Raw genomic sequence first — 216,024 nt, 5'->3', positions numbered from 1 at the left:
TCCACCCCGAAAGAACTGGGTGGCGCCGGCGGTAACGGCACCAACCCGGAGCAGCTGTTCGCCGCCGGTTATTCCGCCTGCTTCCTCGGCGCCCTGAAATTCGTCGCCGCCCGCGACAAGCTGAGCATCCCGGCTGACACCTTCATCGAAGGCACCGTCGGCATCGGCGCCATCCCCACCGGCTTCGGCATCGAGGTGGAACTGCGCATCAGCCTGCCCGGCCTGACCCCGGAAGCCGCACAAACCCTGGTGGATCGCGCGCACATCGTTTGCCCGTACTCCAACGCCACCCGCGGCAACATCGACGTCACCTTGACCATCGTCTGACAGATAGCAGCCAGCGCTCGCGGCCAGAGCCCGAGCGCGGCTCCAAGAGGAGAACCACCATGAAAACCCGCACTCTGTTCGCCACCGCCCTGACCGCCCTCGCACTCAGCGCGTCGCTCACCACCCTCGCCCACAGCGCCGAGGCCACGCCCTACCGCTACGGCCAGAACCTGGATGTCGCCAAGGTGATTTCCATCGACGTGCCCAACAGCTCGCAGTGCGAAGTGGTCACGGCAACGATGACCTACCGCAACAGCGCGGGTGACGTGGAAGTTCTCGATTACAAACAGCTTTCCAGTGCCTGCGCTAACCAGAGCTGAACGTCAAGAACAACTCGGTGCCCGAGTCGAAGCAATTGAAAAGACCAAACCCCGCGCCGGCAACGGCGGCGGGGGTTTGTTTTTTCACACGTCAACCGCGCGGGTGGTGCTGCGCGTGCAGCTCCTGCAGGCGTGCACGTGCAATGTGGGTGTAGATCTGCGTGGTGGACAGGTCACTATGCCCCAGCAGCATCTGCACCACTCGCAGATCGGCGCCGTGATTGAGCAGATGCGTGGCGAAGGCGTGGCGCAATGTGTGTGGCGACAACGCCTTGCTGATGCCTGCGACCTGGGCCTGATGCTTGATGCGATGCCAGAAGGTCTGCCGAGTCATCTGCTCGCCACGCAGGCTGGGAAACAGCACATCACTGGGTTTGCCGCCCAGCAACAGCGGGCGCGCTTCGCGCATATAGCGCTCGATCCAGGCGATGGCCTCTTCACCCAGCGGCACCAGGCGCTCCTTGCTGCCCTTACCGAATACCCGCAGTACGCCCTGACGCAGATTGACCTGCTCCAGCGTCAGTCCAACCAGCTCACTGACACGCAAACCGCAGGCGTAGAGCACCTCGAGCATGGCGCGATCGCGCAGACCGATAGGGTCATCCAGGTCAGGCGCCTGCAGCAGCGCCTCGACATCCGCTTCGGACAATGACTTGGGCAGCGGCCGGCCGATCTGCGGCAACTCGATCTGCAGCGTCGGATCTTCACTGATCAGCGTTTCGCGCAGCAAAAAGCGGTAGAAGCCTCGCAGACCAGAGAGAAAACGTGCAGTGGAACGCGCCTGATAGCCCTGCTCCAGACGCCAGGCCAGATGATCGAGAATGGCCTCGCGACCGACATGCTGCAGTGCCAGACCGCGCACATCGAGCCAGGCATTGAAGTGCTCCAGATCACTGCGATAGGCAGCCTGAGTGTGGGCCGAGAGGCCCTTTTCCAACCACAACGCCTCAAGGAAGCGCTCGATTAGAGGGTGAGTCAGCACAGGCATCGATTGACCTTCAATTACACGGCAGGCAAGTGTTCCACAGCCTACACCCGACGCACCAGCAAGCTAGCCTGACTAGCTAACGAAGCCCGGCAAGACCGGCACCGGCTTCTGCTGATCATCGACGGCGACGAAGCTGAAACTGCCGCTGATCGCCCGCTCGCGCCCTTCCTGATACAGCCCCTCGACGAACACCTCGACCTCCACCTTGAGGCTGGTGTTGCCCACCTTGATCACCCGCCCGACCAATTCGACGATGGAGCCGGCCGGTATCGCATGCTTGAAATCGATGCGATCACTGGACACCGTCACCAGCGGCAAACGACAGAAACGCGTAGCAGCGATGAACGACACTTCGTCCATCCAGGCCAGCGCGGTGCCGCCGAAGAGGGTGTTGTGATGATTGGTGGTCGGCGGAAACACCGCCTTGGTCACGCGGGTTTCCGACAGCGCGATGCGCCGCTGAATCTCTTGCTCTCTTGGGGTCATGCCATTGCCACTGATGATTTACTGGAGGCCAGAAACGACAAAAGCAGCCCTTAGGCTGCTTTTGTCAGAGAAGCGTCCGAACTTAGGACAGCTTTTCCTTGATGCGCGCGGCTTTGCCGGACAGGTCGCGCAGGTAGTACAGCTTGGCTTTGCGCACGTCACCGCGACGCTTGACGCTCAGGCTGTCGACCAGCGGGCTGTAGGTCTGGAAGGTACGCTCAACACCGACACCGCTGGAGATCTTGCGCACGGTGAAGGCGCTGTTCAGGCCGCGGTTACGCTTGGCGATAACAACGCCTTCGAAGGCCTGCAGACGCTGACGGTCGCCTTCCTTCACTTTCACTTGCACGACTACGGTGTCGCCCGGTGCGAAAGTAGGGATTTCTTTGTTCATCTGCTCGGCTTCGAGCATCTGGATAATCTTGTTGGTCATGCTGCGCTCCTAAGACAAGCCTCCCGGCCCATCATCGATACGTTAACTATCGTCCCGCTGGCGGATGTATTCCTCCAGCAGCTTCTTCTCTTCTCCAGAAAGCGAGCGGCTATCCAGAAGATCAGCGCGGCGTTCCCAGGTCCGACCAAGGGACTGCTGCAAACGCCAGCGCCGGATGTGTTCGTGGTTGCCACTAAGCAACACTTCGGGAACACGTTTATCCGCATACACCTCCGGGCGGGTGTAGTGCGGGCAGTCGAGCAGGCCATCCGTAAAGGAGTCCTCCTCGGCCGAATCGGCATGACCCAATGCACCAGGCAAAAGGCGCGTCACCGCATCGATCAGCACCATGGCCGGCAGCTCACCGCCGGACAGGACGTAGTCACCAATCGACCATTCCTCATCGACATGCGTTTCGATGAAACGCTCGTCGATGCCTTCATAACGACCAGCAATCAGGATCAATGCATCCTCCTGTGCCAGCTCGCGGACCGCCGCCTGATTCAGGCTGCGCCCCTGCGGCGAGAGGTAAATCACCTTCGCCGTCTCTCCCGCGGCTTGCTTGGCACTGGCCAAGGCATCCTCGAGAGGCTTGATCTTCATCACCATCCCCGGACCACCGCCGAAGGGGCGGTCATCCACCGTGTGGTGACGATCGGTCGTGTAGTCTCGCGGGTTCCAGCAATTGAGCTTGAGCAGCTCCTGCTTGACCGCACGACTGGTAATGCCGTACTCGCCGATGGCGGCAAACATTTCCGGAAACAGGGTGATGACTTCTACGCGCATGAGCCTTAGAAATCCGCATCCCAGTCGACCCGCATCTCGCCAGCTGCCAGGTCGATCGAAAGCACGCACTGCCCGGTGTAGGGCAACAGACGCTCGCGATCATCCAGACTGCCCGCGCAGGGCTTGACCACCATCACATCGTTGGCACCGGTTTCGAACAAGTGGTCGACCACACCGAGCAGTTGCTCTGCCTGATCAATGACCTTCAAGCCCTGTAACTGGTACCAATAGAACTCGCCATCTTCCAGCTCCGGCAGCTCGCTACGCGGCACGCAAATCTCAAAACCGGCGTAAGTACGCGCGATTTCTCGATCATCCAGACCTTTCAACTTGGCTACCAGCACCTTGCCCTGAAGGCGGCCGCTGGCCAGTTCCACTTTCTTTACCTCACCGTCACGCTTGAGCGTCCAGTTGCGGTAATCGAGCACGTTATCGATGGGATCGGTAAAGGAGTACACCTTCACTTCACCCTTGACGCCGTGCACCGAAACAATCTTGCCGAGAACGATCAGATCCTCGGCGACGGCCGGCGTCGTACTCATAAAGATGCTTAGGCAGCAGCCTTGGCAGCTTCCTTGAGCAGCTGAGCAACACGCTCAGACGGCTGAGCACCCTGGCCCAGCCAGTAGGTCGCACGCTCTTGGTCGACGGACAGACGCACTTCGCCACCAGCAGCGATCGGGTTGAAGAAACCGATACGCTCAACGAAACGACCATCGCGCGCATTGCGGCTGTTGGTCACGGTCAGGTGGTAGAAGGGGCGCTTTTTGGAGCCGCCACGAGCAAGACGGATGGTTACCATGTGAACATCGTTCCTATAGTCGGTGCTAACTTGAGGCACACATTAAAAATGGGCCTAGGCCCGAAAGGCCGCATATTTTAAGGATTATGCGGCGGTTTGCAAATCTCTTTTTCCGGACGGCCATCGGCCGGGGTACAGGCCTCAGAATTTCGGCATTCCGCCGGCACCTGGAAGCATGCCACCCATGCCGCGCATCATCTTGGCCATACCGCCCTTGGCGGTGAATTTCTTCATCATCTTCTGCATCTGCTTGTGCTGCTTGATCAAGCGACCGATGTCCTGCACCTGGGTACCGGAGCCCAGAGCGATACGGCGCTTGCGCGAGCCACTGATGATGTCCGGATCGCGGCGCTCAGCCGGCGTCATCGAGTTGATGATCGCCTCCATCTGCTTGAACTGCTTCTCGGCTGCGCCCTGGGCGCTGCCCATCTGCGACAGGTTGACGCCACCGATGGACGGCAGCTTGTCCATCAGGCCGCCGAGGCCGCCCATGTTCTTCATCTGCTGCAGCTGATCACGGAAGTCTTCGAGATCGAAGCCCTTGCCCTTCTTCAGCTTCTTGGTGAGCTTCTCGGCCTTCTCGCGATCAAGGGTCTGCTCGGCCTGCTCGATCAGGCTGAGCACATCACCCATGCCGAGAATGCGCGAAGCGATACGGTCCGGATGGAAGGGCTCGAGCGCGTCGCTCTTCTCACCCATACCGATGAACTTGATCGGCTTGCCGGTGATGTGGCGCACGGACAAGGCAGCGCCACCACGCGCATCACCGTCGACCTTGGTCAGCACTACACCGGTCAGCGGCAACGCCTCGCCGAACGCCTTGGCCGTGTTGGCGGCATCCTGGCCGGTCATGGCGTCGACCACGAACAGCGTTTCGACCGGTTTGACGGCTGCGTGCAGCGCCTGGATCTCGGCCATCATCTCGGCATCCACGGCCAGGCGACCGGCGGTATCGAGGATGACCACATCGATGAACTTCAGCTTGGCTTCGCGAATCGCTGCGTTGGCGATATCCACCGGCTTCTGGCTGGCATCGGAGGGGAAGAACGTCACCCCGAGATCGCCCGCCAGGGTTTCCAGCTGCTTGATCGCCGCCGGGCGATAGACGTCAGCCGACACCAGCAGTACCGACTTCTTCTTGCGCTCCTTGAGGAACTTGGCCAGCTTGCCGGCGGTGGTGGTCTTGCCCGCACCCTGCAGGCCGGCCATCAGTACCACGGCAGGCGGAGCTGCATTGAGCGACAGGTCTTCGTTGGCCGCGCCCATCAGCTCTTCGAGCTCGGCGCGGACGATCTTCACGAAAGCCTGGCCCGGCGTCAGGCTCTTGGAGACTTCGGTGCCGACGGCGCGATCCTTGACCTTGCCGACGAAGTCCTTGACCACCGGCAGAGCCACGTCGGCCTCGAGCAGGGCCATGCGCACTTCGCGCAGCGTATCCTTGATGTTGTCTTCGGTCAGCTTGGCCTTGCCCGTGACATTACGCAGCGTCTGGGACAGGCGATCGGTAAGATTTTCGAACATGCGCGTTCCTTTGATAGGTGCGACCCGGCGCGCCGGGTGTGCGACAGGCGGCGGATTATAGCGAAGTCGCCGAGCTGCCGACACCGCCGGCAGTCTTTCGTGCTGACGCCCTTCTGTGCCACACTCAGCGCCTTTCGGGCTCGCCTTACACGGATTTATGCACCCTCTGTTGCCCAGCCTCGCCGCCGCACTCCTCTACGCTGGCGCCGCCGCTTACCAAGGACTGCGCCTTACGCAGCGCAGCATCCCCGACAAACGCCTGCTGGCGTCGCTTGGTGCGCTCGCCTTGTGCCTGCATGTCGTCAGCCTGTTCTTCCAGCTGTATGACGTACACGGCCTCAACCTGGACTTTTTCAATGCGGCCAGCCTGATCGCCTGCGCGGTCATTGGCCTGATTCTGCTGGCCTGCCTGCGCATACCGGTGGAAAACCTGCTGCTACTCCTGTTCCCGCTCGGCACGCTGACCGTACTGGCAGCGCAGTTCATGCCCAGCGGCACCATCAATCCGATCAACGAGCACCCGGGCATCCTCGCCCACATCCTGTTCTCGATCCTGGCCTACGGCATGCTCACCATCGCCGTGTTCCAGTCGATCCTGTTGCTGCTGCAGGACCATCAGCTCAAGCACAAGCACCCTTCCGGGCTGATCCGCAACTTTCCACCGCTGCAGACCATGGAGAGCCTGCTGTTCGGCTTCCTCTTCGCCGGCTGGCTGCTCTTGTCGTTGTCGCTGCTGTCCGGCGCGCTGTACATCGACGACCTGTTCGCTCAGCACCTGGCACACAAGACCATTCTTTCCTGCTTCGCCTGGGTGGTTTTCGCTGTGCTGCTGTGGGGGCGCCACCAGCTCGGCTGGCGCGGCCACAAGGCCATTCGCTGGACCCTTGCCGGGTTCTGCCTGCTGATGCTGGCCTATTTCGGCAGCAAGCTGGTACGCGAATTCATCCTGCACATCTGAGGCAGACCTCGTGGACGACCTACATTCGAGCTATCTGCTCGGCCTGCTGATTTTCCTCATTCTCTGTTCGGCGTTCTTTTCCAGCTCCGAGACCGGCATGCTCAGCCTCAACCGCTACCGGCTCAAGCACCTGGCCAAGGAAGGGCACAGTGGCGCCAAGCGCGTCACTCGCCTGCTGGATCGCCCGGATCGCCTGCTCGGCACCATCCTGGTCGGCAACAACGTGGTCAACATTCTCGCCGCTTCCATCGCCACGGTGCTGGCGGTGGACATGTGGGGGGAGGCCGGTATCGCCATTGCCACGGCAGGCCTGACCATCATCGTGCTGATCTTCGGTGAAATCACGCCCAAGACCCTGGCTGCGCTGCGCCCGGAACTGGTGGCCTTCCCCGCCAGTCGCGTGCTCAGCCTGCTGCTGCGCGTACTCTACCCGGTGGTGTGGCTGACCAGCGTGATCAGCAACGGTCTGCTGCGCCTGCTCGGTGTCGATCCGTCGCAGCGCGCCAGCGACAGTCTTTCCACCGAGGAGCTGCGCAGCGTGGTGCGTGAGTCCGGCTCGGAACTGCCGACGAACCGCCAGAGCATGCTGCTGAGCATCCTCGACCTCGAACGGGTCACGGTCGACGACATCATGATCCCGCGTAACGAAGTGACCGGCATCGATCTCGACGATGACTTGGAAATCATCATCGGTCAGTTGCGTAGCACCTCGCACACGCGCCTGCCGGTGTTTCGTGGCGACATCAATCAGATCGAAGGCGTGGTGCACATGCGCCAGATCGCCCGCCTGCTGAGCCACAACCAGCTGACCAAGGAGTCGTTGCTGGCAGCCTGCAACGAGCCTTATTTCATCCCGGAAAACACGCCCCTGGCGACCCAGCTGATCAACTTCCAGAAGCAGAAGCGGCGCATCGGCATAGTCGTCGATGAATATGGCGACGTGATCGGCATCGTCACCCTGGAAGATATTCTCGAAGAGATCGTCGGCGACTTCAGCAACCAGGACAGCCTGCGCAGCCCCGATATCCACCCACAGGAAGATGGCACCCTGGTCATCGACGGCGCCGCCTACATTCGCGAAGTGAACAAGACCCTCGGCTGGCATCTGCCCAGCGACGGTCCCAAGACCCTCAACGGCCTGATCACCGAAGCCCTGGAGAGCATCCCGGACAGCAGCGTCTGTTTGAAGATCGGCCCCTATCGCCTGGAGATTCTCCAGGCAGCGGAAAACCGGGTGAAGAGCGTGCGCGTCTGGCAGGTGGCAAAGGTCAAAGCGGACGAAGCAGCTCCGGAGTGAGGCGTTCGGCCAGGCCTGCAGCCCATTGTCGATAGCCCAATGCCGACGGGTGATAGCCATCTTCGGCCAGGTAGTGCGCCTCGAACGGCAGATCCAGCTGGCAGTGCAACGCGCCCAGGCGTTGTGCCAGGCTCTGTAGTTCACGATCCAGCAAGCTGGCCCGCCAGCCCATCAACTGCCGCAACAACCACGGCAAGGCGCTGAAATGCTGCAACGGCGGCACGCCACTGAACACCACGCGACAGCCCCGCTCGCCTAATGCATCTGCCATCGCGGCGAGCGCCTGCAACCAGCGCTTGCTTGGGGTGAGGTGCGTGGTGTCATTGACGCCGAATACCAGCAGCGCCAGGTCAGCCGGTTCCGCCAATGCCAGCGGCAACAGGCGTTCATGCGCCTCGGAGGCGGTGATGCCATTCTCGCCACAGGCGCGCCAACGTACCGGCCGCCCCAGGCACTCGGCCAGGGCGACTGCCAGACAATTCGCCAGGGACTGATCGAAGTGCGTGACACCAACGCCCACCACGGTCGACTCACCGATCAGCAGCAGGCGTAACGGCTCACCCGGTAAATGCGCGGCAGCGGTGCCGCTTGGCTCGCCCTGCGCAACCGGCAGACGCAATGCCGTGCGCCGGGTGTGCAGGGCCAGAGGCAGCGCCAGTGGCAGCAGTGGCACAGTCGCCAGCCACCACAGCGCATGCCGATTCACAACTGGACGCGAACCGCTTGCGCGCTGCGCAACGCCTTGGCGCGAGCAGCCTCGATGGACTCGTCACGCGCCAGCGCCACGCCCATGCGGCGCTGGCCTTTGACTTCGGGTTTGCCGAACAGGCGCAGCGCCGTGTCTTGCTCGCTCAGCGCGGCGCCGAGGTTGGCGAAGCTGGCCTGCTGCGAATTGCCCTCCACCAGAATCACCGCCGACGCCGACGGGCCCATCTGGCGGATCACAGGAATCGGTAGGCCGAGAATGGCGCGGGCATGCAGGGCGAACTCGGACAGCTCCTGGGAGATCAGCGTCACCAGGCCGGTGTCGTGCGGGCGCGGCGAAACTTCGCTGAACCATACCTGGTCGCCCTTGACGAACAGCTCGACGCCGAACAGACCACGACCACCGAGCGCCTCGGTCACCGCCAGCGCCACGCGCTCGGACTCGGCCAGGGCCTTCGGGCTCATCGGCTGAGGCTGCCAAGACTCCTGATAGTCGCCGTTCTCCTGGCGGTGGCCGATCGGCGCACAGAAGCTGGTGCCACCGACATGACGTACGGTGAGCAGGGTGATTTCGTAGTCGAAGTCGATGAAGCCCTCGACGATCACCCGCCCCTTGCCGGCACGCCCGCCTTCCTGGGCGTAGTCCCAGGCGCGCTGCAGGTCGGCGTCGCTCTTGAGCACGCTCTGGCCCTTGCCGGAGGAGCTCATGATCGGCTTGACCACGCAGGGGTAGCCGACGGACTTCACCGCCGCGGCGTAGTCCTCGAAGGTGTCGGAGAAATGGTATGGCGAGGTGGGCAGGCCCAGCTCCTCGGCCGCCAGACGACGAATGCCTTCGCGGTTCATAGTCAGCTGCGCGGCACGCGCGGTCGGCACCACGTTGAAGCCTTCGGCCTCCAGCTCCACCAGGGTGGCAGTGGCGATGGCTTCAATTTCCGGGACGATGTAGTGCGGCTGCTCTTTCTCGATCACTGCACGCAACGCGGCACCATCGAGCATGTCGATGACGTGGCTACGATGTGCCACCTGCATGGCCGGCGCATTGGCGTAACGGTCGACACCGATGACTTCGCAGCCCAAGCGCTGCAGCTCGATCACCACTTCCTTGCCGAGCTCGCCGCAGCCACACAGCAGCACACGGGTCGCGGAGGACGACAGAGGGGTTCCAATACGGGGCATGAGTGTTCCTCGAACAGTGAATCAGGAAGAAGTCATTAGCAGACCCGAAGCGCGGGCGCGCTCCAGGCAAAGTTGCAGCACCTCACGGCGCTCGGCATTGTCCATGCGGCCCCAGCGGGTGATTTCGGCGACGGTGCGCTGGCAGCCGATGCAGACATCCTGCTCGTCCAGCGCGCAGACATGCACGCAGGGCGAACGCACCGGCTTTTCTACATCACTCATCGTCATCAGGTACCAGGTCACGGGAATAGCGCTGCGCATTATGAACGTAATGAGCGGCACTGGCCTCCAGCATCTTCTTCTGCGCCTCGGTCAGTTCGCGCACCACCTTGCCGGGACTGCCCATGACCAGGCTGCCATCAGGAATCACCTTGCCTTCGGGAATCAGGCTGTTGGCGCCGATGATGCAGTACTTGCCGATCTTGGCGCCATTGAGGATCACCGCGTTGATGCCGATCAGGCTGTAATCGTCGACGCTGCAGCCGTGCATCATCACGTTGTGGCCGACGGTGACGCCCTTGCCCAGGGTCAGCGGAAAACCCATGTCGGTATGCATGACGCTGCCGTCCTGCACATTGCTGTTCTCGCCGATATGGATCAGCTCATTGTCACCGCGCAGCACGGCGCCGAACCAGACGCTGGCACCGGCCTCCAGGCGAACCTTGCCGATCAGGTCGGCGCTTGGCGCGACCCAGCTCTCGGGATGGGCGTCGACACGGGAGCTTCCCAGGCGGTATTTCATGCTCGTCAGTCCTCGGCGCTATCAGCGCAGGTGTATGAAGTGTTCGGGTGGCTGGTGCAGGGCGATCTGGGCATCGTCGAAGATCAGGTTGACCAGCTCCACCACCATGATCGCGGTCAGGCCCCAGATGCGGTACTCGCCATAGGTGTAGGACGGCACGTACCAGCTCTGCCCGAGGTAGTCGATACGGTGGGTGACTTCGCGCGGGTCGCTGCGGAAGAACTCCAGCGGCACTGAGAATACCGAGGCGATCTCCGCATCATTGGCCTTGTATTCGACGTAATCAGGCACCAGCCCGACGTAGGGCGTGACCTGAATGCCGTGTCGCGACACCAGACTGCTGAGCGGCCCGACCACCTCGACCAGTCCCGGCGGCAGACCGATCTCCTCCTCGGCCTCACGCAGCGCGGTATCCACCAGATCGCGATCTTCCGGGTCGCGCCGGCCACCGGGAAAGGCAACCTCGCCGCCGTGGGTCGACAAACCGCTGGCGCGCAGGGTCAACACCAGCTCAGGTTCATCACTGCGGGTTATCGGGACCAGCACCGCCGCCTCGGGGAAGCTGCGCTCGGTCTCCAGAGGGCGCGGGCTGTAACCGCGCACACGATGGAGCAACTCGTCCAGCATGGGCATACTCGAAGTCTTGTTTTGCCAGGCATCATGGCATGAAAGCAGCCGGCCGCCCAACCCCGACGACAGGACAGGCCGGCCTCAATGGCAGGCTTGCCGGCCAAGACGCAGACCGCCAAGATAACGCCAGAAAAAGAGGAACGGGCATGAAATTCTGCAGTCAGTGCGGCAACTCCGTCACCCGCATGATCCCGGCCGGCGACAACCGCATGCGCCATGTCTGCGCTCACTGCGCCACCGTGCATTACGAAAACCCGCGCATCGTCGCCGGCTGCCTGCCCGTATGGCGTGACCAGGTGCTGCTGTGCCGACGCGCCATCGAGCCACGCCGTGGCTATTGGACATTACCTGCAGGCTTCATGGAAAACGGCGAGACCATCGAGCAGGCCGCCGCCCGCGAAACTATGGAAGAGGCCTGCGCCCGCGTGCGCGATCTCAGTCTCTACACCCTGTTCGACCTGCCGCATATCAGTCAGGTGTACATGATGTTTCGCGCCGAGCTGGTCGACCTGGATTTCGCCGTGGGCGAAGAGAGCCTGGAGGTGCGACTGTTTGCAGAAAGCGAAATCCCCTGGTCAGAGCTGGCTTTCCCGACCATAGGCCGTACCTTAGAATGCTTCTTCGCCGACCGTCGGCAGAATCTCTTTCCGGTACGCAATGAGCCACTCGAAGCACTGCGTACCCACTACACACCCCGTTGACCCTTGCGGACGTTCCCGATGCGTTGGTTGTTGCCCCTGCTTTGCCTGACTCTCAGCTTCAACGCACTGGCCAGCGCCACGCCAGCGACCAGCAGCCGAACCGTGGACAAGGTGCTGGTGCTCAAGTCGGAGCGCAAACTGCATCTGCAGCAACGCGGTGAGACCATCAAGTCGTACCGCATTTCCCTGGGCAAACAGCCCAACGGCGCCAAGCAGCGCGAAGGCGATCTGCGCACACCGGAAGGCTTCTACTGGATCGACTGGCGCAAACCGAGCGACAAATACCAGCTGTCGCTGCATATCTCATACCCCAACGCACGCGACCTGGCCAAGGCCAAGGAAGCGGGAGTGCCCCCGGGCAGCATGATCATGATCCACGGCACGCCGCTGGATGAGGAATACCCGGAGTGGTTCTTCCACACCCTGGATTGGACAGAAGGCTGCATCGCCATGAAGAACGACGACATGCGCGAGGTATGGAGCCTGGTCAAGGATGGGACGCTGATCGAAATCAGGCCCTGAGCCACTGCATTGAAAAAGGCGCCATCGGCGCCTTTTTCATATCGACTCAGAACTGCAGGTCGGACAAACGCCAGACATCGAAAGCCGGCGTTTCGTAAGGATGGCTCTTCTTCAGTGCCTTGACAGCATCGTGGATCAACTCGTCGGCGACGACCATTTCCACCTTCCACTCGGCAACCTGCTCGACGCTGCCGACCTGACCGATAAACGGCTGGCTACCGTCCAGAGCACGGAACTGACCTTGGCCCAACACCTGCCAGCAGCAGTTGTCGTAAAGCCCGATGCGCCCGCCGCCGGCTGCGAACACCGCCTTTTTCACCGGCTCCAGATGGGCTTCCGGCACGTAGAAACACAGTTTGTACATCAAGTTCTCCGCAGATGGGCAACCGAACAACAGACAAGCCATGACACCAATATGATGTCATTTAGCCATGGAGTTGTCTTGAGATCGCCCGCACAATTCCATACGCAGCATTAAAACGATTCGCTGCTTTCGACTCAGGCGACGGGCGTGGCGTTCTCAGCGCCCGCTGAAAAAGCGCCGCCATTTGTCGGCCAGACCGGTGGCTGGCGGGCTGTGGCTGCCATCGCAGTAGGGCAGGTTTGCGGATCGGCTACAGCGGCATAGCAGCAGACGCTGCTCGCGCTCCGGGCGCAGCTCTAGAGACTGCTGACAGTCGGGTGTGCAGTTGGGCATTTCTGCGGAGTGCCCGCAGCGGCATAGGCGATGGGTTTCACCGGGTTTGACCAAGCGAACTTCGGGGAGGATGGGGAGAGGATCATCGGCCATGGTTGGGCCTGTGTAGCCCGGATGGAATCCGGGTTAGTGGTGTGAGGGAAACTGCCCCGGATTGTTTCTGGGCTACGGACTCCACGATCAGCTCCCTCTCCCATTTATTGGGGGCACGCCTAGTGGAGAGGGCTGGGGAGAGGGTTCGATATTGGCCATAACGCCCTCTCCCGCCCTACCGATATCTCCGGTGTTATATCTGCAAGCTCAAGCTGAATCGGAGCGCGGCTTTTGCCCTCTCCCGCCCTTCGGGCACCCTCTCCCGAGCGGGAGAGGGTCAGCAGAAGACCGCTACGCGGCCGCTTTTAATCCACCCACACTCGGGCGTTGCGGAACATGCGCATCCAGCCGCCGTCTTCCTGCCACTCGTCCGGGCGCCAGGAGTTCTGCACAGCGCGGAACACGCGCTCCGGGTGCGGCATCATGATGGTCACACGGCCGTCGCGGCTGGTCAGGCCGGTGATACCACGCGGCGAACCGTTGGGGTTGGCCGGGTAAGCTTCGGTGACCTTGCCATGGTTATCGACGTAACGCAGCGCCACGGTGCCGGACAGATCCGCCTCCAGCAGAGCTTCCTCGCTTTCGAATTCGGCATGACCCTCGCCGTGAGCGATGGCGATCGGCATGCGCGAACCGGCCATACCCTGCAGGAAGATCGATGCCGACTCCTGGATCTGCACCATGGCCACGCGCGCTTCGAACTGCTCGGAACGGTTGCGCACGAAGTGCGGCCAGAACTCGGTGCCAGGGATCAGCTCGTGCAGGTTGCTCATCATCTGGCAGCCGTTGCACACGCCGAGGGCGAAGCTGTCGCGACGCTCGAAGAAACCCTGGAAGGCATCGCGGGCGCGAGCGTTGAACAGCACCGACTTGGCCCAGCCCTCACCGGCGCCGAGCACGTCGCCATAGGAGAAGCCGCCGCAGGCCACCAGGCCTTTGAACTCTTCCAGGCTGACGCGACCGGCGAGGATGTCACTCATATGCACGTCGATCGCGGAGAAACCGGCACGGTCGAACGCGGCAGCCATTTCCACCTGGCCGTTGACGCCCTGCTCGCGCAGAATCGCCACCTGCGGACGCACGCCCTTCTTGATGTAAGGCGCAGCGATGTCCTGGTTGACGTCGAAGCCGAGCTTGATCGACAGGCCGGGGTTGTCTTCTTCCAGCAGCAGGTCGAACTCCTGATCCGCACCCTGCGCGTTATCGCGCAGACGCTGGATGCGGTAGCTGGTCTCAGCCCACTGACGCTGCAGCAGACGACGCTCACCGGCGAACACCGGTTCGCCATTGAAGCTGATGCTGACCTCGCCGTTGTTCACGGCCTGGCCAATCACGGCCACGCAGTCATCCAGACCGGCGGCGCTGAATTGCGCCAGCACTTCCGGGGTGGCGTCCTGGCGCACCTGAATCACTGCACCCAGTTCTTCGTTGAACAGCACGGCCGGCAACTCGGAGCTGTCGTCAGCCAGCGCGTCGAGGTTCAGCGACAGACCGCAGTGACCGGCGAAGGCCATTTCCAGCACGGTGGTCAGCAGACCGCCGTCGGAACGGTCGTGGTAGGCCAGCAGATGACCGTCGGCATTGAGGCCCTGGATCACGGCGAAGAAGGCCTTGAGGTCTTCGGCGTCGTCGAGGTCCGGTACTTGCTGACCAATCTGCGCATAGACCTGCGCCAGGATCGAGGCGCCCATACGGTTCTGACCACGGCCGAGGTCGATCAGAATCAGGTCGGTCTCGCCCTTGTCCATGCGCAGTTGCGGGGTCAGGGTCTGACGGATGTCCTGCACCGGAGCGAAGCCGGTGATCACCAGCGACAACGGCGCGGTCACGCTCTTGTCGACGCCCTCTTCCTGCCAGCGGGTTTTCATGGACATGGAGTCCTTGCCCACCGGAATGGTAATGCCCAGCGCCGGGCACAGCTCCATGCCGACAGCCTTGACGGTGTCGTACAGGCGGGCGTCTTCGCCCGGGTGGCCGGCAGCCGCCATCCAGTTGGCCGACAGTTTGATGTCGGAGATTTTCTCGATGCGTGCCGCGGCCAGGTTGGTAACGGTCTCACCCACCGCCATACGGCCGGAAGCCGGCGCGTCGAGCAGCGCCAGCGGTGTGCGTTCGCCCATGGCCATGGCTTCACCGGTGTAGACGTCGAAGCTGGTGGCGGTAACGGCGCAGTCGGCCACCGGCACCTGCCACGGGCCGACCATCTGGTCGCGAGCAACCAGACCGGTGATGGTGCGGTCGCCGATGGTGATCAGGAAGCTCTTGCTGGCCACGGCCGGGTGACGCAGCACGCGACCCAGCGCCTCTTCGATATCGACGCTGGCGGCGCTGAAATCATCGCCCTGCTCGGCTTCGCGGCTGACACTGCGGTGCATGCGCGGCGGTTTGCCCAGCAGCACTTCCAGCGGCATGTCCACCGGGGTGTTGCTGAAGTGGCTGTCGGTCACGGTCAGGTGCGGCTCGGCAGTGGCCTCGCCGACTACAGCGAACGGGCAGCGCTCACGCTCGCAGATGGCCTTGAAACGCTCGAAGTCGGCCGCATCGACCGACAGGACGTAACGTTCCTGCGACTCGTTGCACCAGATTTCGTGCGGGGCCATGCCCGGCTCGTCGTTGGGCACGTTACGCAGCTCGAAACGGCCACCGCGACCGCCGTCGTTGATCAGCTCCGGCAAGGCGTTGGAGATACCGCCAGCACCGACGTCGTGGATGAACTTGATCGGGTTGGCCTCGCCCAGCTGCCAGCAGCGGTCGATGACCTCCTGGCAGCGGCGTTCCATTTCCGGGTTTTCGCGCTGTACCGAGGCGAAGTCCAGGTCGGCCGAGCTGGCACCGGTGGCCATAGAGGAAGCGGCGCCGCCACCCAGACCGATGAGCATGGCCGGGCCGCCGAGCACGATCAGCTTGGCGCCGACCGAGATCTCGCCCTTCTGTACGTGGTTTTCGCGGATATTGCCGAGGCCGCCGGCGAGCATGATTGGCTTGTGGTAGCCGCGCACTTCTTCGCCACGCGGGCTGCTGACAGCCTGCTCGAAGGTACGGAAGTAGCCGTTGAGCGCGGGGCGACCGAATTCGTTGTTGAACGCGGCGCCGCCCAGCGGGCCTTCGATCATGATGTCCAGCGCGCTGACGATGCGCTCGGGCTTGCCGTAGGGCTTTTCCCAGGGCTGGAGGAAATCGGGGATGTTCAGGTTGGAGACCGAGAAACCAGTCAGACCAGCCTTGGGCTTGGCGCCACGGCCGGTAGCGCCTTCGTCGCGAATCTCACCACCGGAGCCGGTGGAGGCGCCAGGGAACGGGGCGATGGCGGTCGGGTGGTTGTGCGTCTCCACCTTCATCAGGATATGCACCGGTTCCTGCACTGCGCCGTACTGGCGGCTCTCAGGATTGGGGAAGAAACGCCCGGCGGTGTGGCCGACGATGACCGAGGCGTTGTCCTTGTAGGCGGACAGCACGCCTTCGTTGTGCATCTGGTAGGTGTTCTTGATCATGCCGAACAGCGACTTGTCCTGGCTCTCGCCATCGATGTCCCAGCTGGCATTGAAGATCTTGTGGCGGCAATGCTCGGAGTTGGCCTGGGCGAACATCATCAGCTCGATGTCGTGGGGATTGCGCCCCAGATCATTGAAGCTCTTCACCAGGTAGTCGATTTCGTCCTCGGCCAGGGCCAGGCCCAGGTCCTGGTTGGCCTGCTCCAGCGCGGCGCGGCCACCACCGAGTACGTCCACGGCGGTCAGCGGCTTGGGCTCGGCGTGACTGAACAGCGCGGCGGCGTCTTCCAGCGCACCCAGCACCAGCTGGGTCATGCGGTCATGCAACAGGGCGGCGACGGCAGCGCTGTCGGCCTCGCTCAGTTCGCCGCTGACGTAATAGGCGATACCGCGCTCCAGACGCTGGACCTTGGCCAGGCCGCAATTACGGGCGATGTCGCTGGCTTTGCTCGACCAGGGCGAGATGGTGCCAAAACGCGGAATGGTCAGGAACAGTTTGCCGCTGGGCTCCTGAACCGGCACGCTCGGGCCGTACTTGAGCAGCCGCGCCAGCACTTGTTCTTCATCGGCGTTGAGCACGCCCGTCACGTCGGCGAAATGCGCGAACTCGGCGTACAGCCCGGTCACGGCCGGCACCTTGCTGGTCAGTTGCTCGAGCAATTTGCCATGGCGGAAAGCGGAAAGGGCGGGAGCGCCGCGCAGAATCAACATCGTCGGAACAGCCTCTGGGAAGGGGTGTGCTGGAGGCCGGGCATTCTACCCTAAAGTGGCGGCCTGCGGCAGCTGTAGCCAGCCGCTTAAAGGACGAACGCGCACTAGCAGAGAAGCGAAGCGCTGTCGAGATATGGCACCGCCTGCGCTTTGCGTATACTGCGCCGATGTTTGCACGACCTGCGATACGCATGCGTTGCGCCACAGGGCTGTTGGCGATTGGAACCCTCCTGATGCTTGCTGGCTGTGGCGAAGACCCCAAGCCCAGCGTACTCGAGCAGGCAAAGGCGGAGGGTGAGCTGCGCGTGGTCACTCGTAACAGCCCCGCCACCTACTTCCAGGACCGCAACGGCGCCACCGGTTTCGAATATGAACTGGCCAAGCGCTTCGCCACCGATCTCGGCCTGGAACTGAAGATCGAAACCGCGGACAACCTCGACAACCTGTTTTCCAGCCTCGACCTCGCCAACGGCCCGGTCATGGCTGCCGCCGGCCTCGTGGACACGCCACAGCGCCAGCGCCAGGCACGCTTCTCGATTCCCTATCTGGAAGTCACGCCACAGGTCATCTATCGCCAGGGCGAGAGCCGTCCAACCAAACCTGAAGACCTGGTCGGCAAACGCATTCTGGTGCTGGCTGGCAGCAGCCATGCCGAACAGCTGGCCGCCCTCAAGCTGGAACAGCCGGAGCTGGAGTTCGAGGTATCCGACGCCGTAGAGGTGGTCGACCTGCTGCGCATGGTCGATGAAGGACAGATCGACCTGACCCTGGTCGACTCCAACGAGCTGGCGATGAACCAGGTGTACTTTCCCAATGTGCGGGTGGCCTTCGACCTGGGCGACACCAACACCATGCGCTGGGCGGTAGCCGCTGGCGATGATGACAGCCTGCTGGTGGAGATCGACGCCTTCCTCGAACGCTCCGAGGCCAACGGCACCCTGCAGCGCCTGAAAGAACGCTACTACGGCCATGTCGACGTGCTCGGCTATGTCGGTGCTTACACCTTCGCCCAGCACCTGCAGCAGCGCCTGCCGCGCTACGAGAAGATGTTCCGCCAGGCCGGTCACGCCAATCAGGTCGACTGGCGCCTGCTCGCCGCCATGGGCTATCAGGAGTCGCTGTGGCAACCCAACGCCACGTCCAAGACTGGCGTACGCGGCCTGATGATGCTGACCCAGCGCACCGCCCAGTCGGTCGGTGTCTCCAACCGTCTCGACCCCAAACAGAGCATCGACGGCGGTGCCCGCTACTTCATCCAGGTTCACCAGCAACTGCCGGAAGGCATCGTCGAGCCGGATCGCACCTGGTTCGCCCTGGCTGCCTACAACGTCGGTGGCGGCCACCTGGAAGACGCGCGCAAGCTGACCGAAGCCGAAGGGCTGGACCCGAACAAGTGGGCCGATGTGCAGAAGATCCTGCCGCGCCTGGCGCAAAAGCAGTGGTACAGCAAGACCCGCTATGGCTATGCCCGCGGCGGCGAGCCGGTGCACTTCGTGCGCAACATCCGTCGTTACTACGACATTCTTACCTGGGTAACCCAGCCGCAGCTGGAAGGCACGCAAGTGGCCGAGAGCGGTATCCACCTGCCCGGCATCGACAAGCGCAAGCCCGAAGAAGAAACCCCGCCGCTCTGAGCTGTCAGAGCAAACTCTGATTCCCCACCGCACAGCGGCTGATCGCCTGCCGCGCCTGTGGCATGCCTTTGAGGCGCGTGGCGCACTGCGCCTGACTCGATATCCGCTCGACCTGCAGATTGGCCTGCTCGTCGATGCTGATCAGATAGGGATGGTTGTAACGCGCGCGGTCGTTCCAGGCGCTGAAGCGCTGAGTAGTTAACACGCAGCGATAGTCCAGATGCCCGGTAAAGCCCTGAAAACGATCACGCATGAAGATGTGGTGATAACGCTGCCAGTCACGATCACGCTGACCGATACGCACGGCCTCCTGACACTCCTCAAGCGTGGTGATCTGCGGCTCGTGCAGAAAAATGCTCTGCGCCAGGTTGGAGCCGCCCAACTGCACGCTGGCGACCAGATACACCTCGGGTTGCTCAGCAAACGCAGGCGCAGCCAGGAGCGCCAGCAGACTCAACATCCGTTTGTTCATGCTCATTCCCTGTAATAACGCTCAGCCTCGCCGAGCCTTGAAGAAATCTTTCAGCAGCGCCCCGCTCTCCTCGGCCAGCAAACCACCTTCCACCCGCACGCGGTGGTTGAGAAAGCCCTGGTCGAAGAATTGCCCCTGGCTGATCGCCACTCCCGCGCGCGGCTCGCTGGCGGCGAACACCACCCGGGCGATGCGCGCATGCACGATCAAGCCGGCGCACATGCTGCAGGGCTCCAGCGTGACATACAGGGTGCTACCGGGCAGTCGGTAGTTCTGCACGCTTTGCGCCGCCGCGCGAATCGCCACCATCTCAGCATGGGCGCTGGGGTCCTGACGCAGAATCGGGCAGTTGAAGCCCTGCCCGACCACTTCGCCATCCTGCACCAGCACGGCGCCGACCGGCACCTCGCCCTGCTCCGCGCCCAGGCACGCCTGCGCCAGCGCCAAGCGCATGAAATGCTCGTCACGCGAGCGATCGATGATCTGCGGTCGTTTCATTGCATCAATCCGAAGGGTGGCCGCTCTGCTACGCGGACCTGAAAACGGCGCCTACCCTACACCACTTCGATGGCCGCCATCAGCCCCGTTTCCATATGGTCGATCACGTGGCAATGGAACATCCACACACCAGGATTATCGGCAACGAAGGCGATGCGCGCGGTCTCGTTCTTGCCCAGCAGATAGGTGTCGGTGAAATACGGAATGATCTTGCGCCGGTCCGAACTCAGCACCTTGAAGGTCATGCCGTGCAGGTGGACCGGATGCTGATACTGCGCCATATTGCGCAGCACGAAAACGTAGTGGCCGTCTTTCTTCAACGTGGCGATCGGACGATCGGCGCAGGTCTTGTCATTGATGTCCCAGGCCTGGCCGTTGATCTGCCAGTATTTGTAGCGACCGGCGGCCTCGTCGGCCGGCGAGGCCAGCGCGGCGGCCCACTCGAAGTTGAAGCGCAACGTCTCGGCGCGGGCCAGGTCCGGTTCGGCGACGGGGTTGGCCGGCAGAGGCGGTGGCCAGTCGCCTGCGACTTCGCTACTGGCGACACCTTTCAAGGTGGCCAGGCGCAGCGGACCATTGCGTAGCGACAATTCCTCGCCGGCTGCCGGCACCTTCAGCGCCAGGTCGATGCGCATGCCAGGCCCCAGCCAGTATTCCTTACCCAGCGGCCGCGGCTGCACCGGATTGCCGTCCAGGGCATAGATGCGCGCCTCCCCGCCCGGCAGGTTGAGGCGATAGGTGATGGTGCTGTCGACATTGATCAGACGCAGGCGCACCACCTGCCCTTCCGGCAGTTCGAGCGTTGGATTCGGCTCGCCATTGATGGTCGTCAGCCGCCCGCGAGTTCCCTCGCGCGCTGCCTGACGCGGCACCAGAAAGTCGGTGAAGGCGCCCTGCTCGTCGATATGCCAGGTCTTCAGGCTCAGCGTGCGCTCATGGCGGAAGCCCGTCGGCTCACGCTCCTCGATGATCAGCGGCCCGACCAGGCCGCGCCCCAGTTGCTCGGCGCTGGTGGTGTGCGGGTGATACCAGAAGCTGCCGGCGTCATGGCAGATGAAGTCGTAGTCGAAGTATTCACCCGGCAGCACCGGCGCCTGGGAGACGTAGGGCACGCCGTCCATCTCCAGCGGCAGACGAATGCCATGCCAGTGGATGGTGCTCTGCTGCTCCAGCTTGTTGATGAAGCGCACCCGCAGACGCTCGCCCTGCCGACAGCGCAACTCCAATCCCGGCGCGTGGCCGCCATAGCCCCAGGCCGGCGTCTTGTGCCCCGGCACCAGTTCCAGGTCCAGCGGCGCGGCGATCAGCTCGTAGTCATGGGTCGCCACGTTCTCCGGGCGCCCGAGCCAGTAACGCACACCACCTACGCCCAGGCCGGCAACACCCAGACCAGCCAGGCCGGCGAGCACTTGTCTGCGGGTAAACGACATCTTCATCCTCGGCAATCTGCGAGCATACTCAATTGCGGTATCTTCTCATTTTCACGAAGGAAGAGACGAGCTCGGACGAAGGACTTATTGCCGCAGATGAACGCGACAAACATCACGGGAGCGTCTGACCATGTCGCCTGCCAAGCCACCTGTCCGACAAGGGTATCGATACGCCATGGACCTGTTCGGCATGGCGATGACCAGCGCACTGGCACTGTACGTCGCATGATTGACCCTGGAAGCATCGAAGTGATGCTGACCAACCAGGTACGCGCCAAGCGCGAGATGCTGCGCTGCTCGCGCTTGCCAAAAGCGTTGTACTGACACTGCTGCAGAAATGAAAAAACCGGCCGAAGCCGGTTTTTTCATTTGGGCCTGAATAGACACCAACCCGCAGAAACTGGCATCTATCTCCGGCATCAGGTGCATGCTTACCAGTTGTAACTCAGCTTGGCAGTGACTTCGCGTCCCGAGTTGTAGTAGTTCGCAGTGCCGCGCCCAACCACATGCTGCTCGTCGAATATATTGGAGACGATGAGGGCCAGCTCTGTGCCCTTGACGATCTGGTAGTTGAACGCAGCATCGAACAGCGTGGTGCCATCACTCTCGCCGTTGTCGTTGAGGTCGTTGAAGTAGTAGGCACCGACATAACGAGCGCCTAGACCGACACTAACATCCGTTCCCGGCACGCTGTAGTAAGTCCAGAGCGAGGCCGAATGCTTGGGAGCAGTGACAAGCTCGTTACCCTTGATCGATACGGCACCATAGCCCGTCCCGTTCCACACCTGCAGCGCACCACGAAGCACCTCGGTATCCATATAGGTGTAGCCGCCAACTAGGCTCAGGTTCTCGGTCAGCTCGGCCTTGGCTTCGAGCTCGAGGCCACGCACACGCTGCTCGCCCACGCTCTGCAAGTCGATGACGCCATTCTGCTGCACGACCGCTGTGGCGACGTCCTCCTGAGTCAGCTCATAGATGGCAGCAGAGAACAATGCATTCATCGCCATTGGCGAATACTTCACACCTACTTCGTACTGTCTGCCTCGCTCCGGGGTGGTGCCGACCTCTGGTACGGCGACGGACTCCACCATGCTGATGTAGGTGGAAATTTCGTCAGTGGCGACATAGGTCAGTGCCGCGCGATAAGAGGTTTCTGAGAAGCTATCGCTGTCACTGAACGCTGGGACAGCATTGAACGTGTTGAATCCCTTGCTGGACAGATCCATGGAGTCGTTACGAACACCGGCCGTGACGATAAAACGCTCATAGAACGACAGGTTCTGCTGCAGGAATACAGACTTGGTGGTGTACTCCTGTTTTCTGGAGAGATATGGCGAAAGTCCTGAAGCAACGCCGGTGTACACGGGGTTGGTAACGCTGATGGGATCGATCCCCTGATATACAGCGCTTTCGTCAGTCGACGAGTCGCCGTACTCCACACCGACCGTGGTGCTGCTGTCGATATTCTTGAAGCGGGCGTCGTACTGCAGCATCAGGTTGCCGTTGAGCTGCTCGGCCTCATTGTCTGCCCCCAGAATAGCGCGATCCAGCATGTCTCCTGTGCGGACGCCAGTCAGATAGGCATAACCATAATCATCGTGCAGTTCGCTGTACCGCAGGTTGCTACGCAGCACGAAGCCGTTGTCGAAGTCGTGACTGAGGCTGCCACTGATATTGGTGCGTTCAACATCGTGGAAGTTGTAGCCAGGCTCGCCGAAGAAATCATCACGGTCATACTCCTTGTCCATCGGATAACCGCCGCTATTGGGCGTGCTCTTTCTCTTGAGGTGATCCACGACCAGCGTCGCCGAGGTAAAGGCAGTCGGTACCCAAGTCAGGCCGCCCATGACGAGTTGGTTGTCGTCACGAGAATGATCGTATTCACGGTCACTGTCCTGAAACTTGCCGGTGAAGCGATAAGCCAGGGTCTGATTCGCATCCAGCGAATCGCCAACGTCGATACCGGTTTCCTTGTGATTGAAGGAGCCGTAGCTTGCGTAGACCTGACCGAACTTGTCGAAGCGCGGCTTCTTGGTTACGAAGTTCACCGAGCCACCCGGGTCGGCCGGACCGAACAGTGTGGAGTTGGCGCCGCGCAGCACCTCTACACGCTCATAGGCGAACGAATCTTCACGTACGCCACGCATCGAGCCGAGGGTCAGGCCATCGCGATAGGTAGTGGCATTGAAGCCACGGATCTGGAAGTAATCGTTGCGGTCATCGGTGCTGTAGTAGTCGGTAATAACACCCGGCGTGTATTTCAGCACTTCTTCAGTGGTGCTGGCATTGCGCTGTTCGATTTCTTTCTGCGTGATAACGGAAACCGAAGCAGGGGTATTGAGGATGCTGGTGGCGACCTTGCCGCCGACCCAGAGCTCCTGGGCAACCACCGAACTGGCGTCATCACCTGCCGAGGCCTTGGCGTTGACAATAATTGGCGCCAGGCGGAAGGGTTCATCCTCTTTGGCAGAGCTTGCCTCTTGCGCGTGAACGTATAGAGGCGCGGCAACCAGCGGCGTGCAAAACAGAGCAGCGCTGGTAACGCGCCGCCAGGGCGCTCGTGCATTGAGAACCCCGTTCTTACTATCGGTCATGCTCATGGTCCTTATCGGTTAAGAGGCGAGTCAGCGGCCTGCCTTGTCATCTTTCTATGTGGCGGTACCGCCTGGTTGGCGGCGGCAACATAGCAGAAAACACACATCAAAACGATAATGACTTACATATAGATTTACTGATCTCTCGTGATACCGAGCCCGTTATGCACCAGGCGCAATGCATCTCAATTACTTGTTCGGAGCACAGAGCGGTCCCGGACCACCTGCTAGATAGAGCGTGCAGCTACACAGAGCATTCGTAAGTGCACCTTGATCTGGATGGCGAGCGTCATGGGCAGGGTTACGGGATATCTCTAGAAGCATCGAGGTACGAAGAACCGAGCCGTTTCCCACGCACGATCTGCCTGCGCCCCCTGTCACCTGCCGATTGAGCGACGACGGCTACTCCCAATTGCTGCGTTGTCTGAGCCCGAGCCTGTTCGTGCTTCTGGCGACTCTGTCTTTGCTTCAGGGCTGACTGCCCCTGGCAGCGCTCAGGCGTTTACGGGCGGATCACCCATCTGAGCCGGAAAAATTTCCCTGCTCAGTCGCATTCAGGTACCTGAGCCATGGTCATGCCCCCACCGAAATTGGCAATGGGTCGCATGACCAGACGGCAGCCGTCCTCTACATCCTGGCCGGCCTGTGCCTCGAGCGATTCGCGTTTGACCCGGTAATCAAACGTCAGGGTGGTTCCGGCAGGCGCACCACCTTCTTCACGAGCCATCGTGACACGCACCTCCAGGCGCACCTCAGCCGGGCTGAAAGTGCCCGAAAAGAGAAAGGTACGCCCGTCGCTGATACCGCCACCGCTGACACGCCCGTCGGCTGCGATGCTCATCTGCACGTCATCCGGCTCGCTGCGCCAGCCTGCGTCGTCATAAATGCCGGGAATCGTCAGCTCGGTCTGCGTGGTGCTGTCCGGAACCTTGCCGCGTAACTGCAGGACCGCCTTGCCCGGTGCGCTGCGCTGCAGCAACACACTTCCCCTTCCGTAGTGCGTGACCGGTTTGCCGGAGGGAGGTGCCACCTTGAAGTCGACTCGACCAGTGTAAGGGCGCTCACCGAAGCGCTCGATCATGTCCTGAGCGAATCCGCAGGGCGCCAGGGGCAGCAGCAGCACCGTCAGCAACAGGCGCGAATACAAGGCAGGTAGCGAGTTACCGGGCATGGACGCTTCCTTTTCAACGAAATGAAAGCCTAACCCTAGCCAAAGCTTTCAGCCGGCGACAGAAAACACGTCATATAAGGCCTAAAAACAAAACCCCGGCACTAGCGCCGGGGTTTCTTCACACGGGCTAAGCCCGAATGGACTTCACTCCCACTCGATCATCAACAAGCCGCCCGAGCCCGCTTGGCTAAAGGGATTCGTTGTGATTGCAATGGAGCCCTACCGTCACTTCTACCGTCAATCGCGCAGAGCTTTTGCTGACGCGGGAGATAGATCGATTTGCGGGGTGACGGCTCTGGCGGCACCTTCATCAATCAGCCCTCATATTATCCGTACCCTGCCCCCGAGACGAGCCCGAACATGCGGCCGCCGAATCAGCGGCCGAGGCGTTACCTGTCTTCAATCTCAGCTACGCCACAGTAGGTTGCCATCCTGCAACCCTCGGGCTAGAGTGCGCCCGTCGTGGTAAGTCCCACGACCGAGCGTGACAACTCGTGGAGCAAGGGCGCGGCAACGCCAAAAGGTGATTAGCAGGCACGCAAGTGCTGGGCTATCGCTTTTCTATGGTGGGCCGTGCGGGGCAGGCTTTTGCCTGGCCGGTTCCCTTGGTTCCCGGTTGTCACCCCCGTGCGGTCCACCACCAATCCGCGTGACAACGGTTGGTAGTGGCTCCTTAATCGAACCAAGGAGCATAAGGAATGCGCTACCCCCTTTTTACCCGAGAGCTCCGCCTTGGGCTGCTGGTCCTGCTGTCCACCTCTGATCTGGAGGTGTGCCATGGCTGAGTTCGAATCCTGCGTTGTACCTTTTCCGCTGCAGCGAAGCCCGCTGCATGAGTCCGAACGCTCTCCCCTACCCTCTGAAGCGGCAGCTGAACTACGCGGCGTAATGCTCGGCAATCTGCTGGATCAACTGGCTGAACCTGATGGGTTGCAGCCGGCAGATCTGCGCGTACGGATCGCTGCATATTCAGCCTTGGATCTGCTGGACGAGATGGTGGTGCTCTATCGCCGCGCGCTCTCCGAAGTACGAGGAGGTGCCAGATGAGCAAGGGTGTCATGACATGCCTGCCTCCTCATGATGGCCACCCAGGTGTCGAGATCATCTGGGCTGCTGACTGCAGAGAGGCATTCAACCAAGGCGTGAAGCTGGCCCAGACCTGGCTCGACAACGCCCGCAGCGGATGGCTCTGGGCAGTGATGATTGCCGAGCGAGATCTGCTGCCATGCGCGCTAGAACGGAGAGCCTTCGAAGTGGGCTTCCTCAGCCGCGTCCACCAGCGCATATGTTCACCCAGGTGCTGAGGCGAGCCAGCTCCCCCTTTCCTTCCAGCTGTAAGCGGATGTTCGTGAGCCGGCCCCGCCGGCTCTCGCTAACCGTAACATTCCGGCAAATTTTGGGGACTCCTCCATAACGCGGGCACCCTAGAACAGGCCGAAAGCGGCCAGAAGCTGCCTTTCAAAAGAGGCGGCCCCCTACCCAAGATAGGTAGTCCAAATTGGTTGCCTCAGGCCGAGCTTGGGCCTTGTTTCAACCAGTGCCACAACTCCGAACCGTTCGGCAGTATGAAGCCCACCATCGCTGTAGGTGCGCTAGAGTCTCTCAATCTCTCAATCTTCCAAAATGATACTCACGCATGCCTAAGGCGCACTTGCAGCAATCAGCTAAATCAGACAATGTCGAGAAGGCTATCGAGCCCATGGACGTCCCTCGGGCTCGCCAGGTTCATAAGGAAGGTGAGGTCAACATTTCTGCGTACTTCCCTGCGGATGTGAAATCTAGCTTACGCCTGGTTCAATCCAGAAACGGCAAGAACGTAAAGGATTGCTTGGCCGAAGCGTTGCTTGACCTATTCATAAAACACGACGTACCCGTGCCCTTATCCATGAAGATGAGTGGAGACCGCTGAAATGGCAGACGTAAAGGAAGGCCTGCCGATTACCCCTGCCGTCGTCCAATGGGCGCGCGAGCGTGCCGGCTATTCGTTGGAAGATGCCAGCCTGATTTTCAAGAAAATTGCCGCCTGGGAAGCTGGAGAAGCATTGCCGTCCTATGCCCAGCTTGAGGATATGGCCGACAAATTCAAAACGCCCGTCGCCGTGTTCTTCTTCCCTGCCCCACCGGCACTGCCCTCAATCCAGCAATCTTTTCGTACGCTTCCTGCCGACGATTTCGCCGCGATCCCGCGCAACATTCGGCTGCTGTTGCGTCGTGGCCAAGCAATGCAGATCAACTTGGCGGAGCTTAATGAGGGCACCAATCCGTCGAAGAACTTGATAATCCGCGACTTGAAGTTTTCGCCCAACACGTCCATCGATGACATCGCAGCCGCAGTGAGGAACTATCTCGGAGTCTCCATTGAGGAGCAGGCTAGCTGGAAGAGCGTGGACGAGGCGCTCGATAGTTGGCGTGAGATACTTGCAGCGCGCGCTGGGGTGTATGTCTTCAAGGATGCCTTCCACGCCCCGAACTACTTCGGATTCTGCCTTTACGATGCTGAATTTCCCGTCATCTACATCAACAACAGCGCAACGAAGTCAAGGCAAATATTCACGCTCTTCCACGAGTTGGGGCATCTGCTCTTCCATACCAGTGGCATCGACATTCTCGATGACTCGTATCTGAAGCATCTGGATGATGAAGATCTAAAAATCGAGGTCATCTGCAACGCCTTGGCCGCTCGCGTCTTAGTCCCTGACGATGTGCTCGACAATATGCTTGTTGGAGTTCAGGTCAGTCGCGCGATCGCAGAGCAGATTGCCAAACGCTTCAACGTCAGCCGCGAGGTGATCTATCGCAAGTTTCTTGATCGAGAACTGGTAAGTGCTGGTGAATACTCTGCCGCGGCTGATGCGTGGGCTGCACAGGTAAAAACCAAGAGTTCATCTTCTGGCAATTACTACAACAGTCATCGCGCTTATCTGGGGCAGCGTTATATCGACCTAGCATTTACTAGGTACTACCAGAACCGCTTCGATCAAGGGCAATTGGCCGAGTACTTAAACCTCAAGCCGAAGAGTCTGCCAACCTTTGCAGAAAAATTCGCGTGGGGCGGCCTCTAATGTACGTACTCGATACCACTGTCATTTCTGCCCTACACAAAAATTACTATCGCTCGCGCTTCGTGTCGCTTTGGAAACAATTCGATATGTTGGTCGATAGTGGCATGATCACGTCAACGCGTGAGGCGTATCGTGAGCTGCACGACGGTGCGGGCGCCGATACCGACTGGGCAAAGGATAATGCCTCTCTCTTCACCACTCCTGATGCCACGGAAGCAGGATTCGTCGCAAGGATCTACGCTGTTCCTCACTTTCAAGCCAATATCGAAAGGCAAAAACTGATCAAGGGTGGACGCAACGCAGACGCCTTTCTCATTGCCCGAGCCTTCGCCGTTGGTGGGACAGTAGTGACATTAGAGCGACTCAAGCCAAACGCGGTGAAGATCCCGAATATCTGCTCGCACTTTCAAATCCCATTTTTGAGTCTCGAAGGCTTTATGGAGAAGGAGGGATGGGTATTCTAGATCGAAGCTTCTAGCTATTATTGTTGACCGAAAGCAGTCGGTTCATGCGGCAGCACTCGGTCAATAGTCGTCTTCGACTACCATTCTCATGGCGCGTATTGACGTGCAGCATTTTTGCCTTTTCTGCAGGCCATGTTAGGCATAGCGAATGCAAGTGCAGTGGGCTGCGTCACCCGATTTTTACTGATCCGGCGTCTCTGTGATGCTCTGTGCGGCCAATCGGCGCGGCAGTAGCCTTCAAATCGTACACAGTTTAATGTTTAATCCGCTTTTTTGTGGACGACGTCACTCGTGGCAAGAATAAATTCAAAAAGGGTAATAAATGCTTACGATCGGATGGCGAAGGGGAGTCTGATTCAGTCGCCAAGACAACTGCTTTTTACTCATAGCAATAGCACTATTGCAGATCGAGGCTTCTACTACGCTGACACGGTATGGGGCTGGGGAGGCACTGGCCTTTTAATAAAATTCGAAGAAAAATTCTTTATCCTCACGGCGCAGCATGTGCTGGACAGTCATGTTCAGGGTTTAGAGTTTCAAAACGAATCACCTTTCTTCTCGCATGTTTTTTGTAAGAGCTTTAACTCAGACATGGAGGAGTTCGCGTTTCCTATCCGTGGCTGGAAAATTGGTCAACTCATAACGGGTGATTCACCAACCATCGATAATGATGACCTGGTGTTGATCGAGCTGGGAGATTTATTTCGCTATCCAGACCGATTCATTGACCTAGACTCAGCCCACGCACCGCAAGGACTTTCGCTAAAATCAATGTTCGAGGGTATGTATCTCATTGTCTCTGGATTTCCGGCCCAGAAAAATAATATAAATTATCACTATGAAGATGACGCTCCATTTGCACATACGGTTGGTCTCTCGAAGGATATATATCCCGGGATATGCGTTTATGAAAGTGACTTCCCATCGGTAAAACTTAAGGGGAATCTAACCCACGATGAACTCAATGGAATGAGCGGCGGCATTGTCACAAATCTTCAGCCAAAACCGAACCAGACCGAATGGGTTGGATTGGTTCAAAAGGCTGGAAACGGATACGTGCACTTCTATCCAGCAGTCTGGATTATTCCTGCTATTAAACGATTCAGGGAATCCGAGTATTACATCATCGATCCAGCGGCCGAACTCTCAGACCCCTATCTGCAAGGCACTCCTGAAGTTATCGCTGAACGTAGGGAGTACTACAAAATGATCAAACGGCTGACAGAAATGAGCAAGCGCTCGATGTCCGAAGCAGAGCTTGAAAGACTTAAGCCCTACTTGCCCCAACGCTAGCTATCAATAGCTACCAGTTGCACACCGTATACCAGTCCACGACGATGGTGCCGCTGGCACAGGAGCGCCTTTTTGGCCGATGGATGCCCTTGGACAGAGGCAGCTACCGACCCAGAGCGGTCATTGCCTAATGTTTTTGTTATGGGGCGGCGAAACGTAGCGAGGAACGAGCGAAGTGTAACCGTCCCAGCCCAGAAGGGGCGATCACCAACTCATTGTTACACGAGATGATAACCATCACTTTACTGGTTTAGTTCCAATTGTTGGTGAATACATATCTTTAGCGTGTTTTATATGGCCATAAATTAAAAACGGAACTAGCCCCGCTAGAGCAATAATGTAGTGAGCCGGAGTTATCGGCTCAGAAAACTCTAGAAATATCCAGGCCAAGAAAAAGTACCCCATAAAAATAACGAAGAACACTTTGGATGAGTCACTAGAAAACACCCATTCTTCATTCATAGGTGTGTCTTGAATATTCTTTCCACACTTTGGACAGAGAAAACCAATTTTATAGCCTTCCTTGTACCCATCAATTGCCTCGATGGCAGGAAATTCTTCTTTACAGTAGCAGCATTGATAATTCATAAGACCGTATAACGATTAAGCTAAGGGGCCGGCTTTATCCGGTCCCGAAGTGAGCGATTTGAGCGCCCTGTTAGGTGATTAACCACGAGACACCCATTCTGAAACAATTGATCTTGCAAGAGTAAACTGCGGTAGCTTTGTTTGTGCATTGATGATTTTTGTAGCATCTGACAGAGTAGTGTTTTTAAATTCACACCTATTAAAATAGCTCTGCAGCTTTTGCTGATGTCGCTTAATTGGCCGCTCAACACCAGCCAAAACCCAATACACGATATGTGCCAATGCGTCTTCGTGTTTGCCTTCTAATTTTAAAATATTGGCCATTTCCTCATGAACACTGGCATCAAGGGCGAGGGCTTGCTTGGCCGTAAAATTTGAGCGATTGGCATGCTGCATGTAGAAGGACTTTTGTTCATGATACAATCCCCAAGCCTCATCATGTTGCTTGGACTTAACAGCAGCTTTGGCTTTATGAAGTGCTGCGGCGGCCTTTCCGAGGAAGTCATATTTCTCAAATTCTGATATGACTTTTTCTGTTTGACTCAGAGCTTCTGGATCAGCCTCCGGCTTTTTCTTTTTGAAGATACTGAATAAGTCCATTTAATTACCTAACTATAAATAGACACCAAATGGTGTGATAACGCTTTGACGGGTTTGGTGGATAACATTCCTTGTCCTCTTTTCTTTCCCTTTCTAACCCGGGTGTTGCAGCGGTCGGATGACCGTATGGGTAGAAGGCCACGGTAGCATCGTTCAGATGCGCGAACGAATTCGCTTCAGACACTACTCGATACGCGCTGAGCAAGTCCATTCCCAGTGACTCCTTTTGGCCGGGAGTCGCCAGTAGCAACGGGCTGGAGTCGGCCAAGAGCGGACGGAAAGTGACAGACAGTCTAGGGAAGGTCTGAAAAAGCCCCCGCTCGAAAAATGCGCCCCAGCAACCATGCGGGTTACAGAGCGGTGATTTCGCGAAACACGGGCTTTTCAGGGTTTCCCTAGCTGAAGCGGTAGTATCTCCACTAACTGGGTACACATAAACTCTGGCATTCTCACTGCATATACCGCCTCACCGGCGGAACAATGATCTTCCGATAACGTCGTAGTTCTGATGTCGGAGGAGACTATTGAAAACGACGGATGCCAGTTCTTTGAGCTGCCTTTGCCGGACGACTACCTGCGTTCCGCTCGTGGGACACGTGAGCTCTCGATAACATTGGCTTACTCGCCAGTAGTCCGAACTACCAGAATTGATTACTTGGCCACTCAGATCAACTATCGCTTGGCTGTAGGCACTTCGCTAGACGAAGTTCAGAAGCACTTTAGCAAGGAACTCAAGGCTGAGACGGAGGTGCTCAAGGAGGCCAAGTCCAGCAATCGCGACATCTCGGCCCAGCTGAGAAACCGCGGTACGGTCCAGTCTTCACGCTGGACGCTTCGGCAGTGTAAACCGGGTGAAAAGTGGTTTTTGGTCGTGGTCAGGCAAGACCGTGACTGGAACCCCTCTGCAGCAGAGAAGGAGCCCTATTCTCTGGTGGTCACTGTAGCTGATCGGGACAATGAGCATGCTCAGCTCTACACCCAGATTCAGGAGCGGATAGCGCAGCAGGCTGTGGCAAGGGAACAGCAAAGGGCTCAACAGGCTGCTCGGCTACAGAGTCGCGGGTAGTCAATATTCGCCTGCTATTGCAAGTACCCTACGGACTCAGCCATTTAAGCAGGCAATGCATCCTCGACGTGTTTGGTTTAGTGCTCTCCGCGCAGGGGATCACGTCGCCTCAGCTGACGTTGATCTCACAATTAAAGATGAGATGCAGGCTAGACTTGGGTGCTGCCACAGCCGGGAGTTAGGTGGCCGAGCTACCACCCTCATTAAAAAAATCATCGTGAGCAACGCGCCCAAAGTCGCTGAGATCTTGGTCTTCATCACTGAACATGAAGTTCACCATCCGCTCACGTCTGAGACCTAAAAGCGTTCTGAAAAAACAGGACTCGCACAGATGGACCTCATAGCGCTCGCCATCATGAGCCGAGCCATAGCCCCAACTGGCGCGAAGAGTGCCAAATTGCAATCCTTGCCCTTCAACGCGCGTGCTATCGCCGCAGATGTCGCACAGGACATCACTGACCGATTTGCTCTGTTCCATAGCTGTGATCTTCATCGAAGCCTCCAATCAGGGTACATGCACGCCTTCGTTCATCTGGTACACGATATGCCCTCAGGAGCTTTGCTCGATGGGATTACGTGCGCCTCAAATAGGGGGTCATGCCGAGATAAGGCAAAAATTAGGACATTCGTTCTGTAACTTGCTGTATCTAAAGGAGTAAATTTGAGAGGCGCTGCTCAAGTAAAGGCCGCTTCAGCCATCCAGAAAAAAGGATGATTCACCCGCTTGGTTGCACTCGCGGAAGAACGTTAAAAACGATGCGCAACTTGCCTGTGGCGGCTAGATATTGATCAATTATCTATGCCGAGATAATTGCAGATAATTCCCCCAGTCTGTGGCCAGCGCGAGTCCATAAAATTGGAGAAAATGCCGAGTTAGAGGGCCTGCGAACAGCTTTGGCCGAGGCTTTACGCTTCGACGCGTACACAAAGCTGCGGGCTACTTAGCACTGAGGCCTCTCCCAAAAGCGACAAAGGCGGCCTCAACGAGACCGCCTCAAACCAAGTTTCATCACCGGTATCTATACCCGGGAGAGGAAGCTCTTGGGCAGACGTCAAGGATAGCACCGGTAAAAGCGCCACGGCTAATGCAGCCTCGCCCTGCTGAGCCCCTTCAGCTAGGGTGCTATTTGGTTTGTCTCGAAGCAGCGGTGTGAATGGCTCAAGACCATCATGCGAACACTCGCGGCCTAGATGGCATTATCAAAAGGCCAATTATTCTGGAGGCGGGGCCAGACTGTGCAGGACATGGGTTGACGCAACAGGGCCACCCCCAGCAGTACGGCTGCTCCAGCCATGGCGAACATAGCCAGGGTCTCCGGCACTATTCCCCACTCCACAAACCAGCGGTTGCGGCTATTGGCCAACACCGCCAGGGCTGCAGGCAATAACCACCAGCGTACGCCCTTTAGCCCGAGAACACAGGCGGCAGGCAACGTCACGCCGATCACCCCATACATCAGCTGTCGATGCAGCAACAGGGCGACGACCAGCGCAGTGGCAGCCAGGAACAGACTGTTGCGATCGGCATGATGAATGCCCCAGGCCAGCAGCAGGCCGAGCGACAAGGTCGGCATCACGTTGAGCGTCGCGCTCTCCGGCGAGAGCAGACGGTAAGGCAACTCGGAGAGCAGGGAGAAGGCCAGCAGCCAGCCGAGATAGCGTGCATTACCCTCGCTGAACAACTCGCCAGATCGGGTTCTGGCCACGTTGGCGGCAATACCCAGGCAGAACAGCGGAAACGCCAGGCGCCCGATGACGAACAGGCCATAGGCGTCTGGCCACAGATACCGCAAGTGGTCGATTAGCATGCTGAGCATGGCCAGCCACTTGACCAAATCGAGCCCGGCGTCGCGCGTCATCCCAGCAGCCCAAGCGTTAACGCGGCCAGTGCCAGATAACGCCCTGCCTTGGCCACCAGAACGATCATCAGAAAGCTCCAGAATGGCTCGCGCAGCGTGCCGGCGATGACAGTCAAAGGATCGCCGATGATTGGCGCCCAGCTCAGCAGCAGCGACCAGCGTGTTGCGGTTCAGAAAGCGCTGGTAGTCTGCACTGGTGAATTCACTCCGCCATCCGAAAGTGTCCGCGTTAACGGGATAGAACCCGACTGCTTACAATTCAGAGATTCAATTTTCCTGCGCATTCTTTTTTACCACTGACAGAGTGCTTATAGGTGTCTCAGGTTTATTCGAAATACTATCCTCAACGCCTGTCGTATTACTGAGTAGGCTATTGGTTGCGGTCTGCAGGTAGGCCTGTAGTTGCTTACCCAAACGGTCATCCAGCTCTGTAGCAGGCGTCAGCGCACCTTGCGGATGCGGGCCCAAAGTGTATTGATAGCTGCGTGGAGGCATGTCCCTAGGCAATACCAGCATACGTTCGCCACTGATCATGGCTACTGTCTGGTCACTGCCCGAGGGTTTCACAATGGCAAAGCCACTGTCGCCATCTGGCAAGCTCAACAAGTCGCGCCCCCAGCACTGGTGGCGCACAGGCTCTCCAAGCCGGCCCATGATGGTTGGGACGATATCAACCTGACTGCCGACGACATCCTGGGTCTTACCAAAGGCGTCTTGGACGCCCGGCGCGATCAACAGCATGGGTACATGGAATCGGTACAAATCCATCTCGGTTAACTGCTCTTGCGCACCAAAGCCATGGTCACCCACGACCACGAATAGGGTGTCTTTGAAATAAGGCGCTTTACGAACCTTTTCAAAAAATCGTCCAAGAGCCCAGTCAGAATAACGCATAGCTGTCAGGTGCTGGTCAAGCGAACCTTGTCCTGTGACGGGCTCAATAGGCAACACACCTGGCAGCGCGTATGGCGTATGGTTTGAAAGCGTTTGAAGGAGTGCATAGAAGGGTTTCTTTGGGTCTTGCTTGAGCAGTTCTTCTGCAGCGCGATCAAACATATCCTGGTCAGCCACTCCCCATGTCGGGTCTGATACCACGGGGTCAACAAAATCATTACGACCGATAAACCTTGTCATGCCCTGGTTACTGAAAAAGCCACGTTGGTTATCCCAGGCAAAATCGCCGTTGTAGACATACAGATCGTCGAAGTCGCGAGTGCTAAGCAACTGAGCCAGACCGGAGAATTGGTGGCCTCCTTCCGGAGTCTGCATCAAGTACTCGAAACCGGGTAAGTTTGGGAAGCAGGCCATGCTGGCAAACATGCCTTGATGGGTATGGGTGCCATTAGCGAAGAAGCGGCGAAACAGCACACCTTCTTGAGCCAACTGATCGAAGTTCGGTGTGATGCCAGCTTCGCTGCCGAGCGCGCCAACAAAGTGCCCAGCAAAACTCTCCATCAGAATCACTACGACATTGCGGACCGGCAGGCGCGTATTTTGTGGGGGCTGAAAATCGCGGCGGATCGCCGCTGTGTTCTGGTCTGCTAGGCGGTCGTGTTCGGTGAATAAGAGATCGCGTGTCAGGGTCGTCGCTTGATCTGCGAGCATGCGGCTCTTCCAAATCTTGTCGGCGCGATCACCTGAGTAGTGGTTCTTGGCTGCGGCATAAAGGCTCAAGGTGCCATTGAGGCCTAAGTGGTTGGCAAACATTGAGTCTGTGGTGAATGCATCCCCCCAGCGTAGTGGCGGCCCTTGCCGCAAAGTACCGCGCGCCACAACAACCGATATAGCCAGGCAAAGCAGCAGCGTCATACCATGACCGAGGTTATTCATTGTTCGGCGCGACTCGACGGTTGAGCGGCCCTGGCCACGAGTACGTTTATCCAGCCAACCCAGCAGTACGAAAAATAGAGCACTCAACGCCAGCCAGGCACCCAGTAGGCGCAGCACTGGAAAGCCATACCAGAGCATGCTCAGCACAGTTGCCGGGTCTTCCTGCAAATATTGAAAGACCAATGCGTTGAGACGCTGATGAAACTCTCGATAGAAATTCAGTTCAATCATGCCGAGCAGGATAGCTACCGCTGCGCAAGTTCCTAGCCAAATGCGTTGCCATGTCCGGCGGACCATTGCCGGGCGATATGCAAATGCCAGGGTCAGTGGTGCACAGATATAGACCACTAAGCGCAAGTCAAAACGCAGGCCATTAAAAAACGCTTCCGCCAGGCTGGTCCAAGCGGTAGATCCAATCAGCTCTCGGTTGAAAAGTAATAGGGCCACGCGTAACAGGGTCAGCAAAGTTACTAATAGTGCTGCACTGCCAAAAAGGAAGGCCAGGTGTTCGCTTAGGCCAAGTTTTTCTTTCGCATTGGAGGCTTCAGCGGACGCTGGCATGCGGGGAGGCATAATGGGTAGCCTTCTATAATTTAAGAATTGGAAGCTATAACAGGATTAAACCCCAAGTAAGGGCGATCAGTATCAGTGCAATGAGTTGCGCCGCACTTCCCATATCCTTGGCTTGTTTAGACAGTGGGTGGATGCTCAGGGAAATACGGTCAACAGTGCTCTCTATGGCTGAGTTGAGTAGCTCCACTACCAACGCCAGCATCGGCACGAGCATTAGCAGTACGCGCTCACTGTGGGTCACGTCCACCACACAGGCCAGCGGCAGAAGCACTGCATTTAATAACAGCAGTTGCCTGAAAGCCGCTTCGCCTTGAAACGCTGCCCGCAAACCTGCCAGCGAGTATCTAGTGGCATAAATAATGCGGATAAAGCCGCTGCGACCTTTCAACGAGAGGGCATCCAATTCGTCGCTCTGTGGCATGTTGCTCATGGCTGCAACACTCCAGCAGGGTTGTTCAGCGCTTGCTGATAGGCCTGGTGGAGAAACAACAGATCAGTTTCAGGCATGTTTCCACGGTGCCGCCCTAACTGGCCTAGGTCACGGCGAGCAGCGTCTTTGATTCGTAGACGTCGGCGGCTTTTTTCAAGATCGAGCAAGGCTATTTCGACCGTCACCGTGCCGCCTTCGTTTACCTGGGATTTGACGAAGATATGCTTGGGATAACAGCAACCATGCTGCCAGCCCGCCAGATGCAAGCGTGCTAGGGTTGTTGCGAGTTGTATCAGTGCAGCCTTCGTAAGCGCGGCACTATTCTCAACGGCGTACCACTGCTCTAGGCTGACAAAGCCTTGCAGGGCTTCGGTAACCAGCAGCGCCTGCCAGGCACCATGTTTCTGCCGTGCAGTGCAGTAAACGACGTTAGGTGTCTTGATGCCCAGGCGGGCAAAAGCGCGATAGGCCTGCAGTTCTCGCAGGATGGTCGGGCGGCCAAACGGATGCAAAAAAGTTCGGTAGGTATGTCCAATCTGACGCTTGCAGTACAAGGGTGGCCGCATTAAATCGCGCTGCTGCAACAACTGAACGCCGCTTTCGCCACCACGTCGCTTGTTGGCCGGTTCAACCCAGATACCGGAGCTATTCCACCAGCGATCAAATTCTGTAGTGATGAGCTGCGGCGATGCTTTTTCGGTCATTACGCCCATGGCTCAGGCCTCCTTGCGCAGCACATAAGTGCGCCACATGGCGTAGCCTGGAAGAAAATCTAGGTGATCGACGACGCGGAAGCCGGCTTGTTTAAATTCATCCTCGATAACTGACTTGGCTACGACAAATCGGTTTTGGTTTTGTGACGCCCGGCCTTCATCTGCTCGCCGCTGTTCCAGGCGGCGACGCTTCCATGCCTTGTAGTTGCCATCAACCCAGAGCGAAAGTATTACGCTATCGCGGCTAACGCGATGGAACTCACGCAGAATGGCCAGTCGGTGCTCAGATGATTCAATGTGATGCAGCAGACGTATGCAGAAGATGCAGTCCACCGCATTGACACCCAGGTCAATATCAAACGCCGAAGTCTGAAAGGTATTCACCCGCGAGACTACCTCTGGCGGTTGTGCGGCGCATGCTGTAGCGAGCATATCGGCTGAGTTATCGGCGGCGAGGATCACCCGATTGGGTTGCTCGCAAAGCATGGGCCAGAAACGCCCAGCACCACAGGGCAAATCCAGCACCAAATTGGGTTCATCTGCTAACTGTAGAGCCCTGCGCGCCACCTGAATATCGCGCCAGTGCGACAGCTGCCGAGCCAAGCCATCCTGATGTTTAATCAGGTACTGCTGAGCATGCTCTTGGTCATATTTACGGGAAAATTCGAGTTCGATGGGATTTGGTTTCGACATGGCGAGGCGTCCACAAGAAGGTACGCTCGCCACACTAGGGGGGTGGGCATCATGGCCCTGTCAAAAGGATGTGAAAAAATCGTCAAACAACGCTTTTCAAGGTTACGCTGAAGCATGCTCCCCCACCGGGTAGGTTCTGAACCGAGATCGTCCAACCCTGCTTGCTACAGATGCGTTTTACTAATGAAAGACCCAGCCCCAAACCATCCCCTCGCGCCTGTGTACCACGTACAAAGGGCTGGAAAATCTGCTCGTGCTGCTCGAAAGGAATGCCGCTGCCACTATCCTCTACGCGGAACTCTCCAGATCCTATTACTAGGCGTACAAACCCCCTCTCGGTGTAATGCAGTGCGTTTCGCAGTAGGTTGGCCATCACCGCGTTGAGAAAAGTAGGATTGTAGCGACCATCATCCGTACCCTCTTCAATGCACTGGAAATCCAGTTTTTTTTCTCTGAGCATTGGGCCCCAACGCTCGGCTTGCTCGGTGGCCACCTTGGCTAAACTGCTACTCGCGACAAAGGCTGTCTCATTAGCTTTATCTCTGGCTAGTTGCAGGAAGGTCTGGACCAGCTCGCGCATCTCCTTGCAAGCCCGGTCTATACGTTCAATCTGCACACGCTCGCGCTGCTCAAGCTTCACCTCTGCAAGCAACTCACAGGAAGTGGCAATGATCATGAGTGGGGTGCGCAATTCATGGCTGACATCACTGGTGAATAGCCGTTCACGCTCCAGTGACTGACGCACTTGGCCCAACGTGCTGTCAAAGGCAGCTGCCAGTTGACCAATTTCGTCATCAGGGTAATCGGGAGCAAGTGGCGGAGCCAAAGAGTGCAATTGGTCGCGATGACGCACCTGCTGAGCCAAGCGACTGATGGGCGCCATCACCTTACGCGCCATGACTAGCCCGAGCCCCCATGCGGTTGCGATGGTCAGTAGAAAGCCTGCTAGTACAACATCGAATAGAACTTGCTCACGGGCCTCGAACTCGTGTTGTTCTTGCACCAATAGATAGGTCTGATTGTTGATTTCCTGGACATAGACATAGAACGCCTCATTGCCATCGACGACCTCATTGAAGCCTTCTTCCAGATTTGCATACTGCTCGGGAATGGCATATTCGGAATGGCTAGAGGCGAAAAATCGGGTACTAGAGTCCAAACGTGGTGGCCGACCTCGATTGATATCCTGGTGCAGCACGGTATTCAGTTCCCGCTGTAACTCCTCGGAAACCAGATGTTCTTCGACAAAGTGCACCACCGCTACGATGCCTATGGAAAAGATGCCGCTTACCATTACGGTCATCAATACAAAGGCAAGCAGGATGCGCCGTGCAAAAGGTTGTTTAGATACCATCAGTTTTCTCCGCAAGGCGGTAACCAACACCATGCTGAGTATGCAGCAGCTCTGTATTGAAGGGTTTATCGAGAACCTGACGGAGTTGGTGGATATGGCTTCTCAAGCTATCGCTATCGGGGCAGTCATCTCCCCAGAGCGCTTCCTCCAGTACTTCGCGGCGTACCACGGCCGGGCTTTTCTGCATCAATACAGCTAATAACTTTAGACCAATGGGATTCAGCTTGAGCGGTCGGCCTGCTCGACTGACATGCAACGTATCTAAGTCATAGATCAGATCCGCTACTTTCAATTGGCGTTTTCGGCTGCCTTGGCTGCGGCGCAGGATCGCCTCGATACGCGCGACTAACTCGGATAGGGCAAAGGGTTTGATCAGATAGTCGTCAGCTCCGACGTTGAGGCCGTGCAGCCGGTCGTCAAGCGCATCACGGGCAGTCAGCATAAGGATTGGTACCTCGCTCTGGCCATCCTCACGCAGGCGTTTGCACACCTGATAACCGTCGATGCCCGGCAGCATGATGTCAAGCACGATCAAATCGTAGTGCCCCGTGCTGGCTAGGTGTAAGCCGCTCAAGCCATCCTGCGCGCAGTCGACGCCGAAGCCCTTTAGCTGCAGGTAGTCCAGCACATTGGCCAGGATGTCGCGGTTGTCTTCGATGACCAGAATACGCATCGGCTGATTACTCTTTGATTTTGACGCTTTTTTCACGTCGCTTTGACAGGCTACTAACAGAGGCAAATGCAGACTGCGGCCCGTTCATCCAAAAAGGATCATACGATGCCCCAGCTTCATTATGCGCAAATTCGCTACTTATCCATCGTCGTGCTGGCGTGGCTAACGGTATTCACTCTGACTCGGAGCCTGTTGCTGGTTAGCCACCTGGCAGATGCGAATATCAGCATTTCGAACCTTATGGGCTTGTATGCCATAGGGATGATCTACGACTTGAGCTTCCTGCTTTACGCGACCTTGCCAATGGCGCTTTACCTGCTGCTTTGCCCGCGCGCGATTTGGCAGCAGCGCTGGCACAAAAAGTTTATGGCCAGCGCCATGGCCCTCAGTCTATTCGTCATGCTGTTCACTGCTGTTGCGGAATGGCTGTTTTGGGACGAATTCGGCGTACGCTTCAATTTCATCGCCGTCGACTACCTGGTGTACTCCGAGGAGGTGATCAACAACATTCTTGAGTCCTACCCGATTTACCCCTTACTGGCATTGCTCGCCATCTTGGCCATTGGTCTGACATTCATCCTTCGCCGCCCCCTAGCAGCTGCCTTGGATGCCCCACGCATGGCACCTAAGCAAGCTTTATATAGTCTGGGTGTTTTGCTCTTGCTGGCCGGGCTTAGTAGCGCTTTTGTTGGGCAGAACTCCCCCCGTGGAATAGGTGGTAATGCCTATCAGCGCGAGCTGGCGAGCAATGGGCCTTTCCAGTTCTTTGCTGCGTTTCGGAATAACGAACTGGACTACCAGCAGTTTTACTCGACCCTGCCGGAGTCCGAAGTCGCCGGGTTGTTGCGAAGCGAGGTGAGCGAGCCCAATGCCCGTTTCATAGGCAGTGATCCGCTAGACATTCGCCGTGAAATCGATAATCCAGGGCAACCAAAACGCCTGAACGTAGTACTGGTGACCATCGAGAGTTTGAGTGCCAAATACTTGGGCAGTTTCGGTGACAACCGCGGATTGACCCCGAATCTGGACGCGCTACGCAAGCAGAGTCTGGCATTCAGTAACTTTTACGCCACGGGTACCCGAACTGACCGTGGCCTAGAAGCCATCACCCTGTCTATTCCACCAACGCCGGGGCGTTCGATCGTCAAGCGTATTGGTCGTGAAGCTGGTTATGCAAGTCTAGGTCAGCAGTTCGCCGCCCAAGGGTATGACAGTGCATTTCTCTACGGCGGGCGTGGTTACTTCGACAACATGAATGCTTTTTTTGGCGGCAACGGCTATCGCATCGTTGACCAAAGCAGCGTGGCCGAGGCGGATATTGCTTTCAAAAACGCCTGGGGCATGTCGGATGAAGACCTCTATAAACAAGCCCTCAAAATTGCAGATGCCGACCATGCAGCCGGCAAACCTTTCTTCCTGCAATTGATGACCACCTCAAATCATCGACCCTATACCTACCCTGAAGGTCGCATCGACATACCTTCCGGTGACGGTCGCGAAGGAGCGGTGAAGTATACCGACTACGCCATTGGCCAACTCCTTGCCCAAGTGCGGGAAAAACCCTGGTTCAAGGACACGCTGTTCGTCTTCGTCGCCGATCACACTGCAGGCAGCGCCGGTAAGGAAGATCTGCCGGTGGCCAACTACCACATCCCGCTGTTTATTTACGCTCCGGAACATATCGAACCTAGAGAGTTCACCGATGTTGTCAGTCAGATCGACCTGGCTCCAACTTTACTGGGCATGCTCAATATCGACTATGTCTCAACGTTTTTCGGGCGCAACGTGCTGCGAGAGGATCGCACTGCTGGGCGCGCTCTGGTTGGTAACTACCAGCACCTAGGACTGTTCGATGGCAATAATCTGGCCATTCTCAGTCCAAGGCGTGGCATGCGCAAACATGAAGACGCATTGGGGTTGAGCCATGAGTCGATCATTGGCACCGATGACGGGCTGCTGCGTCGCGATATCGCCTACTACCAGGGTGCTAGCTATGCCTTTCAGAAGGGACTTATAGCTTGGCGGTCAGGGTTACTGCCAGATGAAAAGTTGGGCCTGCGTTAACCTACTCATGCATTACAGGCACCGCCTGGCGGTGCTTTGATTTGGAGCTACTGAAATGACGGCCGACCGCTCAGAAAGCGCTTCTCGGTACTTTGATTTCCGTCTTGCGATAGGTATTCCATTAGGGCTTATGGCCTTACTGTTGTTGCTTGACCCTAGTGGAGTTGATTTCGCTTTGGCAGAACTGTTTTACGAGCCGGGCCAGGGCTTTATCGGTCGTCACAGCTTCTGGCTGGAAGACATACTCCATGATCGGGCGAAGCAAGCTGTTATCTTCTTGGGCGTAATGGCCATTTTCGGTTTCGTACTAAGTCTGATGCCAACCGGGTTAAGTCCCCTTCGCCGTCAACTAGGTTACCTGGTACTGGCATTGGCTTTATCAACCAGTATTGTCACTCCGCTGAAAACACTGACTGGCGTGCACTGTCCATGGAGTTTGAGCGAGTTCGGGGGAGCAGAAACTTTTACACCTTTGCTTAGTGAGCGCGCGCCAACCGAAAAGCCAGGGCGCTGTTGGCCAGGGGGGCATGCCTCGGCAGGGTTCTCTCTGTTGGCTCTGTTTTTCGCGCTGCGCGACAGGCGTCCTCGCACCGCTCGCATTGCTTTAGTTGTTGCGTTGGGACTGGGAGCCGTGTTTTCGCTAGGACGTATGATGCAGGGCGCGCATTTCCTCTCGCATAACCTGTGGACCTTGTTGTTCGACTGGCTGATCGGAGTGCTGTGCTACCGGTGGATTCTCTATAAAGCGCCACAACCAATGCAACTGTCTCAGCTTGCGCCTGATTTAGCGGGAGGACAGAACTGATGCAAGGTCTTCTATGGTTTCTTCGCCTGTGCCTGGCAGCGCTGGTATTGGTCGCTGCATTGGTAGCACTGCCTGTTAGCATGGCCTGGAGTGCCACGCCTACAACTCAGAGCCTGGCTGGCGAGACTCGGCCACAGAGTTGGGCGGAGCCGCTAGATGAGCGGTTGAACCTGTATCGGATACAGCCAAATCTCTATCGAAGTGCCTTGCCTGATAATGAGGCTGAACCGATGCTCAAAGAACTGGGCGTCACGACAGTGATCAATTTCTATCAACGTAGCGACTCAGCTTGGCTGCATGATCCAAAAATGCGCCAGATTCACCTGCCATTCCATACTGACAGAGTTGATGATACGGATGTGATCGCAGCATTACGGAGCATTCGACAGTCACAAGAGCTCGGTTCTGTGCTGATTCACTGTAAGCATGGACAAAATAGAACTGGCCTGATTGCGGCTCTATATCGCATCGTTTATCAGGGCTGGAGCAAGGAGCAAGCTCTGGCTGAAATGCGCGGTGGCGGCTTTGGCGGTGAGCAGCGATTAGACGATGCCGAACGATACTTGCAACAAGTCGATATAGAGCAACTCAAGATTGCACTTGAGGGTGGAGCTTGTAGTACAAGTCCATTGGCCTTGTGTGCGATGAAGGCTTGGATAGTCGATATGCTTAAAGTGTAATGCCAGTAACGGCATACCGAACGGTAGCGTGACGATGCAGAGATCCCAAGCTATATTGCAGTTTCATCCGTGTGCCCCTCTTACTATGCCGCCTACGGGCGGCTTTTCTTTTTCAGGACTCAAACCTGCACCGAGTTTGGCTTGAACCCAACGCCAGCTATCGTTCATGGCCTGGAACAAGATCACCCAACGGTGCAATCGTCATCTGAGCAATGCGTATCCAAGAACTCAGCGTTTCGAGATCTAGCCGTACCGATTCGGCCGCTTCCCAAATGCTGACATTCTCAGTTGGGACTGTCGGTACGACGCCCTCGATTACCGTCAGCGCCATTGCATGCAACCGCAGTAGCTCGTCGCGCATGTCATTAATTCCACCCAACTCTGCCAGACATGCATCCAGTCGGCCAACCAACTGCAGAAGCCGGGTGGTGTCGAAGTTCGCTCGCAGCCTTTCCAGTGCTACAGAATCCACTTCGCCGTAAGGAGTAGTCTGAAAAGACGCCGGCGGAACCTCAATCATGTTGCCTCCCCAGCCCAGTTGTACAGGCCTATCCCCCACCGCGCGCGACTGAGCCCCTTCTTAAAGCTTCCTCATACGCTCATGCGGGCCCGCGATTGTAGAGGGCGAGAGCGATCACATCCGATTCGATACCTATTAGAGAGTTGTTGTCGAGCTGAATACAGGGCCAAGAGCTCCAATTGGCAGCGTCTCCGCCTGCTCCTCAATCCGGCCGGCCATAAGCATGTCAGTCCGGCTTGGATAATGACGCAGTGAATCGCCCCGGATTTCTTAGACACTTTCCAGGCTCTGGAAATAACGCTTTTCAAACTCTATCGGCGACAGCTGATTGTTGAATCCATGCCGGCGTTTTGGGTTATAGAACATCTCGATGTAATCGAATACATCCGCGCGGGCATCCTGCCTGGTGCTGTAGATCTTTCGCCTGATCCGCTCCCGCTTCAGCAGTTGGAAAAAGCTTTCCGCTACCGCATTGTCATGGCAGTTGCCACGTCGACTCATGCTGCCAAGTAAGTTGTTGGCTTTCAGGAAGCTCTGCCAGTCACCGCTGCTGAACTGACTGCCTTGGTCTGAGTGAATCATCACTTCCTGTTTTGGCTTACGCCGCCAAACCGCCATCAGCAATGCATCAATAGCCAAATCGCTGGTCATCTGTGGCTTCATCGACCAACCGATTACCTGCCGCGAAAACAGATCGAGCACCACCGCCAAAAATAACCAACCCTCATAGGTGCGAATGTAGGTAATGTCCGTAACCCAGACTTTGTTGGGCTCGGTGACATTGAATCGACGCTCAAGATGATTCGGTGAGGCCGCTGGAGGCTTGCCGCCATAACGTCCTGGACGCCGCCGATATCCCGTCTGCGAACGCAGTCCTTCCTGGCGCATTAGTCGAGCAACGCGATGCCTGCCGCACTGTTCTCCAAGCTCACGCAGGTCGTCATGGATTTTGCGGTAGCCATAGACTCCACCGCTCTCTAACCAGGAGTGCTTGATCAAACTCAGCAGCCGCTGATCATCCTTAGCTCGTGCCGAGTTCGGCTCTGCCAGCCAAGCGTAGTAACCGCTGGCATGTACTTTCAGGGTCAGGCACAGGCGGCGAACCGAATAGTCTGCGGATAGCTGATTAATGAAGGCGTACTTCAGCCGCACTCCTTGGCAAAGTACGCGGCGGCCTTTTTTAGGATGTCTCGCTCTTCAGTCACACGCTTGAGTTCAGCGCGCAAACGACGCAGTTCAGCATGCTGGTCGTCTTCTTGCGCTCGCTGCTCTTGAGGCTTGCTGTAGCGCTTCACCCAGGCATAAAGGCTGTGTGTCGACATGCCCAAACGAGCAGCTACCTCAGCCACCGGCAGACCTCGCTCGGTCACCTGTTTGACTGCTTCGATTTTGAATTCTTCGGGATAACGCGGGTTGCTCATGGCACCTCCTAATGGGCCGTATTATGAGGCCTAGAGGTGTCTACGAAACTAGGGGCGATTCACCTACAACTTGAAACGGGTGATGAAAATCATCGGCACCGAAGGCCTGTTGAAGGCGATGACGGCGTAAAAGCCCCAGCTTTTGCTGCTCCAAGAGGTGCCAAAGCGCTTCATAAACGCTCTGACGCGCTATTGGCGCTGATCGCGGCTATTTGCTTGGGAAACCGCCTCGCCCAGGAACACTGGGCTGAGGCACCCAAGATGCGAAAGTGTTTTTACACACTCTGGGCCAAAAGCGGACGCTTAGGCGACCTCAATAGTCCGGAGACAGTTTCGGAAAGCCGGGAACCATTCCCGGCGCACCTTTAATCCGTTCTGACGTTCTGGTAAAGCATCAGTCGCGAGGTTTCGTGCAGCCCGCGCGTGAGCTCGGCCAAGCGGCGAAACTCTTCTGGGTGCTGCTCGGCGACATCATCGAGCGGGGTTTGTGAGGCCAGGTCATGCAGTGTCGGCTTACTACCGTCGTGCTGCATTTGCAGCAGGAAGTCTTTGGTCACGCCACCAATAAGAGGGAAAGTACCTTCCTGCAGTACCAGCGGCACTACGCGTTCGCCCTCCGCAGCCGGCTGCTGGATATCGCGACCCAGCGCGCCGTTGCGAAACTCCATACCGGCCATTCCGAGCACGCTAGGCAGCAGATCGACCAAGCCCACGGCTTCCTCGATCACTCGCGGCTCCAGCAGCTTGGGCGCATGAATCAACAGCGGTACGTGGTTGCTCTCCAGGCCCAGTTTCTCGAACGCAGGCGGCATATGGGGGATCTGACTAATGCGGGTGTTGTGGTCGCCAAACATGACGAAGATGGTGTTGTCGTACCAACCACCCTCTTTGGCGATATCCATCAGGCGTCCTATATTGAAGTCCAACAGTCGCACGGCGTTGTATTGAGCGACGCTACGCGAGCCTGCGTTCTGCACGGTCTCCAGCGGTAGATCGAGCAACTCAAAACCGTCATTTTCTTTGGGGATGGTAAAGGGCCTATGGTTGCCAGCAGTTTGGATATAGGCAAAGAAGGGTTTGCCATCTGCTTGCTGACGCAGAATGCGGTCGCTCTCCTTGAACAGGTCGAGGTCTGAGACACCCCAAACATCAACCATTGGCGATGTCCAATGACGCTCTTCGTACAGCTGGACATCGTCAATGCTCTGACGAATCAGGGCATTCATGTTGGCCCAGCCGGAATTGCCGCCGATCATGTAAAACTTTTCATAGCCCTGCAACGCATTGATCAGAGTATGTTGGCGAGTGATCAGCGGGTTACGCGTGGACGTCTCCGCGCGTGATACGTCGGGTACACCAGAGATACTGGCCCAGACGGTTTTTGCCGTGCCGGTAACGGGCACATAGAAGTTTTTGAAGAACAAACTCTGCTTGGCAAGCCGATCAATATTCGGGGTTGGGTTCAGCGGATTACCGTAAGCCCCCACTGCGCTGGTGCCCAGGGATTCGAGCATGACGAACACCACGTTCGGGCGCTGACTGCCTGCAATCGCATAGGGTTGCGGTGCTTGTTCTCGGATGAAATTCAGACTCTGCGCATCAGGCTGATCGACCCCCAGATAGCGGCTGACGACGTCGTAATGCTCCGCTACCTGATCTCGGTCGTAGGGTTCGTTTGGCACTCTCAAGGTGTCGTAGAGGAAGATCACCGGATTCAGACCGAGCGCAGATATCTGGTTGTCACCGGAGAAGAAAGCATCACTCCAGCGCAGCGGTACGGGGTTTTCCAGGTTGATGTTCTCGACGCGACCGAGAATGCCGAGGAAGACCAGCACGACCATCAGCGGGCTGCCCCAAGTCAGCGAGAGCCGGCTGATTCGCTTGGCGGAGCGGTCTAGGGTCACCCGTTCCAGGCGCAGCAGCAGCCACCAAACCAGAGCGGTCGCAGCTGCCCATCCGAGGGTAATCCACACCACTGGATAGGTCTGCCAGACCATGTCGGTGGAGATCTGTGCGTCTTCAAGGAAGCGCAGCACGGTGGCATTGATCCGCACACCCAGGTACGCGTAGTGGCCGAAATCGATAATGTAAACCAGCAGCACCGCACCCAGCGCCAAGGCAAGATACAACCGTGCCAGCCAGCGAATGGCACGCGAACGCGTCAGGTTCCATACCGGTAACCACGCAAGCAGAGCAACGGGCAACATCAGCAAGATGGCCAGGCGCAGGTCAAAGCGCAGCCCGATACCGAGCGTTTCCGGCACCGCCTCAACTTCGCCGAGCGCGCTGGCTGCAAAGCCCGAGAAGCCTAGAAAGAACAACCCACGCAATGCTGCCAGCGCCACGAAGAGAATCGCTACTGCACCAAACCAGTAGTGCAAGCGCCGCGAGTGAAGCCAACCCATCATCCAACCCTCAAATTATCGAATCATCAAAAAACCGTGATGCCTTGCCATCAGAGGCGGATTGGCAATTTCGCCTCGCGCTGTGCAGACGGCCAGCGCACGATCTTCTTCGCGACGTAACCGATCAGCGCCCCCCAGCAGTACAGGGCGATAAACGGATCGAGCAGGTAATCCCAGTAATTCGGAGAAGGCTTAACACCCAGGCTAAAGGCCAAGGTAGCCAGGCCGAGCATGCAGGCACCCAACCAATTGCGCATCACCAGCAGCGCCAGGGTCACCACGCCGACCACCACTATCAACGGGCGTGGGTTGTAGCCGAGTCGATAGGGGTCAAAGTAGGTCAGTCCCATCGTCGCCGGGTACAGGAAGAGTGCCAGCGCTGCTATTACGATCAGCACCTGCAAGCGAGTTGTATGTTGCAGTCGCGCCGCCAGCCCCGTGCGTACTGCAGTGACAAATGCCAGGGCCACCAGCGAGGTGATCGCCACATCGTCCGTAAAGCTACGCATGTAGGCTGCCAGCGAGAGCCCGTCTACGGGAATGAAACTGATTGCCAGCAGCACGATCAGTCGAACTACCTGCAGACCCGGACTGAGACCAAATCCCGGAATAAGCACGAACGCGAGTAGCGCAAAGGTCAGATGCGCTTGCCAAAGATCAAGCATTAGAGTTGCTCCTCTAGCCAGGCATCATTGAAGCTGACGTGTTTGATAAAAGTGTTGTTCCACGAATAAACCAAGTGGTACAGGCCGTCGGCGCTCTTGATGAAGTACGGATATTCGTACTCAAAATCGCAGCCGTGCTCTGAGCACACGCGGTAATCCAGATTGTTAAGGAACTCGTCAACGAGGCTCAGCCGATCCGCCCCACTGGAAAGGCGAAACTTATCGCCGATGATTTCCCGATAGGCCTCGGGGCTAAATGGATTGCCCTCAAGATCAGGCGACTCATCCAGATCGACAATCTGTTGCCAAAGATCAAGGCTGGCGTCGGTGCCCATCAGGCGAAGGCGAAAGCGCCCATCTTCAAGATCATTCAAGGCCACCAGCAAGCCATGATTGGGTGTGGCTACCGCTGCAAGGGATGAGTTAGGGTTCGAGGGATCAAGCGGATACGGCTCACTCCAAGTCTGCCCAGCATCCTCCGTACGGCTTGCGAGTACCTTATGAAAGGTATTGCCGGCATAGCGCAGCATCGCAATAGCGTTGTGCTCGTCCATGGGCACCACGGTAGGTTGCAAGGAGTGCTTGCCCTTACTGATCCGGCTTTTATCGAGCACCTCGCCAGAGGCACTGATGTACAGGTACTCGGCAAATTTACCGAGAAACTCGTGGTAGACCGGCAGCCCAATGGTGCCGTCGCTATGGAACACCGGAGCGTTACGCACCAGTGTGCTGATATTCAAAAAAGGCGTGGTGATCAGTTGCTTGGGGGGCGACCAGCTTTCGCCGAAGTCATCCGAGTGCATGGCATTGATTGCGCTACCCGCCCAGCCGCCAATCGAAACCGAGACATAGAACAGCCACAGGCGATTGTCTGGTGCAAGTGCAATGACGGGATTACCCAGTTTGCGTATGTGCTTTTGGGTGGCGTACTGAGTCGACTCACGTGTGGCTAGAACTAACTCGGCACCCCATTCCGCCGTTATGGGGTCGTAACGTGAGCCGCGAACCTGGACATCCGCCGCACCCTCTCGGGAGCCGGCAAACCAAACAGCCATCAGCCCACCATCGGGCAGTGATGCTACCGATGATGCGTGAACAAACTCTTCAAGATCTGAGGACGCGAAGCGGCTGTTGTAGAAGGGGGCGGATGAACTGCCGATCACTTCACCGGATACTGCCGAAGCAGCGAAACCAGAAATAGGGCGATCAGGGTGTAGCCACCAAGCGGAGGCAAAGACAGCAGAAAGGGAAATGACAGCCAGGGCTGAAGGCAGAAAGCCAAACTTCTTAGAGCGCATTGAAAAAACCATATTCACACAAACACGTACGCACCCTGCACTTGAGCAGGAAGCGACTAGACACAGACCTCAAGGATTGGAGGCATGGCGAAGGAGTGTTTGGCGGGTTCTTACAAGGGTCTAACTCAACTCAGGTTCAAGGAAATAGCTAAAGGACGGGCCCCAGCAAGTGGCGGATGATGGCCTAGTGAGCTCATCGATGCAATCTTGGGTATCTTGACGAAATATCCCCAAGATTATTTTCGGCAGTTGGCCTGCGCGGCTGAAAACCGCATAAAACCTGGCGTCCAGACCTGAACTGACGAGATTGCAAATGGACTGGCTTGCAACATCTGGTCAAAAAAGCGCCCAAAACCCGGTCGCAGCTGCTAATATATCGACCCGCCCAACGACCCGATGCCAAAAGTATCCCGTAGCGATGATAAATTTCTGCTCCATTCCGGCTGTTACGCCGCCATAAGTTACCCGCCCGCTTTCTAGCGTCGCTGTCTGCTGCACTTTTGCCGCAGGCCATTGACGTGCACCGTTGACCACGAACAACGGTTCTTCTTATCCCTACTGCCAACCCTGCTGAACTTCGGCCAGATCGTTTTCGTTCGCCTGCATGTCCAGGGTTGTCCTGTTGCGCCGATTTCAGTCGCAACGATTAGAAGAGGCTTTCATGCCCCCAATTACAGTTGCTGCCTTTGCGCACAATTTCCTTGGCCAGGCGCCAATTTGGTACAAGCAGGCAATTGTCGCCTTTCTCCTGCTAAACACTTTGTGCCTGTGGCGATTCTGCCTACAAGTCGCTGGATGGAGGCTGAGTGCTGAGTTTATTTCCTCCATGGCTATGCCTTCGCACACTATCCCGCTGCTTCCAAGTGGACGGCTGGGTGTGATCTCTCTCGCTAAACCGAACTGGCGTCTCTATTGCTAGAAACCCATTAATCACCTCTAACCTACGGACTTATCAATGCTGCAGAAACTTAAGCAAACCTGGTTATCAAACATACGCGGCGATTTGCTCGCCGGCATCGTCGTTGCCTTGGCGCTCATTCCCGAGGCAATCGCCTTCTCGATCATCGCGGGTGTCGACCCCAAAGTGGGTCTATACGCTTCGTTCTGTATCTGCGTGGTCATTGCCTTTATCGGTGGTCGCCCCGGCATGATCTCAGCAGCGACCGGCGCTATGGCGCTGCTGATGATTACCCTGGTGAAAAACCATGGCCTGGAGTACCTGTTAGCGGCGACGCTGCTGACCGGTGTACTGCAGATTGCAGCGGGTTACCTGAAACTTGGCTCTTTAATGCGCTTCGTTTCACGCTCAGTAGTGACAGGCTTCGTCAACGCGCTGGCCATTCTGATTTTTATGGCTCAGCTGCCTGAGCTGACCAATGTCACCTGGCACGTATACGCAATGACTGCTGCGGGCCTGGGCATCATCTACCTATTTCCCTATGTGCCGATGGTGGGCAAGGTCATTCCCTCGCCATTGGTGTGCATCGTTGTCCTGACGGCCATCGCCATGTACTTCGGTATGGATATCCGCAATGTGGGTGACATGGGCCAGCTGCCGGACACCCTGCCAATCTTCCTGTGGCCGGAAGTGCCGCTGACATTTGAGACCTTAGCAATCATCTTCCCCTATGCCGCCGCACTGGCTGTGGTTGGTCTGTTGGAGTCAATGATGACTGCCACGATTGTCGATGACCTGACAGATACCAGCAGCGACAAGAACCGCGAGTGCAAAGGCCAAGGCGTTGCCAATATCGCTTCTGGCCTTCTTGGCGGCATGGCCGGTTGCGCCATGATTGGGCAGTCCATCATCAACATTAAGTCTGGTGGCCGTACCCGTCTTTCAACCCTGTCTGCAGGTGTCTTTCTATTACTGATGGTGGTGTTCCTGTCTGAATGGCTGACCAAAATCCCGATGGCCGCTCTGGTCGCGGTGATGATCATGGTCTCCATCGGCACCTTTAGCTGGGATTCTCTGCGCAATCTGAAGAACCATCCGCTGTCGACCAACATCGTTATGGTGGTAACAGTCATCGTCGTCGTGGCCACTCATAACCTGGCCTTTGGCGTGCTGGCTGGTGTTCTGCTGGCGGCACTGTTCTTTGCCAACAAGGTCGGCCATTACATGCATGTCGGCTCCACCATCGATGACGAAGGCATGAGTCGTACCTACAAGGTGACCGGTCAAGTGTTCTTCAGCTCGGCGGACAAGTTCGTCGATACCTTCGACTTCAAAGAAGCCCTGGACAAGGTCACCATCGATCTGACCCATGCCCACTTCTGGGATATCACCGCCGTGGCTGCGCTGGACAAGGTGGTTATCAAGTTCCGCCGCGAAGGCACCGAAGTCGAAGTGCTTGGCCTGAACGAAGCGAGCGCCACAATCGTCGACCGCTTTGGCGTACATGACAAACCCGATGCCGTGGACAAGCTGATGGCCCACTAAGCCATCACGACTCCCGGAGAGCCGCCCCCACAAGGAGCGGCACCCTATCACTCATGCTCTCCGTAAAGACGGAGACAACGAGGAACTCAAATGACAACAGTCATAGCCTGCATTGACGGATCACCATCATCTGCTGCTGTGTGCGACTACTCCGCCTGGGCTAGTGTGCGCCTCGCGTCCCCGCTGACCCTGGTTCACATCCTGGAGGATGTGGCGCAAGCGCCAACAGACCTTTCCGGCAGCATTGGCCTGGGCAGCCGCGAGCACCTGTTGCAAGAGCTGGCTGACCTAGACGAGAAGCGCGGACGTTTGGCCCGCGAACAAGGCCAGCACCTGTTAGAGGCTGCCAAGCACCGCCTCGATCAACTAGGCATCGTTCATCCAAAATCCGTTCAGCGACATGGAAATCTGGTCGATAGCCTGAAGACGATGGAAGAAGACACTCGTCTGCTGGTGATTGGCCGTCAGGGCGAAGACAGCGGAAATGTTTTCCAGCACATCGGTGGCCACGTCGAAAGTGTGATTCGCACGCTGCATCGTCCGGTGCTTGTGGTGCCGAATGACTTCGTTATGCCGCAGTCCTTTCTCATCGCCTTCGACGGTAGCGCTAACGCTCACCGCGTAGTCGAAAGACTGGTGCAGAGTCCATTGCTTAAGGGGCTGGATTGTCACTTGCTGATGGTAGGTGAAGCCTCAGCCGAACAGCAGGCACAACTTGATTCGGCTACTAGCCAACTTCAGCTGGCGGGTTACACCACCTATGCGAAAACCTGCCAAGGTGATGTCGAGGATGAACTGGAACGCTACTGCCAGGAGCAGTTCATCAACCTTCTGGTAATGGGCGCTTACGGCCACTCGCGAATTCGCCAGTTTCTGGTCGGCAGCACCACGACCAGCATGCTGCGCCGGGCTACAGTGCCCCTGCTGATGTTGCACTGATCCTGAAGTCTCCGGGTGCTGGTTATACGGCACCCGTGTTTCGGTGTTTCATTACCCGGTGGCTCTGTTAGTTTTCACACACTATGCGGCTGCCAACTCCCTACAAACCGCTTAAACGCAATGCACCAATACAAGGAAAATTCTATGACCTCTGTGATGGCATGCATCGATGGTTCTCCCTCCGCACCTGCCGTGTGCGATTACGCAGCCTGGGCCAGTCTACGACTCGATTGCCCTTTGTCATTCCTCCACGTTCTCGACGAGAACCGCTATCCGACCAGCAGTAACCTCAGTGGCAATATCGGCCTAGGCAGCCGCGAACATCTACTGGAAGAGTTGGCCGAACTAGACGCTCGACGCAGCAAGCTCGCTCTGGAAGAAGGCCGTCTTATGTTGGAGGCAGCCAAAAAGCGTGCACTGGAAAAAGGCATTAGCAGCCCACTGCTTAAACAGCGTCATGGTGATCTCGCTGAATCGCTGGCGGCGCTTGAAGATGAAATCCGCCTAGCGGTGATAGGCAAGCAAGGCGATCACGCAAACGTTGGGTCTCAGGTCGGTAGCCACTTAGAAAGCGTACTGCGCACACTCAGTCGCCCGGTACTGGTTACGCCTAACGCATTCAAGCATCCGGAGAGCGTGATGCTGGCCTACGACGGTCGCCCAACCATGGATAAAGCCGTTCAGCTTATTGCAGGCAGTCCATTGTTCAAGGGGCTACCAATCCACTTGGTGATGGTTGGCGCAGACACCAACGACGCGTGGGAGCAACTCAAACTTGCAAAGGAAAACCTAAAAGCCGCAGGGTTTGATGTCCAGATCGCCATTCGCTCCGGCGAAGTAGAACCCACCCTGCATGCGTACCAGAATGAACACGCCATCGACATGGTCGTAATGGGGGCCTACAGCCGCTCCCGGATTCGCGAGTTCTTGGTTGGCAGCAATACTACAAAGATGCTCAGCACCTCGCGCACCCCTTTACTGCTCCTGCATTGATCGGGGCAGACCATGAGCGACGAGATCAACCTGACACATTTTCGAGATCTGCTGCAGATTCGCCTGGCTGAGCTACAGAGCCTTGAGTGCGCCGCACAGTCACGAGACTCCGTCGAGCTAGACCAGAGCAAAGTGGGTCGACTCTCGCGCATGGATGCCCTTCAACAGCAAGCCATGCTGGACGCAAACCGAGAACGCGGCAGACGGGAGCGCTTGCGCATCGAGGCTGCTTTTCGCCGTATCTACGAAAGCCATTATGGTTACTGTGCTCAGTGCGACGAGCCCATAGCTTTGGGCAGGTTGAATTTCGACCCCGCAACGCCGCTGTGCATTGAATGCGCGAACAAAACCGACCACAACTCTTAGGCTATGTCCTGCAATGCCGAGTGTCTAAGGGCTTGGCCTACATCAATCGCTTGATTTGACGACCCATGCAGCTGATTACCGAACTGATCCACCCCGAACTCAAATCTACCCAGGGCAGAGTCTTTCGCCGCCATGCCGCTCGCGGCATCGTGCTTCGTGATGAACAGATCCTGTTGTTGTTCACTGAGCGATACAACGACTTCAGCTTCCCCGGTGGCGGTCTCGATGCCGGCGAAGACGTCATTGCTGGCCTCACCCGCGAGCTTGAGGAGGAGACTGGTGCACGCGACATTCGAATCGTTCAGAACTTTGGGTACATCGAAGAGTACCGGCCCTATTGGAAGCCGCAGTACGACCTGATGCACATGACCTCGCACTTCTACCAATGCGAAGTAGCCCCGCAATTGCAGCCGGTTAGGATGGAAAGCCATGAGATCGCCAACGGCATGCGTCCCGTTTGGATTGATCTTCATGAAGCCATTACACACAACCTGGCCGTCATGCAGCGCCAAGAAACCTCAATGGGACAGTCCATTCAGCGTGAGACTTTCATGTTGAAAAAAGTGGCATCTGATTTGTTGCAGCCAAATAAAGTGTCCGGAATATAGAAGTTTTTTAGCAAATTCGTAGCGCTTAACTGCAGGTTGGCTGAAAGAGTTTCTTTAGATTTCCAGCGACAGCTTTGGGTTGAAATTTGACGGTGTCGAACGACCGCTTTTGGCCGGCTCCGGCCAAGTGCCAACTGCCAACTGACGAAACACGTTGCTATCACCACCCGTGGTGACGTTCTCCCTTTCCAAGGCAGGGGTTCTTGCCCCCTCAAAATCAAGAAAAATAGACGGTTTCCACCCGGCCGCTGCGCTGGGTGGAGCCTCCGCGATTTTTCCTGATTTTTTCACGACCGCCTTAGTCGCCCTAGTCGGCAGGGGTTCATGCGCAGCGCAAGCGCAGAACCCTGAAGACGAAGGAGCGAAAGCCATGAGCGAAGAAATCAGGATCTACGTTGCCGACCTGGCCGCCTACAACGCCGGTCACCTGCATGGCGTCTGGATCGATGCCACCCTGGAGCTGGACGACATCCAGGCACAGGTCAGTGCCATGCTGGCAGCCTCACCGGTCGAGGGTGCGGAGGAGTATGCCATCCACGACTTCGAGGGCTTCGACGGCTACCGCCTCGGCGAGTACCAAGGCCTCGAGAGCGCCCATGAGATTGCGTGTTTCATCGAGGAGTACCCCGAATTCGGCGGCGCCCTGCTCGCTCACTTCAACGACCTGGAACAGGCGCGCAAGGTGGCTGAGGAAGACTACTGCGGCTGCTATAGCTCGCTGGCCGACTACGCCCAGGAACTGACCGAGGAAACCACCAGCATTCCGCAGCACCTGGCCATGTACATCGACTACCGCGCCATGGCCCGCGATATGGAGTACAGCGGCGACCTGTTCACCCTGGAGACCGGCTTCGAGCAGATGCATGTGTTCTGGAATCGCTAAACCCGCGGAAGGCACCGGGGCGACCTGGTGCCTTGTTTTTTGCGCCCCTGTCCTGCCGGCCACCCGCGCGCCCCACCCGGAAGGCTGAGACTGATGCAAAGGGGCGCGCGCCCGGCTTTCAGCCTGCAGCAGGCGCGTTGTCTCCCCTGCTGATTGAGACTGTTACGGTCTTACGTTTTTGCCCAAATCCGTCGATCCGTATCCACGGATTTACGGATTTGTGAGGACGCGGATTTACGCTTTTACGGATTTACAGAAATCCGCCGATGCGGTTGTCCGGTTTTGCAGAAAACCGTAATCGGAGACTGCAGCCAAACTCGCCGCGGGCGAGACTGCGAGACGCGAGCTCGCACACGAACAGGCCAGGGTCTACCAATGAGGCCCGTCTGTTCACCTTTGAGTCCCGCTCAACGACAGCGGCCAGAAACGCCTCCAGAGCCTCTTAGAACGCTCCAGCCGCCTTACCTCATGCGCCCCTTCCCAAGTCATCTGAAGCGTTTCAACGCGCTTCTGGGCCGTTCCCAGCAAACGCGCACAGGCCCGGAGGGCGGCCATCGGCGCTAACTCCAGCACGAGGACGATGCGCCGCAGATCGTGACGCCTATCCTGAGCGCAGTTATCTCGAGCCTGCCCGCACCCAGCTCCAGGATTGGCGCCAACCCATGCCTAGAAAACCGCTGAAACATCGTAGCGCTTGCACCCCAGGCGAGCGGATCTCCGGCGCGTGCCGTCAACGGCACGGGGATATCTTCTGGAAAAGCTGTGAATTCAGTCGTGCTATCAGGCGCACGCCGACACGTGCTATCAGGCGCATCACTCTCGTGCTATTAGGCGCACGAACTCCGCTGCAGGCCACGGCTGGCGGGGCTTCCAGCCTCCCTTAACTTAACTAACTTAAAAGCTCTAACTTGTTATTGGGGAGGCCCCTGCTGTGGACAGCTCCTGATCGGGGCTGTTTGGCCGGGGAGAAACGGCCATGATCGTCGCCCTGCTCAACCAGAAAGGTGGGGTGGGCAAGACCACCCTGGCCACCCATATCGCCGGCGAACTGGCCCTGCGCGGGCAGAACGTCATCCTGCTCGATGCCGACCCGCAGGGCTCAGCACTGGACTGGACGCAGCGGCGCAGCCAGCAGGGCTTGCCCAGGCTGTTCAGCGCCGTAGGCCTGGCGCGCGAGACGCTGCACCAGGAGGCACCGGAGCTGGCTCGTCGTGCCGATCATGTGATCATCGACTGATCACCGTGCATCGCCGCCCTCGCCCGCTCGGCGTTGCTGGCGGCAGATCGCGTGTTGATCCCGGTGCAGCCCAGCCCCTACGACCTGTGGGCCAGCGCGGAGATGGTCAACCTGATCCGCGATGCACAGGTGTCCAGGCTGACGCTGCGCGCAGCGTTCGCCATCAACCGCCGCGTCAGCACCACGGTGATCGGCCGCCAAGCACGCGGCGCCTTGGCCGACCAACCGCTACCAGCACTGCAAGCCGAAGTACGCCAGCGCATCGTCTTCGCCGAGAGCGTGGCAGCCGGTCGCCTGGCACGTGAACTGGCCCCGGACGGCGCCGCCGCACGCGAGGTCAGCAGCCTGGTCGACGAGCTGCTGAGGTGGTCGCCATGAGCGGCAAGCGCATCGGTATCGGTGCACGTCCGCTGGCCGATCCACAGGCCGAAGCCTGGGTACGCCAGGACGCCGCCATCGACCATGGCAAGGCCGAGCGCTAAAGCGCAAGGCTGACGCTGGACGTGACGCCAGCACTGCGCACACGCATCAAGCTGGCGGCCTTCGACCGCGGCGTGACCACGGCGGAAATGCAGCGCGAAGTGCTGAAGCAGCAGGCCACGTCATGACGCCGGGGGACTCACCAGGCATGACGACCGCTGACACTGCCCGCAGGCAGCATATTCGCCCTGGGTTGGGCGGCGCTCATAACGTCGCCACCGCAGTTGGTCTACAACGCGTCCGACAGCGTGCCCGTCGGCTGGTATCGCACTTCGCCGGCCAATTCACTGGCGCCTGGCGATCTGATGCTGGTTCACCTACCTCCAGAGGCAATGCAATGGTTGCGCAGCACGGCCACCCGCTGGCGACCGCACAGTTGTCTGCGGCGATGGTGCCGCAGCACAGGTGTATGCAAGAGGGCCTGATGGGTGCGCATCAATGGCGTCCTAGTTGCCGGGCTCTTGCACAGAGGTCGACAGGGTCGCGCGTTGCCAGCCTGGCACACCTACCGGCGCCTAGTTGGAGAGGAACGGCTCCTGCTCAGCAGCACAAACCCGAAGTGATTCAACAGTCGCTACTTCGGCACAGTGTCGGTCGAAGGGATGATTGTTCGGGTGCAGCTCTTCTGACCGGGCTCATGTCGATGAGCTGTCCATTATCGCGTCGATCATGATGTCGATAGCGTATGCTCAGCCTGCGCATTCAAGCAGCGCGGAGCTGCAGATACGTCTGCCCTCGGCTGCCGCCCAGCGACGTCGAGGTCCTTATTATCCCCCAACCTGATTACCCTGCTCAGGCGCACAAAGGCACGGAAAAAGCGGAGGGCAAGATAAAAGGAGGCGGCACTTCGTTGGCCTGGAAAGCAGTCTGCACGGGGGTTGGAGACGGCACCCAATCAATGCGTCTGCGTGCCGCCTACACCGCAAACCTGCGCCAGCACTGGCTCTGAAGCGTGCCTAACACGCCAAACTACGATCAGGCTGGAGGTTCTCTGGATGGTCTTGCATTGACGGTTAGCTGTCCGGCCAGCTAGCCGATACGCACTGGGTCACCGAGTGGCTCGATGCCATGGTCAAACTCGGCTCATCTTGGTTAAGCTGCCATCACTTACGCACGATAAAGCCATACAGGGCTTATTAAGTGGGAACGCAACCGAAGGATCGATCATGGCGGCCAGCAGTAACTTTGCCTTTCTCCAGGAGCACGACCCCGTTTTCCTGCAGCTTGCGAGCACAGCCGAGCAGGTCTTCGCCAGCGATCCCAACACCACACTGATCAAACTGCGCCAACTCGGCGAAGCGCTGGCTCAGGACTTGGCCAGCCGTGCCGGTATCGAGTTCGATGCCACCACCACCCAGTCCGACCTGCTCTACAAGCTCAGCCGCGAGATCCAGCTGGATCAGAACATCCGCAGCCTGTTTCACACCCTGCGCGTCGAGGGCAACAGGGCCACTCACGAGTTCCGCACCCAGCATCGCGAGGCCATGGATGGTCTGAAGGTCGCCCGCGCTCTGGCCATCTGGTATCACCAGTCGTTTGGCAAGAACGCTCATGCGTTCAAACCTGGCCCCTTCGTCACCCCCGCAGATCCCAGCGCACCGCTGCGCGATCTGCAAAGCCAGATCGAACAGCTCAAGACGCAGCTCAGCGAGTCCAGCCAGCAACTGGAGAGCAACCAGAAGCTGGCCGACCTACTCAAGCAGGAGGCTGAAGAATACGCCGTGCTTGCCGAGCAAATGGATGCCGAATCACGCAGCCATAAGCAGCTAGCAGCCGAACACGAAGCCGCGTTGCAAAAGCTGCGCAGTGAGCACGAAAAAAGCCTCAAAGCCCTGCAGCAACAACTGGCGGCCCAGCCACAAGCCAGCCAACAGGTCGCCAAGCTGACTCAGCAGGCCAGCAGCAGCTTCGATCTATCCGAGGACCTCACCCGCATCCTGATCGACCAGCAGTTGATCGACGCCGGCTGGGAAGCCGACTCTCTCGACCTCACCTACGGCAAGGGAGCGCGCCCGGAGAAGGGCAAGAACAAGGCCATCGCCGAGTGGCCCACCAGCAGCCCCAAAGCATGCGCCGACTACGTACTGTTCGCCGGTCTCACGCCCATCGCCATCGTTGAAGCCAAGCGTAAGCGCATCAATATCGCCGACCGCATCCCCCAAGCCGAGCGCTATGCCCGCGAGTTCAACTTGGCGGCCGAGCATCAACAGCCCTGGCTGCTGGCGGGTCAGACGCAGCCCTGGAACGATGGCCAGGGTGGTCACTTCCGCGTGCCCTTTGCCTTTGCCTGCAACGGCCGGCCCTTTATCAAGCAGCTCGCCGAACAGTCCGGAACCTGGTTCCGTGACCTACGTAGCCCGGCCAACACGCGCAGGCCGCTGCCTGACTTCCACACCCCGAATGACCTGCTCGACCTGCTCAAACGCAGCCAGGCAGACGCCGAGGCCAAGCTCAAGGCCGAAGGCTTCTCCTACCTCAAGCTGCGCGACTACCAGGAGAAAGCCATCCAGGCCGTGGAGCAGGCCCTGGCCAACAATCAGCGTGACTGCCTACTGGCCATGGCCACCGGCACCGGTAAAACCCGCACCATCATTGGCCTGATGTACCGATTCCTGAAGGCCGAACGCTTCAAGCGCATCCTGTTTTTGGTTGATCGCAGCGCCCTCGGCCAGCAAGCCATTGACTCGTTCAACGACACCACGCTTGAGCAGAATCACACCCTGGCGCAGATCTACGACATCAAAGAGCTGGGCGATATGGCCGCCGAGGCGGAAACCCGCGTCCAGGTCGCTACCGTGCAAGCCATGGTCAGCCGCATCTTCCGCTCGGATAACCCACCTCCCGTGGGCGAGTTCGACTGCATCATCGTGGACGAAGCCCACCGGGGTTACACCCTCGATCAGGAGATGACCGAAGGCGAGTTGGCTGTGCGCGATCACAGCCAGTACCTCTCGCAATACCGCCGCGTGCTCGACCACTTCGACGCCTGCCGCATCGGCCTCACCGCCACCCCGGCCAAGCACACCAGCGAAATTTTCGGCAAACCGGTATTCACCTACAGCTACCGCGAAGCAGTGGCCGACGACTGGCTGGTGGATCACGAACCACCGATCCGCTATGAAACCCAGCTCAGCAAGCACGGTATCCGCTTCGAGAAAGGCGAGTCGGTCAGCGTCATCAACACCCAGACCGGCGAAGTCGACGTAGCCGAGCTGGAGGATGAACTCAACTTCAACATCGAGTCGTTCAATCGCCGCGTGATCACCCCGGCCTTCGACAAGGTCATCTGTGATGAGTTGGCCAAGGAACTGGACCCGTTTGGCGACGAGAAGACCATGATCTTCTGCGTCAATCAGGCCCATGCCGAACGGGTCAAGAACCTGCTCGACGAAGCGTTCAAAGAGGCCTACGGCGAGCAATACAACGAAGCGGCCGTGCGCATCATCACCGGGCAAAGCGACAAGGTTGAGCAGCTTATTCGCCGCTACAAGAACGAGCCCAACCCCAATATCGCCATCACCGTCGACCTGCTCACCACCGGTATCGACGTGCCGAAAATCTGCAACCTGGTGTTCATGCGTCGCGTACGTTCGCGCATCCTCTACGAGCAGATGAAAGGCCGCGCCACCCGTCGCTGCGACGACATCGGCAAAACCGTATTCCGCATCTTTGATCCCGTCGATCTTTACGCCAGCCTGGAAGCGGTCGACACCATGAAGCCGCTGGTGAAGAACCCCAACATCAGCCTGGAGCAACTGGTCAGCGAACTCACCAGCGGAGCCAGCCATGATGCCCCTGGCAGCCAGGACGACAGCAGCCACGCCCATGACGTGCTCGACCAGCTGAGCCAGCGAGTCATGCGCATCCTGCGCAAGGCCCAGCACAAGGCCGAGGACAAACCCACGCTGAAGAAAAAGCTCGATGAGCTTCAAGAGGTGTGGGGCGTTGAGCCGGCCCAATTACATAAACACCTGCACGACCTTGGCCCGCAGCAAGCGGCCAACTTCGTCCGCCAACACAGCCAGTTGCTCAACCAGCTCGCTGCCGTCAGCGCCCTGCTCGGTTCGGAGAACTACCCGGTTATCTCCACCCACAGCGACGAACTGCTGCTGCGCGAGCAAAACTACGGACAAAACCAGAAACCGGCTGACTACCTGGAAAGCTTTAACGACTTTATTCGCAGCCAGCTCAACCAATCTGCGGCCCTTGGCGTTGTGGTCAACCGCCCCAAGGATCTGACCCGCGAACAACTGCGCGAAGTCCGCCTGCTGCTCGACCAGCACGGCTTTAGCGAAGCCAGCCTTAAAAGCGCCTGGCGCAACCAGACCAACCAGGAAATCGCCGCCAGCATCATCGGCTACATTCGCCAGGCGGCCATCGGCGAAGCCCTGCTGCCCTTCGATCAACGCGTAGCCAAGGCCATGCAGACCATCTACGCCCAGCAACCCTGGACACCCGTGCAACGCAAATGGCTGGATCGCCTGGCCAAGCAACTGGTGCATGAAGTGGTCATCGACCCGCAGCAGGTCAATGACGCCTTCCGGAACGATGGCGGCCTCAAAGCACTGGATCGCAACCTAGGCGGCAACCTGGATACAGTACTGGACACGCTCAACCAACATCTCTGGCCTCAGGCCAGCTAACCCAACGGCAAGGAAGTCCCAATGCAAAAGCTCCCCCAAACCCTAATTGGCAGCGCGCTGCTCGGTGCCTGCTCACTGGCCCAGGCAGGCACCGTGGCCGAAGTATTCAACGGTGAAATGCTCGGCACCAACCAGCGCTACTTCGAGTCCATTGCGGGCATCCCTCGCGAGTCCTTTGGCGACGAGCACAAGTTCCGCGTTCAGGGCTGCAACATCACCGCCACCATTACTGAGGACACCGTCAGTGCGTTGCGCCTGGAACTAACCCCCCAATGCCAAGCCGACCTGACCCAATTCGTTGGCGACTATGCTCCGGCCCCTGGCCAACCCCTGACTTTCGGTGCTTTCGAACAAGCCTCTGGCGGCGGCTTGAGCTACCACGCCGATTGCCTGAGCGGTTGCGGAAACTCATACGACCCATCCGTTTACGGCCACTGGGAAGGCCCGCGCGCTGTCGATTTTATGGAAGTGCTGCTGGAAGCCGTGCAGGTTGAGGACGCTGCCATTGAGGCCGCCGATATCTGGCGTAACCAGATGATCAAAACCATGGGCGAGGATTGGGTTATGGATGGCCAGTTCAACTGCAACCGCCAGTTCGACCCGATTGCCCGGCAAGCCCTCAACACTGTTCAGGTCACGGCCGTCACGGTTGGCCAGCAGCTACGTGTACCCGGCTGCTGAAACGAAACGCAGAGCCGATTAGCCCACACAACTGGCTCACCCAATGAGCCGAATGAACCAGCTAATCGGCTCACAGCTAGCGGCCTGTCGATGAACCCATCCGGCTCCCGGCCGCACAGCTCCCCGCTGTGGGAGCACGAAGCGCAACCCGCCCGCATCGACAGGCTAAGGCATCTCTACTTTTGCGCTTGCCAAAAAGCCATTTAAAGCCAAGAATCAACAAAATTTCGTTAGAAGTTAAAGAATATGATCAAATCCATGCGTATCTCGAACTTCTACAGCTTTGCTGGCGAAACCGAAGTCGACTTCACCCTCGGCAAGAAACCCACCCCCTCCGGCTTCGATATCGACCTGGCTGATGGCAGCAGGCTGAACAAAGTCATAGCGGTGGTTGGAGCCAATGGTTCAGGCAAGACACAGCTCATCAAGCCACTGGCGTTTCTCAGTTGGTTCATCTGTGATTCGTTTCTGGAGAACGACCCAGACAGTGCGATTTTTTACCGCCCCCATCGTCTGCACGCCTCAGAAGAGACGCTCATAGAAATCGACTTCCTGCTGGCCGGCGTCGAACATCGCTATCAGCTCGCCCTTCAGTCGGGGCAGGTGATCCGAGAAGTTCTGCTGCAACGAACCAGCAGCCAGTTCAGTTACCTGTTCCGCCGCGAGCGTAATGGCGAAGGCTTCAGCTTCAAGCAAAAAGGCTTTCCCTTCCCCAAGGCCCAGGCCGAAAGCATTCGTGCCAATGCATCGCTGCTAGCCGCAGCCCACAGTTACGACATCCGCGAAGCGCAACCTTTCATCGAGTATTTCGAGCGGGTGACCAGCAACGTCAACGCCATGGGGCGGCGCCATTTCCAGCATGGCGAGGTGTTTGTCGCAGCGAGGGATTATGAGCAGGTGCCCCAGCTCAAGGTGCGTATGGTGGAAGCCATGCGCGAGTTTGACCTTGGCCTGAGCGACATCGCCATTCGCCAACGCGTAATTACCCGTGAAGATGGCAGCGCCAGTACGCTACACGAAGCCTTCGGACTGCACCGCAACAACACTGGCCACGAGTTCGAGCTGAGCTTCTTCGATGAATCCAGTGGTACCCAGTCCGCTTTCGTGCTGCTGGGAAAAGTCCTGCACGCTCTGGAGTTTGGCGGTATCGCCGTTATCGATGAAATCGACAACGACCTTCACCCGCACCTGATGCCACGCATGCTCGACTGGTTCCGTTTCGAACACAGCAATCCGCATCAGGCGCAATTGATCTTCACTTGTCACACACCGGAGTTGCTCAACCATCTTCAGAAGCATCAGGTCTACCTCTGCGAGAAGCGTGACCAGTGCTCCGAAGCCTGGCGCCTAGATGAAGTTCAGGGCCTACGAGCCGACGACAACCTTTATGCCAAATACATGGCAGGTGCCCTCGGCGGGGTGCCGGATCTATGAAGCGAGCAGTACGCAAGGGGCCGCGCAACATCATGCGCAGCACCCTGCTAGTGGTGGGTGAAGGTGCAGATGACCGAGCCTTCGTAACCCATATGAAACAGCTCTACTGCCCGCGCGACAGCGGCATCAGCGTCAAGGTCGAAGCGGGTGATGGCGGCTCACCGGGCAACGTCATCACCCACGCCATTCGCAAGTACCAGGGCAAGGACTATGACCGACGTCTGTTCCTGCTCGATGCCGACCTGCCACCTGACGACGCGGACTACAAACGCGCCGCCAAAGAGGGCTACGAAATCATTCTTTGGCGGCCACAGTGCCTTGAAGGTGCTTTGCTCGATACCTTGGGCGAGCAGGTGGGTGAACACGAAAGCAGCCAACAGCTCAAGGCTCGCCTGCATCCTCGCTTGGATGGTAGACACACTGACGCCTGCGCCTACGCAACGCTCTTCACCCGGCAGATACTGGATGCCGGGCGAAATGCCACCGTCACCCAGGTACGCACAGCATTACAGCCCCCCGCTGGTAACTAAGGCGCGCATGGCCATCCTTGAAAAGCCCCGCCTTGGCCACTACCCTCGGCAACCACATACCCGCCATGCCTCTGACTGCCCCGGCAGCCACGCACAAATCGTGCGGGTTTTTTATTTCTGGTAGGAAGCCCCATGACCCACTCCGATATCGTCCAGAAGCTCTGGAACCTCTGCGACGTGCTGCGCGACGACGGCATCAACTACAGCGACTACGTCACCGAACTGGTCTTGTTGCTGTTTATCAAAATGGAATACGAGCAGGTCCAGAACAACGACAGCTTCGCCCACAAGCTGCCCGAGGGGGCACGCTGGCCCGATCTGGCCGGCAAATCCGGTCTTAACCTGCTCGACCACTACCGGCAGATGCTGCTGGATCTGGGCAAGAACAGCGACCCGCTGATCGCCGCCATCTATGCCGACGCGCAAACGCGCCTGAAAGAGCCGCGCCACCTGGAACAGTTGATCAAAAGTCTGGACGGCATCGACTGGTTCAGCGCCCGCCAGGATGGCCTCGGCGACCTCTACGAAGGCCTGCTGGAAAAGAACGCCAGCGAAACCAAATCCGGTGCCGGCCAGTACTTCACCCCGCGCCCGCTGATCGACAGCATCATCAACTGCCTCAAACCGCAGCCCGGTGAAACCATCCAGGACCCGGCTGCCGGCACCGCCGGCTTTCTGATTGCCGCCGACGCCTATATCAAGCGCCACACCGACGACCACTACGACCTCGACGCCAAGGCCCAGGCCTTTCAACGCAGCCGCGCCTTTGTCGGTATCGAACTGGTGCCCGGCACCCGCCGCCTGGCGCTGATGAACACCCTGCTGCACGGCATGGAAGGCGACGAGGAAGGCGTGGTGCACCTCGGCAATGCCCTTGGCCAGGTCGGCGCCAGCCAGCCCAAGGTCGAGGTGATTCTCTCCAACCCGCCCTTCGGCACCGCTAAAGGCGGCGGTGGCCCGACCCGCGACGACCTCACCTATAAAACCAGCAACAAGCAGCTGGCCTTTCTCCAGCATATCTACCGTGGCCTAAAACCCGGTGGCCGCGCCGCCGTGGTACTGCCGGACAACGTGCTGTTCGAAGCAGGCGTCGGCACCGACGTACGCCGCGACCTGATGGACAAGTGCAACCTGCACACCATCCTGCGCCTGCCCACTGGCATCTTCTACGCCCAGGGCGTGAAGACCAATGTGCTGTTCTTCCAGAAAGGCACTGCCGACAACCCACGCCAGGAACAAGACTGCACCCAGCGCGTCTGGGTCTATGACCTGCGCAGCAATATGCCCAGCTTTGGCAAGCGCACGCCCTTTGGTGCGCAGCACCTCAAACCTTTTGAGGATGCATACGGGGATGACCCGAACGGCAATAGCCCGCGAGCGGAGAATGTCGAAGGCATTGGCGAGCTCAGCCGCTTCCGCGTCTTTACCCGCGAGCAGATCCGTGAGCGTGGCGACTCGCTGGATATCAGCTGGCTAAAGGATGCCGACAGCCTGGATGCCGCCGACCTGCCTGCCCCGGAATTGCTGGCCGGTGAGGCCATGGCCGAACTGACCGAGGCACTGCATGAGCTGGAAGAGTTGATGAAAGCGCTGGGTGCGGGCGATGAAGTGGCGGCGCAGAAGCAGTTAATGGCGGAGGTGATGGGGCTTTCGGTGGTTCAGGAGGCTGGGGATGAGTGAGTTGCCGAGTGGCTGGGTAAGTACAACGATTGGAGAGATCAACGATTACTCCAGTGGCAACATTGATCCGTTGAAAGCGCCAGCACAGGTTTTTGAACTGTATAGCGTCCCAGTTTATCCAACGGGGAAACCGGAACATCTGCTTGGTCAGGACATTGGCTCGACTAAGCAATGTGTTGAGCCGGGTGATGTACTTCTATGCAAAATCAACCCTCGCATCAATCGAGTTTGGATGGTCGGACCGAAATCTGAGTTACCGCAGATTGGCTCATCTGAGTGGGTCGTGATTCGTCAGCCACTAATTCACTCTGGTTTTCTGCGGTACCAACTGAGTGAAAGCAGTTTCCGCGACAAGCTGTGTTCAGAGGTATCTGGGGTGGGCGGCTCGTTGACGAGAGCGCAGCCAAAGAAAGTGGCAACGTATCCCGTTGTGCTCCCGCCATTCGCCGAACAAACCCGCATCGCCGCCAAGCTCGATGAACTGCTGGCCCAGGTCGACACCCTCAAGGCCCGCATCGACGGCATCCCCGCCCTGCTCAAACGCTTCCGCCAATCCGTCCTCGCCGCCGCAGTTTCCGGGCGGTTGACGGAGGAGTGGCGTGCACAAAATTTTGGTTGCGTTGACGAAGGAGGTCCAATAACGGAGCCAGCCAGTAGCTCGCTTCCAGTTGGCTGGTCGTCAAAAACCGCAGGTGATATCTGTGGATTCATCACCAAAGGAACGACCCCCTCAAAAGAAAAGATGACTGCTGGCCACGGTGAGGTTCCATATATCAAGGTCTATAACCTGACATTTACAGGGGCGCTAGACTTCTCCATTGACCCAACGTTTGTCGACTCAAGCACCCACTCGACTGACTTGAAAAGATCCATTGTAAAACCCGGCGATGTCCTAATGAATATTGTCGGCCCACCGCTAGGCAAGGTTTCAATCGTCCCAGCAACTTATCCTGAATGGAACATAAACCAAGCTATCGCACGGTTCAGAGCAGGCGACGAAATTTCCGCTGCATATCTGGCTCTCTGCCTGCGTACCGAAGAAGTCCTAAGCCATGCGGTCTCGCGCGCAAAAGCCACAGCAGGTCAATTCAATCTGACCCTCGAGATTTGCAGAGAGCTTCCACTTCCGGTTCCGCCGGCGGAAGAACAAACCGAAATAGTCCGCCGCGTCGAACAACTTTTCGCCTTCGCCGACCAACTGGAAGCCAAGGTCGCCTCGGCCAAAAGCCGTATCGACCACCTGACCCAAAGCATCCTGGCCAAAGCCTTCAGAGGCGAACTGGTGCCGCAAGACCCGAACGACGAACCGGCCAGCGTGCTGCTGGAACGCATCCAAGCCCAACGCGCCGCCGCACCCAAGGCCAAGCGCGGCAGAAAGGCCTCGGTCTAAACACGCCCCCGCACCCGCCAACACAGGAGCTGCCGCATGAACCCCAAGGACTGGATTGATTTGCTGCAGCGCTTGCTTGCCTGGCTCAGTGAGCGGCGCAACCCGGTGCGCCAGCAGGCAGCACGCGTGCTGGCGACCTTTGAAGCCCATGGCGTGGCCCGTACTGAGATCAATGCCCTGCTGCCGGAGGCGCTACAGCTTTCGGCTTACCAGTGGTCTAGTGCCGATCAGCTCAAGCTGGCCTTGCGTCAGGCACATCTGGATTGGCTCAATCAGCATTTCGCGCTCGAAGAAGGCTGGCTCACCGGGAAAAGCGACTCAGCCCACCAGCATCTATTCAGCTACAAAACGCCGGGGCAGCTGCATCATTGGTTTCTGGAGAACCGCACGCCTGTGGCCGACTTCGAGTTCAAGCTGCATCTGGTAACCCCCGACACTCACGAAATCGGGCCGGACTCAGAAGGCTATTACGCCCTGGTTCTGGAGCAAATGGATGAGGACCACTCGGCGTGCAGTCGCTTTTACCACCTCACCGAAGGTGGAGACCTCAAGCATTGGCCGAGCCTGATTCATCTTCTGCAGGTGTTGGCGATTGCCCATCACCACGGTGCCCTCATGCGCCGCTCGCAGCTGGATGCAGCTGCCCTGTATCAGCTGAGCCACCATAAAGGGCTTATTCCCAACTGGCTGGACAGGTGCCGCCCTCATCTGCTGGAAGCTGACCATGAGCTATGGCCGCATTTTTCTGGGCGTCCCACCTGGCTCGAGGAGTTGCGTGCAGATACCGAGCAGGGGCTCTTTGGTGCCCAGCTGATTGAGGTCGTTGAGAAGATCCGCACGGACATTCAACGTTTCTCACGCCAGCCTGGCACGCGACACTGTGGCAGGTGAAATTAGAGCTTCTGAGGTACAAAAACGGTACGCTAGCAGTACAGTCCCTAGCTTTTTCAGGTTTCGCAAAATTTCGCTCAATCCCAGTAACCACGCTGCTTTCAGCTTGTTTTACTTGCGTTGAGCTGCTCACGGTTTTGCTGGGCCTGCAGCGTTTCGAGGCAACTCATAATCCTCTGGCCCACGGTTCGCAACGCGAACCCCAGAACTGTGCGGGAGCTTCAACGCAGCCTGGACCGGAAGCAGCTCCTACACCAGACTACGCCACAGCATGTTGGCTCATATGGTATTGAAACCCACCATCTCCCCATGGAGTGTAATCATGGAGATAGAGATGGATACTTCTGCGCGTACTACCGAGGTTCTCGATACCGCCTCTGACCAGTCCCTCCCCTTACCGGGCACGGAAGCCTACGAGTCGCTTCCGCAGTTCCCGAAGGGCAGCCCCCTGCCCTTCCGGCGCACAATTCGCAAGCATGAGCTGAGACAGATAGTCCCTCTGGCTGAATCAACGATCTACGAAATGGAACGTCGTGGCGAGTTCCCCCGGCGCTTCAACCTGACACCACGTTGCGTGGTCTGGGATCTGGCCGAGGTGGAAGCCTGGATTGAGGAGCGCAAGCGAGCACCTCGGCTCAATATCAGCAAGCCGGATGTTTATCTAAGGAAAACCCGCCCTGTCCGGGCGGGCTCCAGCCAAGCATGAAGTCTGCCGCCCTCATCCGACAAGGGCTTGCAGTTCCTTGGAGGCGGGGCGCGTTAGCCGCCGTTCTTCCTTGGCTAGATTGACCTGCAGGGCCACCTGAGCCACGTCCAAGACACCGCCAGGCAGCAAATAGCTGCCTTTGGCTTGCAGCCAAGTCAGCACATCCGCCAGGTGCCAGATCGAAGCACTGCCCTCATGCACCGGCGCCGGGAAACTGCTCGGATAAGCCAACATGAGCTTGCGCATGTTCTGGCGCGACACGCCGACGATCTCCGCCACATCGGTGAGGCCGACCAGATCCGGTGCCACCTCGATCAGCCTGGCCGACGGTATGGCAATGCGCACGTCGGCCAGTGCGCTGCGCACAGCCGCTTCAGCGTTCTCCGCTTCACGGGTGAACTCCAGCGCCAGACGACCGGGCTGACCAATGCCGATCAAGGCATCGTCGCAGCCGGCCTCGCCAAGGCGCTCGACCAACGCCTCCGGATCACGGTCATCGTCGGCCAGTTGGTATTTCAGTGTGAAGGTGTATTCCATAGCGCTACTCCTCTGCGCCCTCAGCGGTCTGCCGCTGCTTACGGTGCGTGGTGCAGTTGTCGACGACGCGCCGAAGGGCACGCGCATGGTTGCCTGGGTTCTTCGGTGTGCTCCACACGCTGGTGATGCAGAACTCGCCGCAGCGACACTCTTCATCGTTGTAGGGACAGAAGATTCGTCCCCAAGCGTGGCTACCACCCAGCTCTATGCGCCAGCCCTGCTCTTCGGCATGCCTGAGTGCTTCTTCGACCTCTTTCTTCGAGTGAGAAGGACGGGTCATCAGTGATCTCCAGTATTCGCATGACCGGCAAGGTTGTCAACTGACAACCTTGCACTTTCCTTAAACCGTGGCACTCAATACCGGCACTACAACGCGGTCCGGCAGCAGCTTGGGAACATGAGTGCGGCCGTCGATCCAAGCGTCGATCATGTCCGCCCACTCCTGCAGCATGTGCCGGCGCTGCTCCGCGTACTCAGCCTTGTTGTAGACCGAGCGCGAGGAGCGACCATCTTCGTGAGCCAGGCATTTCTCGATCCAGTCGCCGTTGAAGCCCACCTCGTTGAGCAGCGTGGAACCAGTCCTGCGCAGGTCGTGGACGGTGAACGGCTCCAACGGCAGGCCTGCTTCCTTCGCACGGGAGGCGATGAGCTGAGTAATGCGGTTCAGGGTGGCGTGCGACATGCAGCGGTAGATGTCATAGCGCGAGGGCAACACATAGCGGGAACCGGCCGCACAGGTGTGCAGCGCCACGAAGATGTCCAAGGCCTGGCGCGACAGGTAGACAACGTGCGGGTTACGCCCCTTCATCCGCTCCTTGGAGATCGTCCAGGTGGCGTTCTCGAAGTCCACCTCGTCCCAGGTCGCCTCGATCAGCTCGCTCTTGCGTACCAAGGTCAGCAGCACCAGACGCAAGGCCAGCTTGATCGTGGGATACGCGGCGATAGTCTCCAGTTGGTGGAAGGCCAGCCGAATTTCGGTAGGGCTCAGTGCCCGGTCCTTCGGAACGAAAGTGGCAATGGAAGACGACTTAACGTCGTCAGCCGGATTCTCGACCTTCTCGCCATGCAGAATCGCGAACGCATAGACCTGTTTCACGATGTCGCGAATATGGACCGCAGTTGCCGGCGCCCCTCGTGCCTTTACCTTGGCACACAGTGCTCGCAGATCGTCAGGGGTGATTTCGGTCAGCAGACGATTTTCGAAGACCGGCAGGATGTCGCGGTCGATGATGCTTTTGCGCATCGCGCGAGTGCTGTCGGCCATGCGCGCACCGGCCAACCACTTCGTCAGCGTTTCACCGAAATTCTTGGCGGCGCTCAGACGCCGCTTAGCGCGCTGCTTCTCCAGGGAGGGAGACTTGCCCAGGGCGACCATGCGCTTGGCATCGAGCAGCTTCTCGCGCGCCATGGCCAGGGAAATGCCAGTTGGCCCATAGCGCCCGATGGTCAGCGTTTCTCGGCGTCCATTGAGACGGTAGTCGTAGCGAAAGGTGACGGTACCGGTAGGCGATACCGTCACGTACATACCATCGCGGTCGGAAGCCTTGTACAGCTTGGACTTGGGCTTGAGATTGCGCAGTTTGGTATCAGTAAGCATCGAGGTTTTTACTCCTGTTCATGACGGCTTTTACCGTCAAGGGTCAGGAGACCTGTTGATGCCGGGAAAGCCGCACGGGGCAAGCTTTCCCAAGGAGCGATTTACCGTCAAAGACCGGTTTTGACCGGATAGTAAACAGAGCGGTCTCAATCCGACCGCTGTTTACTACCGTCCCCGCTACCGCCAATCCGTTCTGCTAATCGGCGATAGGTCACGATAACCATTGCAACGAATTTTCTTTTAAATCAACACGTTGCAATTGGCTATCGATACATCTCAATGAGCCCAGAAGGACCCGACATCACTCCCACTCAATCGTCGCTGGCGGCTTGCTCGACACGTCGTAGGTAACGCGGGAGATGCCTTCGATTTCGTTGATGATGCGGCCGCTGACGGTTTCCAGCAGCTCGTAGGGCAGGTGCGCCCAGCGAGCGGTCATGAAGTCCACGGTTTCCACGGCGCGCAGGGCAACGACCCAGGCGTAGCGACGGCCATCACCGACGACACCGACCGACTTCACCGGCTGGAACACCACGAACGCCTGGCTGGTCTTGTGGTACCAATCGGCCTTGCGCAGCTCTTCGATGAAGATGTGGTCGGCGCGACGCAGCAGGTCGGCGTATTCCTTCTTCACTTCACCGAGGATGCGCACGCCAAGGCCCGGGCCCGGGAACGGGTGGCGGTAGACCATGTCGTAGGGCAGGCCCAGCTCCAGACCGATCTTGCGCACTTCGTCCTTGAACAGTTCACGCAGCGGCTCGACCAGCTTGAGGTTCATTTCCTCCGGCAGGCCGCCAACGTTGTGGTGGCTCTTGATCACATGGGCCTTGCCACTCTTGGCGCCAGCCGACTCGATCACGTCCGGGTAGATGGTGCCCTGGGCGAGGAACTGGATGTTGTCCAGCTTGCTGGCCTGCGCGTCGAACACGTCGATGAAGGTGCGGCCGATAATCTTGCGCTTCTTCTCCGGGTCGGACTCGCCGGCCAGGTTGCTGAGGAACTGCTCTTCGGCATCGGCGCGGATCACCTTGACGCCCATGTTCTCGGCGAACATGGCCATTACCTGGTCGCCTTCGTGCAGACGCAGCAGGCCGTTGTCGACGAACACGCAAGTCAGCTGGTCGCCGATGGCCTTGTGCAGCAACGCCGCGACCACCGAGGAGTCGACACCACCGGACAGGCCGAGCAGCACGTTGGCGTCGCCGACCTGGGCGCGCACGGCAGCGATGGCGTCTTCGACGATGTTGGCCGGTGTCCACAGGGCTTCACAGCCGCTGATTTCCAGCACGAAGCGCGAGAGGATGCGACCGCCCTGCTTGGTGTGGGTCACTTCCGGGTGGAACTGCACGCCGTAATAGTGGCGAGTGTCGTCGCACATGGCGGCGATCGGGCAGCTCGGGGTACTGGCGAGGATGTGGAAGCCTTCCGGCAGGCGGGTGACCTTGTCACCGTGGCTCATCCACACGTCGAGGCCAAGCACGCCGTCGGCGTCGACATGGTCTTCGATGCCGGCCAGCAGTTGGCTCTTGCCGACCACGTCGACACGGGCGTAGCCGAATTCACGCAGATCGGAACCTTCCACCTTGCCGCCGAGCTGTTCGGCCATGGTTTGCATGCCGTAGCAGATGCCCAGCACCGGCACGTTCAGGTCGAACACCGCTTGCGGCGCGCGCGGGCTATTGGCTTCGTGCACCGACTCCGGGCCACCGGCGAGGATGATGCCGCGCGGAGCGAAGGCGCGGATGTCCTCGTCGCTCATGTCCCAGGGGTGCAGTTCGCAATAGACACCGATCTCGCGCACACGGCGGGCGATCAGCTGGGTGTACTGGGAACCGAAGTCCAGAATGAGGATGCGGTGGGCGTGAATGTCGTGGGCCATGGCCGTCTCTCGTAGGTATTCACAAATGACACGGGGCTGATCGAACAGCCCCGTTATTCATACATTGCAGCGAATCAACCAACTCTGTAGTTGGGCGCTTCCTTAGTGATCTGCACATCGTGGACATGCGACTCGGCCATGCCGGCGCCGGTAATGCGCACAAACTCCGGCTTGGTACGCATCTCTTCGATGGTGGCGCAGCCGGTGTAGCCCATGGAGGCACGCAGGCCGCCCATCAGCTGGTGAACGATGGCACTCATCGCGCCCTTGTAGGGGACACGACCTTCGATACCTTCCGGCACCAGCTTCTCGGCGCCGGCCGAGGAGTCCTGGAAGTAACGGTCGGAAGAGCCCTGCGCCTGCGCCATTGCGCCCAGCGAGCCCATACCGCGGTAAGCCTTGTAGGAGCGGCCCTGGAACAGTTCGACTTCGCCCGGGGCTTCTTCGGTACCGGCCAGCATGGAGCCGATCATCACGGCGGAAGCGCCGGCGACGATGGCCTTGGACAGATCGCCAGAGAAGCGGATACCACCGTCAGCGATCAGCGGTACGCCAGTGCCGGCCAGTGCTGCGGCCACGTTGGCCACGGCGCTGATCTGCGGAACACCGACGCCAGCCACGATACGGGTGGTGCAGATCGAGCCTGGGCCGATGCCGACCTTGACGCCATCGGCGCCGGCTTCGACCAGCGCCTTGGCAGCTGCGCCCGTGGCGATGTTGCCACCGATCACCTGGACTTCCGGGAAGTTCTGCTTGACCCAACGCACGCGGTCGATCACGCCCTTGGAGTGGCCGTGAGCGGTGTCGACGATGATCACATCCACACCGGCATTGACCAGAGCGCCTACGCGATCACCGGTGTCGGCACCAGTACCGACGGCAGCGCCAACGCGCAGACGACCTTGATCGTCCTTGCTCGCCAGCGGGTAGGCCTTGGCTTTCTCGATATCCTTGACGGTCATCATGCCCTTGAGGGTGAAGGCATCATCGACGATCAGCACCTTCTCGATACGGTGCTTGTGCAGCAGCTCGCGCACGGTTTCCTTGGCGGCGCCTTCCTTGACGGTGACCAGGCGTTCTTTCGGCGTCATCACGTCACGCACTTTAGCGTCCAGACGGTTCTCGAAACGCACATCGCGGGAAGTGACGATACCCACCAGGTCGCCGTTGGACAGCACCGGCACACCGGAGATGTTGTGCAGACGGGTCAGCTCGAACAGGTCGCGCACGGTGGCGTCGGCCTCGATGGTGATCGGGTCCTTGACCACGCCGGCCTCGAACTTCTTGACCTTGCGCACTTCGGCAGCCTGCTGCTCGATGGTCATGTTCTTGTGGATGATGCCGATGCCGCCTTCCTGGGCCATGGCGATGGCCAGGCGCGCTTCGGTGACGGTGTCCATGGCAGCGGACAGCAGCGGGATGTTCAGTTCGATGCCGCGGGTCAGGCGGGTCTTCAGGCTGACGTCCTTGGGCAGTACCTCGGAATAACCGGGGATAAGCAGGACGTCGTCGAAAGTGAGTGCTTCTTGGCTGATGCGCAGCATGGCGGGCTCCCGAGCGGGAAAATAAGAAGCGCGGCATTATACCCAGCGACCTCATTTCACTCAATGCAAAGTGTATCTCTAGGCAGCCACATCTTGAAAATCATAAAATAATGATTCTCAAAAACACCTGCACTTGAGTGCCAAATGAAATCTTACCGTCCCTCCCTGAGCAGCCAATGCGCTGCCCTGCTGACCCTTTGCCTGCTGCCTGCCAGCCAACTGCTAGCCCAAGAGCTCGAACTACCTAGCCAGGAAGTGGTCGCCAAACCTAACGTCGAAGAAAACGGCTATCAGGCCAAGCGCGCCAGTACTGCAAGCAAATCCTCCGTAGCGCTCAAGGATGAAGCCCAGTCGGTACAGGTGGTAACGCCACAGACCATTGAGGACTTTCAGGTCAGATCGCTGGACGATGCAATGAAGTTCGTCAGCGGCGTCATCCAGAGCAATACACTGGGCGGTACAAAAGATGCCTTCATCAAGCGCGGCTTCGGCACCAACTCCGACGGTTCGGTACTACGAGACGGTATTCGCTCGAACCTGTCGAAGAACTTTACCGCCACCAGTGAGAGAGTGGAGGTGCTAAAGGGCCCTGCCGCTCTTCTTTACGGAGCGATGGATCCAGGCGGCCTTATCAATGTCATCAGTAAGTTGCCGCAATACCAGCAGCGCACCACCGTGAGCGGATCTGCTTTCAGCGAGGGTGGCGGCTCGCTCTCGCTGGACACGACAGGGCCAATCGGCGACAGCGGTTTTGCCTACAGGCTGATCACCGAGCGCCAGAACGAAGATTACTGGCGCAACTACGGTTCTCATGAGCAGGTGCTCATAGCACCTTCGCTGACCTGGGCTGGGGAGCGCACCAGCCTGACGCTCTCATACGAGTACAACGATTACTCCGCGCCATTCGACCGCGGCACGGTATTCATCGACGGCCATCCAGCCGACATCGACTACGAAAAACGTCTGGATGAACGCTGGGCCGAAACTCGCGGTATCGCTGAGAGCGCCCGCGCGGTGCTCGAGTACCAATTGAGCGATGATTGGAAAAGCCGCTTCACCTATGGCTGGAACAATGACATCTATGGCCTTTCCATCGCTCAGCCGGTTTCCATGAATGCCGCCACCGGCGCCTTCCGCCGTGTAGGCAACGGTGCACACTACGATGACGAAACCCGTTACAGCGGCCTGGACTTCATCGGCCAGCAAATGATCTTCGGTCAGCGCCACGATTTGCTGCTCGGCATCGAGCATGAGCTGAACGATCAATACCGAGGCAAGACCTACCGTAACCCCAACGGAATGCGACACGATATCGACACCCATAATCCCGTATACGGCAATCTGCCCGAACCCAGCGTCGTCAGCCCAACGCAGAGCAATCGCCGTAACGAGCTGACATCGACGTCCGTTTACTTCAAGGACAACTGGCACCTCGACGACAGCTGGATTCTGGTGCTCGGCGGACGCTATCAGCACTACGACCAGTACATCGCACAGGGGCTCGGCGCCAGCCGTACTACGCTCTTCGACAAGAACGACCAGACGCTTATTCCTTTCACAGGACTGGTATACAAGGCCAGCGATGCCCTCTCTTTGTACGGCAACTACAGCCGTTCGTTCGTTCCCAACACCAGCGTTACCGATGCCGGCCAGACCTTTGACCCCGAGGAAGGTCGCAGTTACGAGGTGGGGGCGAAGTACGATCTACGACCCGGCTTGAGCCTCAATCTCGCGCTTTTCGATATCGTCAAAGAAAACGTCGTGGTCGGCTCCGGGGATGACATGGAGGCTGCCGGCAAGGTCGGCTCACGCGGCGTGGAAGTGGATCTGGCTGGCCGGATCGCCGATGACTGGGAACTGATAGCAACCTATGCCTACACCCATACCGAGCTCCTCGATGATCCCAGCAACAAAGGCAATCGCCTGGCTCAAGCCCCCCGTCACACTGGCAGCCTCTATCTGACCCACGAACTGCCAGTTGACGATCAACTAGGCACATGGCGCGTCGGCGGCGGCACCCGCTATATCGGCGAACGTACCGGCGACAACGCCGACAGTTTCCGCCTCGATAGCTACACCTTGGCTGACGCCTTCGTACGCTGGGAATACCCGCTACTGGGTCACAAGACCTCGTTGCAGCTGAACCTCGACAACATATTCGACAAGCACTACTACCCTTCCACCACGGGCAGTCAGCTCAACGTAAGCGTTGGAGAGCCGCGCACGGCAAGGCTCTCCGCCAGCGTCGAGTTCTGACTTACGCCGGATCGTCGACCCGTACCTGCCTCAGCGCAAAGCCCAGGCGTTCGCCGAACTCTTCGACGAACGCCGGGCGCAAGCCGGCTTCAGCCCAGCCGTTAAAGATGAAGCCCAGGTTGGAAAAGCCGCACGGCTGCAGGAACAGGAAACCGTTGATGTCATCTTCATGCCCGCATTCCGGGCAGGTGAAGTTGTCGGTTTCCCCTGGCCACCACACCTCCAGGCTGTCGAACAGCGGCACGCCGACCTCCCTGCGGCATTCGGCGCAGCCCGCCTCTTCGAGAAAGCTGCGCGTCGGCACATAGATACAGCGATTGGTGATGATTTCCAGACCATTGTGCGCCTCACCATAAGGCAGCATCTCAGGACGCTGGGCGATACGCCGAGCGCCGGGCCCGATGGCGTAGGCCATACCGTTGCCACCCTGACCGCAGGTGGTCGGCAATGCCTCGACGATTTCCCGTTTGACCAGCCAGCGCAGCATGGCCTGGGCCTTCTGCTCGTGAGCGGGAAGCGTGGATATCTGAGGGACGAGGATCAGTTGCGCGGTCATGGTGTTCGAACAGCTGGCAAGGAAAGGGCGGCAGCTTAGGCACTACCGCCGGCAAATCAAGCCCCGCGACAAATCACGGCAGCCGCCTGTGCTTCACGACGGGCCACCCAGCGCGCACGCAGCACGTCGTAGATCCAGTTGAACGCCAGGGTGTACGGCAGGAAGAACAGGATCAGCACAATATCCAAGAGCAGCGCCTCGAGCAGACCGATCGACAACCACCAGGCCGCCAGCGGTACCAGCACGATGATCAACCCCACTTCGAACAGCAACGCATGGCTGACCCGCGCCCACAGGCCGCGCTCGAAGCCCAGACGACTCTGTGCGCGGTCGAACAGGTAGTTGAACAGCATGTTCCACAGCATCGCCACGGTGGAGAACATCAGGGTCAGCACACCCAGGTGCAGCAGTGGTTTATCCATGAACCAGGCCATGGTCGGCGCGCAGATGAGCACTGCGATGGTCTCGAAGGCCAGGGCGTGACCGATGCGCTCACGCAGGGAGCGCGGCAGGGGCTGAGTCATGAAACGAACCTCGTGATAAGTGACAACGAGCGCTATGATCATCGGAATATCAGCCAACCCAAAGGCAGCTGCCATCGGCAAAACCGATATGAATATTTCCCCCGATTCACTCCAGGCCTTCGCTCAGGCCGCCAACTGCGGATCGCTCAGCGCCGCAGCGCGGCGTCTGGGCAAGAGCCAGTCGACCATCAGCGAGGCCGTCGCGCGCCTGGAAATCGACCTGGGCGTGGCACTGTTCGAACGCGGCCCACGCAAACTGCAGCTGACCAAAGCCGGTGCCAGCCTGCTGGCCCATGCGGAAGAAGTGCTCTGCGCCAGCGACCGCCTGGCGCGACACGCCGCAGGTTTGGCCAGAGGCCAGGAGCCGCGACTGACTCTGGCACTGTCCGACGCCTACCAGCCGAAACAATACGAAGTTCGCCTGCAGGAGCTGGATCAGCGCTTCCCCGATCTGCAGTTCGAAAGTCTGATCGCCGAACAGGCCGATGTGCTCGATCTGATCACCCAGGGCCGCGCGCAGCTGGGACTGCTCGCCGCGCAAGCGGCCTATCCACCGCATATCGCCCACGCCCGCCTGGAAATGAGCAGCGAGTTCGGCCTGTTCGTCGCCAAGAATCATCCCCTGAGCAAGCTGCCACGAGTGCGTCAGGACGACTTGTCGCGCTGGCGTCTGCTGCGCTTGAGCAGCGTCGCCCATGACGATGCGAACACGGACGAGTTGCCCGGCAGCGGCGGCCGCTGCTGGGCCGCGCCGGACTATCTGATGCTGCTGGAAATGGCCAGACTGGGCTTCGGCTGGGCCGAACTGCCGCGGCAACTGGTCGATGCCTACGGCTTTGGTGGCCTGCATGAACTGCCCTGCAGCGGCTGGCCGCGGCGGGTCACGGTGGACGCCATCTGGTCGCGCCAGCGCGAACTCGGTCCGGTCGCGGCCTGGTTGCTCGAACGCCTGCTGCAAGACGCCTGATGAAGGTCGCGCCAACGTCGCTCTCGACTTATCATGCCGCCCCATGATCAATGACCCTTTTGCCCGCCTGAACCTCGACCGCGAGGTGCTCAGCGTCAGCCAGCTCAACAACCGCGCCCGCCTGCTGCTGGAGGACGTGTTCGCCGGCATCTGGGTCGAGGGCGAAATCTCCAACCTCGCCCGTCCAGCTTCCGGCCACATCTACTTCACCTTGAAAGACAGCCAGGCCCAGGTGCGTTGCGCGCTGTTCCGGCAGAACGCTGCGCGTGTGCGCCAGGCGCTGCGTGATGGTCTGGCGGTGAAGGTGCGCGGCAAGGTCTCGCTGTTCGAAGGGCGTGGCGACTACCAACTGATTCTCGACGCCGTGGAACCAGCGGGCGACGGAGCCCTGCGCCTGGCCTTCGAGGCACTAAAGGAAAAGCTCAGCGCCGAAGGTCTGTTCTCTACCGAACGCAAGATCGCCCTGCCCGCCCATCCCAAGCGCATCGGTATCGTCACCTCGCCTACCGGCGCGGTGATCCGCGACATCATCAGCGTGTTTCGTCGCCGCGCGCCGCAGGTGGAGCTGAACCTGATCCCCACCGCCGTACAGGGCCGTGAGGCCACCGCGCAGATCGTCCGGGCCATGCAACGCGCCGACGCGCAGGGTTTCGACGCACTGATCCTGGCCCGTGGTGGTGGCTCACTGGAAGACCTGTGGTGCTTCAACGAGGAAGCCGTGGCCCGCGCCGTGGCGGCCTGCGTGACGCCCATCGTCAGCGCCGTGGGACACGAGACGGATGTATCCATCGCCGACTTCGTCGCCGATGTGCGCGCCCCGACACCCTCGGCCGCTGCCGAACTGCTGGCACCGGACAGCAGCGAACTGGTGCAGCGCCTGCACAATCTGCAGCGCCGCCTGGTCCTGCAGATGCAGGCCCGCCTGGCTCGCGAACGCCTACGCCTGGAAGGAACGAGCCGACGCCTGCGCCATCCCGGTGAGCGCCTGCGCCAACAAGCCCAGCGCCTGGACGATCTGGACATGCGCCTGCGCCGTGCCTTCAACCAGCAACTGGCCAATCAGCGCGAGCGTCTGGCCCGTCTCGACGCTCGCCTCGCCGCACAGCATCCGGGGCGTAGCCTGGCCCTGTTGCGCCAGCGCCTGGATGGCCTGGCCACACGGCTTCCACGCGCCATGCAAAGCCAATTGCGCAGCCAGCGCCAGCAACTGGGTGCACTGGCCGCGCAACTGCAGATCGTCAGCCCGCTGGCCACCCTCGGTCGCGGCTACAGCATCCTCCTCGACGAACGCGGCCAGGCCGTGCGCCGCGCCGCGCAGACCCAGCCCGGCCAGCGCCTCAAGGCGCGCCTGAGCGAGGGCGAGCTGGACGTGCGCGTCGAAGACAACCACATACAACCGGCGACCTTGTCGCTATTGGATTGACTGAACATGCCTGCCCTTGCCCGCTTGAACGAACGCTGCTCGCGAACATTCATGACCCAAAAGCTTCGCGGGCAGAGCCCGCTCCTACACAAGCTGTGCCTGTTCGTCCTGGCTCTGTGTCTGGCCCTGCCCGCCCACGCCGAAGGCTTTATCACCCGCCTGCTGAACAAGCCGGTGCCAGGTGGTGTGGCGGTGATCGATCTGGGCAACCCGGCGCAGGCGCCCAAAGTGCGCTATCAGGGCAAGCCGGTGCTGACCGTGCATGAAGACAGCAAGCGCTGGATCGCCATCGTCGGCATCCCACTCAGCGTCAAACCGGGCACTCAGCAGGTAGAGGTCGAGGGCGGCCAGAAGCTGAATTTCCAGGTGGGTGCCAAGCACTACACCGAGCAGCGCATCACCATCAAGAACCAGCAGCAGGTCACCCCCAACGCCGCCAACCTCAAGCGCATCGAACGCGAGCTGGCCGAGCAGACCCGCGCCTACCAGCAATTCAGCGCACGCCAGCCGAGCAACCTGATGTTCGACAGACCAGTCAACGGCCCGCTGTCCAGTCCGTTCGGCTTGCGTCGTTTCTTCAACGGCGAGGAGCGCAACCCGCACTCGGGCCTGGACTTCGCCGCCAACCGCGGCACACCGATCAAGGCGCCAGCAGCCGGCAAAGTGATCCTCATCGGTGACTACTTCTTCAATGGCAAAACGGTGTTCCTCGATCACGGTCAGGGGCTGATCAGCATGTTCTGCCACCTGTCCGAGATCGACGTGAAGCTTGGCGACGAAATCGCCCGAGGCGGCCACGTCGGCAAGGTCGGCGCCACCGGGCGCGCCACCGGCCCACACCTGCACTGGAACGTCAGCCTCAACGACGCGCGGGTCGACCCGGCGATCTTCATCGGCGCGTTCAAGCCCTGAACGCACGCAGCCTGCAACAGCCGCCGTTTGGGTTAATCGAGTATCTTTGTTAGGGTACGGCGGCTCAGATGGCCGCCCTGCAGCGTCGGTCATTTCTTCTGTCTGCTTCGGAGCCGGAAATGCCGAATGAGCTCAACACCTGGATGGACTGGCTGAACACTCAGCCAGAACTGCTCACCCTCACCGCTACCCTCGCCCTGATCGTCGCCGCCTGGCTGTCGAACTGGGTGGTCAAACGCATCTTGGTTCGCGCCATCTACCGCCTGGTCGGCGCGACCGCCCTGGGCCGCCATGGCCAGATCAAGGAAAGCGGCATCATCAAGCGCCTGTCCAACATCGTGCCGGCGCTGGTGCTGTCCAGCGGCGTGGTTCTGGTGCCGGGCATGCCCGCTGCTGTGGTGGAAGTGACGCGCAACGTCTGCGGCGCCTTCGTGGTGCTGACTATCGCCATGGCCATTGGCGCGCTGCTGGATATCCTCAACACCCTCTACCAGCGTCGCCCCAACGCACACCTGAAGCCGATCAAGGGCTACTTGCAGGTAATAAAGATCGCCATCTTCGCCATCGCCGCGATCCTGATGGTAGCGGCGCTGATCGACCGCTCGCCGCTGATCCTGCTGTCCGGCCTCGGCGCCATGGCCGCCGTGCTGATGTTGATCTTCCAGGACACCCTGCTGTCGCTGGTGGCCAGCGTGCAGATTTCCTCCAGCGACATCATCCGCGTCGGTGACTGGGTGGAAATGCCCCAGCTGAACGCGGACGGCGACGTGATCGATATCGCCCTGCACACGGTCAAGGTGCAGAACTGGGACAAGACCATCACCACCATCCCAACCAAGCGTTTCATCACCGACCCGTTCAAGAACTGGCGCGGCATGCAGGAGTCGGGTGGGCGTCGGATCAAACGTGCGCTGTTTCTCGATCAGACCAGCGTACATTTCCTTAGCGACGAGGAGATCGCACGGCTGCGCCGCTTCATGCTTCTGGATGAGTACCTCGATCGCAAGGACCAGGAACTGCAGGACTGGAACGCCAAGCTGGCCGAGCACGGCAAGGAAGCGGTGAACACCCGGCGCATCACCAACATCGGCAGCTTCCGGGCCTACGTCGAGCACTACTTGCGGCACAACCCGAACATCCACCAGAACATGACCCTGCTGGTGCGCCAGCTCAGTCCGACTGCCGACGGCCTGCCGCTGGAAATCTACTGTTTCACCAACACCATCGCCTGGAATGCCTACGAAGGTATCCAGTCGGACATCTTCGACCACCTGCTGGCCATCCTCCCCGAGTTCGGCCTGCGCGTGTTCCAGCATCCGAGCGGTGCGGACATGCGCGAACTGCGGCCAGCCATCGTCGAACAGCACGGGGCAGCTCAATGAAACGCTAGTGGTGCGTCCCTGAACGACGTGTTACAGAGCCTTTGTCCCAAAATCGGTCGGAGCTTGCCATGATTACCCTGCATCACCTGAACAACTCGCGCTCGCAACGCATTCTCTGGATGCTCGAAGAGATTGGTATCGAGTACCAGATCAAGCACTACCAGCGCGACCCGCAGACCATGCTCGCCCCTGCCGAGCTGCGCCAGGTGCATCCTCTGGGCAAGTCGCCGCTGATCACCGACGGCGAACTGACCCTGGCTGAATCGGGCGCCATCATCGAATACCTGGCCGAGCGCTATGGCGATTGGTTGCTGCCTGCCGCCGGCAGCCCGGAACGCCTGCGCTGCCGCTACTGGCTGCATTACGCCGAAGGCTCGGCGATGCCACCACTGCTGCTCAAGCTGGTCTTCGACAAGCTGCGCAGCGCGCCAATGCCGTTCTTCATCAAACCCATCGCCAGAGGTATCGCGAACAAGGTCAGTCAGGCGTTCATCTCGCCGCAGCTGAAGCTGCATTTCGACTACCTGGAGAGCCAACTGAGCGAGCACGACTGGTTTGCCGGTGATGCCTTCAGCGCTGCCGATATTCAGCTCAGCTTCCCGCTTGAAGCAGCTGCCGCCCGTGGAGTGCTAACCAACCACCCGCGTCTGAGCGATTTTCTGCAACGCATTCATGCCAGGCCGGCTTATCGCCGAGCCCTTGAAAAAGGTGGCGCATATGACTACGCCGATTGAAGGCTGACTATAAGAGGTGCAGGGGCGAGCCGCCGCAAGCCCCCACAAACACGATTCGCCGAAAACACACCTTTCAAAGCAATAAAATCCGCCAGTAAACGCTATCCAGCAATAAATCGGCGTTTTTTAAGCAAGCATTGCCATATCCACCTGCTATGGATAGGGTGCCCACATGAAAAACATCTTTCTCGTCCGCCAGCTCGCATGCCTGCGACTGGTCAGCCCGCGACTGCGAAGCCCCGCCTGAAACCCCGTTTCATGGCCGCCCGGCCTCGTGTTCGACTCCCATTTCGCAGGACCCTCTCATGACCATGCTCAAAGACCCGTCGCAGAAGTACCGTCCGTTCACCCAGATTCAGATTCCGGACCGCACCTGGCCGGACAAGATCATCGACAAGGCGCCGATCTGGCTGTCGACCGACCTGCGCGACGGCAACCAGTCGCTGATCGAGCCGATGGATGCCGAGAAGAAGATGCGCTTCTTCAAGTGCCTGGTGGCCGTGGGCCTGAAAGAGATCGAAGTGGGCTTCCCGTCCGCCTCGCAGACCGACTTCGACTTCGTCCGCGAGCTGATCGAAGGCGGCCATATCCCTGACGACGTCACCATCCAGGTGCTGACTCAGGCCCGTGACGACCTTATCGAGCGCACCTTCGAGTCGCTGAAAGGCGCCAAAAAGGCCATCGTCCATTACTACAACGCCTGCGCACCGAGCTTCCGCAAGATCGTCTTCAACCAGGACAAGGCCGGCGTCAAAGCCATTGCCGTGGCCGCCGGCACCACCATCAAGCGCCTGGCCGATGCCGCGCCGGAAACCCAGTGGGGCTTCGAGTATTCGCCGGAAGTGTTCAGCAGCACCGAGATCGATTTTGCCGTCGAGGTGTGCAACGCGGTGATCGGTGTGTTCCAGCCGACCCCGGCGAACAAGTTGATCCTCAACCTGCCCGCCACCATCGAGTGCGCCACGCCGAACAACTACGCCGACCAGATCGAGTGGTTCGGTCGTCACGTCGACCGCCGCGACAGCGTGCTGATCAGCGTGCACACCCACAATGACCGTGGCACTGGCGTCGCAGCCTCGGAACTGGCCGTCATGGCTGGCGCCGACCGCGTCGAAGGCTGCCTCTTCGGTAACGGCGAGCGCACCGGCAACGTCTGCCTGGTGACCCTGGCGCTGAACCTCTACACCCAGGGCGTAGACCCTGAGCTGGACTTCTCCGACATCGACGCCGTGCGCAAGGTGGTCGAGGACTGCAACCAGATCCCGGTGCACCCGCGCCATCCGTACGTCGGCGATCTGGTGCACACCGCCTTCTCCGGCTCGCACCAGGACGCCATCCGCAAGGGCTTCGCCCAGCAGAAGCAAGATGCCCTCTGGGAAGTGCCCTACCTGCCGATCGACCCGGCCGACATCGGCCGCGACTACGAGGCGGTGATCCGCGTGAACAGCCAGTCGGGCAAGGGCGGTATCACCTTCCTGCTCGAGCAGGAGTACGGCATCAGCCTGCCGCGGCGCATGCAGATCGAGTTCAGCCAGGTAGTGCAGCGCGAAACCGATCGTCTTGGCCTGGAAATGACTGCCGCACAGATCCATCAGCTGCTCGAAACCGAATACCTGCAAGCGCGCAGCCCCTACACCCTGAAAGGCCATCGTCTGCAGGAAGAGAATGGCACCAGCGCGGTGGATATCGAGGTTATTGAAGGCGCTGAAAAACACCACTGGCGCGGCATCGGCAAGGGCCCACTGGAAGCCCTGGCCGCAGCCCTGCCCGTCGCGGTGGAAGTCATGGACTACAGCGAGCATGCTATCGGCGCCGGCACCAATGCCAAGGCGGCTGCCTACATCGAGCTACGTGTCAACGGCGGTCGTGCCCTGCACGGCATCGGCATCGACGAGAACCTGACCACCGCGAGCTTCCGCGCCCTGTTCAGCGCGCTGAACCGCGCCCTGAGCCAGGCCGAGTCGCAAGCGGCCTGATTTCCTTAAGCGCCACTCACAAAAACGCCGGGCAATGCCCGGCGTTTTTGTATGCGCAGCCCGGATGAAATCCGGGAGCAATGTGCTCAGATATCGAAAATCATCAGCACCGCGAACATCAGCGCGGCCAGGCCGAGGGTGAACATCACACCGATACCCGCCGACCGCCAGTTGGACAGAAACGCACCACCGGCCTCTGCATGCTGCTTGAGATCGGCTTCCATGAGGCTCTTGGCAAACATGATCATCGCCATCAACTGTGCAATGGCGAACGGCATGGCGGGCACCTCCTCCGGCAAGACGAAAGCCAGGACCAAGGTAACCACCAGAAGCAAGACGGAAATGCCCCAGACCATCGCCACTCGATCTGCCTTGCCGAGCAGTTGCAGGTTATGCGCCAGCAGCCAGGCGCCAGCCAGCGGCGTGCCGATGAAGGTCGCCAGGCCAACACCCGCGACGCTGTAGAGCGGCGACTGATTGGTGGGGGCCTGCTGCAGGTCGGCCTGCGGAGGCTGAAAGGGATTGCTCTGCTGTACGTCCATGTTCATGTAGCTCCTGATCAGTTCAAGGTGAAGGCATCGGCATCCAGGTGTGCGGGGAAGCGCTCGCGGTAGGCAGCCAGTGCCTCGCTCGACAGCCGGGCGCGGAACACACCATCACCATCGCCAGCCGCCAGCAGGGTCTCGCCCTGGAAATCCAGTACCTGAGAATCGCCAGTATATCCGTGGCCCTTACCGTCCTCGCCGACGCGGTTCACAGCCGCGACATAGCACAGGTTCTCGATGGCTCGCGCTGGCAGCAGGCGGTTCCAGTGCTGGCGACGCGCCCCCGGCCAGTTGGCGGTATACAGCAGCAGATCGGTGCCCCCCGCATCGCGACTCCAGACCGGGAAGCGCAGGTCGTAGCAAATCAGCGGGCGCACGCGCCAGCCCTTGAGCTCCAGCACGACCTGCTCGCTACCGGCGCGGTAATGCTTGTGCTCACCGGCCATGCGAAACAAGTGGCGCTTGTCGTAATGCGCCAGCGGGCCGTCCGGGCGGGCCCAGAGCAGGCGATTGCGGTAGCTGCCGTCGGCCGCCTGGATGATCAGGCTGCCGCAGATCACCGCATCGATACGCTGCGCCTGCTCGCGCAGCCAGACGCTGCTGGGGCCATTCTCGGGCTCGGCCAGCTCGGCCGACTCCATGGAAAAACCTGTGCTGAACATCTCCGGCAGGATCACCAGATCAGCGCCACGCGCCTGCTCCAGCAATGCCTGAAAGTGTTCACGGTTGGCCGCCGGATCATGCCAGGCCAGGGTGGTCTGGATCAGAGCCAGTTCGAGATCGGGTTTGCTGCTCATCGGGGCACCTCGTTCGCCGTAGGGCGGGTGAAACCCGCCAACTCCTTACAGGCAGGTTACACCCGCCCTACTCTCACACCGCACAGAGTTTCTCGGCGGCCTGGCGCAGGGTTTCTTCACGCTTGGCGAAGCAGAAGCGCACCAGGCGCATATCCTCGGGCGCCGACTGGTAGAACACCGACACAGGGATCGCCGCCACGCCGTGCTCACGCGTCAGCCACTCGGCCATGGCCACGTCGTCCAGATCGGGGCGAATGGCCGAATAGTCGGCCAACTGGAAATAGGTCCCCGGAGCGCGGGTGAAGGTGAAGCGCGAGCCAGCCAGCAGATCGCAGAACAGGTCGCGCTTGGCCTGGTAAAAAGCCGGCAGCTCCTCGACATGCTCGGGGTGCGCGGCCATGAAGTCGGCCAGTGCGAACTGCAGCGGCGTCACGCCGCAGAAATTGACGTACTGATGGATCTTGCGCAGTTCCGCGGTCAGTGCCGGCGGCGCCACCACGTAGCCAGTCTTCCAGCCAGTCACGTGATAAGTCTTGCCGAAAGAGCTGACCACAAAGGCGCGCTGATACAGCTCGTCGTGGGCCAGCACGCTGGCATGGCGGGCGCCGTCGTAGATCAGGTGCTCATAGACCTCGTCACTGATCACATGGATATCGCGGCCACGAATCAGCTCGGCCAGCTTGTCCAGGTCGGCACGGGTCAGCAGCGCACCACTGGGGTTGTGCGGGGAGTTGAGGAAGATCAGCCGGGTGCGCGGGCTGATGGCATCACTCAGGCGCTGCCAGTCCACGGCGAAATCCGGCAATGCCAGCGGCACATGCACACAGCGCCCGCCGGCCAGCTCCACCGACGGCTCGTAGCTGTCGTAACAAGGGTCGAGGACGATGGCTTCATCACCCGGACGGATCAGCGCCTGTACCGCGCAAAAGATCGCCTCGGTGGCGCCGGGGGTGATGGTGATCTCGCTGTCGGCATCACGCTGCACGCCATAGCTGCGGGCGATCTTCGCCGCCACCTGCTGGCGCAGAATGGGCAACCCGGTCATCGGCGAATACTGGTTGCGCCCTTCCATGACGTGGCGCGCCACGGCTTCGCGCAATGCCTGCGGCCCATCGAAATCAGGGAAACCCTGGGACAGATTGATCGCGCCAGTCTCCAGAGCGAGCTGGGACATCTGCGTGAAGATGGTGGTGCCGACGTTGGGCAGTTTGCTGACGAGCATCGCGACTTCCTACGAAGAACTAGGCAAGCCGCGAGGATAGCCGAAGGGCGCCATAGGCGGCACCCGCAGTGCTTATGAAAAAGAGCTGGAAGCTTATGCCGTGCACGCCGAGCGATCTCCGGCGTGCACGCTTCTGCAGAGCTTACTTGCGCTTGTCCTTGCGCTTTTTCTCGGCCTTCTTGTGGTGGCTCATCAGGCGACGCTTCTTGTTCACCTGGCGGTCGGTGAGCTTGTTCTTGTTGCCCTCGTAGGGGTTCTCGCCCCCCTTGTACTCGATGCGAATCGGCGTACCGACGAGTTTCAGCACACGGCGGAAGGTGTTTTCCAGGTAACGGGAGTAGGCGCGCGGTACGGCGTCGACCTGGTTACCGTGAATCACGATCAGCGGCGGGTTGGCACCGCCCAGGTGGGCATAGCGCAGCTTGATGCGGCGACCATTGACCAGAGGCGGCGCGTGGTCGCTGATGGCGTCTTCGAGAATCTGCGTCAGGCGGCTGGTCGGCCAGCGGGTGATGGCCGACTTGAACGAGGCCTGCACCGACTTGTACAGATGGCCGACGCCAGTACCGTGCAGGGCAGAGATGAAGTGGATATCGGCGAAGTCGACGAAGAACAGCCGGCGCTCCAGCTCGGTCTTCACGTAATCCTTCTGCCCCTGGTCCATGCCGTCCCACTTGTTCAGGGCGATGACCAGGGCGCGGCCGCTTTCCAGCACGAAGCCAAGCAGGTTGAGGTCGTGGTCGACCACGCCTTCGCGGGCATCCATGACGAACACCACGACGTTGGAGTCCTGAATGGCCTGCAGCGTCTTGACCACGGAGAACTTCTCCACGGCCTCGAAGATCTTGCCGCGACGGCGCACGCCGGCGGTGTCGATCAGGGTGTACTTCTCGTCGTCACGCTCGAACGGGATGTAGATGCTGTCGCGCGTGGTGCCAGCCTGGTCATAGACGATGACCCGCTCTTCGCCGAGCATACGGTTGACCAGGGTCGACTTGCCCACGTTGGGGCGGCCGATGATGGCCAGCTTGATGCCATCCTTCTCGCTCGGGCCGGGAATGCGCTTGGCCTCCTGGCCTTCCAGCACTTCTTCCTCTTCTTCGGCGCCCTCTTCCGGCTCACCAGCGTCCTTTGGGAAAGCGCCGAGAACCACTTCGAGCATCTGGGTGATGCCACGACCATGGGCACCGGCAATCGCCAGCGGTTCGCCAAGGCCCATGGGGCTGAACTCGGCGCGAGCCAGGTCGACGTCGAGGTTGTCGACCTTGTTCACCACCAGGAAGCTCTGCTTGTTACGACGGCGCAGGTGCTCGCCGATCATCTGGTCGGAGGCGGTCATGCCGGCGCGCGCGTCCACCAGGAACAGCACGGCATCGGCCTCTTCAATGGCCTGTAGCGACTGCTCGGCCATCTTCGCGTCGATGCCTTCTTCGTCACCGGAAATACCCCCGGTGTCGATCACGATGTAGGTGCGCCCCTGCCACTTCGCCTCGCCATACTGGCGGTCGCGGGTCAGACCGGACAGGTCGCCGACGATGGCGTCGCGGCTGCGGGTCAGGCGGTTGAAGAGTGTGGACTTGCCGACGTTCGGCCGGCCCACCAGGGCAATTACGGGAACCATCAGGCTCTCCACTTGAGTTAATTCAGAAAATGCAAAGGCCGCTGCACGGGCAGCGGCCGGAATCTGTTGCGCTGCTGCATCCAAGACTCAGGTCTGGATGCAGCATAGTCGGTTCATTTGATGGTCAGTGCCACCAACTTGCCGCTGTTGCCGTAGACGTACAGCCAATCCCCGACCACCAACGGCTGGGCACGCAGGCCATCGCTGTCGATGCGGGTACGACCGACGAAACGACCATCGACCTGGCTCAGCAGATGCAGATAGCCTTCCACATCGCCCACGGCCACGTAACTGGAGAACACCTGCGGTGCCGACAGCTGACGACGCGCCAGGGAGTCGTTGCTCCACAGAGCCGAAGCGCTACGCTCGTCGATACCTTCGACGGTGCCACTGGCATGGCTGACGTATACGTTACCGAAACCCTGAGCGACGCCTACCGAACTGGATGCCTCGCGTTGCCACAGCACACGACCAGACTCCAGATCCATGGCAGCGACACGGCCCTGATAGCTCACTGCGTAGACGGTGCCACCGGACAACAGCAAGCCGCCATCGATATCCACCACGCGCTCCAGTTCGGAACGACCTTGTGGTACGGCAACGCGCTGCTCCCAAACCGGCAGGCCGCGCTGGGCGTCGACCGCGACCACCTTGCCGCTGGACAGGCCAGCGACCACTAGACGGTTGGTCACCAGCGGAGCGCCAGTGCCGCGCAGGGTCAGTACGGCCGGGGTGTTCTCGACGATCCAGCGCTGGCTACCGGTGCTGGCATCGAAGGCGATCAGGCGATCGTCCTGGGTCTGCACCACGACGATATCGCCATTGGTCGCTGGTGCAGCCAGCACTTCGCTGGTCACGCGCGAGCGCCACTGTTCTTCACCGTCGCTGGAGTCGAGCGCGATCACTTCGCCCTTGAGCGTACCTACCAGTACCTGGCCGTAGCCCACGCCAATGGCGCCGGAAACCGGGATGTCGAGCTTCTTGCGCCAGATGACCTTACCGCTGGTGCGGTCCATGGCCATCACCAGGCCTTCGACGTCGGCGGCGTAGATCACCTCGCCATCGATGGCCGGTACCAGCATGTTGAAGGTTTCGCCCTGACCATCACCGACAGAACGGCTCCATTCGGTACGCAACTCGACTTCTTCGTCGAATTTGGTCAGTTCGGCGGGCGGCAGTTCCTTCTTGCTATTGCTGCTGCAACCCACGGCCAGAACGGCCAGAGCCAGCAGTGCGGCATTCTTCCAACGCATCACGTCACGCATCCCCTTTTGCCAGGTCGTCCAGCTTCATCTGCAGACCGCCAACAGCGGCGTCTTCGGCCAGCGCATCCTTGGCCTTCTGATAGGCGGCGTGCGCGTCATCGCTGCGACCCAGCTGTACCAGCAGGTCGCCCTTGAGTTCTTCACGGCTAGCGAGGAAAGCTTCCTCGACCTTGGCATCGAGCAGTTTCAACGCATCATCAGCCTTGTTCTGCGCGGCCAGCACACGGGCCAGGCGCTGACGTGCCAGCTCATTGAGCGTGGCGTCGGCAGGCTTGTCGAGCACGCGCTGTAGCGCTGCAGCGGCATCGTCGAGGCGGTCCGCCTCGACGGCGACCTTGGCGACGAAAAGGCTGCCGTACTGGGCGTAGTGGCTACCGCCAAACTCGCTGTCGAGCTTGCCGGCCAGTTCGGCAACCTTCGCGGCGTCGGGCTTGCCGGCCGGGTCCAGTGCGGTTTCCAGCAGTTGCTGGTAGATCACCGAGGCGCTCTGCGCCTGGTTGACCTGATACTTCTGCCAGCCCTGCCAGCCGAATACGGCTACCAGCGCCAGTACGCCGCCGGCCAACAAAGGCTTGCCGTTGCGATCCCACCAATCCTTGAGTTGCGCGATCTGTTCGTCTTCGGTCTGCATGTCTAACCCCGTACTCCTAATCGAGAGCCTGCTCAGGCCTGCTGGCAGGCAGCCAGATGCTCAGCCAGAGCATCCCAGGCAACGCTTTGTTGTTCACTGTCGTCGCGCAGCGGCTTGCAACCTACCACGCGCCCTGCCAATTCGTCGTCCCCCAGAATCAGCGCATAGCGTGCACCGCTCTTGTCGGCCTTCTTGAACTGGCTCTTGAAGCTGCCGCCACCGCTATTGAGCAGCAGACGCAGACCCGGCAACTCGTCGCGCAGACGCTCGGTCAGCGTCAGCGCCGCCAGCTCCGCCGCCTCGCCAAAGGCGCAGACGTAGACATCGGCAGCGCGATTGAGCTCGGCCGGCAACAGGTCCAGGGTTTCCAGCAGCAGCACCAGGCGCTCGACCCCCATGGCGAAGCCGACACCCGGCGTGGCTTTGCCACCCAGTTGTGCCACCAGGCCGTCGTAGCGACCACCAGCGCATACCGTGCCTTGAGCACCAAGCTTGTCGGTGACCCACTCGAACACGGTGCGGTTGTAGTAATCCAGACCGCGCACCAGTTTGTGGTTGATCTGATAGCGAATGCCAACTGCATCCAGACGCGCCTTGACGCCCTCAAAATGCAGACGCGACTCCTCGTCGAGGTAGTCGCCCAAGGTCGGCGCACCGACCAGCACGGCCTGGGTCGCCTCGTTCTTGCTGTCGAGAATGCGCAGCGGATTGGTGGTCAGACGACGCTGGCTGTCCTCGTCGAGCTGGTCGAAGCGCTCCTGCAGGTAGGCCACCAGGGCGTCGCGATACGCAGCGCGCGCCTCGCTGGAACCCAGGCTGTTGAGCTGCAGGGTCACGGCATCGGCCAGGCCGAGTTTCTTCCACAGACGCCAGGTAAGCACGATCAGCTCGGCATCGACGTCAGGCCCCGGCAGGTTGAAGGCTTCCACACCCACCTGATGGAACTGGCGATAACGGCCTTTCTGCGGCTTCTCGTAGCGGAACATGGGGCCGGCGTACCACAACTTCTGCACCTGGCCGCCACCGGACAAACCATGCTCGAGCACGGCACGCACGCAACCGGCGGTGCCTTCGGGGCGCAGGGTCAGGGATTCTTCGTTGCGGTCGAGGAAGGTGTACATCTCCTTGTCGACCACGTCGGTGCCCTCGCCGATGCCCCGGGCGAACAGCTCGGTGTACTCGACGATGGGCAAGCGGATTTCCTTGTAGCCGTAGCCGTCGAGCAGGCTGACCAAGGTGCTTTCCAGGTAACGCCAGGCAGGCGTCTGCTCCGGCAGAATATCGTTCATGCCACGGATGGCTTGCAGGGACTTGCTCAATTGTATTCCTTACGCACGGATCAGCCGCGCACGATCACGGCGGCATCAGCGGCGACCTTTTCGGCTGCCTTGTCGCGAATGAGCTTTTCCAGCTCGTCCACCAGGTTTTCGTTGGTCAGCTTCGAGGCCGGTTTGCCATCGATATAGACCAGATTGTTCGGGCTGCCGCCAGTGAGACCGATATGCGCCTCCTTGGCTTCGCCAGGGCCATTGACCACGCAGCCGATCACGGCCACGTCCAGCGGCACCAGCAGGTCCTCGACGCGGGCTTCCAGCTCGTTCATGGTCTTGACCACATCGAAGTTCTGCCGCGAGCAGCTCGGGCAGGCGATGAAGTTGATGCCACGCGAACGCAGACGCAAAGACTTGAGAATGTCGAAGCCAACCTTGATCTCTTCCACCGGGTCGGCAGCCAGCGAGATGCGGATGGTATCGCCAATCCCCTCGGCCAGCAGCATGCCCAGGCCGACTGCGGACTTCACGGTACCGGAGCGCAGGCCGCCGGCTTCAGTAATGCCCAGGTGCAGCGGTTGCTCGATCTGCTTGGCCAGCAGGCGATAGGCCTCGACGGCCATGAACACGTCGGAGGCCTTCACGCTGACCTTGAAATCGGGGAAGTTAAGGCGATCCAGGTGCTCGACATGGCGCAGCGCGGATTCCACCAGCGCCGCGGGAGTCGGCTCGCCGTACTTCTTCTGCAGATCCTTCTCCAGGGAACCGGCGTTGACGCCGATGCGGATCGGAATGCCCTTGTCACGAGCAGCCTCGACCACCGCCTTGACGCGATCCTCGCGGCCGATATTGCCGGGGTTGATGCGCAGGCAGTCGACACCCAGCTCTGCCACACGCAGAGCGATCTGGTAGTCGAAATGGATGTCAGCCACCAGTGGTACGCGCACCTGCTGTTTGATGCGGCCAAAGGCCTCGGCGGCTTCCATATCCGGCACGGAAACACGCACGATATCGGCGCCGGCATTTTCCAGGCGCTGGATCTGCGCCACGGTAGCAGCCACATCGTTGGTGTCGGTGTTGGTCATGCTCTGCACCGCGATCGGCGCATCGCCGCCCACCGGTACCGAGCCAACCCAGATCTTGCGCGACAGTCGGCGCTTGATCGGCGATTCGCAATGCATGCTTTACAACCCCAGTTTCAGGCGCGCGGTTTCGCCAGTCATGTGCGGCGCAACGTCAACGCTTTCGCCGTTGTAGGCCACCTGGGCACCACGGGCAAAACCCAGACGCAGTTCCAGCGGTGCCTTGCCAGCAAGTTCGATACGTTCACCGCTGCGTTTGAGTGCGCTTAGCAGGACCTTGCCATCAGCATCGGTAACCTGAGTCCAGCAATCGGCGGTGAACTGCACGTTGAGCACACCCTGCCCAGCAGAGGCGGCTACAGGCGTTGCAGGTTCGGCTGCAGGTGCAGCCGGAGCAGGAGCAGCCGGTGTATTCGATACAGGCGCAGCAGGAGCCTCTTGCACGCTTTCAGCGGTGCCGGTTTCGGCAGCAGGCTGTTCTGCGGTGCTGACAGCTTCTGGTGCTTCACCTGGCTCGACCGGCAGCAGCAGCGGGCTGCTCTGCTCGTTGCCCTGAGCGGCGATCACCGCCTGGTCTTCCGGCTCGGCAAGCGAGTGCACCTGAGTGGTACCGTCGGCGCCTTCCACCTCCACATGCTCGAGCCCCAGATCAGCCAAGCTGGCCACCGGGCGGCCCTGATCCTGCCACCAGAGAAAACCTGCACCGATCAACGCCAGCAACAACAGGAAGCTGACCAGACGCAGGATGCTCTGCGAATAGCGCACGGGCTCTTCGATACGTCCCAAGGCATGCACACTGCTACCAGAGGCATCTGTCCCGGTGAACTGGTCGAACTCCATCACCAGCCGGTTCTGGTCCATTTCGAGAAGCTTGGCATAGGCGCGAATGTAACCACGGGCGAAGGTGGTACCCGGCAGCTTGTCGAAAGCACCGGCCTCGATTTGGGCAAGACGTTGAGGAGTCAGGTTGAGCTGAGTCGCCACCTCGGCGACGCTCCACCCTTTGATCTCCCGGGCCTGACGCAGACTTTCACCCGGATTGGTCGGCATCGGCTGAGTCACTTCGCTATGTGCCGCGTTCATTGTTGCCCCGAAACAAATTGCTGATATTCCTGAGAGGCCGGATACAGGCGACGCAACTGCAGGCCCAGACTGGCGGCCTTGTCACGATCCTCGAATACGTCGGCCAAACGTGCGCCGAGCAGCAGGCTGCGCGCATTCTGTGGTGCCATTTCGCTGTAGCTGTCGTAGTAACGACGCGCTGGCACGTACTCCTTGTCCTCATAGGACAGCACGGCCATTTCCAGCAATGCGCGTGGCTGACGACTACTCAGGCGCAAGGCGCGCTGGAAGTACTCTTTGGCCTGCTCACGCTGACCGAGCTGCAGAGCGGTCATGCCCAGATTCTCGAAAACCCGGGAACGCTCTGGATAGAGGTTGTCCTCTGCAGCTTTGAGATAGGTGCTCATGGCCTCCTGATAACGCTTCTGCTCGAACAGGAAACCGCCATAGTTGTTTAGCAGACGGGCGTCCTTCGGGCGCTGGGACAGCGCTTTGCGAAAATGCTCATCGGCCAGTTTTGGCTCCATTTCCAGCTGGAAGGCCATAGCTAGCGCGGCATGCGCGTCTGCATTCGACGAGTCGAGGTCGAGGGCGCTCTTCAGCGGTATCTTGGCACGTTGGGTATCACCTTGCTGAATATAGGCAATACCGAGCTGTATGAAGGAGTCACGCGCCTTATCACGCCCTTCCGCCGTACGCATGGGGTCGACATCGCCCGTGGTCACACAACCAGCAAGCAGACTGACAACGAGCAACAACAGCGCTGGGCGCAGGGTCATAGGCATCCTCTCTTCAATTTCGATTGGCGGCAGCATGAGGCTCTTGCGCCTCGTTGCCCAGCTGGCGCACGGCGATGTAACGCTCGCTGCGCCGAGTACGGTCCATGACCTGGCCAACCAACTGGCCGCAAGCCGCATCGATATCGTCACCGCGGGTAGTACGTACCGTGACGTTATGGCCGGCCTTGTGCAACAGGTCCTGGAAGCGGCGAATGGCGTTATTGCTCGGCCGCTCGTACCCCGAGAAGGGGAAGGGATTAAACGGAATCAGGTTGATCTTGCAAGGTACATCGGCCAGAAGTGCGACCATCTGCTCAGCGTGCGCGGGCTGATCGTTGACACCTTTGAGCAGGGTGTACTCGATGGTCAGCACACGTTTCTCGCCAAGCTTGGAGATATAGCGCTTACAGGCGGCCAGAAGCATTTCCAGCGGGTACTTCTTGTTGATAGGCACCAGCTGATTGCGCAGCTCGTCGTTGGGTGCGTGCAACGACAGGGCCAGGGACACGTCGATGACCTCGGCCAGCTTGTCGATCATCGGCACCACGCCGGAGGTGGACAGGGTTACCTTGCGCTTGGAAATGCCGTAGCCAAGGTCGTCCATCATGATCTGCATGGCAGAGACGACGTTATCGAAGTTCAGCAGCGGCTCGCCCATGCCCATCATCACCACGTTGGTAATGGCGCGATCGACCTTCGCGGGAACGGTGCCAAAGGACTTGTTGGCGATCCACACCTGGCCGATGATCTCGGCGCTGGTCAGGTCGCTGTTGAAGCCTTGCTTGCCGGTGGAGCAGAAGCTGCAATCCAGGGCGCAACCAGCCTGCGACGACACACACAGCGTGCCACGGCCGTTCTGCGGGATGTACACGGTTTCCACGCAGCTACCCGACGCCACGCGCACCACCCACTTGCGCGTGCCATCGGCAGAAATGTTTTCGCTGACCACTTCCGGGCCGCGAATCTCGGCAGAGGCCTCGAGCTTCTCGCGCAAGGCCTTGCCGACATTGGTCATGGCGGCGAAATCATCGACGCCAAAGTGATGAATCCACTTCATTACCTGGCCGGCACGGAAGCGCTTCTCGCCGATGGACTCGAAGAACTGTTCCATTTCCGGCTGGGTCAGGCCCAGCAGGTTGATCTTGCCGGTGGTATTGGTCATGGCTTCACCCTCGCATCATTCGCCAATCAGCGAATGCGCGCGCACAGCTCGGTAGCGGAGAAGAAGTAAGCGATCTCGCGAGCAGCAGAGGCTTCGGAATCCGAACCGTGAACAGCGTTTTCGTCGATGGAAACGGCGAAGTCAGCACGGATGGTGCCGGCAGCCGCTTCTTTCGGGTTGGTGGCACCCATCAGCTCGCGGTTTTTCAGAACGGCGTCTTCACCTTCCAGAACCTGAACGATAACCGGACCGGAGGTCATGAAGGCAACCAGATCCTTGAAGAAGCCACGCTCGCTGTGCTCAGCGTAGAAACCAGCGGCTTCGCGCTCGGACAGTTGCACCATCTTCGAAGCAACAACGCGCAGGCCGGCTTTTTCGAAACGGGTGGTGATCTCACCGATGACGTTCTTGGCAACGGCGTCAGGCTTGATGATAGAGAAAGTACGTTGAACAGCCATGTGAAGCTCCAGAAACTTTAGGGTTAAAGCGAAAAATTAAACCCGCGAATTATACGCGGGTTCCGGTTAAAAGCGTAGGGCGAGCGCCGTAAGCGCCTGTTTCAATCGAGTTCTTCGATCCAGGCGGCCTGTATCGCCTCCAGCACCTTCTCTCCCCCACGCTGCGGGTCATCGGAGAACTCCGGCAACTCCACGACCCAGCGATGCAGATCGACAAAGTTGACGTAGCGCGGATCGACATCCGGCTTCTGCTCGCTTAACTCGATGGCGATGTCCAGTACATCGACCCATTTCAGACTCATGATGATGCTTCCTGGATTAATGCGGCGCTTCAGCCGCGTGATTCAGCGAATACTTGGGAATCTCGACGGTGAGATCTTCCTCGCCGACGATGGCCTGACAGGCCAGGCGCGACTGAGCCTCAAGCCCCCAGGCCTTGTCCAGATAGTCCTCTTCCAGCTCGTCGGCCTCGTTCAGCGAGTCGAAACCTTCACGTACGATGCAGTGACAAGTGGTGCAGGCACAGACACCGCCGCAGGCGCTTTCCATCTCGATATGGTGCTCGTGCGCCAACTCAAGAATGGAAATGCCAGGCTCGGCCTCGACCACCAGGCCATCCGGGCAGAATCGCTCGTGAGGCAGAAAAATTACCTGCGGCATCAATTATTCCTCGATCTCATTCAGATTGCGCCCGGCCAGCGCAGCTTTTACCGTCGAATCCAGGCGGCGGGCCGCGAACGCATCGGTTACCTGGGACAGACGCTTGGTCTGCCGCTCGATGGCCAGACCATCATTGCTCGCAAGCAGGTCGCGCAACTCCTGCACCGCCAGCTCGATGACCTGGCGCTCCTCGGCATCCAGCAAGCGCTCGCCATCGGCCTGCAGCGCTGCTTCGACCGCCTCGATCAGACGCTGACCATCGACCTGCTGCTCACGCAGCGCGCGCGCAGCCTTGTCACCTCCAGCGTTCTGGAAGGAGTCCTGCAGCATGCGTGCAATTTCACCATCGGTCAGACCGTAAGATGGCTTGACCTGAATGCTCGACTCGATGCCGGAGCTCAGCTCACGCGCCGCGACACTGAGCAGACCGTCCGCATCGACCTGGAAGGTCACGCGGATCTTCGCAGCCCCCGCCACCATCGGTGGAATGCCGCGCAACTCGAAACGCGCCAGGGAGCGGCAATCGGCGATCAGCTCACGCTCGCCCTGCAGCACGTGAATCATCATGGCCGTCTGGCCATCCTTGTAAGTGGTGAACTCCTGCGCACGCGCCACAGGGATGGTGGTATTACGCGGAATCACCTTCTCCATCAGCCCGCCCATGGTTTCCAGGCCGAGCGACAGGGGTATCACGTCCAGCAGGAGCAACTCCTCACCATCGTCACGCTGATTGCCGGCCAGGGCATCGGCCTGGATCGCAGCACCTATGGCCACCACCTGATCCGGATCGATATTGGTCAGCGGCGCACGACCGAACAGCTCGCCGACGGCCTCACGCACACGCGGCACGCGGGTGGAGCCACCGACCATGACTACCGCACCAACCTCTTCCAGCTCGACACCGGAATCACGCACGGCGCGACGACAGGCCTTGAGACTGCGCGCCACCATCGGTTCGATCAGCGCCTCGAACTGCGCGCGCGACAACGAACCACGCCACTCACCATGGCTCAGCTCGACACTATCGGCATCCGTCAGCCCTTCTTTGGCCACACAGGCAGTCTGCAGCAGGCTGCGCTGGGTCGCCGGGTCGAGATCACTGGAAATACCGGCTTGCTGGATGATCCAGTCGGCCACAGCATGATCAAAGTCGTCACCACCCAACGCGCTGTCGCCACCGGTAGCCAGTACCTCGAACACACCACCGGTCAGGCGCAGGATGGAAATGTCGAAAGTGCCGCCACCCAGGTCATAAATGGCGACTACGCCCTCTGCTTTCTGATCCAGGCCATAGGCGACTGCAGCAGCAGTGGGCTCGTTGAGCAGACGCAAAACCGTAAGACCGGCCAGGCGCGCAGCATCCTTGGTGGCCTGACGCTGAGCGTCATCGAAATAAGCTGGAACGGTAATCACCGCACCGACCAACTCACCGCCCAAGGTCTGTTCAGCGCGCAAGCGCAGGGTCTTGAGAATTTCCGCCGAGACTTCGACCGGGCTCTTCGCCCCCTGCACGGTCTCGATGAAGGGCATGTGCGACTCGCCCGCCGCGAAGCGGTAAGGCATCTGCTCGCCGAGCTGATGTACGTCGGCGATACCGCGCCCCATCAGGCGCTTGACCGACAGCACGGTATTGAGCGGATCGCTGGCGGCCGCCAGCTTGGCCGACTCGCCGACCTCGATGCTTGCTGCGTGGTAGCGCACGGCAGACGGCAGGATGACCTTGCCATCATCGTCAGCCAAGGGCTCAGCCAGGCCGCTGCGCACAGCGGCAACCAGCGAGTTGGTGGTACCCAGGTCAATACCCACTGCCAGACGACGCTGGTGCGGTTGCGGGCTCTGCCCGGGCTCGGCGATCTGCAATAAGGCCATGGTCTTCTTGAAGTCATCAGGCAGGCTGCCGTGGCAACCTACAGGTTAATCGTCGAGGCGCTCTTCTAACTGGCGCACTTCATGGGAGAGCTTGTCGAGGAACTGCATGCGGCGCATCAGGCGCTCGGCCTCTTCACGGCGAGCTTCGTCATCCCAGCAAGCAGCGAAGCGGTCGTTGAGCTGCTCCTGCGCTGTTTTCAGACGACGCTTGAAAGCGGCGACACCGGCCAGATCGGCATCGTCCTGCAGTTCTTCCAGCTCTTCTCGCAGCTGCATCTGCTGCAGAAGGAAATCCGGATCCTGCACCGTCACTTCCAAGGGCAGCTCGGGGCCACGCATCGCAAGCAGGTAGCGCGCACGCTGAGACGGCGTTTTCAGAACCTGATACGCCTCGTTGAGACAGGCCGAGCGCTCAAGCGCTATGCGCTGCTCACGCTCACCGGCATCGGCGAAACGATCCGGATGAACCTGACGCGCCAGCTCACGGTAGCGGACAGCCAGCTGCTCCAGATCGAGGCGAAAGCCCGGCTGCAGGTCGAACAGGGCGAAGTGACACGGATTACCCACGAGAATGCCTCAAACGTTGAAGCTTTCGCCGCAACCGCATTCGCCGCGCACGTTGGGGTTGATGAACTTGAAGCCCTCGTTGAGGCCTTCCTTGACGAAGTCCAATTCAGTGCCATCGAGATAGACCAGGCTCTTGGGATCGATGATCACCTTGACGCCATGGCTCTCGAATACCTGATCCTCTGCCGCCAGCTCATCGACGAACTCGAGCACGTAGGCCAGGCCGGAGCAACCGGTAGTGCGCACACCCAGGCGAATACCCTCACCCTTGCCGCGCCCTTCAAGAGAGCGTTGCACGTGGCGGGCAGCTGCTTCAGACATGGTGATGGCCATTACAAACCTCGTATCAGAGCAAGCCTTTCTTCTGCTTGTAGTCGCGCACAGCGGCCTTGATGGCATCTTCGGCGAGCACAGAGCAGTGAATCTTAACCGGCGGCAACGCCAGTTCTTCGGCGAGCTGGGTGTTCTTGATGCTTTCGGCCTCATCCAGGGTCTTGCCCTTCATCCACTCGGTAGCGAGGGAGCTGGAGGCGATAGCGGAACCACAACCGTAGGTCTTGAACTTGGCGTCTTCGATAACGCCGCTCTCGTTGACCTTGATCTGCAGGCGCATCACGTCGCCACAGGCCGGTGCACCGACCATGCCGGTGCCGACATCCGGATCTTCGGCATTGAGTTTGCCGACGTTACGCGGATTTTCGTAGTGGTCGATGACCTTGTCACTGTAAGCCATGTTGTACTTCCTCTCTCATCAGGTGCCGCTCTTCAGGTCGGATCGCCCATCGAGCGATCCGCCTCGGCAGCTATCAGTGTGCTGCCCATTCCACGGAGGAAATGTCGACACCTTCTTTGAACATATCCCACAGGGGCGACAGTTCGCGCAGCTTGTCCACGGCCTCACGGACCTTGGCAGCGGCGTAGTCGACCTCTTCTTCGGTGGTGAAACGACCGAAGGTGAAGCGAATCGAGCTATGCGCCAGTTCATCGTTGCGGCCCAGAGCACGCAGCACGTAGGACGGCTCCAGGGAAGCCGAGGTGCATGCCGAACCGGACGATACGGCAAGATCCTTGAGCGCCATGATCAGCGACTCACCCTCGACGTAGTTGAAACTCAGGTTGAGGTTGTGCGGCACGCGAGCAGTCAGACTGCCATTCACGTACAGCTCTTCCATATCTTCCAGCTGGCGGTAGAAACGATCACGCAGAGCGGCGATACGCTGATTCTCTGCAGCCATTTCTTCCTTGGCGATGCGGAACGCTTCACCCATGCCGACGCACTGGTGAGTGGCCAGGGTACCCGAGCGCATACCGCGCTCGTGACCGCCACCGTGAGTCTGCGCTTCCAGACGTACGCGCGGCTTGCGGCGAACGTAAAGAGCACCGACGCCCTTGGGACCATAGGTCTTGTGCGCGGAGAAAGACATCAGGTCGACCTTCATCTTCTCCAGGTCGATTTCCACCTTGCCGGTGGACTGCGCCGCATCGACATGCAGCAGTACGCCGCGCGAACGAGTCAGCTCGCCGATGGCGGCGATGTCGTTGATGGTGCCGATTTCGTTGTTGACGTGCATGACCGACACCAACACGGTGTCTTCACGCAGCGCGGCTTCGACCATGGCCGGCGTAATCAGGCCATCCTCGCCCGGCTCCAGATAGGTCACTTCGAAACCTTCGCGCTCAAGCTGGCGAGTGGTATCCAGTACCGCCTTGTGCTCGATCTTCGAGGTGATGATGTGTTTGCCCTTGCTGGTATAGAAGTGCGCAACACCCTTGATTGCCAGGTTATTGGACTCGGTTGCACCGCTGGTCCAGACGATCTCGCGTGGGTCGGCATTGACCAGCTCGGCGACCTGGCGACGTGAGTTCTCCACGGCTTCTTCGGCCTTCCAGCCGAAGACGTGGGAGCGCGAAGCCGGGTTGCCAAAGTTACCGTCGACCAGCAGGCATTCACTCATCTTCTGCGCAACACGCGGATCTACCGGCGTGGTGGCAGAATAATCGAGGTAAATGGGCAATTTCATTAGGTTTCTCCTATCAGGCAAACGCCCTGCTCACTCGATGGCAGACGCTTCAATCTTATCCAGGCGCGGCGTCCTGCCATTGCAGCGGCGCTGATCCTGGCGCAACGCGACCTCTTGAACCTCACGGCGCGCGACCAGATCGGCCAGACTGATGCCACTGAGGAACTCATGAATCTGCTGACTGAGATCGCACCACAGGTGATGGGTCAGACAGGTGTCGCCAGAATGGCAATCGCCTTGCCCCTGGCAACGCGTGGCATCTACCGACTCGTTGACCGCATCGATCACCTGAGCCACCTGAATGCCGCGCATGTCACGCGAAAGCTGATAGCCGCCACCTGGCCCGCGAACACTGGAAACCAGACTGCCACGGCGCAGCTTGGCGAACAGTTGCTCGAGATAAGACAGGGAGATGCCCTGCCGCTCGGATATATCGGCCAGGGAAACGGGACCGTGCTGTGCGTGCAGCGCCAGATCCAGCATGGCGGTAACGGCGTAACGGCCTTTGGTGGTCAGTCGCATGGCTCTACCACGAATCACTGAATTGCGGCGAAGTATGCAATTTCCGAGTATTTAAGTCAACTATAAGACCGATTGATTTACTCAGGATTGACCGCAAAAAGAGGCGGCATGATAGCAAATGCCGCCTCTGCGCGCATCAGGCGGCAGGCTTGTCGCCCTGCCCCTTGCACACCTCGGCGAAGTCTTCATCGCGCAATGCAGGCAGGGCCTTGGCGCGGTAGCCACAATCCATCGAGGCCAGTGCCTTGCTGACATCCTCGAGCCGACCATCTACAGCATGCAGATGATCGAGCAGTTGGCCGATGGCACGCGCCACCGGGTCGGGCATATCCTGACCGACGCCGTAGGCATCGAAACCGATCTTCTCGGCCATGGCCTGGCGCTTGGCCTCCTGCTCGTCGTCGGACTTGACGATGATCTTGCCAGGAATGCCCACCGCAGTCGCACCCGCCGGCACAGCCTTGGTCACCACCGCATTGGAGCCGATCTTGGCACCCGCACCGACAGTGAACGGCCCCAGCACCTTGGCCCCGGCACCGACCACCACACCGTCCTCCAGAGTGGGATGGCGCTTGCCCTTGTTCCAGCTGGTACCACCCAGCGTCACCCCTTGATAGAGCGTGACGTCATTGCCGATCTCGGCGGTCTCGCCAATCACGATACCCATGCCGTGATCAATGAAGAAGCGACGCCCGATCTTCGCCCCCGGATGAATCTCGATACCGGTCATCCAGCGCCCGAAATTGGACACCACGCGCGCCAGCCACTTCCAGCCCGAACGCCACAGCGCATGCGCCACACGATGCAACCACACGGCGTGCAGCCCCGGATAGCAGGTCACCACCTCGAAGGCATTACGCGCTGCCGGATCACGGTGAAAAACGCCCTGGATATCTTCTCGAATGCGTTCAAACATCAGACTTCCCCTGCTTGTGAGGCTCTCCACGCACGGCCTTCTCTGTCTCGGTAAGGATGCCGCGCAGGATATTCATCTCCAACTTGCTCACCGCACTGCGCCCATAAAGCCGACGCAGGCGAGTCATCAGGTGCCGCGGCTTCTGCGGATCGAGAAACCCGATCATCACCAGCACGCGCCGCAAATGACCGTAGAAAGACTCCAGCTCATCCGCCGTCGCCGCCTGGGAGTTGAGCATGGCCGTAGCCTCCAGCTTCTCTACCTTGGTCGGCAGATTCTGCGCCGTGAGCCACGCCATACGAACTTCATAGGCCAGCACCTGCACCGCCGCCGCCAGATTCAGCGAACTGAACTCGGGATTGGACGGGATATGCACGTGATATTGACATCGCTGCAGCTCCTCATTGGTCAAGCCGGCGTACTCACGCCCGAACACCAACGCCACTTCGCCGCCAGCAGCGGCCTGCTCGCAACTGGTCACGCCGCACTCGCGCGGATCCAGCAGCGGCCAGGGAATACGCCGATCGCGAGCACTGGTGCCGATCACCAGACTGCAACCGACCAGCGCCTCTTCAAGACTACCGACAACCTGTGCAGCATCCAGCACATCGGTCGCGCCGGATGCGCGCGCCACAGCGTCGCCACTGGGAAAATCCTCTGGCTCGACCAGCACCAGACGCGACAGACCCATGTTTTTCATCGCCCGCGCCGCGCCGCCGATATTGCCCGGATGACTGGTGCCCACCAAAACCACGCGAATATTGTCCAGCAACGCAGACACTCTCAGAAATCTTCAGGGGGCAACGATCTTACCCAAGCCCTTCGATTAATGCCATGCAGCGTACAGACGGCGCTTCATCGGCAACGGTTTTCTGCTAACATGGCCGGCTTTCTTTAACGCCCCAGGTGAACCTCCCATGCAGCCCATGCTGAATATCGCCCTGCGCGCCGCTCGCAGCGCCGGTGAAATGATCTTTCGCTCCATCGAGCGCCTGGATGTCATCTCGGTAGACGAGAAGGATGCCAATGATTACGTCACCGAGGTCGACAAGGCCGCCGAGTTGATGATCGTCCAGGCCATTCGCAAGGCCTACCCGACCCACAGTTTCCTGGGTGAAGAAGGCGGCGTGCTGGAAGGCAGTGGCGACGGCGCCGACTACCAGTGGATCATCGACCCGCTGGACGGCACCACCAACTTCATCCGCGGTGTTCCGCACTTCGCCATCAGCATCGCCTGCAAATATCGCGGCCGCCTTGAGCACGCTATCGTTCTCGACCCGGTACGCCAGGAAGAATTCACCGCCAGCCGCGGCCGTGGCGCCGCCCTCAACGGTCGCCGCCTGCGCGTGAGCAACCGCAAGAGCCTGGACGGCGCACTACTGGGCACCGGCTTCCCATTCCGCAACGAGCAGTTGGACAACCTCGAGAACTACCTGGGCATGTTCCGCAGCCTGGTCGGCCAGACCGCCGGCGTACGCCGTGCCGGTGCCGCCAGCCTGGATCTGGCTTATGTCGCAGCCGGCCGCTACGACGCCTTCTGGGAGTTTGGCCTGTCCGAGTGGGACATAGCAGCCGGCGCCCTGCTGATTCAGGAAGCAGGCGGCCTGGTCAGCGACTTCACTGGTGGCCACGAATTCCTTGAGAAAGGCCAGATCGTTGCCGGTAACACCAAATGCTTCAAGGCCGTGCTGACCGCAATCCAGCCACATCTGGCACCCTCGATGAAGCGCTGAGTTCCAATCGAGCAATAAAAAAACGCCCCGAGGGGCGTTTTTTATTGCTTTGTATTCTTACTGAGCCTGCTGCACCAGCACCAGCTCACCTTGCTTGTTGACCGGAATACGGCTGCCCGGATCACGATCCATGCGCACGGTACCGACCTTCTCGCCCAGCTGATATTTCACGTCATAGCCCACCAGCTTCTCGCTGGTGTCGGTCACGGTATTGCAGCGGGTTTCGGTGGTGGTATAGGTATCTCGCTGCTGCATACCTTCCTGAATCTTGTTGCCGGCGTAACCGCCGCCGACCGCACCAGCCACCGTGGCAATCTTCTTGCCAGTACCGCCGCCGACCTGATTACCCAGCAGACCACCAGCAATGGCGCCGATAGCAGTGCCAGCGATCTGGTGCTGGTCCTGCACAGGACGTTGACGGGTGACAGCCACGTCCTTGCACACTTCCCGCGGCGTTTTCACGGTTTCATTGATCGGGGTTACGGCCAGCACCTCTGCATAGTCCGGGCCACGATCGACCAGACTGTAGGTGGCGACGGCCCCACCAGCGGTCACACCCACAGCACCCAGTACGGCACCTACCAACATTGATTTATTCATTTTTGTGTCTCCTAGGCTCGGCGACTCGCGCCCTTCTCCCTGCCTAGGACAGCAAAAAGCCGCGACAAGTTCGACTTGCCGCGGCTTTCACTGACTTTCATGAAGCGCGTCACAACATCATGGACGACCGTCGTCTGCCTCGGCCTCGGCCACCGGAGGAATCAGGTCCTCCACGCTGAGCTTCAGCCATACCAGCACCGTGGCGCCGATGTAGACCGACGAGTAGGTCCCCACCACCACACCAACCAACAGGGTCAGCGCGAAGGCCGCCAGTACGTCACCGCCGAAGAACAGCAGTGCCAACAAGGCCAGCGCAGTGGACAGCGAGGTAGCGATGGTACGCAGAAGGGTCTGAGTGATCGAAACGTCGATGTTCTCGATCAGCGAGGTCTTGCGCAGCACACGGAAGTTCTCACGAATCCGGTCATAGATGATGATGGTGTCGTTGAGCGAGTAACCGATCATCGCCAGCACCGCCGCCAGCACCGTCAGGTCGAATGGAATCTGGAAGAACGCCAGCACACCCAGGGTGATCACCACGTCGTGCACCAGCGACGCGATCGCACCGACACCGAACTTCCACTGAAAGCGAAAAGCCAGGTAGAGCATGATCCCGCCCAGCGCCAGGAGCATGGCGATACCGCCCTGGTCACGCAGTTCCTCACCCACCTGCGGGCCGACGAACTCGACGCGCTTGACCTCGAAGCGCGCGGCCTCGTCGACCTTGCGCAGTGCAGCCGCTACCTCATTACCCAGATCAGGGGAATCGCCAGCCAGACGCACCAGCACATCGGTACTGGCGCCAAAGCTCTGCACCACAGCATCGGCATAGCCTGCCTGGCCCAACTCGGTCTTGATCAGATCGAGATTGGCCGATTGCTCATACTGCAGCTCGATCAGGGTACCACCGGTGAAATCCAGGCCGAAATTCAGCCCCTTGGTGAACAACGCGCCGAGACCGATCAGCGTCAGCACGACCGTAATGGAGAAGGCGATATTGCGGATCGCCATGAAACGAATGGTTGACTTGATCATGGCTGCACCTCAGATCCACAGCTTCTTGAAGTTACGGCCACCGAAGATCAGGTTGACCAGACCACGGGTGAACATGATGGCGGTGAACATCGAGGTAATGATGCCCAGCGACAGCGTTACCGCGAAGCCCTTCACCGGACCGGTCCCCATGGCGAACAGGATGCCGCCGACCAACAAGGTGGTCAGGTTACTGTCCAGAATCGCCGAATAGGCACGATCGAAGCCCTCGTGCAAGGCACGCTGCACCGGCAGTCCATTGGCCAGTTCCTCGCGTATCCGCGAGAAAATCAGTACGTTGGCGTCAACCGCCATACCCAGGGTCAACACGATACCGGCGATACCCGGCAGGGTCAGGGTCGCGCCAATGGCAGACATCAGACCGACCAGTAGCACTAGGTTGAACGCCAGGGCAACGGTCGCCAGCACACCGAAGAAGCGATAGATGGCGATGATGAAGATAGCCACGAAGATCATCGCCCACTCGGTGGAAGCAATACCCTTGGCAATGTTCTCGGCACCCAGGCTCGGGCCAATGGTGCGCTCTTCAGCGAAGTACATCGGTGCCGCCAGACCACCCGCGCGCAGCAGCAGCGCCAGCTCGGACGATTCGCCCTGGCCGTTCAGACCAGTGATGCGGAATTGGCTACCCAGTGCCGACTGGATGGTCGCCAGACTGATGATCTTCTTCTCTTCCACGAAGGAAGAAACGGCAACTTCCTGCTCGACGCCATCGATAGTCTGACGTACGTAGCGGGTGACCGGCTTCTGCTCGATGAAGATCACCGCCATGCTGCGGCCGACGTTGTTACGCGTGGCGCGGTTCATCAGATCGCCGCCGTGACCGTCGAGGCGGATATTCACCTGCGGACGACCATTCTCGTCGAAACTGGCCTGAGCGTCGGTAACCTGGTCACCGGTGATGATCAGCTCACGCTCCAGTTGTACCGGCGGACGACCTTCCTCACGGAAGCCAAAGGACTCGGTGGCGCCACGCGGCGCATCGAGGTCGGCCTGCAGACGGAACTCCAGGTTGGCGGTCTTGCCGAGAATACGCTTGGCCTCGGCAGTGTCCTGCACCCCCGGCAGCTCCACCACGATGCGGTTGGCGCCCTGGCGCTGCACCAGCGGCTCGGCCACGCCCAGTTCGTTGACGCGGTTACGTACAGTGGTGAGGTTCTGGCGAATGGAGTACTCACGAATCTCGGCGATTTTCGCCTGAGTCAGGCCCAGTTGCAGAACCTGCTGGCCGCTGCGCTCGACGGTGGTCAGTTCGAAATCGCTGTAATCCTTGCGGATCAGGCGCTGCGCCTTGTCCAGCGCATCGCTGTCGGCGAAGCCGAGCTGAATCCGGCCATTGCTTTCAGGCATGCTGCGGTAGCGAATACGCTCCTTGCGCAGCAGGCTCTTGATCTCACCTTCATAGACCTTGCGGCGCACATCCAGCGCCTTGTCCATGTCGACTTCCAGCAGGAAGTGCACACCACCAGACAGGTCCAGGCCGAGCTTCATCGGGCTCGCACCCAGGCTACGCAGCCAGTCGGGGGTGGTTTGCGCCAGGTTCAGCGCCACGACGTAATCATCGCCCAGCGCGCGGCGGACAATGTCCTTGGCCGGCAACTGGTCATCCTGCCTGGTCAGACGAATCAGGCCACCGCGGCCACGCTCGTCGATGCTGGCAGCCTTGACGGCAATACCGACGTCCTGCAGAGCCTTGCTGGCACGGTCGACATCCGTCTGCTCGATGCTCAGCGCCGAGCTGGCGCCACTGATCTGTACGGCAGGATCGTCTGGATAAAGGTTGGGAATGGAGTACACCAGGCCGATTGCCAGAACGGACAAAATCAGCAGGTACTTCCACAGAGGGTATTTATTGAGCATGAACGAGCCGCCCGCTTATGACGCGGGGCGCTAAAAGCGCCCCGTCGAATGGAAACTAAGAACCGAATCAGATGGCTTTCAGCGTGCCCTTGGGCAGGGTGGCAGCGATGGCCTGCTTCTGGAATTTCAGCTCGACGGTGTCAGACACCTCGATCACCACGAAATCGTCGGCAACCTTGGACACCTTGCCAGCGATACCGCCGCTGGTGACCACTTCGTCACCCTTCTGCAGGCTGCCGAGAAGATTCTTGTGTTCCTTGGCGCGCTTGGCCTGCGGACGCCAGATCATCAGATAGAAGATGACCAGAAAGCCGATCAGGAAAACCCACTCGAAACCGCTGCCGGCAGGGCCAGCAGCCGCGGTGTCAGCGTAAGCGGCAGGGATGAAAAAGCTCATGTAACACTCCTAATGGAAAAGATCTTGAATCGTTCGGGAATCAGTCAAGCGGCGGCACAGGCAGGCCGCGCTTGGCATAGAAGGTTTCGACGAAGGCGGCCAATGTACCCTGTCCGATAGCCTCGCGCAAACCAGCCATAACCCGCTGATAATGCCGCAAGTTATGGATGGTATTGAGCATGCTACCGAGCATTTCGCCGCACTTGTCCAGATGATGCAGATAAGCGCGCGAGAAATGTTTACAGGTGTAACAGTCGCAGGTCGGGTCCAGCGGCGAGTCATCGTGTTTGTGCACGGCGTTGCGAATCTTCACCACGCCGGTATCGACGAACAGGTGGCCGTTGCGCGCGTTACGGGTCGGCATCACGCAGTCGAACATGTCCACACCGCGGCGCACGCCCTCGACCAAGTCTTCCGGCTTGCCCACACCCATCAGGTAGCGCGGCTTGTCGGCCGGCATGTGCGGCGGCAGGAAATCCAGCACACGGATCATCTCTTCCTTCGGCTCGCCGACCGACAGTCCGCCAATGGCCAGGCCGTCGAAGCCGATTTCGCAAAGCCCTTCGAGCGAGCGCATGCGCAGCTCTTCATGCATGCCACCCTGGACGATACCGAACAGCGCTGCGCTGCTCTCACCATGCGCGGTCTTGGAGCGCTTGGCCCAACGCAGCGACAACTCCATGGAACGCTTGGCCACATCGAACTCGGCCGGGTACGGCGTGCATTCATCGAAGATCATCACGATGTCCGAGCCCAGGTCGCGCTGCACCTGCATCGACTCTTCCGGCCCCATGAAGACCTTGGCGCCATCGACCGGGGAGGCGAAGTACACGCCCTCCTCCTTGATCTTGCGCATCGCGCCCAGGCTGAACACCTGGAAGCCGCCGGAGTCGGTGAGGATCGGCCCCTGCCACTGCATGAAGTCATGCAGGTCGCCATGTTTCTTGATCACCTCCATGCCCGGGCGCAACCACAGGTGGAAGGTATTGCCGAGAATGATCTGCGCGCCAATATCCTCGACATCGCGCGGCAGCATGCCCTTGACCGTGCCATAGGTGCCCACCGGCATGAAGGCCGGGGTCTCGACCACGCCACGCGGGAAGGTCAGGCGACCCCTGCGGGCTTTGCCGTCAGTGGCCAGCAACTCAAAGGACATGCGACAGGTGCGCGACATACTCAAACCTCGGGCCCGCGCGCGGCGGGATTGCGGGTGATGAACATGGCATCACCGTAACTGAAGAAGCGATAGCCCTGCGCCACGGCTTCGCGGTAGGCGGCCATGGTTTCGGGATAACCGGCGAAGGCCGACACCAGCATCAGCAGGGTCGACTCGGGCAGGTGAAAATTGGTTACCAGGGCATCGACCACATGAAAGGGACGACCGGGGTAGATAAAGATGTCGGTATCACCGCTGAAGGGCTTCAACTCACCGTCGCGCGCAGCGGTTTCCAGCGAGCGCACACTGGTGGTGCCGACGGCGACCACCCGCCCACCCCGTGCACGACAGGCGGCAACAGCATCGACCACATCCTGGCCGACCGCCAGCCACTCGCTGTGCATATGGTGATCTTCGATACGTTCGACCCGCACCGGCTGGAAAGTGCCCGCACCGACGTGAAGCGTCACGAACGCGGTGTCCACACCCTTGGCACGGATCGCCGCCAGCAGTTCGTCATCGAAGTGCAGGCCGGCAGTCGGAGCCGCCACGGCCCCCGCCTTCTGCGCATAGACGGTCTGATAGCGCTCACGGTCCGCTTCGTCATCCGGCCGATCTATATAAGGAGGCAGGGGCATATGCCCGACACGCTCCAGCAGCGGTAGCACCGGCTCGGCGAAACGCAGCTCGAACAGGGCATCGTGACGCGCGACCATCTCGGCCTCGCCGCCACCGTCGATGAGAATCTGCGAACCGGGCTTGGGCGACTTGCTCGAGCGCACATGGGCCAGCACGCGATACTGATCGAGCACACGTTCTACCAGCACCTCCAGCTTGCCGCCGGAGGCTTTCTGGCCGAACAGACGTGCCGGAATCACTCGGGTGTTGTTGAACACCATGAGATCACCAGGACGCAGTTGCTCCAGCACATCGGTGAACTGGCCGTGGCGCAGCTCACCGCTTGGGCCATCGAGCTGCAACAAACGACTGGCGCGACGCTCGGCCAGCGGATGACGGGCGATCAGCGACTCGGGAAGATCGAAGTGGAAATCGGCAACACGCATGATTCGGAGGGGGTATTTCTGCAGGGTGGCAAAGCTTACCGGATTTCCACCTGGCCGACCATGTGAGCCTACGGCGCGTACCTGGCGATGATACGCGCCAAGGTGCCATCGACCTGCAGAGAACGAATGGCAGCATTGAATACCTCAAGCCGCCCGGCCAACTGTCGATGCAGACGCAGGCGCAGCTGAGAGCGATTGATCGTCGGCCCTTCCTCTACCTGCCAACGTGGCGCCTGCAGTTGCGCATCTTCATGCTGAAGATAGCGCCACTCCAGGCGATCCAGGATACCGGCCTCACTACGCCCCTGCGCCACCAGATAGATCAGCGCTCGGGCATCGGCGCCATCGTTACGCTGAAAATACTCACTGCCGGCATAACCATAACCGCGTACCGTTGCGATCGAGCGCCCCCGCAAATCCTGCAGATGCTGGTAGGGAAAATGTCTGCCTGGCGCGAAGATCAACATTTCTTCGGTTTCCAGCACCGGCACCGTCCATAACGACCCCGCCCCCTGATCGCCATCACTACGCCAGCTTTTGCTCACGCAACATTCAATTTGCACTTGCCCCTCACGGAATAGCTTCTGCGTCCGCAGAGGCGGCAGCGGGTGACTGGCTTGCAGCTGTTCTGGCAATCGCTCATCCAGCGCGAGCATGAACTCGTGGAGAATGCCACTGACCCGCTGCTCGTCGACAATCCAGTACGGCACCCAGCTCTCATCGGTCACGGCGTAGGTCAGCGTCTTGGCCTGAACAACGGACGTAAATAGCAGACCGGCAACAAGTGCTCCGCACAAAACGTTGATCACACCCCATCCCAACATTGGTCTGCTCCGGACACTCTATACACGTCGCGCTCAGCGCCCTTGATGACAACGAACGATTCTAGCGGTAACCACGCAATAAAAGCCGTATGCCACTAGCCGAGCCATTGGCCGTTAGTAGATCAACCAATCACTGCGCTAACGCCGATTGACCGAAGCAAGGTGCATCCCTATACTGCGCCGCCATCGTGCCCCGGTGGCGGAATCGGTAGACGCGGCGGATTCAAAATCCGTTTTCGAAAGGAGTGGGAGTTCGAGTCTCCCCCGGGGCACCACATACAAGGTTCAGGTAGTTCCACGAAGTACCAAGAACCCAATAAAACCGGCCTCTGCGCCGGTTTTTTATTTTCCAAACTTCCCCAAACCACCCTTGCAAGCCCAAAGTTTTAGGGGCATCGTTAGGGGCATTCCCAGTTAGGTCATGCTTCATGCCCCTACGGAGTGCCCGAGATGCCCCGCAAAGCCACGCCGCTGACCGATACCGCCATCAAGGTGGCCAAGCCCAGAGACAAGGCCTACAAGCTCACCGATGGCCAGGGGCTGTATCTTGAGGTAATGCCCAACGGCTCGAAGCTCTGGCGTCTCAAGTACCGTTATGCGGGCAAGGAAAAACGGCTGGCCGTAGGGGCATATCCTGCCGTGCCCCTACAACAGGCGCGCCGCCGCCGGGATGAAGCACGCCAGCAGCTCGCCGAAGGCATCGACCCCGGCGAGTTGAAGAAGGCGGACAAGTTGGCATTGCAGGCCGAGGTGCTGACCTTCGAGGCCCTGGCCCGGGAATGGCACCGGTACCGCACCCCGCGCTGGGCGCCATCCACGGCAGCGAAAGCACTCGCCTACCTCGAATCAGACTTGCTACCTGCCCTCGGCAGAAAGCCATTCGATGCTGTAACCCGCCCCGACTTGGTGGAGCTGATCCGCAAAATCGAAAGCCGCGGCGCACACAACGTCGCCAAGAAAACCCGCCAGTGGCTGAACCAGATCTTCCGCTACGGCCTGGCCAAGGGCGTGATCGAGCACAATCCGGCCACCGATCTAGATGTGATCGCGGCCCAACCGCCGGCGACCAAGCATCACCCGCACGTCTCGTTCGCTGAGCTGCCCGAGTTGCTGAATAAGGTCGACGCGGCCGGCATTCACGCCCTCACACGTGGAGCTATCCAGCTCCTGGCTCTGACTGCCGTTCGCCCTGGCGAGCTGCGCGCCGCGCCCTGGGCTGAGTTCGACCTCGAAGCCGCGACATGGACGATCCCCAAGGAGCGGATGAAGGCACGCCGCCCGCATATCGTCCCCCTCCCCCGCCAGGCGGTGGCCATCCTGCGCCAGCTCCAGCAGGTCACCGGCAAGTACCCGCTGGTGTTTGCCGGCCGGCACGACACCAGCCGCCCCATGAGCGAAAACACCGTGAATCTGGCGCTGCAGGCGATCGGCTACAAGGATCGCCAGACAGGCCACGGCTTCCGCCACCTGCTCAGCACCGAGCTGAACGGGCGCGGCTACAACCGCGACTGGATCGAGCGCCAATTGGCCCACGGCGATCAGGACGAGATCCGCGACACCTACAACCACGCAAGCTACCTCGAACAGCGCCGGGAAATGATGCAGGCCTGGGCCGATTCGATAGACGCACTGCGCTCCGGTGGCAATGTAGTGAGCATCAAGCGCAAGGTATAAGGACAGACAAGCCAGAACGCCTGGGAGGGCATCGACAATGGCGAAAGGGTTCACTCTTCGGCTAGGAGAACTCCTGATTACCTTGGGAATGCCGTCCACCCTGGCGAGTCAACTAACCGATGGCGACGAAGCCCGGCTGAAAAAGCCAATCGACGCTCTGGAAGTGAGCATCACCGCTGAGGGTTTCCTCTTCGTCACGGCAGACGACCTAGGTAATCCCAAACTCGAACTAAAATACGAACCGGCTCACTTCGACAGATTTCTTTCGGAGTTAAGCACCGCATCAATACCGCGCGAGGCCATTTTTCGGCTCGATACTGCTGGCGCGAGCACTATTCTTCGCTTGTTTTACTCCTGGCTGAACACGAAGCAAGCCGCTGTCTTTGAAGAGGATATCAGGGCAGGGAAAATGACATTCGAGGAGGCCCGAGACATCCGCAAAGAGGTTTTTGACGTCCCTAGCTTCGCGCGGTTCTTTCAGGACAGCTGGCTCACTGGTGATATGCCGAAAGGCAAAAAAGGTAAGCGCCGTAGCTACTCGGAGAACATCGAGGCGCTATACGCCTTGGCCTGCCGTATCTACCATGAGACCCCACGTATGTCCTTTGAAGAAGCATGTTACTCAGCAACGGAACAACGCCCAGACCTTGTGCCGCCGAGCTGGAGTAAAGACCCTGACGGCAACCTGAAGCGAGAGGCAACGCGATACTGGGATAAATCACGATACAGCCAGAAAAACTACAGAGAGAGGCGGGACAGTTAATCGATAATATCTGCCCCTGACCCGCTTAATGCTCTGCAAGAAGCTGTGCCCATGTTCCCAACGCCACCGAAGGAGGCGAAAACATGGCCTGCCAATTGCTCATTCCTTTCGATCTGCTTGAGCATCACTCTCTCCCAACGACGCCTCAGCAAACCCGACTACTCGCGCGCTTACAGACGGGCCCCCTCAGCACCATCGCGGCACGTCGTGAGCTCGGTATAATGTCACCGTCCGCCAGGGTTAATGAATTGCGCTCGCTTGGATATCCCATCAAGACAGTACGCATTTCAGCAACCGAAGAGAACGGCCGCCATCACCGCCAGGTAGCGCTTTATCTGCTGGAACTTTAGACAAAAGCAGCGTCATTTCCGCTAAGTTACGAAGCCTGAGTCCATCAACAACAACACAGCCAGAGGCCATGTAGCCTCTGGCTTGTCACGCTGTCGCGGATAGAGAATCATGGTCCGTCCCGCACCCGGAAGGAATCGGCCCTATGCGCACTCATTACGACAACCTCCACGTAAGCGAGAAAGCTGGGCCAGAGGTCATCCGGGCAGCCTATAAGGCCCTAGCTCAAAAGTGGCACCCAGATAAGCACCCGCATCAGCGTGAAAAAGCCGAACGCTATTTCAAGATCATCTCCCATGCCTTTGAGGTGCTATCAGACTCGGAGGCAAGAGCTGCGTATGACGCTGGACTAGCTCAAAAACGCTCACAGAGTGAAGGCGCCAGGCCCACCGATGGATCAGGTAATCGTAGCGATGAGCCGTCGAAACCTGCTACCGCACCAAGCGACAATCGCAATACCACGATCAATCGCCAATATCCGAGCTGGTGGAGATCGCTTGCATATGCTGGCGCGGCACTTTTCTGCATCTGGGCGATTGGACGCTACGACTTGTCCGAATTGATCACTGGAGCCAATGACCACCGGGCAACGGCATCGTCTGCACCGGCAGTCCGCCAGCCAGCACCCCCACGGCCAGCACCGCCAAGCCACGCCGATAGAATCTACGCCGTACACCCTGACGCAAACGCCATAGCTGCTTCAGCCTCTTTTCAGCAATGGGTGAGTGCCGATACAGAGCGCGGCAGAGTTGCAGAATCAGGCACAGCAGATGAGGTCATAACATTGATCAGCGGCTATAAGGTCTACCTCAGCGCACGCATGGCCAAGCAACCATCGGCACCAGCATCTATAACCCCGCAACGTACCTCTTACCCTAACTGCGTGTTCTATCCAGCAATGACTGATGCTGACTATGCGGCTTGTGGTTTGACGCCTCCAGGCAAATAGCCTCATTGCTCCAAAAGCCTCCGCAGCCGCTCCTCATAGGGCTCCTCATGCTCCTGCTCATCGAGGTTATAGGCCTGGCGTTCCAGGGTGATCAAAGTCTTCAACGTCTCGGCCAGCTCTCGCATGATCTTGGTGCGGTTCGGTAGTGCGATGATCTTGTGGTAGAGGTCGTTCAGCCGGTCGTTCCCGAAGGAGTCTGGGCTGCGCATCATCTCGCCCAGCGACTCGGCCAGGTCGCGGTGATCAGTCAGTTGCTCCAGCTCTTCCAGCAGCTTGTTGGTCAGGCGGCGCGAACGCCGGATATCAGCCCGGTGCGACATCCGCACGTTGACGATGGCCTCGGCATTGGCCTCGATGATCTGCCGCTCAGTTTCCGCCGATTTGCTGGAAACCTCGCTGGAAACCTCCCGTTTGGAAACCAGTGCATCAGCTTTCGCCCGGATCTTCGCCTTCAGGTCGCGCGCCCACCTTTCGGCCTTGGCCCGCTTGCCGATCGCTGTGTGCGTGCAGCCATGGCGGCCGGCGATCTCTCGAATGGAAAGCAGACCGGCGCGGTAGTCGCGTTCGATCGCTTCCCAGTCGAAAGCCTGCTTACTGCCCATCAGGTTGAGCCTCCACGGCGGCATCAGGTCGACGGGCATTCGCTGCTAGGGCCCTCAACACCTCGAGCAACTGCCCACCCCGAGCACTGTCCAGCCCAAGCTGCCAGCGCTCGAGGCTGATCAGCTCCCGCAAGGCGATCGAGAGATCACGCAAGGCCGCCGCGCGCCGGGGCAGCGCCAGCGCCTGCTGCAGCCGAAGCTCAGGCCCTGCCAACTCCCTCGCCTCGGCTTCGACCTCTGCAGCCAGCTGATCCAGCGCCGTGCGCACCAGTTCCAGCGCGCGCTGGGTATGCTCAGTTCTGAGCCCCCCCAACGCTCCGGCCCTCTCAATAGCGTCCATCAGTGCAGCCCTCGATCATTGAAGGTGGTTTTTCTCAGGCGAGGGTCCAGGGCTTCCGTCCATGACCAACCGCGGTAGCGCCGCTTCCTGACCGTCTCCCAATTCACGCCAAGCTCTTTGGCCCATTCCTTGGCCGTCTTGGTCACCTGCAGAGTCAGCACTCCCTCTTTCGAGCCAAGCTCCCTGATCCACTCCTCTACCGACTTGGTCATCGGTAACGTCAACGGGAGTTCCTGATGGCAGAACACGTCCTCACGATGCTGTCTCATCTCGCCCTCCTACTCTGCTTTCGCTTGAATGCGCCACTCACGGTCGCCCGTCTTGGCCACTGTGTAGGCATCGGGATCGAGCAGGCCGCGCCGAGCCTGGTTGGCTCCCGGCACGCTCTTGTAGGTCTTGGCCATGGCCTGCTGCTCACGCTGCGCAAGGGCGATCGCTTGCTTGGCCGCTGCCCTGGTAGAGCCCGTCTCCCGAGCTATTTCGTCAGCATCGAGCGGATAGTCGGTGCGCATGCGATCGCGCACGGTCGGCAGGAGGGATTGCACCGTCGGACGGGCCTCACGTCCGGTAGAGCCCTGGACGGCGCCAGCACTGGCCCCGCCAGTGATCAGCAAGGGCGGCGCCGACGACCTGGTGGCCTCCGCTGCAGCTCTCTGCGCCTGGCCAAGCCCATCAGGACGAGTCAGCACATCAGCAACAGCCCGATCAGAACGAGCGCGAACGGTATCGCGCAGGCTGCGGCCGGCCTTGCCAACGAACTGGCTGAACAGATTCCCGACAGGCGTCCCAGCCAGCGCACTCAGCACCAGATCCCCGCCGATGCTGTTGGCATCCGCCATTTCGGCTGCGCGGCGTGCGGTGGCGCTGTTGCCCAGGCTGCGCCCGGCCGTGGTGGATGCGCTCACCTCGAAGTCCAGCAGATCCCCCCAGCGCTGGCGGGCAGCGTCGTCCGGCAGCATGGCCGCCACCTTGGCGCGCATTTCCTTGCTGCGCAGGTATTTGGTTACGTCGGCCATCTTCGCCGGGTCGTTGCCCATCTTGTTGACGATCGCCGACACAGCGCCGATGCGGAAACCTTCAATCTCCGAAGCACTCAGCCGCCCCAGGTTGGCGGCAAGCTCCTCCGCGCTGATGTTCCGACTCAGGATCGTCCGACCACTCTCCACCGCATCGATAAACTGACTCGGCCCCGCCCAGGCCGCCCGGGCCTCGCGATAGGTCGGGCTAGCTGCGTCCATCATGTCGAGCAGCTTGGTGCGGATACCCTTGATGACGCGGGCCTCGCTGTAGTCGCCGGCGCGCTCGAGGGTGCCGACCTTGGAATCGAGCGTCTTCTTGATAAAGTCCAGATCTCCGGTGCTCGGCACGCTCTGCACCGTGAAGGATCCGTCCTCCTTCAAGTCGATAAACTTGCCGTAGAAGTCCCGGCCCTCATTGCCCGCACGGCGTTCGGCGGCCCGATAGGCCTCCTGCATGACAGGACGCTTGAACAGTTCTTCAAGCTCATTCGACCAGGGCACCGGTTCCTGATAGGCCTTGGCATAAAGCGGCTGAGCATCACGGGTACGCTGCGCCATCGCTTCTTCCACTGCCTGATAGGCACTGCGCTGGCTTCCAGTGGCGCGGCCAAGATCCTCGGAAAGACGGTTGAGGTTTTCGCGCTCCCCCTTCGTCAGATCCTGCAGTGCTTCGGTGATCCGCTGCGGCTGCGCCTGCTGCCGCTCCGTCAGTGCTGGGATGACCTGCGAGCGGCCAGCGCCTGGCGTCTGCGCCACGCGCTCAAGCAGCCCCTGGACGTTCTCTCCTCCAGCGTCGGCAGGCATGGCAGCACCCGGGTAGCGCTGTTGCAGATCATCGGCCTGGCGGCGGAACTGGTCGATGGTCATGCCATCACGCTCCAACGCACGTTCTACCTGCTGCACAGCCGAGCGCTCCGGCGAACGCATAGCACCGGCGGCAGCACGACCACCCATCATGACCAGGGGAATACCGGCGCCGATTGAAGCGCCAGTGGTCATTCCGTCAACAGCACCCGGCAGTCGCTCCAGCAAATCGCCTTCAGCAGAGCCGAGGCCGTAGGCAGCACCATATGCACCACCGACAGCGGCGCCCTCACCAGCAGTCCGCAGAATGCTCGGAGCGGCTTGGGCAACTGGCATCTGAGAGGCCGCACGCGACACTGGCCCAGCGGCCGCACGCCCTGCCGATGGCAGCAGAGACGCGCCAGCCGTCGCAGCCATCGGCAGTAATCCACCCGCAATGCCGCCAGCGGCGCTGGCCATGGGGTTCTTCTCACGCGCCTGGCGATCAAGTGCCCGCTCGCCCTCGACGTTGCGATCGTAGCGCTCGCGCCAGGTATCCCCATCATTGCCACTTCCGATGACAGGGTTCAGTGTTGCCGACAGCGCGCTACTGACCTCGTCGGCAAAGCCCAAGGTCAGACCATCGTTGATGCCACGCAGCAGCGAGCGGCCGGCACCGATACCTGCATCCGCACTCTGCAGGCCTGCTGGCTGTTCAACGGGGGCGCTTTTCCATGCTGGCTGCTGCTCGTTCTCTCCCTCCACCAGAGGGGCATCTTTCCAACCGGCCATCATGGTTTCCTCCGAGTGGTGCCATCTGGGGCGACGAACAACGCCCCAGACGGAAGCGCTTCATAATCGCTATCGGTTTCAATCGGTACCGGGCGCCCTGTGGAGGCAGAGCGCGACTGAGCAGAGTTCGACACCTCACGCCCCAGTACCGAGTCGACGTCCAAGGGAGCCGCCCCCTGGCCAGTGCGGCGGTTGTTGATAATCCCGGTACGGATGCCAATCGCCCGATCATTCAGCGCCCGGATCTCTGCCAGTCGCTGCCTCACCAGCTCGGGGCTCTTCAAATTGGTCACCAGCTCATTCCAGGCGCGCTGAGCATCGCCTTCGGTCTGGACGCCCGTGTTCAAGCGCAGACTTTCGTTGCGCAGTTTCTCCAGCGTGCTGTTGAGGGATGCGTAGTTGCGGGCGTTCTGATCACCGGCGCCAATGGCATTCAATGCAGTGCTCTTGGCATTGGCGAAAAGCCCCAGATTGAGCTCACCGCTGGCGATCTGCTTGTCGATACGAGAGAGCTCGGTGTTCATTGTCATGGCACTGCCGATGGCAGAAAGATCTTCGTCCTCCAGTCTTTGGACAGGTGCAGTAAGAGGGTTCGAGCCCTTGCCCTGCAGCGAGGCATAGGCGTTCGGTGCGGTCTGCAGCAGATAGCTGCGCTCAGCCTGGGCACGGGCATCGCCCTGCAAAGCAGGATCATCGAGACCAGCCAGGATGCCGCCCAGTGCCTGCTGACGCTTGATATCAATGTCGCCGGCCTGGATCTGCTGCTGCAGGCGCTGCCGCTCCAGTTGGCCGGTGAAACGCTCATCCATGCCGGAGATGATGCTTTGCTGGGTTCGCTGCCTGGTGAACTCTGTATTGGCCTGGCGCTCCTCAAGCCTGGCTCGCTGGTGATCGCCCAGAGTTGGCGTACGGGATGAGTCAGGAATGATCGTCAGCCCGCCACCGCGTCTCTCATTCTGAAGGGTCTGGGCGCGAATTTCGTTTGCCCGACCGAACCGCTCGATGGCCAGCTGACTGTCTCCCGGCTGCATCTGGCTGAAGGTACCGAGTCCGTTGCCCAGGTTGTTGATCGACCCGCGCTGCGCCAGCGGCAGATCGTCGGGCATGTTGGCGGCGATCGCAGGTACATTCTGGCGCATGCCGCCTTGAGGCATTGGAGTTGCGGATGCTGAAGCTGTGGGAGTGGCCAGGTCGTTGGTCAGTTCCACCCCGCCAGCCGAGCCGCGGCGAGCATAGATCTCGCCACCCTGGAGCCCCGCGCCAATTCCCGTGCTGCGCCACTCCTCCAGCCGCTCCTTGCGTTGCCGGCTGGGCATTCCCCAGCCTTCGTCGATTGCAGGCATCTAAATAGCCCTCTTTTCCATTGATTGAGGGCTCTTGATTTATGTCACTGGCGCCAGCCTGCAAGCCAAGAAATAGGGCGATTCAGTGTCCCTCAGCATCCATTGCGGGAAAATACTTCTACGGAGCAGATAGATATCAAAAGATCTATCGACAATACCGTTTAACACGGGCAGGCAACCTGCTTGTCGAGCATGCCCAGTGACATAGCGTCAGCTTCCGTTACCTAAACGGAGCAATCGTCATGCAACAGCAGCAACCATCTATTAAAAACACCACCCCCAATGAACTGCTGACCAAGAAGGAGACAGCGGAGCTATTCCGACGCACTACGTCTGGCCTGGACAAGCTGATAGCCAGGGAACCGGACTTCCCCAAGCCCTTGAAGGACGGCAACGACCGCTCCAGCCGGGTTTATTTCGTGCGAGTCGAAATAGAGGCATATCTCGCTGCGAAGTTGGCTAGCCGTGCGGAGGCTGCAGCATGAGCGAGCTCATCGTCCATCATCACCAGCAAACCACTCTGGCCATCGATCCGTCAGACGGGATGGTCAACGCGAGCCTTCTGGTCAAGCGCTTCAGCGGCCGAAATCCTGTTGAGTTTTTGATGCTCGACGACACCCAGCCAACCCTCGCCAGCCTTGCCGAAAATAACGGCAAGCCGCTGGCCAGCCATTGGCAGGATGGCCGGTTACGCTTCAGCCGACGCCCAGAGTTCCTTCGCGAGCTGACCGCCGCCGGCATCATGCGCCAGAAGCCTGGAACAGTTGATAGCCACAAGGCCGCAGCGCCAGGCGTGGCAGGCAACGGCGTCCGCGACTTCGTGCCAGGCCTGTGGGCTCATTCTGACTTGGCTGCAGGTCTGGCCCGATGGGCCGAATGTCGAGGAGAAAGCTGGCGACCGAGCCCGCTGGCTGAGTTCGTCGAGCAGGTGCTGGCCGAGCAAGCCGGCGGTAAAGCTTCCACCCAGAAGGGTACGCCAGAGAGCGCAGCTGAAGCCTTTGCCGGTCTGGTGAATGCCGCCACCTTGCAGAACCTGCGCACGATGGATCAGTTGCTGATCGACGGCGGCCTTTCCCTCAGCGCGCGCCAGCAGACGCTGCATGCCCGCCTGGAGCAGGGCGCCAAACGGGAGAGCGAGCGCCAATGACTACCTTCATCAAGCTTCCAAAGGTGCGAAGCCGTACCGGCCTCTCCGCCACAGAGATCTATCGACGGATCTCCCGTGGCGCCTTCCCCAAGCAGGTGCAGCTTGGAGCCAAGAGCGTTGCATGGGTCGAGGAGGAGATTGAGGCCTGGCAACAGGCCCAGATTGCCGCCAGCCGGAAGGAGGACAGCTAAATGCCGAACACAAAAAAGGCCGACCAACAGGCCAGCCCCAAGAAAACGCCCTTGAATGATACCACCGCCGAAGCTCAGCGCGCCCGGCTGCTGGAGCGCCTGCAGCTGGGGCCCGTGGACACCTTCGCGGCGCGCAGCGAGCTCAACATCATGATGCCCGCCGCCCGCATCAAGGAGCTGCGAGAGGCCGGCCACGACATCCAAACCCACCGTCTCACCCTGACCGATGAGCAGGGCCGAACCCATCACGGCGTCGCACGTTACTACCTGGGTACCGTGCCCGTTCAGACCGAAGGAGCGACAGCATGAACCTCTACGACGGCCACCGGGTTGAAGATCACGCCTCCTTCCTGTTCGACGACGTACTACCTGCTGTTGTCGGCTATGCCGACAGCCAAGGCGTACCGACTGGGGTAGCCGCTTTCGCGGTGTTCCTGACCATGGCGGGAATCATGGCGATTGATGGTGTCGGACGCGACGAGATCATCCGCGCGATCAACGAAATGCGCTTTCCCGCCGACAAGCCCCAGGAGACGCTGCAATGAGCCGCCACCAACGTCACGCGACCTGTAGATCCCGCAGCGCCTCGGGGTGTTTCACCGCAATGCGCAGCAGCGTCTTGGCCGCCCCGGACGGTGATCGCCGCCCCTGCTCCCAGTCCTGCAAGGTGCGCAGACTCACGCCCAGCAAGTCGGCGAAGGCGCTCTGTGAAACGCCCACTTTGGCCCGTGCCTCTGCCACCGGCGAAAGCTCCACCTGCGTCGCACGCACCGCCCTGCCCGCTTTCATATCGTGGACGGATCGCAGCAAATCCGCCTGGAACTGCTCCAGTTCTTTATCCATGATTGATTGCCTCTCTCAATTGGTTCAGGAAGGCCGCCGGCAAATTGTCGAACTTCGCCTTGGTGTAGGCGATCAGCAGCCAGATATGGCCTTCAGTCAGCGCGTTGTAATAGATCACCCGCGCACCGCCACGTTTCCCCATGCCGGCACGCGACCATCGAACCTTGCGCAGACCACCCGTGCCGGGAATCACATCGCCGGCCAGCGGGTTGGCGGCCAACCAGGCGATGAACTCTTCACGCTCACCATCGGCCCAGATGGGGCCGGCGTAGCGTTGGAAAACTTCCGTTTCGAAGACCGTATACATGGGAAGAATAGTACGGCAATGCCGTATAGAGAGCAACCAAATGGCAATGACCCTTTTTGGGACCATCCCACACTTGCACTTCCCCTATCCCGGCGCTATGGTTCGCCTGTCGCGGTAAGTCCCGCGGCCGGGCTTGGCCGCCCGATTCGTCCGAGGCGCTACAGCGCCCACCTTTGCATGCAGGCGCTTTTTTTGTGCCCGTCGTGCTGCTTTATGGCGGGTTGCGTGGGGACACCCTCGGGTGTGCCGGTTCCCTTGGACGCCGGTCGGCCAACCCTGCGTAACCCGTCACCACTCCCTGCTTGGCCGCAGGCGGTGACGGTTCCCCAGTCCAAGGAGAACCATCACATGCAACACGCCCCCAATCCGTCCGCATTTCAGCAACACGCTGCAGCCTGGCGTGCCCGTGCTATCGCTGCGCTTCATTCCAACTCAAGCCTCTCCGTCCGCCTGGCACGCTACAACTCCGCGATGGCCCGTGCTCGCTCCCTGGAAGCTCAGGAGGTGGCCAATGCGTAATCAACTGACCACCCGCACCACCTGCATTCCAGAACTGGTGTACGCCGTAGAGGGCAATCTCGACGGCCACCCGGTCGAATTGCACGCCTGGAGTCAGGGCCGCATCACGCTCGACCTGGGGATTTGCAGCCTGTCGCTGAGCCCAGCAGCAGCCGTCGAACTGGCCAATAACCTATCGGCGGCTCTGGCTGCCGTGCAGGGGGTGCGCAATGCGTAACGCAATCCGCCCTTTCGATGGCATGACTGGTGAGCTTGTGCAGAACGCAACTCTGGACGCCCTGCGCATGGCTCACATGAACTTCGCTCGCGAGGAGTACGACCGCCTGGAACGGCTCGTTTTGCAGCAGATCGTCCCCGCTCTCGGCGGTCGATCCGCTCCCGTCTCGGAGGATATTTGCCGCCATATGGAGCAGGTTCGGACCTTCAGCGGCAACTTCTGCTGGCAGCATCGCTCCGTCGGCGCTGCGCACGTCGCCAAGGAGGTTCGGCCATGAAGTACTTTGTCGAGCGTGCTGTGGGTGTGACGTACTACTTCGTGCTGGATGAACGCCGGCCGGCGTTTCCCTTCGGCGTCTGCGGCCCCTTCGCCAAACGGCGCGAGGCCAAGAAGGCAGCAGCCAAACTACGGGCATGCTTTCCAAGCCATAACCTGGCCGTGCATGCCGGGTGGTTCGCCGATCGCGTTCCGAGCGGTTTGCTGATTGAAGCCAGGGCCGTTGCAAGGGCCAAGCTGAAAAGCACGCTGAGCCTTCGTGCAAGTGGCCAGGACACCGCTGCGGATCGCAGCCAGAAGGAGGTGCGGTAATGGCCGGTCCAAATTGGGGAGAGCTGCTGCTCTCGATAGAAGACTTCCCTTCCGCTCTCGGCAAGCAGCCGCTGTCAGCAGAACAGGTGGAACGACTCAAGAGCATCGCCAACGCCTCGAGCAGCTATAGCGGCATCCTGAATAGCGGTATCTCAGCCATCGGCTGGAGTATCGCTGCATCCGCCGACAATGAGGACTTCGGTATTGATGCCAACGAGGTTCGCAACCTGGGATGGCTGATGCAGGCGCTGGGGAAGCTATCTCAGCACCTGAGCGACCTTCACGGCGAGGCGGAGTACAGGCTGCAGCACTGCCCACGCGCAGAAAGCCCAGCGGAGTAAGTGCCATGACTCGACACAACGGCGCCCAAGCGCCGACGGGATTGGCTTGCCCATGGAAAGGCTTGAGGAGCAACCGTGGCGCGAAGCCTTAGGAAATCCAAAGGACGCAGCCCGACCGGAACGTTCGCCGCCCTGCCCCATGCGGTCATGGACAGCGAGAGCTTCCGGGCACTGTCCGGCGGTGCACTGAAGGTGCTGCTGGGTCTGCTGCGCCAGTACCGCGGCGGCAACAACGGCGACCTGTCGGCAACCTTCACCCAGGCCGAGGCCTGGGGCGTCGGTAGCAAGGCAACGCTGGCGAAGGCGCTACGAGAGTTGCAGGAGCAGCAGTTGATCACATGCACCCGCGAAGGTCGCTTCATCAAGCCTGGCGGCTGCTGCGCTCTGTACGCGCTGAGCTGGCAGCCCATCGACGAATGCGGCGGAAAACTGGAGGTGTCGCCGACCACGACACCGCCCAGGAAATTCAGCCTCGAAAGATCAAATTACCCGGTACAGAAACTGTACCGACGGGGTACAGAAACTGTACCCATGGAGCCCTGAGTAGCCATGAAAAACACCCTCATCGGTACAGAAACTGTACGCATGGAGCGGTTTCACTTGGTACAGAAACTGTACTCCTTCTTAGATATACCAGGCGCAGCCTGGCCATCTACCCGTCTAAAGCCCGTGAAACAGGCTCACGAAGTGCGGGCGCCCCTGATCGGCGCGCTGCTGATCAGCGGAGTTTTCCGCCACGGCCAGCCCCACAGACGCGCAGCAAGCCACACCAAGAGGTATCACTATGCCTGAGCAGCAAAACGACCAGCCTACCGGGAAAGGCTATGTAGGCTTCGAGTATCTGGCACTAGGGCCAGAGCTCACAGAGACCCTGGGCGCCAGACCTCTCACCGCGCGAGAACTGGTGCAATGGCTATGCCGGTGCCAGGAACAGGCAACGGATTTGCACCAGCTCCAGTTGATAGCGGATCACGCAACGGGCGTCATGCACACCCTGTTTCTCTGCTGGCTTATCAGCGCCGCTGAGTCAGAAAGGATGGTTGCCGAGTTGAATGCGGTCTATGCCGTTCGACAGCGGGCGCTGTCCGGGGCAGCGGTCCACTGAGCTGCCTCGGTCGATCAGTAAAAAGAAGCCCCGGCAGTCTCTCCGCGCGAGATGACCACCGAGAAGGCGGTCAGAGATCGACATCGGCCAATACCGGGGCTCCAAGGCCGGCGTTCCTGTGGGACGCCTAGTGCGCCGAAACGCCCTCTAGGTGAGGCCCCAATCACCAGCCTCCCCTGCGTTGTACGCCCGACACCAGCGGCCGTCAATTCCGCCAGCCGCCTTGAGCCGATCACCTCCCGCAGCTACCGTGCTCAGAAACCCAGGAGGGCAGAATGACAAACGAAACCAGCACTCAGGAGCTACTGGACGCGGCAGCCGCCGGCGACTTCGAGTGGGTGCGGCAGTTGGCCCAGGCCGGCGCGGATCTGAATGCGCTGGATGACGGAGAGACACTACTTGATCGCGCCGTTTCCGCGCTTACCCTCCCCGACCCAGTACCGGCATTCGCCGCCGACATGCTGCGCCTTCTCCTGCAGCTTGGTGCTGATCCCAACCGGCCGGGTGATGAAGGCATGACCGCGCTGCACACCGCCATGCTGGCCCGGAACGTCGAGTTGATGCGCATCCTGCTGGAGGGCGGTGCGGTGCCAAACGACATGCCTGGCTCAAGCCCTGGCGAAACCCTGTACGACTGGGCAGAGTTCGATTACCGCTACAGCACCTGGGATGAGCCCTTCGGGCTCCAGGGATCACTGATGCCACCGGACGCGCCGACCACCGGCGACAAAGCCAGCGAAGACGCCTGGCTTCTTTACCTCGATCGCTGCGCGGTCAAGCATGGCGCGCGGCGCCCCGACTACCTGTTCCTGTTGCGGGAGTTCGGTGGCCGGAGAGCATCAGAACTATCGAGTTCATGAGCGAAGTGCAGATCGGTGAAAGTTCGAGTCTCGAAAGAGGCACCCTGCTATTGCGAGGGGCTATATCACTTCATATGATGCACGCCACTTGGAACGCAAATTGGCCTTTAGGGATGGGGCATTTTTCGTTTTAGGGGCAGATTTAGGGGCATGCCATGACGGCCGAAGTGCAGCAACCCAGCAAGTGCAGGGCCTGCAGCAAAAGCTTCTAGTCTCCCCCGGGCACCACGATTCGAAGCCCGCAAGACATTGGTCTTGCGGGCTTTTTCGTATCTGCATGAACAACTCAGACAATTGTTGCAAGCATGTTGCCGATGAACTTTTTCGGCACCTCGACAAGCCCCGCAAAACCTGGCCGGCGACCTTGCTGGCGGGGGTTGGCAATTGCGCAAAAGTTAGCGTAGAGTGAACCAACTGTTTGCATGGGTCGCTGTGAATCGTGACTCTGGTGCAGCAGATCATCTAGATCCGCTACATCCCGCTCGACTTCTATTACTCCTTGCAACCAGTCTCAGCCCTCTATACTTGGAGGCTGTCATCAACTCTAGTTTCAAGGAAAAAGACATGTCGAATCGTCAGAACGGTACCGTCAAGTGGTTTAACGACGAGAAAGGTTTTGGTTTTATCACTCCCGAAAGCGGTCCGGATCTGTTCGTGCACTTCCGCGCGATCGAAGGTAACGGCTTCAAGAGCCTGAAAGAAGGCCAGAAAGTCAGCTTCGTAGCTGTGCAAGGTCAAAAAGGCATGCAGGCTGACCAGGTTCAAGTCCTGGGCTAATCGCCGCTGCTTTGAAGAACCCCTGATATCTGTCAGGGGTTTTTTTTTGCCTGTCATTCCCGTCGCAGCGCCAGGTTACAGATAGCCCGCGTGCATCTTTATATCGACAGCGAAGTCGCGGTTAGAATGGCGCGCACTTTCGTCTCAGCGAGCCCATCATGCCGAAACACCAATTACGTCCGCAGGGAGACTTCCCCACTGCCGGGCTGATTCGTCGCCTGGCGGCCCTCTTCTACGATTTTCTACTCTGCGTGGCACTGATCATGGTCGTCACCCTGATCTACCAGCAGGGCATCCTGCGCCTGATTCACGGCGGCGATGCACTGATGGCCATGTCCGAGGCCGGCGCTCTGGATCATGACCCGATTCTTGCCAGCCTGGTGGTACTGTCGCTGTTCGCCTTCTTCGCCAAGTTCTGGACGCACAATGGCCAGACACTGGGCATGCAGGCCTGGGGGCTGCGCATCCAGAACGCCGACGGCAGCGCCATCGACCTGTGGCAGGCCCTGTTGCGCTTCGTGGTCGCCATCGGCTCCTGGCTGTTCGCTGGCCTGGGTTTTCTCTGGCTGCTGTGGGACAAGCAGGGGCGCACCTGGCACGACATCTATTCCGACAGTCGTGTGGTGCAACTGCCGAAGAATATTCACAAGAAGTAGCCCAGTGCAGATGCCAAAAAAAGCCGGTTCATTGAACCGGCTTTTTTCATGCCCCTGATCGCCTCAGCCAGCCCTACGCAGCAGCCACACCCCGGCCAGCGCACAGATACCGGCCGGCACCAGCACCGCCAGCAGCGGCGAGAAACCAAATACCAGGCTCGATGGGCCGAGCAGGTCCTGGGCGATACGGAAGATGAAGCCCACCAGCACACCGGTGAATACGCGTTGCCCCAGGGTAACCGAGCGCAGCGGGCCGAAGATGAAGGAAATCGCCATCAAGACCAGCGCGCCGGTTACCAGCGGCTGCAGGACCTTGGTCCAGAATGCCAGCCAGTAGCGGGCATTATTCAGGCCCTGCTCAGCCAGGTAATGGATGTACTGCCACAGCCCGGTGACCGACAGCGCTTCAGGCTCCATCACCACCGTGCCGAGCAGCTCGGGATTGAGTTCGATCTCCCAGCGCTCTTCCGGCTGGTTGATCACTTCGGAACGGTCCTCATGCAGCACGGTGGTCTGCACGTTGCGCAGCATCCAGTGGCTGTCTCGGTATTCGGCGCGACGGGCGAAGCTGGAGGAAAGCAGACGACGCTCGTCATCGAAGCGATAACGCGTCACCCCGAGCAGAATGCCATTGGGCTGTACAGCGTTGATATGTACGTATTCCTGCCCCTGACGGTGCCACATGCCGCGCTTGGAACTCTGCGCCGCACCGCCACCCTGAGCCAGCGCGCGATCCGCCTGGGCCTGGTTCTCGGTCAACGGTGCAACGTATTCGCCGATCAGAATGCCGGCCAGCATCAGCACCAGCATGGGTTTCATCACCGCCCAGACGATGCGCCCGATGGAGACACCCGCCGCACGCATGATGGTCAGCTCGCTGTTGCTGGCCAGCGTGCCGAGACCGATCAGGCAACCGATCAGTGCTGCCATCGGCAGCATCTCGTAGGCACGGCGCGGCGCAGTCAGCAATACGTACCACAGCGCCTGACCAAGACCATAATCGCCCTTGTTCAGATCACCCAATTCGTCGATGAAGGCGAACAGCAGTGCCAGGCCGAGAATGATGCCCAGCACTGCCAGAATGGCGAAGAAGACCTGGGTGCCGATGTAGCGATCCAACTTAGCCATGAGCCACCTCCGACACCGGCGCACGACGACTGGCCCACCACAGACTCAGACGCTCCCAGTACAACAACAGCATGCCAATGGCGAAGAAGATGCCGTGCACCCACCACAAGCCCAGTGCCGCAGGCAAACGCCCCTTGTCCAGCGCACCGCGAGCGGCGATCAGCAGACCGAGGTAAGCCATATAGAGGAAGATCGCTGGCAACAGTTTGAGGAAGCGGCCCTGACGCGGATTGACCTTCGACAGCGGCACGGCCAGCAGGGTGACGATGAATACCAGCAATGGCAGTGACAGGCGCCATTGCAACTCGGCCTGCATGCGCGGGTCATCGCTGCCGAACAGCTCACGGGTCGGGGTCGCCTCGCGCTCGCTGGCCTCGATGGCCACTTCCGGCTTGGGCAGCAACACGCCATAGGTGTCGTACTGGATGGCGCGATAGTCGGCCTCGCCCGGCTCACCGTCATAGCGATAGCCGTTTTCCAGAATCAGATAGCGACTGCCATCTTCCTGAATTTCCTGACGACCACTCTCGGCGACCAGCACGGTAATGCCACGCTCCGAGGTGCCATCAGTGGAGAAGCGCTTCTCCGACATGAACACGCCACGCAACTCGCTGCGATCAGGCGACAGCTCCTGCGAGTAGGTCACCCGCGAACCATCGCGCAGCGACTGGAAGCGCCCCGGTACCAGAGTATCGAGTTCGGTCAGGGCGTCCTGCTCGTTGAGGATGCGCGCCACGCTGGCCACACCTTGCGGCGCCAGGCCCATGCTCAGCCAGCCCACCAGCAGCGCGACGATCAGCGCCGGCGCCATGCTGTAGGCGGTGAGGCGCTGCTGACTGACACCGGTGGCCGACAGCACGGTCATCTCGCTGTCCAGATACAGGCGCCCGTAGGCCAGCAGGAAACCGAGGAACAGGCCCAGCGGCAGAATCAGCTGCAGGAAGCCGGGAATCCGGTAACCCATGATCAGAAACAGCACACCCGGGTCGAGCACGCCCTGCGCAGCCTGAGCCAGGTATTTGATGAAACGACCGCTCATGATGATCACCAGCAGCACGGCACTCACCGCACTGAGGGTCACCAGCACTTCGCGGGACAGATAACGGAAGACGATCAAACCGGACGCTCCAGGGTTGTCAGGCTCAGGCGCGAACGCTCACACTAGCCGCACCTACTTGCCGGCCCACCGCAGGGTGGACCCTCGAAAAATGGCGGCCATTATCCGTCAAACCCGACTCTTTGTCTTGGGGACAGCTCACTATGGAATTCCTCGTCAAAAGCACCCGCCCGGAAACCCTGAAAACCGCGACCCTGGTCGTCGCCATCGGTGAAGGCCGCAAGCTCGGCGACGCCGCCAAGGCCGTCGACCTGGCCAGCAACGGTGCACTGAGCGCCGTGCTCAAGCGTGGCGACATCGCCGGCAAGCCGGGCCAGACCCTGCTGCTGCACAGCCTGCCGGGACTCAAGGCCGAGCGTGTACTGCTGGTGGGCTGCGGCAAGGGCGATCTATCCGACCGTCAACTGCGCAAATTGGTTGCAAGCGTGCATGGCGTGCTCAAGGGTCTGGGCGGCGGCGATGCCCTGCTCGCCCTGGGTGAACTCAAGGTCAAGGGCCGCGACACCTACGGCAAGACCCGCCTGATCGTCGAGACTCTGGCCGACGGCACCTACCTGTTCGAGCAGTTCAAGAGCCAGAAGGCCGACCCGCGCGCGCTGAAGAAAATCACCCTGGTCGTCGACAAGGCCGAGCTGGCCGATGCCGAACGCGCCCTGCAGCATGCCCGCGCCATCGCCAGCGGCGTCGCCTTCACCAAGGATCTGGGCAACCTGCCGCCGAACCTCTGCCACCCCAGCTACCTGGCCGAAGAGGCCAAGGCCCTGGGCAAGGCGCATAAAAACCTCAAGGTCGAGATCCTCGACGAGAAGAAGCTCAAGGAACTGGGTGCCGGTGCCTTCCTCGCCGTGGCCCAGGGCAGCGAGCAGCCGCCACGGATGATCGTCATGCACTACCAGGGCGGTAAGAAGGACGACAAACCCTTCGCCCTGGTCGGCAAAGGCATCACCTTCGACACCGGCGGCATCAGCATCAAACCGGCCGCCGGCATGGACGAGATGAAGTACGACATGTGCGGCGCCGCCAGCGTGTTCGGTACCCTCAAGGCCGTGCTCGAGCTGCAACTGCCGATCAACCTGGTGTGCCTGCTGGCCTGCGCCGAGAACATGCCCAGCGGCCGCGCCACTCGCCCTGGTGACATTGTCACCACGATGAGCGGGCAGACCGTGGAAATCCTCAACACCGACGCCGAAGGCCGTCTGGTGCTGTGCGATACCCTGACCTACGCCGAGCGCTTCAAGCCGCAGGCGGTGATCGACATCGCCACCCTCACCGGCGCCTGCATCGTCGCCCTGGGCAGCAACGTCTCCGGCCTGATGGGCAACAACGACGCGCTGATCAAGCAGATTCTCAAGGCTGGCGAAAGCGCCGACGATCGCGCCTGGCAACTGCCGCTGTACGACGAGTATCAGGAGCAGCTTGATAGCCCCTTCGCCGACATTGCCAACATCGGCGGGCCGAAGGCCGGCACCATCACCGCCGGCTGCTTCCTGTCGCGCTTTGCCAAGAACTTCCATTGGGCGCACCTGGATATCGCCGGCACCGCCTGGATCAGCGGCGGCAAGGACAAAGGCGGCACTGGCCGCCCGGTGCCGATGCTGACCCAGTACCTGCTGGACCGCGCCAAGGTCTGATCCAGCATCCGGGCCATGCCCTTGTAGGAGCGGCTTCAGCCGCGATAATTCGCGATGAAATCGCGGATGAATCCGCTCCTACAACATCCAGCCCATTAGCCTCCAACCGTTGAAAACCGAATGCCCAGAATCGAGTTCTACGTCCTTTCCTCCAGCGATGCCATTGGTCGCCTGCGCGCGGCCTGCCAACTGGCGCTCAAGGCCTGGAGCGCCGGCCTGCCGGTGTTCGTTCGCGCTAGCGACGAGGCGCAGTGCGGTGAACTCGACGAACTGCTGTGGACGTTCAAAGCCGAACGTTTCGTGCCTCATGATCTGCATCGCGATGCGCCGCTGTCACCCGTGGTACTGGGCATCGACGAAGTGCCGAGTACCGAGCAGGGCGTGCTGATCAACTTAGGCAGCAGCCTGTCGCCGCATGTCGAGCGCTTTTCCCGCATCATCGAGATCGTCAATCAGCAGCCTGAACTGCTCAACGCCTGTCGCGAGAATTTCCGTACCTATCGCCAGCGCGGGTATGATCCGCAACGCGTCGAACTTTAGTGTCCGTGCACGCTCACAACACAAGTCACTCCAGCCCTTTTTCTCGCTGCACCGATGATCATGGACACCCCCAAACCTCCGCAAAAACCTGCTCAACTGCTGCACGACCTGGAGTCGATTCGCGAGCTGCTGGGCGATAACGGCAGTGAACCACCGCTGCTGATCGACTCGCTGGACCCGGACAGCATTCCGGTGCTGTCCGATATCGTCAGCGCGCCGCCTGGCCCGCCGCCGCCCTTCCATGCAACACCGACGCCCAAACCGGCATCAGCACCGCAGTCCGCTGCAGCGACTGCCCCGAGCCAGTTGCGTGAACGCATCGAACCGCGCCTGCACGACAGTGCACGTGATCTGCAACACCTTAATGCCGAGCTGCGCGCCGCCGCCCAGTTGATCCTGCAGGACGTGATAGACGATTTCGTGCCGCAGATCGAGGCCGAACTCAAGCGCCGCCTCGAAGCCCGCCTGCCGCGCCTGCTGCCACCACGCAAGTAGTCACCTGCCCCGCCCCAGGGCCCTTTGATCCCTGGTAGCCAGACATTCGCCCCGAGGCGGGGCTCCTACAAAACTGAAGGCTGGTCTGCCCTACAGCTCAAGTCTTATGGCTTGGCGCTCAGAAGCGGTATACTTGTCGGCTTTTCCGATCAGCCGTCAAAGGGTCCCGCCGCGCATGGACAAGACCTACCAGCCGCACGCCATTGAAACCGCCCTGTACCAGAACTGGGAAGCCAAGGGCTACTTCGCCCCGCAAGGCTCGGGCGAGCCCTACACCATCATGATCCCGCCGCCGAACGTCACCGGCAGCCTGCACATGGGCCATGGCTTCAACAACTCGATCATGGATGCGCTGATCCGCTTCCGCCGCATGCAGGGCCGCAACACCCTGTGGCAGCCGGGCACTGACCACGCGGGCATCGCCACGCAGATGGTGGTCGAGCGCCAGCTTGCTGCTGAAGGTATCGGCCGCCACGACCTGGGTCGCGAGAAATTCCTGGAGAAAGTCTGGGAGTGGAAGGAGCAGTCCGGCGGCACCATCACCCGTCAGATTCGCCGCCTGGGCAGCTCGGTGGACTGGTCGCGCGAGCGCTTCACCATGGACGACGGCCTGTCCGAAGCCGTTAAAGAGGCCTTCGTACGCCTGCACGAGGACGGCCTGATCTATCGTGGCAAGCGCCTGGTCAACTGGGACACCAAGTTCCACACCGCCATCTCCGACCTGGAAGTGGAAAACCACGACGAGAAAGGCTCGCTGTGGAATCTGCGCTACCCGCTGGCCGACGGCAAGAAAACCGCTGAAGGCAATGATTACCTGATCGTCGCCACCACCCGCCCGGAAACCATGCTCGGCGACAGCGCCGTGGCCGTGCACCCGGAGGACGAGCGCTACAAGGCGCTGATCGGCAGCTTCGTCGAACTGCCGCTGCTGGGCCGTCGCATCCCGATCATCGCCGATGACTACTGCGACCCCGAGTTCGGCACCGGCTGTGTGAAGATAACCCCGGCGCACGACTTCAACGACTACGAAGTGGGCAAGCGCCACAATCTGCCGCTGATCAACATCTTCGACAAGAACGCCGCTGTGCTGGCTCAGGCCCAGGTGTTCAACCTCGACGGTAGCGTCAACGAGCAGATCGAAGCGAACATTCCGGCGCAGTTCGTCGGTCTGGATCGCTTCGAAGCGCGCAAGCAGATCGTCGCCGCCTTCGAAGCTGCCGGCCTGCTGGAGAAGATCGAAGATCACGCCCTGAAAGTGCCGAAAGGCGACCGCTCCGGCACCGTTATCGAGCCCTGGCTGACCGACCAATGGTACGTCTCCACCAAGCCGCTGGCCGAAAAAGCCATCGCCGTGGTCGAGAGCGGCGAAATCCAGTTCGTGCCCAAGCAGTACGAGAACATGTACTTTAGCTGGATGCGCGACATCCAGGACTGGTGCATCAGCCGCCAGCTCTGGTGGGGCCATCGCATTCCAGCCTGGTACGACGATGCCGGCAACGTCTACGTTGGTCGCGACGAAGCGGAAGTGCGCGCCAAGCACAACCTCGGCGATGCCAACCTGCGCCAGGATGAAGACGTGCTGGACACCTGGTTCAGCTCCGGCCTATGGACCTTCTCCACCCTCGGCTGGCCGCAGCAGACCGACTTCCTCAAGACCTTCCACCCCACGGATGTTCTGGTAACGGGCTTCGACATCATCTTCTTCTGGGTCGCGCGGATGATCATGCTGTCGACCCACCTGACCGGGCAGATTCCGTTCAAGACCGTCTATGTACACGGTCTGGTGCGCGACGGACAGGGCCAGAAGATGTCCAAGTCCAAGGGCAACGTGCTCGACCCGCTGGATATCGTCGACGGCATCGACCTCGAATCCCTGGTGGCCAAGCGCACCAGCGGCATGATGCAGCCCAAGCTGGCCGAGAAGATCGCCAAGCAGACCCGCGCCGAATTCCCTGAGGGCATCGCCGCCTACGGTACCGACGCCCTGCGCTTCACCAACCTGGCGCTGGCCTCCACCGGTCGCGACATCAAGTTCGACATGGGCCGTGTCGAGGGTTACCGCAACTTCTGCAACAAGCTGTGGAACGCCGCCAACTTCGTTATCGAGAACACCGATGACAAGGACACCGGCATCAATGGTGAACCAGTCGAGCTGTCGCCGGTGGATCGCTGGATCATCTCCGCCCTGCAGCGCACCGAGGCTGACGTGACCCGCCACCTCGACGCCTTCCGCTTCGACCTGGCGGCGCAAACCCTGTACGAGTTCATCTGGGACGAGTACTGCGCCTGGTACCTGGAGCTGGTCAAGCCGGTACTGTGGGACGAGAACGCGCCCATCGAGCGCCAGCGCGGCACCCGCCGCACCCTGGTGCGCGTGCTGGAAGTGATCCTGCGCCTGGCTCACCCATTCATGCCCTTCATCACCGAAGAAATCTGGCAGCGCATCAAGGCCCAGGCCGGCGTGCAGGGCGAAACCCTGATGCTGCAACCCTGGCCGGTAGCCAACGAAAGCCGCATCGATGCCGCCGCCGAAGGCGACATCGAGTGGGTCAAGCAACTGATGCTCGGTGTGCGCCAGATCCGTGGCGAGATGAAGATCTCCATGGCCAAACGCATCGATATCATCGTTGCCAACAGCAATGCCGAAGACCTGCGTCGCCTGGCCGACTTCGAGCCGCTGCTGAGCAAGCTGGCCAAGCTGGAGTCGGTGCGCGTGCTGGCAGCCGGTGAAGAAGCGCCGATGTCCGCCACCACCCTGGTCGGCGAGATGGAAGTGCTGGTGCCGATGGCCGGGCTGATCGACAAGGACGCCGAACTGGCTCGCCTGGACAAGGAAATCGGCCGCCTGCAAGGTGAAGTGCAGCGCGTCGGCGGCAAGCTGAGCAATCAGGGCTTCGTCGCCAAGGCGCCGGCAGAAGTGCTGGAGAAGGAGCGTGCCAAACTGGCCGAGGCCGAACAGGCTCTGGCCAAGATGGTCGAGCAGCGCGGCAAGATCGCCGCACTCTGATCACCGCGCGACACCCACAGGCCCGCGCCCTAACCGGCGCGGGTTTGTTTTTTGTGGGAGGGGCTTGAGCCCAGCTCGTAGGGTGGGCTTCAGCCCACCATCGGTACTTCGGCTGAGCGACACAGCCCATCTTGCAAAGCCCATCCAATCACACACTCGACCTTTTTATGGAGAGCGCCACCCAGGCCTCTACCCCTTGTTTGATCGATCACCTGGTACACCCATGACTGCCCGCTCCCCTTCCCTGCTCGACGCCTTGCTGCCAATTGGCGTGCTCGTCGTGCTGCTCAGCCTCTCCGTTTACCTGTTCGGCGATAGCTCCTCCAGCGGCCCGAACCAGATCGCCCTGATGAGCGCCGCTTTCGTCGCCGGCCTGGTCGGCCTGAAGAACGGCCTGCGCTGGGCCGAGATCGAGGAAGGCATACTCGCCGGCATCCATATGGCGATGAAGGCCAACCTGATTCTGCTGGCGGTCGGCGCGCTGATCGGCACCTGGATTCTCGCTGGCACGGTGCCGACCATGATCTGGCTCGGCCTGAAGCTGATCAGCGCCGAGTACTTCTACCTCACCAGTTGCCTGATCTGCGCGCTCACCGCGCTGTCGATCGGCAGCTCGTGGACGGTGGCCGGTACCCTCGGTATCGGCCTGATGGGCGTGGCGGCCGGATTGGGCCTGGACCCGGCGATCACCGCCGGAGCGATCATTTCCGGCGCCTACTTCGGCGACAAGCTGTCGCCGCTATCGGACACCACCAACCTGGCGCCGGCGGCGGCCGGCGCCGATCTGTTCGCGCATATCCGCAACATGCTGCGTACCACTGTGCCGGCGCTGCTGATCGCCCTGGCGATCTTCTTCACCCTCGGCCAGCAGGCCAGCGCCGAACATGACACCAGCCGTATCGCCGAAGTGCTGAGCGCGCTGGAGGCACAGTTCAACCTCGGCTGGCACCTGCTGCTGCCAGTAGCCTTCCTGCTGCTGCTCGCGGTACGCCAGTGGGCCGCCTTCCCGGCGGTGTTTCTCGCCGCCCTGCTCGGTGCGGTGTTCGCCGTGGTGTTCCAGCCGGAGGTGATGGCGCGTCTGGCTGACTCACAAGCTGGCGCTCTGGCGCCGCTGAAAACGGTGTGGAGCGCGCTGTTCGCCGGCTACGAGTCGGCCAGCGGCAACGCCGAGCTGGACGGCCTGCTGTCCAAGGGTGGCATGGCCAGCATGCTCACCACCGTATGGCTGATCATCTGCGCCATGTGCTTCGGCGGCGTGCTGGAGCGCCTTGGCCTGCTGCAACGCCTGCTACAAAGCGCGCTACGTCTGGTACGCAGCGACAGCGGCCTGGTCGCCAGCACCATCACCACCACCATCGGTACCAACATCATCACTGCCGACCAGTACATCGCCCTGGTACTCCCCGGGCGCATGTACCGTGCCGAATATGAAAAACGCGGCCTGGCGCCGACCAATCTGTCGCGCGCGCTGGAAGATGGCGGCACCCTGACTTCGGTGCTGGTGCCGTGGAACACCTGCGGCGCCTATATGGCAGCGACGCTCGGCGTGGCGACGCTGAGCTACCTGCCGTACTGCTTCTTCAACCTGATCATGCCGGTGCTGGCCATCGCCCTCGCCTACCTGCTGCCACCCAAGCCGCAGACGGCCGCGTGATCCGTTTCGGGCCGGCCAGTGCACCGGCTCGAACTCCTCATTAGGTAGCAAAGCGCTCATCTCTTTGCTCTTTTCGCTATAAAAACCCTCCCTTTTTCCAATTGTTTCAGGCATCTTCACCCGCCTGACAGCAGCCCTCCGGCACGTCTCAACCAATAAGAATCAGAGCGGAACTCCGAACATGTATGCGTTGATGGCACTTGTCTTCGTCCTCGGCTACCTGTGCATTGCACTCGAGCACCCGTTAAAGATCGACAAGGCAGCGTCCGCCCTGCTCACGGCCGTGATCGCCTGGACCCTGCTGGTTCTCGGCGCCGACAGCATCCTGCCATTGCTCGGCACCGGTACGGCTGGCGCCAGCACCAACACCCATCATGTAGTCGAGGAACTGCGCCACCACCTCGGCGAGATCTCCGAGATACTGTTCTTCCTCATGGGCGCGATGACCATCGTCGAGCTGATCGACGCCCATGAAGGTTTCAAGGTCATCACCGACCGCATCCGTACCCACAAACGTGTGCACCTGCTGTGGCTGGTGGGGTTGATCACCTTCTTCCTGTCCGCCGCCTTGGACAATCTGGCCACGACCATCGTGATGATCTCGCTGCTGCGCAAGCTGATCGCCGACCGCCACGAGCGTTGGTTCTACGCCGGCATCGTGGTCATCGCCGCCAACGCCGGCGGCGCCTGGTCGCCGATTGGCGACGTCACCACCACCATGCTGTGGATCGGCAATCAGGTCACCGCCACCGGCATCATCACCAAGCTGTTCCTGCCCAGCCTGGTCTGCCTTCTGGTACCGCTACTGATCATGAGCTTGCGCCTCAAGGGTGAAGTGGCTGAACCGCGCATCAAGGAAAGCGCCGAAAGCCGCCGCGACCCGACCACGCCCTTCGAGCGTAATCTGGTGTTCTGCCTGGGCCTGGGTGTACTGATCTTCGTGCCGATCTTCAAGACCATCACCCATCTGCCGCCGTACATGGGCATCCTCTTCGGCCTCAGCCTGCTGTGGATCACCACCGAGATCATCCACCGTAGCAAGAACAGCGAAGACAAGGATCCACTGTCGGTAGTGGGTGTATTGCGCCGTATCGACATCACCAGTGTGCTGTTCTTCCTCGGTATCCTGCTGGCGGTTTCCGCGCTGTCTAGCGCCGGTCACCTGATCCAGGTGGCGACGCTGCTCAAGGACAGCCTGGGCAATATCTACAGCATCGCCATTTCCATCGGCATGCTCTCGGCCGTGGTGGACAACGTGCCGATGGTTGCCGGCGCCATGAAGATGTATCCGCTGGTCAGTCCGGAAAATCTGGCAGCGGCCGCTGCGAACGAGCTGCCATGGCTGCGCAACTTCGTGGTCAACGGCAACTTCTGGGAAATGCTCGCCTACTGCGCCGGCACCGGCGGCAGCTGCCTGATCATCGGCTCGGCTGCCGGCGTGGCCGCCATGGGCATGGAGAAGATCAACTTCATCTGGTACCTGAAGAAGATCAGCGGCCTGGCCTTCATCGGCTACCTGGCCGGTGCCGTCACCTATATGCTGATGTTCGCCGCCTGATCCCGGTGCGGCGCTCGGGTTCGTACAGGGAGTCACCATGCAGACGAGTAAGACCCGCACCAGTTTCTACCGTCGCCTCTATGTGGCCTGGCTGATCGACAGCGGCCAGGCCGTCAGCGTGCCAGCACTGATGGACGCCACCGGTATGCCCCGACGCACCGCACAGGACACCCTTGCCGCACTGGCCGAGCTGGATATCGACTGCCAGTTCGAGCAGAGCGAGGGCGAACGCAACAACGCCGGCCACTACCAGATTCGCGACTGGGGGCCGATCGACAAACGCTGGATCGCCGCCAACCTGCAGCAGATCAAGACCACACTGGGTTATCCCTGAAATAATCGCTCCACACCTCTTGGAGCTGCGATGAATCTGGATCTGCTCTGGGTGCTCGGCCTGCTGGCCGGCGCCGTCACCCTCTTCATCATCGGCAAGCCACGCATGGACGTGGTCGCCCTGCTGGTGCTGGTCGCCCTGCCTCTGACCGGCGTGCTCGACCTGCAACAGACCCTGGCCGGTTTCAGCAACGCCAACGTCATCCTCATTGCCGCGCTGTTCGTCATCGGCGACGGCCTGGTGCGCACCGGCATCGCCTACCGCCTGGGCGACTGGCTGGTGGCCAAGGCCGGTAGCAGCGAGACGCGCCTGCTGATTCTGCTGATGCTGGCAGTGGCCGGCCTGGGTTCGGTGATGAGCTCCACCGGCGTGGTAGCGATCTTCATCCCCGTGGTGCTCGGGGTGGCTGCGCGCCTGCGTATCGCCCCGGCGCGACTGATGATGCCACTGGCGTTTGCCGGGCTGATCAGCGGCATGCTGACGCTGGTCGCTACACCGCCGAATCTGGTGGTACATGCCGAACTGCGCCGCGCTGGGCTGGATGGTTTTGGCTTTTTCGATCTCACGCCCATCGGCCTGGCGGTGCTGCTGCTCGGTGTCGGCTACATGCTGATCGCCCGGCGCTGGCTGGTGCGCAAGGACGCTGGTGAAGGGGGCAAGCCGCCACGCCTGACCCTGGCTGATCTGGCCGAGCGCTACCGCCTGGGTGAACGCGAACGGCGCTTGCAGGTGCGCGCCGACTCGCCCCTGGCCAATCAGGTACTCAACGAACTGCAGCTGCGTCGTGATCATGGCATCAACGTCATCGCCGTCGAGCGCCGCCAGCGCCTGCGCACCCTATTACTGATGGCCAGCGGCAATACCCTGCTAGAACCGGGCGACGTGCTGCTGGTGGACATTGCCAGTCCCGCCATCGGCCTGCTCGGCAGCTACCAGGCGCTGGGCCTCGAGCCCATGCCGCTGCCGCATTCGTATTTCAGCCTGCACGCCCATGAACTGGGCCTTGCCGAAGTGGCGCTGCCGCCGGAGTCGCAACTGCCGGGCAAGACCATCCAGGAGCTGGGCTTTCGCTCGCGGCACAAGCTCAACGTGGTCGGCCTGCGCCGCCAGGGCCAGGCGCTGGAAGGCGTGCTGGTGGACGAGAAACTCAAGGCCTCCGATACCCTGCTGGTGGCCGGATCCTGGCGCGACATTCACCGCTTGCAGGGGCTGAGCCGGGATTTTCTGGTGCTCAGCCTGCCGGCGGAGGTGGCCGAGGTCGCGCCCGCCGCGCGCAAGGCGCCCTACGCCCTGCTCAGCCTGGCGGTGATGGTGCTGCTGATGGTCAGCGGCCTGGTGCCCAATGTGCAGGCCGCATTGATCGCCTGCCTGCTGATGGGCGGGTTTCGCTGCATCGACCTGGACAGCGCCTATCGCGCCATTCACTGGCCGACGCTGATTCTCATCGTCGGCATGCTGCCCTTCGCCCAAGCGCTGCAGCAGACCGGCGGTGTCGAACTGGCCGTGCAGGGCCTGGTCGGCGGCCTGGGCGATGCCGGACCACGGCTAATTCTCGCCAGCCTGTTCGTGCTTACCGCAGTGATCGGCCTGTTCATCTCCAACACCGCCACGGCGGTACTGATGGCGCCGGTGGCCATCGCCACGGCGCAGGCGCTAGGCGTCTCGCCCCTGCCCTTCGCCATGATCGTGGCCCTGGCCGCCTCGGCCGCCTTCATGACGCCGATCTCCTCGCCGGTGAACACCCTGGTGCTTGGCCCCGGCCAATACCGCTTCGGTGACTTCGTGCGCATCGGCGTACCCTTCACCCTGCTGGTGATGATCGTCAGCGTGGCGCTGGTGCCGCTGATCTTTCCGCTCTGAGGTGTCTGCGGTGCGCACGGCGCACCCTACAAATCGCAACGGCCACGGACGTAGGGTGCGCCGCGCACCAGCTTCCCTTGCCCCGAATGCAGTGCGTGCCCGGCCCGACTGTGGGAAAATCCGCGCCCCAATCGCTAGATACCCGGTCATGCCCCAGCCGCCGAAACGCCCGCGCAAGCCCACCCCTGCCGCCGTGAAAACCGCGCCGAGCAAGGGCGAGCTGCACCCTCGCAACCGTCACCAGGGGCGCTACGATTTTCCCGCGCTGATCAAGGCAAGTCCCGAGCTGGGAGACTTCGTCATCAGCAATCCCTATGGCAAGCCGAGCATCGACTTCGCCAACCCGGCAGCGGTCAAGGTGTTCAACCGCGCGCTGCTGGCGCAGTACTACGGCATCCGCCACTGGGATATTCCCGACGGCTACCTGTGCCCACCGATCCCGGGCCGCGCCGATTACCTGCACAACCTTGCCGACCTGCTGGCGAGCGACAACGACGGGCAGATTCCCCACGGCGAGAAGGTGCGAGCCCTGGATATCGGCGTCGGCGCCAACTGCATCTATCCACTGATTGGTCGCTGCGAATATGGCTGGCAGTTCATGGGTACCGACATTGCCAGCGAAGCACTGGCATCGGCACGTGCCATCGTCGCTGCCAACCCGCAACTGGCCGGCGGCGTCGAGCTGCGCCAACAGGCCAATGCCGAACACATCTTCCTCGGCCTGCTGCAGGCGCAGGAGTATGTCGATCTGAGCCTGTGCAATCCACCCTTCCACTCCAGCGCCGCCGAGGCCACCAGCGGCAGCACGCGCAAATGGCGTAACCTGGGTAAGCTCGACCCCAAGCGCAAGCTGCCGGTGCTCAACTTCGGTGGCCAGGCGGCCGAACTGTGGTGCCCAGGTGGCGAGGCCGCCTTTCTCAAGCGCATGGCCAGCGAAAGCGCGCAGGTGGCCGAGCAGGTGTTGTGGTTCAGCAGCCTGGTCTCCAAAGGCAGCAACGTGGAATTGCTACAAGGCTGGCTGGCCAAGGCCGGGGCAATCGAGGTACGCATCCTCGGCATGTCCCAGGGGCAGAAGCAGAGCCGCCTGGTGGCCTGGACCTTCAAGAATGCCGAAGAGCGCAGCACTTGGAGCAAGAGTCGCTGGCGCTGAGCCGGCCAATTCAGCCAGGTAGGGCTTACCGGGCGGCGTTCCGTTCGCGCAGCAGTACGCCAACGCAACCCGCCAGCCACTACCAATGGAGGACTGTTCGCTTGGGCTCCTGAGTCCGCCCTACGCTCTGAGTCCGCCCTACGGCGCCGTTACCAGGGCAACCAGCCGCCCAACGCCAGCCAGAGCCCGGCCACCGTCATGCTTAGCAACGTCACCGGCACGCCGCTGCGCGCATAATCGACGAAGCCAAGCCTGACGCCCTGACGCTTCGCCCCTTCGGCGACGATCAGATTGACTACGCTGCCAATCAGCAGCAGGTTGCCGGCCAGCGTCGACATCACTGCCAGGCCGATCAGCACCGAGTGCGACAGCTCCGGCATCAAGCCCAGCAGCAACACCACGAAGGGCACGTTGCCGATCAGGTTGCTCGCCAGCAGCGACGAGGTCGCCAGCGAAATCACGCCCTGCGGCAACAGGCCATGCTCGGCCAGCCAGGTCGCACCTTGCGCCAGCTGCGGCAACTGCAACGCGGCGCCGCTGACCAGGAACAAGCCCACGAACAGCAGCAGCAGGTTCCAGTCCACCTTGTTCACGTAATCGCGGCTGTCCACCCGCCGCGACACCATCACCAGCACCGCGATCAGCAGCGCTGATAGCTCGCGCGGCAGCGCCGTGGCGAACAGCGCCAGCAGCGCCAGGCTGGCCAACAGTGGCTTGAGATAGCTGTGCGCGCCGTAGATATGCTCGACCGGCGTATCGTCCGCGGCCAACGGCCTGGCCTCACCCCAACGATGGCGCCACTGCAGCCAGATCACCGCGTAAACGATGGCCATCGCGGCCACGGCGGGTGGCCCGGCCACGGCCACATAACCCCAGAAATCCAGAGCGCCGGCCTGCCCAATGAGTATGTTCTGCGGGTTGCCGATCAGGCTTGCCGCCGAACCCGCGTTGCACGACAGCGCCAGCGCCAGCAAAAACGGCCGTGGCTCCAACCCACGCAGGTGCAGGCCGCGGCACAGCAGCGGGGTCAGGGCGAAGGCGACGATGTCGTTGACCAGCACCGCCGAGAGCAAGCCGCCCAGCAGCACCACGCCCAACAGCAGCACTGCCGGGCGCTCGGCATGCTCGGTCAGGTAGCGGTTGAGCCAGGCATATACCCCGGAAAAGTCGAACTGCGCGGAAATCAGCATCAGCGCCAACAGCAGCAACAAGGCGCCGGGGTCGAGATGATGGGCCGCGTCTTCCATGCTCAGCGCACCGCTGACCAGCAACAGCACTGCCGCGCAGCAGGCGATCCAGCTGCGGTCGATGCGCAGGCCGCGAACGCCGCCGGCAGCCATGCCCAGGTAGGTGAGAAGGAACAGGCCGATGGTCAGCCAGGCAGCGAAGGTCATGCGCGATTCACCCGAACGGATGCATGTGAGAAGGAGCGGACTCTAGCGATGCCGAGGCGGCGCGGGAATAGCGCGGGCAAATTTTCCTCAATGGCCGGGCTGCGCCAGGTAAGCCTCTACGCGAGCCTGATAGGTCGCTGATTCGCGCTGACGCTGAACCTCGCTCCAGATCCGCTCGGCCAACTCGGGGTCACGCGCCAGCAGCGCGTTGGACAGCATCAGGTAATAGGGCTTTTCCTCGAGCAGCTGCGGCAGTTTTTCCACCTGCCGAGCCAGTTGCGGGTTGGCTTGCAAGATGAAATCACCGCGCATGGTCTGCAGGGCGACAGCATCGACTCGGCCGTGCACCAGCATCTGCAACAATGCCAGTGGGTCGCGGCTTGACTCGTCCACCTCCAGCCCGTGGGCCAGCAACAGATCGCGAATGGAAAAACCGCTGAGCGAGCCGACGCGGCCTGTCACATGAGTGAAACGCTGGCCATCCCAGGACACCGCGCTGCCGATGCGGCGATACAGGGTATAACGCGAGGTGTGCAACCGCCTGAGCGCATCCGGTCGGCCATCAGCATCGCTGGGGTACCGGCCCATCTGCAGGCGCTCGGTTTTGAAGCTGGCGGCGAAGGCACCGTCGTAGAACCCCTGCTGCATCCCTGAAAGGCAGCGTTTCCAGGGCACGGCGACGTATATCACCTGCAGTTTTAGCGCCTGCTGTACCAGGTCGAGCAGCTCCAGATTGAGTCCTGTGCCATCGGTCATCACCCAAGGGTAGGCGTTCTGATCCTCATGACAGAACGTCAAGGTCGGCTGGCTGCCATAGCAGGTGCCGGCTAGCAGCCAGAGCAGGCAGTAATGCAGCGCTTTGTGCAAAAAACAGACTCCATCACCGGAATGCCTGACGATGGGCATTCGATCCGCGGTTTATCACCGACTTCTTGTCCTGTAAGCATAGGCATACTCACCCAAAGCCGTCTGCAGCACCTGGGGCAACACCTTGCAAACGACTCCCCGGCACAGAGCGAAAGCCAGGCGCTAGGCTTGAATCATTCCACTGCCTCGTATGCGGGAGCATGACTGGGGTCAACAAGGCAAGACGATTAAAGTGCCATCATCCTGTTGCCCGAGCTGTCGAGGACTACAGATGCGCCACGGCCTGCTGATTGTGCTGTTTAGTCTGCTCTGCTGCGGCCCTCTTGAGGCCGTCGAGACACCTTTGCTACGTATCAGCGCCGGGGAATGGCCGCCCTATCTGTCCGCCAGGGTCGAACACCAGGGACCGGTGGCTCATCTGATCAGCGACCTGCTGGCCGAGGAAGGCTATCGCGTCGAGTTCACCTTCCTGCCCTGGCCACGCGCCTACGCCGAAGCCGCCGCCGGCCGCTATGACGCCACGGCGGTGTGGATGCACAAGGCCGAGCGTGAGGCAGACTTTCTCTTCAGCGCTCCACTGCTCAATGAACAGTTCGTGTTCTTCCATCTGAAAACGCAGCCCTTCGACTGGCGGCACTTCGATGATCTCAGTGGCATGACCCTCGGCGGCGGCCTGGAATACAGCTATGGGCCGGCGTTCGATGCCTTCCTCGCCAAGGAAAAAGTGCGCATCGAACGCGTCTCCAGCGACCGGCAGAACTTCGAGAAACTGCTCAAGGAGCGTGTGGTGCTCTACCCGCAGGAGCTAAACGTCGGCTATGCCGCGCTGCGTAACGAGTTCTCCAGGGAGGACGCCGAGCGCATCACCCATCACCCCAAACCGCTGCTGGTCAACCTCAGCTATCTGATGCTGCCCAAACGCCTGACGCAGAGTGAAACGCTACGCGAGCGCTTCGACGCACGGCTGCAGCAGTTTCGCCAGGATGGCCGTTACCAGCAGTACTTCGACGCCCTACAGGCCGGCCACTACCAACCCGTGCCGGAGCAGGCCAGCCCGTAGCCCGGATGCAATCCGGGGCAGCGCTAGCAGAGAGTCCCGGATTGCATCCGGGCTACGAATCAGCGAATAAAACCGCGGCTGATCTCGCGAAACAGCTCGGTACCGGCCCGCTCCAGCCACTCGAAGGCGACCATCTCACGCGAGACGATGACCGCCCCGGCACCTTCCATGCGCGCCAGGCCCAGTGCCTTGTCACGCGGCCGACGCGATCCCACTGCCTCGTCGACCACGAACACTTCACGCCCGGCCGCCAGCAGGCCCATTACCGTCTGCAGCACGCAGACATGAGTTTCCGTGCCGCAGACGACGAACTGCCTGCGCTCACCGCCCGGTAAGTCGAACAGCCCCGCCCCTGCGGTCGCCGAGAAATGAATCTTCTCCCTTAGCCCCTCGCCCGGCAGCAACTCATGCAGGCCTGCCTCGGTGTAGCCCAGGCCCTTGGGATACTGTTCGGTAGCGATCACCGGCACTTGCAGGCGCTGCGCCAAACGCACCAGCCACGAAGCCTGCTCGATCACCGCCGCGCCGCCGTCGATGGCTGGCAGCAGCCGCTCCTGCAGATCGATCACCAACAGGGTGGAATCCTTCGCTCGCATCAGCATCACTACGCTCCTTCCTTCACCGCAAAACGCGCATCGAGTCGGCTGTAGCCCAGGCCGACGCCCTTGTGCACCCGCAGTTGCACGGGAATACGCTCCTTCATCGCCTCGACATGACTGATCACACCGATGGTCTTGCCGCTGGCATTGAGGTTGTCCAGCGCATCCAGGGCAACCTCCAGCGTCTCGCCGTCCAGCGTGCCAAAGCCTTCATCGAGAAACAGCGAGTCGATGCTGGTCTTGTGACTGACCAGATCGGACAGCGCCAAGGCCAGCGCCAGGCTGACCAGGAAACTCTCGCCGCCGGACAGCGTGCGGCAGTCGCGAGCCACATCAGCCTGCCAGGTGTCGCACACCTCCAGCTCGAGTTCGCCGCTACCCTTGCGCGCCAGCTGGTAGCGGCCGTGCAGGCGCGTCAGTTGGCGGTTGGCCAGGTGGATCAGATGATCGAGGGTCAGGCCCTGGGCGAACTTGCGGAACTTGGCGCCGTCGGCTGAGCCGATCAGGCCGTTGAGCTGTTGCCACAGGCGCTGCTCGCTCTCCTGCGCACTGATTTCGGCGAACAGCGCCTGCTGGCTGCTGCGCCGCGTCTCGTCGGCCTGCAACTGCGCGCGCAGCTCGCCCTGACGCTGGCTCAGTGCACGCAATTCGCTCTGCAGTACCTGCAACTGCTCGTCCAGTTCACCAAGCTCCAGCTCAGTCTGCGGCGCGGCGACGAGTTGCTGCAGCTGCGCGTCGGCGGCAGCCAACAGCGTCGAAGCCTCGGTCAGGGCGCGCTCCACACGTGCCTGCAAAGCCGCCAGACGCTCTCGCTCGCCCTCTTCCAGCAGCGCGGCGAGAAACGCCGCAAGATCGCTGAACGGGCTGGCCGTCAGAGCCGTCAGCCAGTGCTGCTCGGCTTCGCTCGAGCGTTGCTGCAGCTGCAGCAACAAGGTCTGCTGACTCTGCTCGCGGCCGCGCAACGCATCGCTTTCGCGCTGAGCACTGGACAGACTGTTGGCGGCCTCATTCAACGCCAGTTGCGGCTGTGCCGATAGCTCGGGTTGAGCCAGCACCATCGCACCTTCGTCCTGCCAGCGTTGTTGCCAGAGCCCAGCCTGCGCCTCGGCATCGACGAGCAGGCGCTGTGCCTCGCGCTGCTGCTCCTGCAATTGCTGATCCTGCGCCTGGGCCTGCTGCCAGTCGCGCCATGCCTGCTCCTGCTCGTCCAGCCATAGGCCAGCGTCCGACGGCAACTCAACAGCAAAGCCCTCAAGACTGCTCAGCAGCACTTGCTCGTGATGCCGAAGCGCCTGCTGCAAACGCTGCAGGTCCTGGCCCTGCTCGGCTTGTCGCACCTGCAGGTTCTCCTCATCACGCGCCAGCAGCGCCTGGCGCTGCTGCGCATCAGCCAACGCCCGCTCGGCCACTTCACGTGCACCACGCGCCTGTGTCAGTTGCGCCTGCCCGGTCTCGACCAAGGCGAGTCGCGTCTGCAGATGCGTCAGGCTCTGCTCATGCTGGCGCTGCAGTTCGCGCAAAGCGGCGCCGTCAGAAAGCTGCAAGGCCTGTTCGGTGAGTTGCTGCTGCCACTGCGCATCCTGCTGAGCGGCCTGCTGGCTCGCCTGCTCCAGTTGCTGCTGAACCTGAGCGATCTGCGTGACCAGCCGGGTCAGTTCGTCACGCAGGGTGCCGCCCTGGCTTTCCAGTTGTGCCAGTTCGTTGCGGCACTGCTCCAGCGCCTGGCGCGTGGCAGAGACGTTGAGCGCCTGATACTGACTGACCGCCGGATGCTCGTGCGAACCACACAACGGGCAGGCTTCGCCCGGCTGCAGCTGGGCACGGTAGGCTTCCAGATCCTGAATGCGCTGCTCCTGCTCCAGCAGCTTCTCCTTGTCGGCCTGCTGTTGCTTGAGCGCCTTGTAACGCTCGCGCAGGCCGGTGATTTCATCGTTCTTGCGGGTGTGCTGTAGCTGCAACTGAGTCAGACGCGGGTTCAACTCGGCGATCTGTGCAGCCGTTTGCTCACGGCTCTGCGCCAACTGCTCCAGACGATCCAATACGCGCCCTTGCACTTGCAGTTGCTGCCAACGCTGGCGCAGTCCGGCCTCGTCGCCCTCGCCCAACAAGGCCTGCAGCTCGCCCTGCTGTCTGGCCTCGCTGGCGCGCGCATCCTCCAGCCGCTTCAGCGCGTCGGCCTGCTGCACACCGAGCTGATCACGCTGATGCTGCAAGGCGGCGAGCTGCTCACCTTCCTGCGCCATGCGTGTGTGCAGTGCCTGTTGCTCCTTGAGCAGTTGCCCGCGCTGATCGAACTGCACACGCCAACTACCCAGAAGCTCGCCCAGGCGTTCCCGTTGCGGCGCAGCGCTCATGCGTGTGCGCAGCATTTCGCGTTGTTTGACCAGCCCTTGCAGCTCCGCGTGACGCAGGCTCAGGCTTTGCTGGGCATAGCGGCTGGCCAGCCAGAGCTGCTGGTGCTCGCGCTGGGTGCTGTGGCGTTGCTGCTGATGCAGGTCATCCAGCACCTGCTGTGCCTGCTGCCTGTCCTGCTGCGCCTGCTGCCAGGCCAGGTACAGCGGCTGCAGGCGCGCGGCCGGCTCACTGGCGGCCAGGCGCTGCAGTTCAGCGGCCGCCTCGTTACGGGCCTGCTGGGCCTGCTCCAGTCCGAGTCGCGCCTGCTCCCGTTGCTGCCCGGCCTGCTGCAGCGCCTCACGCCAACGGCGCTGGCTTTGCAGAGCTTGCTGCCGCGCCAGCAGCGGCGACTCCTCCAAGCTCAGACGCTGCTGCTCGGCCTGCAGCTCGGCGCGCTGCGCTTCGTAGAGCAACTCCATGCCCTGGGCGCGGCTTTTCAGCAGATTGAGTGCCTGTTCGGCAGCCTTGGTGCGCTCGTAGACCTGTTGGGATATCTGCCCGTAAATCTCTGTGCCGGTCAGCTCCTCCAGCAGCTCTGCGCGCTGGTTGGCATTGGCTTCGAGAAACGCCGCAAAGCCGCCCTGAGCGAGCAGCATGGACTTGGTGAAGCGCTCGAAATCGAGACCAGTCAGCTCGGCGGTGAGACTTTCCTTCTCACGAATCTTGTCGGTGAGGATTTCACCATCGGCGATACGTGCCAGCTCGACCTTGGGCGCCTGCAACGCACCGTCGACCTTGTCCCGCGCGCGGCGCTGGCTCCAGAAGGCGCGATAGCCCTGCCCTTTCACCTCGAATTCCACCTCGGCCAGGCAGTCGGCGGTATGCCGGGTCATCAGCTCGTTGCCACTGGCCGATAGCGTGCTCATACGCGGCGTGCGGTGATACAGGGCCAGACAGATGGCGTCGAGCAAGGTGGTCTTGCCCGCCCCGGTCGGCCCGGTAATGGCGAACAGGCCACTACCGGCGAAAGGCTCGGCGGCGAAGTCGATCTTCCACTCACCCTTGAGGGAATTGAGGTTCTTGAGGCGCAGGCTGAGGATTTTCATGCACAGGTCGTAAGCCGTTGGAGGCGCTCATTCTGGCATTGTCATCGGCGGTGTGCTGGCTCAATCGCGGCAATACCCCTCGCCGCTGCGCACGGTCAGGCAGTTCTGTTTATCCAGCAGCCATTTCATGCCGGTGGCTTCGCCGTCGGTGGCGCTGATGCTCTCCACCAGGCCATCGCGCACGAAGACGATCTTCGCCCCCTGCGCACGCCCGACGAAGCGACGCGGGCCGTCGAGGTTGGCGATGGTCAGGCGGTAGTCGGCCGGCGTGCCACTGATATCCAGGTAGGTACCCTCGGGCCCGTTCCAGCGCCCCAACCATTGCTCGGTCACCCTGGCATCAGATACAGGCGCGCTGCCGCAACCGACCAGACCGGAGAAAATGCCCGCTGCCGCAATAGAAAGAGAGAAATTTCGCTGCATGTCCGACTCCGCTGTCGTTCGGTCAAAGTAAAGGTGTGAGTGGATGCCAAGACGCTTCGGGCAGCCCGCGCCCTTCAGAGCATCGAGGTGATCCGCAATACGATCAAGTAAACCGCATTAGCGCGCTGGTGGCAGGTCCGTTGAAGCGGCGCTGAGGGTCTCCACGAAAAGTTTCCGAGTGAAGGTCAGGCAAAGCAAACAGGAGAAGAAGCGGAGTTCACTGCTGCAGATGAACATTCTGGTTTGATCTTACAGTTGGCCCTGGGTCAGCGGTATGGAACAAATCTCTGCGCAAGAAAGCAGGTTGACGCTCCTGCTCAGAGCGAGTTTCACGGTTTGATAACGATACGTCCGAGCGGCTTCTCCTTCTCGGCATATTCATGGGCTGCGGCAGCCTCCGATAACGCAAAGGTCCGGTCAATGACGCTGCGAAGACGGCCCGTAGCGACGGCCTTCAACATGCTGTCAACATTCGACCGTACAGTGGACCTCTCGAAAAGAGTCCCCATGAACACGCCCATGAGTGTTTGGTTGGCCTGCATCGGTGACCATAGGTCGGCTGTCAGGCTACCGCCCCCCGCATTGCCGACAAAGACAAGACGCCCCTCATGCGCGAGGGAAGAAAGGGAGGCCTGCAGAGTCTTTCCGACCGGATCGATAACGAGGTCTACGCCTGCGCCCTTCGTGAGCTCATGAACCGCTTCCACCACGTCACAACTAGCACGATCTATTACGTGGTCAGCGCCGAGCTCAATCAAGCGACCTCTGCGTTGCGCACCACTCGCTACAGCGATTACTGTCGCGCCCGATTGTGCAGCGAGCTGAAGAGCAGCCACCCCTACTCCGCCGGCAGCCGCCTGGATGAGAACAGTCTCTCCCCGTTTAAGCGCGCCTCGTGTGAAAAGACAGTGGTAAGCGGTTCCAAACGAGATCGGCACAACTGCAGCATCCGACGCATCCAGGCCATCAGGTATGCGCCATGTTCGCGCCTCCGGCACCGACCAGAGTTCCGCATGCGATCCCTGCATATTGAACGCTACGACCCTGTCCCCGACCTTGCGGCTTGTAACGCCCGCCCCGATCTCCATCACGGTGCCGGATGCCGCATAACCAACTACCCAGGATGGATGAGGCGGCGGTGTAGAGCGACGGTTTATCAGATCGCCACCCTCAAGCGAAATGGCCTCGACGGCAATCAGCACATCGCCTGGTTCAACAGCGGGTTTTGGAAGATCGATGTATTTCAGAACACTAGGGACGCCGGCTGTATCGTAGACTGCTGCTTTCACAACTTATCGACTCCTCGTCCGCATCAAGCTGTGTATTAGTGCGCCCAACTTACGTCGACTGAGGCAATTTATCGGCACGAAGTCGGTCTCAAGATCTGCTCCAGCCCCCGCATTCCCGGGAGCGAAACGACAATGATTGAGAGCGTCGATCTATCAGGGTTGTTCCATCGGATTCGCCAAGGGCTGCGCTAGAGGAGATCAGTCGATTTAAAGCGGCGGTCTGATCAGAATAGGTGGGCACAATGTCACCCACTGTACCGAATTTTTCGCCGAAGGCACGGAAGTGCGTCGGCGCATCTGGCGTTTAATCACCCGGAACGGGGGCTCACCTTGGCACCGAACCGCGCCATGGTCTTCTAGATCTTGCGCCTGACGTTGATAGGCGCATGTACCCGGTCATAAGCGCATTAGGGCACCTAGGCTCTTGGCAGCGTTTCCAGCACCTGTCGATACAGGTCCTGCAAGCGCTGGCTATCGTCCTCATCCAGCGTTTCCTGTTGCAGCCTGCGTGAGAAGACGTCCTCCACCGACAGCTCGTCCAGCGTCTCCCGTGCTTCGCTGGCTAGGCTGGTGCTGGCATTGCCACGTTCGCGGCGGATGCGTAGCACTTCGACAGGCAGCCCCTCGCACAGGGCGTTGATGCGGCTTTGCAGATCACTCAGGTAATCGTCAGTGCTCACTTGCACTTCCAGCCATACGAGCCGCTCGGGCGTGCCCTGAGCAGCTACTTCGGCGATAGCGCCGGCCAGTTCCTTGAGCGAGCCGCGCAGGCTGGCCATGGGCTGAAACACCGGCACGGGCAGTGGCGTGATGGACTGCAAGGTGGCGCCCTCGAACGTCAGCAGCAGCACTTCCTTCTGCTGGCGCGCCTCGTCGAAGGACAACGCAATCGGCGAGCCGCTGTAGCGGATATGCTCCAGGCCGCCGACCTTCTGCGGACGGTGGATATGGCCAAGGGCGATGTAGTCCGCCGACGGGAAGGCGCTGGTGGGGAAGGCTTCCAGGCTGCCGACGTAGATCTCGCGCACCGACTCACTGGCGCTGGCGCCAACCGTGGTGAGGTGACCGGTGGCGATGATCGGTAGCGTCAGGCCCTGCTCGTCACGCTTGCTCGCCGCCAGCTCGTACAGTGCCCGGTAATGCTCGGCGATGGCTTGTTGCAACGACTGTTGTTTGTCCTGCGCGCTCTGCCCCGCCTGACTGGCCAGCACGTCGCGCGGACGAATGAAGGGAATGGCGCAGAGAATGGCGCCCGGCTGGCCAGTACGATCATTGAGCACCAGTACCTGTTCGGCCAGATCGACACCCACGCTCGGCACCACCTGGGTACCCAGTTGCGCCAGCAGGCTGCGGCTTTCACCGAGCATGGCCGGTGAGTCGTGGTTGCCGCCCAGTACGACCAGGGCGCAGCCGGCGTCGCGCAGCTCAACCACCAGCCGGTAGTACTGCTCGCGGGCGTAACTGGGCGGTGCGCCGGTGTCGAACACGTCGCCAGCGATCAGCAGCACGTCCACGTCGTGCACACGCACCTGCTCCAGCAGCCAGGCGCAAAAGGCCTGGTGTTCGGCCTGCCGAGTCTTGCCCATGAAATGCTGGCCCAGATGCCAGTCGGAGGTGTGCAGGATGCGCATGCGAAAACGACCAAAGCGAAAAACCCGCCTACAGTGCCTGCGCGCCCGCAGGCTGGCAATGCTGCAGTAGCGGATAGACCGATCACATCCGGTTACACAGCCGCAGGCGCTGCGGTTAGTGGCCTGAAGGGCGTTCTTGCACGATCCTGCTGCACATCGGTACGAACCTAGGCCCCGCTCACCAGTCGGAAAAAAATCGCCACCCGTGAGGAGATTTTCCCGATGAGCGCTCTATCCGTTCGTAGCTTCGCCTCCTTGACCCTCCCCGTCGGCTTGTTGGCCAGCCTGGTGATTGGCCCCGCGCAGGCACAACCGCCCAGGCTCGACGTCCCCTACGTGCCCACGCCGGAGCCTGTGGTGGCGCATATGCTCCAGTTGGCCGAAATCGGCCCGGACGACTATCTCATCGACCTGGGCTCGGGCGATGGCCGCATCGCCATCTCAGCCGTGCAGGATCACGGTGCCAGAGCGGCCTACGGCATTGATCTGGACCCTGAGCGCATCAGCGAGGCGCAGCAGAACGCCGAACGCGAGGGTGTGGCGGACAAGGTCACGTTCGAGCAGGGCGACCTGTTCCAGAAGGATATTTCCGAGGCCGACGTGCTGACCATGTACCTGCTCTCCACGGTCAACATGCGCCTGCGTCCGGTGATTCTCGACATCCTCAAGCCAGGTACTCGGGTGGTGTCGCACGCCTTCAACCTCGGTGACTGGGAGCCTGACCAGAGCGACGTGATCAACGGCAGCTCGGTGTTCCTGTGGATCGTGCCAGCCAAGGTCGCGGGGCAGTGGACTCTCGAACTCGATGGCCGAAATCATCAGGTCGAACTCGACCAGCGCTTCCAGAAGGTAGTTGGCAAGGTCGACGGCCAACCCGACATGCTCAGCGGCCAACTCAAAGGCAACGAACTGCGCTTCACCTTCGACGACAGGCTGTATGTCGGCCAACTCAATGGTGACCGTATCGAAGCGGTGCCGACCGATGGTGCACAGCAGGGTTGGGTCGCGCGCAGGAGCTAAGCCATGACCTCGCTAGGGTCCTCGCCGCGCGCCGGGCTGTCGGTGGTCGATGCCGTTGCCATGCTGGTCGGCGTGGTGATCGGTGTCGGCATTTTCGGCCTGCCGCCGCTGGTGGCGCAGCATGCCAACAGCGCCGAGCTGTATCTGGCCCTGTGGCTGGTCGGCGGTCTGGTGATGCTGATCGGCGCGCTGTGTTACGGCGAGCTGGGCGCGGCACATCCGGACCAGGGCGGCGAATACCATTATCTGAGCCTGGCCTGGGGGCCGCAGGTCGGCCTGCTGTTCGCCTGGGCGCGCGGCATGGTGATCCAGACCGGCGCCATCGCCGTGGTCGCATTCATCTATGGTGACTACGCCCAGCGCTTGCTACCACTCGGAGACTATGGCAGCGCCTGGCACGCCGCCCTGGTGGTGGTGGCGCTGACCCTGCTCAATGTGCTCGGCACGCGCGAATCGCGACGCGCCCAGCTGTTCTTCACCAGCGTGACGGTGCTGGCGCTGCTGCTGGTGGTGCTGGCCGGCCTGGTGCTGGCAGAACCGCAGCCGAACACCGCCAGTGCCGTACCTGCCAGCGGCAACCTGGCGGCGATGCTGGGCATGGGCATGGTGTTCGTGCTGCTCACTTATGGCGGCTGGAACGAGGCAGCCTACCTGTCCGGTGAGTTGCGCAACCCGGCGCGCAACATGAGTCGCGTGCTGCTGATTGGCACAGCGCTGGTGACGGCCATCTACCTGCTGGCGAACCTGGTCTTTCTCAATATCTTCGGCCTCGACGGCCTGCGCCAGAGCGATGCCGTGGCGGCGGACCTGATGAACATCGTCGCCGGGCCAAGGGCCGAGGCCATGCTGGCAGTCTTTGTCTGCCTGACCGCACTAAGTACCTTGAACGCCACGCTGTTCACCGGTGCGCGGGTCTACTACGCGCTGGGTCGCGACGTGCCGCAACTGGCATTCATCGGTCGCTGGAACGAACGCGGCGCCACCCCGGTACGCGCCTTGCTGCTGCAGTGCGCACTTACCCTGCCGCTGATCCTGTTCGGCGCCCTGAGTGCGAACGGCGTGCAAACCATGGTGGCCTACACCGCACCGGTATTCTGGCTGTTCATGTTTCTCGTCGCGCTGGCGCTGATTCGCCTGCGCCACAGGCACCCCTGGGTGCGGCGGCCATTCAGCGTGCCGCTGTATCCGCTGACGCCGATCCTGTTCGCCCTCACCTGCCTGGGCCTGTTGTATTCCAGCACGCTGTATGCCGGCAGCGGCGCGTTGCTGGGTCTGCTGGTGCTCGGTGCCGGCCTGCCGTTGCTGGCCCTGCAGCGCCCGCAAGCCGTCGAGCAGGGCGAACACGCCGAGTGAGCAGCGCTACATCGCCCAGTCCTTGACCACCACATGGGTCTTGACCTTCTGCATGCCGGGAAACGCCTCGATGGCACCGCGCACCTCGCTCAGGCGCGTCATGCTCGGGGCTTCGATGAACACCAGCATGTCGGTTTCGCCACTGATGCCGCTGCAGTGACGCACCTCGGGCAGGGCGCGCATGCGCTCCACGTAGTCCTCGCAGCGGCGGCCCTGATAGAAGAGTTCGAGAAAGGCCTTCACGCCCGCCTCGCCCGGCTCGGCCACCTGCGCGTGATAACCGCGAATCACCCCGCTGCTTTCCAGATAGCGAATCCGCTCGCTGACCGCCGAACGTGACAGGTTGACCTCACGGGCGATCTGGCTGACGGAGGTGCGCGCATCGCTGCGCAGCAGAGCGAGGATCTGGCGATCGAACTTGTCCACGGGGCTTCTCGGGCGGCAATCGGATTGACGGTGAAAACCGCCATTTCGTCGGCAAAAGGCGACAGCCTGCAACTGGCCGGCGCCCTACCATGGCGGTATCTGGAAAATGATGAGCATACCCCATGAGTCGATTGAACAAGGAATTGGGCCTGCTGCAGGGCATTGCCCTGCTCAGCACCTCGCTGCTCGGCACCGGCATCTTCGTGGTGCCGGCGCTGGCAGCCACGGCAGCCGGTGAGGCGTCGCTGTGGGCATGGATGATCCTGATTGCCCTGGTGCTGCCGGTGGCGTTCACCTTCGCCCAGTTGGGCAAGCGCTTCCCTCATGCCGGCGGCGCGCCGCACCTGATCGGCCGTGCCTTCGGCCTGCGCATGGAGGGGGTCAGCGCCCTGCTGTTCCTTGCCGTGCTGCCGGTCGGTCTGCCCGCTGCTCTGCATATCGCCAGCGGCTTCTGGCTGGCCCTGTTCGATCTCGATCGATCCGGCCTGCTGCTCATCGAACTGGCCACGCTGGGCGCCATTCTCCTGCTTGGCCAACGTCCGCCGAAAGCATCGGGCATGCTGCAGGGGCTGATCGCCGTGGCCATCGTCGCCAGCGTGGCGCTGATCTGGTGGGTCGGCGACCTGCCGCGCGTCAGCCAGCCGTTGCTGCCGGCGATGGGCGGCCAGTGGCACTTGCTGCCGACAGCGCTGGGGGTGATGTTCTGGTGCTTCGTCGGCATCGAGGCCTTCACCCATCTGGGCGAGGAGTTCAAACACCCCGAACGCGACTTCCCGCTGGCACTGCTGCTCGGCGTGTTGCTGGCCGGCCTGGTGTACTGGGCCTGCTCGGTGGCGGTGCTGAGCTTCGCCACTTATGGCGACGTGCACAGCGACACCACCGCCCTGCCGCGTCTGTTCGAGCAACTGCTGGGCGAGCGCGCCCGTGCCCTGGTAGCGGTGCTCGGTTACCTGGCCTGCTTCGCCTCGATGAACGTGTACATCCAGGGCTTCGCCCGGCTGATCTGGAGCCTGGCCGATGAGGGCCGTCTACCAGCCAGGCTGGCCGTGCGCAACCGCCAGGGCGTACCCGGCAGAGCCTTGCTGCTGGTGGTGATCAGCTGCGCGCTGTGCGCCATGCTCTCGGCCACCTTGAACCTGTCGGTGGACGATCTGATTCGCTACGCCAACGGCAACTTCGTGTTGATCTACCTGCTGAGCATGGCCGCCGGCTGGGTGCTGCTCAGTGGCATCTGGCGCCTGCTGGCCGGGCTCAGTGGGCTGCTCTGTGCCGCGCTACTGGCGATGCTTGGCAGCGATGCGCTGTATGCCTTAGGGCTGCTCGCCGCCCTGCTGCTGTTCAGTCATCTGCGTGCAAGGCACAAGGCGCTGGCGTAATCGATCCACCGCAAACCTGATGGCGGACGAACGAGTGTCATCCACCATCTAGGGTGACCGTGAGGCGCATGGGGTTCTATCCTTACCCTGAACTCGCTGAAAGGAAGCCCCATGCGCCGCGTACTCAATGACCTGAAAATCATGATCCTGGCCAACCTGTGGATAGTCCCGGTGGTGGCTGGTCTGGTCTGGGCACTGTTCCAGTTCGTCGCGCCGCCACCACCGATGAGCGCCAGCATGGCCACCGGCGCCCAAGGCGGCGCCTACCAGCAGTTTGCCGAACGCCTGAAGGAAGAGCTGGCCAAGGAAGGTTTCGAACTGAATCTGGTGCCGACCTCAGGCTCGCGCGACAACCTGCAACGCCTGCTGGCCAACGATCCGCAAGTGGAGATCGCCCTGGTGCAGAGCGGCCTGGAGCGCCAGCTGACAGCCGAGGAGCAGCGTCAGTTGGAAAGCCTGGGGGCGATTTATCAGGAGCCCCTGTGGCTGTTCTTTCGACGTGACGTGGAGCTGGATCGCATTGCCGACCTGCTGCCACTGCGTCTCGGTCTGGGCGGCGAAGGCAGCGGCACCCGGGCCGCCAGTGACGCCATCCTTGGCGCCAATGCCATCGAGCCGGAACAATATCCCGAAAGCTGGCAGAGCATCGGAGGTGGCAAGGCCGCCCGAGCGTTGATGGCCGGCGAACTGGATGCAGCGTTCTTCGTCGGCCCGGCAGAAAACTCACTGGTGCAGCAACTGGCGGCCAACCCGGACATTGCACTGGCGCACTTTCGTCGTGCAGCTGCCTACGAGGCGCGCCTGCCATTCCTCAATCAGGTGAAGGTCGGCGAAGGCCTGCTGGATCTGGCGAGCAATGCGCCGGACCGCGACATCATCACCCTCTCTCCGGTCGCCACGCTGGTGGTCAACGACGACTTCAACCCTGGCCTGGTGCCGCTGTTTCTCGAGGCCAGCCGTGAAGTGATGCGGGGCGGTACCCTACTCGATGCCGCAGGCACCTTTCCCAGCGCCGAGCCGCGCACCTTCGAGCTGCACAAGGATGCCGGGCATTACTACGACAAGGGCCTGCCGATCCTGCAGCGCTACCTGCCATTTCGCATCGCCTCGCTGGCCGACCGCTACATCATCCTGCTGATCCCCCTGATCGTGGTAATGATCCCGCTGTTCAAGGCTGTCGGCCCCATCTACCAGTGGCGCATTCGCGCGCGCATCTACCGCTGGTACAAGTACCTGCGCGAGATAGACCGCAAGCTGCACGCAGGTTCCTTGCCCGACGAACTGGACAGCGAGATCGAACGCCTGGAGCAGATGGAAGACGAGCTGGCGGCCGTGGAGGTACCACTGTCGTACTCCAACGAGTTGTACGAACTGCACATGCATGTGCGCTACGTGATCGAACGACTGCGCGTATTGCAGCGGCGCCGCGGCGATGGCCCGGAACAGGCATCCTCGGTAGTGCCAAGCCAGGACCGCAGCTAGCCAGGGCAAGCGCCCACGAAAAAGCCCGCGATACGATACACTCGCGGGCTTTTCTTTCGCAGGGTGCGCACAGCAAACGAGGCTATTTGACCCAGTGCTTGCCCCAGTGGGTGATGTCGTAGGCCTGGGCACTGCGCATCATCGTGCGCGAATCCCTGGACGCAGCGATCTCGTCATCGACGATCTTGGTCGACAGCGCCAACCAACTGGCGACGAAGGCCATGGCATCACCATTGACCTCCAGCGCGCGCAGATCGACGTTGCTCAGATCATCGCAGGCTTCGTGATAGCACGGATCGAAAGCTTCGCCCGCCGTGCCACCATAACGGCTGGCCTGCTCGTCGGACTTGACCACCTCTGCCCCGGTGAACAAGCCGCCGAAGGCGATGCCATCGAGGAAGAACTGCGCGTAGTCGGAACGGAAGCTGATCTCGTCGCCTTCGAACGGCAGACCGCGCAGGCGGTAATACTCGCCGAACAGGCGCTCGATCGCGGCCGAGCCGGGCGGACCCTGCAGGCCGAAGTCCGAGCCGTCGCCGTCGTAGATGAAGTAGGCGAAGTTCGGCGAGGCGATCATGTCGAAATTCAGATACGCCTTGATCTTCGCCTTCTCCTCGTCAGGCAGTTGGTTGACGTAGTAGGTCGAGCCCACCAGCCCCGACTCCTCGGCCCCCCACCAGGCGAAACGCAGCTTGTTCTTCGGCTTGGCCTTGGCCATCTGCACGGCCAGCTCCAGCAGCGCGGCGCTGCCCGAACCGTTGTCGTTGATGCCGGCGCCCTCGAACACCGAATCCAGGTGCGCGCCGAGCATCACCACGTTGCCCGCGTTGCCGCGCTTGCTCTCGGCCACCAGGTTGTAGGTCTGGGTCCGCTCGCGCACCACGTCGGTGACCATGCGCACCTGCTGCTCGGCCGTCTGCGCCAGGCTCACGCCCACGTCATAGGTGGTGAACAGCACCGGAATACCGCCGGCATAGGCATCACCCAGGGTAGCGTTGAGCAGGCCCTTGCGGTCCTCGCTGTCGCCCTGATTGAAAATCACCACACCCACGGCGCCAGCGGCGGCGGCGTTTTCGGCCTTGATCTGGAAGTTGCAGGTCCCACGCTGCAGCAGGGCAATGGCGCCAGCCGGGAAAGCGGCGAAATCCTCGGCCTCGCAGCCGCTGCTGGACTGGTTGCCCTCGCCCAGGGCAATGTCCACCGCCGCCACGGGTGCACTGACGTCGCCGGCATCGGTCTGCGACAGGTAGGTGAAGTCCACCTCCCACTCGAACTGCGCCGGGGTCGGCGCCAGGCTCTGCAGCACGCCGGGCCCCTGCGGGTAGAACGCGCTGAATGGGAAGGCCTGGCGGGTGACGTTGTAGCCTGCGCTTTCCAGGGTGCTCTGCACGTAATCGAGCGAGCGCTGGTAACCGGACAGGCCGGCGGCACGGTTGCCGCCATTGGCCAGAGCGATGTCATTGAACATCTGCAGGTGGGTCATGCTGTTGGCGGCCTGCATGCAGCGCGGCAGCAACAACGGCGTTGCACTCAGCACAGCAGAACGGCACTCCGCCGGCCCGAGCCGGGTGGGGCTCCAGAACTGATCGAACAGCTCGGTGACATCGAGCCCCTTGGCCGCAGTAGCCTGCCCTGAAATGGCCGCCAGCACGGCGGCGCCCAGTAGACGGCGTTTATTGGTCTTGTTGCGCATGTAATCCTCCAATCCATATTTGGAGATCGAGAAGAGCGGCAGCGCTTGTGGCGCCACCGCGGTGCGTCCCTTTACTGCGTCGTTTGGACGAGAAAGACGCTAGCCTGAGTAGTGCAATAGCGCGAATCGAAAACCGTATTTTTTGCAGAAAATAGAGATCTATCACTGCAGATGCCAGCAATTAGCCAGCAAAGATCTACCCAACCGCAGCGCCCCCGGCATCACGTGCCGATGTCAGGTAGACTTTGCCCATGCCGCTGCGCCAACGACGCGAGCACTCACTCGCCCGGCAACACAGCCAACTCCATCGCGAAACCGCCAAAGACCGAAGCCCCATGCCGATTCGCCACTGCATCGTCCACCTGATCGACAAGAAACCCGACGGCAGCCCCGCCGCACTCCACGCCCGCGACAGCGAACTGGCCGCATCCGCAGCCATGGAAAATCTGCTGGCCGACCTCAACGAGAGCTACAACGCCAAACAAGGCAAAGCCTGGGGCCTGTTCCACGAAGAATCCGGCGCCTACCCGTTCAGCGGCTGGCTCAAGGCGTACCTCGATGGCGAGCAGGACTTCACCGCCTTCAGCCGCCAGGCCGTCGAGCATCTGCAGAAGCTGATGGAAGAATCCAACCTCTCCACCGGCGGCCACGTGCTCTTGGCCCATTATCAGCAAGGCATGACCGACTACCTGGCCATCGCCCTGCTGCACCACAGCGAAGGCGTAGCGGTGACCGACGCGCTGGATGTGACCCCGGCCAAGCACCTCGATCTGAGCCAGCTGCACCTGGCCGCGCGCATCAACATCAGCGAGTGGCAGAACAACAAGCAGTCCAAGCAGTACATCTCCTTCATCAAGGGCAAGAACGGCAAGAAGGTCTCGGATTACTTCCGTGACTTCATCGGCTGCCAGGAAGGCGTCGACGGCCCGGGCGAGACCCGCACCCTGCTCAAGGCCTTCAGCGATTTCGTAGAGAGCGAAGACCTGCCGGAAGAACAGGCGCGCGAGAAGACCAAGACCCTAGTCGGTTATGCCAGCGGCCAGGCCAAGCTGGGCGAACCGATCACCCTGGAAGAACTGTCCGGGCTGATCGACGAAGAGCGCCCCAAGGCCTTCTATGAACATATCCGCAACAAGGACTACGGCATGGCCCCGGAATTTCCGGCGGACAAGCGCACCCTCAGCCAGTTCCAGCGTTTCACCGGGCGTGCCGAGGGCCTGTCGATCAGTTTCGAGGCCCATCTGCTGGGCTCGAAGATCGAGTATGACGAGGGCCGCGACATGCTGATCATTCGTCAGTTGCCGACCCAGCTGAAGGATCAGCTAAAGCGCCGTCAGGATTGAGATGAGCGCGCGCCTGGCCGATGAGCTGCTTGACGCCTGCCTGTGCCGGCCAGAGGCACCGCTGGCGGGCGATCCGGCACGCGACTTCGGCCTGAAAAAGGCCGATTGCAAGGCGCGCCTGGAGCAACTCAAACCCTGGCTACAGGAACAACAGATGCGCCTGTGGGCCAATCGTCGCCAGGCCCTGCTGCTGGTGCTGCAAGGCCCGGATTGCAGCGGCAAGGACGGCGTGATCCGCCGCGTTCTGAGCGCCTGCAACCCGCAGGGCCTTGCGGTGCACAGCTTCCAGGCGCCCACGGCGCAGGAACGCAGCCAGCACTTTCTCCAACGCTATCGCCAACGTTTGCCAGCGCCTGGGATGATCGGCGTGTTCAACCGCAGCCAGTACGAGGCGCTGATCTGTGACCCGCTGGACGGTCTGTGCGGTGAGGATGAGCTGCCGGCGCGTCTGGCCGAGGTGCTGGCCTTTGAACGGCAAGTGGCGCAAAGCGGCACCCTGGTACTCAAGTGCTACCTGCAGATCGACAAGGCCGAGCAGTACCAACGCCTGGTCGAACGCATCGAAAAGCCATCCAAACGCTGGAAACTCAAGGCCAGCGATCTGCAATCGCACCGCCAGTTCGACGAGCGCCAGCGGCGCTGGGCCGAGCTGCTGCGCGCCAGCCACAGCAGCGCCGAATCGCCCTGGTACGTGATACCCGCGCACAAGCGCTGGCTGCGCGATCTGCTGGTCGCCAGCCTGCTGGCCCGCGAGCTGGAAAAGCTCGCCCTGCAGTGGCCGGATCGGCCGGCACCCTTTACTCTGCAACAATTGCAAGCAGCCACCACGCACAAGGACGCGCCGCAATGAAGAAGATCCTGCTGATCCTCACCGCCCTGGCCCTGTGGCAGAACTGGGACAGGATCGACCGCTGGCTCAATCCGCCGCAGGCCGGTAACGCCAGCGGCGAGATCGTGCTCTACGCCACCACCTGGTGCGGCTACTGCGCCAAGACCCGCGAGCTGTTCGCCGAAGATGGCGTCGCCTACCGCGAAGTGGATATCGAAAAGGACAGCGCCGGCCGCGCCCAGTACCAGGCGCTCGGCGGCCGCGGCGTGCCGGTGATCGACCTGCGCGGGCAGGTCATTCACGGTTACGACGTGCGCGCCATCCGCGCCGCCTACTGACAGACGGCGCGAGACGCCTCAGCGCGCCTCGATACGGAACCCCAGGCGCGGGAAGTGCACGTGCACGACGCCGGCACGCTCATCCTCACGACGCAGAATCAGCTCGTCGCGCCCGGCATGCAGCAACTCGCCCTGCACCGGGTCGACACCATAGTCCACCGCGGCGATGCTCACCGCCTGGCCAGCTTTGAAACCATTGGGGTCGACGAAATCCTCGTTTGGCAGCGCTACCGGAGTCGCTTCACGCGCCACCGCGATCGCCTGTTCGCTGCTCATCTCGCTCAACGAGCCATGGCCGAAGCCGAGCACACGGCCAAGCCAGGCAGCAACCTCCGGGTAATCGTCGATCAGCGGTGAGGTGACCGGCGTACCGCGCAGGAACCACAGGCAATGGGCCACGGAAAAATCGGCGAGCGACGGTTCACCGAAGAGGAAATCGCCCTGCTCGCGCTGCAACTGGCGCTGCAATGCGCCCATTAGCGCCGGCCATTGATGCTTGGCCTGCTCCAACGGCAGGCGGCTCGCCGTACCACCGGAAAACAGCGCGCCACGGTCGGCGGCGAAGGCCTTGGCGAACTCCGGCGGCACCTTGGCGAAGCGCAACGCCATCGACTCGGGTTGGAACACCAGCGCCACGGCATGCTGGAACAAGACCGAGTCGGCCCATTGCGCCAGCAGGCTGACATTGAACTCCTGACCTTCGGGCAGCAGCGCCGGGGTTGCCTTCTCGGCTTCCAGGCGGCGAGCGATCAGCGCGGTATCGCAATAGATGTCGGCGCCAACCTGCAGCACCGGGGTCTTGCGGTAGCCACCGGTCAGCGCGGTGAGATCGGGCTTGGGCATCAGTGGCGGAATCATCACCGAACGCCAGGACAGTTGCTTGAAGCCCAGCATCAGGCGGGCCTTCTCGGCGAACGGCGAGGTCGGGTAGTGATGAAGGATCAACTCATGCATGGCGCGCTCCGCGTCGGCTCAAAAGTCCTCAGCTTACCCGCGCGACACCTGCACGCAACCGCCTCAGGCTGATGAACCGCCATCAACGGCCAGAATGAGCGCTTCTTTGGCGCTTTTGCTCAGGCGCTTGATCGCCCGTTCACGGCGCAACGCATCACCTTTGCAGGCACAGGCTTCGACGTAGGCCAGCGCCAGCGCCGGGCTGGTATGGAAGAACCGGGCACCCTTGCCGCTCTGGTGCTGGACGAAACGCCGCTGCGGGTCATCGCTGATGCCGCAATACAGCGCGCCATTGGCGGCGCGCACCAGATAGACGAACCAGGCCTTTTCGACTGCTACATTCATCCGCGCGCGGGAAACCACTCACGTGCCGAGCGCCACAGGCACATGCCGACGAAGTAGGCCGAAGCCAACCACCAGAGCGCCAGCAGCCAGAACTGATTGACCGGGTACTGCAGGATCAGCAGCGCGCTGGAGAGCATCCAGACGAAGGTCACCAGGATGTTCAGCGGCATGAACTGACGCACGCGGAACGGGTGCAGGAACTTCATCTTGGTCAGGGTCAGGCCGGCCAGCAGGACGATAATGGCCAAGGTGATCCAGGGGTGCACGTCGAGGATGTAGAAATACAACACGACCACGTTCCACGCCGCCGGGAAGCCGACGAAGTAGTTGTCCTTGCTCTTCATGTTCAGGTTGCAGAAGCAGAACAGCGAAGACAGCAGAATCAGGCCCACGGCGAACAGCGGCGTGTAATCCGGCAGGGGGATGAAGCGGTAAAGAAAGATGGCGGGGATGAATACGTAGGTCAGGTAATCGATCACCAGGTCGAGAGTCGAGCCGTCGAAATGCGGCAGCACACCCTTGACGTCATAGCGGCGCGCCAGCGAGCCGTCCAGACCGTCGACCAGCAGCGCCAGGCCGAGCCATAACAGGCATTGCTTGGGTTGACCGTCGAGTACGGCCAGCAATGCCAACAGGGCGAGGATCACACCGCTGGCGGTAACAGCATGGACCCCCCAGGCTTTGGCCTGTTTTACGGCAACGATCAATTCGGTCACGGCAGGTCTCGATTGGCAGTGGAGGTGCGGCACCCGGTGTGCGCACTCTTTATTGAAGGCTAAGACCGGCTAGCCTACCACTGCGTTCCTTCGCCCGCCTCAGCGCGTGCCACGAAACTGGGCCAGCCCGCGTGCCGCCTGTCGACGAATGGCAGCCTGAACCGGTGGTGCCCACCCCAGCAGAAACCCTTTGCCACCTAGCGCCTGACGTGCCCATCGCCATAGATCGAAGTGATCGCGATGCTCGACGATGAGCCCGTCGCGAAACATGAAGCGCGCCTGAATATGGTTGACCACCTGACGACCGGTGGCGCTGAAACGGTAGCTGGCGACCCAGCGCGCGCTGCCAGCATGATCGTCGGCGTGCACCGAGTCGAAGGTCAGCGAGAAGTCTTCGGCGCGGCTGCACAGCATGCGCCACATATCGCCCGCCTCCGCGCCCTGCAGGTCGACGAAGACCGGGTCGGAGAAACGCACGTCCTCGGCGTAACAGCCGGCCATGGTCTCGGCATCGAGCTTCTGGAAAGCACGGTAGAAACGCTGGATCAACTCGGCGTTGGCGTGGCTCATGGTTCGCTCCTGTGATTTGTTGGCGATGACAGCGGTGCGCTTGGCACACCCTACGGCTCGATGGTGAATGCAGCCTAGTCTGGGCCCAGGCGGATGATGTGGCGATTGGCTATAAGGACAACTTTGTGTCAATAATCGCCAACCCAATTCAAGTCACTGTCATGCTGCGCATCGCCTTGTACGTCTGCCCGCAAACCATCTGCTCCAGCCTGAGCATGGCGCAGGATGCCTTCAGCCTGGCCAATCGCCTGGCCGGCGCGCCCCGTTTTCACTTGCAGCGCTTCAGCCTTGACGGCCAGCCAGTGCAGTTGGAGTTCGCACAGATTCTGGTCGATGGCGGCCTTGAGCTGGCCGAACAGGCCGACCTGCTGATCGTTCCCGCCACCGGCAGCGCCGTCACCCGTACGCTGGAGAGCAACGCCAAGCTGCTGCCCTGGCTGGCCCAACGTGATCAACAACAGGTGGCGAGTCTGTGCAGCAGCGCCTTCCTGCTGGCGGCTGCCGGCCTGCTCGATGGGCGCCAGGCGACCACCCACTGGGCATTGGCCGATTCGTTTTCTCGCCTATTCCCCCGAGTGAACCTGCGCAGTGACCTGCTGCTGACCGAGGATGGCCCCTTGTTCTGCTCCGGTGGTGCTCAGGCCGGGCTCGACCTGTGCCTGCACCTGATTGCCTTGCATGCCGGCGAATGGCTGGCGCAACAGGTGGCCAGTGCGATGGTGATCGAGCGTCAGCGCGGTACGCAGACGCGTTTCGCCCCGCTGCTGCCCAGCAGCGAGGACAAGTCCCTCGCCCCACTGCTGGCCTGGCTACGCGAACATCACGCCGAGACAATCGACCTCAATCGTTTGGCACAACAAGCCCATTGCTCGGCGCGCACCCTGCTACGCCGTTTCAAACAGGCCACCGGGCTGACCCCAGGCGATTACCTGCAGCGCCTGCGTATCAGTCTGGCGCAGCAGGCACTGGCCGATTCGGCGCAGTCGCTGGAGCAGGTCGCCAGTCAGGTCGGGTTCGCCGACCGCGCCACCTTCGCCAAGCGCTTCAAGCAGTTGTGCGGGGAAACGCCGGGCGCCTTCCGCAAGCGCATGCGGCGCCACTAGGCACCCAAGGTGTCCGATGGCTGATGCCAATCAAAGCGGCTTTTCGTAGGAGCCCCGCCCCGGGGCGAAGCTTTCGAATGCACGCCGCCCCGGTTCGCGGCGGGGCCCGCTCCTACAGATTGGTGGCACAGCCGCCAGAGGGAGCGGCACCGGCAACGAAAAAGGGAGCCCGAAGGCTCCCTGATCCATGGCGCAGTGCCGGCTCAGTGCAGGATCTGACTGAGGAACAGCTTGGTGCGCTCGTTCTGCGGGTTGGTGAAGAAGGCGTTCGGCTCGGCCTCCTCGACGATCTCGCCCTTGTCCATGAAGATCACGCGGTTGGCCACGGTACGGGCAAAACCCATCTCGTGGGTCACACAGAGCATGGTCATGCCGTCTTCGGCCAGACCGATCATGGTGTCGAGCACCTCTTTCACCATCTCCGGGTCGAGGGCCGAGGTCGGCTCATCGAACAGCATGATCTTCGGCTTCATGCACAGCGCGCGGGCAATCGCCACACGCTGCTGCTGACCGCCGGAGAGCTGGCCCGGAAACTTGTTGGCCTGCTCGGGGATACGCACGCGCTCGAGAAAGTGCATGGCAATTTCCTCGGCCTGACGCTTGGGCATCTTGCGTACCCACATCGGCGCCAGGGTGCAGTTCTGCAGCACGGTCAGGTGCGGGAACAGGTTGAAGTGCTGGAACACCATACCCACTTCACGGCGAATCGCTTCGATGTGCTTGAGGTCGCTGGTCAATTCGGTGCCATCGACCACGATGCGCCCCTGCTGGTGTTCTTCCAGGCGATTGATGCAACGAATGGTGGTGGACTTGCCCGAACCGGACGGCCCACAGAGCACGATACGCTCGCCCTGCTGCACGCTCAGGTTGATGTCCTTGAGCACATGGAACTGGCCGTACCACTTGTTCACACCCTGCAGCAGGATCATCGGCTCGGCGCTGGGTTGTTTGATTGCTTCACTCATGACTCACTCCTAACGCTTGTGGCCGGTATCCAGCTTCCGCTCGAGATGCAGCGAATAGCGGGACATGCCGAAACAGAAAATCCAGAAGACCAACGCGGCGAACACATAACCTTCGGTAGCCATACCCAGCCATGCCGGGTCGGTGGTCGCCTGCTTGATGCTGTTGAGCAGATCGAACAGGCCGATGATGATCACCAGACTGGTGTCCTTGAACAGGGCGATGAAGACGTTGACGATGCCCGGAATCACCAGCTTCAGCGCCTGCGGCAGGATCACCAGGCCCATCATCCGCCAGTAGCCCAGGCCCATGGCCGCGGCCGCCTCGTACTGCCCTTTGGGAATGGCCTGCAGACCACCGCGCACCACTTCGGCGATGTAGGCGGACTGGAACAGGATCACCCCGATCAGCGCCCGCATCAGCTTGTCGAAATGCATGCCCTCGGGCAGGAACAACGGCAGCATCACCGAGGACATGAACAGCACGGTGATCAGCGGTACACCGCGCCAGAATTCGATGAAGGTGACGCAGATGACCTTGATCGCCGGCAGGTTGGAACGTCGCCCCAGTGCCAGCAGGATACCCAGCGGCAAGGCACCGGTGATGCCGACGGAGGCGATCACCAGGGTCAGCATCAGGCCGCCCCACTGGCTGGTGGATACCACGCTCAGGCCGAATACGCCGCCGTGCAGCAGGCACCAGGCGATCACCGGATAGATCACCAGGAAGCCCAGGCCGTAGAACGCCTTGCGCGGCATCTGCGGCACGAACAGCGGCGCCGCGCCGACGATTGCCAGCCACAGCGTGGCGTCCACGCGCCAGCGCAGTTCGCTGGGGTAGAAGCCATACATGAACTGACCGAAACGCTGTTGGATGAACACCCAGCACGCACCTTCCTTGGTGCAATCGGCGCGGGTGCTGCCCACCCAGTTGGCATCGATGATCGCCCACTGCAGCAGCGGAGGTACCACCAGCCAGATCAGATAAAGCGCGAAGAGGGTCAACAGGCTGTTGAACCAGTTGGAAAACAGGTTGGCCTTGAGCCAGCCCACTGCACCGACGCTCAGGCGTGGCGGCGGCAGGTCCGGTTTGAATGTATGAGTCTGCATGGCTGCTCCTTACCGCTCAGTCAGCGCGATGCGCTTGTTGTACCAGTTCATCAGCAGGGAGATGCTGATGCTGATGGCCAGATACACGCTCATGGTGATGGCGATCACCTCGATGGCCTGGCCGGTCTGGTTGAGCACGGTACCGGCGAACAGCGAAACCATGTCCGGGTAGCCGATACCGGCGGCCAAGGAAGAGTTCTTCGCCAGGTTGAGGTACTGACTGGTCAGTGGCGGAATGATCACGCGCAATGCCTGCGGGATGATCACCAGACGCAGGGTGATGCCCGGACGCAACCCAAGCGAGCGCGCCGCTTCGGTCTGACCATGGCTGACCGCCATGATCCCGGAGCGGACGTTCTCGGCGATGAAAGCCGCGGTGTAGATGGTCAGCGCCAGGGTCAGCGCCATCAGCTCGGGGATCATCACCCAGCCGCCACGGAAGTTGAAACCGGTCAACTCCGGCACGCTCCACACCAGCGGGTTACCACCGATCAGCACGGTGAGGCCAGGGATGACGACGATCAGCGCCAGCGAGGTCCACAACAGCGGGAAGATCTGGCCAGTGGCCTCGCGGCGCTTCTTGGCCCAGCGTCCCAAGGCGATGATGCCGACGATGGTCGCCAGCACTACCACCGCGAACAGGCCGAAACTCTCCGAAGGGCCAGGCGCCGGCATGTACAGACCGCGACTGTTGAGGAAGAAGATTTCACCCACATCCAGGCTCTGCCGAGGACCAGGCAGGGCAAGAAATACCGCGAAATACCAGAAGAGGATCTGCAGCAACGGCGGAATGTTGCGGAAAATCTCGATGTAAACGGTGGCCAACTTGCTGATCAGCCAGTTGGGCGATAGCCGCGCCACACCCAACAGAAAGCCAAGGATGGAGGCCAGCACGATACCGATAAAAGACACCAGCAGGGTATTGAGCAAGCCGACCAGGAACACACGGGCGTAGCTGTCGCTTTCCGTGTAGTCGATCAGATGCTGGGCAATACCGAAACCGGCGCTGTTATTGAGAAAAGCGAAGCCGGAAATGATCCCGCGCTTCTCCAGGTTAGCCTGGGTGTTCTGGAAGAGAAACCAGCCGAGCGCCACAACGGCGATAACGGCAATGATCTGGAAAGCCCAAGCACGCACCTGCGGATCGTTCAGAAGCGATCCTCGCGGGCGCGGGGCATTAGCAGTCGTGTGCATGACAACCCTCACGGAAGCCCCGGCCGCACGCAAGCCGGCCGGAGTTCACTTAATCGGAAACGACAGCGGCAGGCCATAGGCCTGCCGCTGTGGACGGTCAACGCACCGGCGGTGCGTACTGCAGACCACCCTTGTTCCAAAGGGCGTTGAGACCACGCTCGATCTTCAGCTCGCTGCCGGCACCGACGTTACGGTCGAAGGACTCACCGTAGTTACCGACTTGCTTGACGATCTGTACTGCCCAGTCTTTCGGCAGCTTGAGGTCTTTGCCGAACTCACCTTCAGTACCCAGCAGACGTGCTACGTCCGGGTTCTTGGTGTCTTTGGCAGTGGCTTCGACGTTGGCCGAGGTCACACCCAGCTCTTCGGCGTTGACCATGGCGAACAGGGTCCAGCGCACGATGTCGAACCACTCCTCGTCACCCTGGCGCACGACCGGGCCCAGAGGCTCCTTGGAGATGACTTCCGGCAGCACGACATAATCGTCCGGATTGGCCAGCTTGATGCGCTGTGCGTACAGCTGCGACTGGTCGGAGGTCAACACGTCGCAACGGCCGGCTTCGACCGACTTGGCGCTCTCGTCAGAGGTATCGTAGGTAATGGGGGTGTACTTCATGCCGTTGGCACGGAAGTAGTCGGAGAGGTTCAGCTCGGTGGTGGTACCGGCCTGGATGCAGACGGTAGCCCCGTCCAGCTCCTTGGCGCTGGAAACGCCCAGCTTCTTGTTCACCAAAAAGCCCTGGCCGTCGTAGTAGTTGGTGCCAGTGAAGTTCAGACCCAGTGCGGCGTCGCGCGAGCTGGTCCAGGTGGTGTTACGCGACAGGATGTCGACTTCGCCGGATTGCAGCGCAGTGAAGCGCTCCTTGGCGGTCAGCGGGCTGTACTTGACCTTGGTCGCGTCGCCGAAAACCGCGGCTGCAACAGCGCGGCAGACGTCAACGTCGAGACCCAGGTAGTTGCCTTTTTCATCGGCGTAGGAGAAGCCAGGCAGACCGTCGCTGATACCGCACTGCACGAAGCCTTTCTTCTGCACTGCATCCAGGGTGGCGCCTGCCTGAGCAAAGCCACTGACACCGAGCACAGCTGCGGTGGTCAGCACAGCCAGGGTGGATTTCACCATCTTCATCAAAAACCTCCAGTTGCTCTTGTTGTGTTGGAGTCTCCGTCCGCCTTCCCCACCCTTTTGAGGCACGCGATCCGCTGGCAGCAACGGTATCGACGAGAAGTTCGAACGTCAGGCGGGAGTCTAGTCGGCTTTACCCTCTGCTGGCCAACTGCTCCCACCCTGCCCATTGGTTGAACGGGCCAGAGACGGATCGTCATCCGTCTGAGCGATCGATCGCCCCGACGGTCTATTAGGAACCCCACACAGCAGATTCCTGCCTGTTGAGCGGTGCGCAGTGGCACAGTGTTACCGTTACCGCACCGCGTCGTCAGTTCAAATGAGCCATAGCAAGCCCCGTACCAGCGCATGGCAAATTGCCGGATATACGGGGGTCAAGGGCAAAACTTTCACCCGTGCGACAACTTATTCACAGATTAGCCAAGCCTTGAACAGGGCGCCGCCCCAAATTAAGGCGCCCGCACCACACTGGAGCTACCAATGACCGCACCCATGATTTTGCAGCCCCCACAATCCGCCGATGCCAGCGTGATCTGGCTGCACGGGCTGGGGGCTGACCGCTACGATTTCCTGCCGGTCGCCGAGATGCTGCAGGAACGTCTGCCCAGCACGCGCTTCATCCTGCCGCAGGCGCCAACCCGCCCGGTGACCATCAACGGCGGCTGGAGCATGCCGAGCTGGTACGACATCCTCGCGATGAGTCCGGCCCGCGCCATCGACCAGCCCCAACTGGAAGAGTCCGCCGACCAGGTGATCGCCCTGATCGAAGCCGAGCGCGACAGCGCCATCGCCCCTGAACGCATTGTCCTGGCGGGCTTCTCCCAGGGTGGCGCGGTGGTGCTGCACACTGCCTTTCTGCGCTATTCACAGCCCCTCGGCGGGGTGCTGGCACTCTCGACCTACGCACCGACTTTCAGCGACGACATGCCGCTGGCGGATACAAAAAGACAACTGCCGGTGCTTTGTTTGCATGGCAGATTCGACGACGTGGTGACACCCGACATGGGGCGTGCCGCGTATGACCGCCTGCACGCCTGTGGGGTGCCGGTGCAATGGCGCGACTATCCGATGGCGCACGAGGTACTGCCGGAAGAGATTCGCGATATCGCCGAATGGTTGAGCCAGCTGCTGGCCGACTGACCGAACCGAGAGATGCACGATAAATGAGCACAGCGCCCCTCATTCGCACCCTGCAGGATATCGAACAGATCGAGAGCACCCCACTGAGTGATCGCGACCTACCCAGCAGCACCTTCGAGCTGATTCGCCGTACGGCGCAGGCCAGCCCCGAGGCAGCGGCGCTGTCGTTCATTCTCCAGGGCACGGGAGAGGAAACCCCGCTGCGCCTGAATTATGCCGAGCTGCTCGGCAAGATCACCCAGACCGCCAACGCCTTCCACCGCCTGGGCCTGCGTCCCGGCAAGGCGGTGTCCTTCCTGCTGCCCAACCTGCCGCAGACCCACTACACCATCTGGGGTGGCGAGGCAGCCGGCATCGTCAATGCGATCAACCCACTGCTCGATCCCGAGCACATCGCCGAGCTGATCCACGCATCCAACTCCGAGCTGCTGGTGACCCTGGCGCCCTTCCCCGGTACCGAGCTGTGGGACAAGGTCGATACCCTGCGCGATCAGTTGCCGGAGCTGAAAGCGATTCTCTGCGTGGACATGGCCAACCTGCTGCCCGAACCGCAACGCAGCGCGCTCAAGGCCCAGCGCGGCCCGCTACCGGAGGGCGTGCTGGATTTCGATGAAACCATCGCCGCCTGCCCCGACGATCACCTGGAAAGCGGCCGCGTGATCACCGCCGACGATATCGCCAGCTACTTCCACACCGGCGGCACCACCGGTACGCCCAAGCTGGCGCCGCACAGCCATGGCAACGAAGTGGCGATGGCCTACAGCATGAACCTGGTGACCCGCTTCGGCGCAGGCGACGTGACGCTCTGCGGCCTGCCGCTGTTCCACGTCAACGGCGTGATCGTCACCGGGCTGACGGCCTTCATCGGCGGCGCGGAAGTGCTGCTGGCCACGCCGCAGGGCTATCGCAACACCACCCTGATCAGCAACTTCTGGAAGGTGATCGCGCGCCACAAGGTCAGCTTCTTCAGCGGTGTTCCGACCATCTATGCCGGCCTGCTGCAGATTCCCAGCGAGGGTCATGACCTGTCCTCGCTGAAATACGCCCTGTGCGGCGCCGCGCCCATGCCGGTGGAACTGATTCGCCAGTTCGAGGCCAAGACCGGGCTGACCCTGCTCGAAGGCTATGGCCTGACCGAGGGCACCTGCGGCAGCTGCGCCAACCCGCCTGCGGGCGAGCGCCGCCCTGGCTCGATCGGCCTGCCCATGCCCTACTGCGAAGTGCGTATCAAGGTACTCGACGAGCAAGGGCAGTACCTGCGCGAAGCCGCGCCCAACGAAATCGGCAACCTGTGCATCCGCGGTGCCACGGTATTCAAGGGCTACCTGCAGGCGAGCAAGAACGCCGGCATCTGGGTCGATGGCGACTGGTTCAACACCGGCGACCTCGGTCGCGTCGATGCTGACGGCTATATCTGGCTGACCGGGCGCAGCAAGGATCTGATCATCCGCGGTGGTCATAACATCGACCCGCAGATGATCGAGGAAGCCCTGCATAAACACCCCGCCGTGGCCATGGCCGCAGCAGTCGGCAAGCCAGACGAGAAGGCCGGCGAACTGCCGGTGGTCTACGTGCAGCTCAAGCCGGGCGCGCAGACCAGCGAAGCCGAGCTGCTGGAACATGCCGCCGCGCATATTCCCGAGCGCGCCGCGGTGCCCAAGGACGCCTGGATCATCGATGCCATTCCGCTTACAGCGGTGGGCAAGACCTTCAAACCAGCACTGCGTTTCGATGCCATCGCCCGGGTTTACCAGGCGGCTGTCGATGAGCTGCATCCGGCTGTTCGGGTCGAAGTGCTGAGCGATGACAAGGCCGGTCAACTGGCCCATATCCACCTGCCGAACCAGGATCAGGCATTGGCTGTCAGCATTGCCGAGCGTCTGTCCGGCTACGCGGTGGGCCATCGCATCCACTTCGCTGCGTGATCCAGAGCGCGCCAGGACGCGCGCCAGTTAACAACTTCGCACTTTCGTGCAACCACTGGTCGGCCGAGCTTCAGGCAAGCATTGCCACGCCTGAAGCTCGGGAATAATGTCGAACGCTATTCGTAGACACGACAGGGAGCGTTGGTGGTGCCCTCAGGCCTATTCTCCCGGCCAGGCCCGACGAGATCACGATGAAACCGGCGCACTGGCAGGCAGACCTGCAGCAAGTTCAACAGTTGCGACTATTTCATAATGTCGCCACCAGCAGCCTGGACCAGTTGCTGCGAGAATTTCGCGCCTGCGAGCTGGAAGCCGGCGAAGTGCTGCTCTCCCCCTTCAATCGCAACCAGCACCTCTATCTGCTGATCGAAGGCCAGTTGCGCGTCTACCTCGGGTCACTGGACAACCAGGCCGTCAGCACCCTCGAAGTCGGCGACTGCGCAGGTGAAATCAGCTTCATCGACAACGAACATCCCTCCGCCTACGTCGTGGCCGAGCGCCCCTCCATCGTCCTGCGCCTGCACCGAGAGTCACTGGTGGCGTTGTTCCAGCAATCCCCACAGATGATGCAGAACCTGCTGGAGCTGCTCTGCGATCGCGTGCGCCAAGGCAACCGGCAGATTCTCGACAGTGAACAGAATGCCAACGTCGACACCCTCACCGGCTGCTTCAACCGGCGCTGGCTGGAACACGTGTTCGAGCGCGAGAGCACCCGCTGTGCCTTCAACGACGAACCCATGTCACTGCTGATGCTCGATGTCGACCACTTCAAGGCCTACAACGACCAGCACGGCCACCTGGCCGGTGATTACGCCCTGTGCCTGGTGGCGCATACCCTGAGCAGCCAGTTAAGGCCGAAGGACAGCCTGATACGTTTCGGTGGCGAGGAGTTCGTCATTCTCCTGCCGGAAATCGCCGACGAGGCTGCACGCGGCATCGGTGAGCGCCTGCGCATCAGCCTGGAGCAGATCGCGTCCTTCTATTCGCCGGTTGGCGTGCTGCCCGGCGTCACCATCTCCATCGGCCTGGCGCAGATGCAGCACAAGGACAGCCTGCAAAGCCTTATCGCGCGCGCCGATGCGGCGCTATACCAGGCCAAGCAGCAGGGTCGTAACTGCCTCTGCGGTTAAGCCTTGCTCGGCTTGGTGCGCACGGCGCAGCCTACCGCAGGGTAAGCCGTGCGCAACGCTTGCCTGATAGAGTGACGGGCATAACAACACGCCTGGATGGCTCCTCATGCGCAAACTACTGATCGTCCTGCTTCTGCTGATTCCTCTCTCTGCCCTCGCCGTTCTGGGCCTGCCCCAGGTACTCGACGCGCAAATGAACAGCGTCGCCAGCCCGCCCCCTTACCCGGCCAGCGCCAGTGCGCAGAAGCTGCACCAGGGGCTGTTCGTCGCCGACCTGCACGACGACGCCCTGCTCTGGGAGCGCGACCTGCTCAAACGCTACGACTACGGTCACTCCGATCTGCCGCGCATGCTCGAAGGCCGCCTCGGCCTGCAGGTGTTCTCCACCGTGACCAAGACGCCACGCGGGCTGAACATGGAGAGCAACGCCGCCGACAGCGACAACATCACCCTGCTGGCCATGGCCCAGCGCTGGCCGCGGGAAACCTGGAACAGCCTGCTGCAGCGCGCCCTGTACCAGGCGCAGAAGCTGCAGGATGCGGCGCAGGCCAGCGAAGGGCGCCTGGTGCTGATCCGCAGCCGCGCGGACCTGGCCCGTTTCATCAAGGCCTGGGACCAAGACCCGCAGCGTGTGGCAGGCCTGCTCGCCACCGAGGGCCTGCAGCCCATCGAGAACCAGCTGGATAACGTCGATACGCTCTTTGATGCTGGCTTTCGTATCGCCGGTCTGACCCACTTCTTCGATAACGAAGTGGGCGGTTCGGCCCACGGCCTGGCAAAAGGCGGACTGACGCCACTGGGGCGCCAGGTCATCGCGCGCCTGGAAGAAAAAGCCATGCTGGTCGACCTGGCCCATGCCTCGCGCCCACTGATCGATGACGTATTGGCCATGGCCACGCGCCCGGTGCTGGTCTCGCACACCGGGGTCGAGGGCACCTGCCCCGGCACGCGCAACCTCAGCGACAAGCATCTGCAGGCCATCGCCGCCACGGGCGGGGTGATCGGTATCGGCTACTGGAGCACCGCCGTGTGCGACACCTCGGTCGCGGCCATAGTCCGCGCCATCCGCTATACGGTGGACAAGGTCGGCGTCGAGCACGTCGCCCTGGGCTCGGACTTCAACGGCACCGTGCATACACCATTCGACGTCACCGGCCTGGCGCAAATTACCGAGGGGCTGCAAACCGCCGGCTTCGACAATGACGCCATTGCCGCGATCATGGGCGGCAATGTACAGCGCCTGCTGCTGGCCAGCCTGCCGGAGAAATGAGGCACTGGGCACACGCTCCTCTTGACAGACGCGAGCGAAGCACTTCGCCACGCCCGCGTCTTGCATTACACTGGCGGGCGTTCACTCCTTAACCAGTCGATGAGAAGCCCGTGCTCAAAGCACTCAAGAAAATGTTCGGCAAAGCCGAAGACGAGCAGCCACAACCAGTGCCGTCACCCGTAACAGCGCCCGCCCAGAGCGGTGACGCAGAGCAGAAGCGTCCCCGCAAGAACAAGCCCGCCCGCACTGCCAGCGAGAGCGCAGGCGATAGTCCGGCGCAGCAACAGCCCCGCCCGCCCAAGGCCGACAAGCCACGCCGCGAGCGCCCAGCCAAGCCAGTAAGCACCTGGAAACTGGCAGATTTCGTGGTCGAGCCGGCCGAAGGCAAGACCCGTTTCCATGACTTCAAGCTCGCCCCCGAGCTGATGCATGCCATTCATGATCTGGGCTTCCCCTACTGCACGCCGATCCAGGCTGGCGTACTGGGCTACACCCTCAAGGGCCAGGACGCCATTGGCCGCGCCCAGACCGGCACCGGCAAGACCGCTGCGTTCCTCATTTCGATCATCACCCAGCTGCTGCAGACCCCGCCGCCGAAAGAGCGCTACATGGGCGAGCCACGCGCGCTGATCATCGCGCCGACCCGCGAACTGGTGGTGCAGATCGCCAAGGACGCTGCCGAGCTGACCAAGTACACCGGCCTCAACGTCATGCAGTTCGTCGGCGGCATGGACTTCGACAAGCAGCTCAAACAACTGGAATCGCGCTTCTGCGACATCCTCGTGGCCACCCCGGGCCGCCTGCTGGACTTCAACCAGCGCGGCGAAGTGCACCTGGACATGGTCGAGGTGATGGTGCTGGACGAAGCCGACCGCATGCTCGACATGGGCTTCATCCCGCAGGTGCGCCAGATCATTCGCCAGACGCCGATGAAAGGTGACCGCCAGACCCTGCTGTTCTCCGCCACCTTCACCGAAGACGTGATGAACTTGGCCAAGCAATGGACGGTCAACCCGGCCATCGTCGAGATCGAGCCGGAGAACGTCGCCAGCGATACCGTCGAGCAGCATGTGTACGCCGTAGCCTCGGCTGACAAGTACAAGCTGCTGTACAACCTGATCAGCCAGAACGACTGGACGCGGGTCATGGTCTTCGCCAACCGCAAGGACGAAGTACGGCGCATCGAAGAGCGCCTGACCCGCGACGGCATCAGCGCCGTGCAGATGTCCGGCGACATTCCCCAGCACAAGCGTATCCGCGCCCTGGAAGGCTTCCGCGAAGGCAAGATCCGCGTCATGGTAGCCACCGACGTCGCCGGTCGCGGCATCCACGTCGATGCCATCAGCCACGTGATCAACTTCACCCTGCCGGAAGACCCGGACGACTACGTGCACCGCATCGGCCGTACCGGCCGCGCCGGCACCAGCGGCACCTCGATCAGCTTCGCCGGCGAAGACGATGCCTTCGCCCTGCCGCCGATCGAAGCGCTGATCGGCCGCAAGATCCAGTGCGAAATGCCGCCGGACGAACTGCTCAAGCCGGTACCGCGCAAGCACTGAGCCTGCGCAGGTGGAACCAAGGCGAAGCCGCGAGGCTTCGCCTTTTTAATGCCTGAGCGTCAGTCACCCAAACCCAGCGCCCTGGCCACCCCCGCACCATAAGCGGGATCAGCCTTGCTCAGCGTCCATAGGCCGCCAGGGAAGTGGTCGTTCTGGATATCCACGACGATCAGGGCTGTCTTGCTACTCATGGGTCAATCCTCAAAATGACATTGAATGGCCGTTGCTGGCCGATCAGCTACGCAGGAAGGCCAGCATGTCCGCACCCAGTTGTTCCTTGTGGGTATCGGTGATGCCGTGAGGCGCGCCGGGATAGATGACCAGCTTGGCGTGTGGCACCAACTTGGCCGAAGCTCTAGCAGCGGCGTCCACGGGCACGATCTGGTCGTCATCGCCATGCAGGATCAGCGTCGGCACATCGAACTTCTTCAGGTCGTCGCTGAAGTCGGTTTCGGAGAAAGCCTTGATGCAGTCATAGGCATTCTTGTGACCCACCATCATGCCCTGCATCCAGAACGCGTCGATCACTCCCTGCGAGGGTTTGGCACCGGGGCGGTTGTAGCCAAAGAACGGCCCACTGGCGACGTCGCGGTACAGCTGCGAACGATCAGCTAGCGATGCCGCGCGTATGCCATCGAATACCGAGAGTGGCAGACCACCCGGATTGGCCTCGGTCTGCACCATCAACGGCGGAACAGCGGCAATCAGCCCCGCCTTGGCCACCCGGGCGGTACCATGCCGGCCGATATAACGCGCCACCTCACCGCCACCAGTGGAAAAACCGAACAGCGAAGCGCCACGCACATCCAAATGATCGAGCAGTGCAGCCAGATCATCGGCGTAGGTGTTCATTTCGTTGCCATTCCAGGGCTGGCTGGAGCGTCCATGACCACGTCGGTCATGAGCGATCACCCGATAGCCGTTGCTGGCCAGGAACATCATCTGCGCCTCCCAGCTATCGGAGTTCAGTGGCCAGCCATGGCTGAGCACCACGACCGGGCCGCTGCCCCAGTCCTTGTAGTAGATTTGTGTACCGTCGCGTGTGGTGATGGTGCCCATGGTTCTACGCCCTCCATTCTCGGTTTGCGGATGGGCAGTGCCGGGGCCAGCGCCCCGCACGCAACCGCCCAGGGGTAACAACATCACCGTTGCCAGCGCGGCAGAGCCGAGCAGCAATTGGCGACGTCCGTTATTCAAAGGTTGTTCAGGGGTTTGCGGCATGAGTTGCCCCTCCCTTGGCCGAAGATCGCGGCAGACGCAGCCGCACCAGATTCCAGGTACGCACCTGCTCTTCCCACTCGTCACCTTCGGTGGGGGTCAATGGCAGCGCCAGATTGCTGATCACCATCCAGTCGCCCTGCACCACGCTGCTGGCAGGGAACAGCAAGCCCAACGGGGCTCCGCTGGCACTGAGGCCCTGGAAACCACCGGCACGTATACGGATCAGCCCCTGTTCATCGACTCCCAGAAGCTGGTCGACCTGGTTGGCCAGCAGCCACAGCAGACCGTCGTGAAACAGCAGACCATCGGCTCCAGGCAGGCTTTCGGCCACCACCTGCAACTCACCGCCAGGCAGCGGCATGCGCAGCAGACGACCGTCACCCGCGTTGTTGATATAGAGATGGCGCTCGCCATCATCGAGGGCTAGTCCATTGGCGCCAAAGGGCAGGAAGCTCGCCGTCGCGAGGAGCGGATCACGCGACAGCACCTCAAGCGAACAGGGTCTGCAGTGCGTGGCGTCAGCGATTCGATACAGCACGCCCTGGAAGGAGTCGGACACATAGAGATCACCATTGCCGGCGAACACCAGGCCGTTGGGAGCAGGCATGCCACTGGCAGCGAACTCGATCCGGTCCTGGCTGCCGTCCGGGTTGTCCACCATGCGAGCCGCCGTGGCTGGAGGAACGAGCCGGGGGAAATCGAGCATATCCTCCACCGGGGTGTCCGCCGTGAAATCGGCCAGGATGCGTTGCAGCTTGCCGGCACCGAAATTGAGGATGTAGAGCTGGCCGTCGGCATAGCCCAGCCCGGTCAGCGGCATGCCGGCGAATGATCGCTGCGCCAGCAGGCGGCCATCGGCTGCGTAACGAAGCAGTTGATTGTTGCGCTCGGAGGCGGGCTGGCGCATATCGAACGTGCCGACGTAGATGTCGCCGTTACGTGGGTTGGTTGCCAGGCCTTCGGGGTAGCGCACCCCTGACGGCAACTCGACGAATGGCTCGACCTCCAGCACCTGCGGCCCGAGCGGCTGCGCCTGGCTGGCGGCAAACGCACCGGCCAGCACCAGACAGATGCCCAAGCTGCACGTCGACGGACTCATATAGCCTCCCCTCGCGTCGATCCACATCGAACGCTTCTGAAGGCTCGTCAGCTCGAACGGCGACTGGCGAGCGTTGAGTCGATGCTCGCCGTAGTGAGTGGTCGCTCACTACGTAAAATCGGCAAATCTCACTGCCTGGCGATTTGCCTGTTTTACGTAGCGAGCACCGTTGCACGCGCGCAACCTGAGTGCTCCCCCCGGCCAGGACACCGCCATGCAACTGCGAATGACGCCTCGCCAGCGCGCTCGCCAGGCCTCCCATGAGCAATTGCTGCAGCAGGTGCTGGCGCTGCTACCGCTGGCCGGTGGGCGCACGCCACGTCTGACCGAGCTATGTCGAATGGTGGGCGTCAGTGAGCGGACCTTGCGCAGCGCCTTCGTGCATACGCTGGGCATGGCGCCGGCACGTTATCTGCGCCTGCGACGCCTGCACCTGCTGCGCGCCGCGCTGGCCATAGCCGATGGGCAACAGAACAGCGTCGCGGCGATTGCACAACGTTTCGGTTATACCGACTGCGGACGTATGGCTGCGGAGTACTACAGAGTTTTCGGCGAGTATCCCAGTACCACCTTGCAGCGACCGCTCAACGCGGGTTGAACGGCCCGGTGAGAGCGCGGCGACTGCGCAGTGATTGCGACGGCAACTCACCGAAATAGAGCCGGTACAAACCTGCGAAGCGACCGAAATCCCATACCCCGAAACGGGCACAGATCTCGGTGATGGTCTCATCGGCTTGCGCATGCACAATTGCCCGGCGGATCGCATGAAGACGATGCTGCATGAGATAGCGGTGCGGGCTCATGCCCAGATAGCGGGTGAACAGATTGCGTAATGTGCGCTCCGAGGTGCTGCACGCCTGACACAGATCGGACATATGCAGCGGCGCATCCGGTGTCACCTCCAGCAGCTCCAGGGCACGGCGGAGAATCTGCTGATGCCCGGCGTGATTTCGCGGAGCCAGCGTCACCGGCAACAGGCTGCGAAACACCAGCGCCATCAACTCTGCCTGTGCTGCACGCTCGGCCGCCGGAACATGCAGGTCCTGCGGCGCACAGTGGTCGATGCGTAACAGACGCAGCGCCAGCCATACCAGCGGCGCCAGATCCTGTTGAGCCACGCAGACCAGGTTGCGGGAAAGAATCGACAGATCGAACTCATCTTCATGCTGCTGCGCCCAGCGCAGTACCAGCTCGCATGACATAGCCACCGTCATCCAGCTCGCTGGCTGGCTAGCATCGATGTGGAACATGGCGTCAGGCACCATCCAGCCGATAAATCGAGGGTCGAGGCGCTTGCCGCCCAATACCGTGCATTCGTGCCTGCTCAGCGGCAGGAAGATATTGAAGAAGCCCGGCAGACCGACGCCACTATAGACCGTGCCCGCCCCCTCACGCCCGAACATCAGCGCCACGCCATCAAGCTCGACGACACGTAAACGCCAGTCGCGCTGCTGCCGTGAACGCAGCAGATAACGGCCCTCTACCCCGTACAAGGCCTCCTCGAACTCATCGAAGTCGGCGCAGATCAACCTGCTCATCTTGCCCCCACGGCAAACGCTAGGCGCTTGGTATAGAACCACCTGGAATCAACAAGAGAAACCAGTGTAGAAGCATTCGCATCCGTTTGCCGTTCCAGTTATCTGCGCATTTCGCTCGCTACCCGATGATGTCTGTGCCTTGCAGCCGAGGCGCCCAGTCCTCGACCTCGACTTTTTCCAGGCGTCGCTCTAGGGTTCTGCGCCAGGACGGCACCAGCGGCAGGGCCAGGCATTCACGCAACAGTTCAGGCTCCACGCGCTTGTCGAACAACACCGCCGAAAGACGGCTGAGCGGCCAATCGGCATGAATGCGCTCCACCACCTGCAGCCGGTCTCCCACGCCAACCACGCCTTCCTGCAGAACCCGGTAATACCAACCGGTACGGCCGGACTGCTGCACCCTTAGCGCCAGGTTGGCAACGCCGAAGCGATCACTCAGTTTCCAGCACGGCATGCGCCCTTGGGAAACCTGCAGCAGGGCGGACCCCGCACGTATGAGGTCGCCCAGACAGACGTCATCTTCGGTCCAGCCCGTGGTGCTGAAGTTTTCGCCGAAAGCACCGGGTTGCATCAGCAGTGGATGCTCGCCCAACTCGGCCAGCCAGGCGGCGTAGTGTTCGCGCGGGTAGTGGTGGATGGCCTTTTCCACGCCGCCATGCACCCGCAGGTCGCCCTGCTCGTCTCCGGCCAGCCCCAGCGTGGTCACCGCCAGCGCTTCCTGGCGTGGCACCTTGGCAATGCCGCTGCGCGAGCCAGGCCGGGTGAAAGGCTGGGCACGGCCCGTCAGCAATGCATCGAGTTGCAGGCTGTTCATGCGGCCTCCGGGGGCTGATGTTCGCGGCAGATCAATTTGGCATCGCTTGGCTGCAGCGGCTCCTGGGTCAGGCCGCAGAACGGCTGGCCATCGACCTTCTGGTGAAAACGGCAGCTGCCACAGAGACCGAAGCCCGGCACATCGGTGTCGCGCTGAATTTCCCGCAGAAGATCGGTCAGCAGATTTTTCAACTGCCCTGCCTGGGCCCCCAGGCGCGCTTCGCCAGCAGCGAGGAAATCCGGCGGCAGCAGCGCCTGCAGCAACGCCCAGGCCGGGTCGGTGAGCGCCAGGTGCACGCTGCGCTTATCGCGTGCGTCCTGCGTCTTGATGATCAGCCCCTTGCCTTCCAGCGCCTTGAGCGACTGCGACACCGTGCCCTTGGTCAGGCCGAGGTAATCGGTCACCCCCAGCGGTGTATTCGAATAGTGGTTGCAGCGCGCCAGGTACATCAGCGCACTGAGCTGGATGGGCTGCAACTCGGCCAGCAGCGGGTGCTGGCGAAACCAGATACGGGTTAGGCTGGAAAGTCTTTCGAGCAGATCGAAGAGAGTCGTGTCGGTCATGTATCACTCCTGTCGAAACATAGTATCGACTAAATACCATGTTGACAAAGATCGATTTGAGCGTAGCCTGTGACTCAGTATCGATTCGATACCAAAGTGACGAACAGGAGATTGACCATGACTCAAGCACGCTTCTATCACGCCGGTTGCCCCGTCTGCGTATCGGCCGAACAGACCCTGTTGAACCTGCTGGCTCCAGAGGTGAAGGTGGAGATCGTTCACCTCGGCGAACAGGCCACCCGAGTGGCGGAAGCCGAACAGGCCGGGGTCAAGTCAGTCCCCGCACTGGTGGTCGACGGCCAGGTGCTGCACCTGAACTTCGGCGCGTCCATCGACGACCTGAAGTAACCCAGAGCGTGCGAGACGCCCTGCGGCGTCTCGCTCCCCAGCGAGGAGAAACGATATGAAGGTGAATGTTTTCGATACCCACGTACGCACGCGCGACGGCCGTTACCTGCACTTCGATGTACTGATCGAGGGTAACGACCAGGGGCGAGCCAACCAGTTCGCCCAAGACTGGATGGCCGAACGCGGCCTGCAAGGCGACGATATCGAACAAAGCCACTGCCAGTTCTGCCACAGCGAGCCCGCACACCCCGAAGTCGCCGCGGCCATCAGCAGCAAAGGCTATTTCATCATTCCTCTGCAAGGCTGCTAGGAGACGCCCCATGAACGCGTATCGCCCCTTGAACTGCGACCTGCACGACTACCTGGAAATTGCCTGCATGCATGGCTATCGCTTGCTGATCGAACGACTCGAAGGTCCGAGCTTCGAGGCCAGGGCGCTGACCACGCGCACGACAGCCAGCAAGGAAGAATTTCTGGTGGTGCAAGGCGAAACCGGCCAGCAGGAGCTGCGCCTGGATCGGTTGCTGGCCATCACCCCGCTCAACACCGGCGCCAGCTTCGGCCGGATCGTGCTGGCTGACAGTTACTGGGCCGTCTGACCGCCTCTCGTCTGCCTGAAACCAGGTCGCATTGCCATCCGAGGATGAATCACCCATGCCCATCTTCCGACTTACCATCCGCCATGACGATCAGTTGCTTGGGCACTTCGAGTCCGATCTGCCTGCGGCACTGCAGGCCATCCGGAAAATCGCTGCCAGCCTGAGCGCGTCAGGGTACAGTCTCGACCTGCTCGTGGCGCACAGCGAACGGCGCCTGCTGGAAAGTGGCCCTGACGGCGTGCGCATGATCAGCCGGGAGCCACTGTTCGTCCCTGCACCTCTCGAGCAGTACCTGGACAGCGCCCCTGACGAAATCACCTTGCACAGTGGATAGACGCGGCATGCAGCATTGCGATTACCTGATCATCGGCGCCGGCATTGCCGGCGCGTCCACCGGCTACTTTCTCGCTAGCCACGGCAAGACGCTGCTGCTAGAACGCGAGGCGCAGCCCGGTTATCACGCCACCGGCCGCTCGGCCGCGCTCTACACCGTGGCCTACGGTACGCCGCAGGTCCGCGCACTGACGGCCGCCAGCCGCGCCTTCTACGATGCCCCGCCAGCCGGTTTCGCCGAGCATCCCTTGCTCACGCCGCGTGGCGAGCTGGTGGTGGATTTCAGTGGTGACGCCGCCGAGTTGCAGCGCCAGTACGAGCAAGCCCGTGAACATGTCGCCGAGGCTCGTCTGCTCGACGCTGACGAGGCCTGCGCGCTGGTTCCGGTGCTGCGCCGTGAGCGCGTGCATGGCGCACTGCTGGACCCCAGCGCCGCCGATATCGATACCGCGGCGCTGCACCAGGGTTACCTGCGTGGCATCCGCCAGCAAGGTGGGGAGATTCACTGCAACCGCGACGTGGTATCGATCGTGCGCCATGCTGGCGGCTGGCAGGTGGATTGCTCCGGGCAAAGCTATTGGGCAACGATGCTGATCAATGCGGCCGGTGCCTGGTGCGATGAGATCGCGCACCTGGCCGGGCTGCCCGGCATCGGCCTGCAACCCAAACGCCGCGCGGCCTTCACCTTTGCCGGTCCGCCGGGTGTCGACTGCCAGGCCTGGCCGGCGCTGGTGAGCCTGGACGAGTCCTTCTACTTCAAACCCGATGCCGGCCTGCTGCTGGGCTCACCGGCCAATGCCGACCCGGTGGCGCCGCATGACGTGCAACCGGAAGAGCTGGATATCGCACTGGGAATCCATCAGATCGAGGCACACACCACCTTGCAGATTCGCCGCCCGGCGCATACATGGGCCGGCCTGCGCAGCTTCGTCGCCGACGGCGATCTGGTCGGCGGCTTCGACACTCACGCAGATGACTTCTTCTGGGTAGCAGCACAGGGCGGCTATGGCATCCAGACCAGCGCGGCCATGGGTCAGGCCTGTGCGGCGCTGATCCTCCGGCAGCCGCTGCCGGAGCACTTGGTAAAAGCCGGCCTCAATGAGGCGATACTCAGCCCAGGGCGCCTGCTGCGCTGAGCAGTTGGAAGGTGTTCAGCCGCCAGTGGCCTCGGTTTTATTGAGGCCAACTGCCGCCTCACACACTCAACTCCATTACCCGATCCTGCCCTGGAATCAGGTTTCCACACCCTGTTCGAGTGGTTTCTCAGGCTCTTCCTGCTGTGCCTCGGTGTCCTGCTCCTTATCATCCTTGCCCAAGGCGCGATTGGTGGACTCCTGCAGAGAGTCCACTTGGCGATTGAGCTCATCGACCACTTCGCCGACCGACTCCTCGATCAGCGCCTGCGCTTCCTTCTTCGCCTCCTCCGCGAGTTTCTGCGCTGACTGTTCGGCCGCATCGCAGCCGACCAGAGTTATCAACGCCAGGCCCAGTGCGACAGGCGCGAGTCGGTTTTTCCAGTGTGTGTACATCATGGCTCTCCAGTTTCGAGGACCCGGCCAGACGTTATGCATAGCCGGGTTAGCGTCTGTGTTCAGATCTGCGCGGGTGGCTGGCCACGGGTCTTGTACAGCGACAGCAGCACACCACCGATCAGCAGGCCCAGGGTTACGCTCAGGGACACCGCCGCCGGAATCTTGCCGATGATGCCGACCAGGAAGATCTTCGCGCCGATGAACACCAGCACCAGCGCCAGCGCGTACTTGAGGTAGGCGAAGCGGTGGATCAGCGCGGCCAGGGCGAAATACAGGGCGCGCAGGCCGAGGATGGCGAAGATGTTCGAGGTGTAGACGATGAATGGATCCTGGGTGATGGCGAAGATCGCCGGTACGCTGTCGATGGCGAACAACAGGTCGGCGCACTCGATCAGGATCAGCGCCAGGAACAGCGGCGTCACCCACAGCACGCTGCGTCCCTGACCATCGTCCTGGCGGACGAAAAAGCGCTGACCGTGGAGATTCTCGGTCACGCGCAGGTGCTTGCGCAGGAACTTCACCAGCACGTTGTTCTGCAGATCAGGCGCATCATCGAGCTTGGAAAACAGCATCTTCACGCCGGTGAAGAACAGGAAAGCGCCGAACACGTAGAGGATCCAGTCGAACTCATGGATCAGCGCGGCGCCCAGGCCGATCATGATCGCCCGCAGCACCAGCACGCCCATGATTCCCCAGAACAGCACCTTGTGCTGGTACTGCCGTGGGATGGCCAGAAAGCTGAAGATCATGGCCATGAGAAACACGTTGTCCATCGACAGCGATTTCTCGATCAGAAAGCCGGTGAGGTAATCCATGCTGGCGTCGCCGCCCTTCTGGAAGAACACCCAGACGCCGAACAGCAGACCCGCAGTGATGTAGCCGGCCGACAGCAACAGGCTTTCGCGCACGCCGATTTCGCGGTTGTCGCGATGCAGCACACCAAGGTCGAAAGCCAGCAGAGAGATGACGACAGCGATGAAGACCAGCCACAACCAGGTGGCCGTGCCGAGGAAGTCGGCGAAGAGGAACGGTTCTAGGGCAGTCATGAGCCCCTCCTACAGTCAGATTGAACAGACTGTGATTCCGACATCGCGGTGTTAACCGCCAGAGGGGCCCGGCATCACGGGCGCCAATATATGCAGCCCGCGAACGCCACTCAACGGGGCGAATTTTGCAAAGTATTTCACGCCAAGTGATCGTCCTGCGGCGCAAACCGGCCACGAGCCTTTTCAGAATAACCCCAGCTGGCCGTCCACCAGCCGCTCGAACTCGCCGCCGACAAAAGGCAGGATGGCATCGGCCACCGGCTTCAGTTGGCGGCTGATGTAGTGCTCGTAGTCAACCGGCGACAGCAGGCGCTCCAGCGGTTGCGGCCCGCCGGTGGTGATCAGGTAGCTGATCCAGCCGCCACGCTGATATTGCAGCGGCCGGCCAAGACGCTGGTTGTGCTCGTCGGCCAGGCGCGCGGCGCGTACGTGCGGCGGTACGTTGCGCTGGTAGTCGTCGAGGCGCCGACGCAAACGCTTGCGATAGACCAGCAACTCGTCCAGCTCACCGGCCAGGGTGCGCTTCACATAATCGCGCACGAAGTCCTCATAGGGCTGGCCGGCGAACACCAGGCGATACAGCTCCTGCTGAAAGCGCTGAGCCAGCGGCGACCAGTCTGTGCGTACCGTTTCCAGCCCCTTGAATACCATGCGCTCGCTGCCATCGGCGGCACATACCAGGCCGGCGTAGCGCTTCTTGCTGCCCTCTTCGGTGCCACGGATAGTGGGCATGAGAAAGCGTCGATAATGGGTTTCGTACTGCAACTCCAGCGCGCTGGTCAGGCCGTATTCCTGCTGCAGATGCTCACGCCACCAGGCGTTCACGCGGGCCACCAGTGCGCGGCCGATGCGCGTTGCCTCGGCCTCGTCGTGGGCGCGACCGAGCCAGACGAAGGTGGAATCGGTATCGCCGTAGATCACCGCATGCCCCTCGGCTTCGATCAGCTCACGGGTACGCTTCATGATCTGATGTCCACGCAGGGTGATGGACGAAGCCAGGCGTGGATCGAAGAAACGGCAGCCGCTGGAACCGAGCACGCCGTAGAAAGCGTTCATGATGATCTTCAGCGCCTGCGACAAGGCCGCGTTGCCGTCACGCTTGGCCACCTCACGGCCCTGCCAGACGCGCTCGACGATGGCCGGCAGGCAGTGCCGGGTACGCGAGAAGCGCGCGCCGCGAAAGCCCTCCACCGAGTGTTCGTCATCCGGCTGGTGCAAGCCTTCGACCAGGCCCAGCGGGTCGATCAAAAAGCTGCGGATGATCGACGGATACAGGCTCTTGTAGTCCAGCACCAGCACCGAGTCGTACAGACCAGGGCGCGAATCCATGACGAAGCCACCGGGGCTGTTCTCGCCGCGAATGTCGCCGAGGTTCGGCGCGACGAAACCCAGGCGGTGCATGGGCGGCAGGTACAGGTGGGTGAAAGCCGCCACCGAGCCACCGCTGCGGTCGGCGGCCAGGCCGGTGACACTGGAGCGTTCGAGGAGGAAAGCGAGCAGATCGGTGTGGGCGAAGATGCGCGTGACCAGCTCGCAGTCCTTGAGGTTGTACCGGGCCAACGCGGGCTTTTCCTCATCGAACATGCGCTGGATCTCGTCCATGCGCGCATAGGGCGTGTCGATGGCCTTGCCCTCGCCGAGCAACGTCTGCGCCACCGACTCCAGGCTGAACGAGGGGAAACTCCAGGTCGCCGAACGCAACGCCTCGATACCATCGATGATCAGCCGCCCGGCCGCCTCGGCGAAGTAGTGCTGGCTGCTGTTGTGCTGGCGCCAGCCCATCACGTCGCCGCCACGCCCCAGCAGCAGCGGCACCTTGAGTTGCTCGGCGTGATCGCGCAGCACGCGCAGGTCGAACTGCACCAGGTTCCAGCCGATGATGGCGTCCGGGTCATGCCGCTGCAGCCAGTCATTCAGGCGTTCGAGCAGCACCTTGCGGCTATCGCAGTACTCCAGGTCGAAGTCGACGATGCTGGCGTCGCCATTGGCTGGGCCGAGCATGTACACCTGGCGCTGCCCGCAGCCTTCCAGGGCGATGGAATACAGCTCGCCACGGGCGCTGGTCTCGATATCCAGCGACACCAGGCGCAGCGTCGGGCGGTAGTCGGGAGCCGGTTTGAGCGACTTGCACAGCAGGCTGCCGCCTTCCTGCTCGATACCGTCGAACAGCACGCTGGCGGTGATAAAGCGCTCCATCAGGTAGCGATCCGGCGGTCGGATATCGGCCTCGTAGACATCCACGCCGACCTGACGCAGCTTCTTCTCCAGCTGCAGCAACTGGCGGTACTGGCGGCAGTACAGGCCCAGCACCGGACGACGCTTGAAGTCGCGCAAGGCCAACTCACGCAGCTCGACGCCCTGCTCGGTGCGCAGCAACGGCTCGGCCCAGGCGCGCTGCTCGGCGGGAATGAAAGCCACCGTCTCCTGGCACGGCAGACGTATCTGGCGCGGGCCGGCGTCGGTCGCCAGCCAGAAGGCCACTTCCGTGCCCTCCGGCGTATCACGCCAATGGCGGCTGAGCACGAAGCCTTGCTGGGGTTGCGTCATCATCTTTTCAGGCAAGCACGATCTGCTCCCTCTCCCGCTTGCGGGAGAGGGCTGGGGAGAGGGTGTGAGCTTTTCCCCTCTCCCCCGGCCCTCTCCCATAAATGGGAGAGGGGAGAAACAGCCTCTGCAGTTGCCCATTACCTCAAACCAAACTGGCCGGCCATTCTACGCGAGCGGTTACAATGGCGCCTTTTCCGCGGAATAACGCGATGAGCCACACCCCTCCCTACGGCACCGGCGATGCCTCCTACCAGGCTGCCGGTGGCATCGACGGCCTGCGCCACCTGGTCGATGATTTCTACCGACTGATGGACGAACGCCCTGAGGCTGCTGCCCTGCGCGCACTGCACCCCGCCGACCTCAACGCCTCGCGCGACAAGCTGGCGTGCTTCTTGAGCGGCTGGCTGGGCGGGCCACGCCTGTTCGCCGAGAAATACGGCAGCATCAGCATTCCGGCCTTTCATGCGCAGTGGCCGATCGATCAGGCGCTGGCCGAAAGCTGGCTGAGCTGCATGGCCGGCGCCATCGCCCTGCAAGGCTATGCGCCAGCCTTCGCCGACTACCTGCTGACCCAGCTGCGCGTCCCCGCGGAACGCTCGGTACAGGCCAGCCAAAACCGTCATCGCAAGGAAACCTGATATGACTGACGAACTGATCATCGAAGACCTGCAACTCGGCGACGGCAAGGCCGTGGTCAAGGGCGCCCTGATCACCACCCAGTACCGCGGCTGGCTGGCCGACGGCAGCGAGTTCGACTCCTCCTGGTCGCGCGGCAAACCGTTCCAGTGCGTGATCGGCACCGGCCGGGTAATCAAGGGCTGGGACCAGGGCCTGATGGGCATGCAGGTGGGTGGCAAACGCAAGCTGCAGGTGCCGGCCCATCTGGGTTATGGCGAGCGCAGCGTCGGCTCGATTCCACCCAACTCCAACCTGACCTTCGAGATCGAGCTGCTGGAAGTGCTGACCCGCGATGACTGACACCGCCCTCGCCACCCTGCGCGAGCACCTGCTGCAGGCATTGGAAAACCACCCCGGCACCGAGACCCGCCGCCTGTTCCATGGCCGCGGCCGCTGCTGGCCAGGGCTGGAGCAGATCACCGTCGACTGGCTCTCCGGTATCGTCTTGGTGATGCTGTTCCGCGAGCCATCGCCGGCGCTGCGGCCGCTGCTGATCGAGTTGCTAGCAACGCCGCAATGGCAGGCCAGCGGCGCGCGCGGCCTGTTGCTGCAGCACCGCTATGTACAGGGCAGTGAGAGCGAATGGCTGGCCGGCGAGCCGCAGGCGCAATGGCCGATCATCGAGGACGGCCTGCACTACCTGCTGGATCTGGGCAGCAAGCAAAATAGCGGGCTGTTCCTCGACATGCGCCTGGGTCGCCACTGGGTACGCGAGCAGGCCGCCGGCAAGCGCGTGCTCAACCTGTTCGCCTACACCTGCGGCTTCTCCGTCGCGGCCATCGCCGGTGGTGCCGCGCACGTGGTCAACCTGGATATGGCGCGCGCCGCACTGTCCCGCGGGCGCGACAACCATCGCCTGAACGGGCACGACCTGGGCCGGGTGGAATTTCTCGGCCACGAGCTGTTCAAGTCCTGGGGCAAGGTGCGCAAAAGCGGGCCGTACGATCTGGTGATCATCGACCCGCCGAGCTTTCAGAAAGGCAGCTTCGCCCTCACCCAGGACTACGCCAAGATTCTCCGGCGCCTGCCCGAGCTGCTGACCGAGCACGGCACCGTGCTGGCCTGCGTCAACGACCCGGACATCGGCCCGGACTTTCTCATCGACAGCATGACCGCCGAAGCCCCGCAGCTGCGCTTCGTCGCACGCCTGGACAACCCGCCGGAGTTTCCCGATATCTCGCCCGAGAGCGGCCTGAAGGCGCTGGTGTTCCGGCTTTAATCATCCCCCAACGCGGCACCGATTGTGGGAGTCCCGCCCCGGGGCGAAACTCTTGCCTCTGCGCTGCTGGCTCGATCACATTCGCCGCGAGGCGCGGCTCCTACAAAAGCCTCTTGCTCTTCCCTACCGAATACCCAGCCGTTTGGCCAAACGGCTGAGGTTGGCACGATCCACGCCCAGCTCACGCGCCGCATCGGCCCATTTGCCCTGATGGCGCGCCAGACACTGCTCGATCAATTGGCGCTGAAAAACATCCACCGCCGTGCGCAATTCCACACCCTCCGGCACCGGCTCGTCGGGCGCCAGCACCGTATCGACAGTGGCGCTCGTGTCGCTAACGGGCAAGTCCAGATCCTGCACATCCAGACTGAGAATACGCGGGCGCTCGCCGTGACGCGCCAGCGCCTTGATCGCGGCACGGCCGATCAGGTGCTCCAGCTCGCGTACGTTGCCCGGCCAGTCGTGACCGAGCAGCGCCTTCTGCGCCTCAGGGCTCAGGCGCAGGCTGCGCAACCCCAGGCGTGCGCGGTTCTCTTCGAGAAAATAGCCGGCCAGCAGCAACACATCGCGACCACGCTCGCGCAGCGGCGGCACCGGCAACGGGTAAACGCTAAGGCGGTGATACAGGTCGGCACGAAATCGTCCGGCACGCACCTCAGCCGCCAGGTCGCGGTTGGTGGCGGCGATCACCCGCACGTCGACGCGGTGCTCGCGATCCGAACCGACCCGCTGCAACTGCCCACTCTGTAGCACGCGCAGCAGCTTGGCCTGGATCGCCAGCGGCAACTCGCCCACCTCGTCGAGAAATAGGCTGCCGCCATCGGCCAACTCGAACTTGCCGCTGCGCTCGCTCATGGCTCCGGAAAAGGCGCCACGCACATGACCGAACAGCTCACTCTCCACCAACGCATCGGGCAACGCCGCACAGTTGATGCTGACCAGCGGCCGCTGCGCACGTGGCGAAGCGGCGTGGATCGCCTCGGCCACCAACTCCTTGCCGACCCCGGTCTCGCCGGTGATCAGCACCGTCAGCGGGCTGTCACCGACCAGGCGAATCTCGTCCTGCAGCTTGCGCAGCGCCGCGCTCTGCCCCACCAGCTCGCGCGGTTGCTGCCGCGCCTGTTTGTAAAGCTCGGTGAGCTGGCGCTCGGCCTCGACCCGCTGCGCCAGGCCGCTGATGCGCTGGCTGACCTTGACCGTGGCCGCGGCCAGGCTGGCGAATGCCTCGAGGCTGTCCAGATCGAGCCGACCGAAACTGGCCGGGTCGAGCGAATCCAGGGTCAGCAGGCCCCAGAGCTGCTCGTCCAGGTACAGCGGGCAACCGAGGCAGTCGTGCACTTCCAGGTGGCCATGCAGCCCCTCCACCAGACCGTCGTAGGGGTCAGGCAAGCCGCAGTCGGCGGCGAAACGTGTCGGCCCGGCATGCTCCAGCAGCGCGGCCAGACGCGGATGCTCGCTGACCCTGAAGCGCCGTCCCAGCGTATCGGGGCTCAGCCCCTCGACCGCCAGCGGCACCAGAACTTCGCCATCGAGCCGCAGCAGCGCCACGGCATCGCAAGGAAAGAGCTGGCGCAAGGCGGCGAGCAGGCGGCGATAACGCTCGCCGTCGTCCAGCTCGCGAGACAGATCGGCGACCAGGGGAATAAGAGTTTCCAGCAGAGGATTAGCGGTCATTTCGACTACTCAAAGTCATTATGACTCACGCGCAAGGCGAGTCATTAACACAACAAAATAAGTAAGCAACTGATATTTAAGGATTATTTAATTGGCACGCTTACTGATAGGTATCTATCGCTAACGCTAGCACGCCACAACTGGCCAGACGAGCCACACCGGCGCCTTTATTTGCCTTGCGGAGATAACCCTATGCTGACCCATGCTCAACGTGACCTGATCAAAGCCACAGTGCCGCTGCTGGAAAGCGGCGGCGAAGCGCTGACCACGCATTTCTACCGGATGATGCTCAGCGAATACCCCGAGGTACGCCCGCTGTTCAACCAGGCGCACCAGGCCAGCGGTGACCAGCCGCGCGCCCTGGCCAATGGCGTGCTGATGTACGCCCGCCATATCGACCGCCTCGAAGCCCTCGGCCCGCTGGTGCGTCAGGTGGTGAACAAACACGTGGCCCTGCAGATTCTCCCCGAGCACTACCCCATCGTTGGCGGCTGCCTGCTGCGCGCGATCCGCGAGGTGCTGGGTGCCGAGATCGCTACCGACGCGGTGATCGAAGCCTGGGCCGTGGCTTACCAGCAACTGGCCGATATTTTCATCGGCGCCGAAGAGCAGCTCTATACCGAGAATGCAGCGGCGCCGGGCGGCTGGCGCGGCGCACGCAGCTTCCGCGTGGCGCGCAAGGTGGTAGAGAGCGCCGAGATCACCTCCTTCCACCTGGTGCCGGCCGACGGCGGCGCCCTGCTCGACCATCAACCCGGCCAGTACATCGGCATGCGCCTGCTGCTGGATGGCGAAGAAGTGCGCCGTAACTACTCGCTGTCGGCCCTGGCCAACGGTCGCGAATACCGCATCAGCGTCAAGCGCGAGGTTGGCGGCCGTGTCTCCAATCACCTGCACGATAACGTTCAGGTCGGCGACGAACTCGAACTGTTCCCACCATCTGGCGAGTTCACCCTGAGCGCCTCGGACAAACCGCTGGCCCTGATCAGTGCCGGCGTCGGCATCACCCCAGCGCTGGCCATGCTCGACGCGGCGCGGCACAGCGGCCGTCCCATCCACTTCATCCACTGCGCGCGCAATGCCGAGGTGCACGCTTTCCGCGACTGGGTCGATGGCCATGCCGCCGAGCATCCGCAGATTCGCCATTACGTCTGCTACAGCGAACCGCGCGAGGGTGACAGGGCCGACGCCACCGGTTTTCTGAGCCGCGATCTGCTGGAGCAATGGCTCCCGGCCGAGCGCGATCTGGACGCCTACTTCCTCGGCCCGAAACCCTTCATGGCACAGGTCAAGCGTCATCTGCAGGCACTGGGCGTTCCCGCCGAGCAAAGCCGCTACGAGTTCTTCGGCCCGGCCTCGGCACTGGATAACTGATCAATCAGGAGGTAAACCATGTATCCGCTCAATCTTCCACCTGCGCAGATTCTTCATCTGTCCAGCCAACTGCTCTGGAGCGGCCTGATTCTGCTACTCGTCGGGCTGGTCGCGGCCTACGGCCTGGAGAGGCACCTGAATATGCCGACACTGGTGCTCGCGCACAGCCTGACGCTGCTCGGCCCCAGCATCTTGAAGATCGGTTATGTGCTGCGCCTGATCGCTCAGGAGCGCCTGAACGACAGGGCATGTGCTCATGCAGTTGCTTGATCGCCAGCAGGCCCTGGCCATTGCGCCACTCTGGCGCCTTGGCTTTCGGCCGTTCTTCCTCGCTGGCACCCTGTTCGCCCTGCTCGCCGTCGCCCTCTGGGCGGCGGTGCTGCAAGGCCTGACAAACCCAGCGGTGCCCGGCGGCCTGTTGGCCTGGCATCGCCACGAAATGCCCTTCGGCTTCGGCCTGGCAATCATCGCCGGCTTCCTGCTCACTGCCGTACAGAACTGGACGGGCCACCCCGGCCTCAGCGGGCGGCCGTTGATCGCGTTGTTCGGCTTGTGGCTGGCGGCGCGTCTGGCCTGGTTCACATCCGTACCGCTACCCCTGCTGATCGCCATGCAACTGGCCTTTATCGGTCTGCTCATCGCGCAGATGGCGCGCCAGCTGATCGCTGCCCGGCAACGCAACAACTATCCGATTCTGCTGGTACTGAGCCTGCTCGCGCTGTGCCAGTCCCTCACCCTCGCCGGCCTGGCACTGGGCGACGATGGCCTGCAACGCCGTGGCGCACTGGCCGCCCTTTGGCTGATTGCCGTAATGCTGAGCCTGATCGGTGGCCGCGTGATCCCCTTCTTCACTCAGCGCGGCCTGGGGCGGGCCGAGGCCTTCGCCGCCCATCCCTGGCAGGACCGTCTGCTGCTGGCCTGCGGTGTGCTGGTCGCGGCGCTGTTCGCCAGCGGGCACAATCTACAGGCCCGCCCATGGCTGGCCGCACCGTTCATCCTGCTGAGCGCGCTGCACGGCCTGCGTCTGTGGCGCTGGTACCTGCGCGGCATCTGGCACGTGCCGCTGCTGTGGTCGCTGCACCTGGCCTACGCCTGGCTTTTGCTCGCTACGCTCGGCATGGCCGCCTGGCACCTGGGTTGGCTAGCGCAACCCAGCCTGGCCAGCCACGCGCTGGCGGTGGGTGCGATGGGCGGGCTGATCCTGGCGATGATGGCGCGGGTCAGCCTCGGCCACACCGGCCGCGCGCTGCAACCGCCAAAAGCAATGCCTTGGGCCTTCGGTCTGCTCAATCTGGGCGCGCTGATTCGGGTCACATGCGGTGGCGGCTGGCTATGGTTGGCAGCGCTTTGCTGGGGCGTGGCCTTCGCCCTGTTCGCCTGGCATTACGCACCGATGCTGTGTCGGGCGCGGGTGGATGGTCATCCGGGGTGATTCTAGGTGCGCACGGCGCCCCCCTATGATCAATCGACCAGCGTGCAGGCCATCACCAGCGCATCTTCACGCCCGCCGACTGCCGGGTAGTAATCGCGGCGGCGCCCCACTTCGTTGAAGCCGAAGCGCTCGTACAGACGGTAGGCACTCTGGTTGCTGGCGCGCACTTCGAGGAAGCACTCGCGCCCGCCCAGCTCGTAGGCCTCTTTCATCAGGTGTTCGAGCAGACGCAAACCGAGGCCGCGGCCCTGGCTTTCCGGCTTGACGGTGATATTGAGCAGATGCGCTTCGTCGAGGATCAGGTTGATCACACCATGACCGACCTGCTGATTGCCCTCGAACATCAGCCAGCAGTTATAGGACTTGAGGCTGTCGGTGAAGATGCCGCGCGTCCAGGGGTGGCTGAAGGCGGCGTATTCGATTTTCAGTACGGCATCGAGATCCGCCTCGGTCATCGGGCGGAAGGAAATCGCATCGCTCATTGGGCGTAACTCAGGCACAAAGACGGGGGTTCTCAGGAATGAGCGGGGGCTGACCAACGCTGGCGAACGCGCCGCATGGCCTGCCAGAGTTCGCGCTTGCGCGCCGGCTCTTCCATCAACAGTTCCAGGCCTGGCATGGCCCAACAGGCGCCAAGACCTTCGACCTGCAGTTCGCGGTTGTAGCTATGCTCGTCGCCCTCACCGGCGAAGCGAATGGCCGGCAGGCCAACCAGCCACAGACAGGTACTCGGCTGTTCTTCGAGGCGCGCTGCGACGAAGCTCTGCACGAACTCCAGTGCCGCTTGCGGGCCTTGATCCATATTGCCGCGCACCAATAGCGGCCAACGCACTGGTTCGCCGAGCAACTGCGGGCTGTCCGGCAGACCGGCGGCGCGCAGCAGATCCTTGAGCAGGATGTAGGCCGGGTCACGGCTCTGGAAAGGCTGACCGGTGGGCAGCTCCACCAGCAGGGCGCAATCGCCGGCTCGCAGCAACTGCAGGGAAAAACGCGGCGGCGGAGCACTGACCCGAGCCGGCTTTTCCTCGACAGGCTCCGGCTCCGCCACCGGTTCGACAACCGCCTGGCGCGGCTGGGCGCCCGGGCGCGGAATTTCGATCTTCGGCCGTTCGACCGGAGCCTCGCGTACCGGCTCGGCCACCGGCTCGCTCACGATATCCAGTGGCGCTTCGGCAGGCGGCGGCGCCAGCAACTCGGCACGCGATGGCGCGGCAAAGGGCAGCTCGGTACGCGGCAGCCAGGTGGCTACCTGCATGGCATCGAGGTAGGCGCGACGGCGCAGCTCGGCGTTCAAACCAGAAGTATCCAGTACAGTCATTTGATAGGGGGGCGATTGTCGCGTGAATCGAGGGGCGCGGATAGTCCCTGAGCGTCGCCCACCTGTTGCCGCAACAGGGCAATGAAGACCTGCGCAGGCGGGCTCAGGTAGCACGGCTTGCGCTGCAGCAGACCGATGCTGCGCGCCGGCGCTTGGCTGAGGACGTGCACAGCGAGGCTGCCATCGCTGTTGAAAGTGTCGGCAACGCTGGCCGGCAGCAGGGCGAAGCCCAATCCCGCACGCGCCAGCGCGGCGGCGCTGCTCATGTAGGCGACCTCCCAAGCAGGATCACGCTGCAACCCCATACGGAGCAGGGTTTCATCGGCCATGCCGCGCAGGCTGGTGTCGCGGGTGGTGGCGACGTAGTCCTGCTCACGTAGCGCAGCGAGCAAGGCCTTGCCGCGCAGGCGTTCGTGACCGCGTACCAGCAGCACCAGGCTGTCGTCGTACAGCGGCTGGAAATCCAGCGCGCCGAGGTCGTCGACCGCCGAGGTGATGGCGAAATCCACCTCGGCCGCACTCACCCACTGGCGGATTTCTCCGGCGCGGCCGTCGTGCAGGCTGATGTCGATACCGGGATACCGTCGCCGGTATTCCTGCAGCACCCGTGGCAAGGGCTCGATGGCCACCGACGGCAACACGGCGATGCGCAGCGAACCACTCTCCAGATGCAGTTGCTCATGCGCATCGTGCACGGCGTTGTCCATGTCACGCAGCAGGCGGCGAGCCTGTTCGAGAAAACGCTGGCCGGCGGCGGTCAGCTCCACGCTGCGCGTGTTGCGCGCCAGCAGCGACAAGCCGAGGGCATCCTCGAGTTTGCGCAGGCTGTAACTAAGCGCCGGCTGTGACAGGTAAACCTGCTCGGCCGCGCGACTGAAACTGCGGTGTTCGGCAATCAGGACAAAGGCCTGAAGTTGGCGAAAGCTGATGTCCATGGTTCGGCAACTTATAAAATCCTCTTATCAATTCATATCACATTTCGAATTCACAACTAAATCCACAGGCATCACCCTGGCTGCATACCTGACCATGAAATGGATCGACAATGACCACAACAGTCCATATCGGGTGCGGCGCGGGCTTCGCCAATGATCGTCCCGATGCCGCGCTGGCGCTGGCCAACGACCTCGCCGGTCGCGACGGCCGGCGCTTCCTGTTCTTCGAACTGCTGGCCGAGCGCACCCTGGCCGAAGCCCAGCTACGCCGCCTAAACGATGCCCAAAGCGGCTACGCCCTGCGCCTGTTCGACTTTCTCGAACCGGTGCTGGAAACCTGCCTGGACGCCGGTATCGCCATCGTCACCAACGGTGGCGCAGCCAACCCGACCGCCGCCGCCACGCGCCTGCGCCAGCAGTTGCAGGGCACAGGTCACGCTTCGGCACGCATCGCCTGCGTACTGGGCGACGATCTGCTGAACAGCGACATCGATCTGCAGCAGTGGCTGCCGGCGCAACTCGACGGCGAAGTGGTCTCGGTCAATGTCTACAGCGGTGCCGATGGCATCGTCCAGGCGCTCGATCAGGGCGCCGACATCGTCCTCTGCGGCCGTGTCGCCGACCCCAGCCTGGCGGTCGGCCCGTTGCGCCACGCCTTCGGTTGGCAGGCCGATGACTGGGAGCGCATCGCCCAGGCCACGGCAGTCGGCCACCTGCTCGAATGCTGCACCCAGGTCAGCGGCGGTTACTTCGCTCACCCCGGTTTGAAGGACGTACCGGATCTGGCCAATGTCGGCTGCCCCATCGCCAGTGTCACGGCCGATGGACGGATCACTATCGGCAAGGCGGCCGGCACCGGCGGCTGCGTCACCGAGCGCACGGTCAAGGAGCAGTTGCTCTACGAGGTGCATGACCCGGCCAGCTATCTGACCCCGGATGTGATCATGGACCTGAGCCAGGTTCATGTCCGGCAGATCGCAACCGATCAGGTGGCGGTCGAGGGCGTACGCGGCAAACCGCAGCCGACGCACCTCAAGGGTCTGGTCGGCCTGCGCGGCAAGTGGTTCGCCGAAGCGGAGATTTCCTACGCGGGCCCTGGCGCCGTGGTTAGAGCAGCGCTGGCCCGCGACATCCTGCTGCAGCGCTGCGCCAGGCTGGCGCCGCAACTCACGCCGTGGATCGATGTGATCGGCGTCGCCAGCCTGTTCAACGATGTCAGCGGCCAGTGGCTGCAGCAGCGCCTGGCACAGGCGGTCGACTGCCAGGACGTGCGCCTGCGCATCAGTTTCCTGGATCGCGACAAGGCCCTGCTGGAACGCCTGCTGCTCGATGCCGAATCGCTCTATACCAACGGCCCCGCCGGCGGTGGTGGCGTACGCCGGCATATCGGCGAATCCCTCGGCACCGCCAGTTTCCTCATCGAGCGCACTGCGGTGCGGCAACAGCTGGAGTGGTTCTGATGACCGATGTACTGCTGTGCGACTACGCCCACGCCCGCGCTGGCGACAAGGGCAACACCCTCAGCGTGGCGGTGTTCGCCTTCGCGGCAGAGCACTACGCCTGGCTGGCCCGTGAGCTGACCTGCGAGCGCGTGGCCAGCTGCCTGAACCACCGCGCCATCGGCACGGTGAAACGCTATGAGCTGCCGAACCTGGGCGGTCTCAACTTCGTGGTGGAGAACGCTCTGGAAGGTGGCGTCAACGCCAGCCCCGGGCTGGATCGTCACGGCAAGAGCCTGAGTTACGCGCTGCTCGGCCTGAGGCTGCCGCCTCCGGACTGAGCTGCCCTTTCCCCGCTGTCTCCAACAATAACAACACCGGAGAGATCGACATGATCACCGCCCTGGGCTTCGGCCTGATGTTTCTCATCGTCACCCTGATCCTGCTACGCCGGATCAGCCCGCTGGTCGCCTTCGTCACCCTGCCGGTGATCGCCAGTGCCCTCGCCGGCTTCGGCCTGGGGGAAATCGGCAAGTTCATCACCGAGGGGCTGAAGGCCGTGGCCCCGACGGCTACGTTGTTCATCTTCGCCATCCTCTACTTCGGCATCATGCGCGAGCGTGGCCTGTTCGCGCCGCTGGTCAACTTCCTGCTGCGCAGCACCGGCGGCAAGCCGCTGGCCGTGGCGGTGGTGACCGTTGCAGTGACGGCGGTGACCCATCTGGACGGCATCGGCGCCGCGACCTTCCTGCTGGTGATTCCCGCCCTGCTGCCGTTGTACCTGCGCCTGGGCATGAAACGCGAAATGCTCCTGTGCCTGGTGGTGCTCAGCGCCGGGGTGATGAACATGGTGCCCTGGGGCGGTACCACGGCACGCGCTTCGGCGGTGTCCGGCATCGACGCCTCGCAGCTGTGGATCTCGCTGATTCCCGTGCAGGCAGTAGGCCTGGCACTGGTCATGGCTCTGGCGGTATTCCTTGGGCTGCGTGCCCAGCGCAGCTTTCATGGTCATGGCATGATCGCCGGCCACGAAGCCGCGCAGGTGGATGAGTCTGGCGACGACAGCCGTCAGTTGAGCCCAATGAGCTGGCGCTACTGGGCCAACCTGGCGCTGACACTGGCCATCCTCGTCTGCCTGTTTACCGGCGCCTTTCCACTATTCGCCTGCTTCATGGTCGGCCTCGGCGTCGCTCTGGTGCTCAACTACCCGAGCCTGGCGGAGCAGAACCAGGCTCTATTGCGCCACGCCAGCGATGCCATGCAGATGGCCCTGGTGATGCTCGCAGCCGGCATCCTGCTCGGCGTGCTGTCCGGCGCCGGCATGTCCGATGGCATGGCGCACTGGATGATCAACGTGCTGCCCGAAGGCTCGGCCAACTGGCTGCACGTGATCATCGGCGCCTTCGGCGTGCCGCTGGGCATGCTGTTCTCGCCAGACGCCTACTACTTCGCTCTGCTGCCGGTGATCCGCGATGTCGCCGTGGCGGCTGGCGTCGACCCGGCTTCAGTGGCCAACGCCATGCTGATCGGTGAGAACACCGGCTTCGGCATAAGCCCGGTAGTGCCGAGCGTTTACCTGGCCATCGGCCTGGCCGGCGTCGAGCTGTACAAGCACATCCGCTACACCGTGCTGTGGGCCTGGGGCATCAGCCTGGTGATGCTGGCAGCGGCCATGCTGTTTGGTGTGGTGACCATCTGAGACTGCTCTGAAACGAAAAAAAGGATCGCCGAGGCGATCCTTTTTTCATTCTGCAGGGCGAATCAGACGGGCTGATCCCAGGGACGGTCGCCGTGCTCATCCTTGATGCGCGTCGGCAGGCCCATTACGTCCAGGAGCTTGAGGAACGGCTCGGCCGGCAGCTCCTCGACGTTGACCATGCGCTTGGCATCCCACTCGCCACGGGCGACCAGTAGCGCGGCGGCGACCGGCGGCACGCCGGCGGTGTAGGAAATACCCTGACTGTCGGTCTCGGCGAAGGCTTCTTCGTGGTCGGCCACATTGTAGATGAACAGCTCACGCGGCTGGCCGTCCTTGGTGCCTTTGACCAGGTCGCCGATGCAGGTCTTGCCGGTATAGCCCGGCGCCAACGAGGCGGGATCGGGCAGCACGGCCTTGACCACTTTCAGCGGTACCACCTCAAGGCCTTCGGCGGTCTTGACCGGCTGCTCGGAGAGCAGACCAAGGTTCTTCAGCACGGTGAACACGTTGATGTAGTGGTCGCCGAAGCTCATCCAGAAGCGCACGTTCGGTACGTCGAGGTGCTTGGACAGCGAGTGCACCTCGTCATGGCCGGTCAGGTACAGGTTCTGTTCGCCCACCACCGGCAGATCGTCGGTGCGTTTGACTTCGAACATGCGGTTGCTCACCCACTGACTGTTCTGCCAGCTGTAGACCGTGCCGGTGAATTCGCGGAAATTGATTTCCGGGTCGAAATTGGTGGCGAAGTACTTGCCGTGCGAACCGGCGTTGACGTCGAGGATGTCGATCGACTCGATCTTGTCGAAGTACTGTTGTTGCGCCAGAGCGGCATAGGAGTTGACCACGCCCGGGTCGAAGCCGACGCCGAGGATGGCGGTCACGCCTTTCTCCTGGCATTCGGCCAGGTGCTTCCACTCGTAGTTGCCGTACCACGGCGGGGTTTCACAGATCTTGCTCGGATCTTCGTGGATGGCGGTGTCCAGATAGGCGACGCCGGTGTCGATACAGGCGCGCAGCACGGACATGTTGAGGAACGCCGAGCCGACGTTGATGACGATCTGCGATTCGGTTTCGCGGATCAGTGCCTTGGCCGCTTCCACGTCCAGGGCGTTCAGCGCATAGGCCTTGATCTCGCCGGGCTGCTTGAGACCGCCCTTTGCCTGCACGCTGTCGATGATGGCCTGGCATTTGGAGATGTTGCGCGACGCAATTGCAATGCGACCTAACTCGTCATTGTGTTGCGCGCACTTATGGGCCACCACCTTGGCAACACCTCCTGCACCAATGATCAGAACATTCTTCTTCAATTGTTTCACCTCCAGGGAACTGCGTTGTTTTAAGCGTTTGATGAGGTGGGCTGAAGCGGAGCACCGCCCACCGCAGCAATGTCAGGACAAGCTGGACAGGTAGTCGTCGAAGCCAAACTGGCGCGCCACCTCGACACTACCGTCGAGTTGTTTCACCACGATGGACGGCATTTTCAGACCGTTGAACCAGTTCTTCTTGACCATGGTGTAACCGGCCGCGTCGATGAACGACAGGCGATCGCCGATCTGCAGCGGCTTGTCGAACTGGTACTCGCCGAAGATATCGCCGGCCAGGCAGGATTTACCGCACACCATATAGGTGTGCTCGCCATCGTTGGGCGCCATCTTGGCGTTGAGGCGGTAGATCAGCAGGTCGAGCATGTGTGCTTCGATGGAGCTGTCGACCACCGCCAGGTTCTTGCCGTTGTACAGGGTGTCGAGCACGGTCACTTCCAGCGAGGCGCTCATGGTGATCGCCGCTTCGCCTGGCTCCAGATAGACCTGTACACCGTATTTTTCCGAGAAGGCTTTCAGGCGCGCGCAGAAGGCATCGATCGGATAACCCTCGCCAGTGAAGTGGATGCCGCCACCGAGGCTGACCCACTCGACCTGGGCGATCAGGTGGCCGAAGCGCTCCTCGATGGTGCTGAGCATCTTGTCGAACAGCTCGAAGCTGCCGTTCTCGCAATTGTTGTGGAACATGAAGCCGGAAATCTGCCCCATGACCTGCTCGATCTTCGCCGGGTCCCACTCGCCGAGGCGGCTGAACGGGCGCGCCGGGTCGGCCAGCAGGTAGTCGGAGCTGCTCACCTGCGGGTTGACGCGCAGGCCGCGGATGGTGCCCTCGGTACGCTCGGCGAAGCGCTCGAGCTGACCGATGGAGTTGAAGATGATCTTGTCGCAGTTGGCGACCATTTCTTCGATCTCGTCGTCGGCCCAGGCCACGCTGTAGGCATGGGTTTCGCCGGCGAACTTCTGGCGGCCCAGTTTCAGCTCGTAGAGGGAGGACGAAGTGGTGCCGTCCATGTACTGCTGCATCAGGTCGAACACCGACCAGGTGGCGAAGCATTTCAGCGCCAGCAGCGCCTTGGCACCGGAGTTCTCACGCACGTAGGCGATCTTCTCCAGGTTGACCAGAAGCTTCTGTTTGTCGATGAGGTAATACGGCGTCTGGATCATGTCGTCGCCCCAACAAGGTCGGCCAGTGGAGGACTTTCAGCCCCCCGGAAAAAAGTGGACGCGAATTGTGCCGATAACCAGCGAATATCGAAAGGGCATTGGGGATTTTTTGTACAACCGGTGATGACCGGAGTCTGCCTTGACTGAGCGGAGACCCTACGGCCGAGCGGTTACAATGATATGACCGGGCCAGGCTTATCCATCACCTGCGCCCCAAGGCGCACAGGGTTGGTGCGGGTCACATTGCCGCGATATCCGACGCGCTCAATGCTGGCGGAACAGGGTCAGCAGGTGCTCGGCGATGGCGCCGCGGATGGTGTCGATGCTCAAGCGCGAGCAGTGAGCGAGCTTGGCGGGGTTGATACGGTGCAGGTGCAGCGATGGCATCCGCGCCTCGTACTCACGCAGATCGCCTTTCACCAGCACGGGCAGAAAATGTTCGCCGCGCTCCCGATAGCGCTCGATCAGCAAACGCAAGCCGACCTGGAACGGTAATTCGCGCGAGGCAATCAGACGCGACTCACCCGGTACCTTCATATATAGGCCGTCGAACCCCACCGCTTCACCGGGCAGGATGTGCACACCGGTGGGCTCCACCGCATCGGCGGGAATATCGTGAAAGGTGTCATGCCAGGCCATCTCGTCCGGCAGGATGGTGATGCCGCCCTGCTCGTCCTGCGGCACCACGAAACTGTAGTTGCTGTAGAGCTTCTCGACATAGCTGGAGTAGATGCACAGGCGGTTTTCGAACCGCCGTAGAAAGGCGATGGCCTGGGCACGATCGGTAATCGCGTGCAGATCCCAGTTCAGATCGCGCTGGTGCTGCAGCTCATGCCAACGGGCATCGACATTCAGGGCAAGGGCAGACATCAGGGACTCCAAAAACCGGTTCGCTGTTGCCACGGCAGAAAGTGTGCCACCTCTCCAACCCAGGTTTTCCCGGCTTTTCAAGCACTTGGCAGGGTTTCTTGCGCACAGCCCGTCCCAATGTGCCGAATCGCGTCACCTGCCTCTGATCGATTCGGACTCAAACCCGGCATCCACCTTGCAGTACAATCGCCGCTTTTAACTTGCCTGGAACCGGCGCCTCGATGATCGATCCCAAGCGCGTATTGCGCGCCCTCGCCGAACACTGGACGTTGCTCGAACCGCTCTGCGAGCGTTTCGACGCCGGCACCCTGAGCCTGGTGGAGCTGCGCGGCCAGCTCGCCGCGCAACTGCCCGACGCCACGCCCAGCGACACCACCGCCCTGCTCGACACCTGGATTCGCCTGGACATCCTGGTGCCGGTGGCCAAGAGCCCCAACCGCTTCGAGCTCAACGCGCAGATCCACGACTTTCTCGCCTACCTGCGCCGCGAGCACCGCCTCGGCCTGTGCCTGGAGATCGAGGCCTACCTGCGCCACCTGGAGCGCCTGGCCGGCTATATCCAGGACGCCTTCGAGGTGCGCGACGCCAACGACCTGGCACGCCAACTGCGCCTGCTCGACATGCGCGTGCGCGACGTACTGAAGAAGCTGGCCAACGACGAACAGGCGCTGGTCAGCGTGGCCGACCGGGCCAAGACCAGCGACCGGCAGATTCCCCTGCGCCAGCGCTACGCTGAGGTGTTGGCCACCTGGGACGAATACGTCGAGCCGATGATCCAGCTGGTCGCCGCCGACGGCGCCTTCGAGCAGGGCGTGCGCCGCGTCGAACAGGTGCTGCTACGCCTGCTCGGCGACCAGCAGCGCCTAGGCCAGTTAGTCGACGACGACCTGCTGCTGCGCACCCACGCGCGCATCCTGGAAATGCAGACCACTGCCCAGCTGACCCTGCGCAAGGCTCGCGAGCTGCTGCTGCCGCTGCGCGAGGAAGCGCGCCGGCACAATGCCGTGACCCGTGGCGCGGCGCTGGCGCTGTCGGTGATCCGCAAGAAGGGCATCGACGCAGTACCGCAGGCGGCCATGCCGCTGTTCACCCGGCCGCAGAGCAACTTCCTGGGCTCAGCCAGCCAGGTCGAAGCCTACGTTTACGCCCTGGCGCGCTTCGAAGCCAAGCCGGCGCACTTCCCCAAGGCCAGTGGCAGCCGCAAGGGCGGCGCGCCCAAGGCGCCGAAGACCGCGCGGGAAATGATCGAGCGCTGCGAACAGGCCCTGCCGCTGCCGGACCTGATGACCTGGCTGCTGGAACAGGAGCCGGAAGGCGCCACCGACGAGTTGCTCTACTGGTTCTCGCGCCTGTCGCGCGAGTCGCGCTTCCAGCGTGAACGCCTGGAGCGCCGCCAGTACCTGACCCGCGAGCACGAGGTCAGCCTCGCCTCCTTCGCCCTGGTAGGCCAGCCCAATGGCTGAGCTGCCCGTAGGGTGCGCTGTGCGCACCGCAACCGACGACCTGGTGCGCACAGCGCACCCTACGACTGCCCGTGAGCATTGCGTATGAACATCGATCTGAAAGAAATGACCCAGCTCGCGGCCGCCTTCCGCGACCTGTTCAAGGGCTACCACATCTCGCGCAGCGAGCCAGAGTGCTACGCCCAGCTGTCCAGTATGCAGGACCAGTACCGCGCGCTGTTCCGCGCTCTCGGCTTCGAGCTGGTGTGCGACCCGCGCGGCTTCTACTACTTCGTCCCCGAGCAGGTCGCCCCACAGGTGAACAAGACCGCCCAGCGCCTGGCGCTGTTCACCTTCATTCTAGTGGAGCATCTCGCTGACCAGGGCCGCGACCCATTGAGCGTGCTCGACGGCGGCAGCATCGGCCGTGACGAGCTGCCGGCGCTGCTGGAGAAATACCGCGACCTGTTCCTGCAGGCCGAGGTGACCACCTTCGAGGAGCTGGAGGACAAGATCATCCGCCGCCTGGTGCAGCTCGGCTTCGCCGAGGACAGCAACGGCGTGTACCGCTTCCTGCCGCCGATGCACCGTTTCCTCGACGTCTGCCTATCGGTGCAGCACGACCGCGACCTGGCTGCCAGCCTGCACAGCAGCGATCTGCCGCTGCCGGCCCCGGTGCTGCTGGACGATGACGGCGACGCCGACGCGACCGCTGTCATCGATATCGAAGAATCCGAGGAAAACGCCCTGGCTCGCGCCATGGCCGAAGAACGTGCCGCACAGGAGATGGACGCATGAGCCAGGAACGCTACGGCATCCGCCGCTTCGCCCTGCTGAACACCGCCGGCTACAGCCTCGGCCTGTTCCCGCTGGAAAACCCGCTGTCGGTATACGGCGCCAACAACCTGGGCAAATCCGCCTCGATCAACGCCCTGCAGTTCCCGATCCTGGCGCGCATGTCGGACATGAGCTTCGGCAAGTACAGCCTGGAAGCCTCGCGCAAGTTCTACTTCGCCAGCGACACCAGCTACATCCTCGTCGAAGTCGCCCTGCCCCATGGCCCGCACGTGATCGGCGTGGCCGGTCGCGGCCCGGGTGGCGGCTTCGGCCATCAGTTCTTCGCCTATGCCGGCGAGCTGGACCTGGAGCACTACCAGCAGAACGGCACCTGCCTGCGCCAGCGCGAACTGTTCAAGAACCTCGGCCAGGCCGGCATCACCGCCTACGAACTCAAGCCCGACGAACTGCGTCGCCTGCTGGTCGGCGGTCACACCAGCATCCCGCTGGACCTGACCCTGATCCCGCTGCGCTCGACCAGCGAGCAGAGCCTGAAGACCTTCCGCGCGCTATTCATCAACCTGCTGCATATGAGGGAGATCACCGCGGCGAAGCTCAAGCAGCTGTTCCTCGATGCCTTCGAGCACAGCCTACGCTCCGGCAGCGTCGACTACATCGCCGCCACCGAAGAGGCCTTCCGCGATGTGCGCCGCATGGAGCAGGACTATCAGGCGCTGGTGACTGCCGGCCCGCTGATCGAAGCGCTGGCCTCGGGCGTGACCCAGCGCGAAGTGCTGCGCGGCAAACTGCACCGCCTCTCGCCGCTGCTCGACAACCTGCTGGGCACCTGGCACGACTACGCCGATGCGCGCAAGGAAGAGCTGGTGATCCAGGCCGAGCACTATCGCAACGAGCAGGACGGCCTGCAAAACGAGCAGCGTGGTGGTACTAGCGAGCTGATGCGCCTGGAGCGCGAGATCAGCGAAATCCAGCGCTGGCTAGGCGAACTGGCAGTGCTGAAGAACCGCTTCGCCCTGGTGGAAAACGCCAAGGTGCTGGAGGAGCAACTGCTCGCAGCCAAGGACGCCCACGACGAACTGGCCGGCGCCCTGGCGCAGTCGCGGCAGTTCTCCAGCGAAGACCTGGACGAGCGCCTGCGCGATCTGGAAAAGCGCCTCAAGTCCGTCAAGCAGCAGCTCGACCACGCCGACAACAACAGCTACTCGCGCCTGCGCGAGGAATTCAGCCAGGCCGATGTCGACCGCCTGATGCGTCTGTTCAACGGCCAACTGTTCAGCCTGCCGCTGGGCGAGAAAGGCATTCAGGCCGAGGGCGACGACTGGGTCAAGGCGGTCGAAGCGGTACTGGATCGCTTCAAGGGCGACACCTTCGCCGTGCCGGGCCTATCCATCGACCTGAGTCATATCGAACCGCCGGCACTGCAAGCGCTGGCCGACCGCGCCGCCCTGCGCGATCAGAAGGATCGTCTGGAGCGCGAGCTCAAGCAGCTCAAGACCCAACAGTCGGTCGCCGCCGACCGCGCCGCCAGCAAGGCCCAGGCCGAGACGCTGTACCAGGCTGTGCTGGATGCGCAAAAGGCCCTGGAGGACTTCCGCAAGAGCCAGACCCTGGCCGCCGAGGAACCGCAGAAGCTGGAGCGCCTGGCCGAGCTGGAAGGCGCCCAGGACGAACTCAAGCGTGCCAGTGATGCCTTCGCCGAGCGCGTTCAGCAACTCTCCGCCAAGCTGCAACTGGTCGGCCGCCAGCTGGCCGATCTGGAAGCCAAGGAGCGCACCCTGGAAGACGCCCTGCGCCGTCGCCAACTGCTGCCGGCCGACCTGCCCTTCGGCACGCCGTTCATGGAGCCGGTGGACGACTCGCTGGACAACCTGCTACCGCTGCTCAACGACTACCAGGACACCTGGCAGGCGCTGCAGCGCATCGACGGCCAGATCGAGGCGCTATACGCCCAGGTTCGCCTCAAGGGCGTGGCCAAGTTCGACAGCGAAGACGACGTCGAGCGCCGCCTGCAACTGCTGGTCAACGCCTATGCCCACCGCCAGGACGAAGCCCTCACTCTAGCGAAGGCCAGACGTGCGGCGGTCACCGATATTGCCCGTACCCTGCGCAATATCCGCAGCGACTACGACAACCTCGAGCACCAGTTGGCGCTGTTCAACCGCGAGATCAACAAGCGCCAGGTCTCCAACCTGCAAAGCTTCCGCATCGTCCTGGCGCCGAACAAGGAAGCCCTGCGCCATATCGACCAGATCATCCACAGCGCCGGCCAGTACGAGGAAGGCGAGACCCTGTCGGTGTTCGACCTGTCGCAATCGGCCGATCAGGATGCCAAGAACGAGGAGGCCAAGGACTACCTGTCGCGCCTGGTGGCTGCCAACGGCAACCAGTTGGGCCTGAAGGATCTGTTCGAGCTGGCCTTCGAGATCACCAAGGTGCACGGCCAGCCAGTGATCCACACCGATATCGATGGCGCTGCCTCCAACGGCACCACCATGACCATCAAGGCGCTGACCAACATGTACCTGCTGCTACACCTGATGGATCGCGAGCAAGCCGGGCGCGTGCGCCTGCCCTACTACCTCGACGAGGCGGCGGACATCGACGAACGCAACCAGCAGGCGCTGATCGAGACCAGCCTGCAGCTTGGCTTCGTGCCGATCCTGGCCTCGGTCAAACCGCAGGTCTCGGCCCACGTGGCCATCGACCTGGAAGGCGGCAGCGGCCCCAACGGCATCTATATCGACGAGGCGGACTGGAAGTTCATCAAGCCGCGCGAAAGTACCAAGGCCCAGGCACCTCAGCAGGAAGAGGCGGTCGAGCCGGCTTGAAGCTCAAGCCCCTCCCAAGGTCCACACGACCGTAGGAGCGGCTGGGCGGCATTCCGCTTCAGCCGCGAGCTTTTATCAACCCAAAAGAAAGGGCCGCTCAATGCGGCCCCTTTCATTTCTACGGTTTGCTCACTGCTCCAGCACGATCTTCGGCGCCCACTGCATCCACACATCCTGCGGCTCGTCGAACAGTGCAAAGGTCTGCCCCGGCTGCGCCGGCCCGCCCATCTCAGGATTGTTCGGCGTGGCGAAGGCGACGCCGCCTTCGAGCAACGCCTCCAGCGATTCGGTCCGCACTTTCACGCCCTTGAACAGCCCGGCATCCACACCGATGCCACTGGCATTCCAGAAGCGGCTGCCCGAACGTACCAGCGGCGCATAACGCGGTTCGATCAGCACATGGATCAATACGCGATCCGAGGTCGGCCCCAGCTCGAAATCCACCACCTTGCCCACCGGCACCTCGCGGTAGCTGACGATCACCCCCGGCTTGATCGAGCCACGCCGCGGCGCGCTCAGCACCAGGCGCAAGCCTTCCTCACGCACGGCCTGATTCGGCGCAGAAGCCAGGGCGACGAACTCGGTACGTCGCGCTCCTTTCTGCGCAGCCGGTTGTACCTCCAGATACTGACCGCTGACCAGCGTGCCGAGATTCGCGGCACGGATCAGGCTAAGTTCCGGCTTCACCACCCAGAAGCGCGTCCCCTCACGGGCAATCTGCTCGGCTGCCTGACTGATACGCACGTTGAGGATCACCGCTTGCAGGTCATCAGTCAGGCTCAGGCTCTCGACCTTGCCAACCTCCAGCCCCTTGTAGCGCACCAGGGTGCCTGGTTGCAGACCGTCACCATCAGCCAGCCGAATGGTGATCTGCTGCCCCAGTTGCAAGGCGCTTTCGCGGTCCGCATGCAAGGCGAAACGCTGCACCTGACGGCCCGACCTGGCCGCCTGCAGGTCTGGCGTTTCGAAGGCGATGCCACCCGCCAGCAGGGTCTGCAACGACTCGCTCTTCACCTCTACACCGGACAATCCACCCCTTAGGGTGATGCCACTGGCATTCCAGAAACGTGTGGACGTATTGATCAGATGTACGTAGTCAGGCTCGATATGCACCCCGAGCACGACCTGGCTATTGTCGCGGCCAAGCTGGTAACTCTGTACCGAGCCCACCTTGATCTGCTTGTAGAGCACCGGACTACCGACTTCGATAGAGCCGAGCTGATCGGTGAACAGCACCAAGTGCAGTCCTGGCGCCCCAAGATCCAAAGGCGGCGCCTTGCTTCGCGCGACGAAGTTGCGTGCCGGTGGATTGCCCTTCTCCCCCGGCCGCACGGCAATGTAGTTACCTTTGACCAATGCCTCGAGGCCAGTGATACCGGCCAGCGAAATGGAGGGTTTGACCACCCAGAAATCCGAGCCCTCCACCAGATACTCTTCGGCCAGTGGATTGATGGTCAGCTCGGCCGTGGCGCTATTGAGGTCACGGTCGACCTTCATGGCTTTCAACGAACCGACCTGAATGCCCTTGTACATGACCGGCGTTCGGCCTTCCTGCAGCCCATCGAAATCACTGAGCTTCACGACGATCTTGATACCCGCCTGTGCCTCGTCGTAGTCCTCATAGAGACGGAACGGCAGCGCTGGATCAGTGGGCGGGCTGTCCTTGCGATGCTCGGGCGTGGCGAAGGCGATACCGCCGGCGACGATACTGGCTAGCGACTCGCTGCGCAGCTTGAAGCCGGACAGGTCAGCATCGACACTGATCCCGCTGGCATTCCAGAACCGCGTATGTTTGCGCACCAGATGTGCATAAGCGGGCTCGATGAACACCTTCACCTCTACGGTGCTCTGGTCATCACCCAGGGTGTAACTCTTCACTCGGCCAACCTGAATCTGCCGATAGAAAACCGGGCTGTCACGGTTGAGCGAGCCGAGCCGCTCAGCCTTCAGCGTGATGTGCAGCCCCGGCACATCGTCACCCATCGGTGGTTCTTGAGCCAAGGCGGTAAAGCTGCGGGTAGATTCGCCCTCACCGGGGCTGAAAGTAATGTAGTTACCTGAAACCAGTGTCTCCAGACCGCTGATACCAGCCAGACTGACATTCGGTTTGACCAACCAAAAACGAGTGCCCTCACGCAGATACTGCTCGAGTTCCTTATTGACCTCCAACTGAGCGACAACACCGCGATTCTTTCCACTTTGGTCAAGACTGATGGCCGTTACCTTCCCCACCGCCATACCCTTGTACATCAGTTCGGTCTTGCCGGCCTGAATCCCCTCGCCGCTGGCGAATACCAGCTCCACCTGAATACCGGCTTCGCTGTATGCACGCCACGCCAACCAGCCGCCAATGAGCAGTGCAATAAGAGGCAAAACCCAGATGGCTGACCAGTTCGAAGCAGGACGCGTCTTGGCCAGAGGAAGGTCAGTCATGATCGGTTTCCGTGTTATCCCAGATAAGGCGAGGGTCGAAAGTCAATGCAGCAAGCATGGTCAGTATCACCACACTGGCAAAGGCAGCGGCGCCGGCTCCAGCTTCGATGCTGGCCAGGCTGCCAAAATTCACCACTGCCACCAGAATGGCGATGACGAAAATATCGAGCATCGACCAGCGGCCAATCCATTCGATGAAGCGGTACATGAGGATCCTCTGACGCGCTGACATCGGTTGATGGCGCTGCACGGAATACAACAGCAGAGCAATCCCCACCAACTTGAAGGTTGGCACAAGAATGCTGGCAATAAATACCACCGCCGCAATAGGTAGCATGCCAAAGTTAATAAGCTCCAGTACGCCGCCCATTATGGTCGCTGGCGCACCTTTGCCGAGACTGTTGACGGTCATGATAGGCAGCAGATTAGCTGGGATGTAGAGAATCGCCGAAGTCAGCAGCAATGCCCAGGTTCTGATCAGGCTATTGGGCCGCCGGGCATGAATATGACCGCCACAGCGCCTGCAGTACTGGTGCTTGGCATCAACGTCGACTGGATTGAGTTGATGACACTCATGACAGACCAGCAATCCTGCCTCAATCGCCCGCATGGATATCCTCCCCAGACAAGGCTTCCCAGATCTGATGCGGTGACATGGTCACCTCTAGCCAGACTTGCACCAGCAACAGCGCGATGAAACAGAACAGGCCCAGGCCGAGGCTCAGGTCAGCCAGGTCCATCAGCTTGACCATCGCCACCAGGATGCCCATCAGGTAGACCTCGAGCATTCCCCACTCACGCATGTGATGGTAGATCCGGTAGAGCAACAGACCGTAGCTACGACCGAAATCCATACGAATACTCAGCAGCACCAGCAGTTGGCAAAGCAACTTGAGCAATGGCACCGCCATGCTGCACAGAAACACCACAACAGCGATGCCCTGCATACCGCTTTCATAGAGGCCAATAACACCGCTCCAGACGGTGTCCTGCGAGGTCTGCCCCAGCAGGTTGAGCTGCATGATCGGCAGGAAGTTGGCTGGGACATAGAGCAGCAGAGCCGTCAGTACCAGTGCCAGGCTACGCCGCACGACATGGTGACGATGGCTGAAAAGCTCATAACCACAACGCGGGCACTCGGCACTCTCGCCATCCTGCAACACCGGCTTGCGCATCAACAGATCGCACTCATGACAGGCGACCAACTGCTCGATCGGCAAGGATGACAAGGAGGGTTCGGACGGTGAGTCAGACATGAAAGTCCCCTGCAGAATTTGTGCATTCTACCCGAGCAAAGCCAAACGCCGACATACCGTAGGGTCTGCCGCACGCACCGCTGTGACCGCGTCCTTGTCGGTGCGCGCAGCGCGCCCTATGAAGCTCTGTTTTCCGCGTGCCAAAGAAGAAACCCCAGACCGCTTGCGCGATCTGGGGTTTCGTATAGGAGCTTGATGAGGACCCGGCCGGCGCCCCGGGGCTCTCACCGCTACGCGCCATTTTTTGCGCACATAGAAGAACGCCCAGTCTGCGTGAGCAAACTGGGCGTTCGTATAGGAGCTTGACGATGACCTACTCTCACATGGTGAAGCACCACACTACCATCGGCGATGCGTCGTTTCACTACTGAGTTCGGGATGGGATCAGGTGGTTCCAACGCTCTATGGTCGTCAAGCAATTCGGTTGGGATCTCGCGGTGAGGCGCTATCCCTTGGATACGTGATAGAGGCTTTGTAGTTCTTGCAAATTTTCGGCTTTCTGTCGACTTCACCATCGACACCCTCTGCTTTGAGGGCAGATTGTTTGGGTGTTATATGGTCAAGCCTCACGGGCAATTAGTATGGGTTAGCTCAACGCCTCACAGCGCTTACACACCCCACCTATCAAC

The 216,024-nt window shown here is 61.1% G+C and carries 215 protein-coding genes, 1 tRNA gene, 2 rRNA genes and 3 pseudogenes; 102 read left to right on the top strand and 119 right to left on the bottom strand.

What is annotated here, in order from left to right:
• Together BM186_RS20660 and BM186_RS20655 are read left to right on the top strand one after the other, a co-directional pair.
• Nucleotides 1-327: organic hydroperoxide resistance protein (locus BM186_RS20660; protein WP_074918013.1), on the top strand; the 327-nt coding region annotated here is incomplete at its 5' end.
• 59 nt (nucleotides 328-386) lie between these two features.
• Nucleotides 387-647 carry a DUF2790 domain-containing protein gene (locus BM186_RS20655; protein WP_074918011.1) on the top strand — a complete coding sequence of 87 codons (261 nt, stop codon included), beginning with the start codon at nucleotides 387-389 and terminating at the stop codon, nucleotides 645-647.
• Between the two features lie 91 nt (nucleotides 648-738).
• On the opposite strand, the gene xerD is transcribed toward BM186_RS20655, so the two are convergent.
• From xerD to ffh, 7 genes are all read right to left on the bottom strand, one after another.
• Nucleotides 739-1,635 carry a site-specific tyrosine recombinase XerD gene (gene xerD, locus BM186_RS20650; RefSeq protein ID WP_074918009.1) on the bottom strand — a complete coding sequence of 299 codons (897 nt, stop codon included), beginning with the start codon at nucleotides 1,633-1,635 and terminating at the stop codon, nucleotides 739-741.
• A 72-nt stretch (nucleotides 1,636-1,707) separates the two neighbouring features.
• Nucleotides 1,708-2,121 (bottom strand): acyl-CoA thioesterase, encoded by a 414-nt coding sequence (locus tag BM186_RS20645; protein ID WP_003462700.1) that lies wholly within the window; start codon nucleotides 2,119-2,121, stop codon nucleotides 1,708-1,710.
• A gap of 82 nt (nucleotides 2,122-2,203) precedes the next feature.
• Nucleotides 2,204-2,554, bottom strand: a complete 351-nt coding sequence (gene rplS / locus BM186_RS20640; RefSeq protein WP_003246155.1) for a 50S ribosomal protein L19 — start codon at nucleotides 2,552-2,554, stop codon at nucleotides 2,204-2,206.
• Nucleotides 2,555-2,596: 42 nt separating this feature from the next.
• Nucleotides 2,597-3,340 (bottom strand): tRNA (guanosine(37)-N1)-methyltransferase TrmD, encoded by a 744-nt coding sequence (gene trmD / locus BM186_RS20635; RefSeq protein ID WP_021488829.1) that lies wholly within the window; start codon nucleotides 3,338-3,340, stop codon nucleotides 2,597-2,599.
• A gap of 5 nt (nucleotides 3,341-3,345) precedes the next feature.
• Nucleotides 3,346-3,882, bottom strand: coding sequence for a ribosome maturation factor RimM (rimM, locus tag BM186_RS20630; protein WP_003462707.1), 537 nt, complete (start codon nucleotides 3,880-3,882; stop codon nucleotides 3,346-3,348).
• 8 nt (nucleotides 3,883-3,890) lie between these two features.
• Entirely contained in the window at nucleotides 3,891-4,142 is a 252-nt protein-coding gene (rpsP, locus tag BM186_RS20625; protein ID WP_003246162.1) for a 30S ribosomal protein S16, read from the bottom strand.
• A gap of 141 nt (nucleotides 4,143-4,283) precedes the next feature.
• On the bottom strand, nucleotides 4,284-5,663 hold the full coding sequence (gene ffh, locus BM186_RS20620) for a signal recognition particle protein (protein WP_074918007.1): 1,380 nt from the start codon (nucleotides 5,661-5,663) through the stop codon (nucleotides 4,284-4,286).
• 157 nt (nucleotides 5,664-5,820) lie between these two features.
• Here ffh and BM186_RS20615 point away from each other — a divergent pair, with 157 nt between their 5' ends.
• Nucleotides 5,821-6,621, top strand: a complete 801-nt coding sequence (locus BM186_RS20615) for a cytochrome C assembly family protein (RefSeq protein ID WP_021488830.1) — start codon at nucleotides 5,821-5,823, stop codon at nucleotides 6,619-6,621.
• 10 nt (nucleotides 6,622-6,631) lie between these two features.
• Nucleotides 6,632-7,918 carry an HlyC/CorC family transporter gene (locus tag BM186_RS20610; protein WP_074918004.1) on the top strand — a complete coding sequence of 429 codons (1,287 nt, stop codon included), beginning with the start codon at nucleotides 6,632-6,634 and terminating at the stop codon, nucleotides 7,916-7,918.
• Here BM186_RS20610 and BM186_RS20605 read toward each other — a convergent pair.
• Genes BM186_RS20605 through BM186_RS20585 form a run of 5 tightly spaced genes read right to left on the bottom strand, consistent with a single transcriptional unit; the run spans nucleotide 7,890 to nucleotide 11,171 of the window.
• Nucleotides 7,890-8,624, bottom strand: coding sequence for an SGNH/GDSL hydrolase family protein (locus BM186_RS20605; RefSeq protein WP_072426034.1), 735 nt, complete (start codon nucleotides 8,622-8,624; stop codon nucleotides 7,890-7,892). The two genes, BM186_RS20610 and BM186_RS20605, sit on opposite strands and share 29 nt — an antisense overlap.
• A complete protein-coding gene (purT, locus tag BM186_RS20600) occupies nucleotides 8,621-9,802 on the bottom strand; it encodes a formate-dependent phosphoribosylglycinamide formyltransferase (protein WP_021488832.1) in 1,182 nt (393 codons plus the stop codon). Before purT ends, BM186_RS20605 begins: the two co-directional genes overlap by 4 nt.
• A gap of 21 nt (nucleotides 9,803-9,823) precedes the next feature.
• Complete coding sequence (locus BM186_RS20595; protein ID WP_072426035.1) at nucleotides 9,824-10,024, bottom strand: DUF1289 domain-containing protein; 201 nt, start codon at nucleotides 10,022-10,024, stop codon at nucleotides 9,824-9,826.
• The gene (locus tag BM186_RS20590; RefSeq protein WP_074918002.1) at nucleotides 10,017-10,544 is read right to left on the bottom strand and encodes a gamma carbonic anhydrase family protein; all 528 of its coding nucleotides are present in this window, start codon (nucleotides 10,542-10,544) and stop codon (nucleotides 10,017-10,019) included. The genes BM186_RS20595 and BM186_RS20590 overlap by 8 nt, the downstream gene beginning before the upstream one ends.
• Nucleotides 10,545-10,565: 21 nt before the next feature.
• Nucleotides 10,566-11,171: a CoA pyrophosphatase gene (locus tag BM186_RS20585; RefSeq protein WP_021488833.1), complete on the bottom strand. Its 606-nt coding sequence runs from the start codon at nucleotides 11,169-11,171 to the stop codon at nucleotides 10,566-10,568.
• A gap of 149 nt (nucleotides 11,172-11,320) precedes the next feature.
• Here BM186_RS20585 and BM186_RS20580 point away from each other — a divergent pair, with 149 nt between their 5' ends.
• On the top strand, nucleotides 11,321-11,875 hold the full coding sequence (locus BM186_RS20580) for an NUDIX hydrolase (RefSeq protein ID WP_074918001.1): 555 nt from the start codon (nucleotides 11,321-11,323) through the stop codon (nucleotides 11,873-11,875).
• Between the two features lie 18 nt (nucleotides 11,876-11,893).
• Nucleotides 11,894-12,397, top strand: coding sequence for a L,D-transpeptidase family protein (locus tag BM186_RS20575; protein WP_017675143.1), 504 nt, complete (start codon nucleotides 11,894-11,896; stop codon nucleotides 12,395-12,397).
• A gap of 46 nt (nucleotides 12,398-12,443) precedes the next feature.
• Here the strand turns inward: BM186_RS20575 and BM186_RS20570 are convergent, their stop codons facing one another.
• The 3 genes from BM186_RS20570 to purL all read right to left on the bottom strand — a co-directional run bounded on the left by BM186_RS20570 (nucleotide 12,444) and on the right by purL (nucleotide 17,389).
• On the bottom strand, nucleotides 12,444-12,761 hold the full coding sequence (locus BM186_RS20570; RefSeq protein ID WP_017675144.1) for a YqfO family protein: 318 nt from the start codon (nucleotides 12,759-12,761) through the stop codon (nucleotides 12,444-12,446).
• Nucleotides 12,762-12,917: 156 nt separating this feature from the next.
• Nucleotides 12,918-13,094, bottom strand: coding sequence for a CDGSH iron-sulfur domain-containing protein (locus tag BM186_RS20565; protein ID WP_083431633.1), 177 nt, complete (start codon nucleotides 13,092-13,094; stop codon nucleotides 12,918-12,920).
• Between the two features lie 398 nt (nucleotides 13,095-13,492).
• A complete protein-coding gene (gene purL, locus BM186_RS20560) occupies nucleotides 13,493-17,389 on the bottom strand; it encodes a phosphoribosylformylglycinamidine synthase (protein WP_074917997.1) in 3,897 nt (1,298 codons plus the stop codon).
• Between the two features lie 167 nt (nucleotides 17,390-17,556).
• On the opposite strand from purL, the gene mltF reads away from it, so the two are divergent.
• The gene (gene mltF, locus BM186_RS20555; protein WP_074917995.1) at nucleotides 17,557-19,023 is read left to right on the top strand and encodes a membrane-bound lytic murein transglycosylase MltF; all 1,467 of its coding nucleotides are present in this window, start codon (nucleotides 17,557-17,559) and stop codon (nucleotides 19,021-19,023) included.
• Between the two features lie 4 nt (nucleotides 19,024-19,027).
• On the opposite strand, the gene BM186_RS20550 is transcribed toward mltF, so the two are convergent.
• The 5 genes from BM186_RS20550 to BM186_RS20530 form a co-directional block, all read right to left on the bottom strand.
• The gene (locus BM186_RS20550; protein ID WP_074917992.1) at nucleotides 19,028-19,483 is read right to left on the bottom strand and encodes a hypothetical protein; all 456 of its coding nucleotides are present in this window, start codon (nucleotides 19,481-19,483) and stop codon (nucleotides 19,028-19,030) included.
• Between the two features lie 33 nt (nucleotides 19,484-19,516).
• Nucleotides 19,517-19,993: a tRNA adenosine(34) deaminase TadA gene (gene tadA / locus BM186_RS20545; RefSeq protein ID WP_074917990.1), complete on the bottom strand. Its 477-nt coding sequence runs from the start codon at nucleotides 19,991-19,993 to the stop codon at nucleotides 19,517-19,519.
• 56 nt (nucleotides 19,994-20,049) lie between these two features.
• Complete coding sequence (locus BM186_RS20540) at nucleotides 20,050-21,423, bottom strand: multicopper oxidase family protein (RefSeq protein ID WP_074918030.1); 1,374 nt, start codon at nucleotides 21,421-21,423, stop codon at nucleotides 20,050-20,052.
• Between the two features lie 431 nt (nucleotides 21,424-21,854).
• Nucleotides 21,855-24,017 (bottom strand): TonB-dependent siderophore receptor, encoded by a 2,163-nt coding sequence (locus tag BM186_RS20535; RefSeq protein ID WP_074917987.1) that lies wholly within the window; start codon nucleotides 24,015-24,017, stop codon nucleotides 21,855-21,857.
• 544 nt (nucleotides 24,018-24,561) lie between these two features.
• Nucleotides 24,562-25,188 (bottom strand): hypothetical protein, encoded by a 627-nt coding sequence (locus BM186_RS20530; RefSeq protein WP_074917985.1) that lies wholly within the window; start codon nucleotides 25,186-25,188, stop codon nucleotides 24,562-24,564.
• Nucleotides 25,189-25,965: 777 nt separating this feature from the next.
• Between BM186_RS20530 and BM186_RS20525 the strand changes: the two genes are divergently transcribed.
• The 6 genes from BM186_RS20525 (at nucleotide 25,966) to BM186_RS20500 (ending at nucleotide 30,007) form a co-directional block, all read left to right on the top strand.
• Complete coding sequence (locus BM186_RS20525; protein ID WP_074917983.1) at nucleotides 25,966-26,235, top strand: hypothetical protein; 270 nt, start codon at nucleotides 25,966-25,968, stop codon at nucleotides 26,233-26,235.
• Nucleotides 26,232-26,492, top strand: a complete 261-nt coding sequence (locus tag BM186_RS20520; RefSeq protein ID WP_074917981.1) for a LasR-specific antiactivator QslA — start codon at nucleotides 26,232-26,234, stop codon at nucleotides 26,490-26,492. Before BM186_RS20525 ends, BM186_RS20520 begins: the two co-directional genes overlap by 4 nt.
• Before the next feature lie 332 nt (nucleotides 26,493-26,824).
• Nucleotides 26,825-27,097, top strand: coding sequence for a ribbon-helix-helix domain-containing protein (locus BM186_RS27110; protein ID WP_074917979.1), 273 nt, complete (start codon nucleotides 26,825-26,827; stop codon nucleotides 27,095-27,097).
• 1 nt (nucleotide 27,098) lies between these two features.
• Nucleotides 27,099-28,250, top strand: coding sequence for an ImmA/IrrE family metallo-endopeptidase (locus BM186_RS20510; RefSeq protein ID WP_074917977.1), 1,152 nt, complete (start codon nucleotides 27,099-27,101; stop codon nucleotides 28,248-28,250).
• Nucleotides 28,250-28,714, top strand: coding sequence for a PIN domain-containing protein (locus BM186_RS20505; protein ID WP_042920205.1), 465 nt, complete (start codon nucleotides 28,250-28,252; stop codon nucleotides 28,712-28,714). Before BM186_RS20510 ends, BM186_RS20505 begins: the two co-directional genes overlap by 1 nt.
• 291 nt (nucleotides 28,715-29,005) lie before the next feature.
• On the top strand, nucleotides 29,006-30,007 hold the full coding sequence (locus BM186_RS20500; RefSeq protein WP_139228025.1) for a hypothetical protein: 1,002 nt from the start codon (nucleotides 29,006-29,008) through the stop codon (nucleotides 30,005-30,007).
• Nucleotides 30,008-30,244: 237 nt separating this feature from the next.
• Here BM186_RS20500 and BM186_RS26430 read toward each other — a convergent pair whose 3' ends face one another.
• Both BM186_RS26430 and BM186_RS26425 read right to left on the bottom strand, forming a co-directional pair.
• On the bottom strand, nucleotides 30,245-30,595 hold the full coding sequence (locus BM186_RS26430) for a hypothetical protein (RefSeq protein ID WP_139228024.1): 351 nt from the start codon (nucleotides 30,593-30,595) through the stop codon (nucleotides 30,245-30,247).
• A 78-nt stretch (nucleotides 30,596-30,673) separates the two neighbouring features.
• Nucleotides 30,674-31,195, bottom strand: coding sequence for a hypothetical protein (locus BM186_RS26425; protein WP_139228023.1), 522 nt, complete (start codon nucleotides 31,193-31,195; stop codon nucleotides 30,674-30,676).
• 655 nt (nucleotides 31,196-31,850) lie between these two features.
• On the opposite strand from BM186_RS26425, the gene BM186_RS20495 reads away from it, so the two are divergent.
• Nucleotides 31,851-32,261, top strand: a complete 411-nt coding sequence (locus BM186_RS20495; protein WP_241519898.1) for a hypothetical protein — start codon at nucleotides 31,851-31,853, stop codon at nucleotides 32,259-32,261.
• Nucleotides 32,262-32,439: 178 nt separating this feature from the next.
• Here BM186_RS20495 and BM186_RS20490 read toward each other — a convergent pair whose 3' ends face one another.
• From BM186_RS20490 to BM186_RS20455, 9 genes and pseudogenes are all read right to left on the bottom strand, one after another.
• A complete protein-coding gene (locus BM186_RS20490; RefSeq protein ID WP_015275434.1) occupies nucleotides 32,440-32,754 on the bottom strand; it encodes a hypothetical protein in 315 nt (104 codons plus the stop codon).
• Between the two features lie 694 nt (nucleotides 32,755-33,448).
• A complete protein-coding gene (locus tag BM186_RS20485; RefSeq protein ID WP_074917973.1) occupies nucleotides 33,449-34,120 on the bottom strand; it encodes a TraX family protein in 672 nt (223 codons plus the stop codon).
• Nucleotides 34,117-34,281, bottom strand: a pseudogene (locus BM186_RS26420) (DedA family protein); the annotation flags it as partial. The pseudogene BM186_RS26420 and the gene BM186_RS20485, both read right to left, overlap by 4 nt.
• 106 nt (nucleotides 34,282-34,387) lie before the next feature.
• The gene (locus BM186_RS20480) at nucleotides 34,388-36,511 is read right to left on the bottom strand and encodes an LTA synthase family protein (RefSeq protein WP_241519899.1); all 2,124 of its coding nucleotides are present in this window, start codon (nucleotides 36,509-36,511) and stop codon (nucleotides 34,388-34,390) included.
• A 46-nt stretch (nucleotides 36,512-36,557) separates the two neighbouring features.
• Complete coding sequence (locus tag BM186_RS20475; RefSeq protein WP_026146694.1) at nucleotides 36,558-36,944, bottom strand: diacylglycerol kinase; 387 nt, start codon at nucleotides 36,942-36,944, stop codon at nucleotides 36,558-36,560.
• Nucleotides 36,945-36,949: 5 nt separating this feature from the next.
• Complete coding sequence (locus tag BM186_RS20470; protein ID WP_034139989.1) at nucleotides 36,950-37,666, bottom strand: lipopolysaccharide kinase InaA family protein; 717 nt, start codon at nucleotides 37,664-37,666, stop codon at nucleotides 36,950-36,952.
• 3 nt (nucleotides 37,667-37,669) lie between these two features.
• Nucleotides 37,670-38,359 carry a class I SAM-dependent methyltransferase gene (locus BM186_RS20465; protein ID WP_074917971.1) on the bottom strand — a complete coding sequence of 230 codons (690 nt, stop codon included), beginning with the start codon at nucleotides 38,357-38,359 and terminating at the stop codon, nucleotides 37,670-37,672.
• Between the two features lie 82 nt (nucleotides 38,360-38,441).
• On the bottom strand, nucleotides 38,442-39,713 hold the full coding sequence (locus tag BM186_RS20460; protein ID WP_074917969.1) for a sensor histidine kinase: 1,272 nt from the start codon (nucleotides 39,711-39,713) through the stop codon (nucleotides 38,442-38,444).
• On the bottom strand, nucleotides 39,703-40,386 hold the full coding sequence (locus BM186_RS20455; RefSeq protein ID WP_064494813.1) for a response regulator transcription factor: 684 nt from the start codon (nucleotides 40,384-40,386) through the stop codon (nucleotides 39,703-39,705). The genes BM186_RS20460 and BM186_RS20455 overlap by 11 nt, the downstream gene beginning before the upstream one ends.
• Nucleotides 40,387-40,491: 105 nt before the next feature.
• Between BM186_RS20455 and BM186_RS20450 the strand changes: the two genes are divergently transcribed.
• The 3 genes from BM186_RS20450 to BM186_RS20440 are packed head-to-tail and all read left to right on the top strand — an operon-like array spanning nucleotide 40,492 to nucleotide 43,935.
• Nucleotides 40,492-42,450 carry an LTA synthase family protein gene (locus tag BM186_RS20450; RefSeq protein ID WP_074917966.1) on the top strand — a complete coding sequence of 653 codons (1,959 nt, stop codon included), beginning with the start codon at nucleotides 40,492-40,494 and terminating at the stop codon, nucleotides 42,448-42,450.
• Between the two features lie 55 nt (nucleotides 42,451-42,505).
• Complete coding sequence (locus tag BM186_RS20445; protein WP_074917963.1) at nucleotides 42,506-43,255, top strand: phosphatase PAP2 family protein; 750 nt, start codon at nucleotides 42,506-42,508, stop codon at nucleotides 43,253-43,255.
• Nucleotides 43,255-43,935, top strand: coding sequence for a dual specificity protein phosphatase family protein (locus BM186_RS20440; RefSeq protein WP_074917961.1), 681 nt, complete (start codon nucleotides 43,255-43,257; stop codon nucleotides 43,933-43,935). The genes BM186_RS20445 and BM186_RS20440 overlap by 1 nt, the downstream gene beginning before the upstream one ends.
• A gap of 157 nt (nucleotides 43,936-44,092) precedes the next feature.
• On the opposite strand, the gene tnpC is transcribed toward BM186_RS20440, so the two are convergent.
• The 5 genes from tnpC to BM186_RS20410 all read right to left on the bottom strand — a co-directional run bounded on the left by tnpC (nucleotide 44,093) and on the right by BM186_RS20410 (nucleotide 50,244).
• The gene (tnpC, locus tag BM186_RS20435; protein WP_034138743.1) at nucleotides 44,093-44,455 is read right to left on the bottom strand and encodes a Tn3 family transposase post-transcriptional regulator TnpC; all 363 of its coding nucleotides are present in this window, start codon (nucleotides 44,453-44,455) and stop codon (nucleotides 44,093-44,095) included.
• A gap of 270 nt (nucleotides 44,456-44,725) precedes the next feature.
• Nucleotides 44,726-45,876 (bottom strand): IS3 family transposase gene (locus BM186_RS20430; protein WP_099481841.1). Its coding sequence is split into 2 segments (ribosomal slippage): nucleotides 44,726-45,633 and nucleotides 45,633-45,876, totalling 1,152 coding nucleotides; the frame shifts between segments, so codons are not numbered across the junction.
• A gap of 365 nt (nucleotides 45,877-46,241) precedes the next feature.
• Entirely contained in the window at nucleotides 46,242-48,281 is a 2,040-nt protein-coding gene (locus tag BM186_RS20420; RefSeq protein WP_074918026.1) for an LTA synthase family protein, read from the bottom strand.
• Between the two features lie 50 nt (nucleotides 48,282-48,331).
• Nucleotides 48,332-48,946, bottom strand: a complete 615-nt coding sequence (locus BM186_RS20415) for a hypothetical protein (protein WP_074917959.1) — start codon at nucleotides 48,944-48,946, stop codon at nucleotides 48,332-48,334.
• Nucleotides 48,946-50,244: a sialidase family protein gene (locus BM186_RS20410; protein ID WP_074917957.1), complete on the bottom strand. Its 1,299-nt coding sequence runs from the start codon at nucleotides 50,242-50,244 to the stop codon at nucleotides 48,946-48,948. Before BM186_RS20410 ends, BM186_RS20415 begins: the two co-directional genes overlap by 1 nt.
• 604 nt (nucleotides 50,245-50,848) lie before the next feature.
• On the opposite strand from BM186_RS20410, the gene BM186_RS20405 reads away from it, so the two are divergent.
• From BM186_RS20405 to BM186_RS20320, 17 genes and pseudogenes are all read left to right on the top strand, one after another.
• Nucleotides 50,849-51,163, top strand: a complete 315-nt coding sequence (locus tag BM186_RS20405; RefSeq protein WP_341864836.1) for a hypothetical protein — start codon at nucleotides 50,849-50,851, stop codon at nucleotides 51,161-51,163.
• A gap of 36 nt (nucleotides 51,164-51,199) precedes the next feature.
• Nucleotides 51,200-52,687, top strand: coding sequence for a SulP family inorganic anion transporter (locus BM186_RS20400; RefSeq protein WP_074917952.1), 1,488 nt, complete (start codon nucleotides 51,200-51,202; stop codon nucleotides 52,685-52,687).
• 90 nt (nucleotides 52,688-52,777) lie between these two features.
• The gene (locus BM186_RS20395) at nucleotides 52,778-53,626 is read left to right on the top strand and encodes a universal stress protein (protein WP_074917950.1); all 849 of its coding nucleotides are present in this window, start codon (nucleotides 52,778-52,780) and stop codon (nucleotides 53,624-53,626) included.
• Nucleotides 53,627-53,770: 144 nt separating this feature from the next.
• Complete coding sequence (locus BM186_RS20390) at nucleotides 53,771-54,619, top strand: universal stress protein (RefSeq protein ID WP_074917948.1); 849 nt, start codon at nucleotides 53,771-53,773, stop codon at nucleotides 54,617-54,619.
• A 12-nt stretch (nucleotides 54,620-54,631) separates the two neighbouring features.
• Nucleotides 54,632-54,985 carry a TraR/DksA family transcriptional regulator gene (locus BM186_RS20385; RefSeq protein ID WP_074917940.1) on the top strand — a complete coding sequence of 118 codons (354 nt, stop codon included), beginning with the start codon at nucleotides 54,632-54,634 and terminating at the stop codon, nucleotides 54,983-54,985.
• Nucleotides 54,986-55,050: 65 nt separating this feature from the next.
• Nucleotides 55,051-55,593, top strand: coding sequence for an NUDIX hydrolase (locus tag BM186_RS20380; RefSeq protein WP_074917938.1), 543 nt, complete (start codon nucleotides 55,051-55,053; stop codon nucleotides 55,591-55,593).
• Nucleotides 55,594-55,963: 370 nt separating this feature from the next.
• Complete coding sequence (locus tag BM186_RS20375; protein WP_074917936.1) at nucleotides 55,964-56,476, top strand: antirestriction protein ArdA; 513 nt, start codon at nucleotides 55,964-55,966, stop codon at nucleotides 56,474-56,476.
• Between the two features lie 976 nt (nucleotides 56,477-57,452).
• Nucleotides 57,453-58,091, top strand: a pseudogene (gene parA, locus BM186_RS20370) (ParA family partition ATPase).
• Nucleotides 58,088-58,321 (top strand): annotated as a pseudogene (locus BM186_RS20365) (hypothetical protein). Before parA ends, BM186_RS20365 begins: the two co-directional pseudogenes overlap by 4 nt.
• Nucleotides 58,322-59,359: 1,038 nt before the next feature.
• Entirely contained in the window at nucleotides 59,360-62,836 is a 3,477-nt protein-coding gene (gene hsdR, locus BM186_RS20355; protein ID WP_074917932.1) for a type I restriction-modification system endonuclease, read from the top strand.
• 21 nt (nucleotides 62,837-62,857) lie between these two features.
• Entirely contained in the window at nucleotides 62,858-63,517 is a 660-nt protein-coding gene (locus tag BM186_RS20350; RefSeq protein ID WP_074917930.1) for a hypothetical protein, read from the top strand.
• 258 nt (nucleotides 63,518-63,775) lie between these two features.
• On the top strand, nucleotides 63,776-64,951 hold the full coding sequence (locus BM186_RS20345) for an AAA family ATPase (protein ID WP_241519888.1): 1,176 nt from the start codon (nucleotides 63,776-63,778) through the stop codon (nucleotides 64,949-64,951).
• Nucleotides 64,948-65,481: a hypothetical protein gene (locus tag BM186_RS20340; RefSeq protein WP_223684050.1), complete on the top strand. Its 534-nt coding sequence runs from the start codon at nucleotides 64,948-64,950 to the stop codon at nucleotides 65,479-65,481. Before BM186_RS20345 ends, BM186_RS20340 begins: the two co-directional genes overlap by 4 nt.
• 132 nt (nucleotides 65,482-65,613) lie before the next feature.
• Nucleotides 65,614-67,161: a class I SAM-dependent DNA methyltransferase gene (locus tag BM186_RS20335; RefSeq protein ID WP_074917926.1), complete on the top strand. Its 1,548-nt coding sequence runs from the start codon at nucleotides 65,614-65,616 to the stop codon at nucleotides 67,159-67,161.
• Entirely contained in the window at nucleotides 67,154-68,551 is a 1,398-nt protein-coding gene (locus tag BM186_RS26415) for a restriction endonuclease subunit S (RefSeq protein WP_074917924.1), read from the top strand. The genes BM186_RS20335 and BM186_RS26415 overlap by 8 nt, the downstream gene beginning before the upstream one ends.
• 36 nt (nucleotides 68,552-68,587) lie before the next feature.
• Nucleotides 68,588-69,442, top strand: coding sequence for a hypothetical protein (locus tag BM186_RS20325; protein ID WP_074917922.1), 855 nt, complete (start codon nucleotides 68,588-68,590; stop codon nucleotides 69,440-69,442).
• A gap of 322 nt (nucleotides 69,443-69,764) precedes the next feature.
• A complete protein-coding gene (locus BM186_RS20320) occupies nucleotides 69,765-70,148 on the top strand; it encodes a helix-turn-helix transcriptional regulator (protein ID WP_074917920.1) in 384 nt (127 codons plus the stop codon).
• Nucleotides 70,149-70,160: 12 nt separating this feature from the next.
• On the opposite strand, the gene BM186_RS20315 is transcribed toward BM186_RS20320, so the two are convergent.
• From BM186_RS20315 to guaB, 5 genes are all read right to left on the bottom strand, one after another.
• The gene (locus BM186_RS20315) at nucleotides 70,161-70,685 is read right to left on the bottom strand and encodes a helix-turn-helix transcriptional regulator (protein ID WP_074917918.1); all 525 of its coding nucleotides are present in this window, start codon (nucleotides 70,683-70,685) and stop codon (nucleotides 70,161-70,163) included.
• A gap of 4 nt (nucleotides 70,686-70,689) precedes the next feature.
• The gene (locus BM186_RS20310; protein WP_071536932.1) at nucleotides 70,690-70,965 is read right to left on the bottom strand and encodes a hypothetical protein; all 276 of its coding nucleotides are present in this window, start codon (nucleotides 70,963-70,965) and stop codon (nucleotides 70,690-70,692) included.
• 60 nt (nucleotides 70,966-71,025) lie between these two features.
• A complete protein-coding gene (locus BM186_RS20305) occupies nucleotides 71,026-72,282 on the bottom strand; it encodes a tyrosine-type recombinase/integrase (RefSeq protein ID WP_074917916.1) in 1,257 nt (418 codons plus the stop codon).
• Between the two features lie 301 nt (nucleotides 72,283-72,583).
• Nucleotides 72,584-74,161 carry a glutamine-hydrolyzing GMP synthase gene (gene guaA, locus BM186_RS20300; RefSeq protein ID WP_021488817.1) on the bottom strand — a complete coding sequence of 526 codons (1,578 nt, stop codon included), beginning with the start codon at nucleotides 74,159-74,161 and terminating at the stop codon, nucleotides 72,584-72,586.
• 74 nt (nucleotides 74,162-74,235) lie between these two features.
• Entirely contained in the window at nucleotides 74,236-75,705 is a 1,470-nt protein-coding gene (guaB, locus tag BM186_RS20295) for an IMP dehydrogenase (protein ID WP_017675156.1), read from the bottom strand.
• 144 nt (nucleotides 75,706-75,849) lie between these two features.
• Here guaB and BM186_RS20290 point away from each other — a divergent pair, with 144 nt between their 5' ends.
• Nucleotides 75,850-77,961: a TonB-dependent siderophore receptor gene (locus BM186_RS20290; RefSeq protein ID WP_074917913.1), complete on the top strand. Its 2,112-nt coding sequence runs from the start codon at nucleotides 75,850-75,852 to the stop codon at nucleotides 77,959-77,961.
• Between the two features lies 1 nt (nucleotide 77,962).
• Here the strand turns inward: BM186_RS20290 and BM186_RS20285 are convergent, their stop codons facing one another.
• A complete protein-coding gene (locus BM186_RS20285; protein ID WP_074917911.1) occupies nucleotides 77,963-78,517 on the bottom strand; it encodes a sugar ABC transporter ATPase in 555 nt (184 codons plus the stop codon).
• Between the two features lie 56 nt (nucleotides 78,518-78,573).
• Nucleotides 78,574-79,041, bottom strand: a complete 468-nt coding sequence (locus BM186_RS20280; protein WP_074917909.1) for a multidrug/biocide efflux PACE transporter — start codon at nucleotides 79,039-79,041, stop codon at nucleotides 78,574-78,576.
• Between the two features lie 88 nt (nucleotides 79,042-79,129).
• Between BM186_RS20280 and BM186_RS20275 the strand changes: the two genes are divergently transcribed.
• The 6 genes from BM186_RS20275 to leuA all read left to right on the top strand — a co-directional run bounded on the left by BM186_RS20275 (nucleotide 79,130) and on the right by leuA (nucleotide 86,435).
• Nucleotides 79,130-80,008 (top strand): LysR family transcriptional regulator, encoded by an 879-nt coding sequence (locus BM186_RS20275; RefSeq protein ID WP_174892494.1) that lies wholly within the window; start codon nucleotides 79,130-79,132, stop codon nucleotides 80,006-80,008.
• A gap of 43 nt (nucleotides 80,009-80,051) precedes the next feature.
• Complete coding sequence (xseA, locus tag BM186_RS20270; protein ID WP_074917905.1) at nucleotides 80,052-81,431, top strand: exodeoxyribonuclease VII large subunit; 1,380 nt, start codon at nucleotides 80,052-80,054, stop codon at nucleotides 81,429-81,431.
• A 51-nt stretch (nucleotides 81,432-81,482) separates the two neighbouring features.
• Nucleotides 81,483-82,343 (top strand): peptidoglycan DD-metalloendopeptidase family protein, encoded by an 861-nt coding sequence (locus BM186_RS20265; protein ID WP_074917903.1) that lies wholly within the window; start codon nucleotides 81,483-81,485, stop codon nucleotides 82,341-82,343.
• 119 nt (nucleotides 82,344-82,462) lie between these two features.
• The gene (locus BM186_RS20260; RefSeq protein ID WP_064495697.1) at nucleotides 82,463-83,725 is read left to right on the top strand and encodes a mechanosensitive ion channel family protein; all 1,263 of its coding nucleotides are present in this window, start codon (nucleotides 82,463-82,465) and stop codon (nucleotides 83,723-83,725) included.
• 68 nt (nucleotides 83,726-83,793) lie between these two features.
• The gene (locus BM186_RS20255; RefSeq protein ID WP_074917901.1) at nucleotides 83,794-84,459 is read left to right on the top strand and encodes a glutathione S-transferase family protein; all 666 of its coding nucleotides are present in this window, start codon (nucleotides 83,794-83,796) and stop codon (nucleotides 84,457-84,459) included.
• Nucleotides 84,460-84,764: 305 nt separating this feature from the next.
• Nucleotides 84,765-86,435: a 2-isopropylmalate synthase gene (gene leuA, locus BM186_RS20250; RefSeq protein WP_074917900.1), complete on the top strand. Its 1,671-nt coding sequence runs from the start codon at nucleotides 84,765-84,767 to the stop codon at nucleotides 86,433-86,435.
• Between the two features lie 86 nt (nucleotides 86,436-86,521).
• Here leuA and BM186_RS20245 read toward each other — a convergent pair whose 3' ends face one another.
• From BM186_RS20245 to trmJ, 22 genes are all read right to left on the bottom strand, one after another.
• Entirely contained in the window at nucleotides 86,522-86,983 is a 462-nt protein-coding gene (locus BM186_RS20245) for a hypothetical protein (RefSeq protein ID WP_241519889.1), read from the bottom strand.
• 11 nt (nucleotides 86,984-86,994) lie between these two features.
• Nucleotides 86,995-87,777 (bottom strand): amidohydrolase, encoded by a 783-nt coding sequence (locus BM186_RS20240; protein ID WP_074917897.1) that lies wholly within the window; start codon nucleotides 87,775-87,777, stop codon nucleotides 86,995-86,997.
• Between the two features lie 73 nt (nucleotides 87,778-87,850).
• Nucleotides 87,851-88,999, bottom strand: coding sequence for a pyridoxal phosphate-dependent aminotransferase (locus tag BM186_RS20235; RefSeq protein ID WP_074917896.1), 1,149 nt, complete (start codon nucleotides 88,997-88,999; stop codon nucleotides 87,851-87,853).
• Nucleotides 89,000-89,141: 142 nt separating this feature from the next.
• Nucleotides 89,142-90,620 carry a ribosome biogenesis GTPase Der gene (gene der / locus BM186_RS20230; RefSeq protein WP_074917894.1) on the bottom strand — a complete coding sequence of 493 codons (1,479 nt, stop codon included), beginning with the start codon at nucleotides 90,618-90,620 and terminating at the stop codon, nucleotides 89,142-89,144.
• A gap of 113 nt (nucleotides 90,621-90,733) precedes the next feature.
• The gene (gene bamB, locus BM186_RS20225; protein ID WP_072426058.1) at nucleotides 90,734-91,885 is read right to left on the bottom strand and encodes an outer membrane protein assembly factor BamB; all 1,152 of its coding nucleotides are present in this window, start codon (nucleotides 91,883-91,885) and stop codon (nucleotides 90,734-90,736) included.
• On the bottom strand, nucleotides 91,878-92,516 hold the full coding sequence (locus tag BM186_RS20220) for a tetratricopeptide repeat protein (protein WP_074917892.1): 639 nt from the start codon (nucleotides 92,514-92,516) through the stop codon (nucleotides 91,878-91,880). The genes bamB and BM186_RS20220 overlap by 8 nt, the downstream gene beginning before the upstream one ends.
• 32 nt (nucleotides 92,517-92,548) lie before the next feature.
• Nucleotides 92,549-93,835, bottom strand: coding sequence for a histidine--tRNA ligase (hisS, locus tag BM186_RS20215; protein ID WP_074917890.1), 1,287 nt, complete (start codon nucleotides 93,833-93,835; stop codon nucleotides 92,549-92,551).
• A 20-nt stretch (nucleotides 93,836-93,855) separates the two neighbouring features.
• Nucleotides 93,856-94,968 (bottom strand): flavodoxin-dependent (E)-4-hydroxy-3-methylbut-2-enyl-diphosphate synthase, encoded by a 1,113-nt coding sequence (ispG, locus tag BM186_RS20210; protein WP_074917888.1) that lies wholly within the window; start codon nucleotides 94,966-94,968, stop codon nucleotides 93,856-93,858.
• A gap of 3 nt (nucleotides 94,969-94,971) precedes the next feature.
• Nucleotides 94,972-95,952 carry a RodZ domain-containing protein gene (locus BM186_RS20205; RefSeq protein WP_074917886.1) on the bottom strand — a complete coding sequence of 327 codons (981 nt, stop codon included), beginning with the start codon at nucleotides 95,950-95,952 and terminating at the stop codon, nucleotides 94,972-94,974.
• On the bottom strand, nucleotides 95,949-96,710 hold the full coding sequence (gene pilW, locus BM186_RS20200; RefSeq protein ID WP_059392909.1) for a type IV pilus biogenesis/stability protein PilW: 762 nt from the start codon (nucleotides 96,708-96,710) through the stop codon (nucleotides 95,949-95,951). The genes BM186_RS20205 and pilW overlap by 4 nt, the downstream gene beginning before the upstream one ends.
• Nucleotides 96,711-96,723: 13 nt before the next feature.
• Nucleotides 96,724-97,872: a dual-specificity RNA methyltransferase RlmN gene (rlmN, locus tag BM186_RS20195; protein ID WP_072426063.1), complete on the bottom strand. Its 1,149-nt coding sequence runs from the start codon at nucleotides 97,870-97,872 to the stop codon at nucleotides 96,724-96,726.
• A 26-nt stretch (nucleotides 97,873-97,898) separates the two neighbouring features.
• A complete protein-coding gene (gene ndk / locus BM186_RS20190; protein ID WP_072426064.1) occupies nucleotides 97,899-98,330 on the bottom strand; it encodes a nucleoside-diphosphate kinase in 432 nt (143 codons plus the stop codon).
• A gap of 101 nt (nucleotides 98,331-98,431) precedes the next feature.
• Nucleotides 98,432-98,632, bottom strand: a complete 201-nt coding sequence (gene iscX / locus BM186_RS20185) for a Fe-S cluster assembly protein IscX (protein ID WP_017675178.1) — start codon at nucleotides 98,630-98,632, stop codon at nucleotides 98,432-98,434.
• 16 nt (nucleotides 98,633-98,648) lie between these two features.
• Complete coding sequence (fdx, locus tag BM186_RS20180; RefSeq protein ID WP_003459694.1) at nucleotides 98,649-98,990, bottom strand: ISC system 2Fe-2S type ferredoxin; 342 nt, start codon at nucleotides 98,988-98,990, stop codon at nucleotides 98,649-98,651.
• Between the two features lie 3 nt (nucleotides 98,991-98,993).
• Nucleotides 98,994-100,859, bottom strand: coding sequence for a Fe-S protein assembly chaperone HscA (gene hscA, locus BM186_RS20175; protein WP_074917884.1), 1,866 nt, complete (start codon nucleotides 100,857-100,859; stop codon nucleotides 98,994-98,996).
• Between the two features lie 45 nt (nucleotides 100,860-100,904).
• A complete protein-coding gene (gene hscB, locus BM186_RS20170) occupies nucleotides 100,905-101,426 on the bottom strand; it encodes a co-chaperone HscB (RefSeq protein WP_074917882.1) in 522 nt (173 codons plus the stop codon).
• 9 nt (nucleotides 101,427-101,435) lie between these two features.
• Nucleotides 101,436-101,759, bottom strand: coding sequence for an iron-sulfur cluster assembly protein IscA (iscA, locus tag BM186_RS20165; protein ID WP_017675181.1), 324 nt, complete (start codon nucleotides 101,757-101,759; stop codon nucleotides 101,436-101,438).
• 13 nt (nucleotides 101,760-101,772) lie between these two features.
• Nucleotides 101,773-102,159, bottom strand: coding sequence for a Fe-S cluster assembly scaffold IscU (gene iscU / locus BM186_RS20160; RefSeq protein WP_003246233.1), 387 nt, complete (start codon nucleotides 102,157-102,159; stop codon nucleotides 101,773-101,775).
• Between the two features lie 73 nt (nucleotides 102,160-102,232).
• Nucleotides 102,233-103,447 (bottom strand): IscS subfamily cysteine desulfurase, encoded by a 1,215-nt coding sequence (locus BM186_RS20155; protein WP_074917880.1) that lies wholly within the window; start codon nucleotides 103,445-103,447, stop codon nucleotides 102,233-102,235.
• Nucleotides 103,448-103,477: 30 nt separating this feature from the next.
• Nucleotides 103,478-103,969 (bottom strand): Fe-S cluster assembly transcriptional regulator IscR, encoded by a 492-nt coding sequence (gene iscR / locus BM186_RS20150; RefSeq protein WP_037001944.1) that lies wholly within the window; start codon nucleotides 103,967-103,969, stop codon nucleotides 103,478-103,480.
• A gap of 136 nt (nucleotides 103,970-104,105) precedes the next feature.
• Nucleotides 104,106-104,885, bottom strand: a complete 780-nt coding sequence (gene cysE, locus BM186_RS20145) for a serine O-acetyltransferase (protein WP_072426068.1) — start codon at nucleotides 104,883-104,885, stop codon at nucleotides 104,106-104,108.
• Complete coding sequence (gene trmJ / locus BM186_RS20140; protein ID WP_074917878.1) at nucleotides 104,878-105,666, bottom strand: tRNA (cytosine(32)/uridine(32)-2'-O)-methyltransferase TrmJ; 789 nt, start codon at nucleotides 105,664-105,666, stop codon at nucleotides 104,878-104,880. The genes cysE and trmJ overlap by 8 nt, the downstream gene beginning before the upstream one ends.
• A gap of 136 nt (nucleotides 105,667-105,802) precedes the next feature.
• Between trmJ and suhB the strand changes: the two genes are divergently transcribed.
• The gene (gene suhB, locus BM186_RS20135) at nucleotides 105,803-106,618 is read left to right on the top strand and encodes a type III secretion system regulator SuhB (protein WP_074917876.1); all 816 of its coding nucleotides are present in this window, start codon (nucleotides 105,803-105,805) and stop codon (nucleotides 106,616-106,618) included.
• A 57-nt stretch (nucleotides 106,619-106,675) separates the two neighbouring features.
• On the opposite strand, the gene BM186_RS20130 is transcribed toward suhB, so the two are convergent.
• The 7 genes from BM186_RS20130 to BM186_RS20100 form a co-directional block, all read right to left on the bottom strand.
• Nucleotides 106,676-107,218, bottom strand: a complete 543-nt coding sequence (locus BM186_RS20130) for a glycine zipper 2TM domain-containing protein (protein WP_026088404.1) — start codon at nucleotides 107,216-107,218, stop codon at nucleotides 106,676-106,678.
• 117 nt (nucleotides 107,219-107,335) lie between these two features.
• A complete protein-coding gene (gene secF, locus BM186_RS20125; RefSeq protein ID WP_072426071.1) occupies nucleotides 107,336-108,253 on the bottom strand; it encodes a protein translocase subunit SecF in 918 nt (305 codons plus the stop codon).
• Nucleotides 108,254-108,262: 9 nt separating this feature from the next.
• Complete coding sequence (secD, locus tag BM186_RS20120; RefSeq protein WP_074917873.1) at nucleotides 108,263-110,131, bottom strand: protein translocase subunit SecD; 1,869 nt, start codon at nucleotides 110,129-110,131, stop codon at nucleotides 108,263-108,265.
• A gap of 67 nt (nucleotides 110,132-110,198) precedes the next feature.
• Nucleotides 110,199-110,528, bottom strand: coding sequence for a preprotein translocase subunit YajC (gene yajC / locus BM186_RS20115; RefSeq protein WP_017675190.1), 330 nt, complete (start codon nucleotides 110,526-110,528; stop codon nucleotides 110,199-110,201).
• A gap of 40 nt (nucleotides 110,529-110,568) precedes the next feature.
• Nucleotides 110,569-111,684: a tRNA guanosine(34) transglycosylase Tgt gene (gene tgt, locus BM186_RS20110; RefSeq protein ID WP_026088405.1), complete on the bottom strand. Its 1,116-nt coding sequence runs from the start codon at nucleotides 111,682-111,684 to the stop codon at nucleotides 110,569-110,571.
• Nucleotides 111,685-111,704: 20 nt separating this feature from the next.
• Nucleotides 111,705-112,748: a tRNA preQ1(34) S-adenosylmethionine ribosyltransferase-isomerase QueA gene (gene queA, locus BM186_RS20105; protein WP_074917871.1), complete on the bottom strand. Its 1,044-nt coding sequence runs from the start codon at nucleotides 112,746-112,748 to the stop codon at nucleotides 111,705-111,707.
• A gap of 68 nt (nucleotides 112,749-112,816) precedes the next feature.
• Nucleotides 112,817-113,557 carry a substrate-binding periplasmic protein gene (locus tag BM186_RS20100; RefSeq protein ID WP_074918020.1) on the bottom strand — a complete coding sequence of 247 codons (741 nt, stop codon included), beginning with the start codon at nucleotides 113,555-113,557 and terminating at the stop codon, nucleotides 112,817-112,819.
• A 205-nt stretch (nucleotides 113,558-113,762) separates the two neighbouring features.
• Between BM186_RS20100 and BM186_RS20095 the strand changes: the two genes are divergently transcribed.
• The 5 genes from BM186_RS20095 (at nucleotide 113,763) to BM186_RS20075 (ending at nucleotide 117,306) form a co-directional block, all read left to right on the top strand.
• A tRNA-Leu gene (locus BM186_RS20095) sits at nucleotides 113,763-113,847 on the top strand.
• Nucleotides 113,848-114,022: 175 nt separating this feature from the next.
• Nucleotides 114,023-115,246 carry a tyrosine-type recombinase/integrase gene (locus BM186_RS20090; protein WP_074917868.1) on the top strand — a complete coding sequence of 408 codons (1,224 nt, stop codon included), beginning with the start codon at nucleotides 114,023-114,025 and terminating at the stop codon, nucleotides 115,244-115,246.
• Nucleotides 115,247-115,283: 37 nt separating this feature from the next.
• Entirely contained in the window at nucleotides 115,284-116,009 is a 726-nt protein-coding gene (locus BM186_RS20085; protein ID WP_074917866.1) for a hypothetical protein, read from the top strand.
• Nucleotides 116,010-116,092: 83 nt separating this feature from the next.
• On the top strand, nucleotides 116,093-116,359 hold the full coding sequence (locus BM186_RS20080; RefSeq protein ID WP_083431632.1) for a helix-turn-helix domain-containing protein: 267 nt from the start codon (nucleotides 116,093-116,095) through the stop codon (nucleotides 116,357-116,359).
• 143 nt (nucleotides 116,360-116,502) lie between these two features.
• Nucleotides 116,503-117,306 (top strand): J domain-containing protein, encoded by an 804-nt coding sequence (locus BM186_RS20075; protein WP_074917863.1) that lies wholly within the window; start codon nucleotides 116,503-116,505, stop codon nucleotides 117,304-117,306.
• A 2-nt stretch (nucleotides 117,307-117,308) separates the two neighbouring features.
• Here the strand turns inward: BM186_RS20075 and BM186_RS20070 are convergent, their stop codons facing one another.
• The 5 genes from BM186_RS20070 to BM186_RS20050 form a co-directional block, all read right to left on the bottom strand.
• Nucleotides 117,309-117,908, bottom strand: coding sequence for a hypothetical protein (locus BM186_RS20070; RefSeq protein ID WP_074917861.1), 600 nt, complete (start codon nucleotides 117,906-117,908; stop codon nucleotides 117,309-117,311).
• Nucleotides 117,898-118,248 carry a hypothetical protein gene (locus tag BM186_RS20065; protein ID WP_074917858.1) on the bottom strand — a complete coding sequence of 117 codons (351 nt, stop codon included), beginning with the start codon at nucleotides 118,246-118,248 and terminating at the stop codon, nucleotides 117,898-117,900. Before BM186_RS20065 ends, BM186_RS20070 begins: the two co-directional genes overlap by 11 nt.
• Nucleotides 118,248-118,517 (bottom strand): hypothetical protein, encoded by a 270-nt coding sequence (locus tag BM186_RS20060; RefSeq protein ID WP_074917856.1) that lies wholly within the window; start codon nucleotides 118,515-118,517, stop codon nucleotides 118,248-118,250. The genes BM186_RS20065 and BM186_RS20060 overlap by 1 nt, the downstream gene beginning before the upstream one ends.
• Nucleotides 118,518-118,526: 9 nt before the next feature.
• Nucleotides 118,527-120,683, bottom strand: coding sequence for a hypothetical protein (locus BM186_RS20055; protein ID WP_139228022.1), 2,157 nt, complete (start codon nucleotides 120,681-120,683; stop codon nucleotides 118,527-118,529).
• 158 nt (nucleotides 120,684-120,841) lie between these two features.
• Nucleotides 120,842-122,185: a hypothetical protein gene (locus BM186_RS20050; RefSeq protein ID WP_099481835.1), complete on the bottom strand. Its 1,344-nt coding sequence runs from the start codon at nucleotides 122,183-122,185 to the stop codon at nucleotides 120,842-120,844.
• Nucleotides 122,186-122,427: 242 nt separating this feature from the next.
• Here BM186_RS20050 and BM186_RS20045 point away from each other — a divergent pair, with 242 nt between their 5' ends.
• Genes BM186_RS20045 through BM186_RS20025 form a run of 5 tightly spaced genes read left to right on the top strand, consistent with a single transcriptional unit; the run spans nucleotide 122,428 to nucleotide 124,068 of the window.
• Nucleotides 122,428-122,670 carry a hypothetical protein gene (locus BM186_RS20045; protein WP_074917848.1) on the top strand — a complete coding sequence of 81 codons (243 nt, stop codon included), beginning with the start codon at nucleotides 122,428-122,430 and terminating at the stop codon, nucleotides 122,668-122,670.
• Nucleotides 122,667-123,332, top strand: a complete 666-nt coding sequence (locus BM186_RS20040) for a KilA-N domain-containing protein (protein WP_074917845.1) — start codon at nucleotides 122,667-122,669, stop codon at nucleotides 123,330-123,332. The genes BM186_RS20045 and BM186_RS20040 overlap by 4 nt, the downstream gene beginning before the upstream one ends.
• Nucleotides 123,329-123,523: a helix-turn-helix transcriptional regulator gene (locus tag BM186_RS20035; RefSeq protein WP_074917842.1), complete on the top strand. Its 195-nt coding sequence runs from the start codon at nucleotides 123,329-123,331 to the stop codon at nucleotides 123,521-123,523. The genes BM186_RS20040 and BM186_RS20035 overlap by 4 nt, the downstream gene beginning before the upstream one ends.
• Entirely contained in the window at nucleotides 123,524-123,832 is a 309-nt protein-coding gene (locus tag BM186_RS20030) for a helix-turn-helix domain-containing protein (protein ID WP_074917839.1), read from the top strand.
• The gene (locus BM186_RS20025) at nucleotides 123,829-124,068 is read left to right on the top strand and encodes a hypothetical protein (protein WP_074917837.1); all 240 of its coding nucleotides are present in this window, start codon (nucleotides 123,829-123,831) and stop codon (nucleotides 124,066-124,068) included. Before BM186_RS20030 ends, BM186_RS20025 begins: the two co-directional genes overlap by 4 nt.
• Nucleotides 124,069-124,081: 13 nt before the next feature.
• On the opposite strand, the gene BM186_RS20020 is transcribed toward BM186_RS20025, so the two are convergent.
• Complete coding sequence (locus tag BM186_RS20020; protein ID WP_074917834.1) at nucleotides 124,082-124,366, bottom strand: helix-turn-helix domain-containing protein; 285 nt, start codon at nucleotides 124,364-124,366, stop codon at nucleotides 124,082-124,084.
• Nucleotides 124,359-124,673 (bottom strand): transcriptional regulator, encoded by a 315-nt coding sequence (locus tag BM186_RS20015; RefSeq protein ID WP_074917832.1) that lies wholly within the window; start codon nucleotides 124,671-124,673, stop codon nucleotides 124,359-124,361. The genes BM186_RS20020 and BM186_RS20015 overlap by 8 nt, the downstream gene beginning before the upstream one ends.
• 511 nt (nucleotides 124,674-125,184) lie before the next feature.
• Between BM186_RS20015 and BM186_RS20010 the strand changes: the two genes are divergently transcribed.
• From BM186_RS20010 to BM186_RS19965, 9 genes are all read left to right on the top strand, one after another.
• On the top strand, nucleotides 125,185-125,409 hold the full coding sequence (locus tag BM186_RS20010; RefSeq protein WP_074917829.1) for a hypothetical protein: 225 nt from the start codon (nucleotides 125,185-125,187) through the stop codon (nucleotides 125,407-125,409).
• Nucleotides 125,402-125,686, top strand: coding sequence for a hypothetical protein (locus tag BM186_RS20005; RefSeq protein ID WP_074917827.1), 285 nt, complete (start codon nucleotides 125,402-125,404; stop codon nucleotides 125,684-125,686). The genes BM186_RS20010 and BM186_RS20005 overlap by 8 nt, the downstream gene beginning before the upstream one ends.
• The gene (locus BM186_RS20000; RefSeq protein ID WP_074917824.1) at nucleotides 125,683-125,997 is read left to right on the top strand and encodes a hypothetical protein; all 315 of its coding nucleotides are present in this window, start codon (nucleotides 125,683-125,685) and stop codon (nucleotides 125,995-125,997) included. Before BM186_RS20005 ends, BM186_RS20000 begins: the two co-directional genes overlap by 4 nt.
• The gene (locus BM186_RS19995) at nucleotides 125,997-126,338 is read left to right on the top strand and encodes a hypothetical protein (RefSeq protein ID WP_074917821.1); all 342 of its coding nucleotides are present in this window, start codon (nucleotides 125,997-125,999) and stop codon (nucleotides 126,336-126,338) included. Before BM186_RS20000 ends, BM186_RS19995 begins: the two co-directional genes overlap by 1 nt.
• Nucleotides 126,339-126,413: 75 nt before the next feature.
• A complete protein-coding gene (locus tag BM186_RS19990) occupies nucleotides 126,414-126,881 on the top strand; it encodes a hypothetical protein (protein ID WP_074917819.1) in 468 nt (155 codons plus the stop codon).
• Between the two features lie 241 nt (nucleotides 126,882-127,122).
• Nucleotides 127,123-127,443, top strand: coding sequence for a hypothetical protein (locus tag BM186_RS19980; protein ID WP_074917813.1), 321 nt, complete (start codon nucleotides 127,123-127,125; stop codon nucleotides 127,441-127,443).
• Nucleotides 127,444-127,718: 275 nt separating this feature from the next.
• Nucleotides 127,719-128,303 carry an ankyrin repeat domain-containing protein gene (locus tag BM186_RS19975; protein WP_074917811.1) on the top strand — a complete coding sequence of 195 codons (585 nt, stop codon included), beginning with the start codon at nucleotides 127,719-127,721 and terminating at the stop codon, nucleotides 128,301-128,303.
• A gap of 564 nt (nucleotides 128,304-128,867) precedes the next feature.
• Nucleotides 128,868-129,080, top strand: coding sequence for a cold-shock protein (locus tag BM186_RS19970; RefSeq protein ID WP_003459665.1), 213 nt, complete (start codon nucleotides 128,868-128,870; stop codon nucleotides 129,078-129,080).
• 158 nt (nucleotides 129,081-129,238) lie between these two features.
• Nucleotides 129,239-129,736 (top strand): RDD family protein, encoded by a 498-nt coding sequence (locus BM186_RS19965; protein ID WP_074917808.1) that lies wholly within the window; start codon nucleotides 129,239-129,241, stop codon nucleotides 129,734-129,736.
• A gap of 63 nt (nucleotides 129,737-129,799) precedes the next feature.
• On the opposite strand, the gene lptG is transcribed toward BM186_RS19965, so the two are convergent.
• A complete protein-coding gene (lptG, locus tag BM186_RS19960) occupies nucleotides 129,800-130,864 on the bottom strand; it encodes an LPS export ABC transporter permease LptG (RefSeq protein ID WP_074917806.1) in 1,065 nt (354 codons plus the stop codon).
• Complete coding sequence (lptF, locus tag BM186_RS19955) at nucleotides 130,857-131,981, bottom strand: LPS export ABC transporter permease LptF (protein WP_074917803.1); 1,125 nt, start codon at nucleotides 131,979-131,981, stop codon at nucleotides 130,857-130,859. The genes lptG and lptF overlap by 8 nt, the downstream gene beginning before the upstream one ends.
• A gap of 143 nt (nucleotides 131,982-132,124) precedes the next feature.
• Here lptF and BM186_RS19950 point away from each other — a divergent pair, with 143 nt between their 5' ends.
• From BM186_RS19950 to rlmF, 9 genes are all read left to right on the top strand, one after another.
• Complete coding sequence (locus BM186_RS19950) at nucleotides 132,125-133,612, top strand: leucyl aminopeptidase (protein WP_074917800.1); 1,488 nt, start codon at nucleotides 132,125-132,127, stop codon at nucleotides 133,610-133,612.
• Between the two features lie 120 nt (nucleotides 133,613-133,732).
• Complete coding sequence (locus tag BM186_RS19945; protein ID WP_074917799.1) at nucleotides 133,733-134,152, top strand: DNA polymerase III subunit chi; 420 nt, start codon at nucleotides 133,733-133,735, stop codon at nucleotides 134,150-134,152.
• A 60-nt stretch (nucleotides 134,153-134,212) separates the two neighbouring features.
• Nucleotides 134,213-134,647 carry a DNA polymerase III subunit chi gene (locus tag BM186_RS19940; RefSeq protein WP_074918016.1) on the top strand — a complete coding sequence of 145 codons (435 nt, stop codon included), beginning with the start codon at nucleotides 134,213-134,215 and terminating at the stop codon, nucleotides 134,645-134,647.
• 175 nt (nucleotides 134,648-134,822) lie between these two features.
• Nucleotides 134,823-137,654, top strand: coding sequence for a valine--tRNA ligase (locus BM186_RS19935; protein WP_074917797.1), 2,832 nt, complete (start codon nucleotides 134,823-134,825; stop codon nucleotides 137,652-137,654).
• A 223-nt stretch (nucleotides 137,655-137,877) separates the two neighbouring features.
• Nucleotides 137,878-139,308 (top strand): Na+/H+ antiporter NhaC, encoded by a 1,431-nt coding sequence (nhaC, locus tag BM186_RS19930; protein WP_074917794.1) that lies wholly within the window; start codon nucleotides 137,878-137,880, stop codon nucleotides 139,306-139,308.
• Nucleotides 139,309-139,489: 181 nt separating this feature from the next.
• Nucleotides 139,490-140,866: a sodium:proton antiporter NhaD gene (nhaD, locus tag BM186_RS19925; RefSeq protein ID WP_074917792.1), complete on the top strand. Its 1,377-nt coding sequence runs from the start codon at nucleotides 139,490-139,492 to the stop codon at nucleotides 140,864-140,866.
• Nucleotides 140,867-140,903: 37 nt separating this feature from the next.
• Nucleotides 140,904-141,200, top strand: coding sequence for a winged helix-turn-helix domain-containing protein (locus tag BM186_RS19920; RefSeq protein WP_021488685.1), 297 nt, complete (start codon nucleotides 140,904-140,906; stop codon nucleotides 141,198-141,200).
• 30 nt (nucleotides 141,201-141,230) lie between these two features.
• Nucleotides 141,231-143,060, top strand: a complete 1,830-nt coding sequence (locus BM186_RS19915) for an SLC13 family permease (protein ID WP_074917789.1) — start codon at nucleotides 141,231-141,233, stop codon at nucleotides 143,058-143,060.
• Nucleotides 143,061-143,208: 148 nt separating this feature from the next.
• A complete protein-coding gene (gene rlmF / locus BM186_RS19910) occupies nucleotides 143,209-144,210 on the top strand; it encodes a 23S rRNA (adenine(1618)-N(6))-methyltransferase RlmF (RefSeq protein ID WP_074917787.1) in 1,002 nt (333 codons plus the stop codon).
• Nucleotides 144,211-144,359: 149 nt separating this feature from the next.
• On the opposite strand, the gene BM186_RS19905 is transcribed toward rlmF, so the two are convergent.
• Together BM186_RS19905 and BM186_RS19900 are read right to left on the bottom strand one after the other, a co-directional pair.
• On the bottom strand, nucleotides 144,360-145,604 hold the full coding sequence (locus BM186_RS19905; protein ID WP_074917784.1) for an SLC13 family permease: 1,245 nt from the start codon (nucleotides 145,602-145,604) through the stop codon (nucleotides 144,360-144,362).
• An 87-nt stretch (nucleotides 145,605-145,691) separates the two neighbouring features.
• Nucleotides 145,692-146,471, bottom strand: coding sequence for a substrate-binding periplasmic protein (locus BM186_RS19900; protein WP_074917782.1), 780 nt, complete (start codon nucleotides 146,469-146,471; stop codon nucleotides 145,692-145,694).
• 271 nt (nucleotides 146,472-146,742) lie between these two features.
• On the opposite strand from BM186_RS19900, the gene BM186_RS19895 reads away from it, so the two are divergent.
• The gene (locus tag BM186_RS19895; RefSeq protein WP_072426088.1) at nucleotides 146,743-147,531 is read left to right on the top strand and encodes a substrate-binding periplasmic protein; all 789 of its coding nucleotides are present in this window, start codon (nucleotides 146,743-146,745) and stop codon (nucleotides 147,529-147,531) included.
• A gap of 59 nt (nucleotides 147,532-147,590) precedes the next feature.
• On the opposite strand, the gene BM186_RS19890 is transcribed toward BM186_RS19895, so the two are convergent.
• The 5 genes from BM186_RS19890 to sbcD all read right to left on the bottom strand — a co-directional run bounded on the left by BM186_RS19890 (nucleotide 147,591) and on the right by sbcD (nucleotide 154,913).
• Entirely contained in the window at nucleotides 147,591-148,133 is a 543-nt protein-coding gene (locus BM186_RS19890) for a hydrolase (protein ID WP_074917779.1), read from the bottom strand.
• Between the two features lie 2 nt (nucleotides 148,134-148,135).
• Entirely contained in the window at nucleotides 148,136-151,570 is a 3,435-nt protein-coding gene (locus BM186_RS19885; protein ID WP_074917777.1) for an AAA family ATPase, read from the bottom strand.
• A 60-nt stretch (nucleotides 151,571-151,630) separates the two neighbouring features.
• Nucleotides 151,631-151,993, bottom strand: a complete 363-nt coding sequence (locus BM186_RS19880) for a hypothetical protein (protein ID WP_074917775.1) — start codon at nucleotides 151,991-151,993, stop codon at nucleotides 151,631-151,633.
• Nucleotides 151,994-152,322: 329 nt separating this feature from the next.
• Nucleotides 152,323-153,282, bottom strand: a complete 960-nt coding sequence (locus BM186_RS19875) for a quinone oxidoreductase family protein (RefSeq protein WP_074917773.1) — start codon at nucleotides 153,280-153,282, stop codon at nucleotides 152,323-152,325.
• A gap of 416 nt (nucleotides 153,283-153,698) precedes the next feature.
• A complete protein-coding gene (gene sbcD / locus BM186_RS19870; RefSeq protein ID WP_074917771.1) occupies nucleotides 153,699-154,913 on the bottom strand; it encodes an exonuclease subunit SbcD in 1,215 nt (404 codons plus the stop codon).
• 222 nt (nucleotides 154,914-155,135) lie between these two features.
• Between sbcD and BM186_RS19865 the strand changes: the two genes are divergently transcribed.
• Both BM186_RS19865 and BM186_RS19860 read left to right on the top strand, forming a co-directional pair.
• Entirely contained in the window at nucleotides 155,136-155,933 is a 798-nt protein-coding gene (locus tag BM186_RS19865) for an SAM-dependent methyltransferase (protein ID WP_074917769.1), read from the top strand.
• Nucleotides 155,934-155,936: 3 nt separating this feature from the next.
• Entirely contained in the window at nucleotides 155,937-157,286 is a 1,350-nt protein-coding gene (locus tag BM186_RS19860; RefSeq protein WP_074917767.1) for an APC family permease, read from the top strand.
• Nucleotides 157,287-157,292: 6 nt separating this feature from the next.
• Here BM186_RS19860 and BM186_RS19855 read toward each other — a convergent pair whose 3' ends face one another.
• Complete coding sequence (locus BM186_RS19855; RefSeq protein WP_072426145.1) at nucleotides 157,293-157,712, bottom strand: Lrp/AsnC family transcriptional regulator; 420 nt, start codon at nucleotides 157,710-157,712, stop codon at nucleotides 157,293-157,295.
• Nucleotides 157,713-157,834: 122 nt separating this feature from the next.
• Between BM186_RS19855 and yjeH the strand changes: the two genes are divergently transcribed.
• Nucleotides 157,835-159,088 carry an L-methionine/branched-chain amino acid transporter gene (yjeH, locus tag BM186_RS19850; protein WP_074917764.1) on the top strand — a complete coding sequence of 418 codons (1,254 nt, stop codon included), beginning with the start codon at nucleotides 157,835-157,837 and terminating at the stop codon, nucleotides 159,086-159,088.
• 111 nt (nucleotides 159,089-159,199) lie between these two features.
• Nucleotides 159,200-160,570 carry a TAXI family TRAP transporter solute-binding subunit gene (locus BM186_RS19845; RefSeq protein WP_074917763.1) on the top strand — a complete coding sequence of 457 codons (1,371 nt, stop codon included), beginning with the start codon at nucleotides 159,200-159,202 and terminating at the stop codon, nucleotides 160,568-160,570.
• 82 nt (nucleotides 160,571-160,652) lie between these two features.
• Here BM186_RS19845 and BM186_RS19840 read toward each other — a convergent pair whose 3' ends face one another.
• Complete coding sequence (locus BM186_RS19840; protein ID WP_074917760.1) at nucleotides 160,653-162,263, bottom strand: M28 family metallopeptidase; 1,611 nt, start codon at nucleotides 162,261-162,263, stop codon at nucleotides 160,653-160,655.
• Between the two features lie 335 nt (nucleotides 162,264-162,598).
• Here BM186_RS19840 and yejK point away from each other — a divergent pair, with 335 nt between their 5' ends.
• The 3 genes from yejK to BM186_RS19825 are packed head-to-tail and all read left to right on the top strand — an operon-like array spanning nucleotide 162,599 to nucleotide 164,773.
• On the top strand, nucleotides 162,599-163,606 hold the full coding sequence (gene yejK / locus BM186_RS19835; RefSeq protein ID WP_074917758.1) for a nucleoid-associated protein YejK: 1,008 nt from the start codon (nucleotides 162,599-162,601) through the stop codon (nucleotides 163,604-163,606).
• A gap of 1 nt (nucleotide 163,607) precedes the next feature.
• The gene (locus BM186_RS19830; RefSeq protein ID WP_074917755.1) at nucleotides 163,608-164,456 is read left to right on the top strand and encodes a polyphosphate kinase 2 family protein; all 849 of its coding nucleotides are present in this window, start codon (nucleotides 163,608-163,610) and stop codon (nucleotides 164,454-164,456) included.
• Complete coding sequence (locus tag BM186_RS19825) at nucleotides 164,453-164,773, top strand: glutaredoxin family protein (RefSeq protein WP_074917752.1); 321 nt, start codon at nucleotides 164,453-164,455, stop codon at nucleotides 164,771-164,773. The genes BM186_RS19830 and BM186_RS19825 overlap by 4 nt, the downstream gene beginning before the upstream one ends.
• A gap of 18 nt (nucleotides 164,774-164,791) precedes the next feature.
• Here the strand turns inward: BM186_RS19825 and BM186_RS19820 are convergent, their stop codons facing one another.
• The 4 genes from BM186_RS19820 to BM186_RS19805 form a co-directional block, all read right to left on the bottom strand.
• The gene (locus BM186_RS19820; RefSeq protein WP_074917748.1) at nucleotides 164,792-165,727 is read right to left on the bottom strand and encodes a glutathione S-transferase family protein; all 936 of its coding nucleotides are present in this window, start codon (nucleotides 165,725-165,727) and stop codon (nucleotides 164,792-164,794) included.
• A gap of 63 nt (nucleotides 165,728-165,790) precedes the next feature.
• Nucleotides 165,791-166,072, bottom strand: a complete 282-nt coding sequence (locus BM186_RS19815; RefSeq protein ID WP_074917745.1) for a GIY-YIG nuclease family protein — start codon at nucleotides 166,070-166,072, stop codon at nucleotides 165,791-165,793.
• Nucleotides 166,069-166,788 carry a phosphatidylcholine synthase gene (pcsA, locus tag BM186_RS19810; protein ID WP_074917743.1) on the bottom strand — a complete coding sequence of 240 codons (720 nt, stop codon included), beginning with the start codon at nucleotides 166,786-166,788 and terminating at the stop codon, nucleotides 166,069-166,071. Before pcsA ends, BM186_RS19815 begins: the two co-directional genes overlap by 4 nt.
• 99 nt (nucleotides 166,789-166,887) lie before the next feature.
• Entirely contained in the window at nucleotides 166,888-167,358 is a 471-nt protein-coding gene (locus tag BM186_RS19805; RefSeq protein ID WP_074917739.1) for a nuclear transport factor 2 family protein, read from the bottom strand.
• Between the two features lie 161 nt (nucleotides 167,359-167,519).
• On the opposite strand from BM186_RS19805, the gene BM186_RS19800 reads away from it, so the two are divergent.
• Nucleotides 167,520-168,461: a GlxA family transcriptional regulator gene (locus BM186_RS19800; protein WP_074917736.1), complete on the top strand. Its 942-nt coding sequence runs from the start codon at nucleotides 167,520-167,522 to the stop codon at nucleotides 168,459-168,461.
• 203 nt (nucleotides 168,462-168,664) lie between these two features.
• Here BM186_RS19800 and BM186_RS19795 read toward each other — a convergent pair whose 3' ends face one another.
• The 4 genes from BM186_RS19795 to BM186_RS19780 all read right to left on the bottom strand — a co-directional run bounded on the left by BM186_RS19795 (nucleotide 168,665) and on the right by BM186_RS19780 (nucleotide 172,853).
• Nucleotides 168,665-169,426, bottom strand: coding sequence for an amino acid ABC transporter ATP-binding protein (locus tag BM186_RS19795; protein ID WP_017675242.1), 762 nt, complete (start codon nucleotides 169,424-169,426; stop codon nucleotides 168,665-168,667).
• Nucleotides 169,427-169,435: 9 nt separating this feature from the next.
• Nucleotides 169,436-170,533, bottom strand: coding sequence for an amino acid ABC transporter permease (locus BM186_RS19790; RefSeq protein WP_017675243.1), 1,098 nt, complete (start codon nucleotides 170,531-170,533; stop codon nucleotides 169,436-169,438).
• 9 nt (nucleotides 170,534-170,542) lie between these two features.
• On the bottom strand, nucleotides 170,543-171,727 hold the full coding sequence (locus BM186_RS19785) for an amino acid ABC transporter permease (RefSeq protein WP_167363352.1): 1,185 nt from the start codon (nucleotides 171,725-171,727) through the stop codon (nucleotides 170,543-170,545).
• Nucleotides 171,728-171,824: 97 nt separating this feature from the next.
• Complete coding sequence (locus tag BM186_RS19780) at nucleotides 171,825-172,853, bottom strand: amino acid ABC transporter substrate-binding protein (RefSeq protein WP_017675245.1); 1,029 nt, start codon at nucleotides 172,851-172,853, stop codon at nucleotides 171,825-171,827.
• A gap of 477 nt (nucleotides 172,854-173,330) precedes the next feature.
• Between BM186_RS19780 and BM186_RS19775 the strand changes: the two genes are divergently transcribed.
• The 5 genes from BM186_RS19775 (at nucleotide 173,331) to rhlB (ending at nucleotide 179,874) form a co-directional block, all read left to right on the top strand.
• Complete coding sequence (locus BM186_RS19775) at nucleotides 173,331-173,990, top strand: alpha/beta hydrolase (protein WP_074917731.1); 660 nt, start codon at nucleotides 173,331-173,333, stop codon at nucleotides 173,988-173,990.
• A 23-nt stretch (nucleotides 173,991-174,013) separates the two neighbouring features.
• Entirely contained in the window at nucleotides 174,014-175,915 is a 1,902-nt protein-coding gene (locus tag BM186_RS19770) for an acyl-CoA synthetase (RefSeq protein ID WP_074917728.1), read from the top strand.
• A gap of 191 nt (nucleotides 175,916-176,106) precedes the next feature.
• Nucleotides 176,107-177,045 (top strand): GGDEF domain-containing protein, encoded by a 939-nt coding sequence (locus tag BM186_RS19765; RefSeq protein ID WP_072426110.1) that lies wholly within the window; start codon nucleotides 176,107-176,109, stop codon nucleotides 177,043-177,045.
• Nucleotides 177,046-177,151: 106 nt separating this feature from the next.
• Nucleotides 177,152-178,315, top strand: a complete 1,164-nt coding sequence (locus tag BM186_RS19760) for a dipeptidase (RefSeq protein ID WP_074917726.1) — start codon at nucleotides 177,152-177,154, stop codon at nucleotides 178,313-178,315.
• A 110-nt stretch (nucleotides 178,316-178,425) separates the two neighbouring features.
• Nucleotides 178,426-179,874 carry an ATP-dependent RNA helicase RhlB gene (gene rhlB, locus BM186_RS19755; RefSeq protein WP_074917723.1) on the top strand — a complete coding sequence of 483 codons (1,449 nt, stop codon included), beginning with the start codon at nucleotides 178,426-178,428 and terminating at the stop codon, nucleotides 179,872-179,874.
• Nucleotides 179,875-179,933: 59 nt separating this feature from the next.
• Here the strand turns inward: rhlB and BM186_RS26410 are convergent, their stop codons facing one another.
• From BM186_RS26410 to BM186_RS19745, 3 genes are all read right to left on the bottom strand, one after another.
• The gene (locus BM186_RS26410; protein WP_455550112.1) at nucleotides 179,934-180,065 is read right to left on the bottom strand and encodes a hypothetical protein; all 132 of its coding nucleotides are present in this window, start codon (nucleotides 180,063-180,065) and stop codon (nucleotides 179,934-179,936) included.
• 43 nt (nucleotides 180,066-180,108) lie between these two features.
• A complete protein-coding gene (locus BM186_RS19750; RefSeq protein ID WP_074917721.1) occupies nucleotides 180,109-180,933 on the bottom strand; it encodes an alpha/beta fold hydrolase in 825 nt (274 codons plus the stop codon).
• Between the two features lie 145 nt (nucleotides 180,934-181,078).
• Nucleotides 181,079-182,194: an SMP-30/gluconolactonase/LRE family protein gene (locus tag BM186_RS19745; protein WP_074917718.1), complete on the bottom strand. Its 1,116-nt coding sequence runs from the start codon at nucleotides 182,192-182,194 to the stop codon at nucleotides 181,079-181,081.
• Nucleotides 182,195-182,408: 214 nt separating this feature from the next.
• On the opposite strand from BM186_RS19745, the gene BM186_RS19740 reads away from it, so the two are divergent.
• Nucleotides 182,409-182,792, top strand: coding sequence for a helix-turn-helix domain-containing protein (locus tag BM186_RS19740; RefSeq protein ID WP_074917715.1), 384 nt, complete (start codon nucleotides 182,409-182,411; stop codon nucleotides 182,790-182,792).
• Here BM186_RS19740 and BM186_RS19735 read toward each other — a convergent pair.
• The 3 genes from BM186_RS19735 to BM186_RS19725 all read right to left on the bottom strand — a co-directional run bounded on the left by BM186_RS19735 (nucleotide 182,779) and on the right by BM186_RS19725 (nucleotide 185,109).
• Nucleotides 182,779-183,732, bottom strand: coding sequence for a helix-turn-helix domain-containing protein (locus tag BM186_RS19735; RefSeq protein WP_074917712.1), 954 nt, complete (start codon nucleotides 183,730-183,732; stop codon nucleotides 182,779-182,781). The genes BM186_RS19740 and BM186_RS19735 overlap by 14 nt on opposite strands.
• A 118-nt stretch (nucleotides 183,733-183,850) precedes the next feature.
• Nucleotides 183,851-184,546 (bottom strand): MOSC domain-containing protein, encoded by a 696-nt coding sequence (locus BM186_RS19730; RefSeq protein ID WP_074917709.1) that lies wholly within the window; start codon nucleotides 184,544-184,546, stop codon nucleotides 183,851-183,853.
• Nucleotides 184,543-185,109 (bottom strand): MarR family winged helix-turn-helix transcriptional regulator, encoded by a 567-nt coding sequence (locus BM186_RS19725; protein ID WP_072426118.1) that lies wholly within the window; start codon nucleotides 185,107-185,109, stop codon nucleotides 184,543-184,545. Before BM186_RS19725 ends, BM186_RS19730 begins: the two co-directional genes overlap by 4 nt.
• A gap of 117 nt (nucleotides 185,110-185,226) precedes the next feature.
• On the opposite strand from BM186_RS19725, the gene BM186_RS19720 reads away from it, so the two are divergent.
• From BM186_RS19720 to BM186_RS19700, 5 genes are read left to right on the top strand one after another with little or no spacing between them, the layout of a single operon-like run.
• Nucleotides 185,227-185,457, top strand: coding sequence for a thioredoxin family protein (locus BM186_RS19720; protein ID WP_017675260.1), 231 nt, complete (start codon nucleotides 185,227-185,229; stop codon nucleotides 185,455-185,457).
• Between the two features lie 55 nt (nucleotides 185,458-185,512).
• Complete coding sequence (locus BM186_RS19715) at nucleotides 185,513-185,767, top strand: DUF2024 family protein (protein ID WP_074917707.1); 255 nt, start codon at nucleotides 185,513-185,515, stop codon at nucleotides 185,765-185,767.
• A gap of 10 nt (nucleotides 185,768-185,777) precedes the next feature.
• Complete coding sequence (locus tag BM186_RS19710; protein WP_074917704.1) at nucleotides 185,778-186,056, top strand: Rho-binding antiterminator; 279 nt, start codon at nucleotides 185,778-185,780, stop codon at nucleotides 186,054-186,056.
• A 55-nt stretch (nucleotides 186,057-186,111) separates the two neighbouring features.
• Nucleotides 186,112-186,390 (top strand): cytoplasmic protein, encoded by a 279-nt coding sequence (locus BM186_RS19705; RefSeq protein ID WP_074917701.1) that lies wholly within the window; start codon nucleotides 186,112-186,114, stop codon nucleotides 186,388-186,390.
• A gap of 7 nt (nucleotides 186,391-186,397) precedes the next feature.
• The gene (locus BM186_RS19700) at nucleotides 186,398-187,525 is read left to right on the top strand and encodes an NAD(P)/FAD-dependent oxidoreductase (protein WP_074917685.1); all 1,128 of its coding nucleotides are present in this window, start codon (nucleotides 186,398-186,400) and stop codon (nucleotides 187,523-187,525) included.
• Between the two features lie 96 nt (nucleotides 187,526-187,621).
• On the opposite strand, the gene BM186_RS19695 is transcribed toward BM186_RS19700, so the two are convergent.
• The 3 genes from BM186_RS19695 to BM186_RS19685 form a co-directional block, all read right to left on the bottom strand.
• On the bottom strand, nucleotides 187,622-187,918 hold the full coding sequence (locus BM186_RS19695) for a hypothetical protein (protein ID WP_074917682.1): 297 nt from the start codon (nucleotides 187,916-187,918) through the stop codon (nucleotides 187,622-187,624).
• A 62-nt stretch (nucleotides 187,919-187,980) separates the two neighbouring features.
• The gene (locus tag BM186_RS19690; RefSeq protein WP_072426124.1) at nucleotides 187,981-188,967 is read right to left on the bottom strand and encodes a TerC family protein; all 987 of its coding nucleotides are present in this window, start codon (nucleotides 188,965-188,967) and stop codon (nucleotides 187,981-187,983) included.
• Between the two features lie 183 nt (nucleotides 188,968-189,150).
• Nucleotides 189,151-191,514, bottom strand: a complete 2,364-nt coding sequence (locus BM186_RS19685; RefSeq protein WP_174892495.1) for a DNA polymerase II — start codon at nucleotides 191,512-191,514, stop codon at nucleotides 189,151-189,153.
• Between the two features lie 209 nt (nucleotides 191,515-191,723).
• Here BM186_RS19685 and BM186_RS19680 point away from each other — a divergent pair, with 209 nt between their 5' ends.
• Genes BM186_RS19680 through BM186_RS19670 form a run of 3 tightly spaced genes read left to right on the top strand, consistent with a single transcriptional unit; the run spans nucleotide 191,724 to nucleotide 193,411 of the window.
• Nucleotides 191,724-192,152 (top strand): group II truncated hemoglobin, encoded by a 429-nt coding sequence (locus tag BM186_RS19680; protein WP_174892496.1) that lies wholly within the window; start codon nucleotides 191,724-191,726, stop codon nucleotides 192,150-192,152.
• A 1-nt stretch (nucleotide 192,153) separates the two neighbouring features.
• A complete protein-coding gene (locus tag BM186_RS19675; RefSeq protein WP_059392951.1) occupies nucleotides 192,154-192,492 on the top strand; it encodes an FKBP-type peptidyl-prolyl cis-trans isomerase in 339 nt (112 codons plus the stop codon).
• Nucleotides 192,485-193,411, top strand: a complete 927-nt coding sequence (locus tag BM186_RS19670; protein ID WP_074917674.1) for a class I SAM-dependent methyltransferase — start codon at nucleotides 192,485-192,487, stop codon at nucleotides 193,409-193,411. Before BM186_RS19675 ends, BM186_RS19670 begins: the two co-directional genes overlap by 8 nt.
• A 123-nt stretch (nucleotides 193,412-193,534) precedes the next feature.
• Here the strand turns inward: BM186_RS19670 and norR are convergent, their stop codons facing one another.
• Nucleotides 193,535-195,085, bottom strand: a complete 1,551-nt coding sequence (norR, locus tag BM186_RS19665) for a nitric oxide reductase transcriptional regulator NorR (protein ID WP_074917671.1) — start codon at nucleotides 195,083-195,085, stop codon at nucleotides 193,535-193,537.
• A 192-nt stretch (nucleotides 195,086-195,277) separates the two neighbouring features.
• Here norR and hmpA point away from each other — a divergent pair, with 192 nt between their 5' ends.
• The 3 genes from hmpA to BM186_RS19650 are packed head-to-tail and all read left to right on the top strand — an operon-like array spanning nucleotide 195,278 to nucleotide 197,891.
• On the top strand, nucleotides 195,278-196,459 hold the full coding sequence (gene hmpA / locus BM186_RS19660) for an NO-inducible flavohemoprotein (protein WP_074917669.1): 1,182 nt from the start codon (nucleotides 195,278-195,280) through the stop codon (nucleotides 196,457-196,459).
• An 18-nt stretch (nucleotides 196,460-196,477) separates the two neighbouring features.
• Nucleotides 196,478-196,729 (top strand): transmembrane sensor/regulator PpyR, encoded by a 252-nt coding sequence (locus BM186_RS19655; RefSeq protein WP_074917666.1) that lies wholly within the window; start codon nucleotides 196,478-196,480, stop codon nucleotides 196,727-196,729.
• Nucleotides 196,716-197,891 carry an NnrS family protein gene (locus BM186_RS19650; RefSeq protein WP_074917663.1) on the top strand — a complete coding sequence of 392 codons (1,176 nt, stop codon included), beginning with the start codon at nucleotides 196,716-196,718 and terminating at the stop codon, nucleotides 197,889-197,891. Before BM186_RS19655 ends, BM186_RS19650 begins: the two co-directional genes overlap by 14 nt.
• Before the next feature lie 29 nt (nucleotides 197,892-197,920).
• Here the strand turns inward: BM186_RS19650 and rimI are convergent, their stop codons facing one another.
• From rimI to BM186_RS19635, 3 genes are read right to left on the bottom strand one after another with little or no spacing between them, the layout of a single operon-like run.
• Complete coding sequence (rimI, locus tag BM186_RS19645; protein ID WP_021488733.1) at nucleotides 197,921-198,373, bottom strand: ribosomal protein S18-alanine N-acetyltransferase; 453 nt, start codon at nucleotides 198,371-198,373, stop codon at nucleotides 197,921-197,923.
• A 32-nt stretch (nucleotides 198,374-198,405) separates the two neighbouring features.
• Entirely contained in the window at nucleotides 198,406-199,185 is a 780-nt protein-coding gene (locus BM186_RS19640; RefSeq protein WP_093053442.1) for an energy transducer TonB, read from the bottom strand.
• A 20-nt stretch (nucleotides 199,186-199,205) separates the two neighbouring features.
• A complete protein-coding gene (locus tag BM186_RS19635; protein ID WP_074917658.1) occupies nucleotides 199,206-200,144 on the bottom strand; it encodes a LysR family transcriptional regulator in 939 nt (312 codons plus the stop codon).
• 110 nt (nucleotides 200,145-200,254) lie between these two features.
• On the opposite strand from BM186_RS19635, the gene BM186_RS19630 reads away from it, so the two are divergent.
• From BM186_RS19630 to BM186_RS19620, 3 genes are read left to right on the top strand one after another with little or no spacing between them, the layout of a single operon-like run.
• Nucleotides 200,255-201,604: an acyclic terpene utilization AtuA family protein gene (locus BM186_RS19630; protein ID WP_074917657.1), complete on the top strand. Its 1,350-nt coding sequence runs from the start codon at nucleotides 200,255-200,257 to the stop codon at nucleotides 201,602-201,604.
• Complete coding sequence (locus tag BM186_RS19625; RefSeq protein WP_074917654.1) at nucleotides 201,604-201,924, top strand: AtuA-related protein; 321 nt, start codon at nucleotides 201,604-201,606, stop codon at nucleotides 201,922-201,924. The genes BM186_RS19630 and BM186_RS19625 overlap by 1 nt, the downstream gene beginning before the upstream one ends.
• A gap of 50 nt (nucleotides 201,925-201,974) precedes the next feature.
• Complete coding sequence (locus tag BM186_RS19620; RefSeq protein WP_074917651.1) at nucleotides 201,975-203,282, top strand: CitMHS family transporter; 1,308 nt, start codon at nucleotides 201,975-201,977, stop codon at nucleotides 203,280-203,282.
• 62 nt (nucleotides 203,283-203,344) lie between these two features.
• Here BM186_RS19620 and BM186_RS19615 read toward each other — a convergent pair whose 3' ends face one another.
• The 3 genes from BM186_RS19615 to BM186_RS19605 form a co-directional block, all read right to left on the bottom strand.
• Nucleotides 203,345-204,589 carry a saccharopine dehydrogenase family protein gene (locus BM186_RS19615; RefSeq protein ID WP_074917649.1) on the bottom strand — a complete coding sequence of 415 codons (1,245 nt, stop codon included), beginning with the start codon at nucleotides 204,587-204,589 and terminating at the stop codon, nucleotides 203,345-203,347.
• Nucleotides 204,590-204,670: 81 nt separating this feature from the next.
• A complete protein-coding gene (locus tag BM186_RS19610) occupies nucleotides 204,671-205,768 on the bottom strand; it encodes a carboxynorspermidine decarboxylase (RefSeq protein WP_074917646.1) in 1,098 nt (365 codons plus the stop codon).
• A 264-nt stretch (nucleotides 205,769-206,032) separates the two neighbouring features.
• Nucleotides 206,033-206,638, bottom strand: coding sequence for a hypothetical protein (locus BM186_RS19605; RefSeq protein WP_074917643.1), 606 nt, complete (start codon nucleotides 206,636-206,638; stop codon nucleotides 206,033-206,035).
• 221 nt (nucleotides 206,639-206,859) lie between these two features.
• Between BM186_RS19605 and mksB the strand changes: the two genes are divergently transcribed.
• The 3 genes from mksB to mksF all read left to right on the top strand — a co-directional run bounded on the left by mksB (nucleotide 206,860) and on the right by mksF (nucleotide 211,706).
• The gene (mksB, locus tag BM186_RS19600) at nucleotides 206,860-208,101 is read left to right on the top strand and encodes an Mks condensin complex protein MksB (RefSeq protein ID WP_074917640.1); all 1,242 of its coding nucleotides are present in this window, start codon (nucleotides 206,860-206,862) and stop codon (nucleotides 208,099-208,101) included.
• An 84-nt stretch (nucleotides 208,102-208,185) separates the two neighbouring features.
• Nucleotides 208,186-208,878: an Mks condensin complex protein MksE gene (mksE, locus tag BM186_RS19595; protein ID WP_074917638.1), complete on the top strand. Its 693-nt coding sequence runs from the start codon at nucleotides 208,186-208,188 to the stop codon at nucleotides 208,876-208,878.
• Complete coding sequence (gene mksF / locus BM186_RS19590) at nucleotides 208,875-211,706, top strand: Mks condensin complex protein MksF (protein WP_074917635.1); 2,832 nt, start codon at nucleotides 208,875-208,877, stop codon at nucleotides 211,704-211,706. Before mksE ends, mksF begins: the two co-directional genes overlap by 4 nt.
• A gap of 129 nt (nucleotides 211,707-211,835) precedes the next feature.
• Here mksF and BM186_RS19585 read toward each other — a convergent pair whose 3' ends face one another.
• The 5 genes from BM186_RS19585 to BM186_RS19565 all read right to left on the bottom strand — a co-directional run.
• Nucleotides 211,836-214,139 (bottom strand): PqiB family protein, encoded by a 2,304-nt coding sequence (locus BM186_RS19585; protein WP_074917632.1) that lies wholly within the window; start codon nucleotides 214,137-214,139, stop codon nucleotides 211,836-211,838.
• Nucleotides 214,132-214,749 carry a paraquat-inducible protein A gene (locus BM186_RS19580; protein WP_074917629.1) on the bottom strand — a complete coding sequence of 206 codons (618 nt, stop codon included), beginning with the start codon at nucleotides 214,747-214,749 and terminating at the stop codon, nucleotides 214,132-214,134. The genes BM186_RS19585 and BM186_RS19580 overlap by 8 nt, the downstream gene beginning before the upstream one ends.
• Nucleotides 214,736-215,395 carry a paraquat-inducible protein A gene (locus BM186_RS19575; protein WP_074917626.1) on the bottom strand — a complete coding sequence of 220 codons (660 nt, stop codon included), beginning with the start codon at nucleotides 215,393-215,395 and terminating at the stop codon, nucleotides 214,736-214,738. The genes BM186_RS19580 and BM186_RS19575 overlap by 14 nt, the downstream gene beginning before the upstream one ends.
• Before the next feature lie 300 nt (nucleotides 215,396-215,695).
• Nucleotides 215,696-215,811: ribosomal RNA gene (rrf, locus tag BM186_RS19570) — 5S ribosomal RNA — on the bottom strand.
• Between the two features lie 139 nt (nucleotides 215,812-215,950).
• A 23S ribosomal RNA gene (locus BM186_RS19565) occupies nucleotides 215,951-216,024 on the bottom strand; the annotation flags it as partial.

The organism is Ectopseudomonas toyotomiensis, assembly GCF_900115695.1.
In the GTDB taxonomy this organism is placed as follows: domain Bacteria; phylum Pseudomonadota; class Gammaproteobacteria; order Pseudomonadales; family Pseudomonadaceae; genus Aquipseudomonas; species Aquipseudomonas toyotomiensis.
Note: the sequence above shows the minus strand (reverse complement) of the source record. Positions and strands in the feature narration are given on the sequence as shown.

Coding starts and splice junctions, on each gene's coding strand:
- BM186_RS20655 (WP_074918011.1), top strand. CDS start 387: ATGAAAACCCGCACTCTGTTCGCCACCGCCCTGACCGCCCTCGCACTC.
- xerD (WP_074918009.1), bottom strand. CDS start 1,635: ATGCCTGTGCTGACTCACCCTCTAATCGAGCGCTTCCTTGAGGCGTTG.
- BM186_RS20645 (WP_003462700.1), bottom strand. CDS start 2,121: ATGACCCCAAGAGAGCAAGAGATTCAGCGGCGCATCGCGCTGTCGGAA.
- rplS (WP_003246155.1), bottom strand. CDS start 2,554: ATGACCAACAAGATTATCCAGATGCTCGAAGCCGAGCAGATGAACAAA.
- trmD (WP_021488829.1), bottom strand. CDS start 3,340: ATGCGCGTAGAAGTCATCACCCTGTTTCCGGAAATGTTTGCCGCCATC.
- rimM (WP_003462707.1), bottom strand. CDS start 3,882: ATGAGTACGACGCCGGCCGTCGCCGAGGATCTGATCGTTCTCGGCAAG.
- rpsP (WP_003246162.1), bottom strand. CDS start 4,142: ATGGTAACCATCCGTCTTGCTCGTGGCGGCTCCAAAAAGCGCCCCTTC.
- ffh (WP_074918007.1), bottom strand. CDS start 5,663: ATGTTCGAAAATCTTACCGATCGCCTGTCCCAGACGCTGCGTAATGTC.
- BM186_RS20615 (WP_021488830.1), top strand. CDS start 5,821: ATGCACCCTCTGTTGCCCAGCCTCGCCGCCGCACTCCTCTACGCTGGC.
- purT (WP_021488832.1), bottom strand. CDS start 9,802: ATGCCCCGTATTGGAACCCCTCTGTCGTCCTCCGCGACCCGTGTGCTG.
- BM186_RS20595 (WP_072426035.1), bottom strand. CDS start 10,024: ATGAGTGATGTAGAAAAGCCGGTGCGTTCGCCCTGCGTGCATGTCTGC.
- BM186_RS20590 (WP_074918002.1), bottom strand. CDS start 10,544: ATGAAATACCGCCTGGGAAGCTCCCGTGTCGACGCCCATCCCGAGAGC.
- BM186_RS20585 (WP_021488833.1), bottom strand. CDS start 11,171: ATGCTGGACGAGTTGCTCCATCGTGTGCGCGGTTACAGCCCGCGCCCT.
- BM186_RS20580 (WP_074918001.1), top strand. CDS start 11,321: ATGAAATTCTGCAGTCAGTGCGGCAACTCCGTCACCCGCATGATCCCG.
- BM186_RS20575 (WP_017675143.1), top strand. CDS start 11,894: ATGCGTTGGTTGTTGCCCCTGCTTTGCCTGACTCTCAGCTTCAACGCA.
- BM186_RS20570 (WP_017675144.1), bottom strand. CDS start 12,761: ATGTACAAACTGTGTTTCTACGTGCCGGAAGCCCATCTGGAGCCGGTG.
- BM186_RS20565 (WP_083431633.1), bottom strand. CDS start 13,094: ATGCCCAACTGCACACCCGACTGTCAGCAGTCTCTAGAGCTGCGCCCG.
- purL (WP_074917997.1), bottom strand. CDS start 17,389: ATGTTGATTCTGCGCGGCGCTCCCGCCCTTTCCGCTTTCCGCCATGGC.
- mltF (WP_074917995.1), top strand. CDS start 17,557: ATGTTTGCACGACCTGCGATACGCATGCGTTGCGCCACAGGGCTGTTG.
- BM186_RS20550 (WP_074917992.1), bottom strand. CDS start 19,483: ATGTTGAGTCTGCTGGCGCTCCTGGCTGCGCCTGCGTTTGCTGAGCAA.
- tadA (WP_074917990.1), bottom strand. CDS start 19,993: ATGAAACGACCGCAGATCATCGATCGCTCGCGTGACGAGCATTTCATG.
- BM186_RS20540 (WP_074918030.1), bottom strand. CDS start 21,423: ATGTCGTTTACCCGCAGACAAGTGCTCGCCGGCCTGGCTGGTCTGGGT.
- BM186_RS20535 (WP_074917987.1), bottom strand. CDS start 24,017: ATGACCGATAGTAAGAACGGGGTTCTCAATGCACGAGCGCCCTGGCGG.
- BM186_RS20530 (WP_074917985.1), bottom strand. CDS start 25,188: ATGCCCGGTAACTCGCTACCTGCCTTGTATTCGCGCCTGTTGCTGACG.
- BM186_RS20525 (WP_074917983.1), top strand. CDS start 25,966: ATGGCTGAGTTCGAATCCTGCGTTGTACCTTTTCCGCTGCAGCGAAGC.
- BM186_RS20520 (WP_074917981.1), top strand. CDS start 26,232: ATGAGCAAGGGTGTCATGACATGCCTGCCTCCTCATGATGGCCACCCA.
- BM186_RS27110 (WP_074917979.1), top strand. CDS start 26,825: ATGCCTAAGGCGCACTTGCAGCAATCAGCTAAATCAGACAATGTCGAG.
- BM186_RS20510 (WP_074917977.1), top strand. CDS start 27,099: ATGGCAGACGTAAAGGAAGGCCTGCCGATTACCCCTGCCGTCGTCCAA.
- BM186_RS20505 (WP_042920205.1), top strand. CDS start 28,250: ATGTACGTACTCGATACCACTGTCATTTCTGCCCTACACAAAAATTAC.
- BM186_RS26430 (WP_139228024.1), bottom strand. CDS start 30,595: ATGAATTATCAATGCTGCTACTGTAAAGAAGAATTTCCTGCCATCGAG.
- BM186_RS26425 (WP_139228023.1), bottom strand. CDS start 31,195: ATGGACTTATTCAGTATCTTCAAAAAGAAAAAGCCGGAGGCTGATCCA.
- BM186_RS20490 (WP_015275434.1), bottom strand. CDS start 32,754: ATGAAGATCACAGCTATGGAACAGAGCAAATCGGTCAGTGATGTCCTG.
- BM186_RS20485 (WP_074917973.1), bottom strand. CDS start 34,120: ATGACGCGCGACGCCGGGCTCGATTTGGTCAAGTGGCTGGCCATGCTC.
- BM186_RS20480 (WP_241519899.1), bottom strand. CDS start 36,511: ATGCCAGCGTCCGCTGAAGCCTCCAATGCGAAAGAAAAACTTGGCCTA.
- BM186_RS20475 (WP_026146694.1), bottom strand. CDS start 36,944: ATGCCACAGAGCGACGAATTGGATGCCCTCTCGTTGAAAGGTCGCAGC.
- BM186_RS20470 (WP_034139989.1), bottom strand. CDS start 37,666: ATGGGCGTAATGACCGAAAAAGCATCGCCGCAGCTCATCACTACAGAA.
- BM186_RS20465 (WP_074917971.1), bottom strand. CDS start 38,359: ATGTCGAAACCAAATCCCATCGAACTCGAATTTTCCCGTAAATATGAC.
- BM186_RS20460 (WP_074917969.1), bottom strand. CDS start 39,713: ATGGTATCTAAACAACCTTTTGCACGGCGCATCCTGCTTGCCTTTGTA.
- BM186_RS20455 (WP_064494813.1), bottom strand. CDS start 40,386: ATGCGTATTCTGGTCATCGAAGACAACCGCGACATCCTGGCCAATGTG.
- BM186_RS20450 (WP_074917966.1), top strand. CDS start 40,492: ATGCCCCAGCTTCATTATGCGCAAATTCGCTACTTATCCATCGTCGTG.
- BM186_RS20445 (WP_074917963.1), top strand. CDS start 42,506: ATGACGGCCGACCGCTCAGAAAGCGCTTCTCGGTACTTTGATTTCCGT.
- BM186_RS20440 (WP_074917961.1), top strand. CDS start 43,255: ATGCAAGGTCTTCTATGGTTTCTTCGCCTGTGCCTGGCAGCGCTGGTA.
- tnpC (WP_034138743.1), bottom strand. CDS start 44,455: ATGATTGAGGTTCCGCCGGCGTCTTTTCAGACTACTCCTTACGGCGAA.
- BM186_RS20420 (WP_074918026.1), bottom strand. CDS start 48,281: ATGGGTTGGCTTCACTCGCGGCGCTTGCACTACTGGTTTGGTGCAGTA.
- BM186_RS20415 (WP_074917959.1), bottom strand. CDS start 48,946: ATGCTTGATCTTTGGCAAGCGCATCTGACCTTTGCGCTACTCGCGTTC.
- BM186_RS20410 (WP_074917957.1), bottom strand. CDS start 50,244: ATGCGCTCTAAGAAGTTTGGCTTTCTGCCTTCAGCCCTGGCTGTCATT.
- BM186_RS20405 (WP_341864836.1), top strand. CDS start 50,849: ATGTCCAGGGTTGTCCTGTTGCGCCGATTTCAGTCGCAACGATTAGAA.
- BM186_RS20400 (WP_074917952.1), top strand. CDS start 51,200: ATGCTGCAGAAACTTAAGCAAACCTGGTTATCAAACATACGCGGCGAT.
- BM186_RS20395 (WP_074917950.1), top strand. CDS start 52,778: ATGACAACAGTCATAGCCTGCATTGACGGATCACCATCATCTGCTGCT.
- BM186_RS20390 (WP_074917948.1), top strand. CDS start 53,771: ATGACCTCTGTGATGGCATGCATCGATGGTTCTCCCTCCGCACCTGCC.
- BM186_RS20385 (WP_074917940.1), top strand. CDS start 54,632: ATGAGCGACGAGATCAACCTGACACATTTTCGAGATCTGCTGCAGATT.
- BM186_RS20380 (WP_074917938.1), top strand. CDS start 55,051: ATGCAGCTGATTACCGAACTGATCCACCCCGAACTCAAATCTACCCAG.
- BM186_RS20375 (WP_074917936.1), top strand. CDS start 55,964: ATGAGCGAAGAAATCAGGATCTACGTTGCCGACCTGGCCGCCTACAAC.
- hsdR (WP_074917932.1), top strand. CDS start 59,360: ATGGCGGCCAGCAGTAACTTTGCCTTTCTCCAGGAGCACGACCCCGTT.
- BM186_RS20350 (WP_074917930.1), top strand. CDS start 62,858: ATGCAAAAGCTCCCCCAAACCCTAATTGGCAGCGCGCTGCTCGGTGCC.
- BM186_RS20345 (WP_241519888.1), top strand. CDS start 63,776: ATGCGTATCTCGAACTTCTACAGCTTTGCTGGCGAAACCGAAGTCGAC.
- BM186_RS20340 (WP_223684050.1), top strand. CDS start 64,948: ATGAAGCGAGCAGTACGCAAGGGGCCGCGCAACATCATGCGCAGCACC.
- BM186_RS20335 (WP_074917926.1), top strand. CDS start 65,614: ATGACCCACTCCGATATCGTCCAGAAGCTCTGGAACCTCTGCGACGTG.
- BM186_RS26415 (WP_074917924.1), top strand. CDS start 67,154: ATGAGTGAGTTGCCGAGTGGCTGGGTAAGTACAACGATTGGAGAGATC.
- BM186_RS20325 (WP_074917922.1), top strand. CDS start 68,588: ATGAACCCCAAGGACTGGATTGATTTGCTGCAGCGCTTGCTTGCCTGG.
- BM186_RS20320 (WP_074917920.1), top strand. CDS start 69,765: ATGGAGATAGAGATGGATACTTCTGCGCGTACTACCGAGGTTCTCGAT.
- BM186_RS20315 (WP_074917918.1), bottom strand. CDS start 70,685: ATGGAATACACCTTCACACTGAAATACCAACTGGCCGACGATGACCGT.
- BM186_RS20310 (WP_071536932.1), bottom strand. CDS start 70,965: ATGACCCGTCCTTCTCACTCGAAGAAAGAGGTCGAAGAAGCACTCAGG.
- BM186_RS20305 (WP_074917916.1), bottom strand. CDS start 72,282: ATGCTTACTGATACCAAACTGCGCAATCTCAAGCCCAAGTCCAAGCTG.
- guaA (WP_021488817.1), bottom strand. CDS start 74,161: ATGGCCCACGACATTCACGCCCACCGCATCCTCATTCTGGACTTCGGT.
- guaB (WP_017675156.1), bottom strand. CDS start 75,705: ATGCTGCGCATCAGCCAAGAAGCACTCACTTTCGACGACGTCCTGCTT.
- BM186_RS20290 (WP_074917913.1), top strand. CDS start 75,850: ATGAAATCTTACCGTCCCTCCCTGAGCAGCCAATGCGCTGCCCTGCTG.
- BM186_RS20285 (WP_074917911.1), bottom strand. CDS start 78,517: ATGACCGCGCAACTGATCCTCGTCCCTCAGATATCCACGCTTCCCGCT.
- BM186_RS20280 (WP_074917909.1), bottom strand. CDS start 79,041: ATGACTCAGCCCCTGCCGCGCTCCCTGCGTGAGCGCATCGGTCACGCC.
- BM186_RS20275 (WP_174892494.1), top strand. CDS start 79,130: ATGAATATTTCCCCCGATTCACTCCAGGCCTTCGCTCAGGCCGCCAAC.
- xseA (WP_074917905.1), top strand. CDS start 80,052: ATGATCAATGACCCTTTTGCCCGCCTGAACCTCGACCGCGAGGTGCTC.
- BM186_RS20265 (WP_074917903.1), top strand. CDS start 81,483: ATGACCCAAAAGCTTCGCGGGCAGAGCCCGCTCCTACACAAGCTGTGC.
- BM186_RS20260 (WP_064495697.1), top strand. CDS start 82,463: ATGCCGAATGAGCTCAACACCTGGATGGACTGGCTGAACACTCAGCCA.
- BM186_RS20255 (WP_074917901.1), top strand. CDS start 83,794: ATGATTACCCTGCATCACCTGAACAACTCGCGCTCGCAACGCATTCTC.
- leuA (WP_074917900.1), top strand. CDS start 84,765: ATGACCATGCTCAAAGACCCGTCGCAGAAGTACCGTCCGTTCACCCAG.
- BM186_RS20245 (WP_241519889.1), bottom strand. CDS start 86,983: ATGAACATGGACGTACAGCAGAGCAATCCCTTTCAGCCTCCGCAGGCC.
- BM186_RS20240 (WP_074917897.1), bottom strand. CDS start 87,777: ATGAGCAGCAAACCCGATCTCGAACTGGCTCTGATCCAGACCACCCTG.
- BM186_RS20235 (WP_074917896.1), bottom strand. CDS start 88,999: ATGCTCGTCAGCAAACTGCCCAACGTCGGCACCACCATCTTCACGCAG.
- der (WP_074917894.1), bottom strand. CDS start 90,620: ATGGTTCCCGTAATTGCCCTGGTGGGCCGGCCGAACGTCGGCAAGTCC.
- bamB (WP_072426058.1), bottom strand. CDS start 91,885: ATGCGTGACGTGATGCGTTGGAAGAATGCCGCACTGCTGGCTCTGGCC.
- BM186_RS20220 (WP_074917892.1), bottom strand. CDS start 92,516: ATGCAGACCGAAGACGAACAGATCGCGCAACTCAAGGATTGGTGGGAT.
- ispG (WP_074917888.1), bottom strand. CDS start 94,968: ATGCATTGCGAATCGCCGATCAAGCGCCGACTGTCGCGCAAGATCTGG.
- BM186_RS20205 (WP_074917886.1), bottom strand. CDS start 95,952: ATGAACGCGGCACATAGCGAAGTGACTCAGCCGATGCCGACCAATCCG.
- pilW (WP_059392909.1), bottom strand. CDS start 96,710: ATGACCCTGCGCCCAGCGCTGTTGTTGCTCGTTGTCAGTCTGCTTGCT.
- rlmN (WP_072426063.1), bottom strand. CDS start 97,872: ATGACCAATACCACCGGCAAGATCAACCTGCTGGGCCTGACCCAGCCG.
- ndk (WP_072426064.1), bottom strand. CDS start 98,330: ATGGCTGTTCAACGTACTTTCTCTATCATCAAGCCTGACGCCGTTGCC.
- iscX (WP_017675178.1), bottom strand. CDS start 98,632: ATGAGTCTGAAATGGGTCGATGTACTGGACATCGCCATCGAGTTAAGC.
- fdx (WP_003459694.1), bottom strand. CDS start 98,990: ATGCCGCAGGTAATTTTTCTGCCTCACGAGCGATTCTGCCCGGATGGC.
- hscA (WP_074917884.1), bottom strand. CDS start 100,859: ATGGCCTTATTGCAGATCGCCGAGCCCGGGCAGAGCCCGCAACCGCAC.
- iscA (WP_017675181.1), bottom strand. CDS start 101,759: ATGGCCATCACCATGTCTGAAGCAGCTGCCCGCCACGTGCAACGCTCT.
- iscU (WP_003246233.1), bottom strand. CDS start 102,159: ATGGCTTACAGTGACAAGGTCATCGACCACTACGAAAATCCGCGTAAC.
- BM186_RS20155 (WP_074917880.1), bottom strand. CDS start 103,447: ATGAAATTGCCCATTTACCTCGATTATTCTGCCACCACGCCGGTAGAT.
- iscR (WP_037001944.1), bottom strand. CDS start 103,969: ATGCGACTGACCACCAAAGGCCGTTACGCCGTTACCGCCATGCTGGAT.
- cysE (WP_072426068.1), bottom strand. CDS start 104,885: ATGTTTGAACGCATTCGAGAAGATATCCAGGGCGTTTTTCACCGTGAT.
- suhB (WP_074917876.1), top strand. CDS start 105,803: ATGCAGCCCATGCTGAATATCGCCCTGCGCGCCGCTCGCAGCGCCGGT.
- BM186_RS20130 (WP_026088404.1), bottom strand. CDS start 107,218: ATGAATAAATCAATGTTGGTAGGTGCCGTACTGGGTGCTGTGGGTGTG.
- secF (WP_072426071.1), bottom strand. CDS start 108,253: ATGATCAAGTCAACCATTCGTTTCATGGCGATCCGCAATATCGCCTTC.
- secD (WP_074917873.1), bottom strand. CDS start 110,131: ATGCTCAATAAATACCCTCTGTGGAAGTACCTGCTGATTTTGTCCGTT.
- yajC (WP_017675190.1), bottom strand. CDS start 110,528: ATGAGCTTTTTCATCCCTGCCGCTTACGCTGACACCGCGGCTGCTGGC.
- tgt (WP_026088405.1), bottom strand. CDS start 111,684: ATGTCCTTTGAGTTGCTGGCCACTGACGGCAAAGCCCGCAGGGGTCGC.
- queA (WP_074917871.1), bottom strand. CDS start 112,748: ATGCGTGTTGCCGATTTCCACTTCGATCTTCCCGAGTCGCTGATCGCC.
- BM186_RS20090 (WP_074917868.1), top strand. CDS start 114,023: ATGCCCCGCAAAGCCACGCCGCTGACCGATACCGCCATCAAGGTGGCC.
- BM186_RS20085 (WP_074917866.1), top strand. CDS start 115,284: ATGGCGAAAGGGTTCACTCTTCGGCTAGGAGAACTCCTGATTACCTTG.
- BM186_RS20080 (WP_083431632.1), top strand. CDS start 116,093: ATGGCCTGCCAATTGCTCATTCCTTTCGATCTGCTTGAGCATCACTCT.
- BM186_RS20075 (WP_074917863.1), top strand. CDS start 116,503: ATGCGCACTCATTACGACAACCTCCACGTAAGCGAGAAAGCTGGGCCA.
- BM186_RS20070 (WP_074917861.1), bottom strand. CDS start 117,908: ATGGGCAGTAAGCAGGCTTTCGACTGGGAAGCGATCGAACGCGACTAC.
- BM186_RS20065 (WP_074917858.1), bottom strand. CDS start 118,248: ATGGACGCTATTGAGAGGGCCGGAGCGTTGGGGGGGCTCAGAACTGAG.
- BM186_RS20060 (WP_074917856.1), bottom strand. CDS start 118,517: ATGAGACAGCATCGTGAGGACGTGTTCTGCCATCAGGAACTCCCGTTG.
- BM186_RS20050 (WP_099481835.1), bottom strand. CDS start 122,185: ATGCCTGCAATCGACGAAGGCTGGGGAATGCCCAGCCGGCAACGCAAG.
- BM186_RS20045 (WP_074917848.1), top strand. CDS start 122,428: ATGCAACAGCAGCAACCATCTATTAAAAACACCACCCCCAATGAACTG.
- BM186_RS20040 (WP_074917845.1), top strand. CDS start 122,667: ATGAGCGAGCTCATCGTCCATCATCACCAGCAAACCACTCTGGCCATC.
- BM186_RS20035 (WP_074917842.1), top strand. CDS start 123,329: ATGACTACCTTCATCAAGCTTCCAAAGGTGCGAAGCCGTACCGGCCTC.
- BM186_RS20030 (WP_074917839.1), top strand. CDS start 123,524: ATGCCGAACACAAAAAAGGCCGACCAACAGGCCAGCCCCAAGAAAACG.
- BM186_RS20025 (WP_074917837.1), top strand. CDS start 123,829: ATGAACCTCTACGACGGCCACCGGGTTGAAGATCACGCCTCCTTCCTG.
- BM186_RS20020 (WP_074917834.1), bottom strand. CDS start 124,366: ATGGATAAAGAACTGGAGCAGTTCCAGGCGGATTTGCTGCGATCCGTC.
- BM186_RS20015 (WP_074917832.1), bottom strand. CDS start 124,673: ATGTATACGGTCTTCGAAACGGAAGTTTTCCAACGCTACGCCGGCCCC.
- BM186_RS20010 (WP_074917829.1), top strand. CDS start 125,185: ATGCGTAATCAACTGACCACCCGCACCACCTGCATTCCAGAACTGGTG.
- BM186_RS20005 (WP_074917827.1), top strand. CDS start 125,402: ATGCGTAACGCAATCCGCCCTTTCGATGGCATGACTGGTGAGCTTGTG.
- BM186_RS20000 (WP_074917824.1), top strand. CDS start 125,683: ATGAAGTACTTTGTCGAGCGTGCTGTGGGTGTGACGTACTACTTCGTG.
- BM186_RS19995 (WP_074917821.1), top strand. CDS start 125,997: ATGGCCGGTCCAAATTGGGGAGAGCTGCTGCTCTCGATAGAAGACTTC.
- BM186_RS19980 (WP_074917813.1), top strand. CDS start 127,123: ATGCCTGAGCAGCAAAACGACCAGCCTACCGGGAAAGGCTATGTAGGC.
- BM186_RS19975 (WP_074917811.1), top strand. CDS start 127,719: ATGACAAACGAAACCAGCACTCAGGAGCTACTGGACGCGGCAGCCGCC.
- BM186_RS19970 (WP_003459665.1), top strand. CDS start 128,868: ATGTCGAATCGTCAGAACGGTACCGTCAAGTGGTTTAACGACGAGAAA.
- BM186_RS19965 (WP_074917808.1), top strand. CDS start 129,239: ATGCCGAAACACCAATTACGTCCGCAGGGAGACTTCCCCACTGCCGGG.
- lptG (WP_074917806.1), bottom strand. CDS start 130,864: ATGGCTAAGTTGGATCGCTACATCGGCACCCAGGTCTTCTTCGCCATT.
- BM186_RS19950 (WP_074917800.1), top strand. CDS start 132,125: ATGGAATTCCTCGTCAAAAGCACCCGCCCGGAAACCCTGAAAACCGCG.
- BM186_RS19945 (WP_074917799.1), top strand. CDS start 133,733: ATGCCCAGAATCGAGTTCTACGTCCTTTCCTCCAGCGATGCCATTGGT.
- BM186_RS19940 (WP_074918016.1), top strand. CDS start 134,213: ATGGACACCCCCAAACCTCCGCAAAAACCTGCTCAACTGCTGCACGAC.
- BM186_RS19935 (WP_074917797.1), top strand. CDS start 134,823: ATGGACAAGACCTACCAGCCGCACGCCATTGAAACCGCCCTGTACCAG.
- nhaC (WP_074917794.1), top strand. CDS start 137,878: ATGACTGCCCGCTCCCCTTCCCTGCTCGACGCCTTGCTGCCAATTGGC.
- nhaD (WP_074917792.1), top strand. CDS start 139,490: ATGTATGCGTTGATGGCACTTGTCTTCGTCCTCGGCTACCTGTGCATT.
- BM186_RS19920 (WP_021488685.1), top strand. CDS start 140,904: ATGCAGACGAGTAAGACCCGCACCAGTTTCTACCGTCGCCTCTATGTG.
- BM186_RS19915 (WP_074917789.1), top strand. CDS start 141,231: ATGAATCTGGATCTGCTCTGGGTGCTCGGCCTGCTGGCCGGCGCCGTC.
- rlmF (WP_074917787.1), top strand. CDS start 143,209: ATGCCCCAGCCGCCGAAACGCCCGCGCAAGCCCACCCCTGCCGCCGTG.
- BM186_RS19905 (WP_074917784.1), bottom strand. CDS start 145,604: ATGACCTTCGCTGCCTGGCTGACCATCGGCCTGTTCCTTCTCACCTAC.
- BM186_RS19895 (WP_072426088.1), top strand. CDS start 146,743: ATGCGCCACGGCCTGCTGATTGTGCTGTTTAGTCTGCTCTGCTGCGGC.
- BM186_RS19890 (WP_074917779.1), bottom strand. CDS start 148,133: ATGCTGATGCGAGCGAAGGATTCCACCCTGTTGGTGATCGATCTGCAG.
- BM186_RS19885 (WP_074917777.1), bottom strand. CDS start 151,570: ATGAAAATCCTCAGCCTGCGCCTCAAGAACCTCAATTCCCTCAAGGGT.
- BM186_RS19880 (WP_074917775.1), bottom strand. CDS start 151,993: ATGCAGCGAAATTTCTCTCTTTCTATTGCGGCAGCGGGCATTTTCTCC.
- sbcD (WP_074917771.1), bottom strand. CDS start 154,913: ATGCGCATCCTGCACACCTCCGACTGGCATCTGGGCCAGCATTTCATG.
- BM186_RS19865 (WP_074917769.1), top strand. CDS start 155,136: ATGAGCGCTCTATCCGTTCGTAGCTTCGCCTCCTTGACCCTCCCCGTC.
- BM186_RS19860 (WP_074917767.1), top strand. CDS start 155,937: ATGACCTCGCTAGGGTCCTCGCCGCGCGCCGGGCTGTCGGTGGTCGAT.
- yjeH (WP_074917764.1), top strand. CDS start 157,835: ATGAGTCGATTGAACAAGGAATTGGGCCTGCTGCAGGGCATTGCCCTG.
- BM186_RS19845 (WP_074917763.1), top strand. CDS start 159,200: ATGCGCCGCGTACTCAATGACCTGAAAATCATGATCCTGGCCAACCTG.
- BM186_RS19840 (WP_074917760.1), bottom strand. CDS start 162,263: ATGCGCAACAAGACCAATAAACGCCGTCTACTGGGCGCCGCCGTGCTG.
- yejK (WP_074917758.1), top strand. CDS start 162,599: ATGCCGATTCGCCACTGCATCGTCCACCTGATCGACAAGAAACCCGAC.
- BM186_RS19830 (WP_074917755.1), top strand. CDS start 163,608: ATGAGCGCGCGCCTGGCCGATGAGCTGCTTGACGCCTGCCTGTGCCGG.
- BM186_RS19825 (WP_074917752.1), top strand. CDS start 164,453: ATGAAGAAGATCCTGCTGATCCTCACCGCCCTGGCCCTGTGGCAGAAC.
- BM186_RS19820 (WP_074917748.1), bottom strand. CDS start 165,727: ATGCATGAGTTGATCCTTCATCACTACCCGACCTCGCCGTTCGCCGAG.
- BM186_RS19815 (WP_074917745.1), bottom strand. CDS start 166,072: ATGAATGTAGCAGTCGAAAAGGCCTGGTTCGTCTATCTGGTGCGCGCC.
- BM186_RS19805 (WP_074917739.1), bottom strand. CDS start 167,358: ATGAGCCACGCCAACGCCGAGTTGATCCAGCGTTTCTACCGTGCTTTC.
- BM186_RS19800 (WP_074917736.1), top strand. CDS start 167,520: ATGCTGCGCATCGCCTTGTACGTCTGCCCGCAAACCATCTGCTCCAGC.
- BM186_RS19795 (WP_017675242.1), bottom strand. CDS start 169,426: ATGAGTGAAGCAATCAAACAACCCAGCGCCGAGCCGATGATCCTGCTG.
- BM186_RS19790 (WP_017675243.1), bottom strand. CDS start 170,533: ATGCAGACTCATACATTCAAACCGGACCTGCCGCCGCCACGCCTGAGC.
- BM186_RS19785 (WP_167363352.1), bottom strand. CDS start 171,727: ATGCACACGACTGCTAATGCCCCGCGCCCGCGAGGATCGCTTCTGAAC.
- BM186_RS19780 (WP_017675245.1), bottom strand. CDS start 172,853: ATGAAGATGGTGAAATCCACCCTGGCTGTGCTGACCACCGCAGCTGTG.
- BM186_RS19775 (WP_074917731.1), top strand. CDS start 173,331: ATGACCGCACCCATGATTTTGCAGCCCCCACAATCCGCCGATGCCAGC.
- BM186_RS19770 (WP_074917728.1), top strand. CDS start 174,014: ATGAGCACAGCGCCCCTCATTCGCACCCTGCAGGATATCGAACAGATC.
- BM186_RS19765 (WP_072426110.1), top strand. CDS start 176,107: ATGAAACCGGCGCACTGGCAGGCAGACCTGCAGCAAGTTCAACAGTTG.
- BM186_RS19760 (WP_074917726.1), top strand. CDS start 177,152: ATGCGCAAACTACTGATCGTCCTGCTTCTGCTGATTCCTCTCTCTGCC.
- BM186_RS26410 (WP_455550112.1), bottom strand. CDS start 180,065: ATGAGTAGCAAGACAGCCCTGATCGTCGTGGATATCCAGAACGACCAC.
- BM186_RS19750 (WP_074917721.1), bottom strand. CDS start 180,933: ATGGGCACCATCACCACACGCGACGGTACACAAATCTACTACAAGGAC.
- BM186_RS19745 (WP_074917718.1), bottom strand. CDS start 182,194: ATGAGTCCGTCGACGTGCAGCTTGGGCATCTGTCTGGTGCTGGCCGGT.
- BM186_RS19740 (WP_074917715.1), top strand. CDS start 182,409: ATGCAACTGCGAATGACGCCTCGCCAGCGCGCTCGCCAGGCCTCCCAT.
- BM186_RS19735 (WP_074917712.1), bottom strand. CDS start 183,732: ATGAGCAGGTTGATCTGCGCCGACTTCGATGAGTTCGAGGAGGCCTTG.
- BM186_RS19730 (WP_074917709.1), bottom strand. CDS start 184,546: ATGAACAGCCTGCAACTCGATGCATTGCTGACGGGCCGTGCCCAGCCT.
- BM186_RS19725 (WP_072426118.1), bottom strand. CDS start 185,109: ATGACCGACACGACTCTCTTCGATCTGCTCGAAAGACTTTCCAGCCTA.
- BM186_RS19720 (WP_017675260.1), top strand. CDS start 185,227: ATGACTCAAGCACGCTTCTATCACGCCGGTTGCCCCGTCTGCGTATCG.
- BM186_RS19715 (WP_074917707.1), top strand. CDS start 185,513: ATGAAGGTGAATGTTTTCGATACCCACGTACGCACGCGCGACGGCCGT.
- BM186_RS19710 (WP_074917704.1), top strand. CDS start 185,778: ATGAACGCGTATCGCCCCTTGAACTGCGACCTGCACGACTACCTGGAA.
- BM186_RS19705 (WP_074917701.1), top strand. CDS start 186,112: ATGCCCATCTTCCGACTTACCATCCGCCATGACGATCAGTTGCTTGGG.
- BM186_RS19700 (WP_074917685.1), top strand. CDS start 186,398: ATGCAGCATTGCGATTACCTGATCATCGGCGCCGGCATTGCCGGCGCG.
- BM186_RS19695 (WP_074917682.1), bottom strand. CDS start 187,918: ATGTACACACACTGGAAAAACCGACTCGCGCCTGTCGCACTGGGCCTG.
- BM186_RS19690 (WP_072426124.1), bottom strand. CDS start 188,967: ATGACTGCCCTAGAACCGTTCCTCTTCGCCGACTTCCTCGGCACGGCC.
- BM186_RS19685 (WP_174892495.1), bottom strand. CDS start 191,514: ATGACGCAACCCCAGCAAGGCTTCGTGCTCAGCCGCCATTGGCGTGAT.
- BM186_RS19680 (WP_174892496.1), top strand. CDS start 191,724: ATGAGCCACACCCCTCCCTACGGCACCGGCGATGCCTCCTACCAGGCT.
- BM186_RS19675 (WP_059392951.1), top strand. CDS start 192,154: ATGACTGACGAACTGATCATCGAAGACCTGCAACTCGGCGACGGCAAG.
- BM186_RS19670 (WP_074917674.1), top strand. CDS start 192,485: ATGACTGACACCGCCCTCGCCACCCTGCGCGAGCACCTGCTGCAGGCA.
- norR (WP_074917671.1), bottom strand. CDS start 195,085: ATGACCGCTAATCCTCTGCTGGAAACTCTTATTCCCCTGGTCGCCGAT.
- hmpA (WP_074917669.1), top strand. CDS start 195,278: ATGCTGACCCATGCTCAACGTGACCTGATCAAAGCCACAGTGCCGCTG.
- BM186_RS19655 (WP_074917666.1), top strand. CDS start 196,478: ATGTATCCGCTCAATCTTCCACCTGCGCAGATTCTTCATCTGTCCAGC.
- BM186_RS19650 (WP_074917663.1), top strand. CDS start 196,716: ATGCAGTTGCTTGATCGCCAGCAGGCCCTGGCCATTGCGCCACTCTGG.
- rimI (WP_021488733.1), bottom strand. CDS start 198,373: ATGAGCGATGCGATTTCCTTCCGCCCGATGACCGAGGCGGATCTCGAT.
- BM186_RS19635 (WP_074917658.1), bottom strand. CDS start 200,144: ATGGACATCAGCTTTCGCCAACTTCAGGCCTTTGTCCTGATTGCCGAA.
- BM186_RS19630 (WP_074917657.1), top strand. CDS start 200,255: ATGACCACAACAGTCCATATCGGGTGCGGCGCGGGCTTCGCCAATGAT.
- BM186_RS19625 (WP_074917654.1), top strand. CDS start 201,604: ATGACCGATGTACTGCTGTGCGACTACGCCCACGCCCGCGCTGGCGAC.
- BM186_RS19620 (WP_074917651.1), top strand. CDS start 201,975: ATGATCACCGCCCTGGGCTTCGGCCTGATGTTTCTCATCGTCACCCTG.
- BM186_RS19610 (WP_074917646.1), bottom strand. CDS start 205,768: ATGATCCAGACGCCGTATTACCTCATCGACAAACAGAAGCTTCTGGTC.
- BM186_RS19605 (WP_074917643.1), bottom strand. CDS start 206,638: ATGTCTGCCCTTGCCCTGAATGTCGATGCCCGTTGGCATGAGCTGCAG.
- mksB (WP_074917640.1), top strand. CDS start 206,860: ATGATCGATCCCAAGCGCGTATTGCGCGCCCTCGCCGAACACTGGACG.
- mksE (WP_074917638.1), top strand. CDS start 208,186: ATGAACATCGATCTGAAAGAAATGACCCAGCTCGCGGCCGCCTTCCGC.
- mksF (WP_074917635.1), top strand. CDS start 208,875: ATGAGCCAGGAACGCTACGGCATCCGCCGCTTCGCCCTGCTGAACACC.
- BM186_RS19585 (WP_074917632.1), bottom strand. CDS start 214,139: ATGACTGACCTTCCTCTGGCCAAGACGCGTCCTGCTTCGAACTGGTCA.
- BM186_RS19580 (WP_074917629.1), bottom strand. CDS start 214,749: ATGCGGGCGATTGAGGCAGGATTGCTGGTCTGTCATGAGTGTCATCAA.
- BM186_RS19575 (WP_074917626.1), bottom strand. CDS start 215,395: ATGTCTGACTCACCGTCCGAACCCTCCTTGTCATCCTTGCCGATCGAG.